Source organism: Flavobacterium pygoscelis, from assembly GCF_023162025.1.
In the GTDB taxonomy this organism is placed as follows: domain Bacteria; phylum Bacteroidota; class Bacteroidia; order Flavobacteriales; family Flavobacteriaceae; genus Flavobacterium; species Flavobacterium pygoscelis.
Genome location: NZ_JALNUB010000003.1, coordinates 115,344 through 346,029, shown reverse-complemented (window position 1 = coordinate 346,029; position 230,686 = coordinate 115,344). Strand labels below are relative to the sequence as shown.

Below are 230,686 nucleotides of genomic sequence, written 5' to 3'. Positions count from 1 at the left end.
AAAATTGCAGTCTGGTACGTCGATAATGGATTGGTAAATCTATTAGGCACTGACGAATTACCTATGTCCGTTTTGACATCCGATCGAAAACAGCTGCTAACCTATTCACACCTAACAAACGAACCACAATACGAAATGGTTTCACTAGTTGATTATTACCTTACCACGGTAAAAACAGGTATAAAAAAGCTTTTCCTATCAAAACAGACTACTGCACCTTACTCCATTGGATCCTCACCATCAGGTCGCTATATCAACTATTTTAGGGACGGAAATTGGTGGATTTATGATACTACAAAAGAAATTCATACTAATAGTACTTCAAATCTTGAGGTTTCTTTCGACGATGTTGATTTTGACGATGCCGGAAAATCTGCTGGCTACAGATGCCCGGGTTGGACTACTGACGACAAGTACCTCATAGTGTATGATAAATATGATATTTGGCTCATTTCACCGGATGCAAAAACACAGCGTCGCATAACTCACGGTAGAGAAAGCAAAATTAGTTTTAGGATTTGTGATTACTTATACCTAAGAGAAATATCTCAAGGTTCTGCAGATTTTGTGAAACGGCACTTCGACATATCAAAAGGGTTACTGTTAATCGCTAAGGGATACGATAAGGCAACAGGATATTTTTACTGGAATCCTAAAGCTAAACTTAAAGAAATTATATACGGTAGTGCTAAATTTTCCCGTCTCAAAAAAGCGGATAAAGCCGAGAAATACATTTTTCTAGAAGAGGATTTCGAAACACCCCCCGCACTTAGGTATGCAACGATAGGGATTAAAAAAACAAAAAAATTATTTCAATCCAATCCGCATTTCAATAATTATGAATGGGGAACATCAAAATTGATTTCCTATAAAAATTCAAAAGGAGAAGATTTACAAGGAGCACTTTTTTATCCTGCAGGGTATCAATCAGGGAAAAAGTACCCAATGATAGTCTATATATACAGTAGGTTATCACAAGAGATTCACGATTATAACAATCCAACATTGTATCAGCCAATTGGTTTTCCACCATCAAATTATACAACGGATGGCTATTTGGTACTGATGCCAGATATAAAATATGCAGTAGGCTTTCCCGATCAATCCATTCTCGATTGCGTGGAATCAGCAGTAAATTCTGTGATAGTGATGGGGATAGTTGAACCAAATCATATCGGATTAATTGGACATTCCTATGGTGGTTATGAAACCTGCCTCTTATTGACAAAGACTTCAATATTTGCAGCAGCTGTTGCAGGAGCATCGGTAACAAACATGTTAAGCAGCTACCTATCAATCAATCCAGAAAATGGTGCTAAAATGGATTGGCGTTATGAATCGCAACAATACCGCATGGCTTCTACACCTTTTAATAATCTTGAGGGCTACATAAAAAATTCAACAGTAACACAAGCAGGAAAAATTACAACACCATTATTGAGTTGGTCAGGAAAAGAAGATGCTTCTGTCGATTGGCGTCAAAGTATAGAATTACATTTAGCACTCCGAAGATTGCAAAAGCGAAATATTTTTCTCGCATATCCCAATCAGGGACATATTCTCACCGATGAGCTAGCACAATTCGATCTTACAACACGTATAAAAGATTGGTTCAATTATTACTTAAAAAATAAACCATCCCCGAATATGGAAATTTCCACTAATCAATTTTAATAAAACACAATGCCGACGCTATAAACGCCGGCATTGCTCTTTAAATAACTACAGCGGTAGTTAAGGTCTCCACAATTGATTAGGGCAAGATGTGCCACTAATCATTTTGTAAAGTGTTGCAGTACCGTCTTTGCAAATCACACCTGTGTTGACATCAGTACAGTCAACTGAGGTAATTTGACATTCATGCAGTCCAATTTTTTTAGCTCCAAGAAAATTGGAAGTAGCTAAATTGGGTGCAGGTTTAAAAGCGAAAGCCCCCGCAATAGCGAAAACAAATGCAAACAATGGAAAAACTGTTTTTAAAATTGTCGTTTTCATAATTATAAAATTAAAGTTATTGATCTACTCTATTACAGGTTTTCGACCTTCTCCTGATACTGCGCGGTATGCTTTTCGAGCCGAGAAATCATCAGCTTTATTTTTTGTTTTGTAAAAATCGTGTCGGAGTTTATAAGAAGTTAAATATTGGCCAGCTAATGCGTATCCTCTATCATTAGTTATTATAAAATCAGACATTTTAAATTCTTTGGTATTATAAATATAAAAACTAAATGAATAAGTGTTAGAGGTGATATCGTAAACATCGATTATAGAGGCCTCATCCCACAAATCTTCCGGTTCAAAGCGGCCTATTAACGCGGAATTAATAAATAGGTAATCGCCGTTAGTACGTGCTAAATTATTGACAATCCAAGCGGGAGAAGCAAGTTTTGTTCCTTTTATAGAGGGGACGTAATTTACTTTAATTCGCACATGAGAAATGGTATCAATTGTATGATTGACAATTTTTGTTTTTAAACCGGTGTCAGTGATAATATATTCATTTTTATAGGTATAAGTATAGAGTAATTTTTGATGTTTTAAATTATAATTTAAAGTACCCCCAGTATCAAAAATCCCATCAATTTGTTTGTCAAGTAAAGGTTTTAAAAAAACAGTTGAGGTATCGTTCACAGTAAGTATTCCTAAGACATGTTGCCGCTCATTACTACTTATGGCACGGAATGCAGCTTTATTGGCATTAATCGGCTCAAAGGCATTAAAATAGGCTGCTCCTTCAGTCCAGACATCTGCCACCCAATTTCGTATTAATCCCCGAAAGACTATTGGGATTGAACCATCTGCAATATAAAAATAAGGAGGTCTTACAGTTAACCGCAAAGAATGGTATTCTAATTTTTCGGAGATAATTTTAATAACATATCTGTTGCTGAATTTTAAAGAACTGTCAACCACCGTAACGGTTAAAGGAGCGGTTTTATTACCAAGATAAATTTTTCCATTTCCTTCTCCAGCGATATAGAAGGAATTAAATTTCAAATCAAGAACTGAAGTAAGATTTGCCGGATGATGCGGGAAACGCCGTATAAAATTATTGCGATGGTGGATCATATCTTCTGAGGTAAGAAAAAGCAAAATCATAATTCCTACACTACATCCTAAAATAATCAATGCAACTGAGATTTTGAAATTGGTTTGCTGATTACCCTGATGAGGTTGAAACAATATGGCACAAAAACCTAATAAAACAAACAGGAGGTTAAAAACGAGATGCTGGTTCCATGTCATTTTTTCAAGAATACCACCGCAGGAACAAGGAACAAATGGACTAAAGTTAATTATAATTATGATATAAGCTGAGAACAGAACCATTAAACTAAAAGCACAATAGAAAGCATATAGCCTTGATCTTTCAAAGCATATGAAAAATGCGATTACAATTTCTATAATTGGTACAATAAAAGAAATCCAACCTGCAAAAGCACTCAATAATGGAGATTGTGCTAACTGAACTTGAAAATTCTCAAAATCAAGTAGCTTACTAACTGCTGCGTAAACAAACAATACAACATAAAGCAGGCTAATACAGTTAAGGATAATACTTTTTGTTGAGGTAGATAGTTTCATATCGATAAACTTTAATTTTAATTCGATATAAAATTCCGAAAAATAAAAGACTAAGACTTTGCTAATCGGTAGTATTTACTTGTCAAAAAGGTATTGTTTATATATTCTGTATAGAACAGCATCATTTTTAAGGCCGTAAAAAAAGGCTATGCTATTGCTTTCTTACAATTTTGTTAGGTGCATAACCATACGATTTCCTAAATGCTTTTGAAAAATTGGGGTAATTAACAAAGCCACTCATGGAAGCAATTTCTTTAAGTGGTATACCAGTATTCTCAATTAACAAATATGCTTTTTTTAAACGTTCTGCATTATAGAATTGATAAATGCTAGTTTTAAATAAATGTTTGAAACCATATTTTAACTTATATTCATTTGTACCAAAAATATGAGATAGCGCTTTTAAATTTGGTAAAGGACTATCAATATGAATTAAAATATAATCGTAAACCTGTTGAATTAATTGCACATCGGACAAACGATAAGCAGAATCTTTTCTTGCAATTACTGGGGTAGCAAAAGAAGCATCGTCAATAATTGTTGACTTAACTACTGTTGTAACTAAGCTAATTAATATTTTGGTACTATCCATAAAACGGCAAACAGTACAAAATGCAGGTATTAGCAATTGGTTTTGGCTTACAAAAACCAACTCTAAGTTTTCGGAAGAACTACTGTTATTTGCCAATTTTCCTTTGATATTATTCCAAGAGATGGCGGATTCTTCAGATAAAATGATTTCAAAAGCAGCACCACAAATTGTTTTGGGACTATAACCTAATAAAAGAGACACATCACAACTTATTTTATTTACCATCCAATTGGAATCTAAAACAAAGCTAGCCTGTACATAAGAACTATAGCTGTTGTGTGGATTTACATAACTTAGATGAGAAAAAGAGGATTTCAATTCTTCGGCTACCATATTTAATAACAATATTAAGGATTCCACTTCATCATCGGCATTACTCCGCTGGATACGATAACTAAAATTCCCTACAGCCATTTCAAGTAACATGTGGCGAATAGGCTCAATACGTTCTTGATTCATTTTATCTTCCATGGGATATTATAGCATTTATAAAGAGTTTATACTACAACTAAATATAATTGGTAACAAATACTATCGCGGCCAATTGATCTGTGAATAGTCGGGTAGGGACAATGGGCTTATTAATTTTGAGATAAAAATAACTTACCATTACAGAAACTTGTTCGTTGACCAGTAAACCAACTGCTAAAGTAAGAAACGACCCCGATTGTGCTAAATAATCTCGTGCTGGCTTGTCCATAGATACGATACCTCTTGCATCACAAAAAACAGGATAAGCGATGTTATTCTGAAACTGAATCCTATTAGCTACAATGCATTCTGCAGCAGCTAAATTAATGCTGACATTATCTTTATAGATAAAAAAAAGAATACTCCCATCAATCCAAAAACGGGCAAATTCATTCTCAAAGATATCTGTTTTCATTTTATAATATTAAGTAAAAAAGTACAAATAAATGAAATAATTTCAATAATCAATCAATATATAGTATGAAATTAGTAAAAAAACAGACAATTAAGCATTGTTATTGTCAATTCGGGAGTATTACTTGTCATATAGGGATTTTCGCATTAAAAATTTAAAACATCTAATTTTTTATACTCACTTTTATCAAAATAATTAAAACCTTATACTATGGCTAAAATTAAACACAACAACTTTATTGACTCAGTCGATGAGGTTTTTTCAGGAGCAAAAAAAGAAGGAGTAATGCATCTTTATGCTGAAGATGAATATTTAAACGGCAGAACGATAACCATAAAAGGAAAAAAAATGTTCCATTTTGGTACTACTGGCTACCTTGGCTTGGAACAAGATAGCAGATTGAAAGTAGCCGCTATTAACGCTATAAAAAAATTTGGAACTCAATTTCCATTGTCCAAATCATATATATCTAATCCCCTATATGCAGAATTAGAAGCTAAAATGGAAGTTATGTATGGTATTCCAACTATTATAGCCAAAAATAGCACTCTTGGACATATGTCCGTAATACCAACAGTCGTTAGAGACGAAGATGGAGTCATTCTCGATCATCAGGTCCACTGGAGCGTTCAAAGTGCATGCCAATTACTTAAGTTAAGAGGAATTCCAGTCGAAATGATCAAGCATAGTAATATGGATTTGTTAGAACATAAAATCAAACAATTAGCTTCAAAATGCACAAAAATATGGTATATGGCTGACGGTGTATATTCCATGTTTGGCGATTACGCCCCTATTCTAGCACTTATAACATTAAGCAAAAAATATCCTCAATTGCATCTGTATTTTGATGATGTTCACGGAATGAGTTGGAAGGGCAAAAACGGTACGGGATACGTGTTAAGCGTGCTAAAACATATTCCAGCAAATGTGATGATTATGGGTACTTTAAGCAAAACTTTTGGAGCTAGTGGCGCCGTTTTAATTTGTCCAGATGCAAAGCTTCGCGAAAAAATAAAAGTTTTTGGTGGTCCGTTAACCTTCTCCGCACAATTGGAGCCGGCTTCTGTAGCTGCTGCCATTGCCTCTGCAGCTATCCACCTCTCTCCTGAAATTGATGTTTTACAAGCAGAACTGGCAGAAAAAATAGCGTATTTTAATGAATTACTTTCCAAAACTTCTTTGCCTATAATAGTACAAAACGACTCGCCAGTTTTTTTTCTTGGTACAGCAATGCCAATATCAACTTATAAATTAGTACAAAACCTATTCCAGGAAGGATTCTTCGTTAATCCAGCAATATATCCAGCAGTTCCTGCTCTAAACACAGGGATTCGAATTACTCTTTCAAGACACAATCAAAAAGAAGAAATAAAAGCACTAGTAGATGCTTTGGTAAAGCACTTACCAATTGTACTTGAAGAAACGGGCAATAGCCTGATTAAGATACAAAATGCATTTGGAATGAAAGATACCCAAATAACTACAGATAAAACGGTTAATATATCCTCTCTACATCTGGAATATGAAACAGCTATAACAAAAATTCATAAACCAACTTGGAATAAGTTACTTGGAAAACAAAGCACATTTGATTGGGAAGGAATGCGCTTTTTAGAAACTGCTTTTGCCCATTCTGATGAACCCGAAAACAAATGGGACTTCCATTACTACATCATCAAAGACAAAACAGGAATTCCTATAATAGCAACTTTTTTTACTTACGGCATATGGAAAGACGATATGATGGCATCAGAATCAATTTCTATTCGTTTAGAAGAGGAAAGAATAAAAAAACCTTTTTACTTAACTTCTAAAGTATTGGGAATGGGATCTTTATTTACAGAAGGAAATCATTGCTATGTTAATAAAGCACATCCTTTAATAGAAGAAGCCATTTTAATGCTACTGCAACAACTAGAAATACTTTATAATCATCTAAATGCAGATATGTTAGTGTTAAGAGATTTTGAAGAAGACGAACAATTAAATCGTATATTCCATAATCAAGGTTATGTAAAAGTAAATATGCCAGATTCTTGTATTGTTAAAAATCTACAGTGGGACTCTCAAAAAGCCTTTGCTAATACACTTTCCGCTCGTTCCAAACGCCATTTTATTGAAGAGGTTATTCCCTTTGAAAATATTTTTCACATACTTATTAAAAAAAAATTAACTAGGAGAGAAATTGATAAGAGCTATGAGCTTTATAAAAACGTAAAAAACAATAACCTCGCCTTTAATACTTTTACTTACCCTCCTCACTTGTTTACAGCTATGGTTGCAGATCCTAATTGGGAATTTATAATGTTGTATTTAAAAAGCAAAGAGAATAAACAGCATCTGAAACAGCTGGTAGGTATTCTCTTTTGTTATAAAAATAGTAATTATACCTATTCTCCCTCTCTGATAGGAATGGATTATAAATATGTTAGAGAATTTCAAATTTATAGACAACTTTTGTATCAGGGAATTAAACGTGCCAGAGAACTTAACTTTAAAAAAGTAGATTTTGGCTTTTCTGCAACTTTTGAGAAAAGAAAATTGGGTGCAACCATAGTTCCAAAAGTTGCTTATATACAGGCCAGAGATAATTTTTCGATGGAATTGATGGGGATGTTACAAAACGAAACTTTAAGATAATTTTCAATCAATAGAATCATAATAAATGTAGCTGAGCTATCAGATGTGGAGTAATACCACTTCATCTTTATATATACTGTAAAAGACTATTGATTTTTTGTCTGGTTGAGCGCAGTCGAAACCCTTTCTAAAAGTGATATCTAATCTCGACTAAGAGCCTTTTATGAGCGCATACGAAGATATCGATTTGACATGAAAAAAAACAGTAAATTTAAAACATAATTGGCATAACAATAGTAATACTATAGAGAAGATTTTGCAAATGACACATGTCAAACACATAGGATTTGTAAACAAACCAAAGATAATAGTGATGTTGTAATCAGTATAATGAACCTGAAAGACATAATACAATTAACTTACAATTACCAATAAATAATCATTTTAAAAGTAACCCAAATCAAAAAAAATGAAACCAAACAAACACCTGACCACCTTATTTGATCGCTTAATTGAAGATAAAAATATTCATCCCACCCACATCAGTTTGTACTTCAGCTTATTTCAGTACTGGAACATCAATTGCTTCCAAAATCCCATCAGCATAACCCGAGAAGAAATGATGCTTAGTAGTAAAATTGGATCTAGAGCTACCTATCACAAGTGCATGAGAGAACTTAACGACAAAGGCTATATAAAATACATGCCTACTTTTAATCCTTTTAAAGGCAGTTCAGTACTATTATTTAACTTCTCAGAAGCAGAGATAATGGAGCAATAAATACACAATTATAAATAGTTTCATAGTATATCGCCATAAGATTTACATATACCTTTTAAAAATTAGGGCAACTATAGAAAGTTTAATTAATTTCAATTAGATCCTCAATTCCCTCAATTCCCTTTATATTTCTCTTGCAATTCCCCTCCATTGGAGGGGTGCCCGCGGCGGCGGGCGGGGTGGTAGCTATTAACCCTAAAACGAATTTACTTACCACTTACCACTTACAATCACAATCCCATCTATAAAAAAATAAAAATCTCAATTTTGAACAGGACGTGCTAACACATGAGTATTTTTTTGCTAATGTCACCCTAAGTGGATACGAAGAGTTCATCAATCAAATAAGTAAAAACTTAATTCAAAGAAACTCATTTTTAAAAAACCAAGCAGACAAAAACGAATATAATGACTCTCGTTATGAGATTGCCTCGTTGCTTGCAATGACTTTATAGCCAGATAACTAGGAAACTATTTCTATGCCTACCAATATAACTCATAATCAATAATCGAAAAAAAAACCTTCGTGCCTTAGCGACTTCTTGGCCAATGAAAAATTTGCTAACCCATAACCGAAAGCAAAAAACCTTCATGTCTTAGCGCCTTCGTGGCAATGAAAAATTTGTTAACCCATAACCCATAACCGATAACCGAAAACAAAAACCTTTGTGCCTTAGCGCCTTCGTGGCCAATGAAAAATTTGCTAACCCATAACCGAAAGTAAAAACCTTCGTGTCTTAGCGCCTTCGTGTCCAATGAAAAACTTGTTAACCCATAACCCATAACCAAAAAAAAAAGAGTCCAAACATAAAGTCTGGACTCTTAAAATAACACACATAAGAGAAATAATTCAATTACTTCTCCTTTCGAAACAATCTTTTAAGCAATATAGAAATACCATAACTAACAACAGCACCAATAATGGCTAGTAAAATAGTTCTGATGAAATCATCCGAATTTAAATTCGGAAGTACACTTAAAAAAGTACCGCTGGCAGTCCCTACAAGGGAATTATTACTACTCTGCATTGGCATTGGGTTCAGATTCACTAGTCAATTGACTAACTGCGGATAAGACACCACCAGCAACAGCCAAATAACCGCCTAGTGTCACAATCGTAAATGGTAAGGCTACAGGAGCAGCAACAATAGTGCTACCAATAGCTGCCATAGCAAGTCCAATAGTACGAAGTAATTTAAAAAATTTCGGAGTAGGAGCCTTAGCTCGTTTTATAATAGTCATAATTTTATTTTTTTTGTAATTCCGATGAGGAATAAGATTGAACAAGTAATAAAATACTCTCTTTCGTTTCTAGCTCAGGATAAACCAGTGTTTTAAGCTTGTTGAAAGCTTTTTTAGACTGGATTCCAGAACCGGCACCCGAAAGTTGACTCACAGGAGCAATACACCCCCGAAGCTCCGATAAGGCATGGTTCGCAGGATGAAATAATATCAAGCTTCTTTGAGGAACTTGTAAAATTTCAAAATGCCAACCAAATCGCTTACTGTAGCGTTTTACTATAAAATATTCCCCCTCTGGAATACAAGAAACTTGAGGCATATTATCTTTATAAGGCAGTTCAATCGTATAACAGATCAACCGACCTTGACAAACAAGTTTCCCGTTAGTGCCTTCGGGGAAATAGGTTCGGGTTAAAACCAAAACCATTTTTAAAGTCCGCTTACGGCAACTAAAGCCAAAGGATTATAAGCACCATTTTTTAAGGCATACATTTGACCATTAACCTCCTGATAAAACTCCATACCTAAAGCAAGAAAAAGAGGTTTAATGCTATTAGCTGTAACAGTATTAACGTGATTAATAGCTACTGTCAGAGTCATATTCCAAGGCAATGGAGCGGTCTCCTTACTAGCAGAAACAAACGTTTCAGCCTCAAAATCAACCTCACTACCTCCTGAAATTATTTTAAAATGAGTCGTTCCAGAAGGAGCAGAAATCATAGTTGAAGGCACAAAAGGAGCAATAGTGATTGATAATTCACCACTAACACGATCAATGTTTTTAACATACGGTACAAAGAGACAGGAACCTAAAGTACTGTTAATATTAAAATCAAATCCGTTAAGTAACTCTGCTTCGCCGTCAATTACATTTCGCAAACCGCGTATGCTGGTAGTGTCGGCTTGAATAACCTTAATCATAGACTGAGTCAAACGGCTCACCATTCTACTGTCAGAAGAGTTCAAAAGCAAGGTACGGAGCGATAATCGTAACGTTTTACCTGCCTTTCCAGCTCTCCCAAATTCAGATCCATTTTCACGAGTACGTTGAAAAGCAGGATCATTTGCAATTCTTTTAGCATCAAGCCCCCCTTTTTCTCGTGCCAAATGTCCATCCTTAGTCTTGTAAAAAGTAATATCACCGATAGTACCTCTTAATTTAATAATACCTTTTTGCTGGGCCATAATTTTTAATTGTTAAATGTAGATGTATAAAATGTTAGGTACATTTTTTCAAACCTGATAAAACCAATTTCGATGCATCTAAAAGCGGATTTAAAGTACAAATATTTCTATAATTAATTAAAAATCAAAGCAGTAGGGTTCGAAAAAGACCATAAAGGACCAATACGATCATAACGGCCTATTTTGACACAACACAATTCTGTATTTCATTGGGAAATATTGTTCCATAACTTTTATCAAGCCACATTTTAATACCAATTAACAATGCCTATTACTTTAAACCAGCTAGATTGTTTATTCCTAATCCATAAAAAAAAGGGAATTTTCCCTATCTAATTCCGTTATCTAATTCCCCTCCTTTGGAGGGGTGCCCGCCGCGGCGGGTGGGGTGGTAACTATCACACCCCAACCCCATCACATTTATCGAAGCCAAACGGTTCATCAAGGAAAAAAGAAAAATTGGATGTAACAACAAGACCCAGATCGGGTAATCTTCTGCAGTGCCAACAACCAAAACTAATAGCCAAGATGTGCACGAGCAAGTTCAATAGGTTAAGAATAATAGTTAAAAAAGTTTTTATTGTAATTACGCCAGAGAAGGGCTCGAGGGTTTACCCAAATACGCGAAGTAAACGCAACAAACGAGAGCAACAAACAAAGATTCTTCCTTCGTCAGAATGACAAATTTGGAGCGTTAAAAGTATTTTTTAATTACACTGTGCTCACGCTAGAAATAGCAAAACCGAAAACTTTATCATTATCAAACTTGACTATTGATAACGATAACATAAAATCTATTACTCATAACCCACAACCCATATACGGTATAAGCGATAATAAAAACCTTAGTGGCTTAGCGCCTTAGTGGCTAAACACCAACTTTCTTTCGCATAACCCATACGGTATAACGAAAATAAAAACCTTAGTGGCTTAGCGCCTTAGTGGCTAAACACCAACTTTCTTTCGCATAACATAAAACCTATTACTCATAACCCATACGGTATAACGAAAATAAAAACCTTAGCGTCTTAGTGGCTAAACACCAACTTTCTTTCGCATAACCCATACCGTATAACGAAAATAAAAAACCTTAGTGGCTTAGCGCCTTAGTGGCTAAACACAAACTTTCTTTCGCATAACATAAAACCTATTAATCATAACCCATACCGTATAACGAAAATAAAAACCTTAGTGGCTTAGCGCCTTAGTGGCTAAACACAAACTTTCTTTCGCATAACATAAAACCTATTAATCATAACCCATACCGTATAACGAAAATAAAAACCTTAGTGGCTTAGTGCCTTAGTGGCTAAACACAAACTTTCTTTCGCATAACATAAAACCTATTAATCATAACCCATACCGTATAACGAAAATAAAAACCTTAGTGCCTTAGTGGCTAAACACAAACTTTCTTTCGCATAACATAAAACCTATTAATCATAACCCATACCGTATAACGAAAATAAAAACCTTAGTGCCTTAGTGGTTAAACAAAAACTTGCTTACGCATAACGTAAAACTGATAACCCATAACCTTAATCATCCAAAACAAATTACAATATTCAGTAGTAACACCACATACATAATAAGTATTTCCTTATTAAATAATATTCCATAACTTTGAAAAGCACATACTGCTGCTGCAAATCAAAGTAGAGATACTAGCAGGCAAAAGCATGGATAAAGCATAGATAAAGCATGAAAACAGAACTGAAAAGAGTATGTATTTACCCGAAAGACGTTCAGCGGATCACAGGCAAAAGTTATCGATATGCTCGATTACTTTTAATAACTATTAAAAAGCAGTTAGACAAACAAGATCATCAGTTCGTGAGCATTGAAGAGTTTTGTTTGTATACAGGCTTAAAATTAGAACTGGTACAACCGCTAATATTGGGTTAAAATTTTGAGAAAAAAAACTCATATTAGTTTATTTGCAACAGATAAACCAGTTCAAAAACCAGTTCAAGCAAACATTGATTCTCCAATTAAATAGGCAGTGTAGTAGTGTTAATTTACAAAACAATAAAAGTCATAAGTCACTTAGGGGATCAGGTAGAACTAGCAAGGTTTTAATTAGTAATTGAGAATTTTATTTTTGTAAATAAGGTTTTATATCTTTTTTTTAAATGAATAAACAATTTTTGCTTGTCTAGAGGAATAGTTAATTTATTAACTATTTTTGCAGAAGTAGGATCAGACAAGTATAATCCTAAAAATAGCTTTTATCGATCCTATGAAAAAGTTATTTATAGTGTTGTTTAAGTAAAAAGCGCTTTTTAAAGCCTTGTAAGAACCATTGCAACATTAATGTAGTGTAAGGAATAAGTGTAACTACCAATGTTGATAGGAGCAAAATGAAAAAAAGAAGATGAAAAAAAGAATACTAGTTACAGGAGCGAATGGACAATTGGGTTCAGAGCTGAGACAAATAGCCAAAAGTAAAACACAATTCGATTGGATTTTTACGGATTACCAAGAATTGGATCTGTGTGATTTAAATAGTTTAGAGTCTAAACTAACGGAAATAAATCCGCAAATCATTATTAATTGCGCTGCACATACTGCTGTTGATAAAGCAGAAACGGAAGTGGAACTTTCGGATGTATTGAATCATCAGTCGGTAGCGATTTTGGCTAAATGGAGTAAGGCGAATGATTGTAAATTAATACACGTTTCTACAGATTATGTTTTCGACGGAAACTCAGCCGTGCCGCTGACCGAAACAGCACAAACGAATCCTATTAATGTATATGGGGTTACTAAATTAGCAGGTGAAAAAGCAGTTTTGGAGCAAAACCCAAATGCAATAATTATACGTACTTCGTGGGTATATTCAAGCTTCGGAAATAATTTTGTTAAAACCATGTCTCGACTAATGCAAGAAAGGGACAGTCTAAATGTGGTTAATGATCAAATAGGAAGTCCTACCTACGCAGCTGATTTAGCACAAGCCATTATGACAATCGTCGAACATAAAAATTGGCAACCTGGTATTTATAATTTTTCGAATCAAGGTGAAATTAGTTGGTATGAATTTGCTTTAGCGATTCAAGAAATAGGTGGATTTAATTGTGAAGTTGGCGGAATTCCCGCTTCAAATTATCCCACACCTGCTAAACGTCCAGCTTATTCTTTATTGGATAAAAGTAAAATAAAAGCTACTTTTGGCGTCGTAGTACCAGAGTATAAAGAAAGTTTAAGGAAATGTATGGAATTATTATAAATTCTAAAGAAACAATTCGTAAGAATTCGGGAAAATTCACAAAAAAAAAGAAATGAAAAAGATTTTAATCACCGGTGGTGCCGGCTTTATAGGTTCGCATGTTGTCAGACGTTTTGTAAATAAATATCCAGAATATCAGATCTTTAATTTGGATGCTTTAACCTATGCGGGAAATTTAGAAAACATCACAGATATTGAAAACGCTCCAAATTACACCTTTATAAAAGGAGATATTGTAGATGCCACTTTTATAGATGCCCTTTTTAGGGAACATCAATTTGATGGGGTGTTACATCTTGCTGCAGAGTCTCATGTGGATCGTTCCATCACTGATCCATTATCTTTTGTGAAAACAAATGTGATTGGAACCGTAAATTTGTTAAACGCTGCCAAAATGATCTGGAAGGACAATAGCAAGGACAAGCGTTTTTACCACATCAGTACCGATGAAGTGTATGGTAGCTTAGGTGCAGAAGGGTTGTTTACAGAAACTACGGCCTATGATCCTAACTCTCCTTACTCTGCTTCAAAAGCAAGTTCGGACCATTTTGTGAGAGCCTATGGAGAAACCTATGATTTTCCGTATGTCTTGACAAACTGCTCGAATAATTACGGTCCTTTTCATTTCCCTGAAAAATTGATTCCGTTATTTATCAACAATATTATCCAGAATAAACCTTTGCCAGTATATGGCGATGGAAAATATACCCGCGATTGGCTGTTTGTAGAAGATCATGCTGTAGCGATCGATTTAGTTTTTCACGAAGGAGTGAACCACGACACTTATAATATTGGGGGCTTCAATGAATGGCAGAACATTGATTTGGTTAAATTACTGTGCAAAATAATGGATGAAAAGTTAGGGAGAGCTGTAGGAACTTCAGAACAATTGATTGCCTATGTAAAAGACCGTCCAGGACATGATTTGCGTTATGCTATTGATGCATCAAAAATAAATAAAGAATTGGGTTGGAAACCTTCTGTTACATTTGAACAAGGATTAGAAAAAACGGTAAATTGGTATCTGGAAAACGAGATCTGGTTGAACAACATTACTTCTGGGGAATACGCAACTTATTACAAAAAACAATATTCATAATGTTTTTAATCTTGGTTAAAAACAGTTGAATTATGAAGTGATAAATTTTTAAAAACAGGTTTTTTATAAATTATTATTTTATCCTCCATAAAAGTTCTGAGTCTAAAAAAAAACTTTGAGTCTTAGTGCCTTTGTGGCAAAAAAAAAGCAAACAATTATGAAAGGAATTATATTAGCCGGAGGTTCAGGTACACGCTTACACCCACTCACCTTGGCGATGAGTAAGCAAATGATGCCGGTTTACGACAAACCGATGATTTATTATCCGCTATCAACTTTGATGATGGCAGGAATAAACGAAATATTAATTATTTCGACGCCACATGATTTGCCCAATTTCAAAAAATTGTTAGGCGATGGAAGTGCAATTGGATGCAAATTCAGTTATGCAGAGCAAGCAATTCCTAATGGATTGGCTCAAGCTTTTGTCATAGGAGAAGAATTTATAGGCAAGGATAGTGTAGCCTTAGTTTTAGGCGATAATATTTTCTTTGGTGCCAATATGGACCAATTGCTTAAATCGAACACGAAGCCGGATGGAGGAGTGGTTTTTGCATATCATGTTTCAGATCCCGAGCGATACGGTGTGGTAGAATTTGACAAAGAGCTAAACGCACTGTCTATTGAAGAAAAACCCTCAATGCCTAAATCAAATTATGCAGTACCAGGGTTGTATTTTTATGATAATTCAGTAGTTGAAATTGCCAAAAACATTAAACCAAGTGCTCGTGGCGAATATGAAATCACGGATGTAAATAAAGTGTATTTAGAGAAAGGAGCTTTGAAGGTAGGTATTTTAAGCAGAGGGACAGCTTGGTTGGATACCGGAACTTTTAATAGCTTGATGCAAGCAGGACAGTTTGTTCAGGTAATAGAAGAACGTCAAGGCTTGAAAGTAGGCTGTATTGAAGAAATTGCTTGGAGACAAGGTTTTATAAATGAAAAACAATTAAAGGATCTTGCAGAACCCTTATTGAAATCAGGTTATGGTGAATATCTATTGAGCTTGTTAAAACATAAGTTATAAAACAAATAAGTAAGGTTGTTTTTCAGCCTAAAATTAAAAGCCTAAAAACAAAACTCAAAAAATGGAATACATTGTTTTATTTATTTTGTTTATTGCCATTGAACTAATCTATTTTAAAATTGCAGACAAGTTCGATATAATAGACAAACCAAATGCAAGATCTTCACATACCGCTGTTACTTTAAGAGGAGGAGGTATAATATTTCCAGTAGCTGTAATTATTGCTTGTTTTTTAGGATATGTTTCTTGGGAAATCGCTGTTGCGGTAACCTTGGTGGGAATCATTAGTTTTATTGACGACATTAAGCCATTATCCCAATGGCCAAGATTCGCATCTCACGTTATTGCTGTAGGCTTAGTTTTTTACGATTTGAATTTGTTCTCTGAAGCTATATGGCTACTTCCTATTATTTTTATATTAATGATAGGATGGATGAATGCCTTTAATTTTATGGATGGAATTAACGGAATAACTGTGCTGTATTCATTAATTGCAATACTAAGTTTTGCTATTTTACCCGTTAACCAAGTCGATTTACCTTTGTTAATTACAATGGGTTTATCTGGTTTGGTTTTCGGAATCTTCAATGTACGTAAAAAGGCTAAAACATTTGCAGGAGATGTAGGCAGTATAAGTATGGCGCTTTTTTTAGGATTTTTAATGATAAAGACTATTATTGAAACCCAGCAACTTGGATTCATACTTTTCTTCTCTGTATATGGCATTGATGCAGTAATTACCATTATAAATCGATTAACTAAAAGAGAGAATATATTTCAAGCGCACCGCTCGCATTTATACCAATATTTAGCGAATGAGAAAGGTTTTCCGCAGGTTTTAGTAGCTATTTCGTATGCTCTTATTCAGTTGTTTATAAATGTAAGTGTTATTTACATGGATAAAATCGGGTGTCTCTCCACTTATGTAGTTGGTTTGTTGCTTGCTTCTTTTGCCTTAATATATATAGTAATACGAAAACTAGTACTACGTCAAATAGATATTAAATAAGTATAGTTATTTATTTTTGACAGAACTGAATCTAAAAAATAATGAGAAAGAGAGTTTTTGATGTTTTTATTTCAATAGCGATCCTTTCTCTATTTTTTTGGATATTATTGTTATGCTGGTTAATAGCGATCTTAGATACCAAAAGCAATGGTGTTTTTATACAAGAACGCATAGGTCAATTTGGTAAGGTTTTTAAAATATATAAATTTCGCACTATTAATATTAATAATAATTCCGGAAAGATTATTATTAATAGAATGGGTCGCATACTTCGCAAATATAAATTGGATGAGTTGCCACAAATATTTAATGTTATAAAAGGCGAAATGAGTATAGTGGGTCCTAGACCTGATATAATTGGTTACTACAATTTATTGGAAGGCGAGAATAGAAAAATTTTAGAACTGAAACCAGGACTAACTGGTGTAGCTTCTTTAAAATATTTTCAAGAAGAAGCATTGCTTAAGAATAAGGAAAATTCATTGTTATTTAATGATGAGGTTATTTATCCAGATAAAGTGAAAATGAATTTAGAATATTATTACAATCACAGTCTTTCGGGTGATATGCGTATTATTATAAAGACAATACAACTAGTCATATTTAGAAAATAAATAGCATAAAATATGTTTTGAATCTATCTAAAAAATGTTAAACAGAATAAATGAACTTGAATGGAAAAAGATAAAATTTGGCTCTTAAAACCCAATATGGGTGGAGGGGAACTCAAGTATATTCAAGAAGCATTTGATAGTAATTGGATTGCTCCTGCAGGTTCTAATCTTGCTTTTTTTGAAAATGAATTAGAAGATTATTTAGGTTGTAAACAGGTTGTAGCTTTAAATTCTGGCACAGCAGCAATTCATCTTGGTTTAATTCTTTTGGATGTTCAACTAGGCGATTTGGTTCTTTGTCAAAGCATGACTTTTTCAGCTTCAGCTAATCCCATTGTTTATTTAGGTGCTGTTCCTGTTTTTATTGATAGTGAGCTTGATACGTATAATTTATGCCCAATAGCGCTTGAGGAAGCCATAATAAATTGTATTACTTCAGGTAAAAAGCCCAAAGCAATAATTGCCGTTGCCTTGTATGGAGTTCCATATAAAATTGAGGAAATAAGATATCTTGCCGATAAATATGATATTCCAATATTAGAAGATAGTGCAGAAGCGCTAGGAAGTAGTCATAAAGGTAAAATGTGTGGCACTTTTGGCGACTTAGGGGTTTTGTCATTTAATGGAAGTAAAATGATTACTACATCGGGTGGAGGAGCGTTGATTGCTTCCTCTAAAATGTTGAAAAATAAAGCAATTTTTTTGGCAACACAAGCAAGAGATGATGCACCACATTATCAGCATAGTGAAATTGGTTATAACTATAGAATGAGTAATATTTGTGCAGGTATCGGACGTGGACAAATGGAAATACTAAACGAACATCTCCAATTAAAGAAAGCAATACATAATTTTTATTTAAACTTGTTTAAACATATTGATGGAGTCAGTGTTTTTGAGGTTCCTAACTCTAATTTTTCTGCTAATTATTGGTTAAATACAATTCTAATTAATCCATTACGAACAAAAGGAATAAATAGAGAAATGCTGCGATTAGCATTTATTAAAGAAAATATAGAGTCACGACCGTTGTGGAAACCATTGCATTTACAGCCTATTTTTAGTAAGTATACCTATTTTGGAAAGAAAAATGCGGAATCCATTTTTGAAAATGGTCTTTGCCTTCCATCAGGTCCTATTATTACAGAAAATGAAAAAGAAAGAATTCAACTTGTTGTTAATGAATTGTTTAATTGTAGATAAAACGTTGTCAAAAAAAAATAGTATTTAGGCTTCGGTACCAGAATTAATTGCATACGGCTAGTTTTCAGACAGAAATATTTAAATCTTACAAATTAAATAAATAAGATTTTTTTTTCACTTCATTAAATGTTATTTTTGAAGTATTGAAAAGAACTAATTTTAAAAAAAAGAATACTTTGAGTACCAATAAAAAATTTGATTTAAAAGCCTTAACTTCTCTGTTCTTTTCTAGAGAAAATCTAAAGTTTAACATTCATAATTTAGGATATTTACCACGATGGGTAATTATTCTAATCGATATATCCGTGCTTTTGTTAGCATTCTTTTTTACAATTCTTATTTTTAGAGGGACAGGACTGAACTATATTATTACTACTCATATTTTTATTTTTACATCACTTTTCTTTGCGGTAAATATATTTTTTTTCTGGTTGTTCAGGACATATTCAGGAATTATTAGGCACTCGTCCTATATTGATGCGGTAAAGATTTTGTTTTCTCAAATAGGAGTCCTTCTCGTATTCCTTTTTATAAACTTTCTATATGAGTTTTTGTATGGAGCTAAGGTTTTTTTAAACACTGCTTTCTTTATTAATGTCGTACTATCTTTTTGTGGGCTTTTTGTTTACAGAGTAATAATAAAACAAACTTTTGAACTTTATTTTTCAGAAATAGGTAAGGAAAAATTATCACGTACGATTATATATGGTACAGATGCCAACGCTATTTCAGTTGCCAACGCACTAAAATTTGAAACGCCAAGTCGATTTAAGATTGTTGGTTTTGTAGATAAAAACAATCAGAACGCCTCTAAAAGGATGTTAGATTTGCCTATACTGGTTCAAAAGAAAAAACTACCTACTTTAATGCGCTCTATAGGTGCAGAAGCGGTGATTATAGCAGATAAAAGTTTAACAAAAGAAGAACAATTGGTTATCATTGATCAATGTTTAGAATTCAATTACAAAGTATACATCGTACCTTTGATTACCAACTGGGAAAACCAAAAAGAAATCTCTCAAAAAGTAAAAACAATACAAATTGAGGATTTGTTAGACAGAAAACCAATTGTACTTGACAGCAAACTAATTTCAAAACAATTAAAAGAAAAAACGATTTTAATTACTGGTGCTGCCGGTTCGATAGGAAGTGAAATAGCAAGACAAGTTTTACTTTTTAAACCTAAAAAAATTATTCTTTTAGATCAAGCAGAAACTCCTTTGCATCATTTGCAATTAGAAACAGAACTTTTAAACTCGACTACAAAAATTATTTCTTTAGTGGCAGATATAAGAAATAAAGAGGCGATGAATACTGTTTTTAAAAAATACACACCACAAGTTGTTTTTCATGCAGCTGCATATAAACATGTGCCTTTGATGGAGCAAAATCCTTCACAAGCTATTCTGACAAATATTGAAGGGACGAAAAATATAGCAGATTTATCATGTTTGTATAAAGTCAATAAATTTGTAATGGTTTCTACAGATAAGGCTGTGAATCCGAGTAATGTTATGGGAGCTAGCAAAAGAATAGCCGAAAAATACGTACAATCATTACATGCTGCAAATCAGAAAATAGAAGGAGAAAAGGTTACAAAATTTATCACGACTCGTTTTGGAAATGTATTAGGATCTAATGGATCTGTAGTGCCTTTATTCACTAAACAAATTGCAGCAGGTGGCCCCGTTACCATCACACATGCAGACATAATTAGATATTTTATGACTATTCCTGAGGCTTGTCAATTAGTTTTAGAGGCAGGTGCAATGGGGAACGGAGGCGAAATTTATATTTTTGACATGGGAAAACCGGTTAAAATTATAGATTTAGCGAGAAAGATGATTAAACTAGCTGGTTTTATCCCTGAAAAGGATATTAAAATTAAAATAGTTGGTTTAAGGCCTGGTGAGAAATTATATGAAGAATTACTAAATGATACTTCAAAAACATTGCCTACTTATCATGAAAAAATTATGATTGCCGAAGACATTCAAGATGATTTTGAAACGTTAAAAAAGGATATCGACGATTTGATTCATAAAGCTAATTTCTTCGGGAAAGAAGATGTTGTCATGCAGATGAAAAAAATTGTTCCCGAATTTAAAAGTATGAATTCTACATTTCAATTGTTAGATAAATAAGAGAAAAATAAAAATTGTTACACAGTGAAGTTCACAGAGTTTTTTCTTTGTGAACTTTTTTTATTTTTGAAAAGAGTTAATGTATTGTTGTTTTATTAAATAGCAAGAAGTAGTAATTTCAATTTATTCTAAACTCCTATATTTAAATCTTTAGAATAGAAAAATTAATAAATGCGAATTATTCAATTAATAGATTCATTAGAAGCAGGAGGTGCAGAACGCATGGCGGTCAGCTATGCTAATGCTTTGTCTAAAAAAATTGAATTTTCAGGTTTAATTGCAACTCGGAAACAAGGTCCTCTTGTAAATTTGATCGAAAAGGAAGTTGCTTATTTTTTTTTAAACAGAAAAAGTACGCTAGATATAGCTTCTTTATTTAGACTGCGTTCCTACATTAAAAACAATAATATTACAATTGTTCAGGCACATTCTTCTTCTTTCTTTTTGGCTTTTCTACTCAAATTAGTTTATCCTCGTGTACAATTAATTTGGCACGATCATTATGGGAATAGCGAATTCTTATCTAAAAGACCTACGCGAGTTTTAAGAATACTAATTCCGTTTTTTTCAGGAGTGCTAGTGGTGAATCATAATCTTAAAGATTGGTGTAAACAGCGATTAAAAATAGCAAATATTATTTTCCTTCCTAATTTTGTGGGATGTGAAAATAAAACCCCTTCGGAAACTATTTTAAAAGGAATTGCTGGTAAGAGAATAGTATGCCTTGCTAATTTAAGAAGTCAAAAAAATCATTATTTTTTGATTGAAGTAGCCGAAAAGCTAAAAATTTCTCATCCTGATTGGACTTTTCATTTGGTGGGTAAAGATTTCTTAGATGATTATTCTCGTGAAATTAAGGCTTTAATAGTCGCTTCTAATTTAGAAAAAAAGGTGTTTCTTTACGGCAGTAAGCAAGATGTTGGAAATATTATAGATCAGGCTTCCATTTGCATTCTTACCTCGAAATCAGAAGGATTACCAGTTTCACTTTTAGAATACGGTTTGCATAAAAAGCCTGTTATTGTTACTAATGTTGGCGATGTTTCTACAGTGATTCAAAAGAATGTAAATGGCTTTCTTGTAGAGTCGGATCAAATCGAGGTTTTTTATGACTCGATTGTAAAGTTGATTGCAAATGATAAATTACAAATAGACTTTGGTTTGGCACTCTACAAAACAATTGTGGAGAATTACAGGGAAGAGTCCGTGATTAAAATATATATAAATTGGTTGCAAAATAGTTGTAAATGAAAAAAGAGGATCAATCTTATCTTTATTTAATACTTTTCCATGTAGTTGTGGGCGCATTAGGATTTATAGTTCCTTTTACCTCAAAAATATATGGATATTCTATTTTTATTTTTGGACTATATTATATTATTAAAAATAAAAATAGAAATAACGAAGCGCTTATTGCAGCTGCTTATGTTGTTGGGAGTGAAGTATTCTTGAGAATGACTGATGGGAATCCGCTGTATGAGATTTCTAAGTATGGTGTGATTGTTTTTATTTTATTAGGAATGTATTTTAGTAGTTTTTCTAAACAAGCTCTCCCATATTGGATATTTCTTCTTCTATTAGTTCCTAGTATTATTATTTCTACTTATGCCTTAAATTTTGATACAAATATTCGTAAAGCAATCGCTTTTAATATTTCAGGTCCCGTTTGTCTAGGAGTAGCTTCTTTATATACTATGGGAAGGAAAATTTCATTAGATGAAATAAATACGGTTTTACTCAGTATGGGCTTGCCTATCTTAAGTTGTGTGATATATTTAATTTTATACACACCCAATCTTCAAGAAGTCATAACAGGTACAGAATCTAATTTTGAAACCTCTGGAGGTTTTGGCCCTAACCAAGTAGCTACTATTTTGGGATTAGGAATGTTTATATTTTTTTCACGATTCATATTGGATTCTAAAACCAAATTGCAAATCATAATTAACTTATTTATTGCTCTTAATATTATGTATCGTGGGATGTTGACTTTTTCACGAGGGGGAATGATTACGGGTTTTTTAATGATTCTTTTATTACTAATATTTTTATATTTTAAATCAAATCAAGCTGGAAAGTTTAAATTGAGTTATATTATGGTTTTCTTAGGTTTTGCTATGATGGCAACTTGGACCTATACTTCATTTCAAACCGACGGATTGATTAATAAACGATATTCCAATCAAGATGCCGCCGGAAGAGTCAAAGAAAGTCAATTTACGGGTCGAGAAGAAATAGCTAGAAGTGAAATTGAAATTTTTTTAAAAAATCCTATTTTTGGTGTTGGCGTAGGCAAAGGAACTGAAGTTCGTAAAGCAGAAACCGGTATAAAAGCGGCATCTCATGATGAGATAACTCGTATGCTGGCCGAACATGGTACTTTGGGGATATTTGCCTTATTGATTTTGGTAGTTACCCCTTTGGTTTTATTTTTGCAGAATAATTTCAATATGTTCTTATTATGCTTTGTTTTTTTCTGGTTTTTAACAATCAATCATGCTGCAATGAGGATAGCCGCACCTGCATTCGTTTATTCCTTAGCACTATTAAATGTGCAGTTGGGCTTACCCAAAAAACGGATTCCAAACAATTAGATCATTTTACTTTGGTTAAAAGGGATTATTAGTCTTAACTTTAGCTAAAGCCTAACCTAATATTATTATAAAAACAAACTATGTTTTCAGTAGATAAAATGCATTTTGAAATATCAGAACGAAAGATGATTTTGCGTCTTTTTGACGTTCTGTTTGTTTTGTCCGCATTATTTATTACATCAAAAGTTTTTGATTTCGATTATTTTGTGATTTCCAGTACCAATTATTATTGGACTATTGTTTTAGCAATTTACATTAATGCATTTGGTACTATTTTCGAAATGTATAATTTGCAAGTAGCGAGTAATCAGTTTCAAGTTCTAAAAAGCACGCTTATTACGGTTTCAACCACCGTATTGGTTTATCTATTAACTCCTTTTTTTTCACCACAACTACCTAGCAGTCGGCTACAAATTTTATTGTTTTTTATCGTAATGTTTTTGGCATTAGTGATTTGGCGTATGTTGTATGTTAATTTTCTGGCCTCTACCCGTTTTTTTCAGAAAGCAATATTAATATGCGACCAAGATCAAGTTCAAGAGTTGATTTTAGGACTTGAAAATATAGATCCTCATTACAAAATAATTGGTTTCGTTAATACAGATGCATTCGAGAGTGAAATAAGAGATTATCATTATGTTCAAAATATTAAGACAGAGGATTTATTTACTTTCGTGAAAGAAAATAGTGTCTCCGAAATTGTTATTGCCTCTCAAAAAACAGAAGGCATCACGCCTGAATTATACCAGCATTTATTACATTTATTAGAGTCTGGAAGTATTATTAGAGAATACACTCAAGTTTATGAAAGTAAAACGCAACGAATCCCGGTGCAATATATGTCTAGAGATTTTTACCGTTTTTTTCCATTTAGTCGAAGCAATCAAAATAAATTATACCTATTAATTGCTCGCGCTTTTGAGATTGTAATTTCGTTCTCTGGATTGCTAATCGGGTTGTTTTTATTGCCATTAATAGTGTTTGGGAATGCCATAGGAAATAGAGGACGTTTGTTTTATACACAAGAAAGAGTAGGTAAAGATGGAGTTATTTTTGAAATCTTGAAATTTCGAACTATGGTAAAAAATGCTGAAACAAATGGAGCTGTTTTCACATCATCTAATGATACAAGAATAACTGTTTTTGGCAAATTTTTACGCAAAACCAGAATAGATGAATTTCCGCAATTTGTCAATATTTTGAAAGGGGAAATGGGTGTAATTGGTCCACGTCCGGAGCGTCCTTTTTTTGTCAAAGAAATTGCCGAAATAATGCCCTTTTATGAAACTAGACATATAATTAAGCCAGGTCTTACGGGTTGGGCACAAGTAAATTATTCTTATGGAGAAACGATTGATGACAGTTTGATAAAGTTACAATACGATCTTTATTACATCAAACACCGTAGTATTTATTTAGATATGAATATTGCTTTTAAGACTATAACAACCGTTTTATTCTATAGAGGTCAATAATTGGCTCTATTTCTAAAGCTTCTTAAATGATTATGGGAATTCTCTTTTTATTTTGAATCGCTATCCTCACTAAAAGAATCCCGTTTGTAATTACTAACGGTAATACTAAAATAAAATGCACTTTGTTAATGATAAAAAACAAATAAACAACCAAGCAAATTATATTTATAAGCGCCAATCTATAAATAGCTTTTTTATCTTTTTTCCAATAAAAATAGAGTAATGCTAATAAAGAAGGGTTAAACAACAATATATTATAATTGTATCCCAATTCTAAATGTTGAGAGTAAAAGCCAACAAAAGCAAAGAAAAAACCAATTACAGCTATAATGCTGAGGTAGAATAAACTCACACTTTTTTTATTTATAAAAACGATAAACATAAGAAATAGTATATACGTATAAGGATTATTCCACCAAGAAAATGGTGTTTCATTTTTAAATTCTAATACGGTTTTGTTGATGGGAGCTAGTAAGTGATTTTGAAAAGTAGCTTTTTTGAGACTTTTTTGCAGTTCTAAAGGTAAAAAAAGTTCGGTTCCCATCTTGTCAACTTTTCTTCCAAAAATAACACTTGTTCCAAGTTTTTCATAAAAATGCCCATCGAAATAAGGGTATAAAATGGCTCTATAACTAGTATTGGTATCCTCTTTTTTTACTATAGCTTTAGTATTTAGGGTTTCATTTATGATATCCACTACCATAGAAGTACAATTTTTATCAATAAACTTATAAGTATAATGACTTTCTCCGGTAGACAAAGAAACAGTCAAGTTGTCAAATAGTTTTTGTTTCAAAGCTAGCGGAATATTGAGTTCCTGCTCATAAACAGATCTTTTTTCATATTGATATTCATTAATAAAGTCAGTATAAGAGTGGGCTACCGCAAAATACTGTAAATCTCCTTTAACGAATTTCATGACAAAATTCGGAGTATTAAAATCAAATGCGCCATAGTTATAAACGAAATCAAATGTATTTGCTGGATCTTCTACTCTTATAGCTGTATGACCAAAAAGGGAATAGGATTCATTTCCGGTTCCACATGTAATTACGCTAACATGCGCATCCTTTGAAAGAATCATGTTTTGTGCAAAACTGGTAATGGAAGTACATGAAAGTAATAGTAATAATGCAGTTGAAATTCTTTTTGCTGTAGAGAAATATTTAGACATATTAGTATGTTCTTAGCCCAAAGGGTGAAATTAATTATTATAAAACAAGTAATGTTTTTTATCTTTTTTTGAATTTATGTACATGTACAAAAATACAAAAAACACTTTCTGTATTGTAAAGTTTAAGTAAATGAATATTAATTTCTAAACATTCCCAAATCTACTTTTATTGAAAAAACATTAGAATACAATGCAGCACTTTGATTGCCTAAATCTGTTAATGCATAATCGATTTGAATCCCTTTATATTTAAATCCCAATCCAATATTGGGTTGAAAACCTATTTTTTCTGTGTAATCTAATTGTTGTACTTTCTGAAAATTACCAACTCCCGCTCTTACAAAAACTAAATCAGTATATCCAAATTCCAGCCCCAATGCAGGATCAATGCTAACTAAGTTGGTCGAAATAAGATCATTGGTTTTATTAAATTGCATGTTCATATTGGCTGCGGCCAAAATGCTATAATCGGATCTAATGATAAATTTTTTGGCTATTCCTAATTGTGCTTTAGGAGCTGTGATTTCAGTACTTTCTGGTAAATCTTGGTTTTCTCCAGGAATAGCATTCGCTATTTTTTTATATTCCTTCTCGTCAATATTCCAAACATTATAGGTTGTTGTAATATCTCGAACGAGTAGTCCAAAGTGCCAATTGTTTTTCTCAAACTGAACTCCTGCATCAAAACCAAATCCCCATGAATTTGCAAATTTTCCTATAATTCGTCTAATTACTTTGGCGTTAACTCCATATTGAAAGCCAGCAACAGGAAGTTTTCTTGCATATGAAAATGTAAAACCATAATCTGCAGCAGAAAAAAGACTGATGCGATTGTAATCAATGTTTCCTTGACTGTCAATTAATTCGGTAGTGTTTAAAATGTCGTCAACGCCAAAACGGATTAAAGAAATGCCCCATGCACTGCGATTATCTATTGGACTTGCGTAGGCTAAATAGTCATATTGTGCTATGTTAGCAAAGTAGTTGGCGTGCATAAAAGACACTTGGTGATCTTTTAATTGTACTAAACCAGCTGGATTCCAATATCCAGAATTCACATCATTTGTCCAAGCCACAACAGCATTAGACATACCCAATGCTGCAGCATCTACACCAATATTCATAAACTCATTAGAGTATTTTCGAACGCTCTGACTGTAAGTAACTATGCTACTCAAAAGCAAGAGTAATATGACGCTTTTTTTCAAAGATTTTGTTTTTAAACGGGTAGTATTTAAGTAAGCATCAAAAATATACTATTTATAGAGCATAATTCTTTCTTTTGAAAAATAATGCTTTACGAAATTGATTTTTCTTATCTGTTTTTACAATAAATGAATTATCTGTTAGTTAAAATAGAAACGTTTTTTGATGCTAATTAAAAACTCTAATGAAAAAACGTACTTCTCATTCACTTATTATACTAAATTTGCCAACCTTGATGACTTTTTCAATGGTGCTAGAGTAGATTTTTAAAATTTAAAGAATAAACTATGAATATTAAAAAACATATCCCCAATCTAATTACATTACTCAACCTTTTTTCGGGTTGTATTGCCTTGGTTTTTGCTTTTAACCAAGACTTTGAAATGGCCTTTTATTTTGTTTGTCTCGGAATATTTTTAGACTTTTTTGATGGCTTCTTTGCTCGATTGTTTCAAGTTTCCAGTCCACTTGGTTTGCAATTAGATTCTTTAGCAGACATGGTTACTAGTGGAGTAGTACCAGGTTTAGTGATGTTTCAAATGATGATCAGTCATTCATCACCTCTGGTTGCTGGACATCTGCAGATTTTTCCTTATTTAGGATTCATCATTGCTTTAGGATCATGTTACCGTTTGGCTAATTTTAATATTGATACTCGTCAGACCGATTCATTTATTGGTTTGCCAACACCCGCAAATGCCCTTTTTATTTTAAGTTTACCATTGGTATTGAAATATGCTGAATCCTTATTCGTTATTGAATTGCTGACAAATCAATGGTTTTTATTGGTAATTACTTTACTAAGCGCTTATATGCTAAATGCAGAAATACCATTATTTTCTTTAAAAATAAAGAAGTTTAGTTTTAAAGAAAATGCGATTCAGATCGTCTTTTTAATATTGTCGCTGTTGTTGTTAATTTTCTTTCAATACTTAGGAATTCCTTTATTGATTCTTCTATACGTTTTGCTTTCAGTAATAAATAATAAAGTGCTCAAAAATTAGTTTGAATGGTAAAAAAAGTTGTTCGAAAGAGAACTGCGGCAGTCCGTAAACCTCAGAAAAAAACGAGTGTTTTTTCTGTAAAGTTTTTGCGGTATATCCTTGTAGCTTGCCTGTTAGCGCTAGTAATTGGTGTTGGTTTTCATTATCGCAATGGTTTTGCTTACTATTTAGGTTTTAAATCAAATAAAATAACCAAAGCAAATAGCGAAGAAAAACGAATTTCTGACGTTCGAAACTTTCAAGTTTTAGAGAAACACGAAGGCAAAAGTATCGGTATTGATGTTTCTGAGTATCAGGGAAATATAAATTGGTCGGATTTGGGTGTTTTAGAGAAAAAATATCCCTTAGATTTTGTTTTTATCCGTGCTACAGTGGGTAAGGACCGACAGGACTATCAGTTTAAAGAAAATTGGATTGGTGCCAAAGCTAATAAAATGATTCGAGGAGCTTACCATTATTACCGTCCAAATGAAAATTCATTAGAACAAGCCGAACTTTTTATTACCACGGTACGCCTTCAAAAAGGAGATTTGCCACCCGTTTTAGACATAGAAAGATTGCCTAAAAACCAATCTATTACTAATCTTAAAATTGGATTGAAAAGATGGTTAAAAGCGGTAGAGGCGCATTATGGAGTAAAACCTATTATTTATACAGGCGAGCGTTATTATGATGATTTTTTGAAAGAGGAGTTTTCCGATTATCTTTTTTGGATTGCAAATTATAACTTTTATAGAGAAGAAATTGGGGCCGATTGGCTTTTTTGGCAATTTACAGAGAAAGCAACACTGCCCGGTATTAAAGGGAATGTTGACGTAAATATCTATAATGGAGATTTAAAACAGTTACAATTTATTACCGTAGATTAGGTTTTATTTATTAAAAGTGGCTAGGCTAAGAATAAGTAGTAATAAAATCAAAATTGCACTAACTGACATTGGATTAGCAAAGTTAATTGTCCAACCCATCCATTGAATTCTTTTAGGTGGAAAAATACGTTTGTCCTCTTTATTATAATAAAAAATTCCCAAAATCCAATTAGAAGGATCTTGATGCCACTGTCTTTTAGTTTCTTCTGAAGGTTCGTTTTCTGAATTCATAAAGTGGAAGATATAACGGTTATTAATAAAAATTGAACACTAGAACTCTAGTTTTTTCTTTCTCAATTCGAAATTTTGTCCTAGATAAACACGACGTACCATTTCATCTTCTACCAGTTCTTCTGGAATTCCAGCCTTCAAAATTCCACCTTCAAACATTAAGTAAGTTTTGTCTGTAATAGCCAAAGTTTCTTGTACGTTGTGGTCTGTTATAAGAATTCCTATGTTTTTATTTTTTAACTGAGCTACAATACGTTGAATGTCTTCTACGGCAACAGGATCAACACCTGCGAATGGTTCGTCTAATAATATAAATTTAGGATCTGTAGCAAGACAGCGAGCAATTTCTGTACGACGGCGCTCTCCTCCAGAAAGTAAATCGCCACGGTTGGTGCGAATATGCTCTAAACTAAACTCGTCTATCAAGCTTTCCATTTTTGCAACTTGTTCCGCTTTAGATAATTTTGTTAGTTGTAAAACACTAAGGATATTGTCCTCAATACTTAATTTTCTAAAAACAGAAGCCTCTTGTGCAAGATATCCAATTCCTTGTTGGGCTCTTTTGTACATTGGATAATCTGTTATGTTGAGATCATCCAAATAAATATTACCGGAATTTGGTTTTACTAGGCCAACAATCATATAAAAAGAAGTGGTTTTTCCGGCACCGTTAGGACCTAAAAGCCCAACGATTTCCCCTTGATTTACTTCTACCGAAATGCCTTTTACAACACTACGTCCTTTATAAGTTTTAATTAGATTTTCGGCTCTTAATTTCATGTTTTTAGGTTTAATCGTTAACTAAAAACCAAAGAAACGAAATTCGCTTCTTTGGTTTTAGTTTTTAACTTCAATTTTTGAATTTTCTACGGAAAAAATTTTCTAATTATTTTCTAATGCTTCCCAAAATTCATAGGCTCTTCTTAAATGAGGCACCACTATAGTTCCACCCACAAGAGTTGCAATTCCCATAGCTTCCATCATTTCTTCTTTGGTAACGCCTTCTTTAAAACTAGTTTCTAAATGATATTTTACGCAATCATCACAACGTAAAACGGCTGAAGCTACTAATCCTAGTAATTCTTTTGTTTTTACATCTAATGCGCCTGCTGCGTATGCATTGGTGTCTAGATTAAAAATTCTTTTTACAATTTTATTATTGTCTGCCAATAATTTTTCGTTCATCTTTGAACGGTATTCATTGAATTCTTCTATTATATCAGCCATTTATTTTGTTTTTATTTTTTACTACTATTTTAGAGATTATGATACTTGCTTCATAAATGATAAGCATAGGTATTGTTACGATTACTTGACTTACTACATCTGGAGGGGTAACAATTGCAGCAACGATTAAGATGACAATTACGGCATATTTCCAATATTTTCTTAAAAATTGTGGAGTTACAAGTCCTAATTTAGTCAAGAAATAAATGATAATTGGTAATTCAAAAAATAAACCACAGGCAATAACACTGGTTTTTACCATTCCAATATAGGAATCTACGCTAAATTGGTTTTTTACAACATTACTTATAGTAAATGTGGCAAAGAAATTAACCGACATAGGCACTATCACAAAATAACCAAATAATACACCTAAAAAGAAAAGTAAAGAGGATGAAAATATAAATAATTTTGCATTTTTCTTTTCTGCTGTATATAAAGCTGGGCTGATAAATTTCCAAACTTCCCATAATATGAATGGAAATCCAAGAATGAATCCTGCCGTAATACAAGTCCAAATCAAAACATTGATCTGACCTTCCATATTCGTATTTTGAATGATAAAGGGCATTTCAGTTACGCATATTGTTTCACCAAAACCCAATTGGTTGGATAAGTCACAAAAAAAGCGATAAGTCACAAAATTGGGACTTGTAGGCCCAAAAATGATCACATCAAAAATATAATCACTTACAAAAAAAGTGAAAGTGGCCAAAATTAATATGGCAATTGTGCTTCGAACCAATAACCATCTTAATTCTTCAAGATGGTCTAAAAACGACATTTCGTTTAAGTTTTTTTTAGCCATTATACGATTCCTTCTTTTAAAATATCATGTAAGTGTAATACGCCTTTGTAATCCCCATTATCTACTACTACTAATTGAGTAATAGAGAAATCCTCCATTATGTTTAATGCTTCCACAACCATAGCTTCAGATGTTGTTATTTTTGGATTGATTGTCATAATGTCTTTTGCAGTCAAATCAGCAAAAGTATCTCTGTCATTTAACATTCGCCTAATATCACCATCAGTTATAATGCCTATGACCTTATCATTTTCGACTACTGCAGTAACTCCTAATCGTTTTTCTGAAATTTCAAAAATCACTTTTTTTATAGAAGCTTCTGGTGCAACCATAGGTTTTAAGCTGTGTTCTAACATGTCTTTTACGCGTAGTAAAAGTTTTTTTCCTAAAGCGCCTCCTGGATGATAAACAGCAAAATCTTCTGGTTTAAAATCGCGCATTTCCATAAGACAAACAATAAGCGCATCACCCATTACTAATTGTGCCGTGGTGCTATTTGTAGGAGCTAAGTTGTTTGGACAAGATTCTCCATCTACTGTAGTATTTAATACAATATCAGAACCTTTGGCTAAAAACGAAGTCATGTTTCCCGTTATTGCAATAAGTGTGTTTCCAAATCTTTTTAATAAAGGAACTAATACTTTTATTTCTGGACTGTTACCGCTTTTTGAAATGCAAATAATTACATCTTCACTTTGAATCATGCCTAAATCGCCATGTATAGCTTCGGATGCGTGCAAAAAAAGTGATGGAGTGCCAGTAGAATTGAATGATGCAACCATTTTTTGTGCAATAATAGCACTCTTTCCTATACCCGTTACTACTAATCTTCCTTTAGAATTGTAGATTTTTTGTACGGCCTCTATAAAGTTTGCATCCACAAAGTCAGCTAGTTTGGCTATAGATTCACTTTCAGATAGGATTGTTTTTTTGGCGCTAGCCAATATATTTTCTTTAGTAATCAAAACAGAATAATTAAAATTTGTATGTGTAAAAGAAATTTGTACCTTTAGGTGTTGCAAATTTATACAAAATACCACATAATCAAGAATGAATCCAAACGAAATTGACATACATAAAGAATTAAAGAAGTATTTTGGCTTTAGCCAATTCAAAGGATTGCAGGAACAAGTCATAAAAAGTATACTGAATCAACAGAATACCTTTGTGATTATGCCTACTGGAGGCGGTAAATCACTTTGTTATCAATTACCAGCTTTAATTCGAGAAGGGACTGCAATAGTAGTTTCTCCTTTGATTGCTTTAATGAAAAATCAAGTCGATGCCATCCGAAGTTTGTCCTCAGAAAACGGAATTGCGCACGTTTTAAATTCTTCCCTTACCAAAACAGAGATTGCTCAAGTAAAAAGAGACATTACTTCTGGATTGACAAAGTTGCTTTATGTAGCACCAGAATCGTTGACTAAAGAAGAGTATGTGAGTTTTCTTAAAAATGTAACGATATCTTTTGTAGCAATTGACGAAGCCCATTGTATTTCGGAATGGGGACATGATTTTAGACCAGAGTATAGAAATCTAAAACATATCATTAAACAATTAGGAGATGTTCCTATTATTGGTTTAACCGCAACTGCTACTCCAAAAGTTCAAGAAGATATCTTGAAGAATCTAGATATGACTGATGCGACAACTTTTAAAGCCTCATTCAATAGACCTAATTTATATTACGAAGTACGTACCAAAACAAAAAATATTGAATCGGATATTATTCGTTTCATCAAACAACATAAAGGCAAATCAGGAATTATTTATTGCTTGAGTCGCAAAAAAGTAGAAGCAATTGCAGAGGTTTTACAAGTCAATGGAATAAGTGCTGTTCCTTATCACGCTGGATTGGATGCTAAAACTAGAGCCAAACATCAAGATATGTTCCTGATGGAAGATGTAGATGTTGTTGTGGCTACTATCGCATTCGGTATGGGAATTGATAAACCAGATGTGCGTTTTGTAATTCATCATGATATTCCAAAATCATTAGAAAGTTATTACCAGGAAACTGGTCGTGCAGGAAGAGATGGTGGTGAAGGGCATTGTCTTGCCTATTACTCTTATAAAGATGTAGAAAAGCTAGAAAAATTCATGTCTGGCAAACCTGTTGCTGAACAAGAAATAGGTTTCGCTTTATTGCAAGAAGTGGTGGCTTATGCCGAAACTTCGATGTCAAGAAGAAAGTTTTTACTGCATTATTTCGGAGAAGAATTTGACGACATAACTGGCGAAGGTGCCGATATGGATGATAATGTTCGCAATCCGAAAACCAAAATTGAAGCTAAAGATCAAGTCGTAAAATTATTACAAGTTGTACGCGATACCAAACATTTATATAAATCAAAAGAGGTTGTATTTACCTTAATAGGACGCGTAAACGCAGTTATAAAGGCACATAGAACAGATGTTCAATCTTTTTTTGGGTGTGGAGCAAGCTATGATGAAAAGTATTGGATGGCATTGTTAAGACAAGTTTTAGTTGCTGGATATTTATCTAAAGATATTGAGACTTATGGAATTGTGAAAATTACAGATAAAGGATTAGACTTTATTAAAAACCCGCAATCTTTTATGATGTCTGAGGATCACGAATACAACGAAACGGTTGACGAAGCTATTGTTACTGCTTCTAAATCATCGGCAATTGCAGATGAAGTTTTGATGGGTATGCTTAGGGATTTAAGAAAAAAAGTAGCTAAGAAAGTGGGTGTTCCTCCGTTTGTAGTTTTTCAAGATCCTTCATTGGAAGATATGGCATTGAAATATCCTATTTCTCAAGAAGAAATGATTAATATTCATGGTGTTGGAGAAGGTAAAGCTAAGAAATATGGAAAAGAATTTCTAGAGTTAATCAGTCGCTATGTTGAAGAAAATGACATTATAAGGCCAGAGGATCTAGTTGTTAAGTCAACTGGAGTAAATTCTGTAAACAAGCTTTATATCATACAAAATATAGATCGTAAATTACCTCTTAATGATATTGCTTCTGCAAAAGGGATCAATATGGATGCTTTAATCAAAGAAATGGAGCAAATTGTTTATTCAGGTACAAAACTGAATATTAAATACTGGATTGATGATATGCTTGATGAAGATCAGCAAGAAGAAATTCATGATTATTATATGGAATCGGAGTCTGATAGCATTGAATCAGCGTTGAAAGAATTTGATGGCGATTATGATCTTGATGAATTGCGATTAATGCGTATCAAGTTTATTAGTGAAGTGGCAAATTAAGATATCATATTATATAAAAAAAACCAAATTTAAACATTATATCATGTTGAAATTTGGTTTTTTTTTGTTGCATATTATCCTTCATAAACTTCTCCTCGATGTGGTTTCAAAGTGTCACGAACAGCAATCATATTTTCTTCATTTACTACCATAAAGGCAATAGCAAACATTTCGTTGATTATTTCAAAACCCGTAATATCTAACGGAAATTTTTCAATGGCGATGTATTCTTTTAAATGAATTTCATGGTGCTCAGCTGTTTTTGAGGAAGCAGGTCCACGGAAATCCCAAATTAATTTTATTTTTCGAGACATATTTATAGGAATTATATAAGTTGTTATGTTTTAATTGCCAAAGTTACAAAGTCTATTTTAAAAAAGCATTTCTCATTCAATAACTAATTTCACTTCAAAATACTACTTTTGTACTTTGTTTTCAATTTTTGAATAAACTGATTGAGAAATAAAGATTAAAAAATAAAAAATGCCACAAGAACTTCTTTTACAAGTTACTCCCGAAATAGCAGCCAACGAATTGTTGCTGAAAGACTATTTGGCGAAACATATTAAAGTTTCGGTCAATGAAATTCAGCATGTCTCTATTTTGAAGCGTTCCGTAGATGCACGTCAGAAATCTATAAAAATAAATTTAAAAGTATCGGTTTATTTAAAAGGAGAACCTTTTCATGAAACTGAATTTAGGCTTCCTGATTATAAAAATGTTTCTAATGCGCAAGAAGTAATCGTTGTTGGAGCAGGTCCAGCTGGATTATTTGCTGCTTTACAGTTAATAGAACTTGGGCTTAAGCCAGTTGTAATTGAACGAGGCAAAGAGGTTCGCGGTCGCCGTCGTGATCTAAAAGCTATTAATGTAGATCATGTGGTAAATGAAGATTCTAATTATTGTTTTGGTGAAGGTGGCGCAGGTACCTATTCTGATGGAAAATTGTATACGCGCTCTAAAAAACGAGGTGATGTCACCCGAATTTTAGAATTGTTTGTAGCTTTTGGTGCTACTCCAGATATTCTAGTAGACGCGCATCCGCACATTGGAACCAATAAGTTACCTCAAATTATTCAAGATGTTCGAGAGAAAATTATTGAATTTGGTGGGCAAGTTTTATTCGAAACTAGGTTAACAGATATTTTAATTAAAAATAATGAAGTGCAAGGAATAGTTACTCACAAAGGAGATACTATTCTAGCTAATAAATTAATTCTTGCAACGGGACATTCTGCTCGTGATATTTATGAATTATTAGATAAAAAGAAAGTATTCATAGAAGCAAAACCTTTTGCATTGGGAGTAAGAGCGGAGCATCCACAATCCTTGATTGATAGTATTCAGTACAGTTGTGATTATCGTGGCGAGCATTTGCCTCCAGCTCCATATTCTATTGTGAAGCAGGTTAATGGTCGTGGGATGTATTCTTTTTGTATGTGTCCGGGAGGTGTTATAGCGCCTTGTGCAACAAGTCCGGGTGAAGTAGTTACGAATGGTTGGTCTCCATCTAAAAGAGATCAGGTTACGGCTAATTCCGGAATTGTAATCGAATTAAAATTAGAAGATTTTAAACCTTTTGCTAAATTTGGTGCTCTTGCTGGAATGGAATTCCAAAAAAGTATTGAGCAAAAAGCATGGTATTTAGCCGGTGAAACTCAAAAGGTACCAGCACAACGAATGATCGATTTTACTCAAAACCGAGTGTCTTCAGATATACCCAAAACATCATACGTTCCTGGAACTACATCTATAGAAATGGGACAAGTTTTTCCTGGTTTTTTAACTCAAATTTTAAGAGAAGGCTTTACAGAATTTGGCAAATCAATGCGTGGATATCTTACAAACGACGCCGTTCTTCATGCGCCAGAATCTAGAACTTCATCACCGGTGCGTATCCCAAGAGATATTTATTCGTATGAACATTTACAAATAAAGGGGTTATATCCGTGTGGAGAAGGAGCAGGTTATGCTGGCGGTATCATATCAGCGGCTATAGATGGTGAAAAATGCGCTTTAATGATTGCTGCCACTTTAAAGAAACAATAGAATTAACTAAAAACGAATTTCTTTTAAAAGTAAATTTGTTAAATAAAAAGTATAAAAAAACCGTCTTACTGTTTTGTGAGACGGTTTTATTCGTTTATTTCTTTTTGTTTTTTAATCGATCTTTGAATAATTTTTCAAATTTCTCTATTTTAGGCTGTATCACTAATTTGCAATAAGGCTCACTTTTATTGTTAGCATAATAGTTTTGTTGATAATTTTCTGCTTTGTAAAATTGTTTGAAAGGTTCTAATGTGGTTACAATGGGACTATCGTAAACTTTTGCTTTTTTGAGTGCATTTATTATAGATTGAGCTGCAAGTTTTTGTTCTTCGTTTTTATAAAAAATAGCAGATCGATATTGAGTTCCTACATCAGCACCCTGACGATTGAGTGTTGTTGGATCGTGTAATGTGAAAAAAACATTGAAAATTTCATCTAAATTAGTGGTGTTTTTATCAAAGGTAATTTGTACAACTTCTGCATGACCGGTTTTTCCAGTGCATACTTCTTCGTAAGTTGGATTTACAGTTGTTCCTCCAGCATATCCTGAAACAACTGATTTCACTCCATCTAAGTTTTCATAAATAGCTTCAACACACCAATAGCAACCACCAGCTAAAGTAATGGTTTCAATAGAAGATTGTTTTGTGTTTTTATCGGAGTTATTTTTCTGTGCAAACAAACTTGAGCTCGCAAGCACAACTAATAGCAATAGCTTTTTCATATTATTTAGAATCAGGTACAAAGTCAAGTGCAATAGAGTTCATGCAATATCTTTTTCCGGTTGGTTCCGGTCCGTCATCAAATAAGTGACCTAAATGTCCGTGGCATCTTCCGCAAAGCACTTCTGTTCTTTGCATTCCTAAGGAATTGTCATTTTTAAAAACCACACTATTTCTGTTTTCTTGCTCAAAGAAACTTGGCCACCCACAAGTGCTAGAGAATTTTGCGCCAGAGCGAAATAATTTGTTGCCACAAGCTGCGCAATAATAAGTTCCTTTATCATCAGTGTTCCAATATTTTCCAGTAAATGGTCTTTCTGTATCGGCATTGCGCGATACTTCATAAACGTCTTCTGGTAAAACTTTTTTCCATTCGGCATCCGTAACTTTTAGTTGCGTTGTATCCGTGTTAGAATAATAAGGGTTTCCTGGTTTTTTGATCGTATTTTCCATAGTTATACTTTTTTTTATATCTTTTTGCTTTGCAGATGTTTGGCCACAAGCAGTGAACATGAATAAAGGAAGCAAAAATAAGAGACTTAAAAAATGGGTTATTGTTTTCATAATTATTGTATTGTTGATTTTAAAATTAGCAGAGTTTATCTCTAGTATTTGTTTTAGAATTCATTCGTGCTAACGCTTACTTTAATACAAATGTAAAGCCTTGCTCGGTTTTTATAACCCTCTCGCTTTGTAATTTAATAATGATTTAAGTAAGGTTTAACTATTTCTATTTACGTCTAAAGACTTGTTTTGGTTTTAGAAATAATAAAAAAGTAGTTGTTGTAGAACTGTTTTACTCTTATTGATATTATTATGGTTTCTATTAAACTCAAAAATGGTAGGATATTTAGTTTTTTTAGAAAATGGTACTTTAAATTAATCTTCTAATTTAATAGGTAATAGTACTGTTTTTCAATTCGTGTCATGATGCAGTTGTTGTTGCGGCAAATTTAATTTGTTGTGTGTTTTATAATAGATTTAGTTTTAAGAAGTATGGGATAATTCGAGAATTAATTGAATGAAATATTTGTTCAACTTGAACAAAATGAAACAGAACGTTAAAGCCTAGATCCCTAATTTTCTTTTTTGTATTTTTGGCAGGAAATACATTTATATGACAGAAGAAAACGTAATCTTAGTTAATGAAAATGATGAGCAAATAGGATTAATGCCTAAGCTTGAGGCGCATGAAAAAGCAGTTTTGCATCGTGCCTTTTCTGTTTTTGTATTGAATAGTAAAAACGAAATCATGTTGCAGCAACGTGCACATCAAAAATATCATTCTCCTTTATTGTGGACAAATACCTGTTGTAGTCATCAACGCGATGGGGAAACAAATATTCAAGCAGGAAGCAGACGTTTGTTTGAAGAAATGGGTTTTAAGACAGAACTTAAAGAGCTTTTTCATTTTATTTACAAAGCTCCTTTTGATAATGGTTTAACCGAGCACGAATTAGATCATGTCATGATTGGCTATTATAATGATACTCCTGTAGTTAATCCAGAAGAAGTAGAAAACTGGAAATGGATGAAAATTGAAGAGGTTAAAACAGATATGTTGACTCATCCTGAATTATACACCGTTTGGTTTAAAATTATTTTTGACGAGTTTTATCATTTTCTAGAAGAAAATAAAAGTCCTTTGTCAATAGAAGAAAGATTCTAAAACAGCTAATTTATTCTAAAATATGAAAGTTACTATTTCAAGAAAAGCACACTTTAACGCGGCACATAGATTACACAGGAAAGATTGGACTTTCGAACAAAATGATGCTGTGTTTGGTAAATGTAATAATCCTAATTTTCATGGACATAACTACGAATTGATCGTTAGTGTAACAGGTGCTATAGATCCTGAAACGGGTTATGTTATGGATGTCAAATTTTTGAGCGATATAATCAAAGAAGATGTTGAAAATCAATTTGACCATAAAAATCTAAATCTTGATGTTCCAGAATTTAAGGATTTAAACCCTACTGCTGAAAATATAGTAGTTGTAATTTGGGATAAAATTAGAAAAAGAATAAAACCAGAGTTTGATTTAGAAGTAGTTCTTTATGAAACTCCTCGTAATTTCGTAACGTATAAAGGAGAATAATGGAGTTAAAAGTAGGAGATAAAATTCCGCATTTTACAGCAAAAGATGCGAATGGAGTAGATTTTGATAGTAATTCTATAGTAGGTAAAAAACCTTTAGTTATTTATTTTTACCCAAAAGATAATACGCCAGGATGTACTACTCAGGCCTGTAGTTTTAGAGATCAATACGAAGATTTTAAAGACCTAGGTGCTGAAGTTATAGGAATCAGCAGTGATAGTTCAGCTTCCCATCAAAAATTTAGTAGTCAATACAAATTGCCGTTTATTCTTTTGTCTGATTTAGATAAGAAAATAAGAAAATCATTTGGTGTTCCTTCTGGGATGTTTGGTTTGTTGCCAGGAAGAGTTACTTATGTAACGGATAAGGACGGAATTATTCAAATGATTTTTGATAGTATGTTAGCCGCAAAACACATTCCTAAAGCATTAGCAGCAATCAAAAAATTAGTATCCTAGACATATAATGTATTAGCAATATTGACCGCTAAAGCTTTCTCGAACTTATTCGATTTATAATAATTGAATCAAATAGTATTGGTTGAATTTAAGATTGATTTTGCATCTTTGCATTATAATAAAATAACATGAAATTTTATCCCTTACAATTTGAGCCTATTTTTAAAGAAAGAATTTGGGGCGGAGAGCAATTAAAATCAGTACTTCATAAATCATTTACTTCAAGCACTATCGGCGAAAGCTGGGAGATTTCTACCGTAAAAGAAGATGTTAGTGTTATCTCAAATGGAATCTGGAAAGGAAAATCTTTTGTAGATTTAATTAAAGAATACCCAAAGGAAATTTTAGGTACGGCAGTTTACGCACGTTTTGGTACGGAATTTCCGTTACTTTTTAAATACCTTGATGCTCGCGAGGATTTGTCAATCCAAGTTCATCCTAATAATAGTTTAGCGCAAAAACGACACAATTCTTTTGGTAAAACTGAAATGTGGTACGTAATTCAAGCAGATAAAGAGGCGCGTATTATTGTAGGTTTTAAAGAAGATTCTAACTCTAATACCTATTTAGAAAATCTCAAAAATAAAACATTACTTTCAATTTTAGATGAGGTAAACGTAAAGTCTGGTGATGCTTATTTCATAGAAAGCGGAACTGTTCATTCTATAGGAGCGGGTTTATTGTTGGCAGAAATCCAGCAAACATCTGATATAACCTATCGTTTGTATGATTTTGATAGAGTAGACGATAAAGGATTTTTAAGAGAACTACATGTTGACTTAGCTTTAGAAGCAATAAACTATAAAAAAGTACAAACCAAAAAAGAATTTACTAAAAACACCAATGAATCTAATGTGGTAGTAGATTGTCCTTACTTTACCACAAATTTTATATCGCTTGAAGGAACAATGGAAGTTGTGAAATCAGCAGAAACTTTTACTGTATATATGTGTGTTGAGGGATTTTTTGAAATTGAAAAAGATCACATTAAACTACAATATAAAAAAGGAGACACCATTTTGATTCCTGCTGCTATGAATGAATTCATTCTCAATGGAAAAGCTTCTATTTTAGAAATTTACATTTCATAGTCGGTAATAGAAAGATTATGTGTACTTTTGCAGACGCAAATTAAAATTCAAATTTTAAAAAAATAAAAATGGCAAACGTTAAAAATTTAAAAAAAGACATCAACTACGTTTTAGGAGATATTATTGAAGCAGTTTACTTATTCGAAATTTCTACTACAGGAAAACCGACTACAGAAACTAATGCTTTAATTGACGAAGCAATTGCTGCTTTTGATGTTTTGATCACTAAAGTGAACGCAAAAAAGGTTGAAGATAAAAAATCTCACTTCAAACAAATCAATGTTGAATTGGAACAAACTGCTAATCAATTGATTGCTAAAATCAACGAATTGTAGTAAAAAAAAAGCAAAAAAAAGTTCGATTTTGTTTTGGAAAAAAGAAATTCAGTCTTATATTTGCACCCGTAATGAGTCGCCAGCGTAGCTCAGTTGGCTAGAGCAGCTGATTTGTAATCAGCAGGTCGTGGGTTCGAGTCCCTCCGCCGGCTCTTAAATAAAACCACTTAACGAAAGTTAAGTGGTTTTTTGTTTTATTTCGATTTTTTTTTCAGTTTAATAGTTTGTCATAGTTTTTTTGTTAAATTTGGCGCTTAACCAAATAAAATAAATTATGGAAGAGAATTCAGTAATTGAAAGTTTCGAAATGAAATTAAACGTGTCTGCTAAAGACTTTTTAAAGGAAACAGCTAAGTGGGCTTATTTCTTATCTATTATAGGATATATAGGGATTGCTTTCTTAGTGGTAATAGCATTATTCGCGGGTACGCTATTTGCAGCAATGGCAAAAATTAATCCTGCTGTAGGAATGATGGGTGCTTCCTTTGGGATTATGATTACTGTTATTTATTTGATAATTGCGGCAATCTACTTCTTTCCGGTATATTATTTAAATAAATTTGCTTCTAACGCTAAACTAGCATTGAAGAATAATGATTCTGAAACTTTAGCTACTTCTTTTGGGTATTTGAAATCACATTATAAGTTTATTGGAATAATGACAGTAATCATTTTTTCACTTTATCTATTAATTTTTGTAGGTATGTTTATTGCTGCACTTAGCAAATAATAATCATTAATAGTATTTCAATAGCAATAGAATTACCATTTTAGTATAGTTTTCTAATTAATCTTTTGAAACATTAATAGCTTAAAATTAAAAAACCATCTTGTAATAACAAGATGGTTTTTTTTATAATTTATTTTTAAGAATCAAATAAATTATTTTTGACGTTTTGAATGTGCGACATATTCTGTTAGTTTTTTTCCGTAAAGCGATTGTGCTACTTTTGGAGACATTGCTTTCTGAATTGTATCTAAATACTTTACATTAATATCGTAAATCTCCGATAGTGCGATATAAGGAGCTACTTCGTAATCTCTATTGTTTAATGCAAAATTTGCTGCAAACAAATACTTTCTTTTAAGATTGGCATCTTGAAGGGTAGTGATACTATCTGCGGCTTTTAGATTCTGAATTTTAATAGCTTTAAATCTAGCCTCAATCATAGAAAGATTCTTGTCTGTGAAACTATTATTAATTTTTTTATACTCTTCAAATATTTCATTGTTTTTTGATCCGGTAACTTTAGCATCAAATAAATAACGATCTAAAGTGGTTTCTATCGTCATATTTCCAGGCTCGGCAAAGAAAGGAATATTGTTATCTAATGAATTAGTGGTACCACGATCGAGAGACATGTATAACATTTCAGGAGATTTTAGATCTAAATTACTTTCAAAAGTAGAAGTGCCGTCAATATTAATTGAGTCTAAGACTACTAAAGTAGTATCTACAATTCGCTGGATATACAACGTTCCTTTTTTTAATCCTTTGATATTCCCTGTAATGTGTAAATTCCCTTTAGGCTCATTTTTAGCACAAGCGAATAATAATGATAGTGTAACGAGCGCAATAATCGATTTTTTCATGTTAAGTTTAAATTTGGTTTTATTTGGAACACGATTTCGCCATTTTATGATATTCCTTGAGGCTTCAAGATCAATCTTGACGATTTCTTAGCGGTTTAAATTTTGCCGCAAAATAAAGAAAATTGTTGGAAAGATGTTGGTAATAGTATCAAATTTCACAAAAAAAATCCCAATCTATTTCTAAATTGGGATTTGATATACTTTTTTATAATTTATCCTTTTAACCAAGCTTCTTTTAAAGCTTTTTTTGTTGCATCAGACGCGTTAAGGCCTTCTTTTTGTTCGTAAGGAAGCTTTACTTTCCCTTTGATTACTTTTTCTACGCCGTTTCTTTTTATTTTGATAGTGATTGCATCGTTTTCTTTCCAGTTTTGGCTGCTAGTGATCATATCATAAATATTCGTAAGTGAGTAAGGTTTGTTGTTAATAGATACAATAATATCTCCGCCTTTTAAATCTAAATTTTTATAAAAATCATTGAGTTCAATATTTGGTTTCACACTGATTTCTTTTGTTTTTTGATCAACAGCTATATAAGGAACTTGTCCTTTTAAGAAAACATTGGCTGCTGTTTTTGTGATAGATTTTGTAATACCTACTTTGGCTAAATAGATATCATAAGGAATAGGAGTACTTCCAGATACATATGTTGTTAGGAATGTTCCCACTTCAGGATAGGTTAGCGCAGTTATTTTAGCAAAAAGTTGGTTGTCATTAAATGGTTTTGATGGTCCGTATTCATTAGATAATTTCTGCATCAAATCAAGAATCCCTCTTTCACCATTACTTTTTTCTCGGATAATAATATCCAGACACATCCCAATAAGAGCCCCTTTTTCATATACATTTAAATATTGAGCTTTGTAAGGTTCTTTCAAAACATTCGCACTCATTGTTGTGAACGGCATTGTGTCATTCATTGCATTTGCATGAGCTATTTTTTCTGCTATTCTAGTCAAGAAATCTTCTTCAGAAATTAAGCCTTGATTGATTTGGAATAAATTAGCAAAATATTCTGTAACGCCTTCATACATCCATAAATGTTCTGACATTTTTGGTGCATTATAATCAAAATTATGAATCTCTTTAGAATGAATCGATAATGGAGTAACAATATGAAAAAATTCGTGTGACACTACATCTATCATCGACTTTACCAATTCTTCTTTTGGCATCATTTCTGGTAAAACTACTGTTGTTGCGGTAGGATGTTCTAGTGCGCCAAAACCTTTAGCGTCATCTGGAGTCATTGTAGATAAGTACAATAATACACTATATTTTTTTGTAGCATTTACTTTACCTAGAAACGTTTTCTGAGCCGTCATCATAGTCTTCATTTCTGGAGTGATGCTTTCAGCAGTTACAATTCCTGTAGGAGAATAAACCCCAATAAGGATTTCCATCCCATCAATAGTAAAAGTTGTATAATCTGGTTTTGCATACATTATAGGGTTCTCTACTAATTCAGCATAACGCGATGTAACAAAAAGATCATTTGTTTTGCTTGCATCAAGATCAGTCATAGAAGTTGCGCCCCAAAGTGTTTCTGGATGTGAAATAGTTACGTGATAAGGAAGGTCTTTTTTATCTTTAAAATAACCTACAAAACCATGCATATTTAGCATAAAATTTTTGCCTGCATCGATGTTTGTTCCTGCTGGAGAAAAAATATCGTTATTTCCGAATCCGCTTCCTTTTTCGGTATCAAAGGTGTCATTTACTAAATAAGTCACTTTAGCAATTGCTTTAGCATTTTTAATGCTCCATGTATTATCGTCAACTTTAGTTGTAGTAAGGATATTTCCTTTACTGTCAAAAGCTTTAAAGTTCTCGATGTATTTGCCATAATCATCAATAGAGTAGGTTCCTGGAACAATTTTAGGGATACTGTACGTTACTTCATCGGTTGTTATTTTTGGTGAGGTAACGACAACCATTACTTTGTCGTCTTTAATGTCGTTTAAGTTAATAGAAACGGCAACGGTTTCTGTAGCAGATTTAGTATCTGTAACGGCAGTTCCTCCAGTTTTACAACTCCAAAAAAAGGAGGCGAATGCTAATGCAAAAAATATTTTTTTCATCTTTTAAGTGTTGATTTTATTAGTTAGTCTTATTCCTTTTTTAATTGTTACAATAGGTCTTATTTTTACTGTTCTATAAAAAGTGTTAATTTATAAATGGCTGTTTCTAAAATGGATGTGTCTTTATCCTCGCAGAGTAAAAATTCAATTTTAGTACTCGAATGACTGTACAACGTTAATCCTTCAAATTTATTAGTGTTGCTAATTTTTTTTGTGAATTTTATTTTCATGGTTGTCAGGTCGATGCTTCCTATAATACTGCCTAATACTTCACCGTCTTCATAAGTAGAAACTATGTCTTCGGCTGTTGCCAAAAAATAGATGCTGTTTTCCACTAGGACTGCATCTGTAAAACTGGTGCGAACACCTTTTATTTTTGGTAGACTATATTCGTTTGAAAGAATGCTAGATGGTTTCGTTATACTTTCTCCTTTAATGGTAAAAAGTACATTTTTGGCAGCGATTCCATTTCCTCGATTTAAAAAATACCAAGTTTTACCATCGTAAATAGCGCCTTCAAGATTAAAATCTTCGGGATTTATTTTACCAACGCTTTGCATCAGTTTATATAAATTAGAGAGATCGTTGGTTGCTATTATCTTTTTTGTAGTCCAATCTATTTGTATGTTTTTATTTCTTTTGTCAGTCGATCCTGAACCAAAAATATAGAGGTTGTCTCCGTGGTTGGTAATAGATTCAAAATCGGGTTTGTCTTTTTTAGGAATATTTTCAGTTGGATTTTCGATTAATGGATGCCGATTTAATTCGTTTGAATTTATATTGTATTCGTAAAGAAATCCACTATTGTCACCAATAATCCAGAGTGTGTTGTTTTTGTATATAAGTCCAGAAGCAGAGCCAATTCCGATGATTTGAAATAATAAATCGATTTTAAATTTTTCCATTGGTAGAGTTTTGAAAATGGGTTCTTAGCCCTGATGGCAGCGGTATCCTTTTGCTTTAGCCTTTTTGGCGAAGCAAAAGATATAGCGTACAGCAGGAAAAAGCTCCTTAAAATTTGCTATATTTGAGTTTATAAAGATAAATTATTTCCTATGAAATCTATAAATCCAGATGATTTTAAAGTGGTTGACAAGATTAAATTGTCTGCACTACCAACTAATCTAGAAGTTGGTGCTAGCGATGAAAAAAAAGAAAATAAATTAGAGAAAATAACTGCCAAGTTAAGCGAATTGCAGGACGTTATGTACGCGCACAATAGATATGGTGTACTGATTTGCTTGCAAGGAATGGACACTTCTGGAAAAGACAGTTTGATACGCGAAGTTTTTAAAGGGTTTAATTCACGAGGAGTTGTGGTTAGTAGTTTTAAAACTCCAAATTCTACTGAACTGGAACATGATTATTTATGGCGTCACTATTTAGCTTTACCTGAAAAGGGAAAATTTGCGATTTTTAATAGAACTCATTATGAGAATGTTTTAGTAACACGTGTTCATCCAGAATATATCCTGAATGAGAATTTGCCTGGAATAGAAAAGGTAGAAGACATTACAGCCGAGTTTTGGGAAAATAGAATGGAGCAAATTAGAAATTTTGAAAAGCACATTGCTCAAAACGGAATTATAGTTCTGAAATTCTTTATGCATTTAAGTAAGGAAGAGCAAAGACAACGATTGTTGCGACGTTTAGAAGAAGGGAAACACAATTGGAAGTTCTCGACTGGTGATCTAAAAGAAAGAGAACACTGGGAGGAATATATGGAGTATTATGAAGAAGCAATAAATAAAACCGCAACTAAAGAGGCACCTTGGTATGTAATTCCAGCTGATGATAAAGAAATGGCGCGTTACATTGTAGGAAAAATTATTTGGGAAGAAATGCAAAAATATACCGATATTAAAGAGCCTGAAATGGATGATAAAATACGAGCAAACATAGCCGTTTACAAAGAAATGTTAGATAAAGAATAAACAAAAAAAAATGCGCTGAGATCAGCGCATTTTTTTTTAATCAAATATAGTTTATAGTTTAAAACCATAAGCGATACGTAAAGCAATTTGATTCGTGTCATACTCTGTGTATGATTCATAACGCAAACTTACATCAATATCTTTTCCAGCAAATCCAACTCCTGGAGACCATAAGTAAGTGTCTTGTTTGTATCCGTTAGTTACAGCAATACCACCACCAACTTCACCTAATACATAAAATTGATCTTCCCATACGAAAGCTTTAAATCCTAACTTTACAGGAATAAATCCAAGATCTTTTACACCATCATTGATGAATAAGTTTGTAAAACCTGTAGTTAATGTTGCTGAGTATCTTTTTGTTAAATCGTACTGAAGTCTTACATCTCCACCTATTGAATAGTTGTAAACATCTTCGTTTGTAGGTACACCAGCGTTAAGACCAACACCTAAACGGAAACCTTGATCGTAATTTTCTAATTTATTAGTTTCTTGAGCTTGAGTTTGATTTGAAAACATTACTGCCATTGTAAATGCTACTGCGATTTTAATTTTTCCTGAAATTTTCATAATTGTTCTTTTTAAATTTTATTCTAATTTTTTTGTTTTAGTGTGTCAAACACAACGGTACAAATGTAAAATTGTTAGCGCTCGAAATAGTTATACAATTTGAAGCCTTTGTTATAGAATTACTTGTTTGGATGAGATAATTTTTAAAATAGTAGCTTATATATTCAATTGTATCGATACAATTCATTGCTTCTGCTTACCTTTGTCGACTTTAAAAAAAAGCAAGTGAATTTATCCCAGTACACCAAAGAGTTTTCTTATAATTTAAAATTAGCGTATCCTATTATTTTAGGAATGCTAGGACATACCATTGTTGGTATTGTTGATAATATAATGGTTGGAAAATTAGGTCCAACAGAACTAGCAGCGGTTTCTTTAGGAAATAGTTTTGTTTTTATAGCCTTATCATTAGGCATTGGTTTCTCTACTGCGATTACACCGTTGGCAGCAGAAGCGGATGGTAAAAATGATATAGAAGAAGGAAGGAGTGTTTTTCATCACGGATTGTTTTTATGTACGATCTTAGGATTTACTTTATTCTTGATTATTTTCTTTTTTAAACCTTTGATTTCCTTGATGGGTCAGCCGGATATTGTGGTCGAAATGGCCAAACCTTATCTTGATATTGTTGCTTTTTCTCTAGTCCCTTTGATAATTTACCAAGCCTACAAGCAATTTGCTGATGGTAAGTCGGAGACGAAATATTCTATGTGGGCTACCATTATAGGTAATGTAGTCAATGTGGTGATCAATTATTTTTTAATTTATGGTATTTGGATTTTTCCTAAAATGGGAATTGTCGGAGCCGGAATTGGTACCATTGTTTCTCGTATCGTAATGTTGGTTTATATGCATTATAGTTTGATTAGAAAACCAAAATTTCATCCTTATTTTGAAAATTTTAGTTTTAAAGAGATTAAGAAAAAAATGCTGAATAAGATTATTAATTTAGGCTTACCGTCTTCAATGCAAATGTTTTTTGAGGTAGCTTTGTTTACAGGAGCTATTTGGCTTTCAGGACTTTTAGGTACGACTAGCCAAGCCGCGAATCAGATAGCGCTAAGTTTAGCCTCTCTAACTTTTATGTTTGCAATGGGTTTGAGTGTTGCTGTAATGATTAGAGTAGGAAACCAAAAAGGATTAATGGATTATGTAAAATTACAACTCGTAGCTCGCTCCATATTTTTACTAGCCATACTCTTAGAAATTGTTTTTGCTGTTATCTTTATCGTTTTTTACCAATATTTACCTAGAATTTTCGTTGATGTCAATGATATCAAGCATATTGTAGAAACTAAAGAAGTTATTTTAATCGCTTCGCAACTATTATTTGTTGCTGCATTTTTTCAAATTTCTGACGGAATACAAGTAGTTGTTTTAGGAGCGTTAAGGGGTTTGCAAGATGTAAAAGTGCCTATGTATATTACATTTGTTGCTTATTGGGTTATCGGATTTCCAATTTCAATTTACTTAGGATTGTACACTGATTTGAAAGCCATCGGTATTTGGATTGGACTTTCGGCTGGACTTACAGCTGCGGCTATATTTTTGTATATTCGCTTTGCAAGACTAACAAAAAAATTAATTTTAGAAGGACAATTTAAAGATATTAATAAATAAAATATATTATGGAATTACCAAAATTTTTACTAGGTGACAATACTGACTTCCCAGAAGACATTTTTATCATACATCTCGATTATCCAAGATTTATAATCAATTTGAAAGACGATGAGGTAGAGTTTATTGAAGAGGCTGAAGATCTAGATGAAGGAGAATTAAATGCAGAAATGGAAGGATTAATTGTTCTTGCAAATGATTTTTACGATCGTGAAATGGAGCGCTACGAAAAAGAATAGTTTTTACAAAAAAAATTAGTGTATCGAAAATAAAGTAAAAAGCTGATTACAAACAAAATAAAGTCTGAGAAATTGGAGTGTTGATTTGTTTATGATTGGCTTTTATTTTTTGTTTTAATTTTATAACAGAATCATATTCCTTTTATTCTGTTTATTTTTGTTTAAAATTAATATCCATTTATAAAATATAATAATTTCCTCTTAATGAAAAAATTAGCTTTTTTAAAACCTGTTTTTAACTTTATGGCAATTGGATTGCTAATTATGACTTTGAGTCGGTTGTTTTTATTTTTCTTATTCAAAGATCGAGTAGTTGAAACGGAGAATTACTGGTATATCTTTCCAATTGGCTTACGAATGGACTTAATTCTTTTGAGTTATTTATCCTTTCTTCCAGCGCTCTTAGTTACATTTACTCCAAATAATGCTATTAAATTCGTTAATAAAATCCTGCCTTTCTATAGTATTTTATTTCTGTTTTTGATTCTTTTTGTCGAGCTTGCTACTCCAGATTTTGTAAAGCAATACGATACACGTCCCAATAAAATCTTCTTAGATTATCTAATATATCCCAAAGAAGTGGTTGGAATGTTGCTAAAAAGCTATTTGACCTCCATTATAGTTACTTTTTTAATTCTGGGTATTGTATTGTATTTTGCTCTAAAAAAAGGAAAAGTTCTCTTTCATACTCATTCTTCAGATTATAAATTCAAATTACTACTCTTTCCATTGGTGCTCTTTTTACTCTTTTTTGGAGCACGTTCTAGTTTGACCTCTAAAAGACCTATTAATGCCAGCAATGCAGTTTTTTCTACAGATCAATTGACCAATTGCTTAGGATTAAATTCTTTTTACACAGTTGCATTTGCTGCTTATTCAATTAAGAACGAAGGAAATACAAAAATGTATGGCAAAATGGAGGAGGCAGAAGCCACAGCACGTGTAAAAAAATACATGGATGTGACTCAATTTACAGATCCAGCTATTCCTTTTTTGCATGTTCAAACTCCAGACACCATCTTAAAAAGACCGTACAATTTAGTTATCTTTTTACAAGAAAGTTTAGGTGCAGAATATGTTGGAATTTTAGGTGGAAAACCCCTAACACCGGAGTTTGATAAACTTTCTAAAGAAGGTTTATTGTTTACAAATCTATATTGTACTGGTACGCGTAGTGTAAGAGGGATAGAAGCGGTAGTTACAGGATTTCTTCCATCTCCATCAGAAAGTGTGGTAAAATTAGGTAATTCACAACAAGGGTTTTTTACTTTGGCAGAAGCTTTAAAACGCAAAGGATACGAAACCAGTTTTATTTATGGAGGAATGTCTAATTTTGACAATATGGCTTCTTTTTTTAACGGAAATGGTTTTGAGGATATTGTAGATCAAGATGATTTTGATGCTGATGGTAAAAAATATGCTTTTAAAGGAACTTGGGGTTATTCTGATGAAGACTTAGTAGTTAAGGCCAACGATTATTTTAAATCAAAAGGAGACAAACCATTCTTTTCATTGATGTTTTCTACATCCAATCACGAACCTTTTGAATATCCCGAAGGAAGAATAAAAAGATACGATCAGAAAGCTGCAACGGTGAACAATGCCATGAAATATGCTGATTTCTCGATTGGAAAATTCATGGAAATGGCTAAAAAAGAACCGTATTATAAAAACACTATTTTTATTGTGATAGCAGATCACAACACCAGAACATTTGGTAAAAATTTAGTTCCCATCAATAAATTTCATATTCCTGCTTTAATAATTGGACCAAATGTTCCTAAAGGAAAAACATACGATCAATTAGCGAGTCAAATTGATATTCCGCCTACATTATTAAGTTATTTAGGTGCTGAGTTTGAAACTCCTATGGTGGGGAGAAATTTAACTAAAATAAAGGCAACAACAAAAGGAAGATCAATCATGCAGTTTAATGATATCAATGCTTTTAGAATTGAGGATCAAGTTGTTATTATGCAACCTAATTTGCAACCTTTGCAATTTAAAATTAAAAATGATACTACATTGATTCCTGTAAAATTAGATCCTGAATTGGCAAAAGATGCTTTAGCGCATGTGATTACTGCAGGTAATTTATATAGAGAAAATAAATATAAGCTAAGAGATATCAAGAAAAAGAAATAGAAACTAGTCCATATTCTGCTGATTGTTTTTAGAATTTTGATACAAGTTTAATAATTTTTGAGCGGCTGCAAATGGTGATATTTCATTATTTTGCACCGCTTTTTTTGTAGGTTCTAAAAGATTTTGTATTTCGTGTTGGTTGTAGAAATTTATTTTTAATTGCTCATTTATGGTTTCCAGCATCCAATATTGATTTTGTTCTTTTCTTTTTTCAAAAAAGGATTGATTTTCTTTAGTCAATGCTAGAAATTTTTGAATTATTTCCCAAACCACTGGAATGCCTTCCTGAGTGATAGCGCTACAAGTGGAGGTTTTAGGAATCCATCCTGATTTTTTTGCTGGAAAAAGATGTAATGCTCTATTGAATTCCATTTTAGCAAACTGCGCTTTTTTAATGTTATCACCATCGGCTTTATTAATTACAATAGCATCTGCCATTTCCATAATACCCCGTTTTATGCCTTGTAATTCATCTCCAGCACCCGCTATTTTTAGCAATAAAAAGAAATCTACCATACTATGAACAGCGGTTTCACTTTGGCCAACGCCAACCGTTTCTATAATAATAGTATCAAAACCACACGCTTCGCAAAGTGTAATTGTTTCACGAGTTTTTCGAGCAACACCTCCTAATGTTTCACCAGAAGCAGACGGCCGGATATAAGCATTTTTATCTTTAACCAATTCTTCCATACGAGTTTTATCACCCAGAATACTACCATGACTTATGGTGCTACTAGGATCAACAGCAAGAACCGCTACTTTTTTTCCTTGATTGGTCAAAAATTTACCAAAGGCTTCAATAAAAGTACTTTTACCTACACCGGGAACACCAGTAATTCCAATTCGCATCGATTTCCCAGAATGTGGTAAACAAGCATTAATTACTTCATTGGCTTTGCTTAGGTGATTGTTATTTGTACTCTCCACTAAAGTAATGGCACGACTCAAAGCAGTTATGTTTCCCGCTAAAATACCTTCAACTAATGCAGTTGCTGAAGGTTGTATTTTTCTAAAATGCTGAATTGTTCCAATAGAAGTTAAACTAGTAGTTTCTGGTGGAGCAATTCCTGCTTTTTCATTCAAAGCGCTAGGATGTGATTTTTTGTTTTGCAAAATGGATGATTTGAAAAGTAAAAGTAGTGAAAACATAAACAGTTTCAAAAAAAGCATCCTATATCAAGTCATTGTTTACCTAGTAAAAGGATTCTTTTTTTTGTTCAATTAAAATAAGAATTATAAAAGGAGACAATGCTTTTTTACCAATATCATTATTATTAATACTATAAATGGCAATGATGTAATTATTATTCATTTCTGTTTTTCTTTATTTCTAGGAGATATATAAATAGTATTTTTGCAATCAATTGTGTATCATGTATAACTTTGCATTAATTTTTATTTTTTTATTTCTAGGTCTTTTTCTTCAAAAGTTAAAGGGCTTCCCTACGGAAATTTACAAACTTTTAAATAAGATTGTAATTTACTTGTGTCTTCCTGCTATTGCATTGTATTATATACCTAAAATCGTATGGAATAACCAACTGTTATATCCCATTGGAGTAGCTTGGCTTGGATTTGCAGCTTCTTATCTGTTTTTTAGTCTTTTAGGTAAAAAGCTCGGATGGTCTCGTAAGCTTACAGGATGTTTAATTATTACAGCTGGTTTAGGAAACACCTCTTTTTTAGGTTATCCAATCATCGAAGCATTGTATGGAGAGGAAGGGTTAAAAACGGCTATTTTAGTAGATCAACCTGGCTCATTTGTTGTGCTTTCTACCGTTGCTATTCTGATTGCTACTTTGTACTCTACTGGAAAGCCAAATGGTCTCGAAATCGCAAAAAAAATTGCTATTTTCCCACCATTCATCACTTTTGTGATAGCTTGTTTGATGAATTTTTTAAATGTTGATTTTCACGAATACATTCAATATTTTCTTCAAAAAACAGGAAGTGTTATTACGCCATTAGCCATGCTTTCTGTTGGTTTGCAATTACAGTTTGATAAAAGAAGTCAGCATTGGAGATTCTTAGGATTGGGACTTTTATTTAAATTAATACTCACTCCGGCTTTCATCTATTTACTGTATGTTGTAATTTTGCAGCAGCATTCAAAAACGATAGACGTAGCTGTTATGGAATCTGCAATGGCTCCAATGATTACTGGGAGCATTCTCGCAACGACTCACGGATTAAAACCTAAATTGAGTAGTATGATGATTGGTTTTGGAATTCCACTTTCTTTCATCACCTTAATTTTTTGGTATTTTGTACTTCAACTATAAATCTTATTTGAAGCAGTATTAATGTATTTTATTAAAAAAAATGAATTTATCCTCCACTAACGCATCAACTATTGATGGCGTTTCTACTGCACAAAAAACAGTTTATCCTATATTATTTTCAATTGCATTTGCGCATTTGATTAATGATTTATTACAAGCAGTAATTCCTGCTGCTTATCCTATTTTAAAGGACAATTATAATTTAACATTTACTCAAATAGGCTTAATTACATTAGCATATCAACTAGCAGCATCGATTTTGCAACCTTTGGTAGGTTTGTACACCGATAAAAGGCCTAAACCTTTTTCTCAGATTTTCGGAATGATTTTTACAGCACTCGGAATAGTCTCTTTGTCTTACGCAGCTAGTTTTTCTATGATTATTCTTTCGGTTGTTTTAGTAGGAATTGGTTCTTCAATTTTTCATCCAGAAGCTTCTCGCATCTCCTTTTTAGCCTCTGGAGGAAAGCGTGGTTTAGCACAATCTATATTTCAGTTGGGTGGAAATGCTGGTACAGCTTTAGGACCTTTGTTAGTGGCATTAATCGTTGTGCCTAATGCGCAACACTACATTATTTGGTTTCTTGTAGCGGCAGTCATCGGATTATTAGTTTTGAGTAGAATAGCACTTTGGTATCAAAATCACCTCAGTTTAAGAAGTACCAAAAAAGCAGTAATCGATTTGCCGAATTTGTCTCAAAATCAAATTGTAATTTCGGTAGTAATTTTGATGGTGCTCATATTCTCAAAATTTGTTTATATGGCTAGTATGTCTAGTTATTTTACTTTTTATTTGATGGAGAGATTTAATTTATCTGTTCAAGATGCTCAATTTCATTTGGTTCTCTTTTTAGCTTCGTGTGCTTTAGGAACCTTAATTGGAGGTCCTTTAGGAGATAAATTTGGCCGAAAATATGTTATCTGGTTTTCTGTATTAGGAGCCGCTCCGTTTACATTATTGTTGCCATTTGTAGATTTATTCTGGACAGGTGTATTATCAGTAGTAATCGGTACAATTATCTCTTCGGCATTTCCAGCAATTTTGGTTTATGCACAAGAATTATTGCCTAAAAAACTGGGTATGGTTTCCGGTCTGTTTTATGGTTTTGCTTTCGGAATGGGCGGTCTTGGTTCCGCTTTGTTAGGAAATTTAGCAGATCATAGCAGTATTACTTATGTCTATCATTTATGTGCTTATTTGCCTCTAATCGGGATCATAGCTTTCTTTTTGCCTAACTTAAAGAAAAAACAGGCCTAATATTATTTTTTTCTGGAGCTTATTCCTGTCTCCATTATATCTTTTATTTCCTATTCTTCCTTCGTCTTAATAGGAAATAAAAGGATGCCATTGCGATCAGGGCTATGAGTTTAGTATTCCTAAGGCTAATTTTATTATTACTTTTTTTTTGTTTTTAAGTAAAACGAGTAGAATTTTAAGTTTATATTTTTCTTTATCAATTTAAATTCAATAACTTACCGTACTATTAATCAAATAAATAAATGAGTATGGCAACAGTACGATTGGGCGATATTGCCCCTGATTTTGAAGCAGAGACCTCACAAGGAAAAATAAAATTTCATGAATGGCTGGGAGATTCATGGTGTATATTATTTTCACATCCAGCTGATTTTACTCCAGTTTGTACTACTGAATTAGGAACAGTAGCAAACTATTATCCTGAATTTCAAAAACGAAATGTAAAAGTTATTGCTTTGAGTGTTGATGGAGTAGCCTCTCACATGGAGTGGATTAAGGATATAAATGAAACTCAAAATACTACTGTAAATTTTCCTATCATTGCCGACGAGGATAAGCATGTTGCTATGTTATATGATATGATGCATCCCAATGCCAGTGAAAGTTTTACAGTTCGTTCTGTTTTTATAATTGGACCCGATAAAAAAATTAAATTAACACTGACGTATCCAGCTTCTACGGGCAGAAATTTTGATGAATTGTTACGTGTAATTGATAGTTTACAGCTAACTGCAAATTATAGTGTAGCCACACCAGCGAATTGGAAAGACGGTGATCCTGTTGTAATTTCACCATCAATTAAAGATGAAGATATTGCGGCAAAATTTCCAAAAGGTTCCGAACGAATAAAACCATATTTAAGAATGACACCACAACCTAATAAATAGGTCTTTTCATTTTACAAGTTAAAACAAAAAGCAGTATGTATTATTATACTGCTTTTTGTTTTATAATTATTTTTTATTGGTAATTAATAGCCCCAATACTATAATAGCCATACTTATAATTTGTATAAATTCAATAGATTGGTCTAGAAAAAAATATGCGAGAATACCACTAAATATTGGAATCAAGTAATAAATAACAGCTGTTTTTGATGTGCCAATTAATCCGATGGCTTCGTTCCATAAATAAAAAGAAACTAACGAAGCGAATATGCCAACATAGGAGATAATAAGAAGTGTCTTTGAATCGATTACTACTTTTTCGAGATAAGTATTTTCCCAGAGGTAAAAAGGCAGCAGTATCAAGGTGCCAATTACGAATACAGAATATAAAAACACTTTAGGCTCTAATTCCTTTGGCTTTTTTCTAACTAAAAGAGTATAACAAGCAAAGAAAAAACAGGCGAGGAGCATTAATAAATCTCCAAATGCAAAGTTAATACGAAGCAATGCGTCTAATGAACCTTTACTAATAAGTACTAAAACTCCTGTAATTATAGTTATAATTCCCGCTATAGCTAGATTCGAAACTTTCTCTTTAAATACAATTCTAGAAATCCCTATAATAAATAAGGGAATCGAGATAGCCATCAAGGATAAATTAAAAGCACTCGTGGTTTTTCCGGCAAAGTAAATTAAAGTGTTAAAGATTGAGATACCTAATATTGCAGTTAATAAGAGATATTTAATGTGTTTTTTTACAATTTTAAAATCTATAATAGTCGCTCTCAAAGCTAAAGGAGTAAGTACGACACAAGCAACTGTCCAACGCCAAAAAGCCAAGCCTATTGGCGGAATATGTTCTTTTACGCCACTAGCAATAACCATGTTTACCGACCATAAAAATGTAGCTAGCAATGCAAATAAAATGCCTTTTGTTGTCTTGCTCATTAAACAAGATTTTTTATTTTGGCATGTTGCAATAACAAGATTGTTTTGGCATCTTTAATTTCACCCGATTCGATTTTAGCATAAGCTTCCTCAAAGGACATTTCTAAAACATCAATATTTTCTTCTTCACTTTCTAATCCGCCACCTTCACTCACTTTTAGACTTTCGTCATAGTGTCCTACAAACAAATATAGAATTTCTGTCACGGCACCTGGCGACATATAAGTTTCCATTACTTTTTGTACAGCAGTAATTCGGTATCCAGTTTCTTCCTCAGTCTCTCTTATGATGCATTGTTCTGGATTATCTTGATCTAGTAATCCCGCGCAAACCTCAATCATCATTCCCGATGCATTCCCATTTAAGTAAGTAGGCAATCGGAACTGTCGGGTAAGAATAACTGTTTTTTGTTTGGTATTGTACAACAGAATAGCTGCACCATTGCCACGATCATACACTTCTCGTTTTTGAGTGATCCATGATCCATCTTTCTTTTGATAATCAAATGTTACTTTATTTAAAATATAGTGGTTATCAGAAAGGACTTCGGTTTTTTGTATGTTAATTACGGGGTTTTTCATGTGAAATGGATTTTGTTTAAAAGAGTATTCTAGAGCAATATTGTAGCTGTTTATTTCATACTACAATAATAACTTAAGGAGTGTATTTGTTAATCGTCATCAATTTACTAAATAGCCAAAATAAATTTGAGATTTAGAGTGGAGTAGGTTTGTGATCTTAATTAAAAAGCTATTGTTTAAAAAAAAAACGCTCTGAATTATCAGAGCGTTAGTAATGTTATTTTAGAATCGTTTGCTTTCTGTCTGGTCCTACAGAGACAATCTTAATAGGAACTTCAACTTCTTTTTCTATAAATTCAATATATTCTTTAAGCTCTTGCGGTAATTCATCATAAGTTGTCATACCAGTTAAATCTTGTTTCCATCCTTTGAACTCTTGGTAAACAGGAGTTACATTTTCTGGTTCGATGTTATAAGGAAAATGAGAAATTTTTTCTCCTTTATAATTGTATTCCGTACATACTTTTAGTGTTTCAAATCCAGAAAGGACATCACCTTTCATCATCATCAATTGGGTAACACCATTTACTTGAATCGCGTATTTAAGCGCTACTAAGTCTAACCAACCACAACGTCTTTGTCTTCCTGTTACAGATCCAAATTCATTTCCTACTCTTGCCATTGTTGCACCATCTTCATCAAAAAGCTCAGTAGGGAAGGGTCCGCTACCAACACGAGTGATATAAGCTTTGAAAATTCCAAAAACTTCTTTGATTTTGTTAGGCGCAATTCCTAAACCAGTACAAGCACCTGCAGCAGTAGTATTAGAAGAAGTAACAAATGGATATGTTCCAAAATCTACATCTAATAAAGAGCCTTGTGCACCTTCGCACAAGATAGATTTACCTGCTTTCTGTGCTTGGTGTAAATATTCTTCACTATCGATAAAATCTAATTTTTTTAAATCTTCAATTGCTTCAAAGAATTCTTTTTCTAATTCCGGTAAGTTGTATTGAATATCAACATCGTAAAAAGCAATCATCGCTTCATGCTTATCAGCCAAAGCTCTGTAACGATCAGCAAAATCTTCTAATTCGATATCTCCTACACGAATTCCGTTTCTACCAGTTTTGTCCATGTAAGTTGGCCCTATTCCTTTAAGCGTAGATCCAATTTTTGCTTTTCCTTTAGAAGCTTCCGAAGCTGCGTCTAATAAACGGTGCGTAGGTAAGATTAAATGAGCTTTTCTTGAAATAATTAATTTAGATTGTAGGTCTAAATTAAATTTAGCCAAACCATCAATCTCACTTTTAAAAACTACAGGGTCAATTACAACACCATTTCCAATGATGTTAATGTTGTTTCCGTGGAAAATTCCAGAAGGAATGGTTCTAAGTACGTGTTTTATTCCGTCAAATTCTAAAGTATGTCCTGCGTTTGGTCCGCCTTGAAAACGAGCAATAATGTCGTATTTTGAAGTTAGAACATCAACGATTTTTCCTTTCCCTTCATCTCCCCATTGTAATCCTAGTAATAAATCTACGGTCATTCTGTGTGTTATTTGTAGTTAATTTTTATATTTCGGAACCGTCTTGTTCCTCGTTCTTTTTTTGTTTTTTTACACCATATAGATACAAAGAATGATTGGTGATTTCTATATCAAAAATTTCTTCTATTGTTTTCTTAATAGTTTGAATTCTGGGATCACAAAACTCAATTACTTCACCTGTATCGGTCATAATAATGTGATCGTGCTGTTTGTCAAAGTACGATTTCTCATAATGAGCCTGATTTTGTCCAAACTGATGTTTTCGAACTAGAGCACAGTCAAGAAGCAATTCGATGGTGTTGTAAAGCGTTGCTCTACTCACACGATAGTTCTTGTTTTTCATTTTGATATAGAGATTCTCTACATCAAAATGTTCTTCGCTGTCGTAAATTTCCTGAAGTATTGCATAACGCTCAGGGGTTTTACGATGTCCTTTATTTTCAAGATACATTGTAAAAACATTTTTTACAATTTCTTGGTTTTTCGTGTTATCTATTGAAATGAGTGTCATATACTGGCAAAGGTAATTTTTTTAGTTTAAAGATTAAAGTTTCCCGTTTGTTAAGTTCAAAGTTTGTCCTTTTTCTAGGTTAAAAGATAAAAAATAAACAAATTTTTATGTTTTGTATTCGCGAGTTACTTTATCTACACCATCAATTTTTTTGATGTTACTGATCATTTTTTTCAAGATCGTATTGTTCTGTACAATTACAGTTACTTGACCATGAAAAATTCCAGCGTCGGTATTCAAAGCTATGCTTTGAATATTGACATGCATATTGTTTGAAATTACTTTTGTCAATTGATTGGTAAGTCCTAAAACATCCATTCCTGTAACGTTAATGATTGCTTTAAATTCTTCTTGCGATGAGTCAATCCATTTGGCAGGCATGATTCGATAAGCGTAATTAGATTGCATTCCTATCGCGTTAGGGCAATCTTTTTTATGCACTTTTATTCCCTCGTTAATCGTAACGAATCCAAAAACTTCATCTCCAGGAATTGGATTGCAACAAGGCGATAATTTATAATCTAATTTATCTTGTTCTTTCCCAAAAACAAGCATGTCATAGTTGCTACTTATTACTGGTCTTTGTATGTCCTCAATAGCCTGAGAGCTAGGAGAACGCTTGATTTTATTTTTGAAAAAGTTGATGAAGGTATTGCTCTTTTGAGCAGCATAATCTTTTAATTGTTGATTTTCTATGGCTCCAACTCCAACTCTGTAAAATAGATCTAAACTCGTTTTTAATTTAAAAAAGTTCACCAATTCATTAATAACTTGCTCGCTTAACGTTATTTTTAAGTGTTTTAATTTTCGAGTTAGGAGTTCTTTTCCTTCTTCACCAATTTTCTTAGTGTTTTCGTTTAAAACATTTTTGATTTTTGTTTTAGCTCTCGAAGTTGTCACATAATCAAGCCAGTTGATGGTTGGTTTTTGATGTTGTGAAGTAATCACTTCTATTTGGTCGCCACTTTTTAATTCAAAATTAAGAGGGACTAATTTTCCGTTTACTCGTGTTCCTCTTGTACGAATTCCTATTTCCGAGTGTATGCTAAAAGCAAAATCGAGTGAGGTTGCCCCTTTAGGAAGTGATTTAATTTCACCCTTAGGTGTAAATACAAAGATCTCTTTTGAATATAAATTCATTTTAAAATCTTCTACAAAATCTACTGCATTTGATTCAGAGTTTTCTAAAGCTTCTTTCAATAAATTAAGCCATACATCTAAACCACTTTCTTCTGTAGCTCCATTTTTATATTTGTAATGTGCAGCATATCCTTTCTCTGCAATTTCATCCATACGTTCACTTCGTACTTGCACTTCTACCCAACGTCCTTTGGGTCCCATTACAGTAATGTGTAAGGCTTCATAACCTGTAGATTTTGGTGAAGAAATCCAGTCTCGTAAACGGCTTGGACTCGGTCTATAATGATCCGTGACTATAGAGTATATTTTCCAAGCAATAAATTTCTCGTCGTGGGTGTTGGATTTGTATACAATCCGAAGTGCAAATTTATCGTAGACTTCTTCGAATCTTACGTTTTGAGCATGCATTTTTCTACGAATCGAATAGATCGATTTTGGTCGCCCTTTTATTATGTATTCGACACCTTCGTCGTCTAATGACTTTTTAAGTACATCAGAAATAGATTTTATATAATCGTCTTGTTCTTCTTTGGTTTCTTGTATTTTGCTAACAATTTCATTATAAATAGCTGGTTCTGTATACTTAAGACCTAGGTCTTCCAACTTTGTTTTGATGTTGTATAAGCCAAGTCTGTGCGCTAAAGGTGCGTAAATGTATAGTGTTTCAGAGGCTATCTTAACTTGTTTGTCCTCTCGCATCGATTCCATGGTTTGCATATTGTGCAAACGGTCGGCAAGTTTTATCAGAATAACGCGAACATCATCATTCAACGTTAATATCATTTTCCTAAAATTCTCTGCTTGCATAGAGATGTTTAAATCCTTTTGAACCAATGCTATTTTTGTAAGTCCTTCTACAATTTGAGCAAGTTTTGGATTAAACATATTGGCGATATCCTCAACCGTAGTTGGTGTATCCTCTACAACGTCGTGTAGCAATGCGGCAGCAATAGAGGTTGCTCCCAATCCTATTTCTGAGGCTACAATTTTAGCAACAGCAATGGGATGAAAAATATAAGCTTCACCTGATTTTCTTCGTTGGTCTTTGTGCGCTTCTACAGCCACATCAAATGCTTTGCGAATGAGTTTTTTATCCTCATCACTTAGTGTTTGATAGCTTATGCGCAGCAATTCTTTATATTCTTGAGCAATTGCTTTATTTTCTTTTTCTAGATCAATTTCTATCATACGGGTAGGATTCAATTCCTAAAAATAGAAATTTGTTAGGAGATATGCAAGGAAAAACGCTTTTCAATGCTTAAATATTAAATTACAATTTATCAAAACATTAGTCTATTTTACTAAAATCTAAATCTTGAAAATCATAACTAAAATCGGTTAGTTCAGAAATGGCTTTCATTGTCAATCGAGCTGCTTTTCCTGTTGCGTCATATTCAAAAAATAAATGAGCATCGGCATGAAAATAAGAATTGTTCCATTTTACAACATAATTACCTTCTTTATAGAAAAAAACTTCACCGGTAAGTTGTGGCGAACGTTTGGAAGCAAAATATAATTTCCCTTTCTTTTCTGAAATCGCTACTTCGCCAAACCAATTGTCCTTGTAGGTTCCTAAAATTCTCTTATAATCTTCTTTTACTTTATTTTTTTTGTTGGTAGCAATTGTCGCCCAGACAGCTTCTGTTTTTTTATCTGCAGATTCCTCCTTTTCTTTTAAACTCTTGCTGTAATTGGCAACATAATCTTCTGGTTGTATCCCTAAATAGCTATCTTTTATGGTATTTGTTATCGCTCTAAATGCCGCACCAGATTGCTGATTAGTCAAAACAATAATTCCTAAATTCAATTCAGGCAGTAAGGTAACTTGAGTAACAATTCCTTCTAATCCTCCAGTATGAGTTACTTGTTTGTATCCTTTTACATCACTCAAAAACCATCCTAATCCGTAACCACTAAAATGGGTATTATAAGGTGGTCTAGCATTTACCGGAATGATAGTTTGCAATTGCCACATTTCGTTGTGTTCTTTTTTTGAAAATAATTGCTTTTTATCTGCTCCATATTGTCCGTTATTCATTTGCATAATTGTCCATTTACTTAGGTCATTTACGCTAGAATAAATTCCGGCTGCTGCATCAAAAAGCTGATTTTGATAGCGCTTGATAACTTTTAGTTTTCCATCTATAGGCACATGAGGAGCTATAATGTTGGTGGTATCTTTTAGTCGTAAAAAAGAGGCCGCACTGTTATTCATTTCTAATGGTTTCATAATGCGTTGCTCGATAAAATCACACCAACTTAAACCACTAGCAACGTGAATAACTTCGCCAGCGACTATATAAAGTAAATTGTCGTAATCATATTGTGTTCTGAAAGCGGAAACTGGTTTTAAATATTGTAAATTCTGAATAATGTCTTGTGCTGTAAAATTACTTCCATCAGGCCAAATCATTAAGTCACCCGCACCAAGACCCAATCCGCTGCGGTGGGTTAGTAAATCACGAATCGTAAATTCATTAGTGACGTAATCATTATACATTTTGAAATTAGGAAGGTATTTAATGACTTTGTCGTCCCACTTCATTTTGCCCTCATCCACTAACATAGCTAAAGCTGCACTGGTAAAAGCTTTACTGTTTGAAGCTATTCCGAAAAGGGTATTGGCGTCTACTTTTTCTTTGGTCAAAATAGATTTAACACCGTATCCTTGAGCGTGAACAATTTTTCCATCTTTGACAATGGCAACTGCAATTCCGGGAACGTTAAAAGTTTTTAAAGTGCGATTTACTAATTCGTCGACTTGTGTCGAACTCATTTGTGCAAAAGTGCTCACACTAAAACTGATTAATAATAAGGCTAAGATATTTTTTCTCATCTTTTTTAATTTAAAATTAATTATTTAAAATTTCTCTGTCTTTTGGCTTCAAAAATCAAAACTGCAGCAGCAACAGAAACGTTCATAGAATCGATTTCACCTTGCATAGGAATGATGATGTTTTGTGTTGCTTCTTTTCGCCATTCTTGGGTTAAACCAGTAGCTTCTGTGCCCACTACTAATGCTGTTGGAGCAGTATAGTCTTGTGTGTGGTATGCAGTCGAATTTTGTAACGTAGCACAATAAAAATTGATGTTTCGTTCTTTTAAAAAAGCAATTATTTCTGATGTTGTTCCCGTGGCGATTTGTCTCGTAAAAAGGCAACCTACGCTAGAACGCACAATATTAGGGTTGTATAAATCGCTTTTTGGATTGGCAATGATTACTGCGTCTAGATTTGCCGCATCGGCAGTTCTTAATAACGCACCAATATTTCCTGGTTTTTCTGGCGCTTCGGCAACAAGTATTAATGGATTATTTGATAATTTTAAATCAGATAATTGTAGTGCTTTTGTTTTGGCTATAGCCAAAATCCCTTCGGTGGTATCTCGATAGGCGAGTTTTTGATAGACTTCTTTGTTGATTTCTATCAGCTCCGCATTATTTGATAATTCACGAGCTTCTGACTCTGAACATATTTCTGGAAAAAACAGTAGTGTTTCTATTTCGTAAGCTCCTTTTATGGCTATAGCAATTTCACGTTTTCCTTCCATCAAAAAAGTTCCCGATTGTCTGCGCGCCTTCGCTTTTTCTTGTAATAGCACTAAAGATTTTATGTATGAATTTTGTATCGAAGTGATTTGTTTCAAAGCTTTCAACTATTTAATTAATAGCTACAAATATACACAGAGAAAATCCAGTTTTTGTGATCGGGTTCGAATATTTATTTAGAATAAGTAGAATCTTTAATTAAGAGAGTTTCCAACTGATTTGACGCGTATTTTAGTTATTTTTGTACGATTTTCAAAACTCAAACTTCCAAAATAAATGTTTCAAATACTGGATATCATTGGTACAATGGCATTTGCCATGTCGGGCGCATTAACCGCTATGAATAAAAAGATGGATCCTTTTGGGGTTTTTATTATTGCATTCGTTACTGCGGTTGGTGGCGGAACCCTGCGAGATGTTTTAATAGGAAGAACTCCAGTAGGTTGGATGCTGGATCTAAAGTATGTTTATGTTATAGGAATTAGCTTTGTGTTGGCGGTTATTTTTAGAAAAAAATTCGATAAATTGCGTACTTCGTTGTTTTTGTTTGATACCATCGGATTGGGTGTGTTTACATTGATAGGTCTTGAAAAAGGAATAAACACCGGACTTCATCCTGTTATTTGTATTGCATTAGGGACAATGACTGCGTGTTTTGGAGGTGTGATTCGTGATATATTATGTACCGAAATCCCCGTTATTTTTAGAAGAGAAATCTATGCTACCATATGTATTTTAGGAGGAACTGTCTTCTTCTTACTTCGAAAATTAAATTTAGATAATGATATTTTATACTTGACTACCTCATTGGTTATTATCTCTGTGCGTTTGATGGCTGTAAAATTTAGATGGTATTTACCTACTTTAGAAAACAAATAAAAAAATGGTCACTTTCACTAAGTCTAAAATAAAATATTGAAAAACTATTCTCTTAAACAATACCAAGAAAACGATTATCTAAACTGGAATGCCTTTATTGGTCAAGCCAAAAACGCAACTTTTTTATTTCATCGTGATTTTATGGAATACCATAAAGATCGATTTAAGGATTTCTCATTGATGGTCTACGATGATCAAAAACTGGTCGCTGTTTTACCTGCGAATCGTGTAGGGGATTCTGTTTATTCCCATCAAGGCCTGACTTATGGTGGATTAGTATATTCGTCTAAAATAAATGCTGAGCAACTAGCACCTATTATTGAAGCTTTGTTATCTTTTTTGAAGCAAAAAGGATTTTTATATTTCTATTACAAACCAATTCCCTCTTTTTACACTTATAGGGGAAATCAAGAAGCTGATTTTTTCTTATTTAAAAAAGGAGCCTTTGTGTTAAAAAAGGAAATGAATTTAGCTATAAATCTAAGTCTGCCTCTAAAAATTTCAAAAAGTAAATTAAAACACTTTAGAAAAATAGAAATGGACGATTTAGACTTAGTCGAAGAACAGCAATTAGATGCTTTTTGGCAATTAGTATTAGAGCCACGTCTAAAAGAAAAATACAATGCAAAACCCGTTCATACTTTAGCCGAAATAACACAATTAAAAAATAGGTTTCCAGATAATATCAAGCAATTTTCAGTGTATCATGAAAATAAAATTATTGCTGGAATTACCCTATTTGAAACTCCTACAACTGTTAAGTCTCAGTATGGCGCAACTACCAATAGAGGGGAAAGCCTTCGTGCTTTAGATTTTTTATTCATCAACTTGATACAAAAGTATAAGCAAGAAGGAAAGCTTTTTTTTGATATGGGTATTGTAAATGAAGATAATGAAAGCGGATATCATGCTGGACTTTTAAAACAAAAAGAAGAGTTGGGTTGTTCCGTTTATAGTCAAGATTTTTATAAAATGAATCTGATATGATACCATTTTTAGATTTAAAAAAGATAAATGAACCTTTTGAAACTGCTTTTCATGAAAAATTAAAATCAGTTTTAGAAAGCGGTTGGTATGTTTTAGGAAATGAAGTTAAAACATTTGAAACCCAATTTGCTAACTATTGCGGCGCAAAACATTGTATTGGTACAGGCAATGGATTAGACGCTTTAGTGTTGCTTTTTAAAGCATATATTGTTTTAGGTAAATTGCAAAAAGGCGATGAAGTTATTGTACCCGCAAATACTTATATCGCTAGTATTTTGGCTATTTTACAAGCCGATTTAGTTCCGGTTTTGGTCGAGCCAAAAATAGAAACCTATAATATCAATCCAGATTTAATTAGTGATAAAATCAATTCTAGAACTAAGGCGATTTTAGCAGTTCATTTGTACGGACAATTAGCTGATATGGATGCAATAAATACCATTGCTACTCGGCATAATTTAATTGTTGTAGAAGATGCTGCGCAAGCTCATGGTGCTAAAGCAAATCAAAAAACAGAAACAATAAATCAACAAGCTGCAATTGCTTATAGTTTTTATCCAGGTAAAAATTTGGGTGCATTAGGCGATGCAGGAGCAGTAGTAACAAACAATTCTGAATTGGCTAAAGTAATTTGTTCTCTTCGAAATTATGGTTCTAAAACCAAATATTACAATGATTTTGCAGGTGTAAATTCAAGATTAGATGAATTACAAGCGGCTTTTTTAAATATAAAATTGCCTTATTTAGAGGCTGATAACGATAAACGACGTTCTATTGCAAAATGCTATTTATCAGAAATAAAAAACGATAAAATTATATTGCCGTTTTATGATAATTCGGTAAATCATGTTTTTCATTTATTTGTAATTCGTACTACTTACAGGAATGAATTACAAAGTTATTTGACTGAGAATGGAATAGAAACGGTTATTCATTATCCAATACCTCCACACAAACAAAAAGCATTAGCCTCTTTTAATAATTTATCTTTTCCTATTACCGAAAAAATTCATGATCAAGTATTGAGTCTGCCATTAAATCCAACTTTAACTATAGAGCAGGTGAGTTTTATTATAAAAAAAGTAAATGAATGGATCTAGTACAAAGTAGTATTTAAATAAAAGTGGAAATAGAAAGAAAGGAATCACAGAAAACCATTTTAAAAGCCACAGGAGTTTTTGGCTTTTCACAAGTATTAAAAATTCTTGTTGGGTTGGTTGGCTCTAAATTTGTCGCTTTGTTTTTAGGAATTACCGGCGTTGGTATTATAGGACTTTTACAAAATATGATGTCCATAATTACTGCTGTAACAGGATTTGGTATTAGTATAAGTGGTGTACGAATGGTATCATTATCACATTCTAAGAATGATATAGAAGAATTTTCAAGAACAGTTGTAGTCCTTAAAAGAGCTGCTATAGTGACAGGATTTTTTGGTTTTTTAGTGACTTTTGTACTTGCAAATAATTTAAGTATTTGGACTTTTGGATCAGAAGCATATGCTAATTGGTTTTACGTTTTGTCTTTTAATTTAATTTTCTCCAGTTTAGCAGTCCATAAAATGGTGCTTTTGCAAGGCACTCGCTCCATAAAAAAAATCGCTTTTTCCTCGGTTGTCTATTCGGTTGTATTAACTCTAATTACTATTCCTATCTATTATTTATTTAGATTAGATGGTATTGTAGCTGTTTTGCTTTTGTCTGCCATTTTGAATTATCTAGTAAATTGGTTTTTTTCAAGAAAGATTAAAGTAATTCCGGTTCAAGTAAGTATCAAAGAAACGATATCACGCGGTAAGGAGATGATACAATTGGGGTTTTTACTCTCTGTAAATGTAATTTTCGGGCAAATAACGGCTTACTTACTTAAACTTCATTTCAATTTTCAGCATGTTTCAGAGCCTATTTTAGGATTGTATGTCGCTGCTTCTACGATACTGATTACCTATGTTGGGCTGATTTTTAATGCTATGTGTACTGATTTTTATCCTCGATTGACCATCGTACAAAAAGATAATGCAAAAGTTAAAGACTTGGTGAATGATCAAATTGAAGTGGGCTTATTGCTTATTACGCCACTTATTTTAGTATTTTATCTTTTAGCGCCCTTTGTAATCAGAATATTGTATTCTAGAGATTTTATTGCAGTAGTTTTGATTCTTAAATTGGCATTATTAGCCATAATTATTAAGGCGATAATGTGGCCACTTGCTTTTATAATTTTAGCAAAAGGGGAAAAGAAATTGTATTTTATACAAGAATTATTGTCAGATACAATGAATATTGGATTTACTATTTTATTCTATAACTATTTAGGTTTAGTAGGTATTGGTCTGGCCTTACTGCTAAATTACATTCTTTATGGTTTGTATGTTTATTATATTGTGAAGAAGAAATTTGAATTTAATTTTCGAAAAAATACTTTTATAATTATTTGTAAATCAATAATTTTAGGAGTTGTAGCTTCTATAGTTGTTTTTTGGATTGATTATCCTAATGCTTGTTGGATTTTGATTATACTTTGTTTTTATTCATTTTATTTATCTTATATAGAATTTGATAAAAGAATAGATATTAAAAGCTATTTAGCAAATTTTAGAAGTAAATTTTAATAATTAAAACTATTTATACCGCTCTATCAGTTAGTACAAAGTTTTTGCTCTAACCTTCAAATCTAGAAAAACATACTTAGTGAGCAATAAAAAATCACGCGTGTGAAAAGCTATTTTCATTTCTACTCGAATGCGTTTCAGCATGGCCTTAAATTCCTCTTTGTTTTGATTTAAAATAAAAACCTTTTGCAAAATAAGATAAGTCGAGTAATTGAAACGACGTGTTTTCGAATTGTTTTTTTGTAGCAATAAAGTGTACATAGAATTATTCAACTTTCTTTTCTGAACTAAAATTTTATCGATAAAATCAAAATTATAAACTCTTGAAGCCCGAATCCACAAATCAAAATCTTCGTAGGCTAAATTCTCATCGTAACCATTGAGCTTGTCAAAAACTTCTCGTTTTACTAAAGCAGCTACGGAGCAAAGTTTTGTTTTACCATTTAATAAATTAATATAAATGTTACCAGTAGGTTGTAGAGCAACTCCTTTTCTATTTTTGTCAGTTTCAAAATAGTCGTGAATGTGTTGTCCTTTTTCTGAAATCCATTCCGCATTACCATATACTAATCCAAGATTTTTATACGTGCTTTCAGCAAATCCTTTCAATTGTTTTGTGATGCAGTCTGGTTGTAATACATCATCAGCAGCAAGATCTATTATATATTCTCCGTTAGCTAATTTTAAACACTGATTAAAGGTTTTAGTATTTCCTCTATTTTGAGTATTAAAAATAAACGGAATATCAGAGTGGTTTTTCAGCCAGCTTTCAATAACTTTTTGCGAGTTATCGGTACTGCAATCATCTGCTATAATTAGCTCTACGTTGCTATGAGTTTGGTTAATTACAGAATCTAAAGCTTCAACAACAAATGATGCGTGATTATAGCACAAACAAATTACGGTAACTAGCGGATTTTTGTGCATTAAGTTGAGGTAGGAGTTTTATATTTGTTACGAAAATAATAATTCAATGTTGGTAAAGCAAGGCAAAACGACTAAAATAGCGCTCATAGGATATACACTTGCTGATGGCGGTTTAGAGCGTGCCTTTAGTTCGTTATCGCAGTTGTTACACGATTCCTATTTTGAGGTTCACGTTATCGTTTTAGAAAATAAAGTAGCTTATCCTTATTATGGTACTTTAATTAATTTTGGGAAATATTCTAAATTTCAGAAATACTTCAAACTGAAAAAATATTTAAACAAACAACAATTTGACTACATCATAGATTTTAGGTACCGAATCAATCCGTTGATGGAATTGGTTTTTTTATATTACCTCTATTTTGGTTTTAAATTTATTTATACGATTCACAGTAGTGTTTTAGAACATTATTTTACTTCAAGTAAAGGGATAGCAAATCAAATTTTTAGTAAAGCTTTTAAGATTGTGTCAGTTTCGAGTGAAATGAATGCTATAATCAAAAAAAAATATGGTTTTGAAAAAGGGATTGTAATTTCAAATGTTAACAACAAAATAATGAATTCGGAAGCTAGTTTGCCTTTTAAATATTGTCTTGCAATAGGAAGATTAGTGTCATTGAAGCAATTTGATCAATTGATTACAACCTATTGTAAAAGTGATTTGCCAAATAGTGAAATTCATTTAGTAATTATAGGAGAAGGAGAGGAGAAAGACCGTTTGCAAAAACTGATTCAAGAAAGTCAATATTCAAATTATATTCATCTTTTGGGTTTTAAAGAAAATACCTTATTTTATTGTAAAGAAGCTCTTTTTTTAGTTTTAACAAGTAATTATGAAGGGTTTCCAATGGTTATTTTAGAAGCTTTATCTGTTGGTACGACCGTAATTTCTTTTGATTGTAAAACGGGACCAAGCGAACTAATAACGAATGAAGAAAATGGTCTTTTAGTAGACAATCAGGATTTTGAAGCTTTGAAAATCGCAATGAATAGAATGCTATATGAAAAAGTACTTTATACCTATTGCAAAGAAAATACAAAAGGATCTGTAGCTAAATTTTCATCGGAAAAAATTTCTCAAAAATGGATAACGTTACTAAAAAGTAAAACCGAATAAAAAATGAATGTAGAATTTATTTCGATTCCAAAAATTGAAGATAATCGCGGAAATATATCTGTTATTGAACATGATGTTTTGCCTTTTGAAATGAAGCGAGTTTACTATTTATATGATGTACCAAGTGCAGCAGAACGCGGAGGACATTCACATAAAACACAAAAAGAGTTTCTTATCGCGCTAAGTGGCAGCTTTGATGTGGTACTTAATGATGGAAAAGAAAAACGAACAATTACATTAAACAAACCTTTTGAAGGGTTGTTAATAAATCAAGGAATTTGGAGAGAACTCAATAACTTTTCGTCTGGTAGTGTTTGTTTAGTAATCGCTTCGGCAGTATTTGATGAAGATGATTATATCAGAGATTTTGATCAATTTATAGCCTATAAATTATTTAGTGATAGATAGAAAATTCTATACCATTGTTGCGCAGGATGATTTTGATTTTTTTGAGAAAAGTTAAAATTATTCTGGGTGTGTAAAACAGTATTTTACTTTTTAAACTGATGTTTTCTGGATTAATCTGTTGGTATAAATTTTTGGCAATGTTTTTTTTATTTGCCATTTTGTATTGCAGCGCATATTCTATCCGATATAAATCTAGGTATTTTTTAAGACTGGAATGTTGTTTTTCAGCTTCTTTATAAAAACTAAAATCTTTTGTCTTTTTATTAAAAATAGATTGTTTAGATAAACTATCCCTTACGAAATGCAAGTAAGATACAGTAACGGAGTTACCAATAACTACTGAATATTCTAATGCAATTCTTATCCACATATCCATATCTTCTCCAATATTTATTGCAGTATCAAAGTTTCCTATTTTTTCAAAAACGCTTTTAGGAACAGCAACGCTTGAGGAGGTTGCAACAGCATAATGCAAACTCGATTCAAAATAATCAGTTATAATTCCGCTGTATTCCGCATTAATATTTTGATAATTCGGAGTGTAAATACTTTGGTTCTGGAAAATTAATTTATAGCGTGACGCAAAAATTCCAGCTTCTGGATGCCTGTCAATAAGAGATTTTAATGCGGATAAATGAGAGGGTAACCATAAATCATCAGCGTCTAAAAATGCAATGTATTTTCCTTTTGAATGTTGAATTCCGTAATTCCTTGCTGCCGAAACGCCTTCGTTTAATTTTGATAAATAAATAATCCTAGAATCATTGAATTCCTCAACTATTTGTTCACTTTTATCAGTCGATCCGTCGTTGATAATAATTATCTCGTAATCATTAAAAGTTTGATTCAAAACACTGTTTAAAGTATTTTGAATAAAATTTTCTTTGTTAAAAAGTGGGATTACAACGGAGAATAAAGGCATTTATTTTTTTATTAAGACAACAAAAATAGGTGATTTTATAGTGACTTTTGATTGAGATTTTTTTGTAAATTAATCAAGTTGAGTATTTTATAATCAAGAAAAGAATTAATATTAAATTATTCGTTTCTAACACCAATACTACCTTGTTTTTTGCTTGAAATGGAACACAAATAGCCTATTCGGAAAATATTAAAAAGAAGTAAATTAGGATTTTCTCCAATAAGATTCTTTAAAATGAATTTGCTGAAAACGGAGTATGTTTTAGTAATTATAAATTTTACTTTAGTTTTTTCTATAAAAACATACAGCTTTATTAATCGCACAAAATCACGATTTATTTTTTGGTGTTCGTATAGTGAAAGTAAATTTTCTATCGATTCTTTCGTTTTAATAATATATTCCAAATTGGTATCAATTGCGCCATGTTTAATTGGGTTATCTATGTGCAAGACGCTTATTTTTAGTAAACTTAGTTGATAGGAAAGTTGGGTGTCGTCATGACCGTATTTTTTTAAATCAGAATCAAATTTCACTTTGTCGAAACATGATTTTTTAATAATCGTATTGTTAAAGAGTATGGACTGATAAGGCTTTTTTGATCTATTGATAGCTATTTTATCTTCAATAAAACGCCCGTATTTCCATCGTAATTTCTGATTTTTACTTGGACATTTTTCAGGATGTATCCTTCCGCCATAGATAACTTCAAAATTACATAGATTAGAAATGTAAATTTGAATGTAATTTGGGGAAATAATTATAGAGTCGCCATCGATAAATAATAAGTAATCATATTTTGCTTTTGCAGCCAATGAATTTCTATTTTCACGATGGGCAATGTTTTTTTTTAAAGTTATAAAAGAACTATTGGTTAAGGAATTTACCGCTTCGTTGATCTGATTTAGTGGTGAATTTGAGGCATCATCCTGACACAGAATTTCAAAAATTATTCCACATTCCAAACATTGTTTATGTAATTCCTGAACTAAAGGATAAACGTTGTAATTGTATATCGGAATAAGAATGGAGAGCATTATGCTGTTCTCTGCTGTATCACTTCAAAAATCTTAGAGTCTTCACATTTCAATGTTTTGAAAGGAAATTTCATTAATAAAGCATAATCATGAGTTGCCATAATAATGGTTTTTCCATTGGCATTAATTTTCTTTAAAACCTCTAAAACTTCTACACTTGTCTGTGGGTCAAGATTTCCTGTAGGTTCATCAGCAAGAATTAGTTCGGGATCATTTAGTAGTGCACGAGCAATAGCAACACGCTGTTGTTCTCCTCCGGAAAGCTGATGTGGCATTTTTCTGCCAAAATCTCTCATTCCTACTTTATTTAAAACTTCTTCAATTTTATTTTGCATGTCTTCAATATCTGTCCAGCCTGTTGCTTTTAGGACAAAAAGCATGTTGTCATCAATATTGCGATCTGGTAATAATTTAAAATCTTGAAAAACAATGCCTATCTTTCTTCTTAAAAAAGGAATGTCATTTTCTTTTAAGGTGGCTAAATCAAAACCGACAATCGATCCTTCTCCTTCAGTCAAAGTTAAATCAGCGTACAAAGTTTTCATTAAGCTACTTTTTCCAGAACCTGTTTTTCCTATGATGTAAAGGAATTCTCCATGATTTACCTCCAGATTAACTTCTGTTAAAACAGTTTTTTCTTCTTGATAAATAGTTACATTTTTTAAAGACAGTACGGATTGTGACATAATTTGCTTTTGTTTATGGGGTAAAAGTAATAAGATAACGGTTCTATTCAAAATAAATTCTATTGTATTCTGTAGAATTTAAAAAATTAAAAGTATTATTTGTTAGGCAGGATATTTGATACTAAGAATGCTATGCTTAAAAACGCAAAAAAGCCATCTGTAAAATTTGGTATCATAATAAAAGTTAATTTTGATTCGTTATAGAGTGTGGAATATAATATATTTGAATTATTAAAATAAAATCACAATGCGTAAATTTTCCTGGTTGTACTTCTTTTCTTGTTTTATTATAACCGTTGCTGTTTCGGCACAAAAATCAACTATTTATACCCATGAATTAAAAGATTTTAACAAAGCAGTTTATTTGTTCAAAGATCAACAATATGCTTCGGCTCAATTAATTTTTGATAAAGTAAAAGAAACCGCAACTACCGAAGAATTAAAATCAGATTGTGCCTATTATGCTGCAAATTGCGCCATTCGTACCAATCAGTCTAACGCTGATGAATTGATGGAGCGATTTGTATCGGATTATCCAACAAGTGTTAAGCAAAATCAAGCCTATATAGAGGTAGCGCATTATCATTTTAGCCAAGGTAATTATCCTCAAGCCCTACAGTGGTTTGATAAAGTAGATGAGAGCAGTTTGAGTTCTAGTGACCGAGATCAGTTTAATTTTCAAAAAGGATATAGCTTCTTCAACGCTAAAAAGAAAAAAGAGGCAACTACCTATTTTAATAAAGTAGTAAACTCTAAGGAATATGGATCGCAAGCCAAATATTACTTAGGTTTTATGGCTTATGAAGGAGACGATTACAAGCAAGCAACCAAGTATTTTGATGAAGTTTCGGGCGAGGAGAAATACAAGGAGAAACTTTCTTATTACCAGGCAGATATGAATTTTAAATTGGGTAATTTTCAGAAAGCAATAGATTTAGGTCAAAAAGCGATGCCAAACTCAAACGCCATGGAAAAATCTGAATTGAATAAAATCATTGGGGAAAGCTATTTTAATCTTAAAAAATATGATGCTTCTATTCCTTATTTAGTAGCCTATAAAGGTAAAAAAGGAAAATGGAACAATACCGATTATTACCAGTTAGGATATGCTTATTACCAACAAAAAGAGTTTGAAAATGCTATTTCTCAATTCAATAAAATCATTGGAGGAAAAGATTTTGTTGCGCAAAATGCCTATTATCATTTAGCCGAAAGCTATTTAAATACGGATAAAAAGCCACAAGCATTAAATGCTTTTAAAAATGCATCCGAAATGGATTATGATTTAGCAATTCAAGAAGACGCTGCTTTAAATTATGCAAAGCTGAGTTATGAATTGGGTAATTCGTATCAAAGTGTGCCTTCAATCTTACAAGCTTTTTTAACTAAATATCCCAATAATGCCAATCGTTCAGAGGTGGAGAAATTAGTAATTGACTCTTATATTTCATCAAAAAATTATAAAGAAGCACTCGTTTTATTAGAAAAAAATAAAGCGGCAGAAAATAAATTAGCTTATCAAAAAGTATTGTTTTACAGAGGATTAGAATTATATAATGATGGTGACTATAATGATGCTTTAAAGATGTTTGTTAAGGCTACAACAGAGCAAAAAGATCCTGTTTTTACAACTAAAGCTCTTTTTTGGAAAGGAGAAACGGAATATGTTCTGAATGATTTTAAAGAAGCTTTACTAAGTTACAAACAGTTTGCTGGATCAACTCAAGCTTCAAAAACACCAGAATTTAAAAATTACAATTACAATATTGCTTACACTTATTTTAAACTAAAAGAGTACGATCAGGCGGGAAATTATTTTCAAACTCAGATCGAAAAATCCTCATCTGATAAAGTTCGTTTGAGTGATTCTTATTTGCGTTTGGCAGATTGTCGTTTTGTAACTTCAAAATACAGTCAAGCTGTGGATGCTTACAATAAGGTAATAGAATCAAAAAGTATTGATGCTGATTATGCTTATTTTCAAAAAGCTATTTCTTATGGATTTATGTCAAAAATGGATAAAAAAATTGAGGAGTTGAATTCCTTTATTCAATTATATCCAAAATCAGAGTACAAAGATGATGCACTTTTTGAATTGGCTAATACTTATGTTGCTGAAAATAAAAACGATTTGGCAATTAAAACCTATGAAAGATTAAATGTCGAATTTAAAAAAGGATCTTTTATATCAAGAGCAGTTTTGCGTCAAGGATTAGTTTATTACAATACTGATAAATATGAGCAAGCATTATTGAAATTCAAGAATGTTGCGGCAAATTTTCCGCGTACACCAGAAGCTTTAGAAGCTGTTGCTACAGCCCGTTTGATTTATGTAGACAGCGGTAGAGTAGATGAATATGCCAATTGGGTTCGAACTTTAGATTTTGTTGCAGTAACAGATGTTGAACTCGATAATGATACTTATGAAGCTGCTGAAAAACAATTTCAGCAAAATAATGTCAAACAAGCAATTACTGGCTTTACCAGTTATATCAACCAGTTTCCTAAAGGAATTCATGCTTTAAAAGCGAATTATTTTCTAGCTCAATCTTATTTTGGTGAAGGTTCTGAAAGTAAAGCAATTCCTTATTATGAATATGTAATAGCGCAATCGACTACCGAATTTACAGAACAATCGTTATCCCGATTAGCTCAAGTTTTTCTAAAAAATAAACAAACAGACAAAGCCATTCCTGTTTTATTGCGTTTAGAAAGTGAAGGAGATGTAGCGCAGAATGTCACCTATGCACAATCAAATTTGATGAAATCGTATTATGCGATGAAGGATTATCCAAAATCTGTGTTGTATGCTGAAAAAGTTTTGACGAATCCTAAAACCGATGATAAAGTAAAAAGTGATGCCCAAATTATTGTTGCAAGAGCTGCTATAGAAAGTGGTGATGAAGCAAAAGCAAAAGTAGCTTATGCTAAATTAATGACTATTGCCAAAGGAGAACTAGCGGCAGAGGCTTTGTATTATGATGCTTATTTTAAAAATAAAGAAGGAAATTATGATGCCTCTAATACAGCAGTTCAAAAATTAGCTAAAAATTATTCTAGTTATAAATATTTTGGTGCAAAAGGCTTGGTTTTAATGGCGAAAAATTTCTACGGATTAAAAGATAGTTTTCAGGCAACTTATATATTAGAGAATGTGATTAAAAACTTTACCGATTATTCTGATGTGGTTGCTGATGCCAAAACAACATTAGATTTTATTAAAACAGAAGAATCTAAAACGAATTCGTCAGTAGGAAAGTAATTTCTAATCAATTGATGATGTTTAAAATTTAGTATTTGTTTCAACCTAATTAAAGTCAAAATAATCCTCTAATGACAATACCTTTTTACATAGTAGATGTTTTTGCAGAAGAAAAATATAAAGGAAATCAATTGGCCGTTTTCTTAAATGCGGAGAGTTTAACTGACGCTCAGATGTTGCAGATTGCACGTGAAACAAATTTTGCCGAGAGTACTTTTATTACTGCTATAAAAGATGAAATAGCAACGATTAGAATTTTTACGCCACAACATGAAATGCAATTTGCTGGTCATCCCATAATTGGTACTTCGTGGTTACTGATGAATAAGATAATAGATAACTGCGGTCAAGATATTACTGTTTTGGTTCCTGTTGGTTCCATTTCTGTTCGACAAGAAGAAGATTTAGTTTGGTTGCAAGCAGCACAGCCGGAGTTTCTAGCAACCTTTTCAGCAACGGATTTTCTGTCATTTACTAATTTAAGTTCAGCTGATTTAGATACAGAATTTCCTATTCAAGAAGTAACAACAGGAAGTGCATTTGTACTTGTTCCAGTTAGAAATATACAAGCATTAAAAAATCTAGTTCTTAATCAGGACAAAATGGATAAATGGTTGCGTGAAAATTGTCAAACGGATCACCGAGCATTTTACTTTTTTTGTGTAGAAGATAATAAAATTAGTAGCAGAATGCTGTGTGTAGAGAACAATCGACTTATTGAGGACGCTGCCACAGGAAGTGCTAGCTCTTGTTTGCAAGCTTTTCTTTTAAAGTATCATCAATCAGAAATTAATACCATCAATTATCAAGGTGATTTTATTAATAGACCTTCACAGATTCATTTCAAGGGGAGTTTAGCAGATAATCAGTATGATATAAAAATTGGCGGTAAGACAAAATTTGTTGCCAAGGGAAAATGGGAAGTTTAAAATAAAGTATAAAAATTATACTTAAAATAAAAAAAAATAAAAGATGACATTTAAAGATTTAAAAATTAAAATGGTACCAAATAATACATTAACATTTTTAGCACCTTGTATTTCAAGTAGAGTTGGATTAGGGATTTTATTTTTATTGATTTCTCAATTTTCATTTGCTCAAAAGAAAGAACAGATTGGAAATGAAACTGTAAATGTCGTAAAACCTTATACTCCAAAAATTTCAGATGCTTCTAAAGTGAAGGAAGTGGGAGAGTTAGATGATGAGGGGAATACTAAGAAAGAAGTGGTAAAATATACTATTTTTTCTTTTCCTGTTGCTTCAACATTTACTCCATCAAAAGGAAAAGCAGAAGGTGTTGAAAAAGAAAAACAAGTACACTTATTCAAGAATTACGCTACTTTAGGTTTGGGTAATTACGGAACTTTAATAGGAGAATTATTTGTGAACCACGATCTGAGTAATACGGATTATGTTGGTGGTATGTTTAGACATCACTCTTCGCAAGGAGGCATTAAGGAAGCTCGATTAGACGATCGATTTTACGATACTTCACTCGATTTAATGTACGGTTCGAATCAAAAAGATATATCTTGGAATTTAGATTTAGGAATGCAAAACCAAATATATAATTGGTACGGACTGCCAGTTAATTTTGCTAATACACTTTCGTTGGATGATAGAAGAAGTCTGATAAACAGTATTGATCCAAAACAAGCTTACACTACTATTTCATTAGGTGGTAATGTTGCGTTTAGTGACGGTATTGTAAATAAAGTAAGCTTGAAGTACAACCATTTTACAGATATATTTAATTCTTCCGAGAATAGATTTTTTATTAAGCCAACGGTAGCTTTTGATGTTGTGGATAGTGCTGTTAAGACAGATTTTATTGTGGATTATGTTGGTGGAAGTTTTGAAAAAAACTACCTCAATAATGTACAGCCTTTAAAATATGGTTTTACTAATTTTGGAGTTTCTCCAAGTTTTGTAATGCTAGAACAAGACTGGACACTTACCATTGGTGCTGCTATTTTTTACAGCCTAGATAATCAAAATAGTAATAATAAGTTTTTAGTATATCCAAAATTCAATGCTTCCTATAAAGTCGTGGGAGATTTAATGATTTTTTACGCTGGGGCTGAAGGAGATTTAAAACAAAATTCATATCAAGATTTTGTGGGTGTAAATCCGTTTTTATCACCAACATTATTTGTTGCCCCTACAGACCAGCAATATGATATTTTTGCAGGGTTAAAAGGTAAATTATCTAATAATGTTAGTTACAATGTTAGAGGTTCTTATACAAACGAGAGAAATAAAGCGTTGTTTAAAAGTAATATTCATGATGAAAACCCAAGTAATGAAAATTATGAATATGGAAACTCCTTTCAGGTAGTTTATGATGATATGAGAACTTTGCGTTTTTATGGCGAATTGAAAGCTGATTTTTCAGATAATGTGACCTTTGGTGTCAACGGAAGTTTTAGCAGTTTTAAAAATGCTTCACAAAATGAAGCTTGGAATTTGCCAACAGTAAAAGTAAATTCAAATCTTGATTTTAATATTACTAAAAAATGGTTCGCTGGTGTAAATGTTTTTTATGTTGGAGAGAGAAAAGATTTTACAGTAATAGATTTTCAACCAATGTATAAGAAAGGTATTGTAACTTTAAAATCTTACTTTGATTTAAATGCTAATTTAGGGTACAATTATAGTGATCGATTAACAGGATTTATTAGAGCAAATAACATTACAAATAGTGGTTACCAAAAATGGCAAAATTATCCTGTACAAGGATTTCAATTGGTTTTGGGTGCTAATTATAAATTTGATTTTTAAAGTAATTATTTTTTAAACAGCATAAAAACAAAACAGGCTACCTTTTGGGTAGCCTGTTTTGTTTTAGAGTACTATTTATTTTGTAAAAGGAATAGCGACTCTCATTTTGTCCCATCCTAAATTAAGTACGATCTCTTTATCCGTTTTAGTAAAAACCATGGCAAATGCATCAATATAATCATCTGCTATTGTTACAGGAATGTTTAACCGAGCGACATCATTTTTTGCATTGTAGGTATAAGCACCCCAAACATTTTTATCTTTATTTATAATTACGGTCCATTCTTTTTCACCTGGAATCGTATAAAGAGTATAAACTCCCGCTTTTATTTTAGTTTTTCCAAGATACATATCTGTGTAAAAGTTTATTTCAGCAGCTTCGTTAGCTCCCGTTCTCCATACTTTTCCATTAGGAGCTAGTTCGCTAAGACTACGTCCTTTTAGTTGAGGACGGCTGTATAGCACTCGTACAGTTTTGTTTGCATCTTTGTAATCATTAGGGAACCAAGCAGCATCCAGAGGGCTTTTGTCTAAGTCTGGAAATTTTTGTGCATTTATAGAATTAGATAAAAGCATCATAAGTGCGCAGATTGCCGAGGCAATAATTCTAGATTTTCTCATAGTCTTTTTGATAAGTTAATAGTTATTTGTAAAGTTAGAGATTCTTATTCAAGTTTCATAATGAAGCAGACTCGGTTTTAGAAAAATTGTGTACCTCTCAAATAATAGGCTAACTTTGTTTTTTAGAGTTAAGAAGAGAAAAAAATAAATCCTATAATTCTTGATTTGTATTAAAATTTTAATGTAAAAAATATGACATTCAAACAAAAAATTTATAATTATTATGTACAATTGGTACAAGACAAAATAGATGCTTTTAGAGACATGATTGCAGCATTAACGGAAGATTCTAAAAATGACGCTAAAGGTTCTGCTGGAGATAAACACGAAACAGCTTTGTCTATGATGCATATCGAACAAGAAAAACTTAATTCTAAATTACGAGAAGTACTCACTCAAAAATCAGTTTTAGACAAAATAGATGCGCTAACAATTGCTGAAAATATTATTGTTGGAAGTTTAGTCAAAGCCAACGGAATTTACTTGTATCTTAGTTTGGCTTTACCAAAAATCACTATTGACGGAATCAATGTTATTGCGCTATCACCTCAGTCTCCGCTAGGAAAACATCTGATGGGAAATAAGGTTGGTTTTGAATTTGAAATAAATAATACAAAATACACGATACAAGAAATAGTATAAGTTCCTTATTTTGTAAACTCAAAAAAATCAAATCAATGAAACAAATTACACTACTTCTTTCTTTATTTTTAGTTTTTTCTTGTAATCAAAACCAAAAAAAAACTGTAGATACCATAATTACACATGCCACAATTTATACCGTTGATAAAACGTTTAGTACCGCTACAGCGATGGCAATTAGTGAAGGGAAAATTGTAGCCATTGGAACGGACTCTGAAATTCAAAACGTGTATGAATCTAAAAATACAATTGATGCAAAAGGAAAGTTTATTTATCCAGGACTAATAGATGCCCATTGTCATTTTTATGGTTTTGGTTTAAGTTTACAAGAAGTAGATTTGCGAGGTACTCGAAGTATGAAAGAAGTAATTGCTCGCATAAAGGCTTTTCAAAAAGTAAAAAAATCAGACTTTATTGTTGGTAATGGCTGGGACCAAAACAATTGGGTAGAAAAACAATTTCCTACAAAAGAAGAGTTAGACGCAGAATTCCCTGATATTCCTGTAGTATTAAATAGAATTGATGGGCATGCTATAATTGTGAATAGTAAAGTATTAAAATTGGCAGGAATTACTAAAGATACGAAAGCAGTGGGTGGTCAAATTGAAATTAAAAATGGAGAACCAACTGGTATTTTAATCGATAATCCCATGGATTTGGTTTTTAAAATAATACCAAAACCAAATCGTAAAACTCAAATTGCAGCTTTAGTAGATGCTGAAAAAAACATGTTTCATTATGGATTAACTACCGTGAATGATGCCGGTTTAGACCCTGATGTTATTCACTTGATTGATAGTTTACAAAAAGTAAAGGTTTTGAAAATTAATGTTTATGCCATGATTTCTGCCAATCAAAAAAATATTGATCTGTATTTAAAAAAAGGAATTTACAAAACCAATTCTTTAGATGTGCGTTCTTTTAAGCTTTTTGGTGATGGTGCTTTAGGTTCTCGTGGCGCTTGTCTTCATAAAGAATATTCGGATATGGCTAAACAATATGGTGCTCTATTATCTTCGCCTTCAGAGTTAAAAGGAATTGCAAAACAAATTGCAGCATCAGATTTTCAATTGAATTCGCACGCGATAGGAGATTCTGCCAATACTGTTTTATTGAAAATTTATAAAGAAGTTTTGAGAGGAAAAAAAGACCGCCGTTGGAAAATTGAACACGCTCAGATTATAAGAGAGCAAGATTTTGATTATTTTAAATTAGGTATTATTCCTTCAGTACAACCTACTCATGCTACCTCTGATATGTATTGGGCAGGAGAAAGACTAGGTAAAGAGCGATTAAAGAATGCTTATGCATATAAAAAATTGTTGCAAAAAGCAGGAATTATAGCATTAGGGACTGATTTTCCTGTAGAACAAGTAAATCCTATGCTGACCTTTCATGCAGCTGTAGCTAGAAAAGACAGCAAAAATTATCCTAAAGGAGGATTCCAAATAGAAAACGCTCTGAGCAGAGAAGAAACATTAAAAGGGATGACAATATGGGCTGCTTATTCAAACTTTGAAGAAAAAGAAAAAGGAAGCTTAGAAGTAGGAAAGTGGGCTGATTTTGTAATTTTCGATCAGGATTTAATGAAGGTAAATGAAGATCAAATTGTTAAAATACTTCCTAAAGCAACTTACATAAAAGGAGCTAAAGTAAACTAGATAAATTGTTAATAATGATAATTTATAATTTGCAGTGGCGTTTTCGTAGGTTGTAAATTATATATACTGCGTTAATTAGTATTTTTTGTTTCAATTTGTAACTGAAATAGGTATTTGTGTTTTGTAATTATAAGTGTAATTGCATCTTTGCCTTATCAAAATAAATAAAACATTTAAAAATATATAGTTATGTGCGGAATAGTATGTGCCTTCGATTTAAAACAAAGAGCAGAAACCTTAAGACCACAAGTGTTGGAGATGTCTAAAATTATTCGCCATCGCGGACCAGACTGGAGTGGAGTTTTTAGCAACGAAAAAGCAATTTTATCTCACGAACGATTGGCAATTGTTGATCCAGCTTCTGGCAAACAACCTTTGTTAAGTGAAGATGGCAAATTAGTTTTAGCTGCCAATGGTGAAATTTATAACCACAGAGAATTGCGCAAACAATTTGAAGGGAAATACAACTTTCAGACCGAAAGTGACTGCGAAGTTATTTTGGCACTTTACAAAGAAAAAGGACCTCATTTTATAGATGAGATGAATGGTATCTTCGGATTTGCTATTTATGATGTTGATAAAGATGAATACTTTGTGGCGCGTGATCACATGGGAATTATACCATTGTATATTGGTTGGGACCAATACGGAACTTTTTATGTAGCTTCAGAGTTGAAGGCGTTAGAAGGCTATTGTACTAAAATAGAATTGTTTCCTCCGGGACATTATATGTCAAGCAAAGACGGAGAATTTGTACAATGGTACAAAAGAGAGTGGGTTGATTATGATGCCGTAAAAGATAACGAAACTAATATTTCAGATATTAAAGTAGCATTAGAGGCTGCTGTTCACAGACAGTTGATGAGCGATGTGCCTTATGGTGTGTTACTTTCAGGAGGTTTAGATTCTTCTATTACTTCGGCTGTAGCCAAAAAATATGCCCAAAAACGTATTGAGTCAGGTGATGTTGCTGATGCTTGGTATCCACAATTGCACTCTTTTTCTGTAGGATTAGATGGCTCGCCTGATTTAGCGGCAGCTCAAATAGTTGCTGATCATATTGGCACCATTCACCACGAAATAAAATTTACAATTCAAGAAGGTTTAGATGCCATTCGAGATGTAATTTACAACTTAGAAACTTACGATGTGACTACTGTTAGAGCGTCAACTCCGATGTGGTTAATGGCAAGAGTTATTAAATCAATGGGAATCAAAATGGTTCTTTCAGGCGAAGGAGCAGACGAATTGTTTGGTGGTTATCTTTATTTTCATAAAGCGCCAAATGCAAGGGAATTTCACGAAGAAAACGTACGTAAATTAGGAAAACTGCACATGTACGACTGTTTGCGTGCGAATAAAAGTTTAGCAGCTTGGGGAATAGAAGGGCGTGTTCCGTTTTTAGATAAAGAATTTATGGATGTAGCGATGCGTATCAATCCACAAGATAAAATGATCAACAAAGAACATCCTATGGAAAAATGGGTAGTTCGTAAAGCATTTGAAGATATGTTGCCACCAAGTGTGGCATGGAGACAAAAAGAGCAATTTAGTGACGGAGTTGGCTATAGTTGGATAGATACTTTAAAAGAAGTGGTAGCTAAGGAAGTGTCTGATGAGCAATTAGCCAATGCGAAATATAAATTTCCATTACAAACACCAACTTCTAAGGAAGAATATTACTATCGTTCTATTTTTGCTGAACATTTTCCAAGTGATGCTGCTGCCTTATGTGTGCCTCAGGAAGCAAGTGTTGCTTGTAGTACGAAAATCGCTTTAGAATGGGATGAAGCTTTCAAAAATATGAATGATCCTTCTGGGAGAGCGGTTGCCAGTGTGCATGATGATGCTTATGCAAAAGCATAATTTACTTTTGAAATATATAATTTAGAAAACGCTTTCCTTAATGGGAGCGTTTTTTTTATTAAAATAATTTCTTCAATATATATTAATAATTACATTTATATTTCTTTCGTTTTAGTAAATAATGTTTGTGATAAAAGTTTCAAGTTTAAATGATAAAAAGAATCTAGCATTGTTAATTTCATTTTTCACTTAAATTTATGATTTTAATTGTTAATTATAAGTAAAATAAGTATTTGTATTTGGTTATTGTAGTTGATAATGCATATTTGTGTAATAAAAATAAGTGGAGTTATTAATAAAGATTTAATTATGTGTGGAATTTTAGTAGTTATTGGGAAGGGAAAAGATGGGGAACTTGTTAAAGAACTTTCCAAACGAATGTCACATCGCGGGCCAGACGAAAGTGATATTTATATTACAGAAAACGGACACGTATTAAGTCACGAACGTTTGTCTATTATTGATTTGCAATCCGGAAAACAACCTATAAAAGGTTCTGGAAAAGCATATATGGTTCATAATGGCGAAATATACAATCATCAGCAATTAAGAGATGGTGTTTTAAAAGACCATGTTTTTAGAACTAAGTCAGATTCTGAAGTAATTGTTCATTTATATGAAAAATTTGGATATGATTTCTGCAACATGTTAGATGGTGATTGGGCATTTGTGGTAGTTGATGGTAATGATTTTATTGCCGGCAGAGATCCTTTGGGTGTCAAACCTTTGTATTATGGTTTAGATGAAAGAGGGCGAATTTATTTTTCTTCTGAAATGAAACCGATTGCAGATCACTGTAAAACATTTTCGACCTTTCCTCCAGGACATTATTATACACCAAAAACCGGTTTCGTAAAATATTACAAACCGGATTATGAAGATTATTTACAGGCTGATCAAGATTTAAATTTAAATCTTATTAGAGAAACTCTCATCGAAGCTACTCGAAAGCGTTTAATGAGTGATGTTCCGGTAGGAGTTTTGCTTTCAGGAGGATTAGACTCATCACTTACATCAGCAATTGCTTCGAGATTATTAGCGGAATCGGGAAAAAAATTACAATCTTTTTCAATAGGATTAGATGCTGAAGCGCCGGATGCAAAGGCAGCCAGAAAAGTAGCTGATTTTTTAGGTACAGAACATCATGAGGTTTATTTCTCTGTGCAAGAAGGAATAGAAATCTTGGATAAATTAATTTGGCATCTGGAAACCTATGACGTAACGTCTATTCGCGCTAGTGTTCCTATGTATTTTTTGTCAAAAGCGATTGCGGATTTAGGAATAAAAGTAGTGCTTTCTGGTGAAGGAGCCGATGAAATTTTTGGAGGATATTTGTATTTTAGAAATGCGCCAACAGCAATAGATTTTCAAAAAGAAACAATAGAAAGAGTTCAGAAATTATTTACTGCTGATCTTTTAAGAGCGGATAAAGCGACTATGGCTCACGGTATAGAAACAAGAGTGCCTTTTTTAGACAAAGCATTCTTGGATATGGCTATTCGTATCAAGGCAGAAGAAAAAATGCCTAAAACCTACGCTAATAAAGAAAAATATATTTTAAGAAAAGCATTTGATACTCCTGAAGATCCCTATTTGCCACAAGAGGTACTTTGGAGGCAAAAAGAACAGTTTTCGGATGGCGTAGGATACAATTGGATTGATGAGTTGATAACGTATTGTTCTTCGCAAGTTACAGATGAGCAATTATCGGGAGCAGCAGTTGAATTTCTATATAATGCACCAACCACCAAGGAAGCTTATTTGTATCGTTCTATTTTTAATAAACATTTTCCACAAACGAGTGCTGCTCAAACGGTGAGAAAATGGATTCCGAAATGGCAAGAAAACATAGATCCAAGTGGTAGAGCTAATGCAGCTCACGTAAAATCAGATCTTGCAACAGCTAAATAAATCAATCTGGTTTTGTATCTAGACTTGTGTTTAATTTAAAGATTTTTTTATTGCTTTTTTTATTTTAAATCTCAATCGATTATTAAGACCTAGGTTTGTTTATGCATCTGTCATAAAGAACAATGCTCCCGGCTACAGATACATTTAAGCTTTTTTGGGATTTAAATTTTACTAAAAAATGACATTTTTCAATCGCTTGTTTGGTGAGTCCATTATCTTCTGCGCCAAGCAAGTAAACACAGCGTCTTGGATGTTCAAAAGTTTCTAAATCTTCTGCGTTTTCGTCTAATTCAACGCCTACTAAACGGGCTCCTTTAGGAAGGTTTTTATAAAAGTCTTCAAAATTTTCATAATGAAAATAGGGCATAGATTTTACAGCATTATGAGTGTCACAAGCCTGCTTTGCATATCGATTTCCGATGGTAAAAATATAACTCGCGCCTAAGTTTTGCGCAGATCGCCATAGAACGCCTAAATTTTCTGGAGTTTTACCGTTTTGTATGCCTATTCCGAAATATTCAGTGGTGAAGTTATCATTCATGTAGCAAAAATACAAACAGTTATTTGTAATGTCAAAATTTTAATTTTATTAGAAAGCTTTAATTTCGGGTATTTAGTGAAAACAAATTGATAAAATGTTAATAACTTAAAGGCTTAATAAGGTATTTTAACGGTTATCTAGTTTGCGTTTTTATATATTTGCGTGTTAGACAAAAATTACATTTTTTTAGAAGGAAAAATATGAGCGAAGAAATTAAGAAGGACAGTTATTCAGCAGATAGTATTCAAGCATTAGAAGGAATGGAGCATGTTAGAATGCGTCCATCGATGTATATTGGAGATGTAGGTGTTCGAGGTCTGCACCATTTAGTTTATGAAGTAGTAGATAACTCTATCGATGAAGCAATGGGTGGTCATTGTGATACAATCATTGTTGATATAAATGAAGATGGATCTATTAGCGTAGAAGATAATGGTCGTGGTATCCCAGTTGGAATTCATAAAAAAGAAGGTGTATCAGCATTGGAGGTTGTAATGACTAAAATTGGTGCTGGTGGAAAATTTGATAAAGATTCATATAAAGTTTCTGGAGGACTTCACGGTGTTGGGGTTTCTGTAGTAAATGCTTTGTCAAAACACTTGCGCGCTACAGTTTATAGTGCTGACGGAAAAGTTTACGAGCAAGAATATGAAAAAGGAAAAGCATTATATCCAGTAAAACAAATTGGTGATGCCACGAAAAGAGGAACTGTTGTAACTTTTTATCCAGATCCAAGTATATTTACACAGACAATAGAGTATTCTTATGATACCTTATCTGCTCGTATGCGTGAATTATCTTTCCTGAACAAAGGGATTACAATTACTTTTACAGATAAAAGAGAAAAAGATAAAGACGGTAATTTTGTTTCAGAAGTTTTTCATTCTGACGAAGGTCTTAAAGAATATATTCGTTATTTAGATGGAAATCGTGAGCCAATAATTGCGCATGTTATTTCTATGGATCATGAAAAAGGAGAGATTCCTGTTGAGGTGGCACTGATTTACAACACCAGCTATACAGAGAATATTTTTTCTTATGTAAATAATATCAATACGCATGAAGGAGGAACGCACTTGCAAGGTTTTAGAACGGGTCTTACAAGATCTTTAAAGAAATATGCAGATGCCTCTGGAATGTTAGATAAGTTGAAGTTTGATATTTCAGGAGATGATTTCCGTGAAGGATTAACTGCAATTATTTCGGTAAAAGTTCAAGAGCCACAATTTGAGGGACAAACTAAAACAAAACTTGGAAATAGAGAAGTAGTTTCTCCGGTTTCACAAGCAGTTTCGGAAATGATTGAAAACTATTTGGAGGAAAATCCAAATGATGCTCGTATCATCGTTCAAAAAGTTATTCTTGCGGCTCAAGCAAGACACGCTGCTAAAAAAGCACGTGAAATGGTACAACGTAAAACCGTAATGGGTGGCGGTGGATTACCAGGAAAATTATCTGATTGTTCAGAACAAGATCCAGCAAAATGTGAAGTATATCTTGTCGAGGGAGATTCGGCAGGAGGAACAGCAAAGCAAGGTCGTGATCGTGCTTTTCAAGCTATTTTACCACTGCGTGGTAAGATTTTGAACGTCGAAAAAGCAATGCATCATAAGGTATTTGAAAACGAAGAGATTCGTAATATATTTACTGCACTTGGTGTGACTGTTGGTACTGAAGAAGATAGTAAAGCTTTGAATATTTCAAAATTACGTTACCACAAAGTAATTATTATGTGTGATGCCGATGTCGATGGAAGTCACATCTCTACTTTGATTTTGACATTCTTCTTTAGATTTATGAAAGAGTTAATAGAACAAGGACACATATATATTGCAGCACCTCCTTTGTACTTAGTTAAAAAAGGAAATAAAAAAGAATACGCTTGGAATGATGTTCAACGTGATCAAGCGAATGAAAGAATGGGCGGAAGCGCAGGAATTCAACGTTATAAAGGTCTTGGAGAAATGAATGCAGAGCAATTGTGGGAAACTACAATGGACCCTAATTTTAGAACATTGCGTCAAGTAACTATTGATAGTTTGGCAGAAGCAGATAGAGTTTTTTCAATGTTGATGGGAGATGAGGTACCGCCAAGAAGAGATTTTATTGAAAAAAATGCAGTTTACGCAAAAATCGACGCATAGCAAATGAGATAGACCTACTTTATTTTTGAATAAAGTAGGTTTTATATAATATTAACTAGAGTAACAAACAACCAAAAAACTTAAAAAATGAAAGTTACCATTGTAGGAGCAGGAAATGTAGGGGCGACATGTGCAGATGTGATTTCTTATAGAGGAATTGCTAGCGAAGTAGTATTGTTAGATATAAAAGAAGGTTTTGCTGAGGGTAAAGCGCTTGATATTATGCAGTGTGCTACAAATACAGGTTTTAACACCAAAGTAACTGGAGTTACAAATGATTATTCTATAACAGCAGGGAGTGATGTAGTGGTAATTACTTCTGGAATTCCTAGAAAACCAGGAATGACTCGTGAGGAATTAATAGGGATCAATGCAGGAATTGTAAAAACGGTAGCAGAAAATGTATTAAAGCATTCTCCAGATACTATTATTGTAGTTGTTTCTAATCCTATGGATACAATGACATACTTAGCGCTAAAATCTACAGGATTGCCAAAAAATAGAATTATAGGTATGGGTGGTGCTTTAGATAGTTCTCGTTTTAGAACTTATTTATCTTTGGCTTTAGACAAACCAGCAAATGATATTTCAGCAATGGTTATTGGTGGTCATGGTGATACAACTATGATTCCTTTAACACGTTTGGCTTCGTATAATGGAATTCCAGTTTCGCAATTTCTTTCTGAAGAACAATTACAAAAAGTGGCAGCCGATACAATGGTTGGTGGAGCAACTCTTACTGGTCTTTTAGGAACATCTGCTTGGTATGCTCCTGGAGCATCAGTTGCTTTTTTAGTAGATAGTATATTAAATGATCAAAAGAAAATGATCGCTTGTTCTGTTTTTGTAGAAGGAGAATATGGTCAAAATGATATTTGTATCGGAGTACCTTGTATTATTGGTAAAAATGGTGTAGAAGAAATTCTTTCTATTGAACTTAATGATGCTGAGAAAACTTTATTTGCTAAAAGTGCAGATGCTGTTAGACAAATGAATGACGCTTTAAAATCGATTTTGGTATAAAAATTACATAAAAGAAATAGAAGACTGCAACTTTGCAGTCTTTTTTCTTGAGATTAATTAATAAATAAATTGGTTAATCTTGTCGTTAATTATATATTTGCTCGGTTTAAAAAAAATGAAGCAACATTTTAGATAGTTTTTTAATTTAAGAAAGTGATCTAAGTTGTTGCTATATAGGGTTTAAAGCAAAAATAAATAAATAAAAAATAATTAATTTTTAGTAATAATGCAGAATAAAGGACTTATTAAATTTTTCGCAATTCTATTTGCATTGGTAAGTATTTACCAACTTTCTTTCACTTTTGTGGCAAGTAAAGTAAAAAACGATGCAAAATCTTTTGCTAATGGTGATTCTGAGAAAGAAGTTAAATATTTAGACTCTATTGGTAAGGAGAAAGTATTTAATCTTGGTTTTACCAATTTCACTTTCAATGAAGTTAGTGACAAACAAATCAATAAAGGTCTTGACTTAGAAGGAGGAATTAACGTTATTCTTCAAATATCAGTTAAAGATATTTTAAAAGGATTATCAAATAATTCTAAAAACCCAGTTTTCAATAAGTCTTTAGCTGATGCAACTGCAAATAAAAAAGGGAACCAAACCTATTTAGATGCATTCTTTGATGCTTTTGATGCCAATTCAAATGGAACTGTAAAACTAGCCTCTCCGGATATTTTTGCAAACAGAAGTTTACAAGGTGAAGGTGGAGTAGATTTTCAAATGACAGATGCACAAGTAAAGAAAATTATTTCTAGAAAAGTAGACGAGTCTGTAGAAAGCGCTTTTGGCGTTTTAAGAAAACGTATTGATAAATTTGGTGTTACACAACCTAATATTCAAAAATTAGGAAATTCAGGACAAATTTTAGTTGAATTGCCTGGAGCAAAAGATGTAGACAGAATTAAAAAATTATTACAAAGTACTGCTCAATTAGAGTTTTGGGAAACGTATAAAATAGAAGAAATTGGTAATTTTATAATGGCTGCTAATGAGTCATTGAAAAAAACTGAAATCAAAACTACTGAAGTAAAACCTGTTGTTAAGGATTCATTAAGCGCTTTATTAGCTGATGCAAAAGACACAGCAGTTGCTAAAAAAGGAAATAATCCTTTACTAGATAAAATTATCGCTCAAGGTGGTGGTCCAGTTTTAGGTCTTTTCTCACCAAAAGATACTGCTGTTATCAATGGTTACTTTAAAAGAGCTGATATTAGAATTTTATTAGCTGGAGATCAACGTTATGCTAAATTTGTTTGGGGTATAACATCTACGATTAAAGATGAAAAAGGAAAAGCAGTAGATGCTGTAGAATTATACGCTTTAAGAGGAAATAGAGATAATATTCCTGCAATGAGTGGTGGTGTTGTTACGGATGCTAAAGATACTTTTGATCAATTAGGTAAACCAGCTGTTTCTATGCAAATGGACGGTCAAGGTGCTAAATCTTGGGAAGAATTAACAGGAAGAGCTTATACTCAAAAAAGTAATATTGCTATTGTACTTGATGATGTAGTTTATTCTGCACCTGGAGTTTCTAGCGGACCTATATCAGGTGGAAGATCTGAAATCTCTGGAGCTTTTGATGTTACACAAACTAAAGATTTAGCGAATGTTTTAAGAGCAGGTAAATTACCAGCTGCTGCTGATATCGTTCAGTCAGAAGTGGTAGGACCATCCTTAGGACAAGAGGCAATTGATAATGGTACAAACTCAGCCATTTTAGGTTTATTTATTGTATCACTTTGGATGATGATTTATTATGGTAAAGCAGGTTGGTTTGCAAATATTGCATTAGCGGTTAACTTACTTTTCTTATTTGGTATTCTTGCAAGTATTGGAGCTGTATTAACTTTGCCTGGTATTGCTGGTATTGTATTGACAATGGGTACTGCAGTAGATGCGAATATTATTATCTATGAAAGAGCAAAAGAAGAATTAAGAGCTGGTAGAACACTCGAGGAAGCGATTAAGACATCTTACAGCTGGAGAGGTGCAATGTCATCTATTACTGATGCGAATGTTACACACATTTTAACTGGAGCTGTTTTATTTATTTTTGGTTCTGGACCAATTAAAGGTTTTGCTACTACATTATTAATTGGTATTATAACATCGTTATTTACTTCTATTTTTATTGCACGTATCTTTATTGATTGGAATATTAACAGAAAGAATGATTTGACATTTGTTACTAAATTCTCAAAAAATATTTTCACAAACTTCCATTTCAACTTCTTAGGAATGAAAAAATGGACGTACTTAATCTCAATCTGTATTGTTATCATCAGTTTTACTTCATTAGCAATTAATGGTCTTGATGAAGGAACAGACTTTGTAGGAGGAAGAACATTCCAAATCCGTTTTGAGAAACCAATTGAAACAGAAACGGTAAAAGCAGAACTAGAAAAAGTTTTTGATGGAAGTGCCGAAGTAAAAGTTTTTGGTAGTGATAATCAATTAAAAATTACAACAAAATACAAAGTTCAAGAGCCAGGTATTCAAGCTGACGAAGAGGTAAATAAATTGTTGTTTGAAAATCTAAAACAACATTATTCTGCTGGTTTAACTTATGATAAATTCGTTAACGCTTATGATGGTAAAAAAGTAGGTATTTTACAAGCTTCTAAAGTTGGTCCTACTGTTGCAGAAGATATCAAAACAAATGCTTATTGGGCTGTTCTTGGAGCAATGGCAATTGTATTTTTATACTTAATGATTAGTTATAGAAAATGGCAATATAGTTTAGGTGCTATTGCTGCTGTTGCGCATGATGTAATATTTGTACTTGGAATCTATTCGTTATGCTACAAATTTATGCCTTTTGGTATGGAGATTGACCAGCATTTTATTGCTGCGATTCTTACGGTAATTGGATATTCTATGAATGATACTGTTATTGTATTTGATAGGGTTCGTGAATATTTAGCTGGTAAAACTAAAGGTACATTTGCTGAAATAGTTAATCAATCTATTAATACAACAATGTCAAGAACAATCAATACATCGTTAACTATGATTGTTGTATTATTAATCATGTTTGTTTTTGGAGGAGAATCAATTAGAGGATTTATTTTCGCTATGTTGATCGGTATTATAGTAGGAACTTATTCTTCATTATTTATTGCAACGCCAATCCTTGTTGATACGATCTCGAAAGAAGATAAAGAAAAGGTTGAAATTACACATAAAGAAGCTTAATTAGTTTTTTATATAGATTTTAAAAAAGAGATTCAACGAAAGTTGAATCTCTTTTTTTTTGGCTTAAATAAATACAAATTATTCATTTTAATGTTTCTCTTAATGAAATAATAATGCTGATCTTAAATTGAATACTTTTCTTTTAAGAGGTATTTTTAGTTAAAAATCTATTAATGAAGAATTGTATGAATTTTCAAGAAGATGTGCGTTAAATAATGTTTACTGTTTTGCTACGCTACAATTGTGTCTAATTAATGCTGTTCAGTATCACGAAATTTCTTTCTTGACTAGATATTACTATCATTATTCTATTATTTAATTGTTGTTATTCACAATTAAGAACGTTAAGATTTATGTGAGTATAAGTAAACTAAATTGATGCTAAAGTTTAATGTTGATCACAAAGATTTCAATCATAAAAAAAGCGCTATCTGTTTCCAGATAACGCTTTTTTATATTGTGAATATATGTTTAATTAGTTACTTCCTTCTGTGCTGTAAAGATAAAATACAGTCCTACAAGTATAAAAGGTATACTTAACCATTGGCCAGTTGATAGTAAGCCCAAAGCACTCTCAAAACCGCCTTGACTTTCTTTTACGGATTCAACTATGACGCGAACGGTAAACAACAATACTAAAAACATTCCAAAAATATATCCTGTATATTTTCTTTTTTCTGTCTTCCAATACAAGAAAAATAATATGGCAAAAACGAAGATATAACAAAAACCTTCATAAAGTTGAGTTGGATGTTTTGCAGGAACTTGATCAAGCAAAGCAGAAAACTTAGGATCATTTGCTATTGCAGCATAAGCCGCAGTTGGATTGGGTATTTGCGTAGCATTGACTGCATCCATGGGACTAAAATGATCTCTAATGAACTTTATTCCAAAAGGTGATTTGGTAACGTGACCTATAATTTCTGAATTAAAAAAATTACCTAAACGCACAAAAATTGCTCCACTAGCAACTGCTAAAACAACTCGATCTAAAATCCATAATTGTGGTTTTTTTAGAACGTTTTTACTGTAAAAATACATTGCAATTATGATCGAAATAGCTGCGCCATGACTTGCTAGTCCTTGAAATCCAGTAAATTCCCAACCTTGAATGATATTAAATAAAGATTCATTTGGATTTTCTCTAATCGGTAAAAGAATTTCTACTAAATGATTGCGATAATATTCCCAGTCGTAAAAGAAAACGTGACCTAATCGAGCTCCTATTAAAGTTGCTAAAACGGTCCAGATAAATAACGAATCTAGTTTTTCTATCGATTCACCTTCACGTTCAAAGATGTTTTTCATGATGTACCAGCCTAATCCAAAAGCAATTACAAACATTAAACTGTAATAACGAATCATAAAAAAGCCTAAATCAATTCCTTCTGAAGGATTCCAAACGATATTCAAAGCATGTGTCATGTAAGGTTGTTTTTTTTAATCTGGTGTAAAAATAAAAAATAAAAGAAAAGTTCGTACCAATAAAAGGTTAATGTTCGTGCTTGCACTTCTTTTCTGGAACGGGATCGTAACCGGTTCTTCCCCATGGATTGCAACTTACAATCCTTTTTAAGCCTAGAAATCCACCATATAACAAACCATGTTTCTGTAACGCTTGTATCATATAACTGGAGCAAGTAGGTTCAAATCTACAAGAAGCCGGAGTAAAAGGAGAAATAGCTGTTTGGTAAAACCGAACTAACAATACAAAAGGAAAAATAAGAATTTTTGAAATCATATATCAGATAATTGCCTTTAGTATTTTAGATTTAATCTTATAAAAGAAGTTTTAAACACTAAAAGTAGTTCCTTCTTTACCATCTTTCAATTGAATTCCTAACGCTATCAATTGATCTCTAATTTGATCAGACAAAGCAAAATTCTTATTGTCTCTTGCTTGTTTTCTCATTTCGATTAGCATATTTACTGTTCCTTCTAATTTGTCGTTATTGCTATCGGAAACTTTTTCATCTTCCAGTCCTAATACATCAAATACAAACGCATTCATTGCTTTAGAAAATAGCTCTAAATCGGCTAGATTTAAACTTTCTTTGCCATCGTTTAATAAGTTGATATATTTGACACCTTCAAATAATTGTGCAATTAAGATTGGCGAGTTAAAATCGTCATTCATGGCATCATAACAAGACTGTTTCCATGCTGCAATATCAATAGTGCTTTTTGTATTTGCGTTTATTTCTTTTAGCAAACTAATTGCTTCCATCAAACGTTTGTATCCTTTTTCTGCAGCAACAATTGCATCGTCAGAGAAATCCAAAATGCTTCTATAATGAGCTTGCAACATAAAAAATCGTGCTACTGAAGCTGAAAAAGCTTTGCTTAAAATAGTATTATCTCCAGTCAATATTTCCCTTGGTAAAATATTGTTGCCAGTAGATTTAGCCATTTTTTTACCATTTAAGGTAAGCATATTGGCATGCATCCAATAATTTACCGGAGTTTGCCCAGTACAAGCTTCATTTTGAGCAATTTCACATTCATGATGAGGGAATTTCAAATCCATTCCGCCACCATGAATGTCAAAATGATTGCCTAAATATTTAGTGCTCATAGCAGTACATTCCAAATGCCAACCCGGAAAACCATCGCTCCAAGGTGAAGGCCAACGCATGATGTGTTGTGGTTCTGCTTTTTTCCAAAGCGCAAAATCCTGTGGATTTCTTTTGTCACTTTGACCATCAAGATCGCGCGTGTTTGCCAACATATCCTCAATATTACGACCACTTAAGCGTCCGTAATGATTGGTTTTATTGAATTTTACCACATCAAAATATACCGATCCGTTCGCTTCATATCCAATTCCATTATCAATAATTTTTTTGATAATTTCAATTTGTTCAATTATGTGTCCAGTTGCTGTTGGCTCAATACTTGGTGGTAAAAAGTTAAAAGCATTTAAGATATCATGAAAATCTACCGTATAACGCTGCACAACTTCCATGGGTTCTAGTTGCTCTAAACGTGCTTTTTTAGCAATTTTATCCTCACCTTCATCCACATCATCTACAATATGACCAACATCAGTAATGTTACGCACATAACGAGTTTTATAGTCCAAGTGTAATAAATACCTAAAGATCACATCAAAAGACATAAAAGTTCGTACGTTTCCTAGGTGAACATTGCTGTAAACGGTAGGTCCACAAACATACATTCCCACATTTCCTTCATGAATTGGTTTAAATACTTCTTTTTCTCCCGAAAGAGAATTGTATATTTTGAGTGTTTGCGTTTCGTATAAAGGCATTTAGTTTGTTTTTTAGGAGCTAATTCCTGCTTTGCGTTACAATCTTTTGATTTTTAAGAAAAAATAAAAAGGATTTCCACTACAATCAGGGCTAGGGTTTATTGTTTAATGACGAATAAAGTAATTTAGAACTTAGTCTCTAGTTTAATATAATCTAAAAACTCTCTGCGAGTCACGCTGTCTTTAAATTTTCCACCAAATTCGGATGTTACAGTACTACTTTCGATATCGCTTATTCCTCTTGAGTTTACGCAAAGGTGTTTGGCATCAATCACACAAGCAACATCTTCAGTTCCTAATGCTTGTTGTAATTCTTGAACAATTTGCATCGTCAAACGCTCTTGAACCTGAGGTCTTTTAGAGTAATATTCTACAATTCGGTTCATTTTTGATAAACCAATTACACTTCCATTAGAAATGTAAGCCACATGTGCTCTTCCTATTATAGGTAATAAATGGTGCTCGCAAGTAGAATATACAATGATATTTTTCTCTACAAGCATTTCGCCGTATTTGTAGTTGTTGTCAAAAGTAGATGCTTTTGGTTTTCTTTCCGGATTCAAACCTCCAAAAATTTCTTTTACAAACATCTTGGCAACACGATTGGGCGTGCCTTTTAAACTATCGTCTGTCAAGTCCATTCCTAGTGTAAGCAGAATACTCTCAACGTCTTTTTTTATTTTTTCAATTTTCTCATCATCTGAAATGGCAAAAGCATCATCTCTCACTGGGTTTTTTGCGGATAAACTAATGTGATTATCTCCTATTTCGTCTTGAAATTCTTCTTTATTTATCATTAAAAGGAACTATTATATTGGGTAAATTTATTTAAAGCGTAAAGGTAAATAATAAAAATTAAAGAATTTCTATAGGTTGAATTATTTAATGGCAAACCCATTTTTGTTTTATTAAAATGCAGAATGAAATAAACAACAAATCAATCAAAAATATCCTTCTACAAGTTTTATTTTTGAATTAAAAACAAAGGCAATAACCTTGCGATTATTGCCTTTGTAATAATTTATTCTCCTTTCTAATTAGTAGGAATTGAGAATTTTTAATCTATTATGCTTTAGTTTGTAATGCATTATAAACAGGAATCGCTGCTTTTAATATTCTTACGGCACTAATTAAATCGTCTTTCTTTAAAACATAAGCAATTCGAACTTGATTTAATCCCATTCCAGAAGTAGAGTAAAAGCCAGCAGCTGGAGCAACCATTACAGTCTCGCCATTCAAATCATAGCTTTCTAAAAGCCATTGTGCAAAAGCATCTGCATTGTCAATTGGTAATTGTGCAATGCAATAAAAAGCTCCTTTTGGTTTGCTTACAATAACACCTTCGATTTTATTTAGTTCTTCCACTAAAGTATCTCTTCGTTCTCTGTATTCTGAAATTACTTCATCAAAATAAGCTTGTGGCGTTTCTAAAGCTGCTTCACTTGCAATTTGTTCAATTGTAGGTGGACTTAATCTTGCTTGTGCAAATTTCATTGCCGTAGCCATTAATTCCTTATTTTTAGAAACAATACATCCTATTCTAGCGCCACACATACTGTATCTTTTTGATACAGAATCAATCATAATTGCATGTTCTTCAAGTCCTGGAACATTCATCACTGAATAATGAATATCACCATCGTAAGTAAACTCACGATAAACTTCGTCAGAAATTAAAAATAAATCATGCTTTTTGACTAATGCTGCCAATTGCATAATTTCTTCTTTAGAATATAAATATCCAGTTGGATTTCCAGGATTACAAATAAGAATAGCTTTAGTTTTAGGTGTAATCAGTTTTTCAAAATCTGCAACTGCTGGTAATGCAAATCCAGTATCAATTGTTGAGATTACAGGGATTACATTAATTCCTGACGCAGTAGAAAAACCATTATAATTAGCATAAAATGGTTCAGGAATAATAATTTCATCCCCTTGATCCATTGTGCTTCCCATTGCAAACATTAATGCTTCTGATCCACCTGTTGTAACAATAATATCTTCTGTATTTACAGGAATACCTTGATTGGTGTAATAAGCAGCTAATTTCTTTCTGTAACTTTCATTACCAGCAGAATGACTGTATTCAAGAATCGTTAAATCTATGTTCTTGACAGCTGCCATGGCAACTTCAGGAGTTTTGATATCCGGTTGTCCAATGTTTAGATGATATACTTTATTCCCTTTTTTCTTAGCTATTTCTGAATACGGAACTAATTTACGTATTGGCGATTCTGGCATTAATTTGCCTTTGTTAGATATTTTTGGCATAGTCTTGATTATTGAATTGCAAATTTGCGATTTTTTTTCGGAATTTATTGCAAATAAAAAGTGTATATATTGTTAAATCTACATTTTTGAATCAATTAATTTCCTATTTTTATCTAAATGAATCACAATGCTTAAAGTGCTTTTTTTAGTTCTAATTTCTTTATTAATTGTTCCGATCTACGGGCAACAAGGTTTTTTGTTTGAAGAAGGAGTTAATAGAGTAAAAATACCTTTTAAAATAATAAATAATTTAATTTTTGTGCCTATCAAAGTAAATGGGACTGAACTCAATTTTTTGCTAGACACGGGAGTTTCTGAAACTATACTTTTTAGTTTAGAAGAAAAAAAAGATTTTCGGTTTATAAACGTAGAGAAAGTGATTTTGCGTGGACTTGGAAATCAAACGGCTGTTGAAGGATTAAAATCGCAAAACAATGTTTTAGAATGTGGTGGCTTAAAAATGAGTAGTCATTTGCTATATATAGTTTTAGATCCTGAGTTCAATTTATCTTCTCACATAGGGATTCCGGTAAACGGTATAATTGGAAATCCTTTTTTTAGGAATAATTTAGTCGAAATCAATTATCGAAAAAAACACATAATTGTTTACAGGGACATTCAGAAAAATCAAAATAAGATTCAGAAAAAGTTTAGCACAATTCCAATTACCATAGAGAAATCAAAACCATACTTAAAAAGTAAAATCACGTTGAATGCTCAAGAGAGTGAAGTCAAATTATTAATTGATATTGGTAATAGTGATGCCGTGTGGTTGTTTGAAGATTCTTCAAAAAATATTGCTATTCCTCAGAAAAATTTTGACGATTTCTTAGGGAAAGGATTTAGTGGTGATATTGAAGGTAAGCGAGGTAAAATTGAAAAATTTAATTTGGCAGAGTTTGAATTTAAAAACCTTATTGCTGCTTTTCCTGATTCTATTTCAATCAAAAACGTTACCATGGTTACAGATAGAATGGGTTCTGTAGGCGGTGAAGTGATGAAGAGATTTAATGTCGTTTTTGATTATAAAAATCAAAAGCTATTTTTAAAAAAGAATGGCAATTTTTCTAGCACTTTCAGTTATAATAAAAGTGGAATTGAAGTGCAACACAACGGATTGCAATGGGTTCAAGAAACAGTACCAATGGAAACCATTCCAATTGCATCAAAGTTTAATGAATCTGAGGTTTATACAACAAAATCTGATTTCAAATATAAATTTCAATTGAAACCTGTTTATGAAATTGCACATGTTCGTAAGAATTCTTCGGCGGCAAAAGCAGGACTTCTAAAAGGAGATGTAATTATTAAGATTAATCACGACACAGTTTATAAACTGACCTTAGAACATATAAATGCCATTTTTAGATCGGAAACCGATAAATGGATCAATTTAGAAATTGAAAGAGAAGATAAAATATTGATATTCAGATTCCAATTAGAAGATGTTTTATAAAAAAAAATGCTTCTGAAAATTTTCAGAAGCATTTTTGGTTGGATCAATTTTAAAAATTAATTAGAAATTACTTCTCCTTTTATTTTTATAGCGACTCTTCCGTCATCATAATTTACGGCATTAGATTCAACAGTTATTGTTTTTCTAATAGGACCGGGAGCCATATTGTATTTTACTGTAATTTTTCCTGTTTTACCGGGCATTATTGGCTCATCTGGTTTTGTTGGAACCGTACATCCACAAGTAGAAAGTACATTGGTGATAATTAATGGAGCGTTGCCTGTGTTTGTAAAAATGAAATCACGTGTGCCATTTTCGGACTTGGTAACTCGGCCATAATCAATTGTGTTGTCTGGCGCAGAGAATACGATTTTAGGTCCATTTTGAGCAAAACCAATACTACTTATTAATGCTAATGCGAATAAAATTATTGTTTTTTTCATTTTTATTTGTTTTGAATCATTTAGTAAAAATAGTTTCTTTTAATTAATGCACAAATTTTTATTTATCTTTTTATAGTGTACATAATTATTTACTTTTGTTCCCTATCTAAATTACAAATATCAGACCAAAGTATAATTTTGGTTTTAACAGTTGCTTTATATGACTATCCCTGCACAATTTGACGCTAAAAATATAGAAAATAAATGGTATGACTATTGGATGAAAAACAATTATTTTCATTCGGAGCCAGATCATAGAACACCTTATACCATTGTAATTCCTCCACCAAACGTAACTGGAGTCTTGCACATGGGTCACATGTTGAACAATACCATTCAAGATGTATTGATTAGAAGAGCACGTCTAAAAGGATTCAACGCTTGTTGGGTTCCTGGAACGGATCACGCATCAATTGCTACTGAGGCAAAAGTGGTAGCCAAATTAAAAGCAGAAGGAATCAATAAAAATGATTTAACTCGCGAAGAGTTTTTGGCGCACGCCTGGGAATGGACCGATAAATACGGTGGTGTTATCCTAGATCAACTTAAAAAGCTAGGTGCTTCATGCGATTGGGAGAGAACCAAGTTTACAATGGATCCAGATATGTCAGCATCTGTTATAAAATCTTTTGTGGATTTATACAACAAAGGATTAATTTATCGCGGCTACAGAATGGTAAACTGGGATCCAGAAGCGAAAACGACTTTGTCTGACGAAGAAGTTATTTATGAAGAACAACAAGGGAAATTGTATTTCCTAAAATATAAAATTGAAGGAACCGAAGACTTTTTGACAATTGCTACAACGCGTCCAGAAACCATTTTTGGAGATACTGCGATTTGTATCAATCCTAATGACGAGCGGTTTGCTCATTTGAAAGGAAAAAAAGCAATCGTTCCGATTTGCGGAAGAATTATTCCTATTATCGAAGACGAGTATGTAGATATCGAATTTGGAACAGGTTGCCTAAAAGTAACGCCTGCTCACGATATGAATGACAAGACTTTGGGTGAAAAACACAATTTGGAAATAGTAGACATCTTTAATGAAGATGCTACACTAAATAGTTTTGGTTTGCATTACCAAGGAAAAGACCGTTTTGTAGTTCGTGAAGAAGTTGCAAAAGAATTGGAAACAATTGGTGCTTTGGCAAAAACGGAAATTCACTTGAATAAAGTAGGAACTTCTGAAAGAACAAAAGCGGTGATCGAACCTCGTTTGTCAGACCAATGGTTCTTGAAAATGGAGGATTTAGTTAAACCAGCGATACAATCTGTTTTGGTAGATGGCGATATTAAATTACATCCAGCACGTTTTAATAATACCTATGCGCATTGGTTGAATAATATTCGCGATTGGAATATTTCTCGCCAATTGTGGTGGGGACAACAAATTCCTGCTTATTTCTACGGCGACGGAAAAGAAGATTTTGTAGTGGCTGAATCTGTTGAAGAAGCTTTGGCATTAGCCAAAGAAAAAACGGCTAACCATGAACTTCAAATTTCTGATCTTACACAAGACGTAGATGCTTTAGACACTTGGTTCTCTTCTTGGTTATGGCCAATGTCTGTTTTTGGAGGAATTATGGATCCAGAAAGCGAGGATTTTAAATATTATTATCCTACGAATGATTTAGTAACTGGTCCAGATATTTTGTTTTTCTGGGTGGCTCGTATGATTATTGCAGGGTATGAATATACCGATAAAAAACCGTTTACAAATGTATATTTGACAGGTTTAGTTCGGGACAAACAAAGGCGTAAAATGTCTAAATCATTGGGGAATTCACCAGATCCATTAGATTTAATTGAGAAATTTGGTGCCGATGGCGTTCGTGTAGGGTTGCTTTTGAGCGCTTCTGCTGGAAACGATATTATGTTTGATGAAGAGTTGTGTAAACAAGGAAAAGCGTTTACCAATAAAATTTGGAATGCATTCAAATTAATTAAAGGTTGGGAAGTTTCAGATGTTATTGCGCAACCGGAATCTTCTAAAGTAACAATAGAATGGTATGAAGCCAAATTGCAGCAAACACTTTTAGAAATTGAAGATAATTTTGAGAAATATAGAATTTCTGATGCTTTAATGGCAATTTATAAATTGGTTTGGGATGATTTCTGTTCTTGGTTCCTAGAAATGATAAAACCAGCTTACCAGCAACCAATTGACAGCGTAACTTTTGCGAAAGCGATTGAAATGTTGGAAAACAACTTGAAGTTATTGCATCCATTTATGCCTTTCTTGACAGAAGAAATTTGGCAAATTTTAGCTGAAAGAACGACTGAGGAAGCTTTAATTGTTTCTACTTGGCCAGAAATGAAACCATTTAACGCCAATCTAATTACAGATTTCGAAAATACAATTGAAGTAATTTCAGGTATTAGAACAATCCGTAAAGACAAGAATATTCCTTTCAAAGATGCAATTGAATTGAAAGCGATTAATAATGATAAAACTTCGACTTATTTTGATTCGGTTGTAACCAAATTAGGCAATATTACTACATTAGAATATGTCTCAGACAAAGTGGATGGCGCTTTATCTTTCCGAGTAAAATCAAATGAATATTTTATTCCAATTACCGGAAGTATAGATGTAGAGGCTGAAATAGCAAAACTAACTGCAGAGTTGGTTTACACGCAAGGTTTCTTGAAATCAGTTCAAAATAAACTGGCAAATGAGAAATTTGTAGCTGGTGCACCAGAAAAAGTTTTGGCAAACGAAAGACAAAAAGAAGCAGATGCACTTGCTAAAATTGAAACGATCGAGCAAAGTTTAGCTGGATTGAAATAGATTTTGGACATTTTAGATATTAAAAAATCCCAATTCTGATTATTCAGAATTGGGATTTTTTATTTTTATTTGAAAGGTATAGTAAAAAATTACTTTTTCTTTAAAAAGTAGATAACCTGACTGTAATAATCTTCACCATAAAATTTCATGAAATCTCCATTAGATTTGAGAATAAAGAAAGCAGCACAATTTTCGTGAAGCGTAAATACTTTATTATAGAAAAATCCTGAGTCTAAAATAAAATTTACTTTCTCTTTATCAAAGTTATCTTCCGTATAAACGAAGAAATCAATAGTATTGTTTTGGGCACTGATTGATTGGGAAATTTTTATTTTATTGTCAATTTGAATTGATTTTTTTCTTTTATTTATTTCTGGTGAAATACAATTTTCTGCTTTCTGACTGTAATTTATTAATATGTTTTTATCTTGGGGCAAAGTAGTGTTTAATTCCTTTTCAAATAAAGCTCTAATTTCTTTGTATTGGGTGGCGTCTAATGTTCCTGTGAAAGATTTTACGCTTTCTTTATATTTCTCATTGAATTGGTTGTTCGTCCTAAGTTTGCTATTTTTTTTAGAAATACAAGAAGTAGATAATAATAACACAAAAAGGCAAAGTAAATTTTTTAGAGAGAGCTTCATATTTCAATGTAGATAATTGTTTTCTATTTGTAATTTGGCAAATTATTTTAGCAGTACTTGTTTCTACTAAGATAATAAAAATAAGAATAGTAAGGGAAATAAAACTCCAGCTAAAGCTAGTTTCCAACCCCGTTCTTTAAAGCTGAATTTTCCGCCTTTAACCATTATGGTTCCAGTTAATGCTATAGCGATTAAACTCAACGCAAAAATATCAGAATAATATATCCAAAAATTAGAAGTGCTCTTATGCAATTTCATCGCTTGACTAATAATTGGTGTTTTTATAAAAGTTACCATTTCCCCTTTTCCTGTTTTTAGGTCAATTTCGAGATCATGATTTTCAAACGAAATTTTCAAACTCCCTTTTTTAATGCTGTGTTTTCGGAGTTTATCATCGATTCCTAATTTTACACCCAACGCTTCAGCAAATTTTTCATTGATTTGGTTCTCCTCTGGAAGTTGCACCTGAATCATTTTAGTTTCCGTTGTATATTTTTCAGGATGCCAAGAATCTCTATGATTCATCATCAATCCAGAAAAGGCAAAGGAAATTATAAGACCAATATAAAAATAGCCTAAATCTCTATGTAAATTACGAAAGTTTTTCTTTTTCATTTTATGTGTTCGATTTCTATTTGCGAAAATAACTTATTCTGATATAAAAAATAAAAACTTTTTTCTGCAAGATCAATTTGTGACCTTACAGAAAAAAGTTTTTTATAATTCTATTTTAAGTTTTCTTAAAATTTATATTTTAATGAAGTCATTACTTGACGAGGAGCAATTGGATTTACACTGTAGTTTTCATGCACCGTATAATTTAACTCATCTGTAATATTAGATAATTTGCATAGGATTGAAAATTTCCCCCATTGGTAACCAGCAGAAATATCGATTGTGGTGTAACCATCTAAAGGAATTTCTCTATCAAATATACCATTTGGTTCGCTTGATTTATATTGGTTGTTCCATCCGCCAACACGTTTTCCGATATAATTTGCAGAAGAACCAATTGATAATCCTTTTAATATTCCGGAAGGCAATGTGTAAAAGAAACTTAAATTAGCTGTATTTGCAGGTGTTCTTGTCAAACGATCACCTTCAATAGCACTTCCTTGAAGACCTGAAGTTTTAGTATAACGCATGTCATTGTAGCTGTATCCTGCCATAATGCTTAAACCTTCTGTAGGTCTTGCTGTAATATCTAGTTCAACTCCTTTACTTTTTGTTGCACCACTTAATACTTTTATAGAGGAATCAGTATTGCTTGATCCGTCTGCTTTAAACTCAGCAGTTTGTGCTAAATTACTGTTTTCAATTTGGTATAAAGTAACATTAGTACTCAAGAAACCTCTCCAGAAATCTTTCTTAATTCCCAATTCATATTGGTCAATTATAGATGGTTTAATTACTTTTAGATCTACTGTTGTTCCTGAGTTTGGTGTAAACGAGTTGGAATAACTAGCAAACAACGACATGTCTTTAGTAGGTTGGTATACTAGACCAATTTTTGGAGTAAAGGCTTGATCAATACGTTTTGCATCTTCCTTTATTACTATAGGAGTTTGAGTTAAATCTTGACTAGTTGCTTGCGCTTCTTGCCATGACCAACGAATTCCTGCAAGTACTTTAAATTTTTCAGTAAGAGAAATTAAATCTTGTGCATAAATTCCGAAACGGTTGGTATCTGTTTTTACAATTTTAGTATTTGTCCCTTCTGGCATTGCTCCGCCTTGATTGAAATTATCAAGGTCAAATATATTTCCACTACCATAAGTATTTGGTGTAAAAGTGTATGTATATCCTTGAGAAAAAGAATTTTCAAAATCAATTCCAGTAAACAATTGATGCTTTACGCTACCGGTTTGAAAATTACCTTGTACGCTAAATTGTTCTCCAATAATTTGTTCTGAATTTTTATTTTGACCTAATGGACGACTCCAGTCACCGTTTGCTGCTGGTTGAACACGTTCTGTTCCTTTTGATGTTCTTTCAAAGTTTTGAAATGAACTATTAAAATTCAGTTTCCAATTTTCATTTAACTCATGTTTTACTAATCCAGAAACACTCGCTTGTCTAGTTTGCCCATTAGACCAATCAGCACCTAAGTAAGTATTTCTTGGAATATCAACAATAGTTTTTCCAATAATACCTGTTCCAAAATCGGGAGTCCAATTGTCATGTAAATAATCTCCTTGTAATACAATTTCTGTTTTATCACTCGCTTTAAAAAGTACAGATGGATTTATATAGTAACGTTCTTTTTTCACCACGTCTCTAAAACTTTCAGAGTTCTCGTAAGAACCTGTAAAACGGTATGCAATATGTTTGTCTAAAGGACCATAAATATCAATCGATGGCTTATAGAAAGAATTACTTCCCATTTGCATGCTAATTTCACCACCACTTTTAAATGAAGGTTTTTTGGTAACCATATTTACGATACCACCTGGAGCAACGTTACCAAATAATAAGGCAGCACTTCCTTTAAGTACTTCCACTCTTTCAAGCGAAGAAACTTCCGGCATCGAACCGCTATTCAAACGGAATCCATTTTTAAACATATTGTTCGAAGACATATCATATCCTCTAGACCAGAAGGTTTCTGATGCGCCTCCACGTGCTGAACCAACATATACACCATTTATATTTTTGATTACATCGCTCAATCGTACAGACTGTTGCTGTTCAATAACATGATGTCCTATAATTTGAAGACTCTGTGGCAAATCAATTGGTTTAATGTTCAGACCAGATAAAACAGTTTCTTTTTTCTTATTTGGGGTTTGTTTAATTCTAATTACCAATTCTTTTAAAGCGGTAATTTCTTCGATTAATTTAAACTCCACAAAATTAGTTTGATTTGGTAAAACTTTAATCTCTTTAGATTGTCTCTTCATTCCGATTCCATCTAATGTAATAGTATGGCTTCCTATTGGGAAATTTTTGAAACTAAACTCACCATTATCATTAGTTTCAGTAGTTTTTGCTTCTTTGCCTAATTTAATAGCAATTCCCTTTAGCGGAAATCCATCGGCAGAAAGTATTCTTCCTTCGATAATTCCGGTTTCTTGTGCTTGTATGTAAAATGATGTAAATAATAAGATGAAAAGGACTTTAATTTGATTGCTCATGATTCTTTATTTGGAATAATTAAAAATAACGATGCAAATATAAAACCTCATTTTGAATCCACAAAGCTTATTTAGATTAAATATCAATAATAAATCTTGGTAATTGTTAATTATATGATTATCAGAGTTTTGTTTTAAATATTTAACATTTGTAGAGATTATTAAAGGTGTTTATTAAGTTCAATTCACTGTAATAATCTGAGAAGTATAAAAATTTATAGTAACATAAAACTTACTTGGAGTCAGTTATTTAGCACTATTTTTTAGGATTGTATGAACAATTTCTTTTGTAGGTTTTTGATCTTTTAGTTTTGACCTGACTTCATCAAAAGTTACTTTAAAATCGCATCCCAACTTATATTGGCTACAGCCATAAGCAGTTTTGCCTTTTAAAATACTTCCTTTTGCACACTTTGGACAAATCAATACATCCGAAGCAGATTTGGATTGATCTGCTGGACTAGAAGCAATTGTTTTTTTAGGTTCTAATTTAATTTGGAAGTTTTCATCAAAACGGAGTAAACCCTCAACAACTCCAGTTTCAGTTTTAAAGTCTTTTAAATTTACTGTAGCCCCTTTTTGAATCAATCTTAAATATTGATTCTCGGAGATTTTTTTATCAGCAAATATATAAGGTAGCACAAACGTACATCCCGATTTATAGTTGCTGCAACCGTAAGCTGATTTTCCTTTTATAAGAGAACCGTTTTTACATTTTGGACAAATTTCTGCCAAAATTCCCGCCGCTTTCTTTTTCTCTGCTTTGACGACTTCTTTCTGAGGAGCTTGTGCGTGAGAAATATTGGCGTGTCGCTTTTCACTACGCACTTCATCGACCAAGACTTCAATCATGCGTTTCATATTATTGATAAAAGAACCAGCGCTATAGTTTCCTTTCTCTATATCTTTTAATTGCTTTTCCCAAGAACCCGTAAGTTCAGCCGATTTGACTAATTCATTCTGAATCGTATCAATCAATTGAATACCAGTAGGTGTTGGCAATACTTGTTTTTTATTACGAATAATGTATTGTCTCCTAAAAAGAGTTTCTATAATATTAGCTCGCGTTGATGGACGTCCGATACCGTTTTCTTTCATCAATTCGCGTAAATCTTCATCATCCACTTGTTTTCCGGCTGTTTCCATGGCGCGAAGTAAAGTAGCTTCTGTAAACTGATTGGGTGGTTTTGTTTCCTTTTCTAAAAAGGAAGGTTGGTGCGGGCCTTTTTCGCCCACAATAAAACTAGGAAGTATATCGGCTTCCTTCTCCTTTCCATTAGGATCTTCAAAAACAACACGAAATCCTTTTTTTAAGATTTCTTTTCCAGTGGTTTTAAAAGTTACATCGGCTGCTTTTCCCAAAACGGTGGTATTGGCTACCAAACAATCGTCATAAAAAACGGCAATAAAACGTCTTGTAATAATATCATAAACCTGTTGCTGATTGTATTGCAACTTATTTTGAACTCCTGTTGGAATAATTGCGTGGTGATCTGTTACTTTTTTGTCATTGAAAACCTTAGGTGATTTTTTAATTTTTTTTCCTAATAATGGTTGTGTCAATTCGCCATAATTAGTTAAATTCTGTAAAATACCAGACACTTTCGGATAAATATCGCTTGGTAAAAAAGTGGTGTCTACTCTAGGATACGTAACTACTTTTTGTTCGTATAAGGTTTGTACAATTTTTAAAGTTTCATCTGCTGTAAACCCAAATTTGGTATTGCAATAGACCTGTAATCCAGTTAAATCAAATAACTTAGGAGCAAACTCATTTCCGTTCTTTTTATCGACAGCAATAATTTCAAAATCACTTTCCTTGACTTTATTGGCTAAAAGTTCCCCGTCTTCTTTGTTTGTAAAACGACCTTCTTCATAACTAAAAAGTGTTTCTCTATATAAAGTTTGTAATTCCCAGTAGGGTTGTGGTTTAAAATTTTCAATTTCCTTAAACCGATCTACTACCATGGCTAATGTTGGCGTTTGTACGCGACCAATAGATAAAACTTGTTTGTAACCACCATGTTTTACGGTGTACAAACGCGTCGCATTCATACCCAGCAACCAATCGCCAATGGCTCTAGAAAATCCAGCATAATATAAATTATCGTATAAAGCAGATGGCTTTAAGTTCTGAAAACCTTCTTTAATGGCTTCGGTTGTCAAGGATGAAATCCACAAGCGTTGCACTTCGCCTTTGTATTGCGCTTCATTCATCACCCAGCGCTGTATGAGTTCTCCTTCTTGTCCAGCATCACCGCAGTTGATAACTAATGTGGCTTTGTCAAATAAAGATTTTATAATTTTAAACTGCTTTTGAATTCCAGAGTTTTCTACTACTTTGGTCTCAAATTTTTCAGGTAGCATGGGCAAATTATTCAAATCCCAACTTTTCCAATGTGGTTTATAATCGTTGGGTTCTTTTAAGGTGCATAAATGTCCAAAAGTGTAGGTCACCGCATAACCATTCCCTTCATAATAGCCATCGTGTTTGGTATTGGCACCTAATACAGATGCTATTTCTCTTGCTACACTTGGTTTTTCGGCAATACAGACCTTCATTTGATACTAATTATTTGAAGCCGCAAATTAGGAATTTAGAACTTGGTATCGAAATGAAATTTTAGAGAGTTATACACGAATTAATCATTGCTAGGAACGCGCTTCATCACATTTGCTACATCAGTTCTGATAATTTGCTGGGTTTACTTTTGTTAGCCACATCGACCTGTTTCTCGTAATGAATTTAATTGTGTATTTAATTTGTTTGCCCAGCGTTTGTAGCAAATTTTGGGGGATTCACGCAGCAGGATTAGAATATTTGATCTTAAATATAGATTTTTAGTTTGTAACTAAAAAAAGCTACAAGAAATATTTCTTGTAGCTTTTTTGTTTTAGTGTAGTTTATTATTGTTTTCACGCACTGCAAATCCTCTTATTGTGGGATATCCAAAGAGCATTATGTGCTAGCGTTACATTTTTAAAACTAATCCTTCTAGTTTTTAATTTGTAATAATTATTAAATTGAAAAAAGGAGGGATTGAGTAATTACAAATCCGTTTTTGGAGTCTATTTTTTTAAACTTTTAATTCTTTCATCCAATCTTGAAATTTGTTTAATTGTTCTGCGAAAAAAGATTCGTGTTCTTCTTTTTCTTCATTAGTATTCACCAAAATATGTTCGTAATAAGTTCCTTTTAACACTCTTCTTAGGATTCCTTCTCCGAAAATAGGTTCGTAATCATTTAACGATTGAGTTGCTTTTAATATTTGTCGGATATCATATTGTAGTGGATTAATATCAGGAACTTGTTTGTTTAAATTCAATAATTTATAAACCGCTATTCTTGCTGTTCTTACCGAACTTTCCATCGTGAAAACAATATCGTTGTTTGTTTCTACAAATTGTCCTACTAAACCTAAATTGCTACAACCTTCGGGAACAACTCTTGGACGATCACCTTGGGCTCTTGGCATAAACATAGAGGTTATGTACGGTAAATAAGAAGATCTAACAATTGTGTTTTCTACTACGTTATCTAGCTGATTTATAATTCCCAAATGATAAGATAGCTCTGCTAAAATTTCATCTCCTGTGCACTGTGGCATTGTTTTTTTAATGTAATTACCTTCCTTATCCATAAACAAAGAATATACCCAAACTACTAAAATATCATCGGGTTGCGAAGGAAAATGAGGCTGTCTGTTGCAAGTAAAACTCATTAACCAATTAGAATCTGTAATGGTGATAATTCCGCCACTTGCTGTTTTTCCTGAGTACGGATCGTTAACACAAAGTTCTTTTAATTTCTCTGTAAAAGCAGATGGTTTGCAAGTTAATGTTGCAGATTCCCAACCAGATTTTTCAATATTGGAACAGAATTTTTCTGGTTTACCGAATACTGGAGATTTTGCAGCTAAATTTTTCCAAAGTTTCCAGCCGCCACTTTGTCCGCTAGTGCTGTTATCAATTGCAATTACGGGTGCTGTTTTGTTATCACCATAAAAAGTGTCTTCTGTCATAGAACCTGTGGTTACAATAACATAAGCTTTTTTGCCTACTGGGATTTTTACTTCTTTACCATCTCTTTCAGCAATAATTCCTTCCACTACTTTTCCTTCTGTATCAATATGAATATCTAAGTCTTTGACTAATGTATTCAACTCAATTTTAACTCCTTTTCCTTCAAGAAATTTTCTCAATGGCGTGATGTAGGTGTCGTATTGGTTATACTTTGGAAAAACCAGGCAAGAGAAATCTTTCATACCATCTATAGCATGTAAAAAGCGATGCATGTAAAGCTTACATTCTAACAAACTATGCCAGTTCTCAAAGGCAAACATAGTACGCCAAAAAAACCAAAAATTACTATTTAAAAACGATTCGCTAAAATAATCTTGAATAGTTAAATCATCCAATTCTTCTTTTTTCTTCATCAATAACTTGACGATTGCCAATTGGTCTTTTTTTTCTAAACCAAACTTGCTAAAATCTTTTATTTGTCCTTGATTATGAATTAAACGGGCTTTTGAATAATTAGGATCGTTATCGTTCACTAATCGATATTCGTCTAAAACACTATAAGGTTCTGGCAATTCTAGAGCAGGAATATCTTGAAAAATATCCCACAGATTTTCATAGGTCATATCCATTTCACGTCCACCACGTATAATATATCCATCTTTGGCATTTCCAGCACCATCCATAGAGCCACCGTCAACAGACAATTGGTCTAGGAAAACAATATTTTCACCAGGAATACGTCCATCGCGGATAAAATAATAGGCTGCAGACATTCCTGCAATTCCACTTCCCACAATATATACTTTGCTTTTATCAAAAGATGCAGACGGAATGCCTTTGTTTCGTTGGTAATTTCCGATTTGATCCGAAAAAGGCATCGTTTTTTGTTGGCTGTTCACTTGTACTTCTTTACTGGAATCGGGTTCGTGGTTTACTTTTCCAAATTGTTCTGAAGCATTTAGTATTTTATCAAATTTTGAAGTATCTGGTTTCATGTTCTTTAAATTTTTATTGATTAGAACAAATTTACCGTTATGTTTAAATTAACTTATATCCCCAAATTCATCATATTTAACCTTAAATTCTAAACGTCTTCTCGGATTCTATATTCAGAAGGGGAAATGGTAGTATACCTTTTAAAGAATCGTCCGAAAGCAGAATTGGAATTAAACTGAAGACGGTAAGCAATTTCTGAAACCGTGAGTTCTGGTGTGCTCAACAAAACAAAAGCCTCTTTTAATAAAGCTTCATCTATAATTTGATGTGGTGTTTTTCCAGTTGCTTTTTTTGACAAAACAATCAAGTGTTTATTGCTGATGAACAATTGATTGGCATAAAAGTCAACTTCTTTATGTTTACTACAATTTTCATTTACTAATGTCATAAATTTATAAAACAAACTGTTGTTTAAGGGATGGTTTTCCGAAGATTGAATTTTATATTGATCTATAATATGGGCAGCTTCCAATAACAGATTTACAATTATTGTGCGTATAATATCCTCTACAAATTTTCCGTTCCTTTTAGACTGTTCCTTTAGGTAGTTAAGAATATTATGCAATTTTTCGGCTTCTACTTCATTCGAATTAATTACACTGTAATAGGAGTGTTGGAACAGTGATAGTTTTTCTATAAAAAATGGATTAGCCATATTTTTAAGTAAAAAATTATTTTCGAAAAACAGTAATTTAATTTCAAGATCTATACTTACAGCTTTAAAACGAACTATGGTTGATGGGGCGGAAATGAAAAAACTATTTTTTGTTATCGTATAGAGTTTATTATTTATTTCGATAGTGATTTCTCCATTGATACAGATACAAATGGAATAAAAATCCATCCGAAAGCTTTTGTCAGGAAATTCAAAAATGGTGTTACCAGAAGATACATAATAGGGTTGGTGACAATCAACTCCATAAAATAAAAGAGTATCGCGTAAGTTTTCGTAATTTTTCAATTTGATTTCATTTTTGAATCTGCGGCGCAATTACAGCCTTAAGTCTTGATGCTTGCCAATGCTTGCGATTTAAGAGGCGTGATTTTTAAATTATTAACAAATTTTCTAACTACGAAACTAGTTGTACATTAAGTATAAAATCCCAATCAATGTAAACGGCTTTTGCTTCCTTTTTTTCTATTAATTGAGAATAGGATTCCAATATAATTATTAGGAGATTAAACAACATATTGCAGATTTTAAATCTATCCTGAAAAGTTCGTCTTATTTATTTAAGTGCTTTATTCACTGTTGTTAACAAGGTTTTTAATATTAATTAAATTTAAGGAAGGTAAAAGTAAAAAGATATGATTCAAGTCGATGCGTTACTTACGTTTACCCATTTTATATTTCTCGCTACTTGCTTTTCCTTGCTGGATCCCAGAAACTTCAGCAACTAAACTGTCTTTTGAAATGTGAGTGTAGCTAATTTTTTGTGGATAATCATTTTTTAGATTTTCAAAAACCAATTGTTTATCGGTAACTGTTATTAGATTGAAAGCAACAGGCTTGTCATCATTTTGTCCTTGTACAGTTGCTATATAGGTTAGTGTTTCGCCTTTTTGTTGCAAGCGAATGGTTTCATAGTGCAAGGTATCTTTTAGTTTTATAAAGTGAGAAGTAGCTTGATATGTACTGTCATTTACTTTTGACCAATTTTCAGTGAGTGAACCATCTACTGATTTGTCTTCCCAATTTCCTAAAAGCCAATGCGCTAATTTGATTTTATCTTTTTCATTTGCTTCAGAATCTACTTTTTTACAAGCACTAAAAGCTACAAGAAATACGAGTAATGCAATTTTATTTTTCATAGATTTGAAATTAGAAGGTTTAAAGTGAAAACAAAAATAGGAAAAAGACATCGTCCAGCCTATCTAAATTGCAAACTAGAACTTATAAGCTCGTAATAATGTTATTTTAAAATAAGGAAATTAGTAGTCCAGAGGTCACTATAACTAAAACTAATAAACATCCATATCCTTGAAAATTCTTTTGACTCTTATCTTTTAATACTATTTTAAAATAGGGTCTAGTCGTATTTTTTAAATTCTTTGACATCAAATTGTAATTCGTTATTTCCATAGAATTAATTACAATTTTTTTAGAGTCAAAAAATTCAATATTGATTTTTAGACCGCTATATATATCTATTTGACTAAAATTATGAGAGCTTTCTATTTTATAATTGTCTTCAGTTACTTTTTTTATATTTTTAAATTCTATCTTTTTAGAGTAGAATAGTAACGGATACGATAGTATTAAATTTTTATTTGTTAGCACAATCTTTTTTGAACGCAAAAGCATATAAGTACAAGCCAGTGCCATCGACAAGAATATAAATACTATAACGCCTTTTACAACCTCATTTTGACCCTCATTAGGATTTGTTTTTGAACTGTATATCAAATAAGTTAGTCCTAAGGAGAATAAAATTCCAAATAAATAGTAGCCAATTTGAAGTAAGCTTGGCACTGAAATTATTTTATGATCTTCGTTTACTTTTTCTTTCAATTTTTTTGACTAATTAGTAAATCGTGTAGTGGCTTGCAGAAGTGGCTCACCTCGTGACCGAGATTTTTTGGCTAACATAAAATTTCTTGCTAAAGATAAATGTGAATTTAACACAATTCTCGCCATTTATGCAAACCGCTGTTGTGCGTTCGCTTTTTTATTTATTTATCTCTTTTTCAATTTCTTTAATAAGTTTAATTGCTTGTGGTTTTACATTTTGGTCATAAACTCTTATGTTATTTTTACCTATTATGATAAGAAAAGACATTGTCTTTTTGAATTTTGGGTCTGAATATAGTTCTGCGTCTGATTTATCTGCATTTTCTATCATTTTGTCAAAACATTTGAATAGAAAATCATTATAAATTTTATCGACTTCGCCAGTTGACGGTAACCATTGTTGGTAATAGGTTAGTATTTTCTGTTTTAATACTTCGTCTTCAATGTAGCCAATTTTACCACTAGACTTAAAAGCTTCATAATTAGCAATATTTAGTTTTCGTCCTTGTGAATTAACAGGGAAATAAACTTTAGTATTAGATTTTTGTATGCTATCAAGTTGAAGAGATGTAAGTGCTAAAAGTTTTTCATAACCAATATTTGTCTTCTCATATTCTACTTTTACTTCATCCAAACTTTTAATATCATTTTCCAAATCACTTTTTAAATTACGAAGAAAAACAGCTACTTCTTCTTGTTCATGCTTATGTTCACTCCATGAGTGAAGCCATATCGAAAGTGATACCGCAAAAACGATTATGAAAATTTCAATAATTATTTCTGTTACCTTTTCTTTAAATGAATGGTCTTTGTTACTCATAGCTGAATGTAATTTTTTTGTATGTTTTATAATTTCGTCTTGCATATTTTAGTTTTGTTATTTTATCCCCTGTAGCTTGAAAGTGACGCGCAACCAAATCCTTGTTTTTTCTCTAAATCGAGAAGGATATAATACCACTGTAATTTTCAAAAAGAATACTAATGCAATTTTCTCTATTAATAAACATTTCAAAATACGGAGTCTCAAAATTACTATTTATTTAAATTCAAATTATAAAATTTATAAGATAAAAATTACAATCTAAATAACTAAACTAATTTTAGAAATAGAATTAAGTAAGTTGGTTAGTTTTATTTTAAATAATTACTGTTGAGCAGGAATATAAATGTCAAATTGTGCGCCTTCATTGATTTTTCCTTCAGCAGTGATAAGTCCATGGTGATTTTCAATTATTTTTCTTGCGATCGTTAGTCCAATTCCTGTTCCTGGGTATTCTTTTCTATCGTGTAAACGTTGAAATATTTCGAAAATTTTATCTTTATATTCTGCTTCAAATCCTATTCCATTATCTTTTATAGTGATATGGTAGTAATCTTTTTTTAATATATAATCAATAGCAGTTGTTGGATCATATTTGATGAAATTGCACATGATTACAATATGTGGTTTTTTTCCTGGAATTGAAAATTTAAGGGAGTTACTTATTAAATTTTGAATCAGTTGTCTAAATTGAAACGGAATGATATTTATCTCACACAAATCTTTAATCTCTATCGTAGCGTCTTTATCTTGTAGCTCTTCTTTGAGCATTTCTAACGCTTCATTCACTACTTGATTTAAATCGCTATTTACAAATTTTCTTTGTGTTGTATTTGTTCTTGAATAGGCAAGTAGGTCATTTATAAGCGTTTGCATGTGCAAGGCAGAAAGCTTTGTTCTTTCTACATAATATTTACCCATTGCAGATAAATTGTCATACTCTTCTACAAAGATTCTTCCAGAAAAAGACTGGATTTTTCGTAAAGGTTCTTGCAAGTCATGACTAGAAATATAGGTAAACGATTCTATTTCCTTATTGGCAATTAATAATTCGTTAGCACGCTTTTCTTTTTCTTTATTTTGAAATTCTAGCTCCTCGTTGGCAATGATTAGCTCTTCAGCTCGTTTCTGCTTTTCCTGATTTTGATACGCTAATTCTTCATTGGCAATTATTAACTCGGCGGCACGTTTCTCTTTTTCTTTATTTTGAAATTCTAGTTCGGTGTTGGCTACAATTAATTCTTCCGCTCGTTTTTGTTTTTCTTGATTTTGGTAGGCAAGTTCAAGATTTGCAATAATTAATTCGGCTGCACGTTTTTCTTTTTCTTTATTTTGAAACCCTAATTCCGTGTTGGCTACAATTAATTCTTCTGCTCGTTTTTGCTTTTCTTGATTTTGGAAGGCTAGTTCTTGATTAGCAATAATTAATTCAGCAGCACGTTTTTCTTTTTCTTTGTTTTGATACTTAAGTTCGGTGTTGGCTACAATTAATTCTTCCGCTCTTTTTTGCTTTTCTTCATTTTGATAAGCTAGTTCTTGATTAGCAATAATTAATTCGGCGGCACGGTTTTCCTTTTCAATATTCTGAAACTTAAGTTCGGTGTTGGCTACAATTAGTTCTTCCGCTCGTTTTTGCTTTTCTTTATTTTGATACGCTAATTCTTGATTAGCAATGATTAATTCAGCGGCACGATCTTCCTTTTCATTATTTTGAAACTCAAGTTGCGTGTTAGCTACAATTAGTTCTTCTGCTAGATTTTGCTTTTCTTGATTCTGAAAAGCTAATTCTTGATTAGCAATGACTAATTCAGCGGCGCGATTTTCTTTTTCTTTATTTTGAAAAACAAGTTTAGCGTTAGCGATAACTAACTGCGCTTCACGTGTTTTTGTTTCAATAATTTGTAACGCTAGATTTTTATTTGCCGTTAATAATTGAGAGGAATAGTTCTCTTCGTCGTCATTCTTAGAAGTAATTACTGTAGGCATAGGAACTATTTTTTTTACTTATTTATTTTTTAAAAGCAAACCAAAGGTAGTATAAGAACTTACTTTATTTTCAATTTCATTTATCTTTTAATATTTAAATTGTAAGGAATGTATTTTTCTTAAAAATGGAGAATAAATTATTGCTTATCGTAGACTATTTTTAGACCACTATACTTAAATATTAAAATGAAAACTCTTGTTAGAAATTAAAAAACACTCCCCATTTGATATTAGTTTAGTTATTATAAAACCCTAGCCGTGATTGCAGCGATATCCTTTTATTTTAGTTTGGAGCGCTAGCGTAAAACTATAATAAAAGATACAAGCGGAAAGCAGGAAATAGCTCCTAAATATTCAATTATAGTAAAGGAGAAAAATTGAAAAGAGCAAGTATCGAACTATAAATAAAAATTTCGTAATTTTGCACTCCAATAAAAGAACAGAAAATGTTAGATAGACTTCAAATAGTAAAACAACGTTTCGATGAGATCTCGGATTTAATCATTCAACCGGATGTAATCTCGGATCAGAAACGTTATGTGCAATTGAATCAAGAGTATAAAAGTTTAAAAGCTTTGGCAGAAAAACGCGATGAATACGTGGTTTTGATGGCCAATATTGATGAAGCAAACGAAATAATTGCTGATAATAGTGATGCAGATATGACCGAAATGGCCAAAATGCAACTGGATGAAGCCAAAGACAGATTGCCAACTCTAGAGGAGGAAATCAAATTTATGTTGATTCCTAAGGATGCTGAGGATGCAAAAAATGTTATGGTGGAGATTCGTGCCGGAACGGGTGGGGATGAAGCGAGTATTTTTGCAGGAGATTTATTTCGTATGTATACCAAATATTGTGAAAATAGAGGCTGGAGAACTTCGGTTGTAGATATGAATGAAGGAACTTCTGGCGGATTCAAAGAGGTTATTTTTGAAGTAACTGGTGAAGATGTATATGGAACTTTGAAATTTGAAGCTGGTGTTCACCGCGTACAACGTGTTCCTCAAACGGAAACACAAGGACGTGTACATACTTCGGCAGCGACTGTGATGGTGCTTCCTGAAGCGGAAGAGTTTGATGTACAAATTGATATGAATGATGTGCGTGTCGATTTTTTCTGTTCGTCAGGACCAGGAGGACAATCGGTAAATACAACTAAATCGGCAGTTCGTTTGACGCACATTCCTACAGGATTAGTGGCACAATGTCAAGATCAAAAATCGCAACACAAGAATAAGGATAAAGCTTTTGGTGTTTTACGTTCTCGTTTGTACGAACAAGAATTAGCAAAAAAACAAGCCGAAGACGCTGTAAAACGTACATCGCAAGTAAGCTCGGGTGACCGTTCTGCAAAAATTCGTACCTATAATTATTCACAAGGTCGTGTAACGGATCACAGAGTTGGTATGGATGTTTTTGATATGGATGGTGTAATGAACGGAAAAATCCAGAAACTAATTGACGAGTTGCAATTAGTGAACAACATGGAAAAATTAAAGGAAGCAAGCGAAGTTTTCTAAATAAAATATTGAAATATAATATAAATAAAAAACCAGCGGAAATGAGTTCTCGCTGGTTTTTTTTGGATAACTAACTAATTCTTTATTTTGATGGGGAATCTTTTTTTTGCTCTAACTTCTTTTCAAAAGCTAGATTTCTAAAATTTTCATATTTTGCGGTAGCTGGATTTATTTTTTTATCATAAATTGTAACGTCTTCCAGTTTGTCAATTTCAATATTGAGTTCGTTTGATTTTTTATCATAACTCTTTGCAATTGCATTCCAATTCTCACCAGCATTAATTCTGCCAATGTTCGTAACAGAGTCTACAAATCGAACGTAATTATTGGTAACAATTTCCGCTTTTTTTTGTTGATCACTTTTACAAGAACTAAAACTAAGTGTAATTATAGCAAGGCTTAATAGTATTTTAAATGTTTTCATTTAAGATGGTGTTATAATTTAAATCTGTAAGCTAATTTCAGCGAAACTTGACTTAATCCCTCTTTAACGTTTTGATTTGTAAGCACTGCAAAATCATTAAAATGTTCGTAACCTAAACTTATGTCTGTATTGCTTGTTGCCAAACCAATTTCATAGAGAAACGTTTGATCCTGTTTTTCTATTTCCTGAGCATCAACTATTACTATTCCTGAAAATATGGCTAATGCAGTGAATACTTTTTTGATATTCAATATGTTTTTCATGTTTGTTTTTTAAATCAAATGGATGATTTAATGAGATATTATAATTTTTATTTTATAAAAAAGTATGATGCAAAGTTCCGTTTAGATCTTCAAAAATATGTTACATCCATTTAAAAAAATCTTACAGAATTTAAAGGTTTTATTCTTTCAAAACTGAAATAAGAATTTTTTGAAGACTACAATAGTTCAAAAATGCTATTATAAGTTTTGTAGTTGTAGGTTTAGAAAAAATATAAATGATTTTTATTTGAGAAAGGTAGATTTGTGATCAAAAAAGCGAAAGTATAAGATTCTTATTTAATTACAAAAAAACTAATTGCAACGACAATAAGAACGGAACATAAATGAAACTCAATGTTTTCCTTTTCCTTAAAATCTAAGAAACTAATCCTTTTATCTATACTCCAAACTGTCTTAAATGATGGTCGTAATGTTTCCATTGTACAATTGCCCATTCTTCTGCAGTTAAGTGGCCAAAAAAGGGATGCGGTTTTGTAGTGCATTTTGATATTCCACCTTTGTTAAATTGATTTAGCAAATCAATGGATCTTATTTTTTCTTTTTGAAAATCTCTTACATCCGAAAATTTGTAAGTCTTGTGTGTTTTAGAATTTTTAGAAAATTGTTTTTCACTTACATATCTTGCTTTAAAAAATGTTCCAATTACTTTTCCAATAAACATTCTTTTAGGATTGTTAATATCTAATGCTGTTTCAAGAAATGCATTTAAATGTGCTACCATTTGTTCGACATTCATTTTTCCCCAAAGTGGTTTAGAATCGGAAGATAATTTTTCAATTCTATATAAAATCTCTTGAAAATCAAAGTTATTATGCAAATTGTGTCTCATTTATAAAACAGTTTTTTGTTTGTTAAAGATTATTTGCAATTATAAATGATGTTGCTAAGTACTTATTCTGCGGGTAAATAAATAATGAAATCAGATCCCTTATCAACAATTCCTTTTGCAAAAATAAATCCTTTATGGTTTTCTACTATTTTTTTGCAAATGGCTAAACCAATCCCAGTTCCTTGATATTCATTTTTATTGTGAAGTCTATTAAAAAGCACAAAAATATTTTTAGCGTATTCTTGATCAAAACCAATTCCGTTATCTTTAATGATGATGCGATGGTATTTATGATGCGTTTCTGGAAGCAATTCTTCTTCGTTAGCAATTACTTTAGAATAGTCTATTTTTATTATTGGTGTTCTGTCTTGCGAGCTGTATTTTAATGAATTCCCAATCAAATTGATCAATAATTGTTGCATTTGGAACGGAATTACTTTTAAAATTGGTAAGGCACTATTTTCTATTTTCGCCTTTTTATCTTCAATAATTTGTGCGAGTTCCTGTTTTGCATTTTCAAGAAGAGTATTCAAATCTACTTCTTCAAATGTTTTTTCCATCTTATTGGTTCTAGAAAACTGTAGTAAATCTTCTATAAGAACTCGCATTCTATTGGTTGATTTTTGAATACTAGAAATGTATTGTTGACCAGAACTGGATAAATTGTCGTAGTCTTTACTTACTAAACGGGAAATAAAAGTTTCTATTTTACGTAAAGGTTCTTGTAAATCATGACTGGCAATGTAATTGAAAGCACTAAGCTCTTTATTATTACTTTCTAACTCTCTGTTGCGTTCTTCAGTAGTAATGCGATCATTAATCTCAGAAGTAATGTCTCTAGTCGTACCGATGAAAGTTTTTTTATCTGACGAAAAGGAAACAATTTGTCCTTTGTCTTTAAAATATCTTACTTCACCGTCTTTTCTAATTATGCGGTAGGTTATGGGTATGAAAGCATTATTGATACTAACATTTTTTACACTTTCTTTAACTGATTCTAAATCATCGGGGTGAATGAATTTAAAATATTCCTCTTTGCTGGCTTCAAAAGATTGAGGTTCACACCCTAAAAGTCGATACTCGTTATCAGAAAAAGAATATTTAAAGGTTTCGATGTCCAATTGCCAACTGCCAAAATTGCCCACTATTTCAGAAAGTTTATTGGCTTCTATTGCAATTGTAAGAGTGTCAATTGTGTTTTTAAGCAGGATCAGATCTCGATTCATTTTGACAAATGCAATCGTGATCAAAATTAAAGTTATAATAAGTGTTAAATAGATTAATAGCGGAGTATAATTCATCGTTGATTCATAATCCTTTTGTCTATTTTTTAATAGAATTTTCTGGGTAATTATCATAGATTGTATCCTATATCGAATAGAATCCATTGCTTTTTGCCCCGTTACAAAATTAGAATCCAGTGTCTTAATCTTATAATTTTTTTGCTCAATTAAATATAGATTTTTAGATAAATAATTTAGCCTTCTATTAATATGGTATTGAAGTTTTTTTAAGTTGCTTTGTTGCGTTCTGCTATTGGCAGTTAATTCTGAAATGCGTTGGTAAGACTTTTTGATTAATGCGCCAGAATTGTGATACGGTCTAAGGAATTTTTTATCTCTCGTCAATAAATAACCCCTTTGACCGGTTTCCGCATCCTTAATACAAGACAATAAGCGCTCAAGTTCAATATTTACTTCATAACTATTACTTACATAAGCAGACGATTTTTTTAATACCGTAATATGCTTGAAAGTAATACCACCAATAAAAAATATAATTGCTACCGAAATGACAAAAATAATTTTTAGAAATAGAGGTGATTTATGAAGTTGGATATGTTTCATTTACATTCTCATTAAGAAATTTTCTTTGTTTAAACCAGAAGTATGGTATTGCCAATTAATAGTAACAACCTCAGAAAGAATCTTTTTTAAATTCTCGAAGTCATTTGGTTTTTTGATGTAGATATTAGCACCATTGATAAAGGTTTCCTCTATATGCTCTTCAGAGGAAGAGGTAGAATAAATAGCGATTGCAATATCATTTAGCTTTTCATTTTTCTTAATTTCTAACAAACATTCAACACCATTCTTTTTTGGCATGTTTAAATCTAAGAATAATACGTTTGGCAAAACGGAATCTTCATCATTTAAATAATCCATCAGTTCTACACCGTCATTGAAAGTGGTAACTTTAGTGTTAATTTTTAATTCATCAAATGCATCTGTAAAAAACAATCTATCGTCTTCATCATCGTCAGCAAGGCAAATGTTTATATAATCAGTAGTCATATTTGTAATTAGTTTAGCTATTGTTTTTTGTTGGATAATTCTCTTCGTTTTAGGATGATTTTTTGAAATGACGAAGGAGTCATTCCAGTCATATTCTTGAATTGCGTACTTAAATGGGCTACACTAGAATAATTTAATTGAATAGAAATTTCGGTTAAATTAAGTGGTGTATTAATCATTAACTGTTTTGCCAATTCTATTTTTTGAATGATAATAAAGTTTTCAATAGAAGTATAGGTTACTTCCGAAAAAACATTCGATAAATAGGCGTAACTAAGATTTAATTTATCGGCAATATAAACAGAGCTTTTGATGTTTAAAGGAGTTTCGCTGTGAACCATTTCAACTATAGCATCTTTTATTTTTTGAACTAAAACACTTTTTTGACTTTCTACTATTTCAATTCCATATTCGCGAAAGGTAGTAGTAAGCTCTTCTATTTTTGCAGAAGGTACTTTTTCTAAAAAATTGAATTCGCCAAAACCAATAAAATTATACTTATAACCTAGTTCAGATAATTTTTCTTGAACAATTTTTTTCGTCAGTTGGACGTAATCAAATTTTAAATAGATCTTCATAAAATAGTAATTAATGAGTAAAGATATAAAAATGTTACATCTAATTTCATTTTTACAATCATTCTGATTCAATATTTGTATGAATTTACACTTCAAAAGGTTTTGTTTTGAATTATTTATGTCTTTTTACAAAATGATATCTTTTGATTTTTAGTATCTTATACTTTATGTTTGTCTTATTTGCGTGTTTTTTTGATTTAATCAACAACTGTTAATTTTACGTTTTTTTAACATTAATTTTCTTTTTAAATTCAATAGATTTTAACTCAAATAAATCAAAATAAAGAAGTGCCTTAAATTGATTTTTATTTTAGGCACTTTCTACGATTGAGCGATTCAGGTTATTGCTTTTTTATACACAATCTTTTTTAACTAAGACAGATAAATCAGTCATGAATTAACCTAATAATTTTTAGTTAGGTTGCAGCGTGGTGTTTCGAACTTAAAATTTATTTTAATATTTATAGGTTATCCATACTATGTTTGTAATTTTGCAGCACAACTACATAAAAATGACAACACAACAATTAATAGATCAAATTAAACGTAAAAAATCATTTCTAACCATAGGATTAGATGTTGATTTAAGTAAAATACCAACTCATTTATTAGAATTAGAAGATCCTATTTTCGAATTTAATAAAGGAATAATAGATGCAACGTACGACTTGTGTGTTTCCTATAAACCCAACACTGCTTTTTATGAGGCTTATGGTATAAAAGGATGGATTTCTTTACAGAAAACAATCAATTATATTAATGAAAAGTACCCAGAACTGTTTACAATTGCCGATGCAAAAAGAGGTGATATTGGGAATACCTCTTCCATGTATGCCAAAGCTTTTTTTGAAGATTTAAATTTTGATAGTGTAACAGTTGCGCCTTATATGGGCAAAGATTCCGTAGAACCTTTTTTAGCTTTCAAAAACAAGCATACCATTATGTTAGCGTTAACTTCTAATGAGGGTGCTTTTGATTTTCAGACTTTGACTGTTTCTGATGATTCACAACCTAAAGAATTGTATAAAAAAGTGCTTGAAGTATCTAAATCTTGGAAAAATTCAGAAAATTTGATGTACGTTGTGGGCGCTACAAAAGCAGAATATTTTACTGAAATTAGAAAAATTGTACCAGACAGTTTTTTACTAGTTCCAGGAGTAGGAGCACAAGGAGGAAGTCTTTCTGAAGTTTGTAAATACGGATTAAATAAAAATGTGGGTTTGCTTATAAATTCTTCTAGAGGAATTATTTATGCTTCAAACGGTTTAGATTATGCAGAAAAAGCAAGAGTAGAAGCGCTAAAAATGCAACAGGAAATGGAAGATATATTGAATAGCAATTTTACATTTTAGTATAAAAATAAGATTTGAAAGAATGAATTAAACGTCATCTTTTTAATTTTGCATTCGATTCAATTTCGAAAAAAAATAACTTCTTTCTAAAACAGCAATAAATTGACACCAAAAATATTTGTTGACCAATTGGGAACTTCACATTCCTTTGTAACTTCGCCTAAGCGAATCATTTCACTTGTTCCCTCGCAAACGGAGTTGTTGTGTGATTTAGGTTTAGAAAGTAAAATTGTCGGAATTACTAAATTTTGTGTGCATCCTTATTCTCTTAAATCTACTATAAAAGCAGTTGGTGGAACCAAAAAAGTGCATTATGAAAAAATCCGATTGTTACAACCGGATATCATCATTTGTAATAAAGAGGAGAATACAAAAGAAATTGTAACGGAATTGCAAAAAATTTGCCCAGTTTGGGTAACAGATATTATTACAATTGAAGATAATTTTAAGATGATTTCAGATTTTGGTCAACTCTTTAATTGCAGAATAGAAGCGAAAAAATGGAATGATAAAATTGCTTTTGCTTGGAATGATTTTAAGTTGTTTATCAAAGATTTTCCCGTAAAAAAAGTAGCTTATTTTATTTGGAAAGATCCTTTTATGGTTGCTGGATCAGGTACTTTTATTGATGAATTATTAAAATTAAATCATTTTGAAAATTGCTACAGTAATAGAGGACGATATCCAGAAATAAAACTTCAAAATATGGCCTTGGAAAACAATCCAGATCTGGTATTTCTTTCTTCAGAACCTTATCCTTTTCAAGAAAAGCATGTATATGAAATAAATGAAAATGCGCCTCAGGCCAAGACTATTCTCGTAGATGGAGAGATGTTCTCCTGGCATGGCAGTAGGTTGCTGAAAGCTTTTGCGTATTTTAAGCAATTACATTAAAAAATATAATTCTGATTTACATGTAATGCTTTCTTTTTGGACAAGTAAGAAGCAATGTTTTAAGGAGAATTGGGATTTAAAATTAAAGTCCTATTTTTACAAAAAAAAGACGTGATTAATTATACCATATATGAGAATAAAAAAAGTGACCAATGGGTTACTTTTGTTCATGGCGCTGGTGGAAGTTCGTCTATCTGGTTCAAGCAAATTCGTGACTTCAAAAAACAATTTAATGTATTGTTACTAGACTTAAGAGGACATGGTGAATCGAAAACTACTTTAAAAACGGCTTTCAAACAAAAATATACTTTTACGGCTCTGGCCAATGATATTTTAGAGGTTTTGGACTTTTTGAAAATTCAGAAATCACATTTTGTTGGAATTTCTTTGGGTACTATTCTAATCAGACATTTAGCAGAAATGTATCCCGAACGTGTGCAAAGTATGATTTTAGGAGGAGCCATTTTAAAAATGAATTTTCGTTCCCAAGTTTTAATGCGTTTAGGCAATGTTTTTAAATATGTATTGCCCTATTTAGTTTTATATCGATTGTTTGCTTTTGTAATAATGCCAAAAAAAAATCACAAACAATCGCGCTTACTTTTTATTAATGAAGCTAAAAAATTATATCAAAAAGAATTTATCAAATGGTTTAAGTTAACTGCAGAGATCAATCCAATATTAAAATGGTTTCGCCAAGTTGAATTAAATATTCCTACGCTTTATGTAATGGGAGAAGAGGACTATATGTTTTTACCTTCGGTTCGAAAAGTAGTAGAGAGTCACTATAAATCCTCTAAACTTTTTGTTATAGAGAATTGTGGTCATGTGGTCAATGTAGAGCAACCTAATGCTTTTAATGCTACAGTATTGTCATTTATAAATACTACTAAATAAAAAATGCCTGCATTTAAAAAATGCAGGCAATTCTTTAACTAACCAAAACCAAAAATAATAAATAACCAGTTTATTACATGGCAAAGATCATACATAATAGAATCTCTTGCTGTTAAGATTATGTTATTAGTTTGTTGTACATACGTTAAGTTTTTTTAAGGTAAATTAACTTTAATACGGTGTTTCCTGCATCAGTTTGAATTCATTGTAAATTACCTATTAGAATCTTGCATTGCAAAGACTTTTTGTAACAACACAGATGTTCTAGAATTGATATTGGTTCTAATATTTTTTTCCTCAACAGCGACCATTTTAAAAACGCCATTCATTGCCTGATTAGTTACATAATCCGTTAAATCTGGGTTTACTTTATTAACCAACGGAATGCTATTGTATTTGTTAATAATATTTGACCAAACTTTGTCTGCGCCTACTTTTGTAAATGAATTTTTTATCACTGGACTAAATTTGCCATACAAAGCCGTCGAAGTGCTGTTTTGTAAATAATTTGTGGCTGAGTTTTGACTTCCCATTAATATTGTTTTAGCATCCATGAAAGTCATGTTTCTGACTGCATCAACAAAAATTGGAGTTGCTTCTTTTACGGCATCTTCCGCAGCGCGATTTAAAACTTTTAGTCCTTCATCTGCTAACGAGCTAAGTCCTAATTTTCTTAACCCAGCATCCACTTTTCTTAACTCTTCCGGAAGTAAAATTTTTACAGCTTCATTTCTGTAAAAACCATCCGTAGCGGTGAGTTTTGTAACTTGTTTCGAAATTCCATTATTCAAGGCTTCCTTCAATCCACCAGCTATATCAATTCCGTTTATTCCTTGTGTTTGCGGAAGTTGGTTCATCACTTGTTGCATCTCAGCGCAACTCGAAAGAGAAACAGCCACCATTAAAATCAAAACTTTTTTCATCGTAAAATTATTTATTTCATTAATATTGCCTTCTGGCGTTTGTAAAAATACTACTTATTCAAAAATAAAGCCATTAAAAGTTTTTGTAGCATTTTTAATGATTCTAACAGTTTCTAATTTGAGTTTAATTTTTTTTTTGTAAATATTAAATGTCTTATAAAAAGAAAGGGATTTAACGAAGTTAAATCCCTTTTGTCAAGTTGTTAATGATTTTATGAAATAGATATTATTTCTTTATTACATATTTGTCACCTTGCTTGCAATAGATTATTGCAGAACTAGATTCAAATTTTTTGTAGCAAGAATCATTTGTTTTTTCTACTAAAATAAATTTATTATTATAAGGTATAAAGATTAACTCAATACCATCATTGGTCTTTATTGAAGTTTTGTCATCCACTTTAATAAAGTCAACTTCACCATTATCCTTATAAATCCACACTTTAGCTTCTGTCGGATCATTATCATTTAAAATACTTCCTTCGGCAAGATTAGGAAAGCGATCTACTTTAAGTTTACCAGTTTGGGTTCTTCCACTTTGCGTTACAGTACCATCTATGTTAATCTGGTATGCAGAATCATAAGATAGATTAGCCACTTTTGCTCCGCTTATAGAAGAATTTACAGTAACAAAACCATCAATAATTTCTTTGGTATAGGTTGGCCACATACTCATCATTCCGGCGCCTTGTTTTGCGTTTTCTAGATACTCTATTGATTTATCAAAGTTGGATAGAAATAATGCTGTAAGTGATAAATTAAGATATACAACTTTGTTATAATCCTTTACTTTTAATTTTTTATATTCTTTACCAATATATCCTAAATAAAATTTCTCTAAATCGGTTAAGTAATTTTTGTCTAAAGTATTAGCTTCTATTTTACCAAGAAATTCTGTTGTTTTAGTATTAAATTCAACTAATTCTGGAAATTCTTCTACTTTTTCAAAAATACCATAATTTATAGAGTACTCTTTCTCAACTGATATAATATTATTGTCATTTAAGTATTTGTAGGCTATATTATTTAAATCATTCGTCAAACTCTGATATGCTTTTCCATTAAAAGTAGGCGAATACATGGTAGCATTAGATCCTTTTTCATAAATAATTTCATTATTTTTTCCTAAAACAAGATATTTAAAATCACCATCTAAAACAAATTGTCCATTGCTTGATTTTTTATAAGTGGGTCCTTTGTAACCCATTAAAACACGTACGTCAGGATTTATAGTGTCTTTTTTGGTATAATCTTCTATTGTGTTTTTTGTTGTGTTTTTTTCATAAGTCATTTTATTCTTGTCTGCGTATTTCTTGTCCCAAGTATCGTCGCCTTGAATAATGATATTATAGGTTTTGATGTTTTTGTAAAAGTCTGATTTCGGAATAGTGATTTTTACTTTTTTCTTTTCTGTATCTGCTTTTTGAGCAAAAGAATTACTAGTAATAACATTTAGTAAAAGAATTATAAGGAAGATTTTCTTCATATTTTTAAAATTTAAATAGGTTTAATATTTTTCAAATTTATAAAACAATTCTTGTTTAAAAAAACTATATTTTTAAAGTAACATTCCTATTATTATAGCTATCTAGTGACTATTGTTTTCTACTGTATTCCTTTTATAATCTTATAATAAGAAAGATAGCCCATTTTAGTAGAACAAAAAAGAATTGATTTATGAACAAGCATGCAATAGTTCAGATAATCTTTAAAATAAAATTGTAAATTGCGGACTTAAATTATCATATTCATAAAATGGAACAACAAAAACCATATATCCCCATTAATAAAGTAAGAATTGTAACTGCAGCTGCTCTTTTTGATGGTCACGATGCAGCAATCAACATCATGCGTAGAATTATACAATCTACAGGTGTTGAAGTCATTCATTTAGGACACGACAGAAGTGTAGAAGAGGTAGTAAATACTGCAATTCAAGAAGATGCAAATGCTATTGCTATTACTTCCTATCAAGGAGGACACAATGAATATTTTAAATATATGTACGATTTGCTTCAAGAAAAAGGAGCACCTCAAATAAAAATATTTGGTGGCGGAGGCGGAGTGATTTTACCCTCAGAAATCGCTGAATTACAAGATTATGGGATTACTCGTATTTATGCGCCAGATGATGGTCGGGCAATGGGATTGCAAGGAATGATCAACGATTTAGTGCAACAATCTGATTTTCCAACGGGTGATAAATTGACAAATGAGTTGGATGAATTAGCGTCTAAGAATCCAACCGCAATTGCAAGAATAATCTCTGCCGCAGAGAACTTTCCTGAGGTCGCTAAACCAGCTTTAGAAGCGATTATAAAAATGAATGAAGATTGCAAAACCCCAGTTCTTGGAATTACAGGAACAGGTGGAGCAGGAAAATCTTCTTTGGTTGATGAATTAGTGCGTCGTTTTCTTATTGATTTTCCAGAAAAAACAATTGGTTTAATTTCTGTAGATCCCTCTAAACGTAAAACGGGCGGTGCTTTGTTAGGAGACAGAATCCGAATGAATGCTATTAATAATCCTAGAGTTTATATGCGCTCTTTGGCAACGCGTCAATCCAATTTGGCTTTGTCTAAATATGTTGCCGATGCAATTCAAGTTATTAAAGCGGCCAAATATGATATTATAATCCTTGAAACTTCTGGTATTGGTCAATCGGACACCGAAATTATGGATCACTCTGATGTTTCATTATATGTAATGACTCCGGAATTTGGTGCTGCAACACAATTAGAAAAAATCGATATGCTTGATTTTGCTGATTTAGTAGCACTAAATAAATTTGACAAAAGAGGTGCTTTAGATGCGATTAGAGATGTTAAAAAACAATACCAACGCAACCATAATTTGTGGGATGTAAATCCAGATGAAATGCCCGTTTTTGGAACAATAGCTTCACAGTTTAATGATCCTGGAATGAATACGTTGTACAAATCGATTATGGATAAAGTACATGAGAAGACAAATTCTGATTTGAAATCTACGTTCCAAATTACGCGTGAAATGAGTGAGAAAATCTATGTTATTCCACCACATAGAACGCGTTATTTATCTGAAATTGCCGAAAGCAATCGCAAATATGATGTAACAGCATTGAGCCAAGAGCAAGTTGCTCAAAAATTATACGGTATATTCAAAACATTGGAAAGTGTTTCTAGAAAAGTTCCTACAATCAATAAAGCAGGAATCGATGATGAATCTGTTTTGCCAAGCGCTCTAGAAATAGAAAAACAAGGAGTTGCTGAAAATAAAATTTTCCTAAATCTATTACTGAATCAATTTGAGAAAGTAAAAATGGATTTAGATCCTTACAACTGGGAAATTATATTGACTTGGAATGAAAAAGTAAATAAATACAAAAATCCAGTTTATACCTTTAAAGTTCGAGATCGAGAAATAAAAATGGCGACACATACCGAGTCCCTTTCGCATTCTCAAATTCCGAAAATTGCTTTACCAAAGTACCAAGCTTGGGGCGATATTTTACGCTGGTGTCTGCAAGAAAATGTTCCTGGAGAATTTCCTTTTACTGCAGGTTTATATCCTTTTAAGCGTGAAGGCGAGGATCCGTCACGTATGTTTGCCGGGGAAGGTGGACCAGAAAGAACCAACAAACGTTTTCATTATGTGAGTGCTGGATTACCAGCCAAACGATTGTCAACCGCTTTTGATAGTGTGACTTTATACGGAAATGATCCTCATGTGCGTCCTGATATTTACGGAAAAATTGGAAATGCAGGAGTTTCTATCTGTTGTTTAGATGATGCCAAAAAATTATATTCTGGTTTCGATTTAGTGCATGCAATGACTTCGGTAAGTATGACGATCAATGGGCCAGCTCCTATGTTGTTAGGATTTTTTATGAATGCAGCCATAGACCAGCAATGTGAGTACTACATTAAAGAAAATGCATTAGAAAAAGAAGTTGAGCAAAAAATAAATAAAATATACAAAGAAAAAGGAGTAGTTAGGCCTCATTATCAAGGAGATTTGCCAGCAGGAAATAATGGTTTAGGTTTATTTCTTTTAGGAGTAACAGGAGATCAAGTTTTACCTTTGGAAGTGTATAATGAAATAAAAGCAAGAACACTTTCGCAAGTTCGTGGAACGGTTCAGGCAGATATTCTAAAAGAAGATCAAGCGCAAAACACTTGTATATTTTCAACAGAATTTGCTTTGCGATTAATGGGAGACGTACAAGAATATTTTATTACTAAAAATGTAAGAAATTTTTATTCGGTTTCTATTTCGGGTTATCATATTGCCGAAGCAGGAGCGAACCCTATTACGCAGTTGGCTTTTACGCTTTCTAATGGTTTTACTTACGTAGAATACTATTTGAGTCGCGGAATGAACATTAACGATTTTGGACCTAATTTGTCCTTCTTCTTTTCTAACGGTGTAGATCCAGAATATGCTGTTATTGGTCGTGTAGCGCGCAAAATTTGGGCGAAAGCCATGAAAAATAAATATGGAGCTAATGAAAGAGCACAAATGTTGAAATATCATATTCAAACATCTGGACGATCTTTACACGCACAAGAAATTGACTTTAATGACATTCGTACAACTTTACAAGCGTTATATGCAATTTATGATAATTGTAATTCATTGCATACCAATGCGTATGATGAAGCAATTACAACGCCAACAGAAGAATCAGTGCGTCGTGCAATGGCAATTCAATTGATTATAAATAAAGAATTAGGATTAGCTAAAAACGAAAATCCAATTCAAGGTGCTTTTATCATCGAAGAATTGACAGATCTTGTAGAAGCGGCAGTTTTAGCAGAATTTGATAGAATTACGGAGCGTGGTGGAGTTCTTGGTGCCATGGAAACGATGTACCAAAGAAGTAAAATTCAAGAAGAATCCTTGTATTATGAAACTTTAAAACATACAGGAGAATTTCCAATTATTGGTGTGAATACTTTCTTAAGTTCTAAAGGTTCTCCAACGGTTATTCCTGCTGAAGTCATTCGTGCTACTGAGGAAGAAAAACAATATCAAATTACGATGTTGAATAATTTGCATCAGTCTAATCAAGATAAAGTGAAGCAACAGTTGAATGATATTCAAGAAGCGGCCATCAAAAATGAAAACTTATTTGAACATTTGATGGAAGCAACTAAAGTTTGCTCATTAGGACAAATTACTTCTGCTTTATTTGAAGTAGGTGGTCAATATAGAAGGAATATGTAAGGAGAGAATTATTCTCTTCATTTTTCACTAAAATTCTTAAAACAAAAATCCCGATCTGTGTCGGGATTTTTTGTTTTAAAATATTCTCGTAATTTTTGAATTGATTTAAAAGTCAAATCCAAAAGAACTTAGATTATTACATTGTTGTTAAATAATTCCAAATTCTCGACTATAAGAATACCAACAGATCACTTTTTAATTATTTTTGCCGCATGAAATTTAATCGAAAAAAAATATTTGCCGCTATCGTACTCTTAATGAGTGTGCTCTTGTGTTTTGATATTTGTTTTCAAGAAAATTCTAATACTTCATTGATAGAGTGTAGTGCAGAGGATACTTTGCATTCAGACACAATCGACTTTGATAATGAAGTTAATGAAGAACACCAGATTGTTTTTGTAATGGAGTTTTCTTCTATGGTTGGACATCTTACAGATCACAATCATTTCTATTTTAGTAAAGGATTACAAAAACCTTTCTTTTCTGTTTGGCAACCGCCAAAGCTTAGTTAATACACGCTGATTTTTAAAATAGTGGTTGATTTTTTCAATCACTTAAACTGCATTATACTTTGTAATGCTAAATAACTGTGTTTATTAACTAAAATACTACTCATGGATTTTAATGACTTTTTTAAAAAAAGGAACAACTATTATAAAAATGAGAAACACCAAAACTATTATAAAAAGGATCATTATAAGTATAAATTCTATACTGATGAAAAAGTGGTTTTTAACAAACAAGCGTTTATAATAAGTCTAAGAAACAATAAAAAACTCAAGCTGTTTTTAATATTTATAGCATTTGTTTTAATAGTCCTTATAATTGTTTTTTTCGCCGTTTTATTGCCATTGCTCTCGTATCTGTTAGATTTTATTTCTCAAAAAGGATTTTCTGGGTTGTTGGATGAGCTAATTGGTTTTCTTAATAAACTATGGAGTGGCGCTTAGCGTCTAAAATTTAATTAAAATTTTTAAAAAAAAGATATGGTAATTGATAGTTTTGTTTGGATATGTTTTCTAGGCTTTGTTTTTTTTATGTTAGCCTTAGATTTAGGCGTTTTTCATCGTAAATCACATGAAGTAAAAATAAAAGAAGCGCTAATTTGGAGTGCCGTTTGGATAGGACTCGCCTTAATTTTTAATTACGGCATTTATGTTTTCATGGGAGAACAAAAGGCAGTAGAGTTTCTAACAGGATATGTGATAGAAAAATCACTCAGCATTGATAATCTATTTGTGTTTATAATGCTTTTTACTTATTTTAAAGTAGATGTAAAGTACCAACACAAAGTATTATTTTGGGGAATCTTGGGTGCTTTGGCAATGCGTGCTATTTTTATTTTTGCAGGTGTTGCTCTAATCAATAAGTTTCATTGGATTATCTATATTTTTGGAGCATTACTTGTGGTTACAGGGATTAAAATGCTTTTTCATAAAGATGAAGATATTCAGCCGGATAAAAATCCTTTGGTACGATTATTTAAAAAAATATATCCTGTAACTGAAGAATCTCACGGAGGTAAATTTTTTGTTAAACTGCAAGGCAAAACTTTTGCGACGCCACTTTTTGTAGTGCTTCTAATTGTCGAATTTACAGATTTAATTTTTGCAGTAGATTCGATACCCGCAATTCTTGCCATTACAAATGATACTTTTATCATTTTCACCTCTAATGTTTTTGCAATATTAGGCTTGCGAGCCTTGTATTTTGCATTAGCTGGAATCACTAAATATTTCTATTACCTAAAATATGGTTTATCTGCAATTTTAGTTTTTGTAGGGATCAAAATGACTATTGTAGATCTTTATAAAATACCAATTAGCTACTCGCTATTGGTAATAACAGGAATCTTGCTTATTTCTGTTTTAATTTCTGTTGCTTTTCCAAAAAAGAATGATTTAATAAATAACTAAAATAAAATTACTATGAATTGTCCAACTTGTAAAGTTCCTCTTGTAATGTCAGAGAGACAAGGGATTGAAATTGATTATTGTTCAGAATGTAGAGGTATTTGGCTGGATCGAGGCGAGCTAGATAAAATAATAGAGCGTTCTATAAATGAGCCGCACAGTACTACTCAAGTCAGTCAGCCCTCTTTTGGCAATCAGTCTCAACAAAACTATTATAGAGAGCAAAAGAAAAAACATTGGCTATACGAATTGTTTGATTAGCTAATGAGATTACAAAAGCCGCATTCATCTAATGATCATGCGGCTTTTTTTTTTGATTTTAAATCAAAAATATATTCTCGTTAATTGATCTTGGATTCTATTTCTTAGACATAGCTAAATATGTTGCTGTAGTGATTAAAAATATTATAAAATTAATCCCTTTTTTTATAATTATTCCATTTTAAAATAATTTTTCAGAATAGGTTTTTGTTTATAAATTACTGTTTTTTAATAATTTAGGGTTTTATTTTTCTAGATTTTAATAGGTGCTTTTTATGTGTAATAATTTTTGGCACAGTTCGTGAATAGAGTTTTAAAGAATAAATAAAAACTACAAATTATGAAAAAAATTACCTTATTTTTAGTTTTCATCGGGATGATGACACTACAAAGTTGTGAAGTTACAGAAGTATATGATGCTCCAATTGTTAATACGCCAAGAACAGAAGTTTTTGAGGTTACAACCTCTTTTAATTCTAGTAATAATTTTAGTAGTTTGGTTGTGTTTGATCCACCAATATTTAATTCGGATTCTGTTTTAATTTATCACTTGTATGATGTTGTGAATGGTCAGGATGTTTGGAAATTAATGCCTCAAACCTATTATTTTAATGATGGCGGTTCTCTTAATTACAACTTTGACTATACTAAATTTGATGCTAAAATTTATCTTTCTGCTAATTTTAATTTAAAAACCTTAGACGCAAGTTGGACTAAAAATCAAACCTTCAGAATTGTAATAGTACCAAATGGCTATGCTAAGACCATGAATAAAAATGATATTAACTCAGTACTTTCAGCATTAAATGTTTCTAAAGGAGAAATAAAAAAAATAGATATGTAGTTGTCATCGACAATATAATAAAAAAGGGAAATCGCAAGATTTCCCTTTTTTATTATAGATCTATTCGATACTTTCTTTACTGCTTTTTTGTAAAGAAATTACGATTCCGAGAATTAGTGAAACGGCTATAAAGGCTAATGACACCCATTCTGGTAATTTAATGAATTCATGCAGTAGCATTTTAAGTCCTACAAAACTCAAAATAGCAATGAGACTGTATTCTAAATAACTGAATTTTGCCAGCATATTCGCCAAGAAAAAGTACATTGATCGCAATCCTAAAATCGCAAATATATTAGAACTAAAAACTAAAAAAGGATCGTTGGTTATCGCTAAAATTGCAGGAACACTATCAATTGCAAAAACGACATCCATTACTTCTATAACAACTAGAGCTACAAAAAGTGGTGTTGCCGCAGTAATATGTCTTCTTTTTACAAAAAAATGTTCTTTATCCATATGGTTAGATATGGGCATTACTTTCTTTAGGCTTTTGTACACAAATGATTTTTTTGGCTGAAATTGTTCGTCTTCTCCACTAAACAACATTTTCATAGCAGTATAGATCAAGAAGGCACCAAAAATATAGGTCATCCAAGAAAATTTATTGATCAACATTACGCCAAAAAATATCATTAAACCTCTAAATATGATTGCACCTAATATTCCCCAAAACAAAACACGATGTTGGTATTTTTGGGGTATTTTGAAAGCTGCAAATATTATCGCAATGACAAATATGTTGTCAATACTTAAAGATAATTCAATCAAATATCCTGTTATGAATTTTATAGAGGCCGTTGCGGGTTTTAATCCATCAGGATTGGCGATTAAATCACTTCCGTATAACCAATAGATTACACCAGAGAACATAAAGGACAAAGCTACCCAAATAGCAGTCCACTTTCCAGCTTCTTTTGTGCTGATAACATGTGGTGTTTTATTAAAAACTCCTAAATCAAGTGCTAAAAAAATTAAAACAGCGATTAAAAAACAAATCCAGACAATCATAATTTATAGGTATTTAAATATCTTGTGTAAAGATACTTTTTGCTTTTTTAATTCTGATATATATTTTAGGAAAGTTGAGCCTGAATATTTTTGCTGTATTTTAGATAATTGTGCAAAAAAAATAGCTTCAACTTTATATAAAGAGACAAAATAGAGAAGTTTTTTTTATGAATTTAATAAAAATTCAATTTCAACCCTAAAAAAAAGGAGGTATGGAGTTGTAAAAGTGATAAATAAATTATATTTGCATCAAATAACAGGGGTATAACAAAATAAAATCAATTTTATGTCAACATTACGTTTCCAAGCTTTGAGAGAAGCATCTACGAGAAAACCAGTTAAATTTGAAGAATCAGATAGAAAATCAACTCTATTTGGATCTAATGTTTTTAATGACAAAGCAATGAAGCAATACTTAACTTCGGATGCTTTTAAAGGAGTTCAAGGTGCTGTTCAGCATGGAACTAAAATTGATAGAAAATTAGCCGATTATATTGCCATGGGTATGAAAGAATGGGCACTTTCTAAAGGAGTAACTCATTATACACACTGGTTTCAACCCTTAACAGGTATAACTGCTGAAAAGCATGATGCTTTTTTTGAAACTTTTCCTGACGGAAGTGATCCTGTTGAAAAGTTTGGCGGAGCACAATTAGTGCAACAAGAACCGGATGCCTCTAGTTTTCCAAATGGTGGAATTAGAAATACGTTTGAAGCGAGAGGATATACCGCATGGGATCCCACTTCACCTGCATTTATTTTTGGAACGACATTGTGTATACCAACTGTTTTTATTTCTTATACTGGAGAAGCTTTAGATTTTAAAACGCCACTTTTAAGAGCATTAACCGTTATGGATGAAGCAGCTACAGAAGTGTGCAAATATTTTGATAAAAATGTAAAAAAAGTTACTGCAACTTTAGGATGGGAGCAAGAATACTTCTTGATTGATAGTGCTTTAGCTAATTCTCGTCCGGATCTTATGATGACTGGTAGAACTTTATTGGGTCATACTTCTGCAAAAGGACAACAATTAGACGATCATTATTTTGGTTCTATTCCAACGCGTGCTCTTGTTTACATGAGAGATTTGGAGCAAGAATGTATGTTATTAGGAATTCCTGTAAAAACCCGTCATAATGAAGTGGCACCAAATCAATTTGAGTTAGCTCCAATTTTTGAAGAGACCAATCTTGCAGTTGACCACAATTGCTTGTTGATGGATGTGATGCAAAAAGTGGCAGAACGTCACTTTTTTAAAGTATTGTTTCATGAAAAACCTTTTAAAGGCGTAAATGGTTCTGGTAAACATAATAATTGGTCATTAGCTACTGATACAGGTATAAACTTGTTGAGTCCAAGTAAAACTCCAATGAGTAATTTACAATTTTTAACTTTTTTCATTAATACCATTAAAGCAGTTCATGATAATGAATCTTTGCTAAGAGCAGCTATTGCATCAGCAAGTAATGATCATAGATTAGGAGCGAATGAAGCACCACCAGCAATTATTTCTGTTTTTATTGGTGGACAATTAACTAAAGTTTTAGAAGAATTAGAAGGTGTAACTGCTGGAAAATTATCTCCAGAAGAAAAAACAGACTTAAAATTGAACGTTGTAGGGAAAATTCCAGATGTTCTATTAGATAATACAGATAGAAATAGAACATCACCATTTGCTTTTACAGGAAATAAATTTGAGTTTAGAGCAGTAGGTTCTACCGCAAATTGTTCTAATTCAATGACCACTTTAAACGCTATTGTTGCAAAACAGTTAAGAGATTTTAAAAAAGAAGTGGATGCTTTGATTGAATCAAAAGACATGAAGAAAGATGATGCAATCTTCAATGTATTGAGAGAATACATCAAACACTCTAAGAAAATCTTATTTGAAGGCGATGGATATAGCGAAGAATGGGAGATTGAAGCAGGTAAGAGAGGATTAAGTAATTTTAAAACTACTCCTGAAGCCTTAAAAGCTAGAATATCTAAGCAGTCTTTAGATTTGTTTTCAGAGTTAAATATAATGAACCATGTAGAGGTAGAAGCACGATACGAAATTGAATTGGAGGAATACACTAAGAAAATTCAAATTGAAGGTAGAGTTTTGGGAGATATTTCAAAAAATCATGTTATACCAACTGCTATCCGTTACCAAAATACGTTAATTACAAATGTAAAAGGATTAAAAGATATTTTTGGAGATGATTTTGAAACTATTGCTAAAGAACAAATTGTTTTAATTAAGCAAATTTCACGTCATATTGAAGGAATCAATTCTAAGGTTGCCGAAATGACAAATGAGAGAAAAAAAGCAAATACGTTGACAAACGCCCAAGAAATGGCAGAAGCGTATTGCAATAAAGTAAAACCTTATTTTGAAGTTATTAGAAGTCACTGTGACAAATTAGAATTATTGGTTGATAATGAAATTTGGACATTAACTAAATACAGAGAATTATTATTTACAAAATAATAATTTCCTATAATACTAAAAAGCCTTTCCGTTTGGAGAGGCTTTTTTTATGGATAAATAGTATTAAATTCTTTATCATTTTCATAAAAAACTGGGCTTATAATCACAAATTATGTTCGCTCAAAATCCTAATGTATAAATCAATGATTATAAATGTTTATAAAAAAATATATCTATATTTATTTTTAAAAAAAGTAAGTAATATTTTATTAAATCAATGAGAATACTCCTTTTTATTTGAATATAAATCGTATCGTAAATTTTTTCTGATATCCTATTTTACAAAAGAGGTAGTTCATCGTTATAGAATTGTATTTTATCGAGTTTTAAGTTAAATGTTTTAAATACAGCTACTTATGTTTGTTTTTTTGTTTTCTACTTTGCTATCTTTGAAATGTAATAATCAAACAAGGAGTAATTATTTATAAAAATAATCTTGTTATTTATTATGAATAAAGAGATTTCCCCCAATCCCTTTTTTATTACCTACATGATAATTTGTATTAACAACCAATTAAATATATTTATTATGAAAAAAGTAATTTTAAGCATCTCCGCGATGCTATTTGTAGGAGCTGCATCTTATGCACAACCGGGTCCATCAGCTGGAGCGAATTCAAGTTTAGTAGGCCAACTTGGAACTTCACAAAATGCGTTAGTTCATCAAATTGGAACGGCTCAAAGTTCTAAAATTAAACAAACGGTAAATAACAATGATGCATTTGTGTATCAAGGTGTAAATCCTGGACAGATTATGGGAAGTGGTGTTAATATTTCAACAAAAAATATGGCAGACATCGATCAAAAAGGAAATGATAACCGTGCTTTTATTTCTCAAAATAACTGGGATAACAAGGCAACACAAAAACAAGTAGGAGACAGAAATGATGCTACAATCTGGCAAGACGAGACTGGTTTTTCATATCCAGCTTTAAAAGGACATGATACCGCTACTCAAACTCAAACTGGTAAAGACAACAAAGCGACTATAGATCAAGGAACTTCAGGAAATAATCCTCTTCCTGTTGTAGGTACTTTTCCTATGATGAATCCTTTAAGTTCTGCAGTGCCAGTTAATCCTCATGGTGATAACGTAGCTGTACAAACTCAAACTGGTAATTTTAATTTAGCTTACACTAGTCAAGGTGGTTTGCGAAATGATTCAAAAATTAGTCAAAATAGTACTTCACAAGCGGCTTCTGCTTCTGCAAGAAATGAAGCAAATCATTATCAATATGGTAATGACAATATAGCTGAAACTACTCAACTTGGTTTTAAAAACCGTGATAACATTTTGCAAGAAGGAAATTGGAACAAATCTTATACAAATCAAAACGGATTTAGCTCTGGTAACATGAATGCAGTGTCACAACAAGGTAGTTATAATGTGTCTAACGTAACACAAAGTAACTAGTTAAACTTCATGAAGATAGGGACAGCTAATTAAGTTGTCCCTTCTTTACATAAAAATAGGAACTAATGAAAACGCTATCTATAAATATCATTATTTTTCTTTTCTTTTCTTTTCAATTTTGCTTCGCGCAAGAAAAAGAAAGTATTACTGCTCCATATAATGAAAAACCAATTGCATTGATAGATACAAAAGAAGGAATTGTTTCTATGAATTCTAATTTTTATAGTACTAAATCGCATACCAATTTAATTCATCAACAAATTATTAATACCGTTCAAGTACAACAAATAGGTGATAATAATAATATAAATTCTCAATTTTCAGCAACTAAAATTGAAGCTACACTAACGCAACAAGGCAACAATAATCAATTGTTTATTGACAAAAATGCAAATTCAATTTATCAAAAAGTAATTCAACAAGGAAATAATAATAGAGTACAGGACTATGTTCCTTATTCTAATTATGATATAGCCACTGAATTGTTTCAAAAAGGAAATGATCAAAATATTATAAATTTTGGATCTAATTCAATTTCAAAGAATATGACCATAATCCAGTCTGGAAATGGTGCTGCTGTCACAGTAATAAACCATACTAAATTATGAAAATTTTGAGATGTTACTTTTCATTGTTTGTATTGCTTTTTAGCGAAACAATCTCCTATTCTCAAACAACAAATACCGTTGTAAAGGCTAAAATAGATATTGAAAATTTAGATGGGATTATTAAAGTAACTGGAACTGCAGAAAATCTATCAGACATCGTTCAAAGTTTTTCTTATAAGTTGTCGGTTATTAAAAATAATAATTTAAACGATAATCATTCTGATAACATTCAAGAAGGATTTTTTTCTTTAAATCCAAGTGAGAATAAAAATTTATCTAATACACAAGTTAATTTATCTAATGGTGATGAGGTTATAGTTTTATTGCTTTTTTATAATGAAAACAAGCAATTAATTGGAAAAGATAGAGTAGTTCTTGGTGACCAAAAAAAAAAGAGGAAGTTATTGTAATTCCTTCAGATGGATTTGAGTTAATAGGCATTATTTCAGATGATACCAAAACTAAAGTTGGGAAAGATTTTTATGATGTATATTATTATTTATATAATCAATACAAAGTCAATTCAAAAAAAATTATTACGCTAAATGAGGAATTTAGCTTTGCCAGAAATACCAAAATAGTCGTCAGCATAGATAACGAAGTTATTTATGAGTTTTTGGCTAGGCCTGATGAGGAATATCTAAAAGAGATGGCCGAAGAATCTATTTATGCCACCTATTTATATTTAAAAAATTTAGAAAAGCAAAGTAAATATTTTACTCAGTATTAATTTTATCCTGTTAAATATGAAAACGTTATTCCTTATTATGACTTTTATTCTTGGTTTTCAATCAGTAGAAGCACAAGATTTAGTTTACAAACCTAAAAATCCTGCTTTTGGAGGTGATACTTTTAATTATCAGTGGTTAGCTAGTTCTGCTGAATCTCAAAATAAATTTACAGATAAATCAGTTGCGCAAGTGCAACAAACAGAATTAGAAAGATTTACAGCAAGTTTAAATTCTTTATTGTTGAGCCAAATTTCGAGTTCTTTATTCAAACAGCAGTTTGGTAATGACGGGATAAAAATAGGCTCCTATACTTTTGGTAGTTTATCTGTTGAGGTTTATCCCTCTTCAGGAGGTTTAACCGTTGATATTTTAGATACTAAAACAGGAGCACAGACACAAGTAATCATTCCAAATCGATAATATGAGATTATATACCTACTTAATGTTGATGATTTTTTTTTTCATCTCTAGTTGCGGTGCTTATTATAATCAACCTACTGGAACAGAAAAAGCTATAATTGGAGAAATTACTCCAGCAACTACACTTTTGAAAGAGCTACCTAAAGCCAAAGAACAAATTGTAGTAGGGATTTATAAATTTAGAGATCAAACTGGTCAGTACAAGGCTTCTGAAAACGGAAGTAATTTTAGCACAGCCGTTACACAAGGAGCCACATCTATATTAATTAAGGCTTTAGAGGATTCTAAATGGTTCATTCCTATTGAGCGCGAAAATATCGGAAACTTACTCCAAGAACGAAATCTTATTCGTTCCACAAGACAAGAGTATGCAAAAGATGTAGATCCTAATGTGCCACAAATTACACCCTTATTGTATGCAGGAGTTTTACTCGAAGGAGGAATTATATCCTACGATTCTAATATTATTACTGGGGGTTTTGGTGCGCGTTATTTTGGTACTGGAGGCGCAGTAAAATACAGACAGGACCGAGTTACTATTTATCTTAGAATGGTTTCAACGGCTAATGGAAAAATTTTAAAATCGGTCTATATTTCTAAAACGATACTTTCTCAAGCTATCGATCAAAGTCTATTTAAATATGTCAATTTTAAAAGATTGTTAGAAGTAGAAACGGGTTATACGACCAACGAGCCTGTTCAAATGGCAGTTACAGAAGCTATAGAAAAAGCAGTATCTACTTTGGTTTTAGAAGGGATTAAAGATGGAATTTGGGAAGCTGATATTTCTGTGCCAGCAAAGGAATCTCTTTTGAAAAATTATAAGAATGAGAATGAAGAAGCAAATGTTACAGCAATATATGGTCGTAATTTAAAACAAAGAAGATCAAAATTTGGAATAGAAATATCAGGTGGTACTACATTAATGGACGGAGATTATAGCAACCCTGAATTAAGACTCATGGGAAGAGGTGCTTTAAAGTATTTTTTAACTCCTTCTTTTAACTTAAGTGCATCTACTAATATTTTTGAACTAGCCAATAAAAAATTATTAGATGTTGGTTATTTAACTTACGATTTAAATACAGAGTTTATCTTGTTACCAAAAGACAAATTAAGTCCCTATGTGTTTGCTGGAGGTGGATTTGGAATGAATAAAGCTTTCAAAAACTTACATGCTAAAGTTCAATATGGAATTGGTATCGAATATATGGCGACCGATAATTTAGGTATAAAATTGTATGGTGAGCAAAATCTAAATTTTAGTGATAATATCGATTATATAAAAAGAGGAGTGCGAGATGATTATTATTATCGTTTTGGTTTAGGAGTAACTATTTATCTTTCTAATATAAGAAAATCTCGTGTTACGAAAGGTTTTTAATGTTTTCAAAATCAATAAATTCTAGCTCATTAATAATTTTAATTCTATACTGATGAAAAATACTTATCTCAAAATTACTTTATTAACTTTATTTTTAATGCTGTTTTCTTGTAGTGAAGAAAAATTTACTGGAGAAGATTACGGGACAGTAGAAGGTAAAGTGGTGAGCGCAATTGATTTTAAACCATTGGCGAATGTTAAGGTCTTTTCAAACCCAAATACTAGTATTGTTTTTACTGACGATGAAGGAAAGTTTGTTATTAATAATGTGAAAGTTGGTGATTATTCATTTGAAGCTCAAAAAGAGGGTTACATTGTGAAATTTGAAGCTGCAACGGTAAATACCGATAAAACGTCAAAAATAGTTTTCGAACTTAAATTATCAACAACCAACAATAAACCTCCAACTACTCCAGTGTTAATTAAACCTTTAGACAATGCTACAGATCAAACATTAGATTTGAATTTAACATGGACTGCTACAGATATTGAAAAAGACAGTTTGAAATACGAAATTAGCTTAAGAAAAGAAAATAGTGATGATGTTGTCATTTATCCTAATATTTCTAAAACAAACTTTACTTTAAAAGGATTAAATTATAGTACCAAATATTATTGGCAAGTTTCTGTTTCAGATGGGATTAATCCAGTTGTTTTGAGCGCAGTTCGCAGTTTTACCACTACTGCTTTTAGTAGCGCTAGATTCTTATTTGTAAAAAAGAGCTTTGAGAATAATGTGATTTATTCTGGTGATGATTCTGGAACTCAATTAAGACTGACCAGTTTAGATGTAAATAGCTGGAGACCTAGGAAAAACAATCAAATTAAAAAAATTGCATTCATTAGAGCCAGCGGTGCACAAAATCATATTTATACTATGAATCCAGATGGTTCAGGAATTTTTAAAGTAACCAACTCGATTCCTATTGCTGGATTTAATTCTGATTTCCTTAATTTTTCTTGGAACACATCGGGTAGTCAGATCATTTATCCGTACTTCGATAAATTATATAGAATCAATAGTGACGGAAGTGGATTAACTAAAATTTATCAAACTCCAAATGGAAAATTTATTTCAGAATGCGACTGGAGTAACGATGGTTCTAAAATTGCTTTAAAAGTAAATGATAGCAACGGTTACAATGCTGAAATTTATGTAATCAGTACTACTGGAGTAATTCTCTCTCAAGTTTGGTCTGGGACAACAGGAGCAATGGGAGGTCTAAATTTTTCTATAACAGGTCAAAAATTAGTGTTTACAAGAGATGTTTCTGGATACGAAGATGCTAATTATAGACAGTTGGATACTAGAGTGTTTCAATATGTTTTTAGTTCCAATACTGCTAGCGAAATCTCACTAGAGAAACCTGCAGGAACAGTTGATTTGGATGTGAGGTATTCTCCCAATGAGGCCGAACTAATTATAATGAATACTTCTAATGACGGAGTATCGACCAAAAATATTGTAAAATATACACCGGCTGCTAACACTACAACTGGAGTTTCAAGAACAATACTATTCACTAATGCAAGTATGCCAGATTGGGAATAACATAAATTTAAAAAATATAAAAACACCTATTTCTTATCAAATAGGTGTTTTTTTTGGTGTTAAAATAAGGCTATGATTTCAGTAAACTCTTACTCTGACTCGATAGGCAAAACCCAAAAAAATAATTATCTTTGCCCCACAACTATCTGCCTAAAAGCAGGATTTACAACTATACTACATGAGTTCAGATACTTCAAAAAGGTATGCACTTCGCGGTGTTTCTGCTGCGAAAGAAGATGTGCATAATGCTATAAAAAATATTGATAAAGGATTGTTTCCGCAAGCTTTCTGTAAAATTGTTCCCGATTATTTAACCCAAGATGATGATTACTGTTTAATAATGCATGCTGATGGTGCAGGAACCAAATCTTCCTTAGCATATATGTATTGGAAGGAAACTGGTGATATTTCAGTTTGGAAAGGTATTGCGCAAGATGCATTAATCATGAATATTGATGATCTTTTGTGTGTAGGCGCAACAGATAATATTTTGCTTTCATCTACTATTGGTAGAAATAAAAACTTAATTCCGGGCGAAGTTCTTTCTGCAATTATAAATGGAACAGAAGAGCTGATTAAAGAATTAGATTCTTTTGGTGTTACTATTCATTCCACAGGTGGCGAGACAGCAGATGTTGGTGATATTGTGAGAACTATTATTGTTGATTCTACGGTAACCGCTAGGATGAAAAGAAGTAAAGTAATTGATAATGCCAATATAAAAGCAGGTGATGTAATTGTTGGATTGGCTTCTTTTGGTCAGGCTACATACGAGAAAAGTTATAATGGCGGAATGGGAAGTAACGGACTTACCTCTGCTCGACATGACGTTTTTGGTAAGTATTTGGCAAAAAAATACCCAGAAAGTTATGATGCAGCAGTTCCGGAAGATCTTATTTATTCCGGACAAGTAAACTTGACAGATAAAGTAGCTAATTCTCCTATAGATGCTGGACAATTAGTGCTTTCACCAACACGAACCTATGCACCAATAATCAAGAAGATTTTGGATAAGTACAGTTCAGATGAAATTCACGGAATGGTACATTGCAGTGGAGGAGCACAAACTAAAATTTTACATTTTGTAGAGAATTTACACATCATAAAAGATAATTTATTTCCAGTTCCACCTTTGTTTCAATTGATACAAGAACAATCTAAAACAGATTGGAAAGAAATGTATCAAGTATTTAATTGTGGACATAGAATGGAAATTTACGTTCCAGAAAATGTAGCTGAAGATATTATTGCGATTTCTAAATCATTTAATGTTGAGGCACAAATTGTGGGTAGAGTAACTGAATCTGAAATAAAAAAACTAACAATTACAAGCGAATACGGAACATTCGAATATTAATTAACCATTGCTTATGGTTGGATTTTAAATCTATCCATGTTCAATATTCAACTATTTAAACATGTACGAATTACTTTTTTGGAATTATCTTGAGGGAATTTATTTAAACCATCATGAAATTTACGAGGCAATTAGCGAGGAACAACCCGAAATTGAAGGTTTAGAACCACTTCCTGTTCAGGTTATTTTGAACAGAATTGCATCTGTTTTCTCAAAATGGGAAAAAGTAGATGATAAAAGTTGGAAAAACACTGACGGAGTAGGTGCTTTTCAGGTAAGAACAACACCACAAAGTATAAAAATTGACTGTTACGGCACCGAAGGTAAGACCATGGATACGCTAGTTGGTGTGATGGAGGAATTTAAATGTGCTCTTTACGATCCACAAGTTCCTCAGCGTTATGATGAAATGGCGGAGTAATTTTTTTAGAAGCTCATCCTGCGCTTCGTTACAAGTCCTCCTAAAATAAAATATTTTTCTAAATCCTGAAAGGAGCTCTTTCCGATGTATCGGGAAGAGCTCTTTCAAGACAAGAAAAATTATTATTTTTTAGTCCGGGCTTTTTACTTCGATCTCGGCTAAAAATTAATAGTAATACCCGTTTATACTACTATTGTAAATCTGAATTATTTTGCTACTGATTCATTCAGAAGTATAGGTTTACCAAATCCTATTTCCTCTAATTTTTTTAATTGCGTTGCTGCATCTCCTACTATCAAGTAGATCATTTTATCCGCATTCAAATATTTTTCAGAAAGTCTTTTTATATCAGATATAGAAGTGTTTTTTACAATATCTTCTTGTTTTTTGGCATAGTCATTTGGGTAGTTGTAATTGCTAATATCATATAACATTCCTAGTTTTGCACCCAATGTTTCAAAAGCTCTAGCATTGCTTTTAATTAAATATCCTTTAGTAACTTCTAGATCATTATCGTTGAATTTTTTACCATAATTTTCTACTATTTCTTTTATCAAACTAACTGATTCAAATGTTATATTAGAACGCACTCCGCTACCAATAACAAAAGCACCTTTATTTGTAGAACCAGAAAAAGAAGATCCAATACCATAAGTATATCCTTTTCCCTCACGTAACTCTTGCGTAAGTTGTGATGCAAAACCACCACCACCCAAACGGTAATTCATTATTTCTGCTGGATAAAAATCAGCATCAGTTGCAGCTAGAGCAAGATAACCGATTCTAATCACGGATTGTTTTGCTCCAGGAACATCGTAAAAGTATATTTTAGAGTTTGCTATTCCATCTGGAGTTTTTACTGCAGGAATAATAACTTTCTTAGCCTTCCAGTTTTTATTTAAACTTGCTAATGATTTAGTTACTTCGTTTTGTGAAACAGCACCAACAATTTGAAAAATAGAAACTGATGGAGAGCTATTAGCAGCATAAAACTTTTTTAAATCATCTATTGAGATGTTTTTTAAAGTCTGCTCTTCTCCAATTCTATTATGAGATAAAATAGATTCTTTTCCGTAAATTAATTTTTTAAATTCATTTTTTGCAATGCTATTAGGTTCTGCTTTTTGCTGTTGAATTGTGCTTAAAGTACTTTGTTTAATTAGATCAAATTCCTTTAAATCCCATCTAGGTTGCATTATTATCTCTTCTACTAATGCTATAGTTGCACTGTAATTTTTTGCTAATGAATTTCCAGAAATAAAAATTCCTTCATCCGTTGCGTAAGCTTTAATGGTAGCACCAAGGCTTTCAATGGCGTTTTCAAGTTCTTCAGGAGTTTTGTTTTTTGTTCCTTTTGTCATCAGCTCTGCCAACATATTTGAAACACCAATTTTATTTTTTTCCTCTAATAACATTCCACCTTTAATTTGCAATAGAAATTGAGTAAGAGGAACTTCGTGATTTTCGATCCCGATGAGTTTTAATCCAGAGGATAAATTATTTTTCCATACAGTAGGAAGTTTTACATCTGGACTTTCTCCATATGCTGGTTCCACACTTCTGTCAAATGATGAAGGTGTTTTTTGGTAGGTTGCAGCAACACTTGCATCAAATGCATCTTCTTTTCCGTCAACAATTTTCTCTTCGACAACAGTGGCTAAAACTGAACCTTTTAAGGCTAAATTAGCTTCTCCTTTTGGAACAAAACTAGTTGCTACAAAATGTTTCCCTTTGATGTATTTTTCATATACTCTCATAACATCAGCGGGAGTTACTGCAAGAATATTTTTTACATCTTGAGTAATGTAGCCAGGATCACCAGCAAAAATCTCATATTGTGCTAGCTGAAATCCTTTGCCAAGAACACTAGATAAATTGGTGTAAAAAGCAGTTTCTTGTCCTGCTTTGATACGATTTAAGTCTTGATCTGATATTCCTTTTGCTTCAAATTCTTTAAAGCCTTGGTTGATACCATCCATTACTTCGTTTAAATTTGTTTTTTCAAAAGCAGTAACGCTTAGCATATATTGACCTGCTATTTCAGAATTGTATTGGTACAAAGCAACAGCATCGGTTAGTTTCTTATCTTCAACTAAAGATTGGTATAAAGGAGCTTTTTTTCCAGTAGAAAGATATGTTGCTAGAACCTCTAACGCATAACTATCTGGATGATATTCATATACAGAAGGCCATGTCAATGTTAGTTGTGGTAGGCGTGCAAAATTATCTTCGTAGTATAATTTTTTTGTTTCTGCTAGTGTTACAGCTTGTTTTTCCATTTTTGGAATTGCTTCTCCTCTTTTAATTTCCCCAAAGTATTTTTCAACCCATATTTTAGTTTGATTTACATCAAAATCTCCAGCTATGGTTAATGTTACGTTATTGGGAACATACCAACGATTGTAAAAACTTTTTACATCTTCTAACGTAGCATTTTGTAAATCTTCTAATGAGCCTATCACATCCCAATTGTAAGGATGAGTTGTTGGGTACAAGTTTTTAGAAATTACAGAGAAAGTATTCCCGTAGGGTTTGTTGTCGTAACTCTGTCTTTTTTCATTTTTTACAACTTGTTTTTCTTTTGCTAAAACAGGATCGGTTACTGTATTGATAAAATATCCTAATTTATCGGCTTCTGCCCAAATCATTTTTTCTAATGCATCTTTAGGTACTGTTTGAAAATAATTTGTGCGATCCCTACTTGTGGATCCATTGGCTCCCTCACCACCAATTCTTGCACTCATTTTATCGAGACCACCTTTGCCTAAGTTTTCCGATTCTAAAAAAAGAAGGTGCTCAAATAAATGGGCAAATCCAGTTCTACCTACTTTTTCTCTGGCAGAACCTACATGGCTGGTTAAGGCAACTGCAACAACAGGATCTGATCTATCAACATGTAAGATGACTTGTAGGCCATTTTTTAAAGTGAATTTTTCGAAATCTACCTTAAATTCTTTAGATTTTTCCTTTTGAGAATAAGATGGAATTATGCTAATCAGCAAGAAACAGAGTAGGAAGTAGTTGTGTAGTAGTTTCATTTTTTTAGTTTAAGTTTCGTGTTATTTTATGCAACAAACTGGTTTGTTGTTTTGCGGATCTAAATTAGGAAAAATATTAAGAAAAAGGAGGTTTTAGATACACTAGATTTCTTTAAAATAGTATAGAAACTTTTTTAAGTTGCGTGAGGGATAGTAGCGGAAATCCTCCTTATTTGCCTCAGCAAATGAGGAGATTGTAGTAAATAGCCCGACCTTACTGTAACGCTAGTGGAAGTAAGGTCACGCCCAAATAATAATTGTAAAGATGTAAATTGATAGGTATACTTAAATTCTTTTTTGAAAAAGATAGAAACTATGTAAAAAACTTTGCGAACTTTGTGGTTCAATAAACAAGCAGGATTCCTTTTTATTTTTTAAAAATGGTTTTTTTGCAATACAGTAAATAATAATAAAGAGCTACAGATGATAATAAACCCAAAAAACGGAATTGATAAACTCATTTTCGGAATGAAACAAAATGATGTAACGACAATTTATGGTAAGCCAGATCGCAATTACAAAGACGAAGATGATAATGTAATTTATGCTTACAATAAGCAAAAAATACGTTTGACTTTTTATGTAGAGGAAGATTTTAGATTGGGTTATATGGTGGCATCGAGTCCTGAATTAGAACTTTTTGGAAATAAAATTATTGATAAAAAAATAAAAGATGTTAAGAAAGATCTAACGGCTAAAGGGATAATTAAGTTTACTCAAGAAGAGTTTGATACTTTTGAAAATTATTTTAATGAAGAAAATTGGATTATTTTTCAAACTGAATTTGATGAGGTTGTTAAGTTTGAAATAGGCGCTATTATCAATCAAAAAGACGAATTTGATTGGAAATTTCCTGTAAAAAAATAAGTCATAATAAGGTATAAAAAAAACCGATAGCGTTAAACTATCGGTTTTTTTATTTGGTATTATTTTAGATTTATTATTTTGAAGTAGGTTGTTTTTCAAACATTTCTAATTCAAAAACTAAATTGGTATTTGGCGGTATTACCTCACCAGCACCTCTTTCTCCATAGGCTAAATTAGCTGGCAGAAATGCTATTACTTTTTCTCCGTAAGACATTGTTGCTAATGCTTCTATAAAACCAGGAATCATTCCATCTTTTTTACCTGCTTCAAAAGGGAAAGCTTGATATCCGTTTTGTGCGGCTCTATTTGCATCATATTTTCCAAATTCTTTAGTAACCTCTTCATAGCTACTGTCAAATAATGTTCCGTCTTCAAAATAGCCAGCATAGTGAAAAAAGAAAGTGCTTTTGTCTGCTGGTTTTACACCGCTTCCTTTTTTGATGATTTTGTACATTAGTCCTGATGGAGTAGTGGTAGCGGTTGCTTTTGCAGTTGAAAGATAAGCAGCCTTTGCTCCTACAACAGAACCATATTTTTCTAAATATGCTTTTTTAGCCTCGGCTAGAACAGCAGCTTGTTTGGCTTTGTTTTCAGCAAGAGTAGCGTCTTTTTTCTTTTGTTCTTCTGACTTATTGTTGAAATAATCGGAGAATACTTTTGGCGCATCAAATTTTTGTGCTTCGGCGCCTTTTCTAATGATGGTAACTTTTGTAATAACATCATTTTGTTCGATGCTATTTACCACATTCATCCCTTCAGTCACGTGACCAAATACAGTGTGCTTGCCATCTAACCAAGGTGTTTCTTTATGCGTAATGAAAAATTGACTTCCGTTTGTAGTTGGTCCGGAATTGGCCATAGAAAGAATTCCTGGTTTGTCGTGTTTTAAATCAGTAAACTCATCCTTGAATGCGTATCCTGGTCCTCCAGAACCATTTCCAGATGGATCTCCGCCTTGAATCATGAAATCCTTAATCACACGGTGAAATTTTAAACCATCAAAAAAAGGTTTTCCTTTTAATTTTTCGTCAGTAACAAATGTATTTTTTCCTTCAGAAAGTGCAATAAAATTGGCCACCGTTACTGGTGCTTTTTTGTATTCTAGTTCAATAGTGATATTTCCTTTGTTGGTTGCCATTTTAGCAAAAACTCCTTCAATAACAGCAGGTTTTTTTACAACAGGTTTTGTGGCTTTGTTTACAGCAGTTGCTGGTTTTTTTGCAGTAGTTGTTTTTTTAGTTGCCTGAGAATGTACGTTAGCCATTCCTAGAAACAATAAAAATAGAATTTTAAATTTCATTTTTTTATAATTTAATGATGTAACTTTTTTTAAATACTAAATCTAATTTATTATTGGGGCATTCTTTCTAATAATTCAATCTCAAAGATTATGTTGGCATTTGGCGGAATAACTCCTCCAGCTCCAGCTGCTCCATATCCTAAACGAGAAGGAATAAAAATGACAGCTTTATCTCCAAAAGATAATTGTTCAATACCTTCAATGAAACCAGGAATCATGCCGTCTTTTTTACCTGCTTGAAAAGGAATCGGTTGGTAACCATTTTGAGCCGCTCTGTTTTCGTCGTATTTACCAAAGCTTTTAGAAACACTTTCTACACTTGCATCAAACAACTCTCCATCTTCTAGGAAACCAGCATAATGAATGAAAATATTTGCTCCTTTTGCAGGTTTTTTTCCACCACTTTTCTTTGTAATTACATATTCTAAACCAGATGGCGTTGTTATTGCTTTTGTTTTCAAATTATCGAAATAAGCAATTTTTGCCTCTCGAACACTTTTGTATTTTTCATCGTAAACCTTCTTGTTTTCAGCGTCAATACTAGCTTTTTTCTTTTGGATTTCTGCTTCTACTGAAAAATAATCATTAAATACTTTTACCGCATTGAATTTTTTTGCGGCTTCTCCATTTCTAATAATGGTTACTTTATTGATATAATCTTCTTGTTCTATTTTATTTACATTGTCCATTCCGTTCTCTACAACGTGTCCAAAAATAGTGTGCTTTCCTTCTAACCAAGGTGTAGCAACATGTGTAATAAAAAATTGACTGCTGTTTGTTGCAGGTCCATTATTAGCCATTGCTAGAACACCAGCATCGTTAAATTGTAAATCTGAAAATTCATCTTTAAATTTATAACCAGTATCTCCAGATCCTGTACCTAAAGGATCGCCAGTTTGTATCATGAAATCTTTGATTACACGGTGAAATTTTAATCCGTCAAAAAAAGGTCTGTTTTTTAAATTCTCATTGGTAACAAATTCATTTTTTCCTTCAGCTAAGGCCACAAAATTGGCAACAGTTATAGGTGCTTTTTCGAAATTTAATTTTACAATTATATCTCCTTTATTAGTTTCAATTTTTGCATATAATCCGTCTGGAAGATTGTTGTGATTTTCTTTACAAGAATAAAACGAAGCAATTACAAGTAGTAGGAATAAGATCTTTTTTTTCATTTCTAAGTTTAATTTTATTAGTTTAAAGTGTCTTTTGGTTTGTTTGTTATTGGAGTTGCCTCTTGAACTTGCGGCGTTACTGCAGGTGTTTTTAATTTTATTTGATTTTGTTTTTTGTAGGCTACCTCAGATTTAAAATCACGTAGTGTAACAGTACAAATTATAGGTTGGTTAACACCTATTTTTTTATCATCACCGTGGTAACCGTAAGCCATATTTGATGGAAAAAGAAAATTTACTTCTTCATTTTTACGCATTAATTTGATACCATCTCTCAAGCCCATCATGATATTTTGTTTGTCAACATAATAAATTTGTGGTCTTAGCTCTAGTTCTGAATAGATAATATTTCCTTGTAAATCTTTGATTTCATAATCAAAAAAGGCTACATCTCCTTTTTTAGGCGTAAGAGAATCTAATTTATTTTGTGCTACATAAGTATACCAATATCCTTTTTTAGAAGCTAAATATTTTACAGATGGATTGCTTTTTATTAAATCTTTAATTTGAGTTTCTTCAGTAGCAACTAGTTTTTTATTTCGCACTATTGATTTTTTCATAAAGCTCCCCGAAGCTTGCGAAATAGGCCTTCTGGCTTCTTGATGTTGTTTACAGCTAGAAACGAATGCGAGTACTAAAAGAGTAATTGTAATTATTTTAATGTTTTTCATTAGTTTATAAGCTTGTTTTCATGACTAAGTCTTCAAATTTCTGTATTGTCTCTTGCATTGTTAATTCTGATTTTCCTCCAGCGGCATTGCGGTGTCCACCACCTTGAAAATGATCTCTAGCAAACTGATTTACATCAAATTCTCCTTGTGAACGGAAAGAGATCTTAATTATTTTCTCTTCTTTATTTTCAATGAAAATTGCTGCGAAATGAATTCCTTTAATGCTTAATCCATAATTTACTATTCCTTCTGTATCTCCTTTTACATAATTGAAAAAATTTAATTCTTCTTGAGTCAAAGTAGTATATGCCGTTTTGTGTTCTGTTATGACTTTCATGTTTTGAAGCGCTCTGCCTAATAATTGCAAGCGTTCAAAACCGCTATTGTCAAAAAGTAGCGTTGGAATTTCTGTATTCTCTACGCCCAAATCAATTAATTCAGCTACAATTCTATGAGTGTTTCCGGTAGTTTTTGGAAAACGGAAGGAACCTGAATCAGTTAAAATTCCAGTGTAAATACATGTTCCGATCGTTTTGTCAATGTCTTCTTTTTTTCCAAGAAAGGAAATGAAGTTATATATCATTTCACAAGTAGAACCAAATGATGTATCAGAATACGTAACAGCAGCGTAATCATCCGGTTTTTGGTGATGATCAATCATAATAAATGGAGCTGTAAGTTTTTCTAAAACGTATTCCATTTCACCTGTACGGTGCAAAGCATTAAAATCTAAAGTGAAAATAAGTTCTGCTTCTTCGAGTATTTTTGTGCAGTTTTCTTTGTCTTTTTCAAATATTTTAACGGTTTCTGATCCAGGCATCCAAGCCAAAAAGTCTGGAAATTCATTGGGAGAAACCACAACCGGTTGATGATTGTTTTTTATTAAAAAATGGTATAGTGCTAATGTCGAACCCATCGCATCCCCATCAGGACCTCGGTGTGGGATTATGGCAATCTTTTTTGGAGTTGATAATAACAACTGAATCGCTTGAATGTCTTGTATTTTCATAGAGTGCGAAATTACATTTTTTTACGCTAATCTTGAAATCATTAACACGATTTTCACCTATTATAAAAGGTCTGTTCCTTTTCTTTTAAATTTTTGATATAAATGGTATTTAGGTCCTTTTACAATTTGGGTTTTATAGATGCCTACTGATCCTGAAAAAAAGTAAGCAATTAGGCATGCCAAACCAATAAACAAACCACTTTCAAGTCCAAAAAGTTCCAATCCCATTACGGTACAAGCAATTGGTGTGTGTGTGGCTCCAGAAAATACTGCTACGAATCCCATTCCTGCTAATAGCGCTATTGGTAGTGGTACAATAAGAGATAAAGCACTCCCTAAAGTTGCTCCTACAAAAAACAAAGGAGTTACTTCACCACCTTTAAAACCTGCGCCTAGAGTAAAACCAGTAAATAATATTTTCATCAAAAAGTCATAGGGAGCATTAGGAGTGGAGAATGCCTCTACGATCACAGGAACTCCTAAACCTGTATATTTTGAAGTTCCAATAAAAAATAAAGCTGTTGCCAAAATGATTCCACCCACAAAAGGGCGAAATGGTGGATAAGCGATAGTTTTAGAAAATAAATTTCCCCATAAGTGCGTACTTCTAGAAAACAACATCGCTGCTAAACCAAATAAGATACTCACAAGAAAGATCCAGAATAAAGTAGTTAAACTCATTTCTGGAACAAATGGAATCGAGTAAATCGTATGTTTTACGTGCCAGATTTCAACGGTGTAGTAACCAACATAAGCGGTTAAAAAAGAAAGAGGCACACTTTTTAAATTGATTTTGCTAAACAAAACCACTTCTAAAGCAAATAATGCTCCTGCTAAAGGCGTTCCAAAAATAGAGGCAAATCCAGCGCTTATTCCTAAAATTAAAATTGTTTTTCTGTCACTTTTGTCAAGTTTAAAAAGACCTGTAAATTGATCGGCAATGGCTCCTCCCATTTGTACGGCTGTTCCTTCACGGCCTGCAGAACCTCCAAAAAGATGGGTAATTAAAGTGCCAAAAAGTACTAAAGGAGCCATTTTTAATGGAATTGTTTTTTGTGGATTTTCGTATTCCTCTAGTAATAAATTATTACCTTTTACAACTGACTGTCCCCAGTAATAATAACTTAATCCTATGAGTAAACCGCCTAAAGGTAAGAACCAAATTATCCAATTATTCTCTTCTCTATAATGAGTAGCCCATTCTAAAGCTATTAAAAAAAATGCGGAAGCTGATCCAGAAAGAATACCTATTAAAGAACAAATGATGATCCATTTGAGAGCAGTAAATAAAGTGTTTTTGCTTTTTTCTAAAATCATTTGGTCAATGGAAATGTGTTTCTTGCAAAAGTATTATAATCTCAATCGAATTACTATTTTTCATTAGCAATTGCAGTAAATTCTATTTCTACTAAATATTCAGGTGCTACAAGTTGCTTGATGCCATAAAAACCAGTAGTTGGTTTTATGTTTTTAAAAAACTTAGCGTGAGCGCTTGCTATTTCTTCAAATAAGGAAACATCAGTAGTAAATATTCTTGTGCGAATAACATCTTCCATACTTACGTGAAGTTCTTCTAGTACTTTTTCTACTCTTTCTAAAATATTTAGTGTTTGTGCGTGTGCATCGTTTGATTTTACATTTACACCATCAATTATAGCTACTGTTCCTGATACTTCAACAGTATTTCCTATTCGTACTGCGCGACAATAACCCATTTTTTCTTCCCAAAGAGAGCCTGTAAGTATGTTTTGTCTTTTCATTTTGCTTGATTTTTAGAGGATTTTAGATTTTATGGATTTAAATTTCGTTTTTGGTATATTTTTTGCAATTTAGAGAAAAATCATAAATAAAGAATATAGATTTATAATTTAAAAATTTGATTTTTGTTTTGCATCAAATAGTTATTTCTATTAGAAATTGCAATAAAAACGAGTCTTTTGAGTTATAAATGAAAGTTAAATTACAATATGATTTGTGATTAAATGGTAAATGTTTTTTATTTTTAAAAATATACAAGCACAGTTAAATTAATTTGAAAGTTATGAAAAGGATTTTATTCTTATTTATTATAATTACAATGTCTTTAAGTGGATACGCTCAGAGTGAATTCAACTCTAAGTTTAAAGCGATTCCACCTAAAAATAATGCTCCAAAAATTAAAAAAGAAACACCACCTAAGTTAGATATTCCTCCTATTACAAAACCAAACGTGTTTAAAAATCCTGAAATTTTTAATCCTAACCCAAAACCCACGGGTACTATAGCTCCTGCGAATAATTTTTCAATGATTCCAAAGAATGAGTTTATTAATCCTGGAGATGTTTATAGAGATAAATGGAACAAAAAAGAGGATAATACTGAGGGCATTGTGTATAGAAAAAATCAAAATTTAGGAAGTTACCCAACGGGTTCAACTACTGCAAAGGTCATGTATCGTGATGCTGCATATGTAGATGGCGATCAGATCCGAGTATATCTTAATGATAAAGTGATACAGTATCAGGTAAACTTGGATAGTGAATTTAAAGGTTTTGAAATTGTATTAGAAAAAGGATTTAATAAAATTGATTTTGAAGCGTTAAATCAAGGAAGTTCTGGACCCAATACAGCAGAATTTAAAGTCTATGATGATAAAGGCGGATTGATTTCTGCTAGTCAATGGAATCTTGGAACTGGCTTTAAAGCAACTATAATATTAGTAAAAGAGTAATTTTTAAAATTATAAGAGTTAAAAAAAAGACTTCTGAGTTTGATTCAGAGGTCTTTTTATATATATTCATGTTGATAACTAATTTGAGGAGTTTTTATAAATTTTGATTTTGTAAAAAGAACTATTTATTTTTTTTGAAATCATTTCTTTAGTATAAAGTTTTTTGATGTTAGCGTATTTATGATAGAGTCAAAAACCTTATAAATTAAACTTTGATAAAATAAATTGAATATTTTCAAAATTCAATTTTTCAATTCAAAATATTAAAAGTATTTTTGCGCATGCAACACAACGTACTTATTTTAGATTTCGGATCGCAATATACACAGCTTATTGCGCGTAGAGTTCGCGAATTAAATATATTCTGCGAAATTTTCCCATACAATAATTTTCCAACTGATTTATCATCTTATAAAGCGGTAATTCTTGGAGGTAGCCCTTTTTCTGTGCGAGCAGAAGATGCGCCTCATCCGGATTTATCTCAAATTAGAGGAAAACTACCTTTGCTTGCCGTTTGTTACGGAGCGCAATATTTAGCTCATTTTAGTGGTGGCGAAGTTGCGGCTTCAAACACAAGAGAATATGGTAGGGCTAATTTATCTTTTATAAAAGAGAATGAAGTTTTCTTTGAAGGAGTTTCAGAGAACAGTCAGGTTTGGATGAGTCATAGCGACAGTATAAAAGCTTTGCCTACAAATGGCGTAAAACTAGCAAGTACTCACGATGTAGAATTTGCAGCTTACAAAATTGAAGGCGAAACTACTTATGCAATTCAATACCATCCAGAAGTTTTTCACTCTACGGATGGATCTAAAATGTTAGAGAATTTCTTAGTTAAAATTGCTGAAGTTCCTCAAAATTTCACGCCAAATGCTTTTGTTGAAGACATGGTGGCTGAACTTAAAGAGAAATTGCAAGATGATAAAGTAGTTCTTGGGCTTTCGGGAGGCGTAGATTCTACCGTAGCGGCAGTTTTATTGCATCAAGCTATTGGAAAAAATTTATATTGTATTTTTGTTAATAATGGATTACTCCGTAAGAATGAATTCCAAAGTGTATTAGATCAATACAAAGGAATGGGCTTAAATGTAAAAGGAGTAGATGCAGGAGATCGTTTCTTATCTGAGTTAGCAGGAGTTAGTGATCCAGAAACCAAACGTAAAATAATTGGACGTGTTTTTATTGAAGTTTTTGATGATGAATCTCAACTGATTAAAGATGTAAAATGGTTAGCACAAGGAACCATATATCCTGATGTTATTGAGTCCGTTTCTGTTAAAGGGCCATCGGCAACGATAAAATCACACCATAATGTAGGAGGTTTACCTGATTACATGAAATTGAAAATTGTGGAACCTTTGCGTATGCTTTTTAAAGATGAAGTACGTAGAGTAGGAGCGTCACTAGGAATTGATCCTGAATTATTAGGAAGACATCCTTTTCCTGGACCTGGATTATCCATTAGGATTCTAGGAGATATTACACCGGAGAAAGTACAAATTTTACAAGATGTAGATGCTGTATTTATCGATGGATTAAAATCTTGGGGATTATACGATAAAGTATGGCAAGCTGGCGCAATTCTTCTTCCTGTAAATAGTGTAGGAGTAATGGGTGATGAGCGTACCTACGAAAAAGTAGTAGCCTTACGTGCTGTAGAATCTACAGATGGTATGACAGCTGACTGGGTTCATTTGCCTTATGATTTCTTGATGAAAGTGTCTAATGATATTATCAATAAAGTAAGAGGTGTCAATAGAGTAGTGTATGACATAAGCTCTAAACCACCAGCAACTATTGAGTGGGAATAATTTAGATTTTTATCTTCTGTAGAACATCATTCTCAGAATGTTCTTTGTATAAACGGTATCAAATTTTTGGAATAAAATTTGATACCGTTATTTTTGTTACTGATTTGAATAATTTTTATAAATAAATAAGATGAAACATTTTTTTGCAATTTATATGACTACTTTGTTGTTTAATTGCGGAGCTTTTGCTCAAAAGACGATAACACATAAAGTTGAAAAAGGAGAAACAATTAGTCAGATTGCTGAGAAATATAATGTTACTCCTAACGATATTTACCAATTGAATCCGGATGCGCAAGCAGGTTTAAAACCTAAAAGTGTTTTGTTGATTCCATCGATATCTGTAAAACTGCCTGTTGCTATTCCTGCTAAGACTACTCCGGAAGGGGTGTCGCATCAAGTAGTAGCGAAGGAGACTTTGTATGGTATTGAAAAAAAATATGGTATCTCTGACGAGTTACTGAAACAAGCTAATCCATTTCTGGAAAAAGAGGGTTTGAAAATTGGTCAAACTTTGATAATCCCATCAAAAAAGAATATAAAAATCACTGCTGAAGCCCCAGAAAAAGCAGTATATCATCTTGTTTTACCAAAAGAAACAAAGTATTCTATTGCTAAACAATACGGAATCACAATAGAGGAATTAGAGCGAAAAAATCCTGAGGTAGTTTCTAATTTGCCTGAAGGTTTTAAATTGTTAGTGAAAGGCAAAGCACCTAAACAAGAGGTTGCTCCTGTAATTGCAGAATCTAAAAAGGAGATTGTAGTAGCCGCTCCAGTACAAGTAGTTGATAAGAAAACATTTCAAGAATATATTGTAAAGCCTAAAGAGACATTGTATGGACTTTCTAAGATGTTTGGCATGAACCAAGAAGAATTAATTAAAATTAACCCTACTTTATCAGAAGGTGTGATCGAGGGTATGATTTTGAAAATTCCTAGTTCAGTAGTGGTTAATCAGGAAGTTAAAAAAGACTACGTTGCTTTGTCTAAAAACGCAACAACTGCTAGAAAAAAGCTAGCGCTACTATTACCTTTTAATATAGCTAAAATTGAAGGTGATACGTTAAATTCGACTGCAAAACGTTTAAAAAAGGATAAGTTTCTTAATATGACTTTAGATTTTTATGCGGGAGCACTAATGGCTATAGATTCCGCTAAAGTTTTAGGACTTCCTATTGATATTGCTATTTTTGATTCTCAAGAAACCAAAAATAGTTCGTTGGTTAGTGCAATTGTAAAGAATAATAATTTGCAAAATTCAGATGTTGTTATTGGACCATTTTATCAAAGCAATGTGGAGAAAACAGCCGAATTATTAATGCAAAACCAAGTTCCTGTAATTTCGCCTTTATCAAAAGATCAAGTAGTGTCTTTTGCAAATGTGTATCAATCAGTTCCCTCTCCAGATGCTGTAAAAAATGCTATGTTTGATTATATGCGTTCTAAAAATGGGAATATGATTGCTGTGGTTGATAAAAAGAAACTTTCTATTATTCAGTTTATCAAGGAGAATCATAAAGATGTTAAGTTCTCGACTTTGACTGAGAATGGTGCTGTTTCTGCAGAAAATTTAAAAAGTTTATTTGTGCTCGATAAGATAAACTATGTTGTCATGGAAACGGGAAACACAGGAATGATAAAATCAACAATAGCAGTAATGTTAAGCGCTATGACAACTTATAAAGTTCAGTTGGTTATATTAGAGCCTAATGAAACTTTAGATACAGATGAAGTAAGTATTGCAAATCTTGCAAAACTAAAGTTGACTTATCCTTCTGTCAATCGCGAAAATGAATCTCCAGAAGCACTGATTTTTGAAAAAGAATTTAAGAAGAAAAATAAAATTGACCCAAATGTTTTTGCAACTCGAGGATTTGATATCACTTTTGATACTATGATACGTTTGGCACAAGATAAAAAATATCAAAAAACTATTGATAATACTGCCACAGAGCAAGTAGATAATAAATTTGAATTTTATAAAAAAGAAGGTGGCGGTTATGCAAATAAAGGAATTTATATTTTGTACTACGATACTGATTTAACTATTAAAGAAGCAAACTAATGACATCAAAAGTAACTTACTTAGGAGATTTAAGGACATCTTCAATTCATTTACAATCGGGAACTGAAATTCTTTCTGACGCACCGGTAGATAATAATGGTAAAGGAGAAGCTTTTTCTCCAACGGATACTGTTGCAAATGCTTTGGCAACTTGTATGATGACCATAATGGGGATCAAAGCAAGAGATTTAGAAGTGGATTTGAAAGGTTCTACTGCAGAAGTTGTAAAGATTATGAATGCAGAACCAAGACGTATTGGCGCTATTGAAATTGTTTTTCAGATGCAAGGAACCAATGATCAAAAAAGCAAAACGATTCTTGAAAGAGCAGCAATGACTTGTCCTGTATTTTTAAGTTTACATCCAGAGGTTGAAAAGCGAATTACTTTTAACTGGAAATAATAATCAATTATATAAAAAAGAAGTAAGCGTAAAGTAAATCTTTAAGCTTACTTCTTTTTTCTTTTTTATAAAATGGATCAAAACCAACAACAACTTATAAAATTAGCTCATACAAAAATGCCTTTCGGAAAATACGAAGGTTGGTTTCTTATAGATATTCCGGAGTATTACATCGTTTGGTATAGCAATAAAGGTTTTCCAAAAGGAGAATTAGGAGAACAATTGAAATTAATATATGAATTGAAACTTAATGGCTTAGAGGAATTAATCAGAAACATTAAGAAAAAGTATCCAAAACCAAATTCATAAACTGATTTTTGAAATTTAGGATTCAATATAAAATGAAGTAGCTTTTTTTTTATGTTCCTATTATAAAATTTCTAATTAAATTATCTCTTTATTTTCTCATTATCTATTTGGCAATTTCTCTAATTTAATTCGTACTTTTGCCACGTTTTTTTTACACAACTACAACACAAACAACAACAGAATGAATCAGACGAAATATATTTTTGTTACAGGCGGTGTGACTTCTTCTTTAGGGAAAGGGATCATTGCAGCCTCTTTGGCAAAATTGTTACAAGCAAGAGGTTACCGTACAACTATTCAAAAGTTTGACCCTTATATTAATGTAGATCCAGGAACATTAAATCCTTATGAACATGGGGAATGTTACGTTACTGACGATGGTGCAGAAACCGATTTAGATTTAGGACATTATGAGCGTTTCTTGAATGTTCCTACTTCACAAGCCAATAATGTTACCACTGGTAGAATATATCTTTCGGTTATTGAAAAAGAAAGAAGAGGAGAGTTTCTTGGTAAAACGGTACAAGTAGTACCTCATATTACCAATGAAATAAAAGATAGAATGCAGTTGCTTGGTAATTCAGGTGACTTTGATATTGTAATTACTGAAATTGGTGGAACGGTTGGTGATATAGAATCTTTGCCTTACATCGAGTCTGTTAGACAATTGGTTTGGGATTTAGGCGAAAATAATGCTATTGTAATTCATTTGACTTTAGTTCCTTATTTAGCTGCTGCTGGTGAGTTAAAAACAAAGCCAACACAGCATTCTGTAAAAACGTTGATGGAAAGCGGAATTAAAGCGGACATTTTAGTTTGTAGAACAGAACATGAATTGTCAGAAGAATTACGAAATAAATTAGCTTTGTTTTGTAATGTAAAAAGAGAAGCCGTTATTCAATCTATAGATGCAGCTACTATTTATGAAGTCCCTAATCTTATGTTAGAAGAAGGACTTGATATTGTGGCGTTAAAGAAATTAGATTTGCCTAAAAAAGCAGCTCCAGATTTAAAAAATTGGAACATCTTTTTAAAGCGATTGAAAAATCCAAAACACACAGTAAATATTGGATTGATTGGTAAATATGTAGAAATGCAAGATTGCTACAAATCTATTTTAGAAGCATTTATTCATGCTGGTGCTGCTAATGAAACTAAAGTAAATGTAATATCAATACATTCTGAGCATATTGATGCTACTAATTTGAGCGAAAAATTTGCTAATTTAGATGGAATACTTGTTGCTCCAGGTTTTGGAGAAAGAGGAATTGAAGGTAAAATAGAAGCAGTTCGTTACGCTCGTGAAAATAAAATTCCTTTCTTTGGTATTTGTTTGGGTATGCAAATGGCAATTATTGAATATTCTAGAAATGTTTTAGGTATGGCTGATGCTAATTCTACAGAAATGAATGAGCAAACGGCACACCCTGTTGTAAACTTAATGGAAGAGCAGAAAACAATTACAGACAAAGGCGGAACGATGCGTTTAGGAGCATGGAAATGTGACATAAAACAAGGTTCATTAGCCTATAAAATATACGGGAAAGACACTATTTCGGAACGTCACCGTCATCGTTATGAATACAACAGCAATTATGTGGCACAATTGCAAAACGCAGGATTAATTGCTTCTGGAGTTAACCCAGATACAGGATTGGTTGAAATTGTCGAAATAAAAGAGCATCCGTTTTTTATTGGTGTACAATACCATCCAGAATATAAAAGTACGGTAGCGAATCCGCATCCTATTTTTGTGAATTTTGTGGCAGCAGCAGTTCAATCAAAGAAAAAATAACTAGAAGCGATTTCGTTTCAGTACACTTTAAATTTAAAAATTTTTTTAATTACAATGGAACAAAAAAAATTTGACCGCAATTCGATTATAGGTTTTGTATTAATTTTTGCTATTTTGATTTTTATCATGTATCAAAATCAACCAGACCCGAAAGTGGTAGCTGCTGAAAAAGCACAAAAAGAACTGGTTATTAAGGCAGCTAAAGCCAAAGAGCTAGAAGCTAAAGTTATTGCTAATGCTACTATTGCAGTTGCAACAACTGGCGATTCTACCCAATTGGCTCAATTGCAAAAAAACCTTGGGAATTTTGCTTATTCAGCGACACTTCCTTCTGCAAAAGCAGGTATTACTACTATTGAAAATGAAGTAATAAAGTTGGTTATTGCAAACAAAGGAGGTTACATTGTAGAAGCAACTTTAAAAAAATTCGAGAAATTTAAAAAAGGTTCAGGTCAATTAGTTGAATTAATCAAGAACAACAATGCTAACTTAAACATTCAGTTGTTGACTAGTGATAACCGTACTTTGAATTCTAAAGATTTATATTTTGAGCCTACTTTAGAAAAAATAGGAGCAGATCAAGTATTGTCTATGAAGTTGAAAGCTGGTCCTAGCGAATTTTTAGAATACAAATATATTCTAAAGCCTAACGACTATATGATTGATTTCGATATTCGTTCACAAGGATTAAATAAGGTTTTGAATACTTCAAAGCCATTAGATTTAGAGTGGGATTTAAAGGCTTACCGTAATGAAAAAAGTATTTCTTACGAGAATCGTTACAACGAGATCTATTCTGAACATAAAGATGGAAAAATTTCTTATGCAGGTTTAGGACAAACCGAAGAACAAGATCTTGAAAAGCCAACTTTTATCGCTTTCAAACAGCATTTTTTCTCAACTATTCTTTTGTCAAAAGCACCATTAGAAACAGCTAAAGTTAAGTCTGTTAATTTAGTGAAAGACGATAAAATAGATACTGTTTTTACAAAGCAATTTAAAGCTAATATTCCTTTAGCTTTTACAAGCGGAGAATTAGATCATAAAATGAGTTGGTATTTTGGTCCAACGGATTATAAAACTCTTAAACATTACAATAAAAATTTGGAGAAAATTATCTCATTAGGTTGGGGAATTTTCGGATGGATTAATAAATTTATATTTATTCCGTTATTTGGTTTTTTAAGTGATTATATCTCTTATGGTATTGCAATTATTGTTTTTACTATTCTTATTAAAATAGCGATGTCGCCTATTACTTTTAAATCTTTCTTATCGCAAGCTAAGATGAAAGTATTGCGACCTGAAATTGCAGAATTGGGAGAGAAATTCAAAAAAGACCCAATGAAGAAACAACAAGAAACAATGAAGTTGTACAACAAAGCAGGAGTAAATCCTATGGCGGGTTGTATTCCAGCATTGATTCAGCTTCCTTTTATGTATGCATCGTTTCAGTTTTTTCCATCAGCATTTGAATTAAGACAAAAAAGTTTCCTATGGGCAGACGATTTATCTTCTTTTGATGAAGTGATCAAATTGCCTTTTAATATTCCTATGTACGGAAGCCATATTAGTTTGTTTCCAATATTAGCAGCAATAGCGATTTTCTTTTACATGAAAATGACTTCTGGAGATCAACAAATGGCAGCGCCACAACAGGAAGGGATGCCAGATATGGCTAAGATGATGAAAATCATGATCTATGTTTCGCCATTAATGATGTTAATTTTCTTTAATAGTTATGGAGCCGGATTGAGTTTGTATAACTTTATTTCGAATTTGATTACTATTGGTATTATGATTGTCATCAAAAGATACTTTATCGATAGCGACAAGATTCACCTTCAAATACAAGAGAATAAATTAAAAGAGCCTAAAAAACAAGGTAAGTTCCAGAAAAAACTGCAAGAAGTTATGGAACAAGCTGAAGCTCAAAAAGCATTAGATAAAAAGAAGAAATAATTAGTCTCTTAAATTATTAAAAAGTCAATTGAATAAAATTAGTTTTATTCAGTTGACTTTTTTTTTATGGCTTGCTGTCGCTTGTAAATAAAAAAAATAAGTAAGAGTGTGTGAGTTTTTTTATTGAGAAGACTTGTTTGTTTTATATTTGACTAAAATTGTTATAAAATATTTTCTAATTCAAATAGCTTTGAATTGCGAATAGATTGTCGTGTTATCAGAGATAATAGTGATTAATCAGTAAGGCAGTATGTATTTGTAGTATTGTTTTGAATAATTATAATTGTTCTATAAATGAGTAATTCAGTTAGTAATTATAGCTTTAAAATTAAAAAAGGATCTTAAACGCTAAGTTTAAGATCCTTTTTTTGTGTGTAATTTATTGTGTTTAAGAAATAATAACTTCTCTTATTTAATTATAGAACTGGTAATAATACTTTGTCAATAGCATGTATAACACCGTTAGAACACTGTACATCAGTTGCTATAATTGTAGAAATTCTTCCTTTTGCGTCTTTAATTTTTGCACCACCAGCTAATTGAATTGTGAATTTTTGTGCTGGTGTAAGAATTGGAGTTACCATTTGACCTTCTGTTAATGTTGCTGCTAAAACATTTCCGCTTACAACGTGGTATTGCAATACTTTTGTAAGATCAGCTGCAGAAACACTTTGTATTCCTCCTGGCGCTAACTCTGCGTTTAAAGCTGTAAAAGCTGCGTTAGTAGGTGCAAATACAGTAAATGGTCCTGCTCCTGATAAAGTAGCAACAAAATCTGGTTGTCCTGCTCCTGTAAGTGCGCCAACAAGTGAGGTGAAGTTTTTATTCGCTAATGCGTGAGTAACTACTGTAGGAAGTCCAATAACAGCATCTACAACATGTATAACGCCATTAGAAGCTATTATGTCTGCAGTTGTTACATTAGAAACACCATTCAGTTTTACTCCTGAACTAAGATCAACATACATACTTAAATTATTTGTTGTTGAAGCATTTCCTTTTGCTAATGTTTTGATATAGCCAGTAGTTAATGCATTTGACTTTACTGCTCCGCTAACTACGTGGTTTAATAAGATTTGTGTAAGTGCCTCTTTTGGTACATCATTTATAGTTGCGTAGGGAGTTGTTTTTAAAAATGCTGTAAATGCTGCGTCAGTTGGTGCAAAAACAGTAAAAGGACCCGCACCTTTAAGTGTTGTATCTAAATCAGCTTTTGTTAATGCTTGTACTAAAATTTTTAAATTTGGGTTTTGAACTGCTATTCCTGTTATAGTATTGTCTACAGGCATAGGAGTTGGATCATCGCTATTGTCACAAGAGACAAAAGCTACAGCAAATAACAGTAGTGCGAATGCTTTAAATTTACTTAAATTTTTCATGTTGTTTGTTTTTTGTTTAATAAAATTTAATAAAATGTGTTTATTTTGTTTATAAAATTATAAAAAACTTTAAACAAAAAATATACTTTATGATTTCTTTTACTTTTGTTTAAGTGTTGTTGTTTAGCTATTTAGTTGTTATTTCGTGATGAATTCTTAGAAAATGCTATTTTTTTTGTTTTGCATATATTAAAAAAAGTTAAACATAAATAGGATTTTTTATTTAATATTTCTCTTTTTTTAAGATTTAGCTTTATCTAGTAAAAAGTAGTTAAATTTGTCTAATAACATAAATATAATATGAAAAGTAAAAAAGGATACTTTGTATATCTGTTTATAACTATGATGCTATTCAATTATAGTGTTTACGCCCAGGTAACAGATTATAATAAATTAGATGAAAAAGGATTGAAACACGGTTTATGGAAAGGCAAATACGATGAGTCTAAGCGCCCCAGATATGAGGGGACTTTTGATCACGGAAAAGAAATAGGTGTTTTTAATTTTTTTGATGATACAAAGAAAGGTTCTTTAATAGCAACTCGAGAATTTAACTCAAAAGACAATGTTGCTTATACTATTTTCTATGATCAAAAAAATAATAAAGTTAGTGAAGGAAAGGTAGTCAATAAACTTTTTGAAGGCGAATGGAAATATTACCATTTAAATTCAAATTTAATAATGACAACTGAAAACTACAGTAAAGGCAAACTAGAAGGTGTTCGTACCGTATATTATATCAGTGGTAAGGTTGCGGAGGAAATTGTTTATAAAAATAATTTAAAAAATGGTTTTTATAAAAAATATACTGAAAAAGGAACACTTTTAGAAGAATCAAACTATAAAAACAATGTATATAATGGTATCGCTACTTTTAAAGATGCTAATGGAGATATCGCTTCTACAGGTAAATTTGTCAATGGTAAGAAAGAGGGTATGTGGCAGTTTTTTGAAAAAGGTAAATTGGTAAAAGAAACAAATATGAGCTTTGCTGAGCCTGCTGTGAAAATTAAAAAGTAATTTTTTATACAATATAACTCTTTTTAATTGTTGTGTAAGTAGTCTTTCTTTAATAAGGAAATCCTAAATAGCCAATATAAAAAAACGGCATTCCATAAGAGTGGATGCCGTTTTTTTTTGAATTAATAAAGAAGTATTATTTTAAAGTAAAAATTCTAGGACTAAACGAAACCATTACCCAAACCCAATTGTTTGTCTGTGCTGCATTTGTTAAATTTTTTACTCTTTCTAAGGTTGATGAACCGAAAATTTGAGAATATCCTGCCGAAGCAACTATATCTTTCTGAACGGTATATGTGGTGGTAAAATCGATTTCTGTTCCCAAGTAAGCATTCATTTTTGAACCATCAGTATCTAAAACTATACTTGGAGCATTAAAATAATGAGGGATTAGCGCAAATTGCCATTTATTTGAAGTATAATTTAGTTTTAAATAAGTGTCATTTAATCCAACATTGTTTTGGTGATTTCCTACATAAAAATAGTCCATAAAGCCATTAAGTGCATGATTTGTTCCAAAAATTGGAGTAAATGATTTATTGTCTAAACTGCTATCATCTTGGTCTTTACCGGAAAGGAATTCATGTCCTAAGCCCGCTTTGAATTGTTCTGTAAAAGCATAACCAACATAAGCTCCTGCATACAAAGCATTTACTTTTTTAGTAGCAGTTTTACCAGATTGACCATAAATCCCTAAATTAGTATCCCATTTTTTTTCTTTGAAAGTTAAATAGGTTCCAAAAGTTTGTTTGTAATCAACTGCTAAATCTGTTGGTGTTTTTTGAAACTGATAACCTGTGTTCAAAAACAATAAGCTCATACCAATTTTGTTTAGTTGCGTGTGATACCAAGCATACTGCATCGTTTTGTAATTTGTAGTATATGGTGTTTTAGGTTCAAGTAAGTTTTCTGCATTAGCATTTAGTGCCACACCCAAATCCAATTGATGGTTTTTAGGATGAAAAGAGATTAAGGCAGCATCATGACTTTGTCCTTGTTGAGACCAATCAATTTCTCCAAAAATGCGTTGGTTATCGTAAGCAATAACTTGTCTACCAATGCGTGTTGACCATTCTGAACTTAAATCATATTGTGCCCAGGCTTCAAAAACTGAAATTGCATTTTTGTCAGCTGCTGTTGTAGTAGCAACATCTCCCCAAGTACGTACGTTTTGAATAGTTAATTTAGTTTTTAATCTTTCTTGACTGAAATTAAAATTAATACGGGAACGTTGGGATACAAATGATGTGGCATTTTCTCCGTTCGGCATTAGGTTTTTATAGCCATTTCTATATTCAAAACGAGGTCTTAATTGTAAATTGGCATCAAATTCTTGGGCGTAAGTAGCTGCGCTTATCATTGTTAAAAATGATAAACTGATTATTTTGAATGATTTCATGGTGAGTTAGTTTAGCTTTTCAGCTTCTTCGGTAATTTTGTTTATGGTTTGATCTGAATTCACTCCCAGGCCTTCTTGCTGGTAAGCTAATTCTCCATCTGCGTTGAAAACACTAATAATATTTGAATGCGAAAAATCTACAGGAGCAATTTTCTTGTAATTTACAGCTAAAACTGCTGCAAATTCTCTTGTATTTTCTTCTGTAGAGCGTAAGAAAACCCATTGATCTCCATCCATTTTGTTTTCAATAGCAAATGATTTTAGTCTTTTAGGAGTATCAACCGTTGGATCAATGCTCACTAATACAAATTGTACATTTTCTTTTATTTTTTGAGGAATTCTTTGCTCAATATTTCTCATATCTGCAACAAGTCTAGGACAAGCAGCTTTACAAGAAGTATAAATCATAACCATGACTAATACTTTGCCTTTCATATCTTTCATCTCCATGTTCTTCCCATCTTGATTGGTCCATTGAGAAGGAAGGTTGTATATGGATAAATCGGATATTGGCTTTTCGTTTGCTTGGGCAGTTTCCTTTTTATTATTACAAGATTGTAACGATAGTAAAAGTAAAGCAAATACAAGAAAAAGAAAATTTGTATATCGCAAACTAGATTTTAGGTTTGTTTTTTTCATTGCTAAAAAAGTGGAGTAATAGCTATTTGGTTTCATTTTTTTGATTTTTAGTTTTATGAGCTATTTTTTATCTTTAGCGCATCGAAATCCTAGATTTTTGGTGGTATATTTTGCTTTTAGACTTCCTCTAAAGGCGTATCGCATAAAAGCAGCATAACTCATTAAATCGGTTGCATTTACCGAAGCGCTTCCGCAAAATAAATTTTTATCAGAGTCTTTGTCTTTTCGGGATTCTCCAGAAAGGAAAATACTATTGAAATCAGAAGTCCATTCCCAGACTAATCCATGCATATCATAAACACCCCAATAGTTTTTGAATGTTGCTCCTACAGGATTAGCATAAGTATTTGGCTTCTCATACCATGACATGATGTATTTGTTAAAGCTCTCTTTTGTGCGTGCATCGATTCGTTTTTCATCTGCCATTGCAACGTATTCCCATTCATCCATAGTGGGCAATCTTTTTCCTTGGCATTCGCAGTATTTTTTGGCTGCAAACCAAGAAATATTTGTTACAGGTGCATTGCTTAAATTGTTTTTTCCGTAACTAAAATCACTTTCCCACTGCGATAGATAACTTTTATCAGCAAAAATTCCTTTAATCTTTGAACGTGAATTTTCTGGATATTTTTTTAAAAACAGTAAATACTGAGCATTAGTGACTGGATATACATCAATGTAAAAACTTTTTACTTCTACTGGTTCTTTACTGCTGGCACCATAGAGGGGAACGAATGTTCCCCTTTCTACAGCAACCATTTTAGCTTCTTGAGCCCATAGCGATGTTGCTATTAGTAATAGAAATAATGACAAAACTATTTTCTTTTTCAACATGGCTATTTTTTTGTTTACTATTTATTAATTTCTTTGTGCTTTTACCATTGCTGGTGTTACAACAGTTTTGTTATTTCCCCAACTAGCGTAAACGTAAGTCATTGCATCTGCAATTTGTTGATCGCTTAATGCTTGAGCAGGCATTTCGGCATTAAATTTTTTGCCATTTACTGTAATAGGTCCTTTCAGTCCTTTTACAACTCCTTTGATTGCTCTATTAGTATCTTTATTCAAATAATCTGACTTCGCCAATGGAGGGAAAGCTCCAGGAATTCCTAAACCTGTGGCTTGGTGACAAGCTACACAAACTTGATTATAAACTTTTTTTCCTTTATCGGCACTTTGGCTGTATCCTTGAAAAGCCATTGCCATCATTGCAATTGTAAAAATATACTTTTTCATTTTGTAATTATTTATTGTTATTAATTGTATTATTTATTATTCGTGAATATCTTTTGCTTTTGGTGCAGGTTTTGCTCTTAACGCTTTTACTTTAGCTGGAGTTACTACTGTTTTATTATTTCCCCAACTGTTGTACACGTAAGTTAACACATCTGCAACTTCATCATCAGTAAGGTTTTGACTTGTCATAACATTATTGAATTTTTTACCATTTACAGTTACTTCTCCACTTAATCCGTGTAATACAGCATTAACTGCTCGGTCAGTATTAGCATTTAAGAAATCGGACTTAGCTAAAGGAGGGAAAGCATTGGGTACACCTTGTCCTTCTGATTGGTGGCAAGCAAAACAAGTTCTTCCGTACAATTCTCTACCTGAAGCAATTTGCTGATCAACTGTTTTTACTACAACTGCTTTTGTTGCACCGTTTTCTTTAGGCATATTTTGAATTGTTCCTCCTTCTGGAAGATAAATTCCTTCTTGAATGGTACCAGAATATACTTTTTTGTTCTCATCTCCTTCAACTTTCAACATTCCTAAAGCTCCTTTATTAAATGCTCTAAAAATAGAGTGATCTACAAGAATGAATGTTCCAGGAACATCTACTTTAAATTCAACTATTGCAGCACCACCAGCTGGAATTAAGGTAGTTTGAACATTTTTGTTGATTAAATCTCCACCTTCTACATGCACTCTGTCAAATATTTCTCCAATAGCATGAAAAGACGAAACTAAGTTAGGACCACCATTACCCATAAAGATACGAACTGTTTCTCCTTTTTTAGCTGTTAATGATTTATCACCAGTTAAAGCTCCAACTTTTCCATTAAATACAACATAATCAGGTTGTTCTTTGATGGCTTTATTCATGTCAAATGGTTGATTTCCTGGTTCTCCATAAGCACCTTTGGTATAGAAATCCCCTTGCATGATGTAGTATTCTTTATCAACTGGAGGCAAACCACCTTCTGGTTCTACTAAAATTAAACCGTACATTCCGTTGGCAATGTGCATTCCTACTGGAGCAGTTGCGCAATGGTACACATACAAACCAGGATTTAATGTTTTAAAACTAAAAACTTTTTCATGTCCTGGTGCAACAAGTGAAGAAGTAGCTCCTCCTCCTGGACCTGTAACTGCATGTAAATCAATGTTGTGAGGCATTTTATTATCAGGGTGGTTTTTTAGATGAAATTCTACTTCATCACCCACACGAGTTCTAATAAAACTTCCAGGAACTGATCCTCCAAATGTCCAATAGGTATATTTTACACCATCAACCATTTCTCCTTCTTGTTCCTTAATTTCCATATTAACAATTAGTTTCATCGCAGCGCGATCACCAACTGGTTTAGGTACAAAGGGTGGAGCAGTAAGTTCTGCAGTTTTTTGTCCATCTACTTTTATGCTTTCATAATACTTAGCATCTTTCTCTTGATTTTTAGAGCAAGAGAAAAGCCCGAAAGCAAGAAATAATGCTATAACAATTAGCTTGCTTTTTTCAGTGAATTTGAATTGAGTTTTCATAATAATTAGGTTTGTATTTATCTTGATTTATAGTGTAAAAGTAGAAGATGTTTTCGTCCTTTATCATGATATTTGTCATATTTTCATCCTTTTTTTTACTTCTTAATTTGAAATAAAAACAACCGAAAGGACAATTAAAAATAATACAAAAATTAAACTCACTTTCCAGAATAAATTGGCTTTTTTTAATTCCATAAATTCAAAGGAAACCAACATGAATTTTAATGCTGATAATCCCATAATCAGACCAATAGCTAATGACTTTATAGCAACAAAATTTGATATTACAGCGGTACTAATTGTCAGTAAAATTAATAATCCGTAGTTAAATAATAGTGTTTTTTTCATGATTAAAAAATTAAATAAAGAACTGGGAATAATAAAAGCCAAATCAAATCGCACATGTGCCAGAAAGCAGCACAAGCTTCAACGTCTACCACTTCTGTATCAGAGTTCTTTTTCATCATTCCGTTATTGGTCCAGATCAATATTACTAATCCCATAATTACATGAATGAGATGAAAACCTGTTAACAGCCAATAAAAGGCAAAAAAAGTATTGGTTTCTAGCGTAATTCCAGAATCAATTTTATGATAATATTCTACACTTTTAAGAATTAGAAATAGCAATCCACCAAGCATTGTTAACTTAAAATAAAAGGATGATTTTTTTACGTTTTTTGCTTTAAATTCAACTACGGCATTGGCCATAAAAAAACCACTTGTCAGCAAAAAAACAGTGTTAATAGCACCAAAAGTGCTGTTTAGTTGCAGGCGAGATTGATGAAAAATTTCTGGTTCTTCACTGCCGTACATTGTAAAAACGACAAGAGCCATCCCGAAAGTGATGAGCTCTAGAAATATTATAATCCACATCAAAATTCCTCCTGGTGGAAAATATAAATTTTTATAATTGATTTTAAGTGTTTCCATTTTTGTTATTGATTTATTCCCAGTCTAGTAATCGTTTTTCTCCCTCAATCTTTTTAATATCAGTAATATCTTGAGACATTTCAATCACGCCTTTGTAGTTTTTATCAGCGTCTCTTACTGCGAAATAGCGAATGTAAATCAGTCTTTCTTTAAAATTAATCCAAAAGGAAGATTCGCTTTTAGTTCCTTTTCTAAATTCATCCAAAATTTTTAATACAGTATCTACGCTTTTTGGTGGATGACAAAATTTTACTTCTCGACCAATAATTCCTGCACTTCTAGGGAAAACACGTTCTTCACCGCGGTTATAGAATATTACTTTGTCATTTTCATCTACATAAGTAAGATCTAAGGGTAGCGTTCTAAAAAGTAGATTGACTTGCTCTACTGTCATATATCCTTCATCATAATGAGAAGTATTTTCAAGAGAAAAAGGCATTTCCCTTTGTGTAAAATCTTCGCTAGGATGAATGTATTTCTGACTAGGATAGGCGGCAGGATTTTTGGATAGCATCCAACCAATTTCCTCTTCACCGGCACGCATTTCTATCCAATCTTTTTCCTCTAATAAATCAAGTGCATTAGGAAATAAAACGGTTTCTTCGACATTCAATAATCGGTAAATGCCATCTACTAAAAACGGAGTATTGGTATTAATTTTTTCTGGATTATTGGTTTTAAGGTAATATCGAATCAAACGGAACTGTTCTCTTAGATTATCATGAAAAGACCACATTCCTTGCGAAGGTCCGTTCCATCCTCTTTTTTCTAAAAACGGAAAGAGCTGATTTTCTTTTCGTGCAAATCGTTTTTCGATGGTGTATAATTGATTGAATATGTTAGTGTATTTCTGTAGTTCTTCTGCTGGATTTGTTGCAGTTAATTCTTCTAAAAGAGTATGAATAATGTCATTTTCTTGAAAATATACTCGAATGGGATGACCTTCAGGAAGGGTTTTAGTGGGGCAAGTATCGTTCATAATATAATTATTTTTGATGTTTAATTTTTTCGTACAACTTCACTAGAGATTGTAAAAGCTCTACGGGAGTTGTTAATATTTGGTAATGATTTTGCCCAAACATTTGAGGTAAATAATATTTGGCTTGGGCTTCTATGGCCAAAGCATAGGAATTAATATTTCTTTGATTTAATTCTCTAAGCGCTTGTTTGACATCATTGATGCCATATTTTCCTTCGTATTTATCGTAATCATTGGGTTTACCATCAGAAATTAAGATGACCCATTTATTTTTGGTATTTCTGGTATCCAATCTAGCGCCTGCATGTCGTAGTGCAGCACCTATTCTGGTGTAACCACTTGGTTCTACCGCTCCAATTTTATTTTTAGCAACATTCCAGTTTTCATCAAAATCTTTAACGGTTAAGTAAGTAGAGAAGTTTCTGGTTTTCGAGTAAAAGCTATCAATTGAAAAATCGATATTAAATTCATTTAGAATTTCTCCAAAGAGAATAGAAACTTCTTTTTCTACATCGATCACACGATTCCCAGCAGCATATCCGTCACTAGATAAACTGATATCTAAAAGAATCAAAATGGACAAATCTTTGTCTTTTTTTCGGTTTGAAATATACACGTTTTCGGATGGAGTTCTTTTTGAATGTACATCAACATATAAATCTGTAATGGCATCAATATCAAATTCATCTCCTTGCAATTGACGTTTTTGCTGTTGCATGCGGTTGTTTACATTAGACAACATTTTGCGTAAACCTATTAAAGTAGAAGCGTTTTTTGAAATCGTTTTTTTGTAATAATCATTGTCTGTTTTCTGCTGTGATTTAGGATACACTTTGCAGAAATTTTCTTTGTAAATGCGTTTGCTAAAATCCCATTCGCTGTACGTAAGGTGAAATCCTTTGGCATCAATTTCGGCACTTTCAGAGATAGAAGTATTCTCTACAAAATCCGATTGATATACAGAATGCGCTGTATCATCAACTCGTACAGTATATTTCATATTTAATTCTTCCAGTGCTTCTTGATGGTCTTCTAATTCGTCTGAACCATCAAAATCACGCCAAGTTCCGTTGAATTCTTCAGCTGTTTCAGCTTTTTCAAAATTGTGAAGTAATACATAATCTTCTTGTTGCTTTTTATCAAGTTCAACGGTAATTACTTCCTCGACTGCTTTAGATTTTAAAGTTGTTAGTGGTTTATTATCATTTCCTTTTTTTGTCAGATCTGAGAAATTCTGAAGGATGTTATCTGATTTTGATTCGTTATCATTTTGCATCCATTTTCCATAAATCCAAGAAAAATCTGCAGTTGTCTTTTGAGTTGCTTTTGCTGAGAAATGTTGAATTAATTGGTTATGAAACTTTTTATCAATAGAGAATTCATCAAATAAAATGGCTAATATGACCTCTGAAGATTCTAACGCTTTTTTTTGTGAAAGTTCTAAAGTGGGCTCTTTTTCTTCTGAATTCCAATTCAAGTTCCAACGTTGTTGGATACTTAAATATAAAACACGGAATAAATAGAAAGTAAGGTTGTCTTCTTTTGTAGGCAATTCTGCAAAGGAAATGGGTAAGAAGAAATTATTATTTTTATAGCCTCCTTCGCGTTCTGCGGGAAAGATTTCAATTGGATTTCCTGTCAGCGCTCTAGCTAAAATTGTCAATCTTGGCTTGATCGCATGCAGCGTAACTGTTCTAGCAAGAATTTCGGGACTTATTTTTTTAGTTTTCTTTAAGTGTTTAAAGAATTTCCCAACTATATATTCGTCTATTTCGAATCCCATTTTTTAAGTATTCAGTGTTGCGTATTCCTTTTTGTAACACAGTGAACTTTTTTGCTAATAAGGCTCAAACACACCATGTTTTTATGAAGTATTTATTAAAAAAAAAGTAACCAATTCAGCATTCATATAACTACTAAAAACGTTTAATTTTCCTTAGATTTATATCATTAGATCACATAAATCCTTCAATGCTTGAACCGTTTGTAAATCGTCTGATAAAGGTTCTACAATGGCAACATGAACCGATAAACGTTTAGGAAGACCACTGTGAATTATTTTTGCAGCATCTATTAAAAGTCTTGTAGAAACAGTTTCGGTAAGACCTAATTCAGTTAGATTTCTGATTTTATTTCCAATGGAAACTAATTTTTTAGCAATTTCAGGTTCAACTTGAGTTTCTTTGATCAAGATTTCGATTTCAATTTTCGGTTCTGGATAATCAAAGGAAACTGCAATAAATCGCTGACGTGTAGAAGGTTTTAATTCTTTAAAACCGCGCTGATAACCAGGGTTAAAAGAGGCTACAAGCATAAAGTTTTCATGAGCCTTAACGGTTTCTCCTAATTTGTCTATAAATAATTCTCTTCTATGATCGGTTAATGAGTGAATAGCCACGATGACATCAGGTCGTGCTTCCGCAACCTCATCGAGATAAATGATAGCTCCTTCTTTTACAGCGGTTGTTAAGGGACCATCAATCCAAACGGTTTCTGCTCCTTTGATGATAAATCGCCCAATTAAATCAGTAGAAGAAGTTTCCTCATGACAGCTTATTGTGATTATCTTCTTTTTTAATTGATAAGCCATAAATTCAACAAAGCGTGATTTTCCTGTACCAGTAGGTCCTTTTAATAAAAAAGGAATTTTATTTTGGTAAGCATGGTTAAAGACATCTATTTCTTTACCAACGGCGTGATAATAAGGTGTGTTTTCTAACATTTTGTTTTAGTTTTAAAAAAAAACCAGAACACAATAACAATTGTTTTTTCGGAAATGCAATTCTAAAAAACGGGAGTTAAAGCATTCTGGAAATTTTTGTTCAGCAGACATTGTTTAAAATAACCTCAGGTATTTTTCCGGTAAGTTATTTTTTTGATGTCTGTAATATTTTGAATTTAATAATAGCTTATTATAGATTTTGATTATCTACTTCTAAAGCTTCATCTGTTGGTCTTCCGTATTTAACGAAATCATAGATGAATAAGCCAATTCCGGTAGTAAACATAGTGGCACATATAAGCAATACAACAAAGTGAATACTGATTTCATTTTGTACGTCCATGAAATCCATTTTCATTTTACGTTCCATATATACTTGTGCAACACCTGCAACACCAAATGCGACTGTCATTCCTAACATTCCAACATTTGCTAACCAAAACGCAGCCATTCCTTGAGCGCTTTCATAGCGTTTACGACCTGTTAAATTAGGCAGTGCGTAACTTATAATTGCTAAAACAATCATTGCATAAGCTCCCCAAAAAGCATAATGACCGTGCATTGCAGTAACTAATGTTCCGTGTGTGTATAAGTTAGTTTGTGGTAAAGTATGAGCAAAACCTAATAAACCTGCACCTACAAAGGAAACGATAGCAGAACCAATAGTCCAGAATAATGCAATTTTGTTGGGATGACTTTTTTCACCTTTTCTGTACATGTTTACAGCAAATAATGCCATGGCTAAGAAAGCCAAAGGTTCTAATGCTGAGAAAATTCCACCAACAACCAACCATATTTTATTTACACCGATGTAGTAGTAGTGGTGACCAGTTCCTAGAACTCCAGAAAGGAAAGTAAGACCAACGATTACATACAACCATTTTTCAATAACTTCTCTGTCAACCCCAGTTAATTTGATTAATAAGAACGAAAGAATACCTCCCATAATTAATTCCCAAACCCCTTCAACCCACAAGTGAACTACCCACCAACGGAAGAATGAATCCATCACTTGGCTATCAAACCAGATCATTCCAGGAATGTAAAGTAAAGCTGCAAAAAACAAGCCCATCGTTAGGATCAATGCCGTTGTTGTCTGACGTTTTCCCTTAAACAATGTTCCAAGAATTAAACCTAAGAAAAGTAAAACATTAACTACAACTAAGTAATCTAATTCTCTTGGAATCTCAAGAAATTTTCTTCCTTCCCAATGATTAAAGTGAAAGCCAACAATGGCTACTACACCTACAATAGCTAAGGATATTAATTGAACATAAGCCCATTTAACGCTGATTAATTCGGTTTGGGCTTCTTCAGGAATAATGTAGTAAGCAGCTCCCATAAATCCGGTTAATAACCAAACTACTAGTAAATTAGTGTGTACAGCTCTTGCTGTGTTAAAAGGAATGATTTCGTGTAAACCTTGTATTCCTATGCGATCAAAGCCCATAATGAATCCGTAGACAATCTGGAGCGAGAACAAAAGCATGCACAAGGCAAAAAACCAGTAAGCTACTTTTTGTGATTTATATTTCATTTTTAAGTATTTTTAAATTATTCTTCATCTTTTGCTAATGGCGATACGATTCTATCAAAACCATTCAAATCTATTTTACCAATCCATTCAAAGTAAGCTACCATTGCATTGGCATCTGCTTCACTCATTTTATAAGCGACCATTTTTCTTCCTTTTGGACCCCAAGGTACTGGCGACATTAAAACGGCTTTAACATAACCTTCGCCGCGACGTTCCAATACTTTAGTTAATTCTGGTGCATAATAACCACCTTCACCCATAATACTATGGCAACCCATGCAGTTGTTGTGTTCCCAAATTTCTTTTCCTCTTACTACTTCTTTTGTTATCTTCTTGTAGTTGGTTTGATCGTTTCGGGGCATGAACGAATAAATAGTCAATCCTATAAAGATTAAAAAGGTGACTAATGTTCCTCCCAAAAAAAATGCTCTTGCTTGTGATTTTGAAAGCATAATTATCAGTTTTTGTTAGTTAATAAAAATTGTTTTTATATAAAGGACAAAAATGTCTTTTATTTATATAGTGCAAATTAATGTCATAAAATATTTTTAAAACATGATAAAAATCATTTTTTTTAATTTTATTGAATAAAATATTTATTTATAAAATAATAAAAAATACAATTCGTAATACATTGATAGCTATATTTTTATAAACTAAAATAGTTTATAATTTTAAACAGGATAAATTTGTCCTTTATTTAAAATAATACTAAATTTGTGTAAACATTTGAACATAAAAATATAAATATGGAAACTTTAGAAAAAATAACAATCGGAGAATATGTAGCAAAAGATTTTAGAACTGCAGCAGTTTTTTCAAAATACGGAATAGATTTTTGTTGTAAAGGAAACAGAACTATAGAAGAAGCTTGTGATAAAAAAAATATTGACACAGAGATAATACAAGAAGAGTTAGAAGCAGTTTTAACAACTAAAAATGATAGCGGAATCGATTTTAAATCATGGCCGTTAGACTTATTAGCAGATTATATAGAGAAAACACATCACCGTTACGTAGAAGAGAAAACACAAATTTTACTTCCTTTTCTAGATAAACTTTGTAAAGTACATGGAGCTGCTCATCCAGAATTATTCGAAATAAACGAGCTTTTCAAAGGATGTGCGGGCGAATTAGCACAACACATGAAAAAAGAGGAATTGATGCTATTTCCTTTTATTAAAAAAATGGCTAAAGCTAGTCTGACAGACGAAACTATTGCAGCACCTCATTTTGGAACAGTCAAAAATCCAATTGCAATGATGATGGCAGAACATGAAGCAGAAGGAGATCGTTTTGTAAAAATTGCGGAACTAACTAATAATTATACACCACCAGCTGACGGATGCAGTACCTACAAAGTAACTTTTGCAATGCTGTCAGATTTCGAACAGGATTTACACAAACACATTCATTTAGAAAACAATATTTTATTCCCAGCAGCAGCACTTTTAGAACAAAAATTTGCAGCTCAAGAATAAATAATTAAGTCCGAAGAAACAAAACTAAAAATTAAATTCAGCTACTCGAATAAACTAATGTAGCGAGTCTTTGAAGTACTTCTAAACCACATAGAAACATAGATAAATAATAATTAAGGTCTAATTAGCAATGATTTCCTTATAAGAGTGGAGATTTCTACTCAATATAAGAGCCTTTTTTATTTCTAAATTCTTATGATTCTATGTGGTTTTTTTTAACTGAAATAATAAAAAAACCTTTGCAAATTAGTGTCTTAGAGGAAAAATGAACTAAGAAATAACCAAAAAAAATAACCAATGCTATGGAAAAATATGTTATCAAACGAAATGGCGAATACAAGCCTTTTGAACCTTTTAAAATAAAAGACGCTATTGACAAAAGTTTTAATAGTGTTTCCGTAGCAGTTGATGAGACCATTTTTGAAGAGTTACTTTTGGAATTAGCCTCTAAGGAAACTTGGTCTGTAGAGGAAATTCAAGATTTAATCGAGAAAAAACTTTTTTCAAAGAAATATTTTGATGTCATGCGTTCTTTTATGTTGTTTCGGCACACCCGAAAATTACAACGCGAGCATGTAGCTGGTTTAAATGAAGACACAACTTATGTAGATAGTACGCAAACTATTGAGGAATATATCGAACAAACGGATTGGAGAATTAATGCCAATGCCAACACATCCTATTCTAATGCGGGTTTAGTCAATAATGTAGCAGGAAAAATTATTGCTAATTATTGGCTGGATAAAGTATATACTAAAGAAGAGGGATATGCACACCGAAATGGAGATATTCACATTCATGATTTAGATTGTTTAACGGGTTATTGTGCCGGTTGGAGTTTGCGAGTTTTACTCAACGAAGGATTTAATGGGGTTCGCGGACGAGTAGAAAGCAAAGCACCTTCGCATTTTAGAGAAGCATTAGGTCAAATGGCCAATTTTCTTGGAATTTTGCAAAGCGAATGGGCAGGAGCGCAAGCTTTTAGTTCGTTTGATACCTATTTAGCGCCTTATGTTTTCAAGGATAATCTCGATTTTGATGAGGTTCTAAAAGCCGTTCGAAGCTTTGTTTACAACCTTAATGTTCCGGCACGTTGGGGACAATCTCCTTTCACAAATATCACTTTAGATTGGGTAGTGCCAGAAGATTTAAAAACACAGATACCAACCAAATATGATTTGCATTTTTTTGAAAAAAATACGAATGAAAATGTTTTGGCTAGAGCTAAAGAACGCGGTGTCACAAAACTAACCGATTTGCGCTACGAGCATTTTCAGAAAGAAATGAATCTTATAAATAAAGCATATTACACCGTAATGACGGAGGGCGATGCCAACGGACAACCTTTTACATTCCCAATTCCAACCGTAAATATTACCGAAGAATTTGATTGGGAAGGAGAAAATACCGATTTGCTTTTTGAAAATACCGCTAAAATAGGTTCTTCTTATTTTCAAAATTTTATTGGAAGTCAATACAACATAGACGAAAATGGCAATAAAGTCGAAAATCCAAATGCCTATAAACCCAATGCAGTACGCAGTATGTGTTGCCGTTTGCAATTGGATTTACGGGAATTATTAAAACGAGGAAACGGACTTTTTGGAAGTGCCGAAATGACGGGAAGCATTGGTGTAGTTACCATTAATATGGCTCGTTTGGGTTATTTATTCAAAGGAAATAAAGCAGAATTATACCAACAATTAGATCGATTATTATATATATCAAAATCTACTTTAGAGAAAAAAAGAGTATTCATTCAGGAAATGTATGATCGTGGTTTGTATCCGTATACCAAACGTTATTTGCAACATTTTAGAAATCACTTTTCGACCATTGGTGTCAACGGAATGAACGAAATGATATTAAATTTCACTCAGAATACGGATACTATTACTTCTAGTAGCGGAATTGAATTTGCTGCTGAAATTTTAGAGCATATCAGAAATAGAATGAAGGAATTTCAAGAAGAAACAGGAAATCTTTATAATCTAGAAGCCACACCAGCCGAAGGAACAACTTATCGCTTTGCCAAAGAAGATAAAAAACGTTTTCCAGATATTTATCAGGCAGGACAGGAAGAAAATATTTATTACACCAATAGTTCTCAGATTCCTGTAAATTATACCGAAGATCCATTTGAAGCTTTGTTTTTGCAAGACGAGTTACAATGCAAATATACCGGAGGAACGGTTTTGCACTTATATATGAGCGAGAGAATTAGCTCGCCAGAAGCTTGCAAGCAGTTTGTCAAGAAAGTAATATCCAGTTTTAAACTGCCTTATATTACCGTGACGCCAGTTTTTAGTGTCTGTCCAGTGCACGGGTATTTAACCGGAGAACACGAATATTGTCCATCCTGTGATGCAGTACTTATAGAAAAAGAGCTGTTAGATGTAAAAGTATCTGTTTAAAAAAGTATTGTCATCCGAGAGAGACTAAAATTTTAAATTAACCCAATAACTTTAAATAACAAATTATGAAAACAAGTACAAACCCAATTTTAGAAGAAAAGCAACACCTAAGAACAAAATGTTTAGTGTACACCCGCGTAATGGGCTATCACAGACCTGTAGAAAGTTTTAATATTGGAAAAAAAGGAGAACACAAACAACGAACTCATTTCAATGAAGGAAAATGTTAGTACTCCTATTTATAGCATAACTCCTTTTACGCTATTAGATTATGCGCATAAATCAGCCTGTATTCTTTGGTTTACAGGTTGTAATATGCGTTGTCTTTATTGTTATAATCCTGAAATTGTATTAGGAAAAGGTACAATATCTCTCGAGAAAGCACTTGCTTTTCTGAGTTCTCGTAAAAACTTGTTAGATGCTGTAGTTTTTAGTGGAGGCGAATGCTTGTTGCATAAAAGTAGTACAGAGCTTGTCGCTGAAGTTAAAAAAATGGGCTTTCTGGTAAAAATAGATACTAATGGATCAAAACCAGCTGTTTTACAAGAATTGCTAAAAACCCAATTGATAGATTACGTTGCACTTGATTTTAAAGCAATGCCAGCACATTTTGAAAAGATAACACAATCTGATTTGTTTAATCCTTTTGAAAAATCATTGCGTTTATTGATTGCAAGCGGACTAACTTTTGAAGTTCGAACGACAGTGCATTCTGATTTGATCAACGAAAATCAAATGAAACAAATGGTTACCTATCTTGAAAAACAAAATTATAAAGGCAATTATTATATTCAACATTTTATGAATGGTGCGAATACATTACAGGAGTTAGGATATTCTAATAAAGAAATTGAAAAGGTAAATCTTTCAACTGCAAATATTAAAGTGCAGTTTAGAGGGAAATAAGATGAAAATGTCTTTTTGAAAGCGTATCTTTGAAATTGTAATAAAATTTATGTGAGCCATCATTTACTGATAATTATCGACCCAAACTTTCAAATGATCACAACAGGTTACTGAACATGGTTTTTCACATACGATCAGCTGCCAGAATTAGTATAAAAGTACTTTAATTTTGGTTTTTTTTATTCGTTATGGGCGATTTAAATTTTTAAAATATGATTTCAAATAGACCTTTAAAAAGAGCTATAGAATTACAACCATTAAGTCATGATCATCACCATGGTTTGCAATTATGCTGGAAAATACGAACAGGTTTTTCTAAAAAAATTGAATTAGAACGCATAAAGAATTATGCAGACTGGTTTTTTAGTACACACTTAGAACCTCATTTTATATTAGAAGAAAAGTATATTTTCACCGTACTTGATTCTTCAAATGAATTAGTAAAACAAGCCTTAACAGATCACAGACGTCTAAAAAGGTTATTTAGTCAAACAACCGATTTAGAGAAAGCATTAGGTCGTATTGAGGAAGAACTTGAAAAACACATTCGTTTTGAGGAACGCATTTTATTTCCAGAAATTCAAAATGAAGCCACTTCAGAACAACTCACTAAAATTAGCGAAATTCATACTCATGAAGCTTTTCAAGAAAAAGAAGATGATGTTTTTTGGATATAAACAACAACAATAAAACGTATCCATAGTATTATTTGTGGTAAATAATACTTTTTTATCCCAATTTGTAATAAGACAACTATGTTTTCTAAAACCTGTGAATATGGCATTAGAGCTACTATTTTTATAGCTTCTCAATCCTATCAAAATAATAGAGTAGGATTAAAAGATATTGCCAAGAAAATCGATTCACCAGAGGCTTTTACGGCAAAAATTTTGCAAATATTATCTCGTAGTGCAATTATCCGATCCATAAAAGGAGTGGGAGGCGGTTTTGAAATTTCAAGAGAAACGATGAGCGAAATTACACTTGCTCAAATTGTAACCGCATTAGACGGAGATCGAGTTTTTACCGGATGTGGTTTAGGTTTAAATTATTGTTCGGAAGATCATCCGTGTCCCGTTCATGAAAAGTTTAAATCTATTAGAAATGAATTGGCTTTTATGTTGCAAAACACCAATCTTGAAGAGCTAGCTTTAGGAATTAAATCTGGTGATACCTTTTTGCGTTATTAGAGATCTAAATTGTATTTTTTTCATTAGATAGTACAGATTATTTAGTTTTTAAGTTATTCTATTTTATTAAACAAATAGTTGATGGAAAAGATCTGTCAATTTCTAAATAGACATTTCTTTTATTATTAATTGTATTTTGAACTTATTGAATTGTAATTTATTGTATTTTTTTTTAAAACTATTATTCATTTAGTATTCAAATTTTTTCCCCGTTTTTTTTAATTTAAAACCTAACATTTATCATGTTTTCTAATCGTAATAGAAAGTAAATTTGATAAAATTTATAATTATGTATTTCTGGAAAAAAAATACACTTAATGAAAGAAGCGTACGAATTCAACGCGCATTAAGTGAGAATGTCAACTTTTCTCATGATACTTCTTTAGGGTATCCAGCATCTAAATTAGACGGAAAAGTCTTTAATGAAGAAGCCTCTTTTTTAAAAGATGCACCCATTTTACAAACTTACGTAGCCAATCCAAATCATATAGGTTGTCATACTTATGGTGATTCAGAAAAAGCATTCAAAGGAACACAAGAAATCGAAAGAGAAGTGCTAAATGTTCTTGCTGTCGATGTTTTTAAGGCAGAAATAAACTCCTTTGATGGCTATATTGCAACAGGAGGAACCGAAGCTAATATTCAGGCTATCTGGATGTATCGCAATTATTTTGTCAATAATTTTGATGCAAAACCAGAAGAAATTGTTATCATCGCTTCAGAAGATACTCATTATTCTATTCCTAAAGCGGCGAATTTATTGATGTTAGATTGGCTGAAAATTCCTGTTAGTTTTGACAAGCGCTTGATTGATGTTTCTGTTTTAGAAAAAAAGATCGTTGCTGCTCAAACTCAAGGGAAAAAATACTTTATTGTAGTCTCAAATATGGGAACTACGATGTTTGGTGCTGTAGAAAATCCAGATGATTATACACAAGTCTTAGAAAAATATAAGCTCCATTATAAACTTCATATTGATGCTGCTTACGGCGGTTTTGTTTACCCATTTAGTAATAAGGAAAGCACGATCAATTTTGAAAATCCTAAAATCAGTTCGATTACTATTGACGCACATAAAATGCTTCAAGCTCCGTACGGAACGGGTGTTTTTATTTGTAGAAAAGGATTAATAGAAAATGTACTTACTAAGGAAGCTGAATATGTTGAAGGAATGGATTTGACACTTTGCGGCAGCCGATCTGGAGCAAATGCAGTAGCCGTTTGGATGATATTATTTACCTATGGTCCTTTTGGTTGGTGTGAAAAAATTAGGGTTTTACAAATGCGAACCGAATGGCTTTGCGAGCAATTAGAGGCTTTGAACGTACATTATTTTAGAGAACCTTTTATGAATATTGTAACTATTGAAGCACAGAATATTACTGCTGACTTGGTTCGAAAATTCGATTTAGTTCCGCAAAAACATGATGGAAATAATCAATGGTATAAAATTGTTATTATGGATCATGTAGAAGTAGATCACTTATTCACTTTTATAACTGCGCTAAAAACAACACTTCAAAAAAATATTGAAGCAGTTAATTTATGATAATATAAACATCTAGTAGAAAAATGAATACGCTCCAAGAAAAAATATTGGCCTTAAAGAAAGAAAAAAATGCAGTTATTTTGGCTCATTACTATCAAGAAGCTGCTATTCAGGATATAGCTGATTATGTGGGTGATAGTTTAGGTTTGTCTCAAGAAGCAATGAAAGTCGATGCCGATATTATCTTATTTGCAGGCGTACATTTTATGGCCGAAACTGCAAAAATATTAAATCCAACTAAAAAAGTAATTCTTCCTGATTTAAAAGCGGGTTGCTCCTTAGCAGAATCTTGTCCGCCGGATTTATTTGAGAAATTTGTAAACCAACATCCAAATCATATCGTGATTACGTACGTGAATTGTTCCGCTGAGGTAAAAGCCTTAAGTGATATTGTTTGTACATCATCAAATGCAGTGAAAATTGTAGAATCTATTCCAAAAGAGACACCTATTATTTTTGCACCAGATAAAAACTTAGGAAAATATATCATTAGTAAAACCGGACGTGACATGTTACTTTGGGACGGTTCTTGCGTTGTTCATGAAGCATTTTCTCTAGATAAATTAATTGAAGTGCATAAATTGCATCCCGAAGCAACCATTATTGCTCATCCAGAATCAGAAACGCATATTCTAGAAACAGCGAGTTATATTGGTTCAACAGCGGGAATGATTGATTATGTCAAAACAAATCCTAACACTAAATTTATTGTAGCGACCGAAGTAGGAATTCTTCATAAAATGCAACAAGAAGTGCCGCATAAAATTTTAATTCCAGCTCCTGCCAAAGAGGATAATACCTGTGCTTGCAGTGAATGTGGTTATATGAAAATGAATACGCTTCAAAAAGTATATGATTGCTTGCTCAATGAAACTCCCGAAATTGAGGTGCCAGAAAACATCAGAAAAAGAGCGTTACTTCCCATCGAACGTATGCTTGAATTGTCTAAATAATGATAGTTACTAATTACCTAATTATCGGTTCTGGCGTGGCTGGATTGACGTTTGCCATCAAGATTGCAGATCGTTTTCCAGATAAAAAAGTGACGATTATAACCAAGTCAACTGTTGATGAATCCAACACTAAATACGCTCAAGGCGGAATTGCAATTGTTACTGACGAAGTTCAAGATTCCTACCAAAAGCACATTGATGATACCTTAATCTGTGGGGATGGTTTGTGCGATGTTGATGTGGTTGAAATGGTGGTAACTGAAGGTCCAAAACGGTTAAAAGAACTCATGGATTGGGGAGCTAAATTTGATAAAAATAGCAAAGGGAATTTTGATTTAGGTAAAGAAGGCGGACATTCAGAAAATAGAGTGGTGCATCATAAAGACCAAACAGGTTACGAAATTGAACGCGCTATTTTAGAGCAAGTATATCAAAAAGAGAATATTACTGTTTTAGATCATCATTTTGCCTTAGACTTAATTACAGAAAATAAATGCTGTATTGGTGCAGTTGCTTTGAATCAGAAAACCAATCAAATTATTACCTTTCAATCGGATTATACCTTACTTGCCACTGGCGGAATAGGACATCTTTATGGTCATACGACCAATCCTATTATTGCAACTGCTGACGGAATTGCAATGGCTTATAGAGCAAATGCAGCAATAAAAGACATGGAATTTATTCAATTTCATCCTACTGCATTATATGAAAATACGATCGGTTCTAAGTTTTTAATTTCCGAAGCTGTTCGCGGATTTGGTGCTTATTTACGTACCAAAAACGGAAATCGATTTATGCTAGATTATGACGCAAGAGGTGAACTGGCATCACGCGATATCGTTTCTCAAAGCATCGATTTAGAACTTAAAAAATCAGCTGAGGAATGTGTTTATCTAGATTGTACACACCTAGATTTACAAGCTTTTATTAAACATTTTCCGATGATTTATGAAAGATGCAAAAATAACGGAATCGATATTGCCAAAGATTGGATTCCAGTAATCCCAGCGCAACACTACTTGTGTGGCGGAATTGTTGTAAATAAAAACGGAAAAACAGATGTAGAAAACTTATTTGCTTGCGGAGAATGTTCCAGAACAGGATTGCATGGAGCGAACCGATTGGCATCAAATTCTTTATTGGAAGCGTTAGTGTATTCAGATAAAATATACCATTATTTAGCTCAAAATTCTTCAGAAAATAAAATAGCAAATAATGTAAAATCGGAATTCAAAATAGAATTAAAACCTAGTGTAAATTCAGAATATTTAACTAATTTAAAAAGTGAATTACAGCTTTTGATGCGACAAAGTGCAGGAATTGTCCGTTTTGATGCTGATCTTTTTAAAGCACAAGAAAAATTGATAAAATGGCAAGAAGAATTAAAAATTAAAGTTGAAAACAACCAAATTAGTACCGAACTTTTTGAGCTCTACAATATGACTACGGTTGCGAATTTAATCGTACAGCAATCCATCGAAAGAAAAGAAAATCGAGGTGGTTTTGTAAAATATGATTACAGCTATAATAACTAAAATAGTTAATCTTCCTATCTTAGATTTAAAAAATCACACAATTTTCCATAGTGAATCAGTGGAAAATTGTGCAATTTGGCATAAGAAAGAGTTGCTGTAAACCATTTGACTTTCTTTAAGTTCATAAAGTTATTAATACGAAAAAGTGACATTCAAAAAGAAGTTTCTTCCTTTTCTAGGAATAGAATTCCAATCGGAGAACGTAGAATAATAAGTATCTAATATATTTTCGATTCCCGCTTTTACATTCAATTTGCTTCCATCAACTACAAATAAATAACTAGTTGCTACATTTAAAACAGCATAATCTGGGGTACGGTCTTCACCATAAAAAGGACTGTATTGAGTTTGTGTAGCATTTCCTTGTACCATAATTTCTGAGGAAAACTGATTCCTTTTATAATTTAAAGTAGCGGAATAACGCAACGGACTGATGAAGGGTAAATTTTCATCTTCAAAGTCTTTTCCGTAATTGTACACCAATTGCCCTTTTGCTTTAAAACGATCGTTTATTTGGTATTCCAAATTCAAATCAGTGTTGAAAATAGTTGCATACTCTAAAGCCGTGTAAATTTTTACACCACTGCCGCCAATAGTCATAGGAATAAGTGTTGCATCTGGTTTTCCAATAATATAATTTGAAATATGAAAGTAAGAAGAGGTTAGTTTTGCTGAGAATTTTTTGTTGGCATAACCCAAAGAAGTATTTCCTTCTATTGAACTTTCATTTTTTAGCCCTGGATTTCCAATGTAATCATAGCGGTCAAAACTGTTAAATAAATAGAAACCATATCCTTCTGAAACCGATGGAGCACGTGCGCCATAAGCCAATCCAAAACCATATCCAAAACCATTTTTGGTGTATGAATAATTAGAGGAAATACTTTTCAAAACTCGACTTTTGCTATCCTTCATTGTAGGATAAAAAATCTGTAAACTTTCTAAACCCAATTGATCAGCCACTTTATTGAAATGGTTTGCTAAACTTCCGGAGAATTTTAAACTCGAATTAGTATTCAAAACGATATTATCTTCTAAAAATAAACTTCCGTAAAAAGTTCGTACATCAGGCCAAGTAAACATGAACATCAAGTTTTCTTTTGGATCCGTTGGATACATCGTCATTTCGGCAATAGAGCGATTATAAAACGAATTTAAATCAGCTGTAAAATGATGCTTATTCAGGACTCCTTTTGCTTTCGAATAAAATCCATACGTATCACTCCAACCTGGCATATCCATGTGAATAGGCACTGCGGGACGTTTGGTGTCATCCATTCTATGGGTAATAGTATTGTAATATAATTTAGTTTCCCATTTATCTATTCTAGCTGATTTTGGAGCATACTCAAATTTTAGTGAGGTGATTAAAGCTTCCGCCAAAGAAACATCCATAGGAAGTGCTGGATAACCTACATCAGTAGCTTTATCATAAATAATCGATCCTTCGATGAGTTTGTTTTTATTGAAAAGAAAACCAGAAGTGGTCGAGATATTGAATTTTCGATATTGCGAAAACAATACTTCATGATTTTTCCCAGCTTTATAATTATCAGCATCACGATACATAAAATCGGTATCTATATAAAAGGATTTATTGACATAATTAATGGCTGTTCCCAAGATTTTCTGATTGCTATTGGTTTCATAACCTGTGTTTACACTTGCTTTCCAACCCAAGTTGGCAAAATTACTTCGGTTTCTTTTTAAATCGATCGCGCCACCAATTGTAGCGCCGTGACAAGCGCCTTGTTGTCCTGATTTTATAGTTGCCTCTGCTAAATTAGAAACTTCGATGTAAGAAGTAATTGGATCCATTTTATCCGTGCAAGCACCAAAAATGCGCATCCCATCAATTGTGATTAAAGTTCGTTCGGTCGCCATGCTATTGATCATTGGTTCCCAAGCATAACTACCTCTTTTAATCATTTCGATTTTGCCAGATTGTTGTAAATATTCGTCTATTGTGGCTAATGGTTTGGCTTGTTTTTGACTTAATTGTGCCTTTTTACCAATTACAATAACTTCATTTAAATCCTTTGGAGTAATAGTATCTTTTGTTTGTTCTTGCGCGTAAATCGAAACTGTGGCTAAACATTGTAAAACCATCAGAAGTATTATCTTTTTCATATTGAAAAGGTTAATAAAAAGACCAAAAGTTGATTTTTGGTCTTTTTGATTTAAGAAAAAATTCTTACCACGATTTGTAATTGTATTGTTTTTATTTTGCCATAAAGACACTAAGCACAAATAATAATTGTGACTTTAATTAAATTAAAATAAAAAAATGGTGGCAAATTTGTCTAAGTAAAATAAATTTGAATCGTGCTTTTTAAACGGATGAGGTTTTTTAGAATTCGACTTCAAAGTAAATGCTACTTGCAGGAACTAAATCTGTAATTGCTTCCCCTTTTAAAACTTCGTTATTGGCATTCAAAAGTTGCAGATTTATTTTCCAGTAGCCCGTCATGGTTAATGATAATTTTCCATGATATAACTTGTCTGTAATTGATTGTGTCAAATCAATATTATTAGGCGATCCGTGATTTGACATACTTGGCATTCTTGGGTCAATTTTTACTTTAAAACCATCAACTACAGGAAATAACAACATAGTTTCCATTTTAAAAACACCAACAGTCATGTCGTTTGTAGCTACTTTTGGGGTTACAGGATCAATTAGTGCTACAATGTATTTGGTACCATCTGTTCCTGTAAAATTAGTAACTCTTTGCTTCGCGGAAGCAGGAACGCTAATTTGTTTGTTTGCTGTAAATACAACACCATTTATAGTATAATTTACGGTTAATGACCAATGTTCCATAGTGTTTTCGGCCATCTGAAAAACAATATAGCCATTATATAAAGTTTCTTTTCCAACTGTTTTTGCAACGGCAGAATAAGGACAAGCATGAGATTTAGTTGTCATTTGCATTAATGGAGCCCAAGTAATGGTTGCATTTTTTTCGTATGCATTAGTTATTTTATTTTTAATTCGAAGAGAAATGGCGTTGTATCCTTGTTGTAAACTTCCTGTAGCGGAATATAATTCTACAATATGAGTGTCGTTTGTAATTTCTTGAATCTTTGTTATCCCTTGCAATTCATTGGCTACAAAAGGGGTTTCGTTATCATTTGTGCAGGAAGAAAAAGTGATTGCGGTAATCAAAAGAAGGGCTATATTTTTTAATTGAAATTTCATTTTATTTTTATTTAAGTTTATAAGGAATCAGTTTGAAAAGAATTTTTCTTTCAAACAAGAGGAACCGCACCCTTTAGCAGATTTTATAAATCTGTCGAAGAACTGCACTTTTTAAAATTTATGAAATAACGGTGGGTGGGTGAAAAACAACGGGAATGCTTTTGTAAGAATACAAATTAGAATAATTACTTATTGCTCTTTTAGTTTTAAGAAAATAAAGTGGTGTAATTACAAATGAATTAATCTCTTGAAAAAACACGAATACAGTTTCTTGAGAAGTAATTTTTTTATTATTAGAAATCGGGTTTTCACTTTCGGAATTTTTAGCCAATTCTTTCATTAAATGGCATTTTCCGTTGCAGTGTATTTTAGGACGATCTTTATTAACGCAAAGTACTTTTGAGATATAATCATAATTAACAACATAATCTACAACCGGTAATACTGGTTTTAGAAGTAAGAGTAAGGCTAATATGAGTACTGCTTTTTTCACTAAACAAAGATACCGCCGTGTAGGGTTCAATTTGTATGACTTTTATCATATTCAGAAATTAAATTATGAAGGTTTTTTGTTTTAAACTATTTCTAAAATTTTTGAATTGTATTTTTTCAAAAGCTACTCATACTTCTATTTTGAAATTAAAAAAAAGATTGTATCGTTCTTTATTCCGACTCTTTTTCTATTTTAAATATTTGTAACTTTGTGCCCTTATTAAAATATAATTTTTTGAAGATGAAGCGTGTTGTTGTAGGACTTTCAGGAGGAGTAGATTCAAGTGTTGCAGCTTATTTGTTGCAACAACAAGGATATGAAGTTATCGGTCTTTTTATGAAGAATTGGCATGACGATTCAGTGACTATTTCTAACGAATGCCCGTGGTTAGAGGATAGTAATGATGCATTATTAGTAGCAGAAAAGTTAGGGATTCCATTTCAAACAGTTGATTTAAGCGAAGAATACAAAGAGAAAATCGTCGACTATATGTTTAACGAGTACGAAAAAGGGAGAACTCCAAACCCTGATGTACTTTGTAACCGTGAAATAAAATTTGATGTTTTTATGAAAATTGCTTTAAGTCTGGGTGCCGATTATGTGGTAACCGGACATTACTGCAGAAAAACAGAGATTGATGTAAATGGAGAAACGGTTTATCAGCTTAAAGCAGGTGCCGATGTCAACAAAGATCAGTCTTATTTTTTGTGTCAATTATCGCAAGAGCAATTAGCAAAATCACTATTTCCTATTGGTGAATTAACCAAGCCAGAAGTACGAGAAATTGCTGCGGAAATGGATTTGATTACGGCTGAGAAAAAAGATTCCCAAGGATTATGTTTTATAGGTAAAGTGCGTTTGCCAGAATTTTTGCAGCAAAAACTACAACCCAAAGACGGCGTTATTATTCAAATAGATAAAAACGATCCTATTTACAGTGTTGAAAAACAAGTTGGTTTAACTCTTGAAGAAGAATTAAATTCAGCCGCTCAAAAACTGCCTTACACTCCTGAAATGGGTAAAGTGGTAGGAAAACATCAAGGTGCTCATTATTTTACAATTGGGCAACGTAAAGGATTAAATGTTGGTGGTACAACGGATCCGTTATTTATTATTGCGACGAATGTTGAAACCAATACAATTTATACGGGATTAACAAGTACGCATCCTGGATTATTCAAGAAAGTGTTGCGTATAGAAAAAGACGAAGTACATTGGATTCGTAAAGATTTGGCTTTAGCCAATGGAGAAAGTGCACAATATATGGTTCGAATTAGATACAGACAACCGTTGCAAAAAGCTACTTTATACCAGTTTGAAAACCAAATGTACATTGCTTTTGAGGAACCACAATCCGCAATAACAGAAGGACAATTTGCAGCTTGGTATTCAGAAGATGAATTGATCGGTTCAGGCGTTATTTCTTAGCGTTATAATTTTAAAGTACTATTTAAAAAATATAATAATTGGTAGATTGTAACGATAACGATCCTATTTAAAAAAATAAAAATCGAGCAGTTTATGAGAAAATTTTATCTATTCCTATTTTTCGTAGTTACAGTTTCTAGTTTTTCTCAACAAGATGCTTGGGTTTATTTTAATGCGAAGAGCAATGCTCAAATTTATTTTGATTCGCCTTCCAAAATGCTTTCTCAAAGAGCCTTAGAAAGAAGATCAAATCAAAAGATAGCTTTAGATTTTAAAGACATTCCAATAGAAGCCTCTTTTATTAATTCTGTTAAAGCAAGTTCAGGAATTACGGTCATGGCAAAATCAAAATGGTTGAATGCTATTCATGTTCGCGGTTCGCAGGCAGATATCAATACATTGACTCAGCTCTCTTTCGTTAGTAAAATTGACTTTGCGGATAAGACATTAAATCAGGCGGGCAAAATAGCTAAGATGAATAAAATTAAATCATCAAGTAAAACTAAAAGTTCGAAAATTGACTATGCATACGGTTCCTCTTCGAATCAAATAAAAATGCTCAATGGGGATGTTTTACATCAATTAAATCATACGGGTTCTGGTAAAATTATTGCCGTTATGGATGCTGGTTTTCCAGGAGTAAACACCACGCAACCTTTTAAAAGATTACGAGATAACAATCAAATTTTAGGAGGTTATAATTTTGTTTCAAGAGATAATGACTTTTATAACGGTGTTTCCCACGGAACTTCTGTACTGTCAACAATGGGCGGTTATAAAGAGAATTCGTTAGTAGGAACTGCGCCGGATGCTTCTTATTATTTGTTTATAACCGAAGATGATACTTCAGAAAATCCTGTAGAAGAATCACTTTGGGTTGAAGCTGCAGAAAAAGCAGATAGTTTAGGTGTTGATATTATTACTACTTCTTTAGGATATTTTGAATTTGATAATAAAGCGTATAATTATGCTTATAAAGATATGAATGGAGCTACCTCATTTATGTCTCGTGGTGCAGAAATTGCGTTTAGTAAAGGTATGATTGTTGTTGCTTCGGCAGGGAATTCCGGTGGTACATCAGACCCTTATATTTCTATTCCTGCAGATGCAATTTCGGTACTTTCAGTGGGTGCCGTAAATTCATCTAAAAATAGAGCTTCATTTAGTTCAATAGGTCCTGCTTTTGATGGTAGGATTAAGCCTGAAGTAATGGCACAAGGTCAAGCTACAGTAGTATCTGATGCTTTTGGTAACATTGTAACGGCAAACGGCACCTCCTTTTCGGGTCCTGTAATGGCCGGAATGGTAGCGTGTTTATGGCAAGCTTTTCCCGAAAAGACAAACCAACAAATTAGGGATTTAATACTCAAGTCCTCGGATCAGTTCTTAAAGCCCAACAATCAATATGGATATGGAATTCCCAATTTTCAATTGGCTATCAATACGGCAAATGATTCAAACTCTGTATCCAATGATTCTTTTATTGTTTATCCTAATCCGACTAGTGATTTTGTCGTGATTTCTTTGCCTGAACCATTTAAAAAAGGAACTATTTTTATCTATTCGCTCGCGGGAAAAAAAGTTTTAGAACAACAAGTTAGCCAAGAATCCGCTTCGATTTCATTAAAATCGCTCGAAAAAGGAATGTATCTTTATAAAATGGAATCAGTTGATTTTTCTAAAAACGGAAAAATATTTAAAAAGTAATAGCTTAATAGTAGATGAATAAAATCACCGAACTTTTCAAAATTAAATATCCAATCATTCAAGGAGGAATGATCTGGAATAGTGGTTATAAATTAGCAAGTGCTGTGAGTAATGCAGGTGGTTTAGGATTGATAGGTGCCGGCTCTATGTATCCTGAAGTCTTGCGAGAACACATTCAAAAATGTAAAAAAGCAACTACACAACCTTTTGGGGTAAATGTTCCTATGTTGTATCCCAATGTCGAAGAAATAATGAAAATTATTGTCGAGGAAGGCGTTAAAATTGTTTTTACCTCTGCTGGAAATCCTAAAACATGGACTTCGTTTTTGAAAGAAAATGGAATTACAGTGGTGCATGTTGTGAGCAGTTCTTTATTTGCATTAAAAGCTCAGGATGCTGGAGTAGATGCAATTGTTGCTGAGGGATTCGAAGCTGGAGGTCATAATGGGCGCGAAGAAACCACTACTTTAACCTTGATTCCAATGGTAAAAGAAAAAATTAAAATTCCATTAATTGCTGCTGGTGGTATAGGTTCTGGCCGTGGTATGTTGGCGGTAATGACTTTAGGTGCTGATGGCGTACAAGTTGGTAGCAGATTTGCTGCTTCTGTAGAATCATCCGCACATCAAAATTTTAAGGAGACCATTATCGAGGTTTCTGAAGGTGGAACTCAATTGACATTAAAAGAGCTTGCTCCCGTTAGGTTGATTAAAAATAAGTTTTACCATGACGTTCAGGATTTATATCAAAAAGGAACGACGAAAGAAGAATTGCAAACTTTGTTAGGAAGAGCAAGATCCAAAAGAGGAATGTTTGAAGGAGATTTAGTTGAAGGAGAATTAGAAATAGGACAAATAGCGGGAATTATTCGAGAAATAAAACCGGCTGCTGAAATTATTCAGGAAATGATTTCTGATTTTGAAACTGCCAGAAAAGAGATTGTTAATTTTCAATTTTAAAAAAATGAGTAAAATACAAACATACATTGTTATTCTTTTTCTAATGTTAGGATTGCAGCATTCCTATTCACAGAATTATAAGTTTAAAACAGCAGGATTTAGTGTTTTAGAAAAAAATGAAAAAGGAAAATGGGGTAAATGGTCGGATTTAAGTCCAGTCAATATCTTAGTTACTTTAGATACCAATAAAAGTAGAATTGTAGTTTACTCTCAAATTATTCAACTTTTTGAAATTGTAGATTATTTGCCTAAAGAAGAAAATGATACTGATTTAGTATATACGTTTACTTGTAAAGACAATGAAGGAGTCGATTGTACACTGTCTATAATTACGAGAAAAAAACAAAAAAACAGAAAGCAATTGTACATAAATTATGGTAATAGCATTATTATGTACACTATTTTTAATATGTAATTGGCAATAAATTGAAATGAAAATCTACCATTCCAAGCCGGAAGTTAGCGGAAATGCTAAAAAGGCATATCGAATAATAAGAAAATTTATGAAATGGTAGAATTTAAAATCTTTAATAAAGTTGATAAATTATATATCGGAAGAAGTTTTATAATTAATACTTTAGCATTACTATTTGTTTGTCCAAGCCTAATTGGAATACTATTTAAGAACATAAATATTAATACAACCTTCGCTGCTACATTTGGAATTATTGCTTGCCTTTTAGTTTTAAGCGGAATTTTTATAAAACTTTTTGTCCAATTTAAGTATGAAAAGTTAAAAGGGTATTTTGAAGGAACGATTGAATTTCACGAAAATAAAATTAAAGTAGACAAAATCGAATATGAAATTGAAAAAATTAAAAAAATAGAAATATACGCAGGAGATTATAAGGGGAAATGGAAACCGACAGGTAAAACTGAATACGACAACGCTTTATCGAATGGAGTAGGAAATGTTTTACGAATCATAATGGAAAATGAAAATGAAACCATTACCATTTATTTTGAGCAAAATGTAAAAAATGAAATTAAAATTGCCGAAAAACAGTTAGTAAATTACTACAAAGAAGGAAAAATCCGCTGGCTTCACTTAATAGATATTTTAGCAATTAATGATTATGATGAAATTCAGCAATTTAAAAGCACTATCCGCTAACAGCCGTTTTGCTCTATTGAGAGAAAAGTGCATAATTGACGTTTATCTTTCGCAAGAAGTTGTATTTCATCAGAAAATACGCAGTACCGAAGCTCTCAACATACGCAAAGCGCCAAGATGATTTTCTTTTTTATAAAATCTCTATATCTTTAATAAAGGAGTCGTATTCCAAATAAAAGGATTCAAGGGCATTCATTTTATCGTTGTAAAATTCAAAAATTTCATCCCAGTATTTTCTATTACTAACACCAATATCTAATTTTTCTACCCAAATACGACTAATGGTCTTTCCGCTTTCCAAAGTGTGTTCTTTTTCGAAAACTAAATCTTTGATAAATTCGTCTTCAAGAATGTTTTTTAGCGCTTCTAGTTTCTCAAAATAGGCAATTCTTTTTTCATCATTTCGATGTTCAATGTCTATTAAAACCTGAGCTTTTTTATTGTCAACATAAAATTTAAAAGAGAAATCTTTAATTTTAGTATCATACAAAACCCATTTGCGAGGATATTTTTGGGCAAATTCAATCCAGAATTCGCGTTTTAATCGTTGAGTTTCTTCTTTGCTATACATTATAAATTAAATTTTGATGTTAGAAAATTGGTGTAAATGTATTTTCTAACTACTTTTAGAATTAAATTTCAATTTGCAAAAATAGACTTTGATTATGGATTTTCAAGAATTTTTACAGTTTGTTCCCAAATTAATTGATGTACCACTTCCTGCATTTGAGGCACATAAGAAAATGGCACCTTTAGAACGTTTAAAAGATTTAAAAAACCTTGATTTAAAAACTGCTGATGCTAGAATTGCTGCCGTAATGATGCTTTTTTATCCTAAACAAGGAATTCCTCATCTTGTACTTATAGTTCGGAACTCTTATAAAGGCGTACATTCGGCACAAATTGCATTTCCAGGCGGGAAATATGAAATAGACGATCCTGATTTTGCTTTTACAGCGCTTAGAGAAACGCAAGAAGAAATTGGTGTTCTACCTGCAAAAATTGAAATTGTAAAAGCATTTACCCAATTGTATATTCCGCCGAGTAACTTTATGGTTCATCCTTTTTTGGGAATTAGTAAAGAAGAACTCACCTTTATTCAAGAACCTTCAGAAGTTGCCGATATTATCGAACTGCCATTGTCCGTTTTTTTGAGTGAGAGTATAGTTGTAAATACAAATGTTAAAACTTCTTATTCTGAGAACATTAATATTCCAGCTTTTAAAATAGAAAATCATATTGTCTGGGGTGCAACAGCAATGATGTTAAGCGAATTAAAAGATGTTTTGAATGGGGTTTTGAAATCGTAAATTTGATTTCAAATTATTATTCGTACTGGTAAAAGTCATCAAGTATTATTTTCGTAATATTGTAAATTAAATTTTTAAAAATTAATAAATTTATGGGATTGTTTAAACGAAATCCTTTCGGACATATATTATTTATAAAAAAATGGTTAATTCGAATTTTTGGGGCAATTACGCACAAAAGATATAGAGGATTCAATGAATTGCAAATTGAAGGTTCAGAAATTATAAGAGATTTACCAGAAACCAACGTGCTTTTTATTTCCAATCACCAGACTTATTTTGCTGATGTTGTGGCTATGTTTCATGTTTTTAATGCAAGTCTTAGTGGACGAGATGATACCATTAAAAACGTATGTTATCTGTGGCAACCTAAGATGAATATTTATTATGTTGCGGCAAAAGAAACGATGCGTGCTGGATTATTACCAAGAATAATGGCATACGCAGGAGCTATATCAGTAGAACGAACTTGGCGCGCAAAAGGAGTAGATGTAAAAGAAAAAAAAGACATTAATCCGGACGATACCGAAAACATAAAAATAGCCCTAAATGACGGTTGGGTAATTACTTTTCCTCAAGGAACGACAAAGTCTTTTAAACCTGTTCGCAAAGGAACTGCTCATATTATAAAACAGCACAGACCCATCGTTGTGCCTATAGTAATTGATGGCTTTCGTCGCTCGTTTGATAAAAAAGGATTGCGAATGAAAAAGAAAGGAATTCTTCAATCTTTTATCATCAAAGAACCTTTAGATATTGATTACGATAACGATACCATTGATGAAATTGTAGAGAAAGTTGAATATGCAATTGAACAACATTGCTCATTTCTAAAAGTAATTCCAGCTGAAATTATCAAAGAACAAGAAGAATTAAACAAAACGCGTCAATGGGAATATTAACGTTTGAATAATTGTAATAAATTGGTAGAAAAAACAACATCAATTTAGATCTATTTGACACATTCTTAATGCTAAATTGCAAGCGCTTATTTGCTGCTTTTTTTAATAATATTTTATTGTAGCATTTTCTTTTATCAAGTTTAAATCTATGTTTTAAAATGCAGTTATCTGTCATTATTCTTAATTATAATGTTCGTTATTTTCTTGAACTCTGTTTGTTAAGCGTACAAAATGCGCTTTTAGAAATCGATAGCGAAATTATTGTGGTTGATAATAATTCGCAGGATGATAGCTGCGCAATGCTAAAGGAGCTTTTCCCACAAATAAAGCTCATTCAGAATGAAGAAAATATAGGTTTTTCTAAAGGAAATAATCTAGGTGTCGCTCATGCAAAAGGAGATTATATTTGTATTCTTAATCCAGATACTGTCGTAGCTGAGGATACTTTTTCTAAAATTTTGGCTTTTGCTCGGTCACTAAATACTTTAGATTCTATTGATTCAACAGGAATTATAGGATGTAAACTGATTGATGGCGCTGGACAATTTTTGCCCGAAAGTAAGCGTGGTGTTCCAACTCCTTGGGTAGCTTTTACCAAAATTATGGGTTTGTATAAAATAGTACCAAAATCAAAGTTATTGGGTAGGTATTATGCCGAACATTTAGATGAAAATCAAACAGGAAAAGTAGATGTATTAGTTGGCGCTTTTATGTTGATGAAAAGAAAATTGTATGTAGAAGTTGGCGGATTTGATGAGAACTGCTTTATGTATTCAGATGATATCGATCTTTCTTACGTAATTGCAAAAAAAGGAAAGTCAAATTATTATTTTCACGAAACTTCGATAATCCATTATAAAGGAGAAAGCACATTAAAAGATGGTACTTATATGAAACGTTTTCAGCAAGCGATGTACTACTTTTATAAAAAACATTTTAGTGCTAATATTTTTGGATCTGTTATTTTTAATCTTTTCATGAAGATTGGAATATTGCTATTTTCGTTTTCAAAAAAAAATAAAGAGCAACTTAAAAATAAGGCTAAACCAAAATCCTTTCTTTTGTATTCTTACTCTTCAGAATTATTGGATAAATTGAATTCTATTTTACAAAATAAAGTGACTTTTTATGATTTAAAAAAAGAAAAAGCGGTAATTTCGTCTCTAATAAACACTGAAGAACGACCTGAAATTATTTTAGATACTAATTTTATTTCTTTTAAAGAAAGTATTGAATTTCTTGAATCTGCAAGAAATAAAGGATTTACCTTCAAAATTATACCTAAAAACGCTAATTTTTTAATAGGAAGCAACAATAGTAATGAAAGAGGCGAGGTTATTAAAATACCGTAAAAAAATGCATTTAATGTAATTTATAATTGAAATATTCAGTAATTTCGCAAACTGAAAATCAAAATCACCTTTTAGGTTAATAATATGGCAAGATTTGAATTAAAACTTCCTAAAATGGGAGAAAGTGTAGCAGAAGCAACCATTACAAATTGGTTGAAACAAGTTGGAGATAAGATTGAAGCTGATGAAGCGGTACTTGAAATAGCTACTGATAAAGTGGATAGCGAAGTGCCAAGTGAAGTTTCTGGGATCCTAATTGAGCAATTGTTTGGAAAAGATGATCTCGTACAAGTAGGTCAGACTATTGCAATAATTGAAACCGAAGGAGGAGAACTTGTGTCTGTAGTTAAGGAAGCCACGGCTCCTGCAGCTGTAGCTGAAGTGACAAAAATGGTCGAAGCTGCAAAAGAAAGTGTTGCTGCTCCTGTTGATTTTTCTGATTCTGAGAAGTTCTTATCGCCTTTAGTTAAAAATATAGCTAAAGAAGAAGGAGTTTCTGTGGCCGAACTAGCTGCAATTTCTGGAACAGGTAAAGAAGGAAGAGTTACTAAAAATGATATTTTAGAATACGTAAAAAATAGAGCTAATCAACCGGTAGTTTCAGCTCCAGTTGTTTCAGCTCCAGTTGTTTCAGCTCCAAAAACTGTTGCGGCTCCAGTAGCTCAAAAAGCGGCTCCAGTATCTGTAAGTGGTGGTGATGAAATAGTTGAAATGGATAGAATGCGCAAACTTATTGCGGGTTATATGGTCGCTTCTGTGCAAACATCGGCTCACGTACAGTCTTTTATCGAAGTTGATGTGACGAACATTGTTAAATGGAGAGAAAAAAATAAAAATGCTTTCGAAAAGAGAGAAGGAGAGAAGTTGACTTATACTCCAATTTTTATGGAAGCCGTTGCAAAAGCAATAAAAGATTATCCTGGAATGAACATTTCTGTTGATGGTGATTTTATTATCAAAAAGAAAAATATAAACCTAGGTATGGCAGCTTCTTTGCCTAACGGTAATTTAATTGTTCCTGTTATCAAAAATGCAGATCAGTTAAATTTAGTTGGAATGGCAAAAGCCGTAAATGACTTAGGTGGTCGTGCAAAAGCAGGAAAACTTAAGCCAGACGATACGCAAGGAGGAACCTATACGGTTACGAATGTTGGTACTTTTGGAAGTGTTTTTGGAACACCAATTTTAAATCAACCTCAAGTGGGTATTCTTGCTCTTGGAGCTATTCGTAAAATGCCAGCAGTGATCGAAACTCCTGAAGGTGATTTTATTGGAATCCGTCAAAAAATGTTTTTATCGCATAGTTATGATCATAGAGTTGTAGATGGAGCGCTAGGAGGAAGTTTTGTGAAACGAGTAGCAGAATATCTTGAAGCTTTTGACGTGAATAGAGATTTTTAAAAAAGAATAGTAATAAAATTTAAACCCGACTCGTTTTTAAGAATGAGTCGGGTTTTTGTTTTTGTGATTTTTTAAACTTTAAAAGGGAAACTTTAAATAAAATTAAACCCAAATTTCTATATTTGTAATTATACAAAAATTAAAAATGGAACTTAAACTCAGTAAGCCAATTTGCTTTTTCGATCTTGAAACTACAGGAATTGATATCGGAAAGGATAGAATTGTAGAAATATCAATATTTAAAGTTTTTCCAAACGGAAATAAAGAAAGTAAAACATGGTTGGTGAATCCTACGATTCCAATTCCTGCTCAAACAACCGCTGTTCATGGTATTACTGATGAAAAAGTAGCGAATGAACCTACCTTTAACGAACTCGCTTCTCAGGTGCATAATATGATTAAAGACAGTGATTTGGCTGGGTTTAATTCGGATCGATTTGATATTCCGTTACTAGCAGAAGAATTGTTGCGTGCAGGAGTAGATTTTGATATGAAAGGAAAAGTCTCAGTAGATGTTCAAACTGTTTTTCATAAAATGGAAGAACGAACATTAAGTGCAGCGCTTAAATTCTACTGTGGAAAATCGCTTGAAAACGCGCATTCAGCAGAAGCAGATACCATGGCGACTTACGAAATTCTAAAAGCACAATTGGATCGTTATCCAGAATTGGAAAACGACATGAAATCATTATCAGAGTTTACCACCAGAAAAAAAATTGCTGACTTTGCAGGAATGATCGCTTTTGATGCAGATAACGAAGAGGTATTTACTTTTGGTAAACACAAAGGGGTAAAGGTGGATAAAGTATTAGAAACCGAACCTGGTTATTTTAGTTGGATACAAAATGCCGATTTTCCGTTATACACCAAAAAAGTTTTGACAGCCATTAAATTAAGAAAATTAAACACCAAAAAGTAGTTGATAACAACAAGTTATTCACGCTTTGAATTACTAAAGATTAGTGCCAATTTATAGCAGTTAAGATCTAAAAAATAGAAAATGAAAATAATCTGTATCGGTAGAAATTATACCAATCATATAGAAGAGTTAAAGAACGAGAGACCTACGGAACCAGTTGTTTTTATGAAACCAGATTCGGCCGTTTTGTTAAAACAACATCCGTTTGTGATACCGGAATTTTCCAATGATGTACATCATGAGATTGAAATCATTGTCAAAATAAGTAAAGTAGGAAAGTATATCGAACCTAAATTTGCTCATAAATATTACGAAGAAATTAGTGTTGGAATCGATTTTACAGCACGCGATTTACAAGATCAATTAAAAGCAAAAGGATTGCCTTGGGAAAAAGCGAAAGCATTTGACGGTTCGGCAGTTATAGGTGAGTTTTTACCGAAAAATCAATTTAATTCCCTAGAAAATATTACTTTTGAATTGAAGAAAAACAATGAAACAGCTCAGATCGGTAGTTCTAATTTAATGTTATGGAAAATTGATGAGTTAATATCTTATGTTTCACAGTTTTTTACATTAAAAATTGGAGATATAATTTTTACAGGAACTCCAGAAGGAGTTGCCTCTGTGAAATCCGATGACGTTTTAGAAGGCTTTTTAGAAGGACAACAACTATTTAGAATACAAGTAAAATAATGGCTATAAATTACAACCTTTCAAAAGTGTACGCACTTTCAGACAATGATCCCGAATTTGTAAATGAAATTCTAACCTTGTTTGTAACAGAAGTTCCAGAAGATTTAATGCAAATCAAAGAAGGGATTAAAAAGAAAGACCATAAGCATGCTTATGCTTATGCGCACAAGATAAAACCAACGTTAGATTTAATGGGCTTAAATGTCGCATTCGAAGAAATTCTTCAAATCGAGGCTTGGACCAAGTCAGAAGGTAAAAAGAAAGATATCAAAGAAACTTTTAAAAGTGTTAAATCACAAGTAAAAGAAGCGATCAAAGAAATCAAAAAAGACTTTGATGTGTAATAGTTGGGCGTGACCATTCTTTCATTCTCATTACAGAACGGTCGGGCTATACGTTGCAATCTTATTTTATGGCGCTATCGCTTCATAAAATAAGGATTTTCACTACTATCCCTCACGCAAAAAAAAGAGAAATGTACTATTGAGTACATTTCTCTTTTTGATTCAATTAGTTTCAAAAAAAAAACAATAACTATAAATGTCAAACACTATAAATGTCAAGTTTCAAGAGCATTTTAAGTTGTATGTTTTATTTCAGGATAATATTATTTTTGAAGGTGAATTGTAGCGTCGGGAAATAGATTATTACTATGATCCAGAACAATTATTTATATCAGAAAGTATTAGGTATTTTCTATTATAAAAAAACAACAATGAAATTGATTTGATTTTAAAACAGCAGGGTATTATTGGTACTATCGAATCATTAGGAATTCAAGATTTTCGGTTAGAAAGGAAAGTGCAATATCTGTATTTTAATATAGCAATAGTTTTTTTAATAATCATTAGTATTGTATCTTTTATTCTAGATAAAATCTCCTAAACTTGATTTTTCTTCACACCACTTAAAATTTAAAACAAAATGAAAGCAACTATAGTTACGATTGGAGACGAAATTTTAATAGGTCAGATTGTCGACACAAATTCTGGATTTATCGCAAAAGCATTAGATAAAATTGGTGTTGAGATCAATGAAATGATTTCGATTAGCGATGACAAAAATCATATCTTAGATACGTTTGCAGCGCTTCAAAATAAAGTAGATTTGGTTATTGTCACTGGCGGTTTGGGACCTACTAAAGATGATGTTACAAAAAAGACATTCTGTGATTATTTTGAAGATGAATTAGTAGTAAATTCAGAAGTTCTGGCTCATGTTACGCAAATCATTGAAGGTTTTTATAAGCGTCCTATAACGCAAATGAATAAAGACCAAGCATTAGTTCCGTCCAAATGCACGGTGCTTCATAATGAAGTAGGTACAGCGCCTGGAATGTGGATGAAAAAGGAAAATACCGTATTCATTTCGCTCCCAGGAATTCCTTTTGAAATGAAATACTTAGTAGAAAATCAAATTATACCCAAGGTTGTCTTAGAGTACAAACGTCCGTACATTATTCATAGAACAATTCTAACCTACGGTCAAGGAGAGAGTATGGTGGCGGAACGTATTGAAGATTGGGAAAATAATCTTCCAGAATTTATAAAATTAGCTTATTTGCCTGCCTTGGGTCGAGTTCGTTTAAGATTATCAGCACGAGGAACAGATAAAAAAAGTTTAGAAGAAGCGCTGGAAGAAAATATAAAATCTTTGGATGCTATCATTAATGATATTATTGTTGGGTTTGATGAAGAAGAAACTATCGAGTTTGTTATTGGAAGAATACTTAAAAAACAAAACAAAACGCTCTCTACTGCCGAGAGTTGTACTGGCGGTAAAATTGCCGAAGTTTTAACTGCAGTTTCTGGTTCTTCTCAGTACTTTAAAGGAGCGGTTGTTTCGTACGCAACGGAGGTTAAAATTAATGTTTTAGGAATTTCCGAAAGTTTGATAAAAGAACATTCTGTAGTTAGTAAAGAGGTAGTTTCTGCGATGGCTTTGAGCGTAAAAAAAATAATGAACACCGATTATGCGATTGCGACAACTGGAAATGCAGGACCGTCAAAAGGAGATTCAGATGCGGAACTTGGGACAGTTTTTATCGCATTGGCAACACCAACGCAAATAATTGTTGAAGAATTTAATTTTGGCCAACCCCGTGAAAAAGTGATAGATAGAGCGGTTTTTAAAAGTTTAGAGCTCTTGCAAAAAGAAATTTTAAAAAATGTGCAATAATAATGTTGGTAAATAGGTTTATTTTTCTTTTCTTTGCACCCTGATTTTGAATAACGATAAAAGATAAGTATAATGTCAAGAGTTTGTGACCTTACAGGTAAAAGAGCGATGGTAGGAAATAACGTTTCTCACGCTATGAACAAAACTAAGAGAAAATTTTCTGTGAACTTAGTTAAAAAGCGTTTTTATCTTCCAGAAGAAGATAGATGGATTACTCTAAGAGTAGCTGCATCTACGATAAAAACAATTAATAAAAATGGAATTTCTGCAGTTTTGAAAAAAGCGCAGTCAGAAGGATTTATCAAATAATCCCTTCCAAAGAAAAAAAATAGCAAGATGGCAAAGAAAGGTAATAGAATCCAGGTAATTTTAGAATGTACTGAGCACAAAACATCAGGTGTTGCAGGAACTTCAAGATACATCACTACTAAGAACAAAAAAAATACACCAGACAGATTGGAGATTAAGAAATTTAATCCAGTTTTGAAACGTGTAACAGTTCACAAAGAAATTAAATAATAATTAGAAATTTTCTGAAAAATCCAGATGCTTGCATTTGAAGATTTTTTTAAAATTTTAAATACACATTTGAATCATGGCAAAGAAAACCGTAGCATCGTTACAAACAGCTTCAAAGAGATTATCAAAAGCCATCAAAATGGTGAAATCTCCTAAAACAGGTGCATATACATTCGTAGAATCTATTATGTCTCCAGAATCAGTTGATGAATTCTTGAAAAAGAAATAATATTCAATTAGCACTATATAGAAAAGCTACTTTCATTCGGAAGTAGCTTTTTTATTTTCTATATTTACCGTTAGAAAACGTATTTGTTCTCTTGAGTCAAATACTTCATTCCTAATACTATTCATACAATGAGTTTTTTTAAAAGAATATTTTCGTCAGAAAAAAAGGACCCAATCTTTAGCGAAGAAGCAAAGCAAACCTTAGATAAAGGGCTCGAAAAATCAAAAACTACTTTCTTTTCTAAGTTATCGAAAGCTATCGCTGGTAAATCGAAAGTAGATGATGATGTTTTAGACAATCTAGAAGAAATTTTAGTTGCTTCAGATGTAGGTGTTAATACTACCCTTAAAATTATTACTCGAATAGAAAATCGTGTTGCCTCAGATAAATATTTAGGTATCGAAGAACTGAATCAGATTTTAAGAGAAGAAATCGCTAGTTTGTTATCTGAAACTAACTCGGGTGAAGCAACAGAATTTGTCATTCCAATTCAAACTAAGCCTTACGTTTTAATGGTTGTTGGTGTAAACGGAGTGGGCAAGACTACAACAATAGGTAAATTAGCTTATCAATTCAAAAAAGCAGGTTACAAAGTAGTTCTTGGTGCTGCAGATACTTTTCGTGCCGCAGCAATTGATCAATTGCAAATATGGGCAGATAGAGTAGGTGTTCCTATTGTAAGACAAAATATGGGTAGTGATCCGGCTTCGGTTGCTTTTGATACTTTACAATCTGCAGTTGCTCAAGATGCAGATATTGTAATTATTGATACTGCAGGACGTTTGCATAACAAAGTGAACTTAATGAATGAGTTGACTAAAGTAAAACGTGTAATGCAAAAAGTAGTAGAAGATGCACCACATGATGTATTATTGGTTTTGGATGGTTCTACAGGTCAAAATGCTTTTGAACAAGCCAAGCAATTTACTGCAGCGACAGAAGTTACTTGTTTAGCAGTTACTAAACTGGATGGAACTGCAAAAGGTGGGGTTGTAATAGGAATATCCGATCAATTTAAAATTCCAGTGAAATATATTGGTGTAGGAGAGGGAATTGAAGATTTACAAGTCTTTAATAAATATGAATTTGTAGATTCATTTTTTAAATAAATAATACAATGAATTTTTCTTCTTTAAAAAATATTCCAACAATGTATCTCTATTTTGGTAGTGTTATTTGTTTCGTTTTAGCCAGTTCAAATAAAGATACTAATGTAAATTTATATTATTTATTAATGGTAATTGGAGTATTGCTTTTTGTTTTTGGATTGTTTAACAGAACTAGGAAAAAGTAGTGTTTCATAAAATTTAAAAAAAAAATCATTTAGCTAATTATTATATTTTTATATATTATAAGTTTTACAATTTCGGTAATAGATGATATCCTTTTAAATAGGAATAGCGTCTTAATTTTATAATAAAAGAACACATTTGAAATTAGATCAAATGTGTTTTTTTTATTCTGAAAATGACCAGGTTTTGATATCTTATTTGAGTCATAAAATAAATTATATATTTCAATATTTTTTTAGAATATAAATAGGTAAAATACTAGCTTGTCTTGTCCCTTTTTTTGTTTTGTTTGCGCTTAATAAGTTTAACTTTGTAGTTGAAATAAAAACAGCATTAGTTCTCAATTTTCCTAGCCCCGATGGTAGCGACATCCCACGCTTTTTAGCGTGGATATAGCGGATAGCGGGAATAGCTCCTTAAAAAAAACTACTATAATTATGAAAAAGATTTTTGGAATTTTATTTATCTCATTACTATTTGTTGCTTGCAAACAAAAGATTCAATCAGCTGACATTGTCAACTTAAACGGTTACTGGGAAATTGAGAAAGTCACTTTTGATAAAGGGAGCGACAAGGATTATAAGATAAATGAGAGTTACGATTTTTTTGAAATAAAGAATAATAAAGGGATACGCAAAAAAGTAATGCCACAATTAGATGGAACTTTTTTGGTAAATGATACATTTGAAAATGTAGTAGTTCGTTTTGCTGATGATAAAGTATTTTTAGATTATTCTACTTCCTATATGAAATGGAGTGAGGAATTGATAGCACTTTCAGCATCCGAATTGGTTTTGTTAAATAAGGATAAAATAGAATATCATTATAAGAAAGCAACAGCAATAAATTTATTAGGAGATGGCAAAGAGACTAAATAATCAAAGTACGATTGGTGATGTTTTAAAACAAATTATACATGTTAATAAATTGCAGCCAGGGATGGATCAAATTGATGTAAAAGAGGCTTGGAGAAACTTAATGGGTAATGGAGTAAATAGTTATACTAATAATGTAGTTTTAAAGGGTAGTACGCTCTATGTAGAATTGACTTCGTCAGTATTACGAGAAGAATTAAGTCATGGAAAATCTAAAATTGTATCGATGATTAATGAAGAATTAAGAAGAGACGTCGTTAAGGATGTGGTATTGAGATAAAAATTTGATTTTAGAATTTAGGTTTTGATTTCAGGTTTTATTAGATGTTAAAAAATCCCGTTTCTTTTGGAAACGGGATTTTTTTATATAAAGATTTTCAAATCTGAAATCAAAGATTGTTAATCAACAATCTATACTCTAGAACTGCTCTCTACCAGCAAAATGGAATGCACCTTCGATAGCTGCATTTTCATCGCTATCAGAACCGTGAACTGCATTTTCTCCAATAGAAGTTGCATAGGCTTTACGTATAGTTCCTTCAGCAGCATCTGCAGGGTTAGTAGCTCCAATTAAAGTTCTAAAATCTTCAACAGCGTTGTCTTTTTCTAAAATAGCAGCAACGATTGGTCCTCTTGACATAAATTCAACCAACTCTCCGTAGAAAGGTCTTGCAGCGTGAACTTCGTAAAAAGCTTGTGCGTCAGCAATAGTTAATTGAGTTAATTTCAAAGAAACGATTTTAAAACCTGCATTTGTGATCATTGCAAGTATGTTTCCGATGTGTCCGTTTGCTACAGCATCCGGTTTGATCATTGTAAAAGTTCTATTAGTAGCCATCTTATTTATTGTTTTTTATTATTTTGTGCAAAAGTAAACTTTTTTGTTCAATAATGTAAGTTATTTTTATTTACTACTTCAAATAAAATTATAGTACAATTACTTCAAATTTGTTTTGTAGCGGTTTTAATTGATTGATAATCATCGGAATCAAGTTTTCTCCATTTTCTAAATAAAATTCAGAAAAATTAGTTTGTCTCTCTTGTAAACTTAGGTTTGGAAATAAATCATTTTGTAAATCAATAATACGTTGCAAAACGTCGTTTAGTTTCCTTTTTTGGGCTCTAAGTAGGCGCTTTTCTAGATTTTCTAGTCCTTTATTTTGTTTTGCCTCTTGTGCTTTGACTGCTCCAATAAATGATTCGTCTGTTTTTGTTGCTATTTTATATAAGCTTTCAAATTGTTCTTGCAGCTGTTTTTTTAAATTAGCTAAATCAATTGAAATTTCAGATAGTTCTTTTGTTTTATTATTGATTAGGGAATCTTGTTTAGAGAATAAATCACTCCACTTCAAATCGAGTTTATCTGCTTTTTTAGCTTGTTTTTCAGTGGCTAATAGAACTGAATTTCGCAATAGAAGTATAGGAAAAGTAACTTTTGCAGCGTCAAAGAAAGACTTTAGTTCCAGCCAATACGCAATTTCACCACCACCGCCAATGTAACATAAATTAGGTAAAATCACTTCTTGATACAAAGGACGCATAATAACATTAGGGCTGAATTTTTCTGGATGATTCTCTAGTAATTCCAAAATTTCAGTTTCAGAAAATTCAATTTTTGTATGGTTTACTTTGTATTTGCCATTTTCAAAAACGATACGTTCGCGCAAAGTGTCTTCAATATAAAATAAGTTGATCTCACGTGGATTAACTTGTACAGTGTAGTCTTTTAATTTTTCAGCCGTTGCTAAAACTAATTTATTGGAAGATTGATGTAACAATTCCTCTTTCACGTAAGGGATAAAAGTGCGTTTTAAGTCCGGATTGTCTGCATCAATAATTACAAGGCCATAAGTTCCAAATAATGCATTAGCCAAATGTCTGGTAGCATCGGCTAAAGTGTCATGGTTTAAATACGCATCAGTAAATATTTTTTTTATTTTATCGGCATTGATACTTGAACCTAATTCAAGCGCATATACTTCAAAAAAATCCTCTAATCCTTCAGTTGATAATCGACCAACTGGTCCGTAACTTTCAGTATTCCAACGGAATTTTTTTCCTTTAAAATTAAAATAATTAATTTCTTCAAAATCATGGTCTTCTGTCGCCATCCAATAAACAGGAACAAAATTGTTTGTAGGATACTTTGCTTTTAATTCTGTTGTTAAATTAATCGTCGAAATAATCTTGTATAAGAAATACAAGGGGCCACTAAATAAATTTAGTTGGTGCCCAGTGGTTACTGTAAAAGTGTTATTAAGTGATAGTGCTTCTATATTTTGCTTTGTTAAAACAGAGGTGTCAACAGTTGAATATTGTTTCTCTAAAACTGCAACTAAAGTTTTTCGAGAATCATTGTCAAAATTTTTCTGCTTTTCAAGGATTTGATCTTCAAAATTTTCAAGTTTTGGAAATCTATGGTATAAAGAGTTTAAGTTACTTTTTTGATCTAAATAATCATTCATCAAGGAAGAAAAATATCCTGAATTTTGATAGGTGATACAGTCCGTTGGCATAATAAAGTTTATTTGATGCTAAAATAAGAAATCTAGAGGTATAATTTTTAGTTTAAGAAACCTTTGTGAACTGTGGAGATTGTTTTAGTATTTTTTTGGTTGATTTATTGTCTGTTATGATTTCAATCGCATTAATTATATTCAAAAAAAAAAGGCTGCCTTTTGAGGGGCAACCTTTTTCAACTAATCAAAAAAATGGTAATTATTGGAAGGCATAAGTAGTTATTCTAAAATTACTAGATGCACTTGTAAATGTGTATATTGTATTAGATGCGCCAATTGTGAATTTTTCTTTCTTTACATACAAACCTTTGATGTCAAAAAACTCTTTGTCTATGGCTGCCAAAAATGCTGGAGCAGTTCCTGTAGACCATCCAAAATCAGAAAGAATAAGTGTTTTATTTACAGCATCTTCTGTCACTGTAAAGTCATGATAGATAGCTGGTTTGCCGCCGTTGAAAGTATAAGCTATATAATTTTCACCACCAGCATTAAAATATATTTGTATTCTGCTAATTTTTTGGTTTGCTGGTAAAGTTGCATTTGCTGCAGCCAAAAGAGTGTTAGCGTAAAGTGAATTTGAAGGTGCTGCTCCTAAATTAGCAGCTAAGTAACCATATACATTTTGTTGGTTTCCAGGTAGTAAAATCTTATAGTCATTTGTTATTACTAATGGCTTAGTGGTATATTTGATAGAAGCTGAAACACCACCTGTACCAGTTGCATTAAAGTTTCCAGTTGCAGGATCATAAGTAAAAGCAGTTAACTCTTGATTTCCTACTTTTATAGCTGGACTAACTACAATACCAGTTGGTGTGTAAGCGATACCAATATTATTGGTTAGGCTTGATCCAGTTTCAATAGAGTTAGAAGTAGCAAATCTACTAGCATTAGTGTAATTAAAATCAAATTGACTCACTTTAGTTCCATCATTAGTTTCTAATAAACGGAATAAAGGTCTTGTGTTAGCGCCAGTAACATTAGGTGCCATTGCTCTATTTAGTGCTAAATTAGTCCAGTCTGAAGTAGTTGCTTTTACAAAACGTAATTCTTGAAAAGTACGATTAGTTCTAAAAATGATCTGTCCGTTATCTTGTCCGTAATACAAAAATTGAAAATCTCCTTTGTATCCTTTACCTCTTAATGCCGCAGTTGGGAAACTATTAGAATCAGATAATAAGTGAATTCTGTTTTTTGTTGTAAATACTAAACTAACTGTACTTCCTAGAACAATATCATACTCACTAGCAAATATAGAGGTATCGTTATCAAAATCAGAGGCCATATCTACCTTACCATCTTTAAATTTGAAAAGATGTGTAAATCCTCCTAACTGTGTATTGTCAGTAAAATAGACTGCTTTCCAACCAAATTCAGAAGAAGCCAATAAATCATCTAGTTCTTTTTCTCTAGCATTTAAACGTTCTGTAGGAGTAGCGTTAAAGGTTGAGTCTAAACTCTCCTTGTTATCACAAGAGACCAATTGAATCGCTAATAAAGCAACCAAAAGGTAATTAATTATATTTTTTAGTTTCATGTTTTTCATGTTTTTGTTAAAGTTAAAAAGGTTTTTAATAGGAGCTTTAGTAACTAAAGCTCCTATTTTTATACTAATTGTTTATAACGAAGTTTGTATTTTTTTCTGCTTCATCTCTAAGTTTATAGAAATCAACTCCGAAACTATCTTTAAAATACTTTACAACTACAGCTTCTTTTGCTTTAATATTCGCAACAGCAGTTTGATTAGTTATTCCAGCTAGGATCGCTGCATACTCTGCTTTAGAATTAATTAACATTTGAGCAGCCATTTCTGCAAAATCTTCACTAGTGTTCGATCTTGCATAATCCGTAATGAATCCTTCTTCTCTAGCTTGAGAAGTTGGTGTCTCATACCAGTTTGAAGTATAGCCACTTGGAGTTATTTTCGCAAGTGTTTTTTCATCAAAAGGCTTAGTTTGATTCAGAATGTGAATATACTCATGTTGAATTGTAGCTAAGAAACGTTTTACGTTTGCACGATCTCTTTTATTTACATTGTCCGTTTCAAACAATGTAATTCTTAATCCACCTTCTGCTAAACCTAAAGTAATCGTCCCTGTTGTGTTCAGGTTAATTCCTCCAACCAAAACTAGTTCTCTAGGAGCAATTTTTTTAACAAAATCAGGTCCTCCAACAGTTTTGTAAGTATCTAACCAGATTTTTTTAACAATTTCTAAAGCAGGTTGTACTTTAGTTTGAATTGGAGGAAACAAAAAACGATTGTTATCTACTACATTCTGATTCCATTTGTACTGTACATTAATATTGTAATCATTCACGTAATTAGCATCAATATAACGATCTAAATCCGTTTTTGCAGGAATTGATACATCTAACTGACTTTCCTTAAGAGGATCCTCACTTGCGCAAGCTGTTAATAATAACACGGAGCATACTAGTGTGATTATTTTATATTGTTTATTTATTTTCATAATTATAAATAGTTAAATTAATTAACGTGGATTTTTTTCTACTCCAGTGTTTGTAACGTTTAATGGAATTTGAATTGCTTTGCGTAAGTCATTTTTCTCTAAAACTTTATCAGCTTGATTGTAAGTTTTATGCGTAACTTTTAAAGCAAATCTTTTTATATCAAACCATCTTAAACCTTCATGGATGAATTCTCTTCTTCTGATTTCTGCTAATGCTTTAATGTATGAAGTTTGAACATCAGTCATCGTGTAAAAAGGAGTGTATTCATTAGCAACAACAGGATATTTAGCTACCACTTTTGCTTGAGTAATTTTATCAGTTGTAGGATTGTAAAGTTTAACGCGTACTGATAAGAAATAATCTAGCTCTGCATTAGCAACATCTAATTGATTGTTCATTACGTGCGCTTCTATTCTATTCAAGAAAAGCTCATCATTACTTAATAGTACCAATGCATCGTATGGAAGACCAATTCCAGCATTCGCATTCGTGTATTTGAAGTACTCAGCAAATTTAGGAACGAAAATAGTTACCTGACCGTTATAGGATAATGGTCTGTATAGAAAAGCTTTGTTAATTAGATTTGTATTGGCTCCAAAAAGTTCATTTCTATCTGCTCCAGTCAACTGAAATCTATTTGAAGCAAAACTTCTAGAATAGATAGAAGAGGCAGAAACAATAAGTAAGTTAGTATTTGCACTTGCGTCAGAATACATTCTTATTCCTTTGTCATAATCCGGTTCGTCTAAGTAAGATTGATAATCTCTTAACTTAGTTTCCGGAAGATTGCCTAGCTCATTAGATACCTCAAGCACTTTGTTCCAATCACCTACTACAGTATAAAAACGGCTTGCAAATGAATTAGCAGCATCTTTATTAAAGTGAAATTTTGGCAATTTGTAGTTGCTTGTAACTAATGGCAATCCTTTTTCGATATCAGCTTTTATATAAGCAAAAACTTCTTCAACACTGTTTCTTGTGTACTTTTTGATCAGTTGAGTTTCTGGTTTCAATATATAAGGAATACCTAAATCTGTTTTGGCAGTTGCAGGATTGTATCGCTGAGAAAAGAATGTAACCAACATGAAATGAGAGTAAGCTCTAGCTAATAAAGCTTCTCCTCTTTGTGGGTTTAGTTTAGGATCATTATCTTGTTTTTCAATAGCTTCTAAAGCTTGATTAGCGTGAGCAATTGCAGTATAGCAAGCATCCCAATAGGCTGAAGGTGTTTCTCTATCAGTATCGTCAACCATTTCCCAATTGTACATTTGGCTATTCTTGATGGTTGTTTTTGTTAGATCTCCACTATCATAAACATTATCAGACATAGTCTCTGCAAACTCCATATAATTAGATTCTGGATAAGCATTTACTAATATTTCAGAAATTTTTTCTGGCGTATCGAGTTGTGTTCTATTATCTGGAACTTCAGATAAGAAATCATCACAGCTACTGCTGAGTCCTACTAAAATTAGTAGGGATAAGGTTAATTTTAATTTTTTCATATTTTATTTAATTAAAATGATACGTTTAATGAGAATGTGTATTGGCTAGTAATTGGTTGAGAAACTCCACCAGATCTATAAAATTCTGGATCTTGACCATTCAGTTTTTTATCTGAATAAATTAAAAGAGGATTAGCACTTGATGCTTTCATTGAGAAGGTACTAAGGTTTAATTTTTTCTTCAAATCTTTAGGGAATTCATAGCTAATAGAAACGTTTTTCAATCTTACGAAAGTTCCGTCTGCTACTCTTTCATCAGAATAATTGTAAGCATTATATGCTCTTATTAAACTTTTACCATCAGAAGCGTAATTTGCTATTAATCTTCTGTCTGCAATTACAGGAATATTAGTATAAGCCTCATCACCAGGATTAATCCAACGGTTAGTGAATTCTTTAGTAAACACCGTTAAATCATCATAGGAAGAAGAGTAAATTGGGTTCAAACGAACTTTGTTTCCACCTGCAGCAACTATAAAGATATTTAAAGACCAGTTGTCATAGGTAAATGTATTAGACAAACCTGCTGATTTGTTTGGTTCAATAGATCCTTCGTATTTCAAGTATTTTGTTACGTTTTCTGAATCTTGAAAATTAGCACCAGCAATATTATCATCTTCACCATCAGCCATTACGAAAGTTGGTAAACCTTGGTTGTTTAAACCTGTAAATTGGTAAGAGTACAAAGCATTTCTTGGATGACCTACTGTATTTCCTCCTGTACCATCAACTAAACCTAATACACTTGGATTGTTTTGTAGTTTTGTGATTTCTTGGTTGTAAATAGAGAAATTAAAACTAGTAGACCATTTTAATCTAGTGTCATTAAGATTTCTTGTATTTACAGAAAACTCAATACCTTTAGTTTCCATGTCAGCATTGTTTCCTTGCTTTAATTTTTGTCCACCAATACCAGAAGTAGTTACAAAGTCAACTAAATCAAAAGCTTTACGGCTGTAAATATCTGTTGTAAATTGTACTCTGTTATTGAATAAACCTAAGTCTAAACCAATATTAGTTTCAAATTGTTTTTCCCATGTAAGGTCACCATTTTGAAGTTGGTCAATGTTTAATCCAGTTTCTCTATCCCCTAAATTTAGACGGTTAGTAATGAAACTTTTATAAATAGCAAGTGAGTTAGTAGCTGGTCCCGCAGTTGCAGTAAGACCATAAGATCCTCTTAAAGCTAATGTGTTAATATTTTTAGCATCTTTCATGAAAGATTCTTCCATTAAATTCCATTTACCACTAAAAGTGTATGTTGGCAACCATCTAGAAGAATTACTATTTCCTTGTCTGTTTGATCCGTCATAACGTCCTGTTATAGATCCTGTATAACGACGATTGTAAGTGTAACCTACTTTACCAAAGAAACCAACAGTTCTTTCTCTTTCTTCGTTGAATCCATAATAAGATTCACCTCCGTTGATTAATTTCTCTAAGATTCTAGGATCTGTAAAAGCAGTTAAACCTCTGTCATACTGTAATCCGTATGCAGTAAAATTATCACTACCTCTATCTACAGAACGTAACTCTTGTCCAAATAAAGCTTCAAACTCATTTACATCTTTAAAAATGTTTTTGTAGCTGAAACTGTTACGGATGTTATATGAAGTAAGATCATTTGTAAATTTTCTCAACATACCACCATTAGGCAATACTGATACTTTAGGTGCAAGTAAGTTGTTAGGATCTTGATATAAAAAGATATTTGCATTTCTAACAATAGTAGTTTCATCAGCATTATAGGCTCCAATAATATTAGAACTTTCAAGAATATTATGTTCTCTACTAGTATTGGCATAACGTGCATTAGCAGTTAAATTATAGGTAAGTTTAGGAGATATTTTGTAGGCTAAGTCTGCTTGGAAGCGAATATCTTTAACCTTGATGTCCATATAGTTGTTTTTTAATTCTTCAACTATATTTAATGGAGCCCAATTGTTTCTATAATATTCGTAATTTCCATTATCGTCATAAGGACGTAAAGTTCTACTTGTATTTAATACATAACTAAATGGGTTGATGTCAAAATCTCTAGTAGTGCTTCCGCTAACTCCGTCTCTAAGACTGTCATAACTTCCTGGCGCTTGTTGGTTTCTAACAGAAGCTTGTGTAGATAATGTTAAGTTTAACTTATCATTAATGTAAAAAGTATTCTTCAAGTTAGAAGTCAATTGCTGTACATTATCAGCTACTGTCCATCCTGGATCAGAATAAAATCCTAAGGAAGCAAAGAATGCGTTATTTTTTCCACCACCAGAAAAACTTAACGAGTGATTTTGTGTCATTGAAGGTCTAAATAAAACTTTAAACCAATCAGTATTTGCTAGTTCGTATTTCTTTAAAAATGCATTTCTACTAGGAATATCGTTTTTTACACCAAAGGCACCTGAAGTCACATCATAAGTGTTTACAGCTCTAGCAAGAATATTGTAAACTCCTCCGTAACGTGATTGTGCTATTGAAGGTAATTCTAAAAATCCTTTTGATTCCATTTCTTTTAAAATGCTCATGTTTTCTTGAGAATTCAATATGTCAAACTGATTGTAGCTAGGAACAGTACGTACAGTTTGGTCTAGTGAATAAGTAACATTTAAAGGCGAATCTCTTCTTCCTTGTTTAGTAGTTACAACTACTACACCATTTAACGATCTAGATCCGTAGATAGATGTTGCTGACGCATCTTTAAGTACTTCTATACTTAATACGTCACTTGCATTTAAACCAGCAATAGAAGAACTTAATAAAGTTTCTGAATTTCCAGAAGCTAAATCTGCAAAAGAAAGATTGACAATATCTTCCTGTACAATTCCATCTATTACCCATAATGGTTTTGTATCTCCAAAGATAGAAGACGATCCACGAACGGTAATTTTTGGAGCAGTACCAAAAGTTCCGGTAACGTTTTGAACAGTTACACCCGCTGCTTTACCTTCAATCATTCTACTTACATCAATAACACCTTCTACCATTAACTCTTTTCCGGTAATCTTACTAATAGCTCCTGTAAAAGTTCTTTTAGATGTTTTTTCGTAACCAGTTGTAATTACTACTTCTTTTAAGCTTTGCTCTTTGTCAATTAAGACAATAGTTAGAGGCGTAGTTTTGATAGCTACTTCTTGTGTCTCCATACCAACGAAAGAAACTACAAGTCTTGTGCTGTTTTCTGGCATATCAATAGAGAAGTTTCCATCAAAATCAGAATAAACACTTTTATTTGTTCCTTTTGCTGTAATAGTTGCACCTGGCAAAGGAAGACCTGATTGGTCTACTACTTTACCTTTTACAATAGGAGCTACAGTTAATTTTTCAATTAAAGTTGGGATTGCATCAAAGCCTGTAAATTCTCCCGTTAGTGTAGCATTGTTCTGTAATATAATTTGATCGCTTACTTCACTATATCCTATATTAAGTGGTTTTAATAAATCGCTTAGGATATTTGATAAAGTTTCGCCAGTAGCATTTACAGTTACTTTTTGGTTTAATTGACTAATTCTCGAATTGTAAGAGAATTTTACTTTAGCGGTTTTTTCAAGTTTTGATAAAGCGTTCTCTAAACTCATGTTTGCGATGCTAACAGTAACTTTAGTGTCTAGTTTTTTCTGTCCATTAACACTGTTGGCCATCGTGATGGTGGAAAACACAAATGCAAGAACAAATTGAATTAATGTTATTTTCATGATTCGATGGAGTAATCGTTGTTTGACAACAGTTTTTTTCATAATTTTGGTTTGTTTTATTAATACTATTTAACGGGTATTTTGAACACACAAATTGAACTTTACAGGGAACAATTTGATTCTATTTAGGCGTCGAGAATGTTACAGCATTTTCGGCGCTTTTTTTATTAATTTCACATAGGCATTAAAGTTAGTCGCATCCTTTGGATGTAATAATAATTTGGTTTCCATTCATTTCATAAGTAGTGTTGTTACCGAGACTTTTGCATATAATTTTAAGTTTCTCCGGTAGCGGTTGGTCGTTTAGTGATGTGGTTAGATAACAATTTTTTAATTTGTCTTTTGGATAATCAATTTGAACTAAATAAGCCTCTTCAATTATTTTTAGAATTTGGTTAACAGGTGTGTCTTTGAAGTCAAAACTTAATTGCTCGATATTATCAGTAGTTTGAATTAATGTTCGGTCCGTTTTAATATCGTTTATTTTGTTAAATGTCAAATTTTTGCGAGAAAATTGGAGGGCTTGATTAGGTAACAAAACTACTTCTTGCTTGCTAGATTTTGTCACCGATTGGTTTGATTTTATTTTTACTTCACCGGTGTGAACTAATACTTCAATGTCAGGTTGGTTGTCATACGCTCGTATTCTAAAGCTGGTTCCAACAACTCTGGTGACAATTTCATTCGCGTAAACAAAAAATGGCTTTTTGCGATTTTTACTAATTTCAAAAAAGCCTTCCCCGCTCAAATATACTTTGCGTTCATTGCCTACAAATGTTTTAGGATAGCTTAATTTACTATTAGGTTGCAACAAAACAGAACTACCATCAGATAATGTTATGATTTGAGGTTTGCTTGAGTTGTTCGTTTGCTCGACTAATCCTTCTTTATTGTCTTGTATGAGTTCGTTATATATAGGTGTAGAAGTAGTGTTTAAAATAGTATTGTTATAGAACCAGCTGCTTATTAAGCCTAATATAAAAACTGCTGCGACGCTTTTAATCAATTTGTTATCCAAAAACTTTTTTGGTGTTTTTTGAAATATGTTTTGATTTTTTTCTTTTTTATTAATTTTTCCCCAAGTCTTCTCTAACGCAATATCAATAGTTTTTTGATTCATAGTTGGTTCAGAAACTTTCATAGCTAAAATCCAAAGACGAGCTTCCTCAACTAATTTGGCTCTTTTAGGATCTTCTAAAGTCCATTCTTCCCAGTTTTGTTCATCAATTTGATATTTAACCCAAAGATTAAAGGACTCGTTGGATAAAAAATCTTCTATTTCTATATAATTATTTCGTTCTTGCATCAATTCAGTATGGATTACAAAAACATAAAGGACAGTTTTTTTATTATATACTCACCTAATTGTGATTTTTTTTATATAAATCAAAAAAATATTAAAGAAGACTTGTTGTAACTGCTAAAAAAAGTAAAATAATGTCTTTCCAATCTTTTCTTAGGTTCAAAACTGCTCGATAAAGCAAATTATTTGCAGACTGGTAATTTACATCAAGGGTAGAGGCGATTTCATCTACACTTAAACCTTGATGGTATCTAAGGTATAAAGCTTCTTTTTGACGAGAGGGTAATTCGTTTAATAATTTGTTTAAATTAAAAACTTTATTAGCAGTTGTTTCGTCTGCAATAAGATCGTGTTCTATTGAGAAGTCTAATAGAAATTCTATAGTATCAATAGAAGTTGTTTTTCCAAAAAAGCGATCGCGTTCTTGATGTCTTGCAATTCTTTTGCGAACGCTAGATAATAAATAAGCTTTTACGACAATACTTTCACTTATTGATTCTCTATAAATCCAAATGTCTGTAAAAACTTCTTGAACACAATCCTGTACTTTATCTTTTAATGGAGATAATGAATTACCGTAACGAATTAAATGAGCGTAGTGTTTTTCAAACAGATGTGAAAATGCTTTCTCATCACCCATTTTTACATTACTCCAAAGGGTATCGTCGTCTAAATGATTGCTATTTTTAAATTTAATTTTCAAATTGAAAGAGTGATAATGGCAGTATTAATTTAATGTTAATTTTTTGTAATTTTACGGTTTTAAAATTAAACAACAAAAAAAAAATACAAAAAAAATGAGGAATGTCTATTAAAATATGAAAAATGTAGTGTAATTATTATTTAAACTTCTCTGCTTGTTCTTTTCATCAAAATAAGTATCGGATTTTAGTAATAGTGAAAATTAATTTCATCTTATTCTAGATTTTTTTTAGATTATGTACATAATGAATGATTATTTTTAAAATATCTTAGGGAAATCAAGCCTTAAACTACATCATTTGAAGATTGAGTAATTACAATTCACTTTAAATGGTAATTATAAACTTTATAGTTTAGTTAAATAATAGTAAAGTGTATTAAATGTTATTTAAAAACAAATCCACTTAATTCTTTTCACTAAAAGAATATAAATATCTCTTATTTTTGTAGAAAATAATTTCTCTTGAAAACCAAACTTTTTCTGATCACGCCTCCTTTTACACAACTGAATACTCCTTATCCAGCAACTGCTTATATAAAAGGTTTTTTGAATACCAAAAATATAGAATCTGTTCAAGCAGATTTAGGAATCGAGGTAATTCTGAAATTATTTTCAAAAGAGGGATTAACTGCTTTATTTCAATTTGAAATTCAGCAACCAACAACCGAAAACTGCAAACGAATTTTTGCTTTACAAGAAGAATATATAAAAACAATAGATTCAGTTATTGCTTTTTTACAAGGAAAAAATCCAACATTAGCTTTACAAATTTGTCAAGAAGATTTCCTGCCAGAAGCTTCTCGTTTTGCGCAATTAGAGGAACTCGATTGGGCTTTTGGAACTATGGGAACCCAGGATAAGGCCAAACATTTAGCCACTTTATATCTCGAAGATATTTCCGATTATATTGTAGAATGCATTGATGAAAATTTTGGTTTCAGTCGGTATGCTGAACGATTGGGGCGTAGTGCCAATTCTTTCGATGAATTATACGCAGCTTTACAAGAAAAACCGACTTATATCGATGAGGTTTTATTCAAACTATTAAAAGAGAAAATAGAAAATATTCAGCCCACATTATTCTTGATTTCGGTTCCTTTTCCAGGAAATTTATATGCAGCTTTTCGTTCAGCACAATGGGTAAAAACCCATTATCCAAATATTAAAATTTCAATGGGCGGTGGTTTTCCTAATACAGAATTGCGTTCCCTTTCTGACGCTCGTGTTTTTGAGTTTTTTGATTTTATCACTTTGGATGATGGAGAAACTCCAATAGAAGAATTGATTGCAAGTCTAGAAAAACAAAAAGAAAATAGCCAAGAATCAGGAGCTTTCAAACGAACTTTCCTGTTAGAAGAGGGAAAAGTAGTTTATAAAAACAATTCGACCCAACCAGACTATAAACAATCGCAAGTAGGAACTCCAGATTATTCTGATTTACTTTTAGATAAATACATTTCGGTAATCGAAATTGTAAATCCGATGCATAGAATGTGGAGTGATGGACGTTGGAATAAACTTACCATGGCGCACGGCTGCTATTGGGGAAAATGCACTTTTTGCGATATATCACTAGATTACATAAAAATTTACGAACCTGTTGCGGCAAGTTTATTGTGCGATAGAATGGAAGAATTAATGGCACAAACAGGACAAAATGGTTTTCATTATGTAGATGAAGCAGCGCCGCCTGCATTAATGCGCGCTTTAGCACTCGAAATTTTACGCCGAAAACTATCTATAACCTGGTGGACAAATATTCGATTCGAAAAAAGTTTTACTAAAGATTTATGCTTGTTGCTAAAAGCTTCAGGATGCATCGCCGTTTCTGGAGGTTTAGAAGTCGCTTCGGATCGTCTTTTAAAACTTATTGATAAAGGCGTAACGGTAGAGCAAGTTGCAAAAGTGACAAGAAATTTTACTGAAGCGGGTGTAATGGTGCATGCTTATTTGATGTATGGCTATCCCACTCAAACTGTTCTGGAAACTATTGATAGTCTAGAAATGGTGCGTCAGTTGTTTGAAGCAGGTGTGTTGCAATCTGGATTTTGGCATCAATTTGCGATGACAGCGCACAGCCCCGTAGGAATGTATCCAGAAAAATTTGGTGTAGTAAAGGAAACAGAAACAATAGGAACTTTTGCTAATAATGATATCAATTATATTGATAATACAGGGATTGATCACGATAAATTTAGTTTTGGACTCAAGAAATCCTTGTTTAATTTCATGCACGGAATCTGTTTTGATTACGAATTGCAAGATTGGTTCGATTTTAAAATTCCGAAAACAAAAATACCTCAAGATTTTATTTTTGATGCTTTACAAGAACAAAGTGATTTTAATACAAAATCAACAGCTAAATTGGTTTGGATAGGCGGAAAACCAAGCGTTGAATATTTTACAAAAACTAAAAAAGGAAATTCTTGGGAAATGGCAATGCTAACTTTTCACGACAAAAAAGAAACTTTTAGTATTCAAACGGGTAAATTAGAAGGCGAATGGCTTTTAGGATTGTTGCAAAAAATATCAGTTTCAAATACAAAGGTTTATACTTTTCAAGAGGTTAAAACGGATTTTGAGAATGAATTGAAAGATTTTGAACTCTTCTGGTATTCTAAACCAATTAACACCTTAAGAGAATTTGGATTGTTAGTTTTGTAAAATTATATCAAAAGAACTATATTAAATTAGCATAAAAATATATTTTTTAAACCCCTTAAACATTTACTTTCCTTATTTTTACATCCAATAAAAAATGTACTTATGAGTATGGGTTATAAAGTAAATGTAAATGACACTTTTCATTTTGATATTGAAAAGGAAAGTGTTTCGCTATTAGATTCGGTTTCTGTGGAAGACAATAAATTTCACATACTACACGAAAACAAACCTTACAAAGCAGAAATTCTTGCTGCTGATTTTCATCAAAAGAGTTACACAGTTAAAGTAAATAACAATACTTACAGCGTCGTAATTTCAAATCTATTAGATGTATTAATCAAAGAAATGGGTTTTGAAGTCGGTCTTGCCAAACAAGTAAACTTCATCAAAGCCCCAATGCCCGGACTAATTTTAGAGATTGGCGTTGTAATTGGTCAAGAAGTAAAAGTCAACGATAATCTAATTATTCTTGGAGCCATGAAAATGGAAAATAGTTTCCTTTCTCCGCGTGATGGAATCATCAAATCAATTTCAGTTAACATTGGAGATGCGGTGGATAAAGGACAATTATTGATTGAGTTTGAATAGAATGTTGTCACAAAGACGCAAAGACACTAAGATTTTTATAAAGCATTTATGATTTACATCTTTTCGCTAAATAGCTGCTCAATAAATAAAAAATAACTTTGTGATGTAGTGCCTTTGTGGCAAAAAATAAAAATTTAAGAATAATGAAAAAAATATTAGTTGCAAATAGAGGGGAAATCGCGATTAGAGTGATGAAAACTGCTCAAAAAATGGGAATTAAAACAGTTGCAATTTATTCTACAGCAGATAGAAATGCACCTCACGTAAAATTTGCTGATGAAGCCGTTTGGATTGGTGAATCGCCATCAAATGAATCTTATTTATTAGGAAGTAAAATTATTGAAGTTGCTAAAAATTTAAACGTTGATGCTATTCATCCAGGTTATGGATTTCTGAGTGAAAACGCTGATTTTGCCGAAGAATGTGAAAATAACAATATCATTTTTATTGGTCCAAAATCTAAAGCGATCCGAGTGATGGGAAGCAAATTAGCAGCTAAAGATGCTGTTAAGGAGTACAATATTCCTATGGTTCCTGGTGTTGACGAAGCAATAACAGATATCGATAAAGCAAAACAGGAGGCAAAAACAATTGGTTTCCCTATTTTGATTAAAGCTTCAGCAGGTGGTGGAGGAAAAGGAATGCGAGTGGTAGAAACGGAAAGCGATTTTGAGTCTCAAATGAACCGTGCCATTAGTGAAGCTGTTGCTGCTTTTGGTGACGGATCTGTTTTTATCGAAAAATATGTGGCGTCACCAAGGCATATCGAAATTCAAATTATGGCAGATAGCCATGGAAATATCTTGTATTTATTTGAGAGAGAATGTAGTATTCAGCGTCGTCATCAAAAAGTGATTGAGGAAGCGCCTTCTTCCGTTTTAACTCCAGAATTACGAAAAAAAATGGGTGAAGCGGCTGTTTTAGTTGCTAAATCATGTGATTATTTAGGAGCGGGAACAGTAGAGTTTTTATTGGATGAAAATAATAATTTCTACTTTTTAGAAATGAATACGCGTTTGCAAGTAGAACATCCCGTTACCGAATGGATTACAGGAACGGACTTGGTCGAACTGCAAATTAAAGTAGCAAGAGGAGAAGCACTTGCAATAAAACAAGAAGATTTACAAATTAAAGGACACGCTTTAGAATTAAGAGTTTATGCCGAAGACCCTATGAATGACTTTTTGCCAAGCGTAGGTCATCTCGATGTGTATCAATTGCCTGTTGGTGAGAATATTCGTGTGGATAATGGTTTTGAGCAAGGCATGGATATTCCTATTTACTATGATCCGATGTTGGCCAAATTAATTACGTATGGAGCAACTCGTGAAGAAGCCATTCAATTGATTGTAAAAGCAATTGATAATTATCAAGTAGAAGGAGTGCAAACTACATTGCCTTTTGGAAAATTTGTATTTGAACATGAAGCTTTTCGTTCCGGAAATTTTGATACTCATTTTGTAAAGAAATATTATAATGCGGAGCTATTGAAAAAACAAATGAATAAAGAGGCTGAAATCGCTGCTCTCTTGGCGATGAAGCAGTATTTGAAAGATCAAAAAATCGTTAGATTACCAAATTAAAATTGATAAGTAGAAATAAGGGAATCTATTTTATTCTAAAATATTGACTCTTCTTATTGTAGAAAATAAATGAAATTTGGTGAATTAGCGTAAAAAAAAATCCTATGAAAGACAAAATAGATAAATTAAATAATAAGATTGCTGAAGCGCATTTAGGTGGAGGGGAAAAGCGTATCGAAAAACAACATTCTAATAAAAAACTAACCGCTAGAGAACGTGTTGCTTATTTAATGGATGAAGGTTCGTTTGAAGAAATTGGAATGTTGGTTACCCATCGTACTTCTGATTTTGGAATGGAAAAAGAATTGTATTATGGGGACGGTGTAATTACAGGTTACGGAACGATAAACGGAAGATTAGTTTATATTTTCGCTCAAGATTTTACAGTTTTCGGGGGTTCCTTGTCGGAAACTCATGCTGAAAAAATATGCAAAGTGATGGATATGGCGGTCAAAATGGGCGCTCCTATGATCGGACTGAATGATTCTGGTGGAGCACGTATTCAAGAAGGAGTTCGTTCCTTAGGTGGTTATGCCGATATTTTCTTTAGAAACGTACAAGCTTCAGGAGTTATTCCGCAACTTTCGGCCATTATGGGGCCTTGTGCAGGTGGAGCTGTTTATTCTCCTGCTATGACAGATTTTACCATGATGGTTGAAGATACAAGTTATATGTTTGTTACGGGACCTAATGTTGTAAAAACAGTTACTAACGAAACGGTAACTTCAGAAGAATTAGGAGGTGCTAGTACTCATTCTACCAAGTCGGGAGTGGCACATTGTACATCAACTAATGATGTGGAATGTTTAGAGGATTTAAAAAGATTGTTGAGTTATTTGCCACAGAGCAATAAAGAAGTTCCACCTAGTTTGCCTTATGAATTAGGGGATGAAATTAGGCAAGAATTATTAAATGTTGTACCTGAAAACCCAAATAAACCTTATGATATGCACGCTGTAATAAGCGGAATTATTGATGAAGATTCTTTTTTTGAAATTCATAAAAATTATGCTGAAAATATAATTGTTGGTTTTGGTAGGCTAGGTGGTAGGAGTATCGGAATAATCGCCAATCAACCTATGGTTTTAGCGGGTTGTCTAGATGTAAACAGTTCTAAAAAAGCAGCTCGATTTACTCGTTTTTGCGATGCTTTTAATATTCCTTTGTTGGTATTAGTTGATGTCCCTGGATTTTTGCCCGGAACAGATCAAGAATGGAATGGAATTATTGTTCATGGAGCCAAATTATTATATGCTTTAAGTGAAGCAACAGTTCCTAGAGTGACTGTTATTACCAGGAAAGCCTATGGTGGAGCTTATGATGTAATGAATTCTAAACACATTGGAGCCGACATGAATTTTGCTTGGCCCACTGCTGAAATTGCTGTAATGGGTGCAAAAGGTGCTTCTGAAATTATCTTTAAAAAAGAAATCAATGAAGCAGTTGATCATGAAGCCAAACTGTTGGAAAAAGAAGCAGAATACGCTGATTTATTTGCTAATCCATACACTGCAGCGCAACGTGGTTTTGTCGATGAAGTGATCTTACCACAAGACACACGAAAAAAATTAATAAAAGCGTTTAGTATGTTAGAAAATAAAGTGAGTATTACTCCAAATCGCAAACACGGAAATATTCCTTTATAATTATTTTAGTAAACTAATATGCAAATAATGAAAATAAAAAAATCAACTAATTCAGTTGGTTTTTTTTGTTTTAGGGTAAATTGCGTAATACTAGATGTAGTTATTTTTTATAGTATACTTTTTATATAGGAATACTAATTGTTTGTAGATATTACTTGAATAAATGTTTTTTATTATTTTATGAGTTATAGTTTAGAATTTAAATCAATACAAATAAATTCATTTGCGTTATAATAAGAGCATTTTGAAGCGCGAAATGTTTAATACTTAAACTTCTTTAATAAAATATTTTTAGAACAATCTATGAAGATTATGTTGCCTTTTGGTTCTTTTGGAAAACTACTTTAAAAAAGAAAGCATTGTTGAGATTTGCTTAAACTGGTATTTGATTAAGCGAGCGCATAATTAAAATAGTATAAGATTTGTTTAATTTATTAATTAATTTTTAATAAATTAAAAATTAATATAAATCAAAAAACCCTTAAACAGTTGTTGTTTAAGGGTTTGTTTTCGTAGCGAAGACGGGAGTTGAACCCGTGACCTCAGGGTTATGAATCCTGCGCTCTAACCGACTGAGCTACCTCGCCAAATATTCAAGTTTTGTTGTCCTTGAATGCGGGTGCAAATATATAAATTATATTAGAGCGTGCAAACATATTTTGAAGAAAAAAAAATATTTTTGTAAATGTTTTTTTTTTGTAGTTATATTCTATATATTTCGGAAAAATTAAAAGCATCTCATGGATCAGAAAGTACGTTACGAAATCGAGTTTCCTATAAATTCTTCGCCTCAATTATTGTATCAATATATATCCACTCCTTCAGGTTTGTCGGAATGGTTTGCCGACAATGTTAATTCTCGTGGTGAATTTTTTACTTTTATTTGGAATGATTCTGAGGAAAAGGCTAGATTAGCTTCTAAGAAAACAGGTGAAAAAGTAAAATTTAAGTGGGTAGATGATAAAGGAAAAGATACAGAGTACTTTTTTGAATTGCACATCTTAGTAGATGAGCTTACTAAAGACGTTTCTTTAATGGTAGTCGATTTTGCAGAAAAAGACGAACTCGAAGAAGCTACTTTACTTTGGGAAAATCAAATTTCAGATTTAAAACATCTAATTGGTTCTGTATAGTAAAATCATATTTTATGACTTATATTTGCCCTGAA

202 protein-coding genes, 2 tRNA genes and 1 pseudogene (1 of these 205 running past the window's edge) are annotated in these 230,686 nt (G+C 32.3%); 111 read left to right on the top strand and 94 right to left on the bottom strand.

The window, feature by feature from the left end; genetic code table 11:
• Positions 1–1,674, top strand: the 3' portion of a protein-coding gene (locus MW871_RS06035) for a S9 family peptidase (protein WP_248427944.1). Its footprint begins 939 nt before the window's first position; 1,674 of the gene's 2,613 nt are visible here — the last part of the coding sequence; its start codon lies off the left edge, out of view; it ends in the stop codon at positions 1,672–1,674.
• 60 nt (positions 1,675–1,734) lie between these two features.
• Here the strand turns inward: MW871_RS06035 and MW871_RS06030 are convergent, their stop codons facing one another.
• The 4 genes from MW871_RS06030 to MW871_RS06015 form a co-directional block, all read right to left on the bottom strand.
• Positions 1,735–1,995, bottom strand: a complete 261-nt coding sequence (locus MW871_RS06030; protein WP_188050014.1) for a DUF6520 family protein — start codon at positions 1,993–1,995, stop codon at positions 1,735–1,737.
• A gap of 24 nt (positions 1,996–2,019) precedes the next feature.
• On the bottom strand, positions 2,020–3,585 hold the full coding sequence (locus MW871_RS06025) for a MauE/DoxX family redox-associated membrane protein (RefSeq protein ID WP_248427943.1): 1,566 nt from the start codon (positions 3,583–3,585) through the stop codon (positions 2,020–2,022).
• Between the two features lie 151 nt (positions 3,586–3,736).
• Complete coding sequence (locus MW871_RS06020) at positions 3,737–4,648, bottom strand: helix-turn-helix domain-containing protein (RefSeq protein WP_248427942.1); 912 nt, start codon at positions 4,646–4,648, stop codon at positions 3,737–3,739.
• A 37-nt stretch (positions 4,649–4,685) separates the two neighbouring features.
• Positions 4,686–5,063: a DUF7793 family protein gene (locus tag MW871_RS06015; RefSeq protein ID WP_188050017.1), complete on the bottom strand. Its 378-nt coding sequence runs from the start codon at positions 5,061–5,063 to the stop codon at positions 4,686–4,688.
• A 210-nt stretch (positions 5,064–5,273) separates the two neighbouring features.
• Between MW871_RS06015 and MW871_RS06010 the strand changes: the two genes are divergently transcribed.
• Both MW871_RS06010 and MW871_RS06005 read left to right on the top strand, forming a co-directional pair.
• Positions 5,274–7,706, top strand: coding sequence for an aminotransferase class I/II-fold pyridoxal phosphate-dependent enzyme (locus MW871_RS06010; protein WP_248427941.1), 2,433 nt, complete (start codon positions 5,274–5,276; stop codon positions 7,704–7,706).
• Between the two features lie 409 nt (positions 7,707–8,115).
• Positions 8,116–8,427: a hypothetical protein gene (locus MW871_RS06005; RefSeq protein WP_248427940.1), complete on the top strand. Its 312-nt coding sequence runs from the start codon at positions 8,116–8,118 to the stop codon at positions 8,425–8,427.
• A gap of 854 nt (positions 8,428–9,281) precedes the next feature.
• On the opposite strand, the gene MW871_RS06000 is transcribed toward MW871_RS06005, so the two are convergent.
• The 4 genes from MW871_RS06000 to MW871_RS05985 are packed head-to-tail and all read right to left on the bottom strand — an operon-like array spanning position 9,282 to position 10,854.
• Positions 9,282–9,455, bottom strand: a complete 174-nt coding sequence (locus MW871_RS06000) for a hypothetical protein (protein WP_188050022.1) — start codon at positions 9,453–9,455, stop codon at positions 9,282–9,284.
• Positions 9,445–9,669: a hypothetical protein gene (locus MW871_RS05995; RefSeq protein ID WP_248427939.1), complete on the bottom strand. Its 225-nt coding sequence runs from the start codon at positions 9,667–9,669 to the stop codon at positions 9,445–9,447. The genes MW871_RS06000 and MW871_RS05995 overlap by 11 nt, the downstream gene beginning before the upstream one ends.
• A gap of 4 nt (positions 9,670–9,673) precedes the next feature.
• Entirely contained in the window at positions 9,674–10,096 is a 423-nt protein-coding gene (locus MW871_RS05990) for a DUF5675 family protein (RefSeq protein WP_248427938.1), read from the bottom strand.
• A 2-nt stretch (positions 10,097–10,098) separates the two neighbouring features.
• The gene (locus MW871_RS05985; protein WP_248427937.1) at positions 10,099–10,854 is read right to left on the bottom strand and encodes a hypothetical protein; all 756 of its coding nucleotides are present in this window, start codon (positions 10,852–10,854) and stop codon (positions 10,099–10,101) included.
• 1,701 nt (positions 10,855–12,555) lie between these two features.
• Between MW871_RS05985 and MW871_RS05980 the strand changes: the two genes are divergently transcribed.
• From MW871_RS05980 to MW871_RS05930, 11 genes are all read left to right on the top strand, one after another.
• Positions 12,556–12,759 carry a hypothetical protein gene (locus MW871_RS05980; protein WP_188050031.1) on the top strand — a complete coding sequence of 68 codons (204 nt, stop codon included), beginning with the start codon at positions 12,556–12,558 and terminating at the stop codon, positions 12,757–12,759.
• Between the two features lie 469 nt (positions 12,760–13,228).
• A complete protein-coding gene (gene rfbD / locus MW871_RS05975) occupies positions 13,229–14,083 on the top strand; it encodes a dTDP-4-dehydrorhamnose reductase (protein WP_248427936.1) in 855 nt (284 codons plus the stop codon).
• A 52-nt stretch (positions 14,084–14,135) separates the two neighbouring features.
• Positions 14,136–15,182 (top strand): dTDP-glucose 4,6-dehydratase, encoded by a 1,047-nt coding sequence (gene rfbB / locus MW871_RS05970; RefSeq protein WP_248427935.1) that lies wholly within the window; start codon positions 14,136–14,138, stop codon positions 15,180–15,182.
• A 157-nt stretch (positions 15,183–15,339) separates the two neighbouring features.
• On the top strand, positions 15,340–16,209 hold the full coding sequence (gene rfbA, locus MW871_RS05965; protein ID WP_248427934.1) for a glucose-1-phosphate thymidylyltransferase RfbA: 870 nt from the start codon (positions 15,340–15,342) through the stop codon (positions 16,207–16,209).
• A 61-nt stretch (positions 16,210–16,270) separates the two neighbouring features.
• A complete protein-coding gene (locus MW871_RS05960) occupies positions 16,271–17,218 on the top strand; it encodes an MraY family glycosyltransferase (protein ID WP_248427933.1) in 948 nt (315 codons plus the stop codon).
• A 41-nt stretch (positions 17,219–17,259) separates the two neighbouring features.
• Positions 17,260–17,832 carry a sugar transferase gene (locus tag MW871_RS05955; protein ID WP_248427932.1) on the top strand — a complete coding sequence of 191 codons (573 nt, stop codon included), beginning with the start codon at positions 17,260–17,262 and terminating at the stop codon, positions 17,830–17,832.
• 60 nt (positions 17,833–17,892) lie between these two features.
• Positions 17,893–19,035 (top strand): DegT/DnrJ/EryC1/StrS family aminotransferase, encoded by a 1,143-nt coding sequence (locus MW871_RS05950; protein WP_248427931.1) that lies wholly within the window; start codon positions 17,893–17,895, stop codon positions 19,033–19,035.
• 176 nt (positions 19,036–19,211) lie between these two features.
• On the top strand, positions 19,212–21,179 hold the full coding sequence (locus tag MW871_RS05945; RefSeq protein ID WP_248427930.1) for a polysaccharide biosynthesis protein: 1,968 nt from the start codon (positions 19,212–19,214) through the stop codon (positions 21,177–21,179).
• Positions 21,180–21,350: 171 nt separating this feature from the next.
• Positions 21,351–22,430, top strand: a complete 1,080-nt coding sequence (locus tag MW871_RS05940) for a glycosyltransferase family 4 protein (protein ID WP_248427929.1) — start codon at positions 21,351–21,353, stop codon at positions 22,428–22,430.
• Positions 22,427–23,773: an O-antigen ligase family protein gene (locus tag MW871_RS05935; protein ID WP_248427928.1), complete on the top strand. Its 1,347-nt coding sequence runs from the start codon at positions 22,427–22,429 to the stop codon at positions 23,771–23,773. The genes MW871_RS05940 and MW871_RS05935 overlap by 4 nt, the downstream gene beginning before the upstream one ends.
• An 80-nt stretch (positions 23,774–23,853) precedes the next feature.
• Positions 23,854–25,248, top strand: a complete 1,395-nt coding sequence (locus tag MW871_RS05930) for an exopolysaccharide biosynthesis polyprenyl glycosylphosphotransferase (RefSeq protein WP_248427927.1) — start codon at positions 23,854–23,856, stop codon at positions 25,246–25,248.
• Between the two features lie 22 nt (positions 25,249–25,270).
• On the opposite strand, the gene MW871_RS05925 is transcribed toward MW871_RS05930, so the two are convergent.
• A complete protein-coding gene (locus tag MW871_RS05925) occupies positions 25,271–26,422 on the bottom strand; it encodes a lipoprotein N-acyltransferase Lnb domain-containing protein (RefSeq protein WP_248427926.1) in 1,152 nt (383 codons plus the stop codon).
• A gap of 137 nt (positions 26,423–26,559) precedes the next feature.
• Positions 26,560–27,630: a putative type IX sorting system protein PorV2 gene (locus MW871_RS05920; protein WP_486599186.1), complete on the bottom strand. Its 1,071-nt coding sequence runs from the start codon at positions 27,628–27,630 to the stop codon at positions 26,560–26,562.
• Positions 27,631–27,915: 285 nt separating this feature from the next.
• Here MW871_RS05920 and MW871_RS05915 point away from each other — a divergent pair, with 285 nt between their 5' ends.
• Both MW871_RS05915 and MW871_RS05910 read left to right on the top strand, forming a co-directional pair.
• A complete protein-coding gene (locus MW871_RS05915) occupies positions 27,916–28,632 on the top strand; it encodes a CDP-alcohol phosphatidyltransferase family protein (protein WP_248427925.1) in 717 nt (238 codons plus the stop codon).
• A 5-nt stretch (positions 28,633–28,637) separates the two neighbouring features.
• The gene (locus MW871_RS05910; protein ID WP_248427924.1) at positions 28,638–29,501 is read left to right on the top strand and encodes a glycoside hydrolase family 25 protein; all 864 of its coding nucleotides are present in this window, start codon (positions 28,638–28,640) and stop codon (positions 29,499–29,501) included.
• A gap of 3 nt (positions 29,502–29,504) precedes the next feature.
• Here MW871_RS05910 and MW871_RS05905 read toward each other — a convergent pair whose 3' ends face one another.
• The 5 genes from MW871_RS05905 to MW871_RS05885 all read right to left on the bottom strand — a co-directional run bounded on the left by MW871_RS05905 (position 29,505) and on the right by MW871_RS05885 (position 32,732).
• The gene (locus MW871_RS05905) at positions 29,505–29,732 is read right to left on the bottom strand and encodes a DUF5808 domain-containing protein (protein ID WP_188050059.1); all 228 of its coding nucleotides are present in this window, start codon (positions 29,730–29,732) and stop codon (positions 29,505–29,507) included.
• Positions 29,733–29,771: 39 nt separating this feature from the next.
• Complete coding sequence (gene lptB, locus MW871_RS05900; protein WP_188050060.1) at positions 29,772–30,512, bottom strand: LPS export ABC transporter ATP-binding protein; 741 nt, start codon at positions 30,510–30,512, stop codon at positions 29,772–29,774.
• A gap of 102 nt (positions 30,513–30,614) precedes the next feature.
• A complete protein-coding gene (locus MW871_RS05895) occupies positions 30,615–30,959 on the bottom strand; it encodes a carboxymuconolactone decarboxylase family protein (protein ID WP_188050062.1) in 345 nt (114 codons plus the stop codon).
• The gene (tatC, locus tag MW871_RS05890) at positions 30,952–31,767 is read right to left on the bottom strand and encodes a twin-arginine translocase subunit TatC (protein WP_188050063.1); all 816 of its coding nucleotides are present in this window, start codon (positions 31,765–31,767) and stop codon (positions 30,952–30,954) included. The genes MW871_RS05895 and tatC overlap by 8 nt, the downstream gene beginning before the upstream one ends.
• Positions 31,767–32,732 (bottom strand): KpsF/GutQ family sugar-phosphate isomerase, encoded by a 966-nt coding sequence (locus tag MW871_RS05885; protein WP_188050283.1) that lies wholly within the window; start codon positions 32,730–32,732, stop codon positions 31,767–31,769. The genes tatC and MW871_RS05885 overlap by 1 nt, the downstream gene beginning before the upstream one ends.
• 85 nt (positions 32,733–32,817) lie before the next feature.
• Here MW871_RS05885 and recQ point away from each other — a divergent pair, with 85 nt between their 5' ends.
• A complete protein-coding gene (gene recQ, locus MW871_RS05880) occupies positions 32,818–35,013 on the top strand; it encodes a DNA helicase RecQ (RefSeq protein WP_248427923.1) in 2,196 nt (731 codons plus the stop codon).
• Between the two features lie 74 nt (positions 35,014–35,087).
• On the opposite strand, the gene MW871_RS05875 is transcribed toward recQ, so the two are convergent.
• Positions 35,088–35,327, bottom strand: a complete 240-nt coding sequence (locus tag MW871_RS05875) for a hypothetical protein (protein ID WP_188050067.1) — start codon at positions 35,325–35,327, stop codon at positions 35,088–35,090.
• 169 nt (positions 35,328–35,496) lie between these two features.
• Between MW871_RS05875 and MW871_RS05870 the strand changes: the two genes are divergently transcribed.
• Entirely contained in the window at positions 35,497–37,062 is a 1,566-nt protein-coding gene (locus tag MW871_RS05870; RefSeq protein WP_248427922.1) for an NAD(P)/FAD-dependent oxidoreductase, read from the top strand.
• Between the two features lie 94 nt (positions 37,063–37,156).
• Here the strand turns inward: MW871_RS05870 and msrA are convergent, their stop codons facing one another.
• On the bottom strand, positions 37,157–37,786 hold the full coding sequence (msrA, locus tag MW871_RS05865; protein WP_248427921.1) for a peptide-methionine (S)-S-oxide reductase MsrA: 630 nt from the start codon (positions 37,784–37,786) through the stop codon (positions 37,157–37,159).
• Position 37,787: 1 nt separating this feature from the next.
• Positions 37,788–38,348, bottom strand: a complete 561-nt coding sequence (gene msrB, locus MW871_RS05860) for a peptide-methionine (R)-S-oxide reductase MsrB (protein ID WP_210645604.1) — start codon at positions 38,346–38,348, stop codon at positions 37,788–37,790.
• A gap of 553 nt (positions 38,349–38,901) precedes the next feature.
• Between msrB and idi the strand changes: the two genes are divergently transcribed.
• The 7 genes from idi (at position 38,902) to MW871_RS05825 (ending at position 42,500) form a co-directional block, all read left to right on the top strand.
• Complete coding sequence (idi, locus tag MW871_RS05855) at positions 38,902–39,453, top strand: isopentenyl-diphosphate Delta-isomerase (RefSeq protein ID WP_248427920.1); 552 nt, start codon at positions 38,902–38,904, stop codon at positions 39,451–39,453.
• Positions 39,454–39,475: 22 nt separating this feature from the next.
• Positions 39,476–39,886 (top strand): 6-pyruvoyl trahydropterin synthase family protein, encoded by a 411-nt coding sequence (locus MW871_RS05850; protein ID WP_188050077.1) that lies wholly within the window; start codon positions 39,476–39,478, stop codon positions 39,884–39,886.
• On the top strand, positions 39,886–40,344 hold the full coding sequence (locus MW871_RS05845; RefSeq protein WP_188050079.1) for a peroxiredoxin: 459 nt from the start codon (positions 39,886–39,888) through the stop codon (positions 40,342–40,344). The genes MW871_RS05850 and MW871_RS05845 overlap by 1 nt, the downstream gene beginning before the upstream one ends.
• A gap of 128 nt (positions 40,345–40,472) precedes the next feature.
• Positions 40,473–41,435 (top strand): type I phosphomannose isomerase catalytic subunit, encoded by a 963-nt coding sequence (locus tag MW871_RS05840; protein ID WP_248427919.1) that lies wholly within the window; start codon positions 40,473–40,475, stop codon positions 41,433–41,435.
• A 68-nt stretch (positions 41,436–41,503) separates the two neighbouring features.
• Complete coding sequence (locus tag MW871_RS05835) at positions 41,504–41,770, top strand: hypothetical protein (RefSeq protein WP_188050083.1); 267 nt, start codon at positions 41,504–41,506, stop codon at positions 41,768–41,770.
• A 78-nt stretch (positions 41,771–41,848) separates the two neighbouring features.
• A tRNA-Thr gene (locus tag MW871_RS05830) sits at positions 41,849–41,922 on the top strand.
• Between the two features lie 122 nt (positions 41,923–42,044).
• Positions 42,045–42,500 (top strand): hypothetical protein, encoded by a 456-nt coding sequence (locus MW871_RS05825; protein ID WP_188050085.1) that lies wholly within the window; start codon positions 42,045–42,047, stop codon positions 42,498–42,500.
• A 152-nt stretch (positions 42,501–42,652) separates the two neighbouring features.
• Here the strand turns inward: MW871_RS05825 and MW871_RS05820 are convergent, their stop codons facing one another.
• The 3 genes from MW871_RS05820 to MW871_RS05810 form a co-directional block, all read right to left on the bottom strand.
• Complete coding sequence (locus tag MW871_RS05820) at positions 42,653–43,363, bottom strand: DUF4369 domain-containing protein (protein ID WP_248427918.1); 711 nt, start codon at positions 43,361–43,363, stop codon at positions 42,653–42,655.
• A 212-nt stretch (positions 43,364–43,575) separates the two neighbouring features.
• A complete protein-coding gene (locus MW871_RS05815; RefSeq protein WP_210645610.1) occupies positions 43,576–45,444 on the bottom strand; it encodes a M61 family metallopeptidase in 1,869 nt (622 codons plus the stop codon).
• Positions 45,445–45,509: 65 nt separating this feature from the next.
• The gene (locus MW871_RS05810) at positions 45,510–46,349 is read right to left on the bottom strand and encodes a DUF6929 family protein (protein WP_248427917.1); all 840 of its coding nucleotides are present in this window, start codon (positions 46,347–46,349) and stop codon (positions 45,510–45,512) included.
• Between the two features lie 150 nt (positions 46,350–46,499).
• On the opposite strand from MW871_RS05810, the gene MW871_RS05805 reads away from it, so the two are divergent.
• Entirely contained in the window at positions 46,500–47,378 is an 879-nt protein-coding gene (locus MW871_RS05805) for a PPK2 family polyphosphate kinase (protein ID WP_248427916.1), read from the top strand.
• A gap of 51 nt (positions 47,379–47,429) precedes the next feature.
• Here the strand turns inward: MW871_RS05805 and MW871_RS05800 are convergent, their stop codons facing one another.
• Positions 47,430–47,948: a hypothetical protein gene (locus MW871_RS05800; RefSeq protein ID WP_188050095.1), complete on the bottom strand. Its 519-nt coding sequence runs from the start codon at positions 47,946–47,948 to the stop codon at positions 47,430–47,432.
• A 225-nt stretch (positions 47,949–48,173) separates the two neighbouring features.
• Between MW871_RS05800 and MW871_RS05795 the strand changes: the two genes are divergently transcribed.
• The 3 genes from MW871_RS05795 (at position 48,174) to MW871_RS05785 (ending at position 51,952) form a co-directional block, all read left to right on the top strand.
• Positions 48,174–49,568 (top strand): MATE family efflux transporter, encoded by a 1,395-nt coding sequence (locus tag MW871_RS05795; RefSeq protein WP_188050097.1) that lies wholly within the window; start codon positions 48,174–48,176, stop codon positions 49,566–49,568.
• An 8-nt stretch (positions 49,569–49,576) separates the two neighbouring features.
• On the top strand, positions 49,577–49,807 hold the full coding sequence (locus MW871_RS05790; RefSeq protein ID WP_188050099.1) for a hypothetical protein: 231 nt from the start codon (positions 49,577–49,579) through the stop codon (positions 49,805–49,807).
• Positions 49,808–50,011: 204 nt separating this feature from the next.
• Positions 50,012–51,952 (top strand): LTA synthase family protein, encoded by a 1,941-nt coding sequence (locus tag MW871_RS05785; RefSeq protein ID WP_248427915.1) that lies wholly within the window; start codon positions 50,012–50,014, stop codon positions 51,950–51,952.
• A gap of 3 nt (positions 51,953–51,955) precedes the next feature.
• Here MW871_RS05785 and meaB read toward each other — a convergent pair whose 3' ends face one another.
• Positions 51,956–53,104 (bottom strand): methylmalonyl Co-A mutase-associated GTPase MeaB, encoded by a 1,149-nt coding sequence (meaB, locus tag MW871_RS05780; RefSeq protein WP_427854627.1) that lies wholly within the window; start codon positions 53,102–53,104, stop codon positions 51,956–51,958.
• A 224-nt stretch (positions 53,105–53,328) separates the two neighbouring features.
• Between meaB and MW871_RS05775 the strand changes: the two genes are divergently transcribed.
• From MW871_RS05775 to MW871_RS05765, 3 genes are all read left to right on the top strand, one after another.
• Positions 53,329–54,237 carry an AEC family transporter gene (locus MW871_RS05775; RefSeq protein ID WP_248427913.1) on the top strand — a complete coding sequence of 303 codons (909 nt, stop codon included), beginning with the start codon at positions 53,329–53,331 and terminating at the stop codon, positions 54,235–54,237.
• Between the two features lie 40 nt (positions 54,238–54,277).
• Positions 54,278–55,495: an MFS transporter gene (locus tag MW871_RS05770; protein WP_248427912.1), complete on the top strand. Its 1,218-nt coding sequence runs from the start codon at positions 54,278–54,280 to the stop codon at positions 55,493–55,495.
• Positions 55,496–55,743: 248 nt separating this feature from the next.
• Positions 55,744–56,382 carry a peroxiredoxin gene (locus MW871_RS05765; protein WP_210645618.1) on the top strand — a complete coding sequence of 213 codons (639 nt, stop codon included), beginning with the start codon at positions 55,744–55,746 and terminating at the stop codon, positions 56,380–56,382.
• A 66-nt stretch (positions 56,383–56,448) separates the two neighbouring features.
• On the opposite strand, the gene MW871_RS05760 is transcribed toward MW871_RS05765, so the two are convergent.
• From MW871_RS05760 to MW871_RS05730, 7 genes are all read right to left on the bottom strand, one after another.
• Positions 56,449–57,330 carry a DMT family transporter gene (locus MW871_RS05760; RefSeq protein ID WP_248427911.1) on the bottom strand — a complete coding sequence of 294 codons (882 nt, stop codon included), beginning with the start codon at positions 57,328–57,330 and terminating at the stop codon, positions 56,449–56,451.
• The gene (gene nudK, locus MW871_RS05755) at positions 57,330–57,911 is read right to left on the bottom strand and encodes a GDP-mannose pyrophosphatase NudK (protein WP_248427910.1); all 582 of its coding nucleotides are present in this window, start codon (positions 57,909–57,911) and stop codon (positions 57,330–57,332) included. Before nudK ends, MW871_RS05760 begins: the two co-directional genes overlap by 1 nt.
• A 217-nt stretch (positions 57,912–58,128) precedes the next feature.
• Positions 58,129–59,400, bottom strand: coding sequence for an adenylosuccinate synthase (locus MW871_RS05750; protein ID WP_210645620.1), 1,272 nt, complete (start codon positions 59,398–59,400; stop codon positions 58,129–58,131).
• Between the two features lie 25 nt (positions 59,401–59,425).
• Positions 59,426–59,911 (bottom strand): Fur family transcriptional regulator, encoded by a 486-nt coding sequence (locus MW871_RS05745; RefSeq protein ID WP_188050117.1) that lies wholly within the window; start codon positions 59,909–59,911, stop codon positions 59,426–59,428.
• Positions 59,912–60,016: 105 nt separating this feature from the next.
• Positions 60,017–62,239 (bottom strand): RelA/SpoT family protein, encoded by a 2,223-nt coding sequence (locus tag MW871_RS05740; RefSeq protein ID WP_248427909.1) that lies wholly within the window; start codon positions 62,237–62,239, stop codon positions 60,017–60,019.
• Positions 62,240–62,339: 100 nt separating this feature from the next.
• Positions 62,340–63,887 (bottom strand): serine hydrolase, encoded by a 1,548-nt coding sequence (locus MW871_RS05735; protein ID WP_248427908.1) that lies wholly within the window; start codon positions 63,885–63,887, stop codon positions 62,340–62,342.
• Between the two features lie 20 nt (positions 63,888–63,907).
• Positions 63,908–64,696, bottom strand: a complete 789-nt coding sequence (locus tag MW871_RS05730; RefSeq protein ID WP_248427907.1) for a TrmH family RNA methyltransferase — start codon at positions 64,694–64,696, stop codon at positions 63,908–63,910.
• Between the two features lie 178 nt (positions 64,697–64,874).
• Here MW871_RS05730 and MW871_RS05725 point away from each other — a divergent pair, with 178 nt between their 5' ends.
• From MW871_RS05725 to MW871_RS05710, 4 genes are read left to right on the top strand one after another with little or no spacing between them, the layout of a single operon-like run.
• Positions 64,875–65,477 (top strand): trimeric intracellular cation channel family protein, encoded by a 603-nt coding sequence (locus MW871_RS05725; protein ID WP_248427906.1) that lies wholly within the window; start codon positions 64,875–64,877, stop codon positions 65,475–65,477.
• 36 nt (positions 65,478–65,513) lie between these two features.
• Entirely contained in the window at positions 65,514–66,464 is a 951-nt protein-coding gene (locus MW871_RS05720) for a GNAT family N-acetyltransferase (protein ID WP_248427905.1), read from the top strand.
• Positions 66,461–67,564, top strand: coding sequence for a DegT/DnrJ/EryC1/StrS family aminotransferase (locus tag MW871_RS05715; protein ID WP_248427904.1), 1,104 nt, complete (start codon positions 66,461–66,463; stop codon positions 67,562–67,564). The genes MW871_RS05720 and MW871_RS05715 overlap by 4 nt, the downstream gene beginning before the upstream one ends.
• 23 nt (positions 67,565–67,587) lie before the next feature.
• The gene (locus tag MW871_RS05710) at positions 67,588–69,075 is read left to right on the top strand and encodes an oligosaccharide flippase family protein (protein WP_248427903.1); all 1,488 of its coding nucleotides are present in this window, start codon (positions 67,588–67,590) and stop codon (positions 69,073–69,075) included.
• A gap of 30 nt (positions 69,076–69,105) precedes the next feature.
• On the opposite strand, the gene MW871_RS05705 is transcribed toward MW871_RS05710, so the two are convergent.
• Entirely contained in the window at positions 69,106–70,002 is an 897-nt protein-coding gene (locus MW871_RS05705; protein ID WP_248427902.1) for a glycosyltransferase family 2 protein, read from the bottom strand.
• Between the two features lie 46 nt (positions 70,003–70,048).
• Between MW871_RS05705 and MW871_RS05700 the strand changes: the two genes are divergently transcribed.
• Positions 70,049–71,119, top strand: a complete 1,071-nt coding sequence (locus tag MW871_RS05700) for a glycosyltransferase (protein ID WP_248427901.1) — start codon at positions 70,049–70,051, stop codon at positions 71,117–71,119.
• 3 nt (positions 71,120–71,122) lie between these two features.
• The gene (locus MW871_RS05695; protein WP_248427900.1) at positions 71,123–71,527 is read left to right on the top strand and encodes a sugar 3,4-ketoisomerase; all 405 of its coding nucleotides are present in this window, start codon (positions 71,123–71,125) and stop codon (positions 71,525–71,527) included.
• Here MW871_RS05695 and MW871_RS05690 read toward each other — a convergent pair.
• From MW871_RS05690 to MW871_RS05680, 3 genes are all read right to left on the bottom strand, one after another.
• Positions 71,514–72,449 carry a glycosyltransferase family 2 protein gene (locus MW871_RS05690; RefSeq protein ID WP_248427899.1) on the bottom strand — a complete coding sequence of 312 codons (936 nt, stop codon included), beginning with the start codon at positions 72,447–72,449 and terminating at the stop codon, positions 71,514–71,516. The genes MW871_RS05695 and MW871_RS05690 overlap by 14 nt on opposite strands.
• 116 nt (positions 72,450–72,565) lie before the next feature.
• Positions 72,566–73,483 (bottom strand): glycosyltransferase family 2 protein, encoded by a 918-nt coding sequence (locus MW871_RS05685; RefSeq protein WP_248427898.1) that lies wholly within the window; start codon positions 73,481–73,483, stop codon positions 72,566–72,568.
• Positions 73,483–74,169, bottom strand: a complete 687-nt coding sequence (locus tag MW871_RS05680) for a cell division ATP-binding protein FtsE (RefSeq protein ID WP_188050132.1) — start codon at positions 74,167–74,169, stop codon at positions 73,483–73,485. The genes MW871_RS05685 and MW871_RS05680 overlap by 1 nt, the downstream gene beginning before the upstream one ends.
• 247 nt (positions 74,170–74,416) lie before the next feature.
• Between MW871_RS05680 and MW871_RS05675 the strand changes: the two genes are divergently transcribed.
• From MW871_RS05675 to MW871_RS05665, 3 genes are all read left to right on the top strand, one after another.
• Positions 74,417–77,431, top strand: a complete 3,015-nt coding sequence (locus MW871_RS05675; protein ID WP_248427897.1) for a tetratricopeptide repeat protein — start codon at positions 74,417–74,419, stop codon at positions 77,429–77,431.
• 71 nt (positions 77,432–77,502) lie between these two features.
• Positions 77,503–78,360 carry a PhzF family phenazine biosynthesis protein gene (locus tag MW871_RS05670; RefSeq protein ID WP_248427895.1) on the top strand — a complete coding sequence of 286 codons (858 nt, stop codon included), beginning with the start codon at positions 77,503–77,505 and terminating at the stop codon, positions 78,358–78,360.
• A 43-nt stretch (positions 78,361–78,403) separates the two neighbouring features.
• Positions 78,404–80,212 carry a TonB-dependent receptor gene (locus MW871_RS05665; protein WP_248427894.1) on the top strand — a complete coding sequence of 603 codons (1,809 nt, stop codon included), beginning with the start codon at positions 78,404–78,406 and terminating at the stop codon, positions 80,210–80,212.
• A gap of 75 nt (positions 80,213–80,287) precedes the next feature.
• On the opposite strand, the gene MW871_RS05660 is transcribed toward MW871_RS05665, so the two are convergent.
• A complete protein-coding gene (locus MW871_RS05660; RefSeq protein WP_188050135.1) occupies positions 80,288–80,833 on the bottom strand; it encodes a DUF2911 domain-containing protein in 546 nt (181 codons plus the stop codon).
• A 192-nt stretch (positions 80,834–81,025) separates the two neighbouring features.
• Between MW871_RS05660 and MW871_RS05655 the strand changes: the two genes are divergently transcribed.
• From MW871_RS05655 to asnB (MW871_RS05640), 4 genes are all read left to right on the top strand, one after another.
• Positions 81,026–81,475, top strand: coding sequence for a GreA/GreB family elongation factor (locus MW871_RS05655; RefSeq protein ID WP_248427892.1), 450 nt, complete (start codon positions 81,026–81,028; stop codon positions 81,473–81,475).
• Between the two features lie 35 nt (positions 81,476–81,510).
• Positions 81,511–83,136 (top strand): amidohydrolase, encoded by a 1,626-nt coding sequence (locus MW871_RS05650; protein ID WP_248427890.1) that lies wholly within the window; start codon positions 81,511–81,513, stop codon positions 83,134–83,136.
• 189 nt (positions 83,137–83,325) lie between these two features.
• The gene (asnB, locus tag MW871_RS05645; protein ID WP_248427888.1) at positions 83,326–85,002 is read left to right on the top strand and encodes an asparagine synthase B; all 1,677 of its coding nucleotides are present in this window, start codon (positions 83,326–83,328) and stop codon (positions 85,000–85,002) included.
• 309 nt (positions 85,003–85,311) lie between these two features.
• Entirely contained in the window at positions 85,312–86,913 is a 1,602-nt protein-coding gene (asnB, locus tag MW871_RS05640; RefSeq protein WP_248427886.1) for an asparagine synthase B, read from the top strand.
• A gap of 82 nt (positions 86,914–86,995) precedes the next feature.
• On the opposite strand, the gene MW871_RS05635 is transcribed toward asnB (MW871_RS05640), so the two are convergent.
• Positions 86,996–87,454 carry an RNA methyltransferase gene (locus tag MW871_RS05635; protein WP_248427884.1) on the bottom strand — a complete coding sequence of 153 codons (459 nt, stop codon included), beginning with the start codon at positions 87,452–87,454 and terminating at the stop codon, positions 86,996–86,998.
• A 200-nt stretch (positions 87,455–87,654) separates the two neighbouring features.
• Here MW871_RS05635 and gyrB point away from each other — a divergent pair, with 200 nt between their 5' ends.
• The 3 genes from gyrB (at position 87,655) to secDF (ending at position 93,820) form a co-directional block, all read left to right on the top strand.
• On the top strand, positions 87,655–89,598 hold the full coding sequence (gene gyrB, locus MW871_RS05630; RefSeq protein WP_248427882.1) for a DNA topoisomerase (ATP-hydrolyzing) subunit B: 1,944 nt from the start codon (positions 87,655–87,657) through the stop codon (positions 89,596–89,598).
• Positions 89,599–89,685: 87 nt separating this feature from the next.
• A complete protein-coding gene (gene mdh, locus MW871_RS05625; protein WP_248427880.1) occupies positions 89,686–90,621 on the top strand; it encodes a malate dehydrogenase in 936 nt (311 codons plus the stop codon).
• A 226-nt stretch (positions 90,622–90,847) separates the two neighbouring features.
• The gene (gene secDF, locus MW871_RS05620) at positions 90,848–93,820 is read left to right on the top strand and encodes a protein translocase subunit SecDF (RefSeq protein ID WP_188050142.1); all 2,973 of its coding nucleotides are present in this window, start codon (positions 90,848–90,850) and stop codon (positions 93,818–93,820) included.
• 471 nt (positions 93,821–94,291) lie between these two features.
• Here the strand turns inward: secDF and lgt are convergent, their stop codons facing one another.
• From lgt to MW871_RS05595, 5 genes are all read right to left on the bottom strand, one after another.
• Entirely contained in the window at positions 94,292–95,245 is a 954-nt protein-coding gene (lgt, locus tag MW871_RS05615; protein ID WP_210645637.1) for a prolipoprotein diacylglyceryl transferase, read from the bottom strand.
• 67 nt (positions 95,246–95,312) lie between these two features.
• Complete coding sequence (gene yidD, locus MW871_RS05610) at positions 95,313–95,561, bottom strand: membrane protein insertion efficiency factor YidD (protein WP_188050144.1); 249 nt, start codon at positions 95,559–95,561, stop codon at positions 95,313–95,315.
• A gap of 51 nt (positions 95,562–95,612) precedes the next feature.
• The gene (gene cysS, locus MW871_RS05605) at positions 95,613–97,091 is read right to left on the bottom strand and encodes a cysteine--tRNA ligase (protein WP_248427878.1); all 1,479 of its coding nucleotides are present in this window, start codon (positions 97,089–97,091) and stop codon (positions 95,613–95,615) included.
• A 125-nt stretch (positions 97,092–97,216) separates the two neighbouring features.
• A complete protein-coding gene (gene folE, locus MW871_RS05600) occupies positions 97,217–97,888 on the bottom strand; it encodes a GTP cyclohydrolase I FolE (RefSeq protein ID WP_188050146.1) in 672 nt (223 codons plus the stop codon).
• Positions 97,889–98,156: 268 nt separating this feature from the next.
• Positions 98,157–99,362, bottom strand: a complete 1,206-nt coding sequence (locus tag MW871_RS05595) for a pyridoxal phosphate-dependent aminotransferase (protein ID WP_248427876.1) — start codon at positions 99,360–99,362, stop codon at positions 98,157–98,159.
• Between the two features lie 127 nt (positions 99,363–99,489).
• On the opposite strand from MW871_RS05595, the gene MW871_RS05590 reads away from it, so the two are divergent.
• Positions 99,490–100,818: an aspartyl protease family protein gene (locus MW871_RS05590; protein WP_248427874.1), complete on the top strand. Its 1,329-nt coding sequence runs from the start codon at positions 99,490–99,492 to the stop codon at positions 100,816–100,818.
• 56 nt (positions 100,819–100,874) lie between these two features.
• Here the strand turns inward: MW871_RS05590 and MW871_RS05585 are convergent, their stop codons facing one another.
• The gene (locus tag MW871_RS05585) at positions 100,875–101,261 is read right to left on the bottom strand and encodes a DUF1573 domain-containing protein (RefSeq protein WP_248427872.1); all 387 of its coding nucleotides are present in this window, start codon (positions 101,259–101,261) and stop codon (positions 100,875–100,877) included.
• A gap of 160 nt (positions 101,262–101,421) precedes the next feature.
• Here MW871_RS05585 and MW871_RS05580 point away from each other — a divergent pair, with 160 nt between their 5' ends.
• Positions 101,422–104,055: a valine--tRNA ligase gene (locus MW871_RS05580; RefSeq protein WP_248427870.1), complete on the top strand. Its 2,634-nt coding sequence runs from the start codon at positions 101,422–101,424 to the stop codon at positions 104,053–104,055.
• A gap of 89 nt (positions 104,056–104,144) precedes the next feature.
• On the opposite strand, the gene MW871_RS05575 is transcribed toward MW871_RS05580, so the two are convergent.
• The 10 genes from MW871_RS05575 to MW871_RS05530 form a co-directional block, all read right to left on the bottom strand.
• Positions 104,145–104,696: a hypothetical protein gene (locus MW871_RS05575; protein ID WP_248427868.1), complete on the bottom strand. Its 552-nt coding sequence runs from the start codon at positions 104,694–104,696 to the stop codon at positions 104,145–104,147.
• A gap of 66 nt (positions 104,697–104,762) precedes the next feature.
• The gene (locus tag MW871_RS05570) at positions 104,763–105,311 is read right to left on the bottom strand and encodes a PepSY-associated TM helix domain-containing protein (RefSeq protein ID WP_248427867.1); all 549 of its coding nucleotides are present in this window, start codon (positions 105,309–105,311) and stop codon (positions 104,763–104,765) included.
• Positions 105,312–105,436: 125 nt separating this feature from the next.
• Positions 105,437–107,830: a TonB-dependent siderophore receptor gene (locus MW871_RS05565; RefSeq protein WP_248427865.1), complete on the bottom strand. Its 2,394-nt coding sequence runs from the start codon at positions 107,828–107,830 to the stop codon at positions 105,437–105,439.
• A 246-nt stretch (positions 107,831–108,076) separates the two neighbouring features.
• Positions 108,077–110,392, bottom strand: a complete 2,316-nt coding sequence (locus tag MW871_RS05560) for a type IA DNA topoisomerase (protein WP_248427863.1) — start codon at positions 110,390–110,392, stop codon at positions 108,077–108,079.
• Between the two features lie 515 nt (positions 110,393–110,907).
• Positions 110,908–112,848 (bottom strand): oleate hydratase, encoded by a 1,941-nt coding sequence (locus tag MW871_RS05555; RefSeq protein WP_248427862.1) that lies wholly within the window; start codon positions 112,846–112,848, stop codon positions 110,908–110,910.
• 89 nt (positions 112,849–112,937) lie between these two features.
• On the bottom strand, positions 112,938–113,810 hold the full coding sequence (locus MW871_RS05550) for a helix-turn-helix domain-containing protein (RefSeq protein ID WP_248427860.1): 873 nt from the start codon (positions 113,808–113,810) through the stop codon (positions 112,938–112,940).
• Between the two features lie 365 nt (positions 113,811–114,175).
• On the bottom strand, positions 114,176–114,661 hold the full coding sequence (locus MW871_RS05545) for a DUF6265 family protein (protein ID WP_248427859.1): 486 nt from the start codon (positions 114,659–114,661) through the stop codon (positions 114,176–114,178).
• Between the two features lie 106 nt (positions 114,662–114,767).
• Positions 114,768–115,361, bottom strand: a complete 594-nt coding sequence (locus MW871_RS05540; RefSeq protein ID WP_248427857.1) for a hypothetical protein — start codon at positions 115,359–115,361, stop codon at positions 114,768–114,770.
• 157 nt (positions 115,362–115,518) lie between these two features.
• Complete coding sequence (locus MW871_RS05535) at positions 115,519–116,226, bottom strand: DUF6090 family protein (protein WP_248427856.1); 708 nt, start codon at positions 116,224–116,226, stop codon at positions 115,519–115,521.
• A gap of 279 nt (positions 116,227–116,505) precedes the next feature.
• Complete coding sequence (locus tag MW871_RS05530) at positions 116,506–118,167, bottom strand: sensor histidine kinase (protein WP_188050162.1); 1,662 nt, start codon at positions 118,165–118,167, stop codon at positions 116,506–116,508.
• Positions 118,168–118,613: 446 nt separating this feature from the next.
• Between MW871_RS05530 and prfA the strand changes: the two genes are divergently transcribed.
• A complete protein-coding gene (gene prfA / locus MW871_RS05525; protein ID WP_188050163.1) occupies positions 118,614–119,690 on the top strand; it encodes a peptide chain release factor 1 in 1,077 nt (358 codons plus the stop codon).
• Between the two features lie 82 nt (positions 119,691–119,772).
• On the opposite strand, the gene MW871_RS05520 is transcribed toward prfA, so the two are convergent.
• From MW871_RS05520 to MW871_RS05495, 6 genes are all read right to left on the bottom strand, one after another.
• Positions 119,773–120,114 carry a hypothetical protein gene (locus MW871_RS05520; RefSeq protein ID WP_248427854.1) on the bottom strand — a complete coding sequence of 114 codons (342 nt, stop codon included), beginning with the start codon at positions 120,112–120,114 and terminating at the stop codon, positions 119,773–119,775.
• Between the two features lie 11 nt (positions 120,115–120,125).
• Complete coding sequence (locus tag MW871_RS05515) at positions 120,126–120,377, bottom strand: hypothetical protein (protein WP_248427853.1); 252 nt, start codon at positions 120,375–120,377, stop codon at positions 120,126–120,128.
• 397 nt (positions 120,378–120,774) lie between these two features.
• On the bottom strand, positions 120,775–121,227 hold the full coding sequence (locus MW871_RS05510) for a DUF1569 domain-containing protein (protein WP_248427851.1): 453 nt from the start codon (positions 121,225–121,227) through the stop codon (positions 120,775–120,777).
• A 62-nt stretch (positions 121,228–121,289) separates the two neighbouring features.
• On the bottom strand, positions 121,290–123,074 hold the full coding sequence (locus MW871_RS05505; protein WP_210645654.1) for a CHASE3 domain-containing protein: 1,785 nt from the start codon (positions 123,072–123,074) through the stop codon (positions 121,290–121,292).
• Positions 123,075–123,521 (bottom strand): response regulator, encoded by a 447-nt coding sequence (locus tag MW871_RS05500; RefSeq protein WP_188050168.1) that lies wholly within the window; start codon positions 123,519–123,521, stop codon positions 123,075–123,077.
• Between the two features lie 17 nt (positions 123,522–123,538).
• The gene (locus tag MW871_RS05495) at positions 123,539–124,099 is read right to left on the bottom strand and encodes a helix-turn-helix domain-containing protein (RefSeq protein WP_188050169.1); all 561 of its coding nucleotides are present in this window, start codon (positions 124,097–124,099) and stop codon (positions 123,539–123,541) included.
• 512 nt (positions 124,100–124,611) lie between these two features.
• On the opposite strand from MW871_RS05495, the gene pyrF reads away from it, so the two are divergent.
• The 3 genes from pyrF (at position 124,612) to MW871_RS05480 (ending at position 127,242) form a co-directional block, all read left to right on the top strand.
• Positions 124,612–125,451: an orotidine-5'-phosphate decarboxylase gene (gene pyrF / locus MW871_RS05490; RefSeq protein WP_248427849.1), complete on the top strand. Its 840-nt coding sequence runs from the start codon at positions 124,612–124,614 to the stop codon at positions 125,449–125,451.
• Positions 125,452–125,553: 102 nt separating this feature from the next.
• On the top strand, positions 125,554–126,345 hold the full coding sequence (locus MW871_RS05485) for an ABC transporter substrate-binding protein (RefSeq protein WP_248427848.1): 792 nt from the start codon (positions 125,554–125,556) through the stop codon (positions 126,343–126,345).
• A 111-nt stretch (positions 126,346–126,456) separates the two neighbouring features.
• Complete coding sequence (locus MW871_RS05480; protein ID WP_188050171.1) at positions 126,457–127,242, top strand: alpha/beta fold hydrolase; 786 nt, start codon at positions 126,457–126,459, stop codon at positions 127,240–127,242.
• Positions 127,243–127,454: 212 nt separating this feature from the next.
• Here MW871_RS05480 and MW871_RS05475 read toward each other — a convergent pair whose 3' ends face one another.
• Together MW871_RS05475 and MW871_RS05470 are read right to left on the bottom strand one after the other, a co-directional pair.
• Positions 127,455–128,165, bottom strand: coding sequence for a DUF4197 domain-containing protein (locus MW871_RS05475; RefSeq protein WP_248427847.1), 711 nt, complete (start codon positions 128,163–128,165; stop codon positions 127,455–127,457).
• A 226-nt stretch (positions 128,166–128,391) separates the two neighbouring features.
• Positions 128,392–129,651, bottom strand: a complete 1,260-nt coding sequence (locus tag MW871_RS05470; RefSeq protein ID WP_248427845.1) for a hypothetical protein — start codon at positions 129,649–129,651, stop codon at positions 128,392–128,394.
• A 269-nt stretch (positions 129,652–129,920) separates the two neighbouring features.
• On the opposite strand from MW871_RS05470, the gene MW871_RS05465 reads away from it, so the two are divergent.
• The 5 genes from MW871_RS05465 to MW871_RS05445 all read left to right on the top strand — a co-directional run bounded on the left by MW871_RS05465 (position 129,921) and on the right by MW871_RS05445 (position 136,391).
• Positions 129,921–133,373, top strand: a complete 3,453-nt coding sequence (locus MW871_RS05465; protein WP_248427844.1) for a methylmalonyl-CoA mutase family protein — start codon at positions 129,921–129,923, stop codon at positions 133,371–133,373.
• Between the two features lie 212 nt (positions 133,374–133,585).
• Positions 133,586–133,885, top strand: a complete 300-nt coding sequence (locus MW871_RS05460; protein WP_188050175.1) for a hypothetical protein — start codon at positions 133,586–133,588, stop codon at positions 133,883–133,885.
• 474 nt (positions 133,886–134,359) lie between these two features.
• Positions 134,360–135,289 carry a TerC family protein gene (locus MW871_RS05455; RefSeq protein WP_188050177.1) on the top strand — a complete coding sequence of 310 codons (930 nt, stop codon included), beginning with the start codon at positions 134,360–134,362 and terminating at the stop codon, positions 135,287–135,289.
• A gap of 12 nt (positions 135,290–135,301) precedes the next feature.
• A complete protein-coding gene (locus MW871_RS05450; protein ID WP_248427842.1) occupies positions 135,302–135,547 on the top strand; it encodes a TFIIB-type zinc ribbon-containing protein in 246 nt (81 codons plus the stop codon).
• A gap of 340 nt (positions 135,548–135,887) precedes the next feature.
• On the top strand, positions 135,888–136,391 hold the full coding sequence (locus MW871_RS05445) for a hypothetical protein (RefSeq protein ID WP_248427841.1): 504 nt from the start codon (positions 135,888–135,890) through the stop codon (positions 136,389–136,391).
• Positions 136,392–136,451: 60 nt separating this feature from the next.
• On the opposite strand, the gene MW871_RS05440 is transcribed toward MW871_RS05445, so the two are convergent.
• Positions 136,452–137,402, bottom strand: coding sequence for a TerC family protein (locus tag MW871_RS05440; RefSeq protein ID WP_210645664.1), 951 nt, complete (start codon positions 137,400–137,402; stop codon positions 136,452–136,454).
• A gap of 286 nt (positions 137,403–137,688) precedes the next feature.
• Here MW871_RS05440 and MW871_RS05435 point away from each other — a divergent pair, with 286 nt between their 5' ends.
• The 10 genes from MW871_RS05435 (at position 137,689) to MW871_RS05390 (ending at position 147,765) form a co-directional block, all read left to right on the top strand.
• Positions 137,689–139,878, top strand: coding sequence for a glutamine synthetase III family protein (locus tag MW871_RS05435; protein ID WP_210645665.1), 2,190 nt, complete (start codon positions 137,689–137,691; stop codon positions 139,876–139,878).
• Between the two features lie 529 nt (positions 139,879–140,407).
• The gene (locus tag MW871_RS05430; protein ID WP_188050182.1) at positions 140,408–141,292 is read left to right on the top strand and encodes a hypothetical protein; all 885 of its coding nucleotides are present in this window, start codon (positions 140,408–140,410) and stop codon (positions 141,290–141,292) included.
• Between the two features lie 65 nt (positions 141,293–141,357).
• On the top strand, positions 141,358–141,900 hold the full coding sequence (locus tag MW871_RS05425; protein WP_248427839.1) for a hypothetical protein: 543 nt from the start codon (positions 141,358–141,360) through the stop codon (positions 141,898–141,900).
• Complete coding sequence (locus MW871_RS05420) at positions 141,897–142,310, top strand: hypothetical protein (RefSeq protein ID WP_248427838.1); 414 nt, start codon at positions 141,897–141,899, stop codon at positions 142,308–142,310. Before MW871_RS05425 ends, MW871_RS05420 begins: the two co-directional genes overlap by 4 nt.
• Entirely contained in the window at positions 142,304–142,630 is a 327-nt protein-coding gene (locus tag MW871_RS05415; RefSeq protein ID WP_345799452.1) for a CsgE family curli-type amyloid fiber assembly protein, read from the top strand. Before MW871_RS05420 ends, MW871_RS05415 begins: the two co-directional genes overlap by 7 nt.
• Before the next feature lie 16 nt (positions 142,631–142,646).
• Positions 142,647–143,051, top strand: coding sequence for a curli assembly protein CsgF (locus MW871_RS05410; RefSeq protein ID WP_210645669.1), 405 nt, complete (start codon positions 142,647–142,649; stop codon positions 143,049–143,051).
• Position 143,052: 1 nt separating this feature from the next.
• Positions 143,053–144,435: a CsgG/HfaB family protein gene (locus MW871_RS05405; RefSeq protein WP_248427837.1), complete on the top strand. Its 1,383-nt coding sequence runs from the start codon at positions 143,053–143,055 to the stop codon at positions 144,433–144,435.
• 52 nt (positions 144,436–144,487) lie between these two features.
• Positions 144,488–145,987, top strand: a complete 1,500-nt coding sequence (locus tag MW871_RS05400) for a carboxypeptidase-like regulatory domain-containing protein (RefSeq protein WP_248427835.1) — start codon at positions 144,488–144,490, stop codon at positions 145,985–145,987.
• 178 nt (positions 145,988–146,165) lie between these two features.
• The gene (locus MW871_RS05395; protein WP_248427834.1) at positions 146,166–147,344 is read left to right on the top strand and encodes an AIR synthase related protein; all 1,179 of its coding nucleotides are present in this window, start codon (positions 146,166–146,168) and stop codon (positions 147,342–147,344) included.
• A 61-nt stretch (positions 147,345–147,405) separates the two neighbouring features.
• Positions 147,406–147,765, top strand: coding sequence for a hypothetical protein (locus MW871_RS05390; RefSeq protein WP_188050189.1), 360 nt, complete (start codon positions 147,406–147,408; stop codon positions 147,763–147,765).
• Between the two features lie 206 nt (positions 147,766–147,971).
• Here MW871_RS05390 and MW871_RS05385 read toward each other — a convergent pair whose 3' ends face one another.
• The gene (locus MW871_RS05385) at positions 147,972–150,803 is read right to left on the bottom strand and encodes a M16 family metallopeptidase (RefSeq protein WP_248427833.1); all 2,832 of its coding nucleotides are present in this window, start codon (positions 150,801–150,803) and stop codon (positions 147,972–147,974) included.
• A gap of 423 nt (positions 150,804–151,226) precedes the next feature.
• Here MW871_RS05385 and MW871_RS05380 point away from each other — a divergent pair, with 423 nt between their 5' ends.
• Complete coding sequence (locus MW871_RS05380) at positions 151,227–151,670, top strand: hypothetical protein (protein WP_248427831.1); 444 nt, start codon at positions 151,227–151,229, stop codon at positions 151,668–151,670.
• A 73-nt stretch (positions 151,671–151,743) separates the two neighbouring features.
• Here the strand turns inward: MW871_RS05380 and MW871_RS05375 are convergent, their stop codons facing one another.
• From MW871_RS05375 to MW871_RS05350, 6 genes are read right to left on the bottom strand one after another with little or no spacing between them, the layout of a single operon-like run.
• Positions 151,744–152,970: a peptidylprolyl isomerase gene (locus MW871_RS05375; RefSeq protein ID WP_248427830.1), complete on the bottom strand. Its 1,227-nt coding sequence runs from the start codon at positions 152,968–152,970 to the stop codon at positions 151,744–151,746.
• A gap of 50 nt (positions 152,971–153,020) precedes the next feature.
• Positions 153,021–154,145 (bottom strand): peptidylprolyl isomerase, encoded by a 1,125-nt coding sequence (locus MW871_RS05370; RefSeq protein ID WP_188050193.1) that lies wholly within the window; start codon positions 154,143–154,145, stop codon positions 153,021–153,023.
• A gap of 17 nt (positions 154,146–154,162) precedes the next feature.
• Positions 154,163–154,816, bottom strand: a complete 654-nt coding sequence (gene gldI / locus MW871_RS05365) for a gliding motility-associated peptidyl-prolyl isomerase GldI (RefSeq protein ID WP_248427829.1) — start codon at positions 154,814–154,816, stop codon at positions 154,163–154,165.
• A 4-nt stretch (positions 154,817–154,820) separates the two neighbouring features.
• Entirely contained in the window at positions 154,821–155,825 is a 1,005-nt protein-coding gene (locus MW871_RS05360; RefSeq protein ID WP_210645678.1) for a DHH family phosphoesterase, read from the bottom strand.
• A 60-nt stretch (positions 155,826–155,885) separates the two neighbouring features.
• Positions 155,886–157,142, bottom strand: coding sequence for a voltage-gated chloride channel family protein (locus tag MW871_RS05355; RefSeq protein ID WP_248427828.1), 1,257 nt, complete (start codon positions 157,140–157,142; stop codon positions 155,886–155,888).
• Between the two features lie 53 nt (positions 157,143–157,195).
• Complete coding sequence (locus tag MW871_RS05350; protein WP_248427827.1) at positions 157,196–157,585, bottom strand: RidA family protein; 390 nt, start codon at positions 157,583–157,585, stop codon at positions 157,196–157,198.
• Between the two features lie 281 nt (positions 157,586–157,866).
• Here MW871_RS05350 and MW871_RS05345 point away from each other — a divergent pair, with 281 nt between their 5' ends.
• The 7 genes from MW871_RS05345 (at position 157,867) to yidC (ending at position 166,881) form a co-directional block, all read left to right on the top strand.
• Complete coding sequence (locus tag MW871_RS05345) at positions 157,867–158,535, top strand: hypothetical protein (RefSeq protein WP_188050198.1); 669 nt, start codon at positions 157,867–157,869, stop codon at positions 158,533–158,535.
• A gap of 281 nt (positions 158,536–158,816) precedes the next feature.
• Positions 158,817–160,346, top strand: coding sequence for a glutamine-hydrolyzing GMP synthase (gene guaA, locus MW871_RS05340; RefSeq protein WP_188050199.1), 1,530 nt, complete (start codon positions 158,817–158,819; stop codon positions 160,344–160,346).
• A gap of 130 nt (positions 160,347–160,476) precedes the next feature.
• On the top strand, positions 160,477–162,414 hold the full coding sequence (locus MW871_RS05335) for a LysM peptidoglycan-binding domain-containing protein (RefSeq protein WP_248427826.1): 1,938 nt from the start codon (positions 160,477–160,479) through the stop codon (positions 162,412–162,414).
• Positions 162,414–162,815, top strand: a complete 402-nt coding sequence (locus tag MW871_RS05330; protein WP_188050201.1) for an OsmC family protein — start codon at positions 162,414–162,416, stop codon at positions 162,813–162,815. The genes MW871_RS05335 and MW871_RS05330 overlap by 1 nt, the downstream gene beginning before the upstream one ends.
• Before the next feature lie 72 nt (positions 162,816–162,887).
• Positions 162,888–163,124, top strand: coding sequence for a DUF3820 family protein (locus tag MW871_RS05325; protein ID WP_188050202.1), 237 nt, complete (start codon positions 162,888–162,890; stop codon positions 163,122–163,124).
• Between the two features lie 181 nt (positions 163,125–163,305).
• Entirely contained in the window at positions 163,306–164,919 is a 1,614-nt protein-coding gene (gene pyrG, locus MW871_RS05320; RefSeq protein ID WP_248427825.1) for a CTP synthase, read from the top strand.
• 54 nt (positions 164,920–164,973) lie between these two features.
• The gene (gene yidC, locus MW871_RS05315) at positions 164,974–166,881 is read left to right on the top strand and encodes a membrane protein insertase YidC (protein ID WP_248427823.1); all 1,908 of its coding nucleotides are present in this window, start codon (positions 164,974–164,976) and stop codon (positions 166,879–166,881) included.
• 416 nt (positions 166,882–167,297) lie between these two features.
• Here yidC and MW871_RS05310 read toward each other — a convergent pair whose 3' ends face one another.
• Positions 167,298–168,260, bottom strand: coding sequence for a fasciclin domain-containing protein (locus MW871_RS05310; protein WP_248427822.1), 963 nt, complete (start codon positions 168,258–168,260; stop codon positions 167,298–167,300).
• Positions 168,261–168,560: 300 nt separating this feature from the next.
• On the opposite strand from MW871_RS05310, the gene MW871_RS05305 reads away from it, so the two are divergent.
• On the top strand, positions 168,561–169,280 hold the full coding sequence (locus MW871_RS05305; protein WP_248427821.1) for a toxin-antitoxin system YwqK family antitoxin: 720 nt from the start codon (positions 168,561–168,563) through the stop codon (positions 169,278–169,280).
• A gap of 136 nt (positions 169,281–169,416) precedes the next feature.
• Here MW871_RS05305 and MW871_RS05300 read toward each other — a convergent pair whose 3' ends face one another.
• From MW871_RS05300 to MW871_RS05245, 12 genes and pseudogenes are all read right to left on the bottom strand, one after another.
• Complete coding sequence (locus MW871_RS05300) at positions 169,417–170,679, bottom strand: alginate export family protein (RefSeq protein ID WP_248427819.1); 1,263 nt, start codon at positions 170,677–170,679, stop codon at positions 169,417–169,419.
• Positions 170,680–170,685: 6 nt separating this feature from the next.
• Positions 170,686–171,318 (bottom strand): SCO family protein, encoded by a 633-nt coding sequence (locus tag MW871_RS05295; protein ID WP_210645866.1) that lies wholly within the window; start codon positions 171,316–171,318, stop codon positions 170,686–170,688.
• 60 nt (positions 171,319–171,378) lie between these two features.
• Positions 171,379–172,152 (bottom strand): formylglycine-generating enzyme family protein, encoded by a 774-nt coding sequence (locus MW871_RS05290; protein WP_248427818.1) that lies wholly within the window; start codon positions 172,150–172,152, stop codon positions 171,379–171,381.
• A 24-nt stretch (positions 172,153–172,176) separates the two neighbouring features.
• Positions 172,177–172,500, bottom strand: a pseudogene (locus MW871_RS05285) (c-type cytochrome); the annotation flags it as partial.
• Between the two features lie 90 nt (positions 172,501–172,590).
• Positions 172,591–174,081, bottom strand: a complete 1,491-nt coding sequence (nirK, locus tag MW871_RS05280; RefSeq protein ID WP_248427816.1) for a copper-containing nitrite reductase — start codon at positions 174,079–174,081, stop codon at positions 172,591–172,593.
• 102 nt (positions 174,082–174,183) lie between these two features.
• Entirely contained in the window at positions 174,184–174,429 is a 246-nt protein-coding gene (locus MW871_RS05275; RefSeq protein ID WP_210645692.1) for a cytochrome C oxidase subunit IV family protein, read from the bottom strand.
• A 2-nt stretch (positions 174,430–174,431) separates the two neighbouring features.
• A complete protein-coding gene (locus MW871_RS05270; RefSeq protein WP_248427815.1) occupies positions 174,432–175,013 on the bottom strand; it encodes a cytochrome c oxidase subunit 3 in 582 nt (193 codons plus the stop codon).
• Between the two features lie 13 nt (positions 175,014–175,026).
• The gene (locus MW871_RS05265; protein ID WP_248427814.1) at positions 175,027–175,992 is read right to left on the bottom strand and encodes a DUF438 domain-containing protein; all 966 of its coding nucleotides are present in this window, start codon (positions 175,990–175,992) and stop codon (positions 175,027–175,029) included.
• Positions 175,993–175,999: 7 nt separating this feature from the next.
• The gene (locus tag MW871_RS05260) at positions 176,000–177,775 is read right to left on the bottom strand and encodes a nitric oxide reductase activation protein NorD (protein WP_248427812.1); all 1,776 of its coding nucleotides are present in this window, start codon (positions 177,773–177,775) and stop codon (positions 176,000–176,002) included.
• 159 nt (positions 177,776–177,934) lie between these two features.
• Positions 177,935–178,714: a CbbQ/NirQ/NorQ/GpvN family protein gene (locus MW871_RS05255; protein WP_210645696.1), complete on the bottom strand. Its 780-nt coding sequence runs from the start codon at positions 178,712–178,714 to the stop codon at positions 177,935–177,937.
• 190 nt (positions 178,715–178,904) lie between these two features.
• Positions 178,905–180,251, bottom strand: a complete 1,347-nt coding sequence (locus MW871_RS05250; RefSeq protein ID WP_248427810.1) for a cbb3-type cytochrome c oxidase subunit I — start codon at positions 180,249–180,251, stop codon at positions 178,905–178,907.
• 17 nt (positions 180,252–180,268) lie between these two features.
• Positions 180,269–180,703 (bottom strand): c-type cytochrome, encoded by a 435-nt coding sequence (locus MW871_RS05245; RefSeq protein ID WP_188050216.1) that lies wholly within the window; start codon positions 180,701–180,703, stop codon positions 180,269–180,271.
• A 297-nt stretch (positions 180,704–181,000) separates the two neighbouring features.
• On the opposite strand from MW871_RS05245, the gene ric reads away from it, so the two are divergent.
• The 9 genes from ric (at position 181,001) to nadB (ending at position 190,282) form a co-directional block, all read left to right on the top strand.
• Positions 181,001–181,732, top strand: a complete 732-nt coding sequence (gene ric / locus MW871_RS05240; RefSeq protein WP_248427809.1) for an iron-sulfur cluster repair di-iron protein — start codon at positions 181,001–181,003, stop codon at positions 181,730–181,732.
• 302 nt (positions 181,733–182,034) lie between these two features.
• On the top strand, positions 182,035–184,146 hold the full coding sequence (locus MW871_RS05235) for a ribonucleoside triphosphate reductase (RefSeq protein WP_248427807.1): 2,112 nt from the start codon (positions 182,035–182,037) through the stop codon (positions 184,144–184,146).
• A 65-nt stretch (positions 184,147–184,211) separates the two neighbouring features.
• Complete coding sequence (gene nrdD / locus MW871_RS05230) at positions 184,212–184,376, top strand: anaerobic ribonucleoside-triphosphate reductase (RefSeq protein WP_074517139.1); 165 nt, start codon at positions 184,212–184,214, stop codon at positions 184,374–184,376.
• Positions 184,360–185,052 carry an anaerobic ribonucleoside-triphosphate reductase activating protein gene (locus MW871_RS05225; protein WP_248427805.1) on the top strand — a complete coding sequence of 231 codons (693 nt, stop codon included), beginning with the start codon at positions 184,360–184,362 and terminating at the stop codon, positions 185,050–185,052. Before nrdD ends, MW871_RS05225 begins: the two co-directional genes overlap by 17 nt.
• A gap of 212 nt (positions 185,053–185,264) precedes the next feature.
• The gene (locus MW871_RS05220; RefSeq protein WP_248427803.1) at positions 185,265–185,729 is read left to right on the top strand and encodes a hemerythrin domain-containing protein; all 465 of its coding nucleotides are present in this window, start codon (positions 185,265–185,267) and stop codon (positions 185,727–185,729) included.
• Between the two features lie 78 nt (positions 185,730–185,807).
• Positions 185,808–186,242 carry an RrF2 family transcriptional regulator gene (locus tag MW871_RS05215; protein WP_188050222.1) on the top strand — a complete coding sequence of 145 codons (435 nt, stop codon included), beginning with the start codon at positions 185,808–185,810 and terminating at the stop codon, positions 186,240–186,242.
• A 289-nt stretch (positions 186,243–186,531) separates the two neighbouring features.
• Complete coding sequence (locus MW871_RS05210) at positions 186,532–187,791, top strand: pyridoxal phosphate-dependent decarboxylase family protein (RefSeq protein ID WP_248427802.1); 1,260 nt, start codon at positions 186,532–186,534, stop codon at positions 187,789–187,791.
• 23 nt (positions 187,792–187,814) lie between these two features.
• Positions 187,815–188,744: a quinolinate synthase NadA gene (nadA, locus tag MW871_RS05205; RefSeq protein ID WP_248427801.1), complete on the top strand. Its 930-nt coding sequence runs from the start codon at positions 187,815–187,817 to the stop codon at positions 188,742–188,744.
• Positions 188,744–190,282: an L-aspartate oxidase gene (gene nadB, locus MW871_RS05200; protein ID WP_248427800.1), complete on the top strand. Its 1,539-nt coding sequence runs from the start codon at positions 188,744–188,746 to the stop codon at positions 190,280–190,282. Before nadA ends, nadB begins: the two co-directional genes overlap by 1 nt.
• 132 nt (positions 190,283–190,414) lie before the next feature.
• Here the strand turns inward: nadB and MW871_RS05195 are convergent, their stop codons facing one another.
• The 3 genes from MW871_RS05195 to MW871_RS05185 all read right to left on the bottom strand — a co-directional run bounded on the left by MW871_RS05195 (position 190,415) and on the right by MW871_RS05185 (position 193,977).
• Positions 190,415–192,412 (bottom strand): TonB-copper family protein, encoded by a 1,998-nt coding sequence (locus MW871_RS05195; RefSeq protein WP_248427799.1) that lies wholly within the window; start codon positions 192,410–192,412, stop codon positions 190,415–190,417.
• Between the two features lie 220 nt (positions 192,413–192,632).
• Complete coding sequence (locus MW871_RS05190) at positions 192,633–193,484, bottom strand: hypothetical protein (RefSeq protein ID WP_248427798.1); 852 nt, start codon at positions 193,482–193,484, stop codon at positions 192,633–192,635.
• 118 nt (positions 193,485–193,602) lie between these two features.
• Positions 193,603–193,977 carry a hypothetical protein gene (locus tag MW871_RS05185; RefSeq protein ID WP_248427797.1) on the bottom strand — a complete coding sequence of 125 codons (375 nt, stop codon included), beginning with the start codon at positions 193,975–193,977 and terminating at the stop codon, positions 193,603–193,605.
• A 240-nt stretch (positions 193,978–194,217) separates the two neighbouring features.
• Here MW871_RS05185 and mnmA point away from each other — a divergent pair, with 240 nt between their 5' ends.
• The 5 genes from mnmA to MW871_RS05160 all read left to right on the top strand — a co-directional run bounded on the left by mnmA (position 194,218) and on the right by MW871_RS05160 (position 199,185).
• Positions 194,218–195,405, top strand: a complete 1,188-nt coding sequence (mnmA, locus tag MW871_RS05180; protein WP_248427796.1) for a tRNA 2-thiouridine(34) synthase MnmA — start codon at positions 194,218–194,220, stop codon at positions 195,403–195,405.
• A gap of 93 nt (positions 195,406–195,498) precedes the next feature.
• A complete protein-coding gene (locus tag MW871_RS05175; protein ID WP_248427795.1) occupies positions 195,499–197,112 on the top strand; it encodes a S8 family peptidase in 1,614 nt (537 codons plus the stop codon).
• A 14-nt stretch (positions 197,113–197,126) separates the two neighbouring features.
• Positions 197,127–198,071 (top strand): NAD(P)H-dependent flavin oxidoreductase, encoded by a 945-nt coding sequence (locus MW871_RS05170; protein WP_188050230.1) that lies wholly within the window; start codon positions 197,127–197,129, stop codon positions 198,069–198,071.
• A gap of 4 nt (positions 198,072–198,075) precedes the next feature.
• Positions 198,076–198,486 (top strand): hypothetical protein, encoded by a 411-nt coding sequence (locus MW871_RS05165; RefSeq protein ID WP_188050231.1) that lies wholly within the window; start codon positions 198,076–198,078, stop codon positions 198,484–198,486.
• Between the two features lie 93 nt (positions 198,487–198,579).
• Positions 198,580–199,185 (top strand): hypothetical protein, encoded by a 606-nt coding sequence (locus MW871_RS05160; RefSeq protein WP_248427794.1) that lies wholly within the window; start codon positions 198,580–198,582, stop codon positions 199,183–199,185.
• Positions 199,186–199,315: 130 nt separating this feature from the next.
• Here the strand turns inward: MW871_RS05160 and MW871_RS05155 are convergent, their stop codons facing one another.
• On the bottom strand, positions 199,316–199,756 hold the full coding sequence (locus MW871_RS05155) for a DUF4268 domain-containing protein (protein ID WP_248427792.1): 441 nt from the start codon (positions 199,754–199,756) through the stop codon (positions 199,316–199,318).
• Between the two features lie 94 nt (positions 199,757–199,850).
• Here MW871_RS05155 and MW871_RS05150 point away from each other — a divergent pair, with 94 nt between their 5' ends.
• The 14 genes from MW871_RS05150 (at position 199,851) to MW871_RS05085 (ending at position 211,135) form a co-directional block, all read left to right on the top strand.
• Positions 199,851–200,495 carry an NUDIX hydrolase gene (locus MW871_RS05150; RefSeq protein ID WP_210645711.1) on the top strand — a complete coding sequence of 215 codons (645 nt, stop codon included), beginning with the start codon at positions 199,851–199,853 and terminating at the stop codon, positions 200,493–200,495.
• Positions 200,496–200,587: 92 nt separating this feature from the next.
• The gene (locus MW871_RS05145; protein WP_188050235.1) at positions 200,588–201,397 is read left to right on the top strand and encodes a lysophospholipid acyltransferase family protein; all 810 of its coding nucleotides are present in this window, start codon (positions 200,588–200,590) and stop codon (positions 201,395–201,397) included.
• A 158-nt stretch (positions 201,398–201,555) separates the two neighbouring features.
• A complete protein-coding gene (locus tag MW871_RS05140) occupies positions 201,556–202,749 on the top strand; it encodes a glycosyltransferase family 2 protein (protein ID WP_248427790.1) in 1,194 nt (397 codons plus the stop codon).
• A gap of 84 nt (positions 202,750–202,833) precedes the next feature.
• Positions 202,834–204,150 (top strand): dihydrolipoamide acetyltransferase family protein, encoded by a 1,317-nt coding sequence (locus tag MW871_RS05135; RefSeq protein WP_248427787.1) that lies wholly within the window; start codon positions 202,834–202,836, stop codon positions 204,148–204,150.
• 145 nt (positions 204,151–204,295) lie between these two features.
• Positions 204,296–205,069 (top strand): 3'-5' exonuclease, encoded by a 774-nt coding sequence (locus MW871_RS05130; RefSeq protein WP_188050238.1) that lies wholly within the window; start codon positions 204,296–204,298, stop codon positions 205,067–205,069.
• A gap of 81 nt (positions 205,070–205,150) precedes the next feature.
• Positions 205,151–205,762: a fumarylacetoacetate hydrolase family protein gene (locus MW871_RS05125; protein WP_188050239.1), complete on the top strand. Its 612-nt coding sequence runs from the start codon at positions 205,151–205,153 to the stop codon at positions 205,760–205,762.
• Entirely contained in the window at positions 205,762–206,106 is a 345-nt protein-coding gene (locus MW871_RS05120; RefSeq protein WP_188050240.1) for an Hpt domain-containing protein, read from the top strand. The genes MW871_RS05125 and MW871_RS05120 overlap by 1 nt, the downstream gene beginning before the upstream one ends.
• A 580-nt stretch (positions 206,107–206,686) precedes the next feature.
• A complete protein-coding gene (locus MW871_RS05115; RefSeq protein ID WP_248427785.1) occupies positions 206,687–207,940 on the top strand; it encodes a CinA family nicotinamide mononucleotide deamidase-related protein in 1,254 nt (417 codons plus the stop codon).
• 72 nt (positions 207,941–208,012) lie between these two features.
• Positions 208,013–208,249, top strand: a complete 237-nt coding sequence (gene rpmB, locus MW871_RS05110; protein ID WP_007805815.1) for a 50S ribosomal protein L28 — start codon at positions 208,013–208,015, stop codon at positions 208,247–208,249.
• 27 nt (positions 208,250–208,276) lie between these two features.
• Complete coding sequence (gene rpmG, locus MW871_RS05105; protein ID WP_016988713.1) at positions 208,277–208,459, top strand: 50S ribosomal protein L33; 183 nt, start codon at positions 208,277–208,279, stop codon at positions 208,457–208,459.
• Positions 208,460–208,535: 76 nt separating this feature from the next.
• Complete coding sequence (locus tag MW871_RS05100; protein WP_121924307.1) at positions 208,536–208,688, top strand: DUF4295 domain-containing protein; 153 nt, start codon at positions 208,536–208,538, stop codon at positions 208,686–208,688.
• Between the two features lie 128 nt (positions 208,689–208,816).
• Positions 208,817–209,797, top strand: a complete 981-nt coding sequence (ftsY, locus tag MW871_RS05095; protein ID WP_248427784.1) for a signal recognition particle-docking protein FtsY — start codon at positions 208,817–208,819, stop codon at positions 209,795–209,797.
• A gap of 620 nt (positions 209,798–210,417) precedes the next feature.
• Positions 210,418–210,858: a lipocalin family protein gene (locus MW871_RS05090; protein WP_188050244.1), complete on the top strand. Its 441-nt coding sequence runs from the start codon at positions 210,418–210,420 to the stop codon at positions 210,856–210,858.
• Positions 210,839–211,135, top strand: a complete 297-nt coding sequence (locus MW871_RS05085) for a DciA family protein (RefSeq protein ID WP_210645719.1) — start codon at positions 210,839–210,841, stop codon at positions 211,133–211,135. The genes MW871_RS05090 and MW871_RS05085 overlap by 20 nt, the downstream gene beginning before the upstream one ends.
• A gap of 138 nt (positions 211,136–211,273) precedes the next feature.
• On the opposite strand, the gene MW871_RS05080 is transcribed toward MW871_RS05085, so the two are convergent.
• The 8 genes from MW871_RS05080 to MW871_RS05045 form a co-directional block, all read right to left on the bottom strand.
• Positions 211,274–211,693 (bottom strand): nucleoside-diphosphate kinase, encoded by a 420-nt coding sequence (locus tag MW871_RS05080; protein ID WP_121924310.1) that lies wholly within the window; start codon positions 211,691–211,693, stop codon positions 211,274–211,276.
• 88 nt (positions 211,694–211,781) lie between these two features.
• A complete protein-coding gene (bshC, locus tag MW871_RS05075) occupies positions 211,782–213,371 on the bottom strand; it encodes a bacillithiol biosynthesis cysteine-adding enzyme BshC (RefSeq protein WP_248427783.1) in 1,590 nt (529 codons plus the stop codon).
• A gap of 202 nt (positions 213,372–213,573) precedes the next feature.
• Positions 213,574–214,917, bottom strand: coding sequence for a DUF4302 domain-containing protein (locus MW871_RS05070; protein WP_345799448.1), 1,344 nt, complete (start codon positions 214,915–214,917; stop codon positions 213,574–213,576).
• 64 nt (positions 214,918–214,981) lie between these two features.
• On the bottom strand, positions 214,982–215,842 hold the full coding sequence (locus MW871_RS05065; RefSeq protein ID WP_188050248.1) for a zinc-binding metallopeptidase: 861 nt from the start codon (positions 215,840–215,842) through the stop codon (positions 214,982–214,984).
• A gap of 21 nt (positions 215,843–215,863) precedes the next feature.
• Positions 215,864–217,348, bottom strand: coding sequence for a RagB/SusD family nutrient uptake outer membrane protein (locus MW871_RS05060; RefSeq protein WP_248427781.1), 1,485 nt, complete (start codon positions 217,346–217,348; stop codon positions 215,864–215,866).
• An 11-nt stretch (positions 217,349–217,359) separates the two neighbouring features.
• Positions 217,360–221,073 carry a SusC/RagA family TonB-linked outer membrane protein gene (locus MW871_RS05055; protein WP_248427780.1) on the bottom strand — a complete coding sequence of 1,238 codons (3,714 nt, stop codon included), beginning with the start codon at positions 221,071–221,073 and terminating at the stop codon, positions 217,360–217,362.
• Between the two features lie 148 nt (positions 221,074–221,221).
• Entirely contained in the window at positions 221,222–222,337 is a 1,116-nt protein-coding gene (locus MW871_RS05050; protein ID WP_248427779.1) for a FecR family protein, read from the bottom strand.
• Between the two features lie 91 nt (positions 222,338–222,428).
• Positions 222,429–223,037, bottom strand: coding sequence for an RNA polymerase sigma factor (locus MW871_RS05045; protein ID WP_236023910.1), 609 nt, complete (start codon positions 223,035–223,037; stop codon positions 222,429–222,431).
• Between the two features lie 462 nt (positions 223,038–223,499).
• On the opposite strand from MW871_RS05045, the gene MW871_RS05040 reads away from it, so the two are divergent.
• The 4 genes from MW871_RS05040 (at position 223,500) to MW871_RS05025 (ending at position 229,518) form a co-directional block, all read left to right on the top strand.
• Positions 223,500–225,701, top strand: coding sequence for a B12-binding domain-containing radical SAM protein (locus tag MW871_RS05040; protein ID WP_248427777.1), 2,202 nt, complete (start codon positions 223,500–223,502; stop codon positions 225,699–225,701).
• 102 nt (positions 225,702–225,803) lie between these two features.
• On the top strand, positions 225,804–226,289 hold the full coding sequence (locus tag MW871_RS05035; protein ID WP_248427776.1) for a biotin/lipoyl-containing protein: 486 nt from the start codon (positions 225,804–225,806) through the stop codon (positions 226,287–226,289).
• A gap of 143 nt (positions 226,290–226,432) precedes the next feature.
• Positions 226,433–227,872 (top strand): acetyl-CoA carboxylase biotin carboxylase subunit, encoded by a 1,440-nt coding sequence (gene accC / locus MW871_RS05030; protein WP_188050253.1) that lies wholly within the window; start codon positions 226,433–226,435, stop codon positions 227,870–227,872.
• 104 nt (positions 227,873–227,976) lie between these two features.
• On the top strand, positions 227,977–229,518 hold the full coding sequence (locus tag MW871_RS05025) for an acyl-CoA carboxylase subunit beta (RefSeq protein ID WP_248427775.1): 1,542 nt from the start codon (positions 227,977–227,979) through the stop codon (positions 229,516–229,518).
• Between the two features lie 513 nt (positions 229,519–230,031).
• Here the strand turns inward: MW871_RS05025 and MW871_RS05020 are convergent.
• Positions 230,032–230,105: transfer RNA gene (locus tag MW871_RS05020), tRNA-Met, on the bottom strand.
• Between the two features lie 153 nt (positions 230,106–230,258).
• Between MW871_RS05020 and MW871_RS05015 the strand changes: the two genes are divergently transcribed.
• Positions 230,259–230,651 (top strand): START-like domain-containing protein, encoded by a 393-nt coding sequence (locus MW871_RS05015; protein ID WP_188051112.1) that lies wholly within the window; start codon positions 230,259–230,261, stop codon positions 230,649–230,651.
• Positions 230,652–230,686: the final 35 nt, after the last annotated feature.

Excerpts from the sequence above, each read along its gene's own strand:
- MW871_RS05910 (WP_248427924.1), top strand. The coding sequence starts at position 28,638 with ATGGTAAAAAAAGTTGTTCGAAAGAGAACTGCGGCAGTCCGTAAACCT.
- MW871_RS05140 (WP_248427790.1), top strand. The coding sequence starts at position 201,556 with ATGCAGTTATCTGTCATTATTCTTAATTATAATGTTCGTTATTTTCTT.
- MW871_RS05475 (WP_248427847.1), bottom strand. The coding sequence starts at position 128,165 with ATGAAAAAAGTTTTGATTTTAATGGTGGCTGTTTCTCTTTCGAGTTGC.
- rpmG (WP_016988713.1), top strand. The coding sequence starts at position 208,277 with ATGGCAAAGAAAGGTAATAGAATCCAGGTAATTTTAGAATGTACTGAG.
- nadB (WP_248427800.1), top strand. The coding sequence starts at position 188,744 with ATGATAGTTACTAATTACCTAATTATCGGTTCTGGCGTGGCTGGATTG.
- MW871_RS05505 (WP_210645654.1), bottom strand. The coding sequence starts at position 123,074 with ATGAAACATATCCAACTTCATAAATCACCTCTATTTCTAAAAATTATT.
- MW871_RS05385 (WP_248427833.1), bottom strand. The coding sequence starts at position 150,803 with ATGAAACTACTACACAACTACTTCCTACTCTGTTTCTTGCTGATTAGC.
- MW871_RS05070 (WP_345799448.1), bottom strand. The coding sequence starts at position 214,917 with ATGAAAAACATGAAACTAAAAAATATAATTAATTACCTTTTGGTTGCT.
- meaB (WP_427854627.1), bottom strand. The coding sequence starts at position 53,104 with ATGTTTTCACTACTTTTACTTTTCAAATCATCCATTTTGCAAAACAAA.
- MW871_RS05270 (WP_248427815.1), bottom strand. The coding sequence starts at position 175,013 with ATGGAAACACTTAAAATCAATTATAAAAATTTATATTTTCCACCAGGA.
- ric (WP_248427809.1), top strand. The coding sequence starts at position 181,001 with ATGGAAACTTTAGAAAAAATAACAATCGGAGAATATGTAGCAAAAGAT.
- MW871_RS05635 (WP_248427884.1), bottom strand. The coding sequence starts at position 87,454 with ATGAATGATAACTTCACCACTGAATATTTCGGAATAGGCATACAAAAC.
- guaA (WP_188050199.1), top strand. The coding sequence starts at position 158,817 with ATGCAACACAACGTACTTATTTTAGATTTCGGATCGCAATATACACAG.
- secDF (WP_188050142.1), top strand. The coding sequence starts at position 90,848 with ATGCAGAATAAAGGACTTATTAAATTTTTCGCAATTCTATTTGCATTG.
- MW871_RS05380 (WP_248427831.1), top strand. The coding sequence starts at position 151,227 with ATGATAATAAACCCAAAAAACGGAATTGATAAACTCATTTTCGGAATG.
- mdh (WP_248427880.1), top strand. The coding sequence starts at position 89,686 with ATGAAAGTTACCATTGTAGGAGCAGGAAATGTAGGGGCGACATGTGCA.
- MW871_RS05555 (WP_248427862.1), bottom strand. The coding sequence starts at position 112,848 with ATGAAACCAGATACTTCAAAATTTGATAAAATACTAAATGCTTCAGAA.
- asnB (WP_248427888.1), top strand. The coding sequence starts at position 83,326 with ATGTGCGGAATAGTATGTGCCTTCGATTTAAAACAAAGAGCAGAAACC.
- folE (WP_188050146.1), bottom strand. The coding sequence starts at position 97,888 with ATGATAAATAAAGAAGAATTTCAAGACGAAATAGGAGATAATCACATT.
- mnmA (WP_248427796.1), top strand. The coding sequence starts at position 194,218 with ATGAAGCGTGTTGTTGTAGGACTTTCAGGAGGAGTAGATTCAAGTGTT.
- MW871_RS05535 (WP_248427856.1), bottom strand. The coding sequence starts at position 116,226 with ATGCAAGACGAAATTATAAAACATACAAAAAAATTACATTCAGCTATG.
- MW871_RS05100 (WP_121924307.1), top strand. The coding sequence starts at position 208,536 with ATGGCAAAGAAAACCGTAGCATCGTTACAAACAGCTTCAAAGAGATTA.
- MW871_RS05305 (WP_248427821.1), top strand. The coding sequence starts at position 168,561 with ATGAAAAGTAAAAAAGGATACTTTGTATATCTGTTTATAACTATGATG.
- MW871_RS05585 (WP_248427872.1), bottom strand. The coding sequence starts at position 101,261 with ATGAAAAAAACAATAATTTTATTCGCATTAGCATTAATAAGTAGTATT.
- MW871_RS05060 (WP_248427781.1), bottom strand. The coding sequence starts at position 217,348 with ATGAAAAAATTAAAATTAACCTTATCCCTACTAATTTTAGTAGGACTC.
- MW871_RS05360 (WP_210645678.1), bottom strand. The coding sequence starts at position 155,825 with ATGAAAATACAAGACATTCAAGCGATTCAGTTGTTATTATCAACTCCA.
- MW871_RS05400 (WP_248427835.1), top strand. The coding sequence starts at position 144,488 with ATGAAAAATACTTATCTCAAAATTACTTTATTAACTTTATTTTTAATG.
- rfbD (WP_248427936.1), top strand. The coding sequence starts at position 13,229 with ATGAAAAAAAGAATACTAGTTACAGGAGCGAATGGACAATTGGGTTCA.
- MW871_RS05960 (WP_248427933.1), top strand. The coding sequence starts at position 16,271 with ATGGAATACATTGTTTTATTTATTTTGTTTATTGCCATTGAACTAATC.
- MW871_RS05495 (WP_188050169.1), bottom strand. The coding sequence starts at position 124,099 with ATGAAGATCTATTTAAAATTTGATTACGTCCAACTGACGAAAAAAATT.
- MW871_RS05850 (WP_188050077.1), top strand. The coding sequence starts at position 39,476 with ATGAAAGTTACTATTTCAAGAAAAGCACACTTTAACGCGGCACATAGA.
- MW871_RS05580 (WP_248427870.1), top strand. The coding sequence starts at position 101,422 with ATGACTATCCCTGCACAATTTGACGCTAAAAATATAGAAAATAAATGG.
- MW871_RS05215 (WP_188050222.1), top strand. The coding sequence starts at position 185,808 with ATGTTTTCTAAAACCTGTGAATATGGCATTAGAGCTACTATTTTTATA.
- MW871_RS05395 (WP_248427834.1), top strand. The coding sequence starts at position 146,166 with ATGAGTTCAGATACTTCAAAAAGGTATGCACTTCGCGGTGTTTCTGCT.
- ftsY (WP_248427784.1), top strand. The coding sequence starts at position 208,817 with ATGAGTTTTTTTAAAAGAATATTTTCGTCAGAAAAAAAGGACCCAATC.
- MW871_RS05595 (WP_248427876.1), bottom strand. The coding sequence starts at position 99,362 with ATGCCAAAAATATCTAACAAAGGCAAATTAATGCCAGAATCGCCAATA.
- MW871_RS05115 (WP_248427785.1), top strand. The coding sequence starts at position 206,687 with ATGAAAGCAACTATAGTTACGATTGGAGACGAAATTTTAATAGGTCAG.
- MW871_RS05175 (WP_248427795.1), top strand. The coding sequence starts at position 195,499 with ATGAGAAAATTTTATCTATTCCTATTTTTCGTAGTTACAGTTTCTAGT.
- MW871_RS05035 (WP_248427776.1), top strand. The coding sequence starts at position 225,804 with ATGAGTATGGGTTATAAAGTAAATGTAAATGACACTTTTCATTTTGAT.
- MW871_RS05515 (WP_248427853.1), bottom strand. The coding sequence starts at position 120,377 with ATGAAAAACATATTGAATATCAAAAAAGTATTCACTGCATTAGCCATA.
- MW871_RS05545 (WP_248427859.1), bottom strand. The coding sequence starts at position 114,661 with ATGAAAAATAAAATTGCATTACTCGTATTTCTTGTAGCTTTTAGTGCT.
- accC (WP_188050253.1), top strand. The coding sequence starts at position 226,433 with ATGAAAAAAATATTAGTTGCAAATAGAGGGGAAATCGCGATTAGAGTG.
- MW871_RS05265 (WP_248427814.1), bottom strand. The coding sequence starts at position 175,992 with ATGAACGATACTTGCCCCACTAAAACCCTTCCTGAAGGTCATCCCATT.
- MW871_RS05430 (WP_188050182.1), top strand. The coding sequence starts at position 140,408 with ATGAAAAAAGTAATTTTAAGCATCTCCGCGATGCTATTTGTAGGAGCT.
- MW871_RS05210 (WP_248427802.1), top strand. The coding sequence starts at position 186,532 with ATGTATTTCTGGAAAAAAAATACACTTAATGAAAGAAGCGTACGAATT.
- MW871_RS05245 (WP_188050216.1), bottom strand. The coding sequence starts at position 180,703 with ATGCTTTCAAAATCACAAGCAAGAGCATTTTTTTTGGGAGGAACATTA.
- lptB (WP_188050060.1), bottom strand. The coding sequence starts at position 30,512 with ATGAAATTAAGAGCCGAAAATCTAATTAAAACTTATAAAGGACGTAGT.
- MW871_RS05665 (WP_248427894.1), top strand. The coding sequence starts at position 78,404 with ATGACATTTAAAGATTTAAAAATTAAAATGGTACCAAATAATACATTA.
- MW871_RS05455 (WP_188050177.1), top strand. The coding sequence starts at position 134,360 with ATGGTAATTGATAGTTTTGTTTGGATATGTTTTCTAGGCTTTGTTTTT.
- rfbB (WP_248427935.1), top strand. The coding sequence starts at position 14,136 with ATGAAAAAGATTTTAATCACCGGTGGTGCCGGCTTTATAGGTTCGCAT.
- gldI (WP_248427829.1), bottom strand. The coding sequence starts at position 154,816 with ATGAAAAACATTAAAATAATTACAATTACTCTTTTAGTACTCGCATTC.
- MW871_RS05675 (WP_248427897.1), top strand. The coding sequence starts at position 74,417 with ATGCGTAAATTTTCCTGGTTGTACTTCTTTTCTTGTTTTATTATAACC.
- MW871_RS05260 (WP_248427812.1), bottom strand. The coding sequence starts at position 177,775 with ATGGGATTCGAAATAGACGAATATATAGTTGGGAAATTCTTTAAACAC.
- MW871_RS05330 (WP_188050201.1), top strand. The coding sequence starts at position 162,414 with ATGACATCAAAAGTAACTTACTTAGGAGATTTAAGGACATCTTCAATT.
- MW871_RS05985 (WP_248427937.1), bottom strand. The coding sequence starts at position 10,854 with ATGGCCCAGCAAAAAGGTATTATTAAATTAAGAGGTACTATCGGTGAT.
- MW871_RS05440 (WP_210645664.1), bottom strand. The coding sequence starts at position 137,402 with ATGATTGTCTGGATTTGTTTTTTAATCGCTGTTTTAATTTTTTTAGCA.
- MW871_RS05160 (WP_248427794.1), top strand. The coding sequence starts at position 198,580 with ATGGTAGAATTTAAAATCTTTAATAAAGTTGATAAATTATATATCGGA.
- nadA (WP_248427801.1), top strand. The coding sequence starts at position 187,815 with ATGAATACGCTCCAAGAAAAAATATTGGCCTTAAAGAAAGAAAAAAAT.
- MW871_RS06010 (WP_248427941.1), top strand. The coding sequence starts at position 5,274 with ATGGCTAAAATTAAACACAACAACTTTATTGACTCAGTCGATGAGGTT.
- MW871_RS05980 (WP_188050031.1), top strand. The coding sequence starts at position 12,556 with ATGAAAACAGAACTGAAAAGAGTATGTATTTACCCGAAAGACGTTCAG.
- yidD (WP_188050144.1), bottom strand. The coding sequence starts at position 95,561 with ATGATTTCAAAAATTCTTATTTTTCCTTTTGTATTGTTAGTTCGGTTT.
- yidC (WP_248427823.1), top strand. The coding sequence starts at position 164,974 with ATGGAACAAAAAAAATTTGACCGCAATTCGATTATAGGTTTTGTATTA.
- MW871_RS05390 (WP_188050189.1), top strand. The coding sequence starts at position 147,406 with ATGTACGAATTACTTTTTTGGAATTATCTTGAGGGAATTTATTTAAAC.
- MW871_RS05135 (WP_248427787.1), top strand. The coding sequence starts at position 202,834 with ATGGCAAGATTTGAATTAAAACTTCCTAAAATGGGAGAAAGTGTAGCA.
- MW871_RS05085 (WP_210645719.1), top strand. The coding sequence starts at position 210,839 with ATGGCAAAGAGACTAAATAATCAAAGTACGATTGGTGATGTTTTAAAA.
- MW871_RS05500 (WP_188050168.1), bottom strand. The coding sequence starts at position 123,521 with ATGACTACTGATTATATAAACATTTGCCTTGCTGACGATGATGAAGAC.
- MW871_RS06005 (WP_248427940.1), top strand. The coding sequence starts at position 8,116 with ATGAAACCAAACAAACACCTGACCACCTTATTTGATCGCTTAATTGAA.
- MW871_RS06020 (WP_248427942.1), bottom strand. The coding sequence starts at position 4,648 with ATGGAAGATAAAATGAATCAAGAACGTATTGAGCCTATTCGCCACATG.
- MW871_RS05150 (WP_210645711.1), top strand. The coding sequence starts at position 199,851 with ATGGATTTTCAAGAATTTTTACAGTTTGTTCCCAAATTAATTGATGTA.
- MW871_RS05670 (WP_248427895.1), top strand. The coding sequence starts at position 77,503 with ATGACAATACCTTTTTACATAGTAGATGTTTTTGCAGAAGAAAAATAT.
- MW871_RS05465 (WP_248427844.1), top strand. The coding sequence starts at position 129,921 with ATGGAACAACAAAAACCATATATCCCCATTAATAAAGTAAGAATTGTA.
- MW871_RS05590 (WP_248427874.1), top strand. The coding sequence starts at position 99,490 with ATGCTTAAAGTGCTTTTTTTAGTTCTAATTTCTTTATTAATTGTTCCG.
- MW871_RS05660 (WP_188050135.1), bottom strand. The coding sequence starts at position 80,833 with ATGAGAAAATCTAGAATTATTGCCTCGGCAATCTGCGCACTTATGATG.
- MW871_RS05520 (WP_248427854.1), bottom strand. The coding sequence starts at position 120,114 with ATGAAAACATTTAAAATACTATTAAGCCTTGCTATAATTACACTTAGT.
- MW871_RS05565 (WP_248427865.1), bottom strand. The coding sequence starts at position 107,830 with ATGAGCAATCAAATTAAAGTCCTTTTCATCTTATTATTTACATCATTT.
- MW871_RS05800 (WP_188050095.1), bottom strand. The coding sequence starts at position 47,948 with ATGAAAATTTCAGGAAAAATTAAAATCGCAGTAGCATTTACAATGGCA.
- MW871_RS05715 (WP_248427904.1), top strand. The coding sequence starts at position 66,461 with ATGATACCATTTTTAGATTTAAAAAAGATAAATGAACCTTTTGAAACT.
- MW871_RS05745 (WP_188050117.1), bottom strand. The coding sequence starts at position 59,911 with ATGACACTCATTTCAATAGATAACACGAAAAACCAAGAAATTGTAAAA.
- MW871_RS05995 (WP_248427939.1), bottom strand. The coding sequence starts at position 9,669 with ATGACTATTATAAAACGAGCTAAGGCTCCTACTCCGAAATTTTTTAAA.
- msrA (WP_248427921.1), bottom strand. The coding sequence starts at position 37,786 with ATGAAAAAGCTATTGCTATTAGTTGTGCTTGCGAGCTCAAGTTTGTTT.
- MW871_RS05575 (WP_248427868.1), bottom strand. The coding sequence starts at position 104,696 with ATGAAGCTCTCTCTAAAAAATTTACTTTGCCTTTTTGTGTTATTATTA.
- MW871_RS05530 (WP_188050162.1), bottom strand. The coding sequence starts at position 118,167 with ATGCCTACAGTAATTACTTCTAAGAATGACGACGAAGAGAACTATTCC.
- MW871_RS05805 (WP_248427916.1), top strand. The coding sequence starts at position 46,500 with ATGAAATCTATAAATCCAGATGATTTTAAAGTGGTTGACAAGATTAAA.
- MW871_RS05120 (WP_188050240.1), top strand. The coding sequence starts at position 205,762 with ATGGCTATAAATTACAACCTTTCAAAAGTGTACGCACTTTCAGACAAT.
- pyrF (WP_248427849.1), top strand. The coding sequence starts at position 124,612 with ATGACAACACAACAATTAATAGATCAAATTAAACGTAAAAAATCATTT.
- MW871_RS05220 (WP_248427803.1), top strand. The coding sequence starts at position 185,265 with ATGATTTCAAATAGACCTTTAAAAAGAGCTATAGAATTACAACCATTA.
- lgt (WP_210645637.1), bottom strand. The coding sequence starts at position 95,245 with ATGACACATGCTTTGAATATCGTTTGGAATCCTTCAGAAGGAATTGAT.
- recQ (WP_248427923.1), top strand. The coding sequence starts at position 32,818 with ATGAATCCAAACGAAATTGACATACATAAAGAATTAAAGAAGTATTTT.
- MW871_RS05295 (WP_210645866.1), bottom strand. The coding sequence starts at position 171,318 with ATGAAAAAAACAAACCTAAAATCTAGTTTGCGATATACAAATTTTCTT.
- MW871_RS05735 (WP_248427908.1), bottom strand. The coding sequence starts at position 63,887 with ATGAGAAAAAATATCTTAGCCTTATTATTAATCAGTTTTAGTGTGAGC.
- MW871_RS05050 (WP_248427779.1), bottom strand. The coding sequence starts at position 222,337 with ATGCAAGAACGAAATAATTATATAGAAATAGAAGATTTTTTATCCAAC.
- nrdD (WP_074517139.1), top strand. The coding sequence starts at position 184,212 with ATGAAAACAAGTACAAACCCAATTTTAGAAGAAAAGCAACACCTAAGA.
- MW871_RS05650 (WP_248427890.1), top strand. The coding sequence starts at position 81,511 with ATGAAACAAATTACACTACTTCTTTCTTTATTTTTAGTTTTTTCTTGT.
- MW871_RS05655 (WP_248427892.1), top strand. The coding sequence starts at position 81,026 with ATGACATTCAAACAAAAAATTTATAATTATTATGTACAATTGGTACAA.
- MW871_RS05725 (WP_248427906.1), top strand. The coding sequence starts at position 64,875 with ATGTTTCAAATACTGGATATCATTGGTACAATGGCATTTGCCATGTCG.
- MW871_RS05375 (WP_248427830.1), bottom strand. The coding sequence starts at position 152,970 with ATGAAATTTAAAATTCTATTTTTATTGTTTCTAGGAATGGCTAACGTA.
- MW871_RS05450 (WP_248427842.1), top strand. The coding sequence starts at position 135,302 with ATGAATTGTCCAACTTGTAAAGTTCCTCTTGTAATGTCAGAGAGACAA.
- MW871_RS05930 (WP_248427927.1), top strand. The coding sequence starts at position 23,854 with ATGTTTTCAGTAGATAAAATGCATTTTGAAATATCAGAACGAAAGATG.
- MW871_RS05835 (WP_188050083.1), top strand. The coding sequence starts at position 41,504 with ATGGCAAACGTTAAAAATTTAAAAAAAGACATCAACTACGTTTTAGGA.
- MW871_RS05470 (WP_248427845.1), bottom strand. The coding sequence starts at position 129,651 with ATGAAGAAAATCTTCCTTATAATTCTTTTACTAAATGTTATTACTAGT.
- MW871_RS05255 (WP_210645696.1), bottom strand. The coding sequence starts at position 178,714 with ATGTTAGAAAACACACCTTATTATCACGCCGTTGGTAAAGAAATAGAT.
- MW871_RS06000 (WP_188050022.1), bottom strand. The coding sequence starts at position 9,455 with ATGCAGAGTAGTAATAATTCCCTTGTAGGGACTGCCAGCGGTACTTTT.
- MW871_RS05705 (WP_248427902.1), bottom strand. The coding sequence starts at position 70,002 with ATGCACAAAAATCCGCTAGTTACCGTAATTTGTTTGTGCTATAATCAC.
- MW871_RS05275 (WP_210645692.1), bottom strand. The coding sequence starts at position 174,429 with ATGAAAAAAACACTATTATTTAACTACGGATTATTAATTTTACTGACA.
- prfA (WP_188050163.1), top strand. The coding sequence starts at position 118,614 with ATGTTAGATAGACTTCAAATAGTAAAACAACGTTTCGATGAGATCTCG.
- MW871_RS05300 (WP_248427819.1), bottom strand. The coding sequence starts at position 170,679 with ATGAAATCATTCAAAATAATCAGTTTATCATTTTTAACAATGATAAGC.
- MW871_RS05895 (WP_188050062.1), bottom strand. The coding sequence starts at position 30,959 with ATGGCTGATATAATAGAAGAATTCAATGAATACCGTTCAAAGATGAAC.
- MW871_RS05145 (WP_188050235.1), top strand. The coding sequence starts at position 200,588 with ATGGGATTGTTTAAACGAAATCCTTTCGGACATATATTATTTATAAAA.
- MW871_RS05015 (WP_188051112.1), top strand. The coding sequence starts at position 230,259 with ATGGATCAGAAAGTACGTTACGAAATCGAGTTTCCTATAAATTCTTCG.
- MW871_RS05325 (WP_188050202.1), top strand. The coding sequence starts at position 162,888 with ATGGATCAAAACCAACAACAACTTATAAAATTAGCTCATACAAAAATG.
- MW871_RS05915 (WP_248427925.1), top strand. The coding sequence starts at position 27,916 with ATGAATATTAAAAAACATATCCCCAATCTAATTACATTACTCAACCTT.
- MW871_RS05990 (WP_248427938.1), bottom strand. The coding sequence starts at position 10,096 with ATGGTTTTGGTTTTAACCCGAACCTATTTCCCCGAAGGCACTAACGGG.
- MW871_RS05950 (WP_248427931.1), top strand. The coding sequence starts at position 17,893 with ATGGAAAAAGATAAAATTTGGCTCTTAAAACCCAATATGGGTGGAGGG.
- MW871_RS05560 (WP_248427863.1), bottom strand. The coding sequence starts at position 110,392 with ATGAAGGTCTGTATTGCCGAAAAACCAAGTGTAGCAAGAGAAATAGCA.
- MW871_RS05940 (WP_248427929.1), top strand. The coding sequence starts at position 21,351 with ATGCGAATTATTCAATTAATAGATTCATTAGAAGCAGGAGGTGCAGAA.
- rfbA (WP_248427934.1), top strand. The coding sequence starts at position 15,340 with ATGAAAGGAATTATATTAGCCGGAGGTTCAGGTACACGCTTACACCCA.
- MW871_RS05875 (WP_188050067.1), bottom strand. The coding sequence starts at position 35,327 with ATGTCTCGAAAAATAAAATTAATTTGGGATTTCCGTGGACCTGCTTCC.
- MW871_RS05025 (WP_248427775.1), top strand. The coding sequence starts at position 227,977 with ATGAAAGACAAAATAGATAAATTAAATAATAAGATTGCTGAAGCGCAT.
- cysS (WP_248427878.1), bottom strand. The coding sequence starts at position 97,091 with ATGCCTTTATACGAAACGCAAACACTCAAAATATACAATTCTCTTTCG.
- MW871_RS05845 (WP_188050079.1), top strand. The coding sequence starts at position 39,886 with ATGGAGTTAAAAGTAGGAGATAAAATTCCGCATTTTACAGCAAAAGAT.
- MW871_RS05190 (WP_248427798.1), bottom strand. The coding sequence starts at position 193,484 with ATGAAATTTCAATTAAAAAATATAGCCCTTCTTTTGATTACCGCAATC.
- MW871_RS05350 (WP_248427827.1), bottom strand. The coding sequence starts at position 157,585 with ATGAAAAGACAAAACATACTTACAGGCTCTCTTTGGGAAGAAAAAATG.
- MW871_RS06030 (WP_188050014.1), bottom strand. The coding sequence starts at position 1,995 with ATGAAAACGACAATTTTAAAAACAGTTTTTCCATTGTTTGCATTTGTT.
- MW871_RS05955 (WP_248427932.1), top strand. The coding sequence starts at position 17,260 with ATGAGAAAGAGAGTTTTTGATGTTTTTATTTCAATAGCGATCCTTTCT.
- MW871_RS05170 (WP_188050230.1), top strand. The coding sequence starts at position 197,127 with ATGAATAAAATCACCGAACTTTTCAAAATTAAATATCCAATCATTCAA.
- MW871_RS05760 (WP_248427911.1), bottom strand. The coding sequence starts at position 57,330 with ATGAGCAAGACAACAAAAGGCATTTTATTTGCATTGCTAGCTACATTT.
- MW871_RS05820 (WP_248427918.1), bottom strand. The coding sequence starts at position 43,363 with ATGAAAAAATCGATTATTGCGCTCGTTACACTATCATTATTATTCGCT.
- MW871_RS05785 (WP_248427915.1), top strand. The coding sequence starts at position 50,012 with ATGAAAAAATTAGCTTTTTTAAAACCTGTTTTTAACTTTATGGCAATT.
- MW871_RS05065 (WP_188050248.1), bottom strand. The coding sequence starts at position 215,842 with ATGAAAATAAATAAACAATATAAAATAATCACACTAGTATGCTCCGTG.
- asnB (WP_248427886.1), top strand. The coding sequence starts at position 85,312 with ATGTGTGGAATTTTAGTAGTTATTGGGAAGGGAAAAGATGGGGAACTT.
- MW871_RS05310 (WP_248427822.1), bottom strand. The coding sequence starts at position 168,260 with ATGAAAAATTTAAGTAAATTTAAAGCATTCGCACTACTGTTATTTGCT.
- MW871_RS06025 (WP_248427943.1), bottom strand. The coding sequence starts at position 3,585 with ATGAAACTATCTACCTCAACAAAAAGTATTATCCTTAACTGTATTAGC.
- MW871_RS05825 (WP_188050085.1), top strand. The coding sequence starts at position 42,045 with ATGGAAGAGAATTCAGTAATTGAAAGTTTCGAAATGAAATTAAACGTG.
- MW871_RS05775 (WP_248427913.1), top strand. The coding sequence starts at position 53,329 with ATGTATAACTTTGCATTAATTTTTATTTTTTTATTTCTAGGTCTTTTT.
- MW871_RS05695 (WP_248427900.1), top strand. The coding sequence starts at position 71,123 with ATGAATGTAGAATTTATTTCGATTCCAAAAATTGAAGATAATCGCGGA.
- MW871_RS05195 (WP_248427799.1), bottom strand. The coding sequence starts at position 192,412 with ATGAAAAAGATAATACTTCTGATGGTTTTACAATGTTTAGCCACAGTT.
- MW871_RS05810 (WP_248427917.1), bottom strand. The coding sequence starts at position 46,349 with ATGGAAAAATTTAAAATCGATTTATTATTTCAAATCATCGGAATTGGC.
- MW871_RS05055 (WP_248427780.1), bottom strand. The coding sequence starts at position 221,073 with ATGAAAAAAACTGTTGTCAAACAACGATTACTCCATCGAATCATGAAA.
- MW871_RS05090 (WP_188050244.1), top strand. The coding sequence starts at position 210,418 with ATGAAAAAGATTTTTGGAATTTTATTTATCTCATTACTATTTGTTGCT.
- MW871_RS05080 (WP_121924310.1), bottom strand. The coding sequence starts at position 211,693 with ATGGCTACTAATAGAACTTTTACAATGATCAAACCGGATGCTGTAGCA.
- nudK (WP_248427910.1), bottom strand. The coding sequence starts at position 57,911 with ATGAAAAACCCCGTAATTAACATACAAAAAACCGAAGTCCTTTCTGAT.
- MW871_RS05435 (WP_210645665.1), top strand. The coding sequence starts at position 137,689 with ATGTCAACATTACGTTTCCAAGCTTTGAGAGAAGCATCTACGAGAAAA.
- MW871_RS05905 (WP_188050059.1), bottom strand. The coding sequence starts at position 29,732 with ATGAATTCAGAAAACGAACCTTCAGAAGAAACTAAAAGACAGTGGCAT.
- MW871_RS05235 (WP_248427807.1), top strand. The coding sequence starts at position 182,035 with ATGGAAAAATATGTTATCAAACGAAATGGCGAATACAAGCCTTTTGAA.
- MW871_RS05130 (WP_188050238.1), top strand. The coding sequence starts at position 204,296 with ATGGAACTTAAACTCAGTAAGCCAATTTGCTTTTTCGATCTTGAAACT.
- nirK (WP_248427816.1), bottom strand. The coding sequence starts at position 174,081 with ATGAAAACTCAATTCAAATTCACTGAAAAAAGCAAGCTAATTGTTATA.
- MW871_RS05355 (WP_248427828.1), bottom strand. The coding sequence starts at position 157,142 with ATGATTTTAGAAAAAAGCAAAAACACTTTATTTACTGCTCTCAAATGG.
- MW871_RS05680 (WP_188050132.1), bottom strand. The coding sequence starts at position 74,169 with ATGTCACAATCCGTACTGTCTTTAAAAAATGTAACTATTTATCAAGAA.
- MW871_RS05370 (WP_188050193.1), bottom strand. The coding sequence starts at position 154,145 with ATGAAAAAAAAGATCTTATTCCTACTACTTGTAATTGCTTCGTTTTAT.
- idi (WP_248427920.1), top strand. The coding sequence starts at position 38,902 with ATGACAGAAGAAAACGTAATCTTAGTTAATGAAAATGATGAGCAAATA.
- MW871_RS05335 (WP_248427826.1), top strand. The coding sequence starts at position 160,477 with ATGAAACATTTTTTTGCAATTTATATGACTACTTTGTTGTTTAATTGC.
- MW871_RS05790 (WP_188050099.1), top strand. The coding sequence starts at position 49,577 with ATGGAATTACCAAAATTTTTACTAGGTGACAATACTGACTTCCCAGAA.
- MW871_RS05460 (WP_188050175.1), top strand. The coding sequence starts at position 133,586 with ATGAAATTTAATCGAAAAAAAATATTTGCCGCTATCGTACTCTTAATG.
- gyrB (WP_248427882.1), top strand. The coding sequence starts at position 87,655 with ATGAGCGAAGAAATTAAGAAGGACAGTTATTCAGCAGATAGTATTCAA.
- MW871_RS05405 (WP_248427837.1), top strand. The coding sequence starts at position 143,053 with ATGAGATTATATACCTACTTAATGTTGATGATTTTTTTTTTCATCTCT.
- MW871_RS05510 (WP_248427851.1), bottom strand. The coding sequence starts at position 121,227 with ATGAGACACAATTTGCATAATAACTTTGATTTTCAAGAGATTTTATAT.
- MW871_RS05250 (WP_248427810.1), bottom strand. The coding sequence starts at position 180,251 with ATGAAATATAAATCACAAAAAGTAGCTTACTGGTTTTTTGCCTTGTGC.
- MW871_RS05445 (WP_248427841.1), top strand. The coding sequence starts at position 135,888 with ATGAAAAAAATTACCTTATTTTTAGTTTTCATCGGGATGATGACACTA.
- MW871_RS05420 (WP_248427838.1), top strand. The coding sequence starts at position 141,897 with ATGAAAATTTTGAGATGTTACTTTTCATTGTTTGTATTGCTTTTTAGC.
- MW871_RS05290 (WP_248427818.1), bottom strand. The coding sequence starts at position 172,152 with ATGTTGAAAAAGAAAATAGTTTTGTCATTATTTCTATTACTAATAGCA.
- MW871_RS05700 (WP_248427901.1), top strand. The coding sequence starts at position 70,049 with ATGTTGGTAAAGCAAGGCAAAACGACTAAAATAGCGCTCATAGGATAT.
- MW871_RS06015 (WP_188050017.1), bottom strand. The coding sequence starts at position 5,063 with ATGAAAACAGATATCTTTGAGAATGAATTTGCCCGTTTTTGGATTGAT.
- MW871_RS05410 (WP_210645669.1), top strand. The coding sequence starts at position 142,647 with ATGAAAACGTTATTCCTTATTATGACTTTTATTCTTGGTTTTCAATCA.
- MW871_RS05690 (WP_248427899.1), bottom strand. The coding sequence starts at position 72,449 with ATGCCTTTATTCTCCGTTGTAATCCCACTTTTTAACAAAGAAAATTTT.
- MW871_RS05770 (WP_248427912.1), top strand. The coding sequence starts at position 54,278 with ATGAATTTATCCTCCACTAACGCATCAACTATTGATGGCGTTTCTACT.
- MW871_RS05125 (WP_188050239.1), top strand. The coding sequence starts at position 205,151 with ATGAAAATAATCTGTATCGGTAGAAATTATACCAATCATATAGAAGAG.
- tatC (WP_188050063.1), bottom strand. The coding sequence starts at position 31,767 with ATGGCTAAAAAAAACTTAAACGAAATGTCGTTTTTAGACCATCTTGAA.
- MW871_RS05225 (WP_248427805.1), top strand. The coding sequence starts at position 184,360 with ATGAAGGAAAATGTTAGTACTCCTATTTATAGCATAACTCCTTTTACG.
- bshC (WP_248427783.1), bottom strand. The coding sequence starts at position 213,371 with ATGCCAACGGACTGTATCACCTATCAAAATTCAGGATATTTTTCTTCC.
- MW871_RS05165 (WP_188050231.1), top strand. The coding sequence starts at position 198,076 with ATGAGTAAAATACAAACATACATTGTTATTCTTTTTCTAATGTTAGGA.
- MW871_RS05345 (WP_188050198.1), top strand. The coding sequence starts at position 157,867 with ATGAAAAGGATTTTATTCTTATTTATTATAATTACAATGTCTTTAAGT.
- MW871_RS05750 (WP_210645620.1), bottom strand. The coding sequence starts at position 59,400 with ATGACCGTAGATTTATTACTAGGATTACAATGGGGAGATGAAGGGAAA.
- rpmB (WP_007805815.1), top strand. The coding sequence starts at position 208,013 with ATGTCAAGAGTTTGTGACCTTACAGGTAAAAGAGCGATGGTAGGAAAT.
- MW871_RS05740 (WP_248427909.1), bottom strand. The coding sequence starts at position 62,239 with ATGATAGAAATTGATCTAGAAAAAGAAAATAAAGCAATTGCTCAAGAA.
- MW871_RS05155 (WP_248427792.1), bottom strand. The coding sequence starts at position 199,756 with ATGTATAGCAAAGAAGAAACTCAACGATTAAAACGCGAATTCTGGATT.
- MW871_RS05570 (WP_248427867.1), bottom strand. The coding sequence starts at position 105,311 with ATGAAAAAGAAAAACTTTCGTAATTTACATAGAGATTTAGGCTATTTT.
- MW871_RS05925 (WP_248427926.1), bottom strand. The coding sequence starts at position 26,422 with ATGTCTAAATATTTCTCTACAGCAAAAAGAATTTCAACTGCATTATTA.
- MW871_RS05815 (WP_210645610.1), bottom strand. The coding sequence starts at position 45,444 with ATGAAAAAAATATTTTTTGCATTAGCATTCGCCTCCTTTTTTTGGAGT.
- MW871_RS05870 (WP_248427922.1), top strand. The coding sequence starts at position 35,497 with ATGCCACAAGAACTTCTTTTACAAGTTACTCCCGAAATAGCAGCCAAC.
- msrB (WP_210645604.1), bottom strand. The coding sequence starts at position 38,348 with ATGAAAACAATAACCCATTTTTTAAGTCTCTTATTTTTGCTTCCTTTA.
- MW871_RS05425 (WP_248427839.1), top strand. The coding sequence starts at position 141,358 with ATGAAAACGCTATCTATAAATATCATTATTTTTCTTTTCTTTTCTTTT.
- MW871_RS05685 (WP_248427898.1), bottom strand. The coding sequence starts at position 73,483 with ATGCTCTCCATTCTTATTCCGATATACAATTACAACGTTTATCCTTTA.
- MW871_RS05765 (WP_210645618.1), top strand. The coding sequence starts at position 55,744 with ATGGCAACAGTACGATTGGGCGATATTGCCCCTGATTTTGAAGCAGAG.
- MW871_RS05840 (WP_248427919.1), top strand. The coding sequence starts at position 40,473 with ATGAAATTTTATCCCTTACAATTTGAGCCTATTTTTAAAGAAAGAATT.
- MW871_RS05935 (WP_248427928.1), top strand. The coding sequence starts at position 22,427 with ATGAAAAAAGAGGATCAATCTTATCTTTATTTAATACTTTTCCATGTA.
- pyrG (WP_248427825.1), top strand. The coding sequence starts at position 163,306 with ATGAATCAGACGAAATATATTTTTGTTACAGGCGGTGTGACTTCTTCT.